The sequence below is a fragment of the Mesorhizobium sp. P2_B5 genome, assembly GCF_056404775.1.
This window is the reverse complement of record NZ_JBFUDJ010000007.1, coordinates 1-227,208: the sequence shown is the minus strand read 5'-3', so window position 1 is coordinate 227,208 and position 227,208 is coordinate 1. Positions and strand designations below refer to the sequence as shown.

218 protein-coding genes, 3 tRNA genes and 2 pseudogenes (1 of these 223 only partly in view) are annotated in these 227,208 nt (G+C 63.4%); 134 read left to right on the top strand and 89 right to left on the bottom strand.

Annotated features, from left to right (window positions below; all coding sequences use genetic code 11):
• The 3 genes from AC1D1N_RS22780 to AC1D1N_RS22770 form a co-directional block, all read right to left on the bottom strand.
• A protein-coding gene (locus AC1D1N_RS22780) for an ABC transporter permease (protein ID WP_477351173.1) crosses the window boundary here: on the bottom strand, positions 1–111 show its beginning. Its footprint begins 810 nt before the window's first position; 111 of the gene's 921 nt are visible here — the first part of the coding sequence; it begins with the start codon at positions 109–111; its stop codon lies off the left edge, out of view.
• A 2-nt stretch (positions 112–113) separates the two neighbouring features.
• Positions 114–1,214 (bottom strand): ABC transporter ATP-binding protein, encoded by a 1,101-nt coding sequence (locus AC1D1N_RS22775; RefSeq protein WP_436261187.1) that lies wholly within the window; start codon positions 1,212–1,214, stop codon positions 114–116.
• A gap of 156 nt (positions 1,215–1,370) precedes the next feature.
• Entirely contained in the window at positions 1,371–3,044 is a 1,674-nt protein-coding gene (locus AC1D1N_RS22770) for an amidohydrolase (RefSeq protein ID WP_477351171.1), read from the bottom strand.
• A gap of 95 nt (positions 3,045–3,139) precedes the next feature.
• On the opposite strand from AC1D1N_RS22770, the gene AC1D1N_RS22765 reads away from it, so the two are divergent.
• A complete protein-coding gene (locus AC1D1N_RS22765; RefSeq protein ID WP_477351169.1) occupies positions 3,140–3,949 on the top strand; it encodes a TetR/AcrR family transcriptional regulator in 810 nt (269 codons plus the stop codon).
• Positions 3,950–3,970: 21 nt separating this feature from the next.
• Positions 3,971–5,002, top strand: coding sequence for a histone deacetylase family protein (locus AC1D1N_RS22760; protein WP_477351167.1), 1,032 nt, complete (start codon positions 3,971–3,973; stop codon positions 5,000–5,002).
• Positions 5,003–5,046: 44 nt separating this feature from the next.
• Here the strand turns inward: AC1D1N_RS22760 and AC1D1N_RS22755 are convergent, their stop codons facing one another.
• Entirely contained in the window at positions 5,047–6,240 is a 1,194-nt protein-coding gene (locus AC1D1N_RS22755) for a TMEM43 family protein (protein ID WP_477351165.1), read from the bottom strand.
• Between the two features lie 194 nt (positions 6,241–6,434).
• A complete protein-coding gene (locus AC1D1N_RS22750) occupies positions 6,435–6,566 on the bottom strand; it encodes a hypothetical protein (protein WP_477351163.1) in 132 nt (43 codons plus the stop codon).
• Between the two features lie 511 nt (positions 6,567–7,077).
• On the opposite strand from AC1D1N_RS22750, the gene AC1D1N_RS22745 reads away from it, so the two are divergent.
• Together AC1D1N_RS22745 and AC1D1N_RS22740 are read left to right on the top strand one after the other, a co-directional pair.
• Positions 7,078–7,788 carry a helix-turn-helix transcriptional regulator gene (locus AC1D1N_RS22745; protein ID WP_477351161.1) on the top strand — a complete coding sequence of 237 codons (711 nt, stop codon included), beginning with the start codon at positions 7,078–7,080 and terminating at the stop codon, positions 7,786–7,788.
• Positions 7,785–8,555, top strand: coding sequence for a helix-turn-helix transcriptional regulator (locus AC1D1N_RS22740; RefSeq protein WP_436261195.1), 771 nt, complete (start codon positions 7,785–7,787; stop codon positions 8,553–8,555). The genes AC1D1N_RS22745 and AC1D1N_RS22740 overlap by 4 nt, the downstream gene beginning before the upstream one ends.
• Positions 8,556–8,592: 37 nt before the next feature.
• On the opposite strand, the gene AC1D1N_RS22735 is transcribed toward AC1D1N_RS22740, so the two are convergent.
• The 6 genes from AC1D1N_RS22735 to motA form a co-directional block, all read right to left on the bottom strand.
• The gene (locus AC1D1N_RS22735; protein ID WP_112559347.1) at positions 8,593–9,030 is read right to left on the bottom strand and encodes a hypothetical protein; all 438 of its coding nucleotides are present in this window, start codon (positions 9,028–9,030) and stop codon (positions 8,593–8,595) included.
• On the bottom strand, positions 9,027–10,109 hold the full coding sequence (gene flhB / locus AC1D1N_RS22730) for a flagellar biosynthesis protein FlhB (protein WP_477351158.1): 1,083 nt from the start codon (positions 10,107–10,109) through the stop codon (positions 9,027–9,029). Before flhB ends, AC1D1N_RS22735 begins: the two co-directional genes overlap by 4 nt.
• 80 nt (positions 10,110–10,189) lie before the next feature.
• On the bottom strand, positions 10,190–11,206 hold the full coding sequence (locus AC1D1N_RS22725) for a flagellar motor switch protein FliG (protein ID WP_192254408.1): 1,017 nt from the start codon (positions 11,204–11,206) through the stop codon (positions 10,190–10,192).
• A gap of 108 nt (positions 11,207–11,314) precedes the next feature.
• Positions 11,315–11,704: a flagellar motor switch protein FliN gene (gene fliN / locus AC1D1N_RS22720; protein WP_192254410.1), complete on the bottom strand. Its 390-nt coding sequence runs from the start codon at positions 11,702–11,704 to the stop codon at positions 11,315–11,317.
• Between the two features lie 33 nt (positions 11,705–11,737).
• Positions 11,738–12,670, bottom strand: coding sequence for a FliM/FliN family flagellar motor switch protein (locus tag AC1D1N_RS22715; RefSeq protein WP_436261198.1), 933 nt, complete (start codon positions 12,668–12,670; stop codon positions 11,738–11,740).
• Positions 12,671–12,705: 35 nt separating this feature from the next.
• Complete coding sequence (gene motA / locus AC1D1N_RS22710) at positions 12,706–13,581, bottom strand: flagellar motor stator protein MotA (RefSeq protein WP_112559342.1); 876 nt, start codon at positions 13,579–13,581, stop codon at positions 12,706–12,708.
• A 143-nt stretch (positions 13,582–13,724) separates the two neighbouring features.
• On the opposite strand from motA, the gene AC1D1N_RS22705 reads away from it, so the two are divergent.
• The 32 genes from AC1D1N_RS22705 to AC1D1N_RS22550 all read left to right on the top strand — a co-directional run bounded on the left by AC1D1N_RS22705 (position 13,725) and on the right by AC1D1N_RS22550 (position 44,946).
• Positions 13,725–15,536, top strand: a complete 1,812-nt coding sequence (locus AC1D1N_RS22705; protein WP_477351156.1) for a DUF1217 domain-containing protein — start codon at positions 13,725–13,727, stop codon at positions 15,534–15,536.
• Positions 15,537–15,543: 7 nt separating this feature from the next.
• Positions 15,544–16,269 carry a flagellar basal-body rod protein FlgF gene (flgF, locus tag AC1D1N_RS22700; RefSeq protein ID WP_112559340.1) on the top strand — a complete coding sequence of 242 codons (726 nt, stop codon included), beginning with the start codon at positions 15,544–15,546 and terminating at the stop codon, positions 16,267–16,269.
• Between the two features lie 3 nt (positions 16,270–16,272).
• A complete protein-coding gene (gene fliI, locus AC1D1N_RS22695) occupies positions 16,273–17,694 on the top strand; it encodes a flagellar protein export ATPase FliI (protein ID WP_436261200.1) in 1,422 nt (473 codons plus the stop codon).
• Positions 17,681–18,871 (top strand): hypothetical protein, encoded by a 1,191-nt coding sequence (locus AC1D1N_RS22690; protein WP_477351154.1) that lies wholly within the window; start codon positions 17,681–17,683, stop codon positions 18,869–18,871. Before fliI ends, AC1D1N_RS22690 begins: the two co-directional genes overlap by 14 nt.
• Before the next feature lie 91 nt (positions 18,872–18,962).
• A complete protein-coding gene (gene flgB / locus AC1D1N_RS22685) occupies positions 18,963–19,343 on the top strand; it encodes a flagellar basal body rod protein FlgB (protein ID WP_112559338.1) in 381 nt (126 codons plus the stop codon).
• A 2-nt stretch (positions 19,344–19,345) separates the two neighbouring features.
• The gene (gene flgC, locus AC1D1N_RS22680; RefSeq protein WP_477351152.1) at positions 19,346–19,762 is read left to right on the top strand and encodes a flagellar basal body rod protein FlgC; all 417 of its coding nucleotides are present in this window, start codon (positions 19,346–19,348) and stop codon (positions 19,760–19,762) included.
• Positions 19,762–20,097, top strand: a complete 336-nt coding sequence (fliE, locus tag AC1D1N_RS22675; RefSeq protein ID WP_203278535.1) for a flagellar hook-basal body complex protein FliE — start codon at positions 19,762–19,764, stop codon at positions 20,095–20,097. The genes flgC and fliE overlap by 1 nt, the downstream gene beginning before the upstream one ends.
• An 11-nt stretch (positions 20,098–20,108) precedes the next feature.
• Positions 20,109–20,897, top strand: a complete 789-nt coding sequence (gene flgG, locus AC1D1N_RS22670) for a flagellar basal-body rod protein FlgG (RefSeq protein ID WP_112559336.1) — start codon at positions 20,109–20,111, stop codon at positions 20,895–20,897.
• A 6-nt stretch (positions 20,898–20,903) separates the two neighbouring features.
• Positions 20,904–21,428, top strand: a complete 525-nt coding sequence (gene flgA / locus AC1D1N_RS22665) for a flagellar basal body P-ring formation chaperone FlgA (protein WP_477351150.1) — start codon at positions 20,904–20,906, stop codon at positions 21,426–21,428.
• The gene (locus AC1D1N_RS22660) at positions 21,425–22,666 is read left to right on the top strand and encodes a flagellar basal body P-ring protein FlgI (RefSeq protein WP_477351148.1); all 1,242 of its coding nucleotides are present in this window, start codon (positions 21,425–21,427) and stop codon (positions 22,664–22,666) included. Before flgA ends, AC1D1N_RS22660 begins: the two co-directional genes overlap by 4 nt.
• Before the next feature lie 3 nt (positions 22,667–22,669).
• Positions 22,670–23,245, top strand: a complete 576-nt coding sequence (locus AC1D1N_RS22655; protein ID WP_477351146.1) for a MotE family protein — start codon at positions 22,670–22,672, stop codon at positions 23,243–23,245.
• Positions 23,242–23,946, top strand: coding sequence for a flagellar basal body L-ring protein FlgH (gene flgH / locus AC1D1N_RS22650; protein ID WP_112559332.1), 705 nt, complete (start codon positions 23,242–23,244; stop codon positions 23,944–23,946). Before AC1D1N_RS22655 ends, flgH begins: the two co-directional genes overlap by 4 nt.
• Before the next feature lie 17 nt (positions 23,947–23,963).
• Positions 23,964–24,464 (top strand): flagellar basal body-associated FliL family protein, encoded by a 501-nt coding sequence (locus AC1D1N_RS22645; RefSeq protein WP_477351143.1) that lies wholly within the window; start codon positions 23,964–23,966, stop codon positions 24,462–24,464.
• Entirely contained in the window at positions 24,461–25,192 is a 732-nt protein-coding gene (fliP, locus tag AC1D1N_RS22640) for a flagellar type III secretion system pore protein FliP (RefSeq protein ID WP_192254432.1), read from the top strand. The genes AC1D1N_RS22645 and fliP overlap by 4 nt, the downstream gene beginning before the upstream one ends.
• A 212-nt stretch (positions 25,193–25,404) precedes the next feature.
• Positions 25,405–26,289 carry a flagellin N-terminal helical domain-containing protein gene (locus AC1D1N_RS22635; protein ID WP_112559330.1) on the top strand — a complete coding sequence of 295 codons (885 nt, stop codon included), beginning with the start codon at positions 25,405–25,407 and terminating at the stop codon, positions 26,287–26,289.
• Positions 26,290–26,570: 281 nt separating this feature from the next.
• A complete protein-coding gene (locus tag AC1D1N_RS22630) occupies positions 26,571–27,455 on the top strand; it encodes a flagellin N-terminal helical domain-containing protein (RefSeq protein ID WP_477351141.1) in 885 nt (294 codons plus the stop codon).
• Positions 27,456–27,650: 195 nt separating this feature from the next.
• Positions 27,651–29,291 carry a flagellar basal-body MS-ring/collar protein FliF gene (fliF, locus tag AC1D1N_RS22625; protein ID WP_477351139.1) on the top strand — a complete coding sequence of 547 codons (1,641 nt, stop codon included), beginning with the start codon at positions 27,651–27,653 and terminating at the stop codon, positions 29,289–29,291.
• Positions 29,292–29,294: 3 nt separating this feature from the next.
• On the top strand, positions 29,295–29,921 hold the full coding sequence (locus AC1D1N_RS22620) for a hypothetical protein (RefSeq protein ID WP_477351137.1): 627 nt from the start codon (positions 29,295–29,297) through the stop codon (positions 29,919–29,921).
• Positions 29,922–29,934: 13 nt separating this feature from the next.
• Complete coding sequence (locus tag AC1D1N_RS22615) at positions 29,935–31,293, top strand: MotB family protein (protein ID WP_477351135.1); 1,359 nt, start codon at positions 29,935–29,937, stop codon at positions 31,291–31,293.
• Entirely contained in the window at positions 31,290–32,717 is a 1,428-nt protein-coding gene (locus tag AC1D1N_RS22610) for a chemotaxis protein MotC (protein ID WP_477351133.1), read from the top strand. The genes AC1D1N_RS22615 and AC1D1N_RS22610 overlap by 4 nt, the downstream gene beginning before the upstream one ends.
• Positions 32,714–34,111, top strand: a complete 1,398-nt coding sequence (fliK, locus tag AC1D1N_RS22605; protein ID WP_477351131.1) for a flagellar hook-length control protein FliK — start codon at positions 32,714–32,716, stop codon at positions 34,109–34,111. Before AC1D1N_RS22610 ends, fliK begins: the two co-directional genes overlap by 4 nt.
• Positions 34,044–34,631 (top strand): transglycosylase SLT domain-containing protein, encoded by a 588-nt coding sequence (locus AC1D1N_RS22600; RefSeq protein ID WP_477351249.1) that lies wholly within the window; start codon positions 34,044–34,046, stop codon positions 34,629–34,631. Before fliK ends, AC1D1N_RS22600 begins: the two co-directional genes overlap by 68 nt.
• Before the next feature lie 221 nt (positions 34,632–34,852).
• Positions 34,853–35,521, top strand: a complete 669-nt coding sequence (locus tag AC1D1N_RS22595) for a response regulator transcription factor (protein ID WP_112559323.1) — start codon at positions 34,853–34,855, stop codon at positions 35,519–35,521.
• 79 nt (positions 35,522–35,600) lie between these two features.
• On the top strand, positions 35,601–36,854 hold the full coding sequence (locus tag AC1D1N_RS22590; protein ID WP_352586310.1) for a flagellar hook protein FlgE: 1,254 nt from the start codon (positions 35,601–35,603) through the stop codon (positions 36,852–36,854).
• A gap of 176 nt (positions 36,855–37,030) precedes the next feature.
• The gene (gene flgK / locus AC1D1N_RS22585; RefSeq protein WP_477351129.1) at positions 37,031–38,485 is read left to right on the top strand and encodes a flagellar hook-associated protein FlgK; all 1,455 of its coding nucleotides are present in this window, start codon (positions 37,031–37,033) and stop codon (positions 38,483–38,485) included.
• A 3-nt stretch (positions 38,486–38,488) separates the two neighbouring features.
• The gene (locus tag AC1D1N_RS22580; protein WP_477351127.1) at positions 38,489–39,532 is read left to right on the top strand and encodes a flagellar hook-associated family protein; all 1,044 of its coding nucleotides are present in this window, start codon (positions 38,489–38,491) and stop codon (positions 39,530–39,532) included.
• Positions 39,533–39,562: 30 nt separating this feature from the next.
• Positions 39,563–39,910 (top strand): flagellar biosynthesis regulator FlaF, encoded by a 348-nt coding sequence (gene flaF, locus AC1D1N_RS22575; RefSeq protein ID WP_112559319.1) that lies wholly within the window; start codon positions 39,563–39,565, stop codon positions 39,908–39,910.
• A complete protein-coding gene (gene flbT, locus AC1D1N_RS22570; RefSeq protein WP_112559318.1) occupies positions 39,907–40,350 on the top strand; it encodes a flagellar biosynthesis repressor FlbT in 444 nt (147 codons plus the stop codon). Before flaF ends, flbT begins: the two co-directional genes overlap by 4 nt.
• On the top strand, positions 40,350–40,757 hold the full coding sequence (gene flgD / locus AC1D1N_RS22565; RefSeq protein ID WP_192254459.1) for a flagellar hook assembly protein FlgD: 408 nt from the start codon (positions 40,350–40,352) through the stop codon (positions 40,755–40,757). Before flbT ends, flgD begins: the two co-directional genes overlap by 1 nt.
• A gap of 25 nt (positions 40,758–40,782) precedes the next feature.
• Positions 40,783–41,049 (top strand): flagellar biosynthesis protein FliQ, encoded by a 267-nt coding sequence (gene fliQ / locus AC1D1N_RS22560; protein WP_192254461.1) that lies wholly within the window; start codon positions 40,783–40,785, stop codon positions 41,047–41,049.
• 150 nt (positions 41,050–41,199) lie between these two features.
• Positions 41,200–43,068 (top strand): asparagine synthase (glutamine-hydrolyzing), encoded by a 1,869-nt coding sequence (gene asnB, locus AC1D1N_RS22555; protein ID WP_477351124.1) that lies wholly within the window; start codon positions 41,200–41,202, stop codon positions 43,066–43,068.
• Positions 43,069–43,302: 234 nt separating this feature from the next.
• Positions 43,303–44,946 carry an MFS transporter gene (locus tag AC1D1N_RS22550; RefSeq protein ID WP_436261214.1) on the top strand — a complete coding sequence of 548 codons (1,644 nt, stop codon included), beginning with the start codon at positions 43,303–43,305 and terminating at the stop codon, positions 44,944–44,946.
• A gap of 25 nt (positions 44,947–44,971) precedes the next feature.
• Here AC1D1N_RS22550 and AC1D1N_RS22545 read toward each other — a convergent pair.
• Positions 44,972–45,339: pseudogene (locus tag AC1D1N_RS22545) on the bottom strand (cupin domain-containing protein).
• Between AC1D1N_RS22545 and AC1D1N_RS22540 the strand changes: the two are divergent.
• Positions 45,304–46,023: a putative pterin-binding protein gene (locus tag AC1D1N_RS22540; RefSeq protein ID WP_477351121.1), complete on the top strand. Its 720-nt coding sequence runs from the start codon at positions 45,304–45,306 to the stop codon at positions 46,021–46,023. The pseudogene AC1D1N_RS22545 and the gene AC1D1N_RS22540 sit on opposite strands and share 36 nt — an antisense overlap.
• 16 nt (positions 46,024–46,039) lie before the next feature.
• Positions 46,040–48,073 carry a putative bifunctional diguanylate cyclase/phosphodiesterase gene (locus tag AC1D1N_RS22535; protein ID WP_436261216.1) on the top strand — a complete coding sequence of 678 codons (2,034 nt, stop codon included), beginning with the start codon at positions 46,040–46,042 and terminating at the stop codon, positions 48,071–48,073.
• 104 nt (positions 48,074–48,177) lie between these two features.
• Here AC1D1N_RS22535 and AC1D1N_RS22530 read toward each other — a convergent pair whose 3' ends face one another.
• Positions 48,178–50,013, bottom strand: a complete 1,836-nt coding sequence (locus AC1D1N_RS22530) for a chloride channel protein (RefSeq protein WP_436261217.1) — start codon at positions 50,011–50,013, stop codon at positions 48,178–48,180.
• A gap of 192 nt (positions 50,014–50,205) precedes the next feature.
• Between AC1D1N_RS22530 and AC1D1N_RS22525 the strand changes: the two genes are divergently transcribed.
• The gene (locus tag AC1D1N_RS22525) at positions 50,206–50,556 is read left to right on the top strand and encodes a hypothetical protein (protein ID WP_477351119.1); all 351 of its coding nucleotides are present in this window, start codon (positions 50,206–50,208) and stop codon (positions 50,554–50,556) included.
• Positions 50,557–50,581: 25 nt separating this feature from the next.
• On the opposite strand, the gene AC1D1N_RS22520 is transcribed toward AC1D1N_RS22525, so the two are convergent.
• Positions 50,582–50,881: a putative quinol monooxygenase gene (locus AC1D1N_RS22520; RefSeq protein WP_477351117.1), complete on the bottom strand. Its 300-nt coding sequence runs from the start codon at positions 50,879–50,881 to the stop codon at positions 50,582–50,584.
• A 124-nt stretch (positions 50,882–51,005) separates the two neighbouring features.
• Here AC1D1N_RS22520 and flhA point away from each other — a divergent pair, with 124 nt between their 5' ends.
• Genes flhA through AC1D1N_RS22505 form a run of 3 tightly spaced genes read left to right on the top strand, consistent with a single transcriptional unit; the run spans position 51,006 to position 54,227 of the window.
• Positions 51,006–53,093: a flagellar biosynthesis protein FlhA gene (gene flhA / locus AC1D1N_RS22515; protein ID WP_477351115.1), complete on the top strand. Its 2,088-nt coding sequence runs from the start codon at positions 51,006–51,008 to the stop codon at positions 53,091–53,093.
• A complete protein-coding gene (gene fliR, locus AC1D1N_RS22510) occupies positions 53,090–53,842 on the top strand; it encodes a flagellar biosynthetic protein FliR (protein ID WP_477351113.1) in 753 nt (250 codons plus the stop codon). Before flhA ends, fliR begins: the two co-directional genes overlap by 4 nt.
• A gap of 1 nt (position 53,843) precedes the next feature.
• Positions 53,844–54,227, top strand: coding sequence for a hypothetical protein (locus AC1D1N_RS22505; RefSeq protein WP_477351111.1), 384 nt, complete (start codon positions 53,844–53,846; stop codon positions 54,225–54,227).
• A 94-nt stretch (positions 54,228–54,321) separates the two neighbouring features.
• On the opposite strand, the gene AC1D1N_RS22500 is transcribed toward AC1D1N_RS22505, so the two are convergent.
• The 3 genes from AC1D1N_RS22500 to AC1D1N_RS22490 all read right to left on the bottom strand — a co-directional run bounded on the left by AC1D1N_RS22500 (position 54,322) and on the right by AC1D1N_RS22490 (position 57,134).
• The gene (locus tag AC1D1N_RS22500; protein ID WP_477351109.1) at positions 54,322–55,137 is read right to left on the bottom strand and encodes an oxidoreductase; all 816 of its coding nucleotides are present in this window, start codon (positions 55,135–55,137) and stop codon (positions 54,322–54,324) included.
• A gap of 94 nt (positions 55,138–55,231) precedes the next feature.
• Positions 55,232–56,509: a beta-ketoacyl-ACP synthase II gene (fabF, locus tag AC1D1N_RS22495; RefSeq protein WP_477351107.1), complete on the bottom strand. Its 1,278-nt coding sequence runs from the start codon at positions 56,507–56,509 to the stop codon at positions 55,232–55,234.
• A 46-nt stretch (positions 56,510–56,555) separates the two neighbouring features.
• A complete protein-coding gene (locus AC1D1N_RS22490; RefSeq protein ID WP_477351247.1) occupies positions 56,556–57,134 on the bottom strand; it encodes a TetR/AcrR family transcriptional regulator in 579 nt (192 codons plus the stop codon).
• Between the two features lie 246 nt (positions 57,135–57,380).
• Here AC1D1N_RS22490 and AC1D1N_RS22485 point away from each other — a divergent pair, with 246 nt between their 5' ends.
• The 4 genes from AC1D1N_RS22485 to AC1D1N_RS22470 all read left to right on the top strand — a co-directional run bounded on the left by AC1D1N_RS22485 (position 57,381) and on the right by AC1D1N_RS22470 (position 59,438).
• Entirely contained in the window at positions 57,381–57,953 is a 573-nt protein-coding gene (locus AC1D1N_RS22485; protein WP_352556161.1) for a rod-binding protein, read from the top strand.
• A 13-nt stretch (positions 57,954–57,966) separates the two neighbouring features.
• Entirely contained in the window at positions 57,967–58,383 is a 417-nt protein-coding gene (locus AC1D1N_RS22480) for a hypothetical protein (protein ID WP_192254483.1), read from the top strand.
• Positions 58,384–58,411: 28 nt separating this feature from the next.
• Positions 58,412–58,960: a hypothetical protein gene (locus AC1D1N_RS22475; RefSeq protein WP_436261225.1), complete on the top strand. Its 549-nt coding sequence runs from the start codon at positions 58,412–58,414 to the stop codon at positions 58,958–58,960.
• A gap of 193 nt (positions 58,961–59,153) precedes the next feature.
• Positions 59,154–59,438 (top strand): SCP2 sterol-binding domain-containing protein, encoded by a 285-nt coding sequence (locus tag AC1D1N_RS22470; RefSeq protein WP_477351105.1) that lies wholly within the window; start codon positions 59,154–59,156, stop codon positions 59,436–59,438.
• An 85-nt stretch (positions 59,439–59,523) separates the two neighbouring features.
• Here the strand turns inward: AC1D1N_RS22470 and AC1D1N_RS22465 are convergent, their stop codons facing one another.
• Positions 59,524–60,192, bottom strand: a complete 669-nt coding sequence (locus AC1D1N_RS22465) for a GNAT family N-acetyltransferase (RefSeq protein WP_477351103.1) — start codon at positions 60,190–60,192, stop codon at positions 59,524–59,526.
• A 153-nt stretch (positions 60,193–60,345) separates the two neighbouring features.
• On the bottom strand, positions 60,346–61,479 hold the full coding sequence (gene odc2 / locus AC1D1N_RS22460) for an ornithine/lysine decarboxylase (RefSeq protein WP_112559429.1): 1,134 nt from the start codon (positions 61,477–61,479) through the stop codon (positions 60,346–60,348).
• A gap of 539 nt (positions 61,480–62,018) precedes the next feature.
• Here odc2 and AC1D1N_RS22455 point away from each other — a divergent pair.
• From AC1D1N_RS22455 to AC1D1N_RS22440, 4 genes are all read left to right on the top strand, one after another.
• Positions 62,019–63,218, top strand: coding sequence for an amidase (locus AC1D1N_RS22455; RefSeq protein ID WP_477351101.1), 1,200 nt, complete (start codon positions 62,019–62,021; stop codon positions 63,216–63,218).
• 3 nt (positions 63,219–63,221) lie between these two features.
• The gene (locus tag AC1D1N_RS22450; RefSeq protein WP_477351099.1) at positions 63,222–64,121 is read left to right on the top strand and encodes a LysR family transcriptional regulator; all 900 of its coding nucleotides are present in this window, start codon (positions 63,222–63,224) and stop codon (positions 64,119–64,121) included.
• Between the two features lie 89 nt (positions 64,122–64,210).
• Complete coding sequence (locus AC1D1N_RS22445) at positions 64,211–64,879, top strand: DUF1007 family protein (protein WP_477351097.1); 669 nt, start codon at positions 64,211–64,213, stop codon at positions 64,877–64,879.
• 8 nt (positions 64,880–64,887) lie between these two features.
• On the top strand, positions 64,888–66,081 hold the full coding sequence (locus tag AC1D1N_RS22440) for a nickel/cobalt transporter (protein WP_477351245.1): 1,194 nt from the start codon (positions 64,888–64,890) through the stop codon (positions 66,079–66,081).
• Between the two features lie 10 nt (positions 66,082–66,091).
• Here AC1D1N_RS22440 and denD read toward each other — a convergent pair whose 3' ends face one another.
• Genes denD through AC1D1N_RS22420 form a run of 4 tightly spaced genes read right to left on the bottom strand, consistent with a single transcriptional unit; the run spans position 66,092 to position 69,036 of the window.
• Entirely contained in the window at positions 66,092–67,075 is a 984-nt protein-coding gene (gene denD, locus AC1D1N_RS22435; protein ID WP_477351095.1) for a D-erythronate dehydrogenase, read from the bottom strand.
• An 11-nt stretch (positions 67,076–67,086) separates the two neighbouring features.
• A complete protein-coding gene (locus tag AC1D1N_RS22430) occupies positions 67,087–67,293 on the bottom strand; it encodes a hypothetical protein (RefSeq protein WP_477351243.1) in 207 nt (68 codons plus the stop codon).
• 58 nt (positions 67,294–67,351) lie between these two features.
• The gene (locus AC1D1N_RS22425) at positions 67,352–68,335 is read right to left on the bottom strand and encodes a cation diffusion facilitator family transporter (protein WP_477351093.1); all 984 of its coding nucleotides are present in this window, start codon (positions 68,333–68,335) and stop codon (positions 67,352–67,354) included.
• A 14-nt stretch (positions 68,336–68,349) separates the two neighbouring features.
• Positions 68,350–69,036, bottom strand: coding sequence for a GNAT family N-acetyltransferase (locus AC1D1N_RS22420; RefSeq protein WP_352586288.1), 687 nt, complete (start codon positions 69,034–69,036; stop codon positions 68,350–68,352).
• 83 nt (positions 69,037–69,119) lie between these two features.
• On the opposite strand from AC1D1N_RS22420, the gene AC1D1N_RS22415 reads away from it, so the two are divergent.
• Entirely contained in the window at positions 69,120–70,304 is a 1,185-nt protein-coding gene (locus AC1D1N_RS22415) for a pyridoxal phosphate-dependent aminotransferase (protein ID WP_477351091.1), read from the top strand.
• Positions 70,305–70,520: 216 nt separating this feature from the next.
• On the opposite strand, the gene AC1D1N_RS22410 is transcribed toward AC1D1N_RS22415, so the two are convergent.
• Together AC1D1N_RS22410 and AC1D1N_RS22405 are read right to left on the bottom strand one after the other, a co-directional pair.
• On the bottom strand, positions 70,521–71,282 hold the full coding sequence (locus tag AC1D1N_RS22410; RefSeq protein WP_112559295.1) for an SDR family oxidoreductase: 762 nt from the start codon (positions 71,280–71,282) through the stop codon (positions 70,521–70,523).
• A gap of 272 nt (positions 71,283–71,554) precedes the next feature.
• Entirely contained in the window at positions 71,555–72,292 is a 738-nt protein-coding gene (locus tag AC1D1N_RS22405) for a tellurite resistance TerB family protein (RefSeq protein WP_112559294.1), read from the bottom strand.
• 201 nt (positions 72,293–72,493) lie between these two features.
• On the opposite strand from AC1D1N_RS22405, the gene AC1D1N_RS22400 reads away from it, so the two are divergent.
• A complete protein-coding gene (locus tag AC1D1N_RS22400) occupies positions 72,494–72,856 on the top strand; it encodes a nuclear transport factor 2 family protein (protein ID WP_112559293.1) in 363 nt (120 codons plus the stop codon).
• A 26-nt stretch (positions 72,857–72,882) separates the two neighbouring features.
• On the opposite strand, the gene trhO is transcribed toward AC1D1N_RS22400, so the two are convergent.
• Positions 72,883–73,815, bottom strand: a complete 933-nt coding sequence (trhO, locus tag AC1D1N_RS22395) for an oxygen-dependent tRNA uridine(34) hydroxylase TrhO (RefSeq protein WP_112559292.1) — start codon at positions 73,813–73,815, stop codon at positions 72,883–72,885.
• Positions 73,816–73,983: 168 nt separating this feature from the next.
• On the opposite strand from trhO, the gene AC1D1N_RS22390 reads away from it, so the two are divergent.
• Entirely contained in the window at positions 73,984–74,622 is a 639-nt protein-coding gene (locus tag AC1D1N_RS22390; protein WP_112559291.1) for a 2-dehydro-3-deoxy-phosphogluconate aldolase, read from the top strand.
• Between the two features lie 250 nt (positions 74,623–74,872).
• Here AC1D1N_RS22390 and AC1D1N_RS22385 read toward each other — a convergent pair.
• The 3 genes from AC1D1N_RS22385 to AC1D1N_RS22375 form a co-directional block, all read right to left on the bottom strand.
• A tRNA-Gln gene (locus AC1D1N_RS22385) sits at positions 74,873–74,946 on the bottom strand.
• 117 nt (positions 74,947–75,063) lie between these two features.
• Positions 75,064–76,884 carry a peptidoglycan L,D-endopeptidase MepK gene (mepK, locus tag AC1D1N_RS22380; RefSeq protein ID WP_112559427.1) on the bottom strand — a complete coding sequence of 607 codons (1,821 nt, stop codon included), beginning with the start codon at positions 76,882–76,884 and terminating at the stop codon, positions 75,064–75,066.
• A 493-nt stretch (positions 76,885–77,377) separates the two neighbouring features.
• On the bottom strand, positions 77,378–78,916 hold the full coding sequence (locus AC1D1N_RS22375; protein ID WP_112559290.1) for a sigma-54-dependent transcriptional regulator: 1,539 nt from the start codon (positions 78,914–78,916) through the stop codon (positions 77,378–77,380).
• A gap of 146 nt (positions 78,917–79,062) precedes the next feature.
• On the opposite strand from AC1D1N_RS22375, the gene AC1D1N_RS22370 reads away from it, so the two are divergent.
• The 11 genes from AC1D1N_RS22370 (at position 79,063) to AC1D1N_RS22320 (ending at position 92,144) form a co-directional block, all read left to right on the top strand.
• Positions 79,063–80,901, top strand: coding sequence for a M3 family oligoendopeptidase (locus AC1D1N_RS22370; RefSeq protein WP_112559289.1), 1,839 nt, complete (start codon positions 79,063–79,065; stop codon positions 80,899–80,901).
• 419 nt (positions 80,902–81,320) lie between these two features.
• Positions 81,321–82,058, top strand: a complete 738-nt coding sequence (locus AC1D1N_RS22365; RefSeq protein WP_112559288.1) for a helix-hairpin-helix domain-containing protein — start codon at positions 81,321–81,323, stop codon at positions 82,056–82,058.
• Positions 82,059–82,223: 165 nt separating this feature from the next.
• On the top strand, positions 82,224–83,366 hold the full coding sequence (locus AC1D1N_RS22360) for an aminodeoxychorismate synthase component I (protein WP_436261241.1): 1,143 nt from the start codon (positions 82,224–82,226) through the stop codon (positions 83,364–83,366).
• A complete protein-coding gene (locus AC1D1N_RS22355; RefSeq protein WP_112559286.1) occupies positions 83,315–83,977 on the top strand; it encodes an aminotransferase class IV family protein in 663 nt (220 codons plus the stop codon). Before AC1D1N_RS22360 ends, AC1D1N_RS22355 begins: the two co-directional genes overlap by 52 nt.
• A 51-nt stretch (positions 83,978–84,028) precedes the next feature.
• Positions 84,029–84,955 carry a heme-dependent oxidative N-demethylase family protein gene (locus tag AC1D1N_RS22350; RefSeq protein ID WP_477351086.1) on the top strand — a complete coding sequence of 309 codons (927 nt, stop codon included), beginning with the start codon at positions 84,029–84,031 and terminating at the stop codon, positions 84,953–84,955.
• Between the two features lie 121 nt (positions 84,956–85,076).
• Positions 85,077–86,522, top strand: coding sequence for a homospermidine synthase (locus AC1D1N_RS22345; protein WP_477351084.1), 1,446 nt, complete (start codon positions 85,077–85,079; stop codon positions 86,520–86,522).
• A 188-nt stretch (positions 86,523–86,710) separates the two neighbouring features.
• Positions 86,711–87,088 (top strand): Omp10 family outer membrane lipoprotein, encoded by a 378-nt coding sequence (locus tag AC1D1N_RS22340; RefSeq protein ID WP_477351082.1) that lies wholly within the window; start codon positions 86,711–86,713, stop codon positions 87,086–87,088.
• A 202-nt stretch (positions 87,089–87,290) separates the two neighbouring features.
• Positions 87,291–89,312: a 5'-nucleotidase C-terminal domain-containing protein gene (locus AC1D1N_RS22335; RefSeq protein ID WP_477351081.1), complete on the top strand. Its 2,022-nt coding sequence runs from the start codon at positions 87,291–87,293 to the stop codon at positions 89,310–89,312.
• Between the two features lie 159 nt (positions 89,313–89,471).
• Positions 89,472–90,536: a ferrochelatase gene (gene hemH / locus AC1D1N_RS22330; RefSeq protein WP_477351079.1), complete on the top strand. Its 1,065-nt coding sequence runs from the start codon at positions 89,472–89,474 to the stop codon at positions 90,534–90,536.
• Between the two features lie 158 nt (positions 90,537–90,694).
• Complete coding sequence (locus tag AC1D1N_RS22325) at positions 90,695–91,642, top strand: SPFH domain-containing protein (RefSeq protein WP_352556112.1); 948 nt, start codon at positions 90,695–90,697, stop codon at positions 91,640–91,642.
• A 37-nt stretch (positions 91,643–91,679) separates the two neighbouring features.
• On the top strand, positions 91,680–92,144 hold the full coding sequence (locus tag AC1D1N_RS22320) for an NfeD family protein (RefSeq protein WP_112559279.1): 465 nt from the start codon (positions 91,680–91,682) through the stop codon (positions 92,142–92,144).
• Positions 92,145–92,230: 86 nt separating this feature from the next.
• On the opposite strand, the gene AC1D1N_RS22315 is transcribed toward AC1D1N_RS22320, so the two are convergent.
• The gene (locus tag AC1D1N_RS22315; protein ID WP_477351077.1) at positions 92,231–93,226 is read right to left on the bottom strand and encodes a KpsF/GutQ family sugar-phosphate isomerase; all 996 of its coding nucleotides are present in this window, start codon (positions 93,224–93,226) and stop codon (positions 92,231–92,233) included.
• 150 nt (positions 93,227–93,376) lie between these two features.
• Here AC1D1N_RS22315 and AC1D1N_RS22310 point away from each other — a divergent pair, with 150 nt between their 5' ends.
• Entirely contained in the window at positions 93,377–95,155 is a 1,779-nt protein-coding gene (locus AC1D1N_RS22310; protein WP_477351075.1) for an outer membrane beta-barrel protein, read from the top strand.
• Here the strand turns inward: AC1D1N_RS22310 and galU are convergent, their stop codons facing one another.
• Positions 95,156–96,061 (bottom strand): UTP--glucose-1-phosphate uridylyltransferase GalU, encoded by a 906-nt coding sequence (gene galU, locus AC1D1N_RS22305; RefSeq protein WP_477351073.1) that lies wholly within the window; start codon positions 96,059–96,061, stop codon positions 95,156–95,158.
• A gap of 207 nt (positions 96,062–96,268) precedes the next feature.
• On the opposite strand from galU, the gene AC1D1N_RS22300 reads away from it, so the two are divergent.
• Both AC1D1N_RS22300 and AC1D1N_RS22295 read left to right on the top strand, forming a co-directional pair.
• On the top strand, positions 96,269–97,492 hold the full coding sequence (locus AC1D1N_RS22300; protein WP_477351071.1) for a lytic murein transglycosylase: 1,224 nt from the start codon (positions 96,269–96,271) through the stop codon (positions 97,490–97,492).
• A 103-nt stretch (positions 97,493–97,595) separates the two neighbouring features.
• Positions 97,596–98,801 (top strand): SGNH/GDSL hydrolase family protein, encoded by a 1,206-nt coding sequence (locus AC1D1N_RS22295; RefSeq protein WP_477351069.1) that lies wholly within the window; start codon positions 97,596–97,598, stop codon positions 98,799–98,801.
• Here the strand turns inward: AC1D1N_RS22295 and AC1D1N_RS22290 are convergent.
• Together AC1D1N_RS22290 and gltB are read right to left on the bottom strand one after the other, a co-directional pair.
• On the bottom strand, positions 98,798–100,252 hold the full coding sequence (locus AC1D1N_RS22290) for a glutamate synthase subunit beta (RefSeq protein ID WP_112559274.1): 1,455 nt from the start codon (positions 100,250–100,252) through the stop codon (positions 98,798–98,800). The genes AC1D1N_RS22295 and AC1D1N_RS22290 overlap by 4 nt on opposite strands.
• A gap of 144 nt (positions 100,253–100,396) precedes the next feature.
• Positions 100,397–105,145: a glutamate synthase large subunit gene (gene gltB / locus AC1D1N_RS22285; protein ID WP_477351066.1), complete on the bottom strand. Its 4,749-nt coding sequence runs from the start codon at positions 105,143–105,145 to the stop codon at positions 100,397–100,399.
• A 497-nt stretch (positions 105,146–105,642) separates the two neighbouring features.
• Here gltB and AC1D1N_RS22280 point away from each other — a divergent pair, with 497 nt between their 5' ends.
• Both AC1D1N_RS22280 and AC1D1N_RS22275 read left to right on the top strand, forming a co-directional pair.
• Positions 105,643–106,692: a threonine aldolase family protein gene (locus AC1D1N_RS22280; RefSeq protein ID WP_477351064.1), complete on the top strand. Its 1,050-nt coding sequence runs from the start codon at positions 105,643–105,645 to the stop codon at positions 106,690–106,692.
• A gap of 9 nt (positions 106,693–106,701) precedes the next feature.
• A complete protein-coding gene (locus tag AC1D1N_RS22275; protein WP_477351062.1) occupies positions 106,702–107,598 on the top strand; it encodes an MBL fold metallo-hydrolase in 897 nt (298 codons plus the stop codon).
• Here the strand turns inward: AC1D1N_RS22275 and AC1D1N_RS22270 are convergent.
• A complete protein-coding gene (locus tag AC1D1N_RS22270) occupies positions 107,595–108,347 on the bottom strand; it encodes a sulfite exporter TauE/SafE family protein (protein ID WP_477351060.1) in 753 nt (250 codons plus the stop codon). The two genes, AC1D1N_RS22275 and AC1D1N_RS22270, sit on opposite strands and share 4 nt — an antisense overlap.
• A gap of 175 nt (positions 108,348–108,522) precedes the next feature.
• On the bottom strand, positions 108,523–108,990 hold the full coding sequence (locus AC1D1N_RS22265) for an Hsp20 family protein (protein WP_477351058.1): 468 nt from the start codon (positions 108,988–108,990) through the stop codon (positions 108,523–108,525).
• A 463-nt stretch (positions 108,991–109,453) separates the two neighbouring features.
• Here AC1D1N_RS22265 and AC1D1N_RS22260 point away from each other — a divergent pair, with 463 nt between their 5' ends.
• The 4 genes from AC1D1N_RS22260 (at position 109,454) to AC1D1N_RS22245 (ending at position 111,940) form a co-directional block, all read left to right on the top strand.
• Positions 109,454–110,413: an alpha/beta hydrolase gene (locus AC1D1N_RS22260; protein WP_112559268.1), complete on the top strand. Its 960-nt coding sequence runs from the start codon at positions 109,454–109,456 to the stop codon at positions 110,411–110,413.
• Positions 110,414–110,587: 174 nt separating this feature from the next.
• Entirely contained in the window at positions 110,588–110,758 is a 171-nt protein-coding gene (locus AC1D1N_RS22255) for a hypothetical protein (RefSeq protein ID WP_181057448.1), read from the top strand.
• A gap of 3 nt (positions 110,759–110,761) precedes the next feature.
• Positions 110,762–111,001, top strand: a complete 240-nt coding sequence (locus AC1D1N_RS22250) for a DUF1127 domain-containing protein (protein WP_112559267.1) — start codon at positions 110,762–110,764, stop codon at positions 110,999–111,001.
• Between the two features lie 108 nt (positions 111,002–111,109).
• Positions 111,110–111,940: a helix-turn-helix domain-containing protein gene (locus AC1D1N_RS22245; RefSeq protein WP_477351056.1), complete on the top strand. Its 831-nt coding sequence runs from the start codon at positions 111,110–111,112 to the stop codon at positions 111,938–111,940.
• A 7-nt stretch (positions 111,941–111,947) separates the two neighbouring features.
• Here AC1D1N_RS22245 and hisN read toward each other — a convergent pair whose 3' ends face one another.
• Complete coding sequence (gene hisN, locus AC1D1N_RS22240; RefSeq protein WP_477351054.1) at positions 111,948–112,721, bottom strand: histidinol-phosphatase; 774 nt, start codon at positions 112,719–112,721, stop codon at positions 111,948–111,950.
• A gap of 337 nt (positions 112,722–113,058) precedes the next feature.
• A complete protein-coding gene (locus AC1D1N_RS22235) occupies positions 113,059–114,000 on the bottom strand; it encodes an N-formylglutamate amidohydrolase (RefSeq protein ID WP_181057444.1) in 942 nt (313 codons plus the stop codon).
• A 164-nt stretch (positions 114,001–114,164) separates the two neighbouring features.
• On the opposite strand from AC1D1N_RS22235, the gene cpdR reads away from it, so the two are divergent.
• From cpdR to AC1D1N_RS22220, 3 genes are all read left to right on the top strand, one after another.
• The gene (gene cpdR, locus AC1D1N_RS22230) at positions 114,165–114,527 is read left to right on the top strand and encodes a cell cycle two-component system response regulator CpdR (RefSeq protein WP_006199474.1); all 363 of its coding nucleotides are present in this window, start codon (positions 114,165–114,167) and stop codon (positions 114,525–114,527) included.
• Between the two features lie 115 nt (positions 114,528–114,642).
• Positions 114,643–114,717: transfer RNA gene (locus AC1D1N_RS22225), tRNA-Val, on the top strand.
• A 233-nt stretch (positions 114,718–114,950) separates the two neighbouring features.
• The gene (locus AC1D1N_RS22220; protein ID WP_477351052.1) at positions 114,951–117,221 is read left to right on the top strand and encodes an alginate lyase family protein; all 2,271 of its coding nucleotides are present in this window, start codon (positions 114,951–114,953) and stop codon (positions 117,219–117,221) included.
• Here AC1D1N_RS22220 and AC1D1N_RS22215 read toward each other — a convergent pair.
• The 4 genes from AC1D1N_RS22215 to AC1D1N_RS22200 form a co-directional block, all read right to left on the bottom strand.
• Positions 117,218–118,573, bottom strand: coding sequence for a hypothetical protein (locus tag AC1D1N_RS22215; RefSeq protein WP_477351051.1), 1,356 nt, complete (start codon positions 118,571–118,573; stop codon positions 117,218–117,220). The two genes, AC1D1N_RS22220 and AC1D1N_RS22215, sit on opposite strands and share 4 nt — an antisense overlap.
• Positions 118,574–118,643: 70 nt before the next feature.
• Complete coding sequence (fcl, locus tag AC1D1N_RS22210) at positions 118,644–119,612, bottom strand: GDP-L-fucose synthase (RefSeq protein WP_477351049.1); 969 nt, start codon at positions 119,610–119,612, stop codon at positions 118,644–118,646.
• Between the two features lie 9 nt (positions 119,613–119,621).
• The gene (gene gmd, locus AC1D1N_RS22205) at positions 119,622–120,692 is read right to left on the bottom strand and encodes a GDP-mannose 4,6-dehydratase (RefSeq protein ID WP_477351047.1); all 1,071 of its coding nucleotides are present in this window, start codon (positions 120,690–120,692) and stop codon (positions 119,622–119,624) included.
• A 105-nt stretch (positions 120,693–120,797) separates the two neighbouring features.
• Positions 120,798–121,952 carry a dihydrodipicolinate synthase family protein gene (locus AC1D1N_RS22200; RefSeq protein ID WP_477351045.1) on the bottom strand — a complete coding sequence of 385 codons (1,155 nt, stop codon included), beginning with the start codon at positions 121,950–121,952 and terminating at the stop codon, positions 120,798–120,800.
• Positions 121,953–122,181: 229 nt separating this feature from the next.
• On the opposite strand from AC1D1N_RS22200, the gene AC1D1N_RS22195 reads away from it, so the two are divergent.
• The 14 genes from AC1D1N_RS22195 to AC1D1N_RS22130 all read left to right on the top strand — a co-directional run bounded on the left by AC1D1N_RS22195 (position 122,182) and on the right by AC1D1N_RS22130 (position 138,184).
• Complete coding sequence (locus tag AC1D1N_RS22195; RefSeq protein WP_477351043.1) at positions 122,182–123,240, top strand: LacI family DNA-binding transcriptional regulator; 1,059 nt, start codon at positions 122,182–122,184, stop codon at positions 123,238–123,240.
• Positions 123,237–124,253, top strand: a complete 1,017-nt coding sequence (locus AC1D1N_RS22190) for a Gfo/Idh/MocA family protein (protein WP_477351041.1) — start codon at positions 123,237–123,239, stop codon at positions 124,251–124,253. Before AC1D1N_RS22195 ends, AC1D1N_RS22190 begins: the two co-directional genes overlap by 4 nt.
• Positions 124,250–125,851, top strand: coding sequence for an acyl CoA:acetate/3-ketoacid CoA transferase (locus tag AC1D1N_RS22185; RefSeq protein ID WP_436261266.1), 1,602 nt, complete (start codon positions 124,250–124,252; stop codon positions 125,849–125,851). The genes AC1D1N_RS22190 and AC1D1N_RS22185 overlap by 4 nt, the downstream gene beginning before the upstream one ends.
• Positions 125,844–126,620, top strand: coding sequence for an enoyl-CoA hydratase/isomerase family protein (locus AC1D1N_RS22180; protein WP_436261267.1), 777 nt, complete (start codon positions 125,844–125,846; stop codon positions 126,618–126,620). The genes AC1D1N_RS22185 and AC1D1N_RS22180 overlap by 8 nt, the downstream gene beginning before the upstream one ends.
• Before the next feature lie 10 nt (positions 126,621–126,630).
• Positions 126,631–128,142, top strand: a complete 1,512-nt coding sequence (locus AC1D1N_RS22175) for an aldehyde dehydrogenase family protein (protein ID WP_477351241.1) — start codon at positions 126,631–126,633, stop codon at positions 128,140–128,142.
• 59 nt (positions 128,143–128,201) lie between these two features.
• Positions 128,202–129,455, top strand: a complete 1,254-nt coding sequence (locus tag AC1D1N_RS22170; RefSeq protein ID WP_477351039.1) for an ABC transporter substrate-binding protein — start codon at positions 128,202–128,204, stop codon at positions 129,453–129,455.
• Positions 129,456–129,602: 147 nt separating this feature from the next.
• Positions 129,603–130,553 (top strand): carbohydrate ABC transporter permease, encoded by a 951-nt coding sequence (locus AC1D1N_RS22165; RefSeq protein WP_112559252.1) that lies wholly within the window; start codon positions 129,603–129,605, stop codon positions 130,551–130,553.
• Positions 130,550–131,494: a carbohydrate ABC transporter permease gene (locus AC1D1N_RS22160; protein ID WP_436261269.1), complete on the top strand. Its 945-nt coding sequence runs from the start codon at positions 130,550–130,552 to the stop codon at positions 131,492–131,494. The genes AC1D1N_RS22165 and AC1D1N_RS22160 overlap by 4 nt, the downstream gene beginning before the upstream one ends.
• A 21-nt stretch (positions 131,495–131,515) precedes the next feature.
• Positions 131,516–132,631: an ABC transporter ATP-binding protein gene (locus tag AC1D1N_RS22155; protein WP_112559250.1), complete on the top strand. Its 1,116-nt coding sequence runs from the start codon at positions 131,516–131,518 to the stop codon at positions 132,629–132,631.
• Positions 132,632–132,636: 5 nt separating this feature from the next.
• On the top strand, positions 132,637–134,139 hold the full coding sequence (locus tag AC1D1N_RS22150) for a GMC oxidoreductase (protein ID WP_436261270.1): 1,503 nt from the start codon (positions 132,637–132,639) through the stop codon (positions 134,137–134,139).
• A complete protein-coding gene (locus tag AC1D1N_RS22145; protein ID WP_210328212.1) occupies positions 134,136–134,897 on the top strand; it encodes a 3-ketoacyl-ACP reductase in 762 nt (253 codons plus the stop codon). The genes AC1D1N_RS22150 and AC1D1N_RS22145 overlap by 4 nt, the downstream gene beginning before the upstream one ends.
• A gap of 10 nt (positions 134,898–134,907) precedes the next feature.
• Positions 134,908–136,536 (top strand): GMC family oxidoreductase, encoded by a 1,629-nt coding sequence (locus AC1D1N_RS22140; protein ID WP_436261271.1) that lies wholly within the window; start codon positions 134,908–134,910, stop codon positions 136,534–136,536.
• Positions 136,537–136,558: 22 nt separating this feature from the next.
• On the top strand, positions 136,559–136,876 hold the full coding sequence (locus AC1D1N_RS22135; RefSeq protein ID WP_436261272.1) for a Dabb family protein: 318 nt from the start codon (positions 136,559–136,561) through the stop codon (positions 136,874–136,876).
• Positions 136,877–136,966: 90 nt separating this feature from the next.
• Positions 136,967–138,184 carry an MFS transporter gene (locus AC1D1N_RS22130; RefSeq protein WP_436261273.1) on the top strand — a complete coding sequence of 406 codons (1,218 nt, stop codon included), beginning with the start codon at positions 136,967–136,969 and terminating at the stop codon, positions 138,182–138,184.
• Here the strand turns inward: AC1D1N_RS22130 and AC1D1N_RS22125 are convergent.
• The 12 genes from AC1D1N_RS22125 to AC1D1N_RS22070 form a co-directional block, all read right to left on the bottom strand.
• Complete coding sequence (locus AC1D1N_RS22125; protein ID WP_477351035.1) at positions 138,181–139,026, bottom strand: EamA family transporter; 846 nt, start codon at positions 139,024–139,026, stop codon at positions 138,181–138,183. The two genes, AC1D1N_RS22130 and AC1D1N_RS22125, sit on opposite strands and share 4 nt — an antisense overlap.
• Positions 139,027–139,033: 7 nt before the next feature.
• On the bottom strand, positions 139,034–139,942 hold the full coding sequence (locus AC1D1N_RS22120; protein WP_477351033.1) for an endonuclease/exonuclease/phosphatase family protein: 909 nt from the start codon (positions 139,940–139,942) through the stop codon (positions 139,034–139,036).
• A gap of 204 nt (positions 139,943–140,146) precedes the next feature.
• Positions 140,147–141,700 carry a cation:proton antiporter gene (locus AC1D1N_RS22115; protein ID WP_477351031.1) on the bottom strand — a complete coding sequence of 518 codons (1,554 nt, stop codon included), beginning with the start codon at positions 141,698–141,700 and terminating at the stop codon, positions 140,147–140,149.
• Between the two features lie 150 nt (positions 141,701–141,850).
• The gene (locus AC1D1N_RS22110) at positions 141,851–142,915 is read right to left on the bottom strand and encodes an ABC transporter ATP-binding protein (RefSeq protein ID WP_112559242.1); all 1,065 of its coding nucleotides are present in this window, start codon (positions 142,913–142,915) and stop codon (positions 141,851–141,853) included.
• 30 nt (positions 142,916–142,945) lie between these two features.
• The gene (locus AC1D1N_RS22105; RefSeq protein WP_352556041.1) at positions 142,946–143,737 is read right to left on the bottom strand and encodes an ABC transporter permease; all 792 of its coding nucleotides are present in this window, start codon (positions 143,735–143,737) and stop codon (positions 142,946–142,948) included.
• Positions 143,734–144,648 carry an ABC transporter permease gene (locus AC1D1N_RS22100; RefSeq protein ID WP_112559240.1) on the bottom strand — a complete coding sequence of 305 codons (915 nt, stop codon included), beginning with the start codon at positions 144,646–144,648 and terminating at the stop codon, positions 143,734–143,736. The genes AC1D1N_RS22105 and AC1D1N_RS22100 overlap by 4 nt, the downstream gene beginning before the upstream one ends.
• Positions 144,649–144,711: 63 nt before the next feature.
• Positions 144,712–145,818, bottom strand: a complete 1,107-nt coding sequence (locus AC1D1N_RS22095; protein ID WP_352556038.1) for an ABC transporter substrate-binding protein — start codon at positions 145,816–145,818, stop codon at positions 144,712–144,714.
• Between the two features lie 244 nt (positions 145,819–146,062).
• Positions 146,063–147,235, bottom strand: coding sequence for an iron-containing alcohol dehydrogenase (locus tag AC1D1N_RS22090; RefSeq protein WP_477351029.1), 1,173 nt, complete (start codon positions 147,233–147,235; stop codon positions 146,063–146,065).
• Positions 147,236–147,253: 18 nt separating this feature from the next.
• Positions 147,254–148,642 carry an aldehyde dehydrogenase family protein gene (locus AC1D1N_RS22085; protein ID WP_477351027.1) on the bottom strand — a complete coding sequence of 463 codons (1,389 nt, stop codon included), beginning with the start codon at positions 148,640–148,642 and terminating at the stop codon, positions 147,254–147,256.
• A gap of 191 nt (positions 148,643–148,833) precedes the next feature.
• Positions 148,834–150,204: a glutamine synthetase family protein gene (locus tag AC1D1N_RS22080; RefSeq protein WP_477351025.1), complete on the bottom strand. Its 1,371-nt coding sequence runs from the start codon at positions 150,202–150,204 to the stop codon at positions 148,834–148,836.
• An 87-nt stretch (positions 150,205–150,291) separates the two neighbouring features.
• Positions 150,292–151,854, bottom strand: a complete 1,563-nt coding sequence (locus AC1D1N_RS22075) for an amino acid permease (RefSeq protein ID WP_477351024.1) — start codon at positions 151,852–151,854, stop codon at positions 150,292–150,294.
• Positions 151,855–151,875: 21 nt separating this feature from the next.
• A complete protein-coding gene (locus AC1D1N_RS22070) occupies positions 151,876–152,694 on the bottom strand; it encodes an N-formylglutamate amidohydrolase (RefSeq protein WP_477351022.1) in 819 nt (272 codons plus the stop codon).
• 144 nt (positions 152,695–152,838) lie between these two features.
• Between AC1D1N_RS22070 and AC1D1N_RS22065 the strand changes: the two genes are divergently transcribed.
• The 3 genes from AC1D1N_RS22065 to AC1D1N_RS22055 all read left to right on the top strand — a co-directional run bounded on the left by AC1D1N_RS22065 (position 152,839) and on the right by AC1D1N_RS22055 (position 158,123).
• Positions 152,839–153,663 (top strand): MurR/RpiR family transcriptional regulator, encoded by an 825-nt coding sequence (locus tag AC1D1N_RS22065; protein ID WP_477351020.1) that lies wholly within the window; start codon positions 152,839–152,841, stop codon positions 153,661–153,663.
• A 168-nt stretch (positions 153,664–153,831) separates the two neighbouring features.
• Positions 153,832–154,995, top strand: a complete 1,164-nt coding sequence (locus AC1D1N_RS22060) for an efflux RND transporter periplasmic adaptor subunit (protein WP_477351018.1) — start codon at positions 153,832–153,834, stop codon at positions 154,993–154,995.
• The gene (locus AC1D1N_RS22055; protein ID WP_477351016.1) at positions 154,992–158,123 is read left to right on the top strand and encodes an efflux RND transporter permease subunit; all 3,132 of its coding nucleotides are present in this window, start codon (positions 154,992–154,994) and stop codon (positions 158,121–158,123) included. The genes AC1D1N_RS22060 and AC1D1N_RS22055 overlap by 4 nt, the downstream gene beginning before the upstream one ends.
• Before the next feature lie 139 nt (positions 158,124–158,262).
• On the opposite strand, the gene AC1D1N_RS22050 is transcribed toward AC1D1N_RS22055, so the two are convergent.
• The 4 genes from AC1D1N_RS22050 to AC1D1N_RS22035 are packed head-to-tail and all read right to left on the bottom strand — an operon-like array spanning position 158,263 to position 162,163.
• Positions 158,263–159,300: a zinc-binding dehydrogenase gene (locus AC1D1N_RS22050; protein WP_477351014.1), complete on the bottom strand. Its 1,038-nt coding sequence runs from the start codon at positions 159,298–159,300 to the stop codon at positions 158,263–158,265.
• A gap of 11 nt (positions 159,301–159,311) precedes the next feature.
• Positions 159,312–160,280, bottom strand: coding sequence for an NADPH:quinone oxidoreductase family protein (locus AC1D1N_RS22045; RefSeq protein WP_477351012.1), 969 nt, complete (start codon positions 160,278–160,280; stop codon positions 159,312–159,314).
• Positions 160,281–160,283: 3 nt separating this feature from the next.
• Entirely contained in the window at positions 160,284–161,525 is a 1,242-nt protein-coding gene (locus AC1D1N_RS22040) for an acyl-CoA dehydrogenase family protein (protein WP_477351010.1), read from the bottom strand.
• On the bottom strand, positions 161,525–162,163 hold the full coding sequence (locus tag AC1D1N_RS22035; RefSeq protein ID WP_436261287.1) for a TetR family transcriptional regulator: 639 nt from the start codon (positions 162,161–162,163) through the stop codon (positions 161,525–161,527). Before AC1D1N_RS22035 ends, AC1D1N_RS22040 begins: the two co-directional genes overlap by 1 nt.
• Positions 162,164–162,300: 137 nt before the next feature.
• On the opposite strand from AC1D1N_RS22035, the gene AC1D1N_RS22030 reads away from it, so the two are divergent.
• The 6 genes from AC1D1N_RS22030 (at position 162,301) to AC1D1N_RS22005 (ending at position 166,678) form a co-directional block, all read left to right on the top strand.
• Entirely contained in the window at positions 162,301–163,116 is an 816-nt protein-coding gene (locus tag AC1D1N_RS22030) for an SDR family oxidoreductase (protein WP_112559226.1), read from the top strand.
• Between the two features lie 17 nt (positions 163,117–163,133).
• Complete coding sequence (locus tag AC1D1N_RS22025) at positions 163,134–163,628, top strand: MaoC family dehydratase (RefSeq protein ID WP_352556010.1); 495 nt, start codon at positions 163,134–163,136, stop codon at positions 163,626–163,628.
• Entirely contained in the window at positions 163,625–164,659 is a 1,035-nt protein-coding gene (locus tag AC1D1N_RS22020; protein ID WP_477351007.1) for a phosphotransferase family protein, read from the top strand. Before AC1D1N_RS22025 ends, AC1D1N_RS22020 begins: the two co-directional genes overlap by 4 nt.
• Before the next feature lie 29 nt (positions 164,660–164,688).
• Positions 164,689–165,465 carry an SDR family NAD(P)-dependent oxidoreductase gene (locus tag AC1D1N_RS22015; RefSeq protein ID WP_477351005.1) on the top strand — a complete coding sequence of 259 codons (777 nt, stop codon included), beginning with the start codon at positions 164,689–164,691 and terminating at the stop codon, positions 165,463–165,465.
• 140 nt (positions 165,466–165,605) lie between these two features.
• Positions 165,606–166,250 (top strand): TetR/AcrR family transcriptional regulator, encoded by a 645-nt coding sequence (locus tag AC1D1N_RS22010; protein ID WP_477351003.1) that lies wholly within the window; start codon positions 165,606–165,608, stop codon positions 166,248–166,250.
• 194 nt (positions 166,251–166,444) lie between these two features.
• Positions 166,445–166,678, top strand: a complete 234-nt coding sequence (locus AC1D1N_RS22005) for a DUF680 domain-containing protein (protein ID WP_477351001.1) — start codon at positions 166,445–166,447, stop codon at positions 166,676–166,678.
• Between the two features lie 124 nt (positions 166,679–166,802).
• On the opposite strand, the gene AC1D1N_RS22000 is transcribed toward AC1D1N_RS22005, so the two are convergent.
• The 5 genes from AC1D1N_RS22000 to AC1D1N_RS21980 form a co-directional block, all read right to left on the bottom strand.
• Positions 166,803–167,030 carry a hypothetical protein gene (locus tag AC1D1N_RS22000; RefSeq protein WP_112559222.1) on the bottom strand — a complete coding sequence of 76 codons (228 nt, stop codon included), beginning with the start codon at positions 167,028–167,030 and terminating at the stop codon, positions 166,803–166,805.
• Between the two features lie 76 nt (positions 167,031–167,106).
• The gene (locus tag AC1D1N_RS21995) at positions 167,107–167,679 is read right to left on the bottom strand and encodes a sarcosine oxidase subunit gamma (protein ID WP_477350998.1); all 573 of its coding nucleotides are present in this window, start codon (positions 167,677–167,679) and stop codon (positions 167,107–167,109) included.
• Entirely contained in the window at positions 167,672–170,665 is a 2,994-nt protein-coding gene (locus AC1D1N_RS21990; RefSeq protein WP_436261296.1) for a sarcosine oxidase subunit alpha, read from the bottom strand. The genes AC1D1N_RS21995 and AC1D1N_RS21990 overlap by 8 nt, the downstream gene beginning before the upstream one ends.
• On the bottom strand, positions 170,662–170,958 hold the full coding sequence (locus AC1D1N_RS21985) for a sarcosine oxidase subunit delta (RefSeq protein WP_112559219.1): 297 nt from the start codon (positions 170,956–170,958) through the stop codon (positions 170,662–170,664). Before AC1D1N_RS21985 ends, AC1D1N_RS21990 begins: the two co-directional genes overlap by 4 nt.
• Positions 170,959–171,021: 63 nt before the next feature.
• Positions 171,022–172,275, bottom strand: a complete 1,254-nt coding sequence (locus tag AC1D1N_RS21980) for a sarcosine oxidase subunit beta (protein ID WP_112559217.1) — start codon at positions 172,273–172,275, stop codon at positions 171,022–171,024.
• 235 nt (positions 172,276–172,510) lie between these two features.
• Between AC1D1N_RS21980 and AC1D1N_RS21975 the strand changes: the two genes are divergently transcribed.
• The 8 genes from AC1D1N_RS21975 (at position 172,511) to AC1D1N_RS21940 (ending at position 178,780) form a co-directional block, all read left to right on the top strand.
• Complete coding sequence (locus tag AC1D1N_RS21975; protein WP_436261297.1) at positions 172,511–173,269, top strand: SDR family oxidoreductase; 759 nt, start codon at positions 172,511–172,513, stop codon at positions 173,267–173,269.
• Between the two features lie 103 nt (positions 173,270–173,372).
• Positions 173,373–173,759, top strand: coding sequence for an SET domain-containing protein (locus AC1D1N_RS21970; protein WP_436261298.1), 387 nt, complete (start codon positions 173,373–173,375; stop codon positions 173,757–173,759).
• Between the two features lie 176 nt (positions 173,760–173,935).
• The gene (gene rpsU, locus AC1D1N_RS21965) at positions 173,936–174,214 is read left to right on the top strand and encodes a 30S ribosomal protein S21 (protein ID WP_023671138.1); all 279 of its coding nucleotides are present in this window, start codon (positions 173,936–173,938) and stop codon (positions 174,212–174,214) included.
• Positions 174,215–174,428: 214 nt separating this feature from the next.
• Positions 174,429–175,283: a tetratricopeptide repeat protein gene (locus AC1D1N_RS21960; protein WP_477350995.1), complete on the top strand. Its 855-nt coding sequence runs from the start codon at positions 174,429–174,431 to the stop codon at positions 175,281–175,283.
• 163 nt (positions 175,284–175,446) lie between these two features.
• The gene (locus tag AC1D1N_RS21955; protein WP_436261300.1) at positions 175,447–176,007 is read left to right on the top strand and encodes a DUF4274 domain-containing protein; all 561 of its coding nucleotides are present in this window, start codon (positions 175,447–175,449) and stop codon (positions 176,005–176,007) included.
• A 139-nt stretch (positions 176,008–176,146) separates the two neighbouring features.
• A complete protein-coding gene (locus AC1D1N_RS21950) occupies positions 176,147–176,620 on the top strand; it encodes a DUF992 domain-containing protein (protein WP_436261301.1) in 474 nt (157 codons plus the stop codon).
• Between the two features lie 90 nt (positions 176,621–176,710).
• Positions 176,711–177,190, top strand: coding sequence for a DUF992 domain-containing protein (locus AC1D1N_RS21945; protein WP_436261302.1), 480 nt, complete (start codon positions 176,711–176,713; stop codon positions 177,188–177,190).
• 153 nt (positions 177,191–177,343) lie between these two features.
• Complete coding sequence (locus AC1D1N_RS21940) at positions 177,344–178,780, top strand: MFS transporter (RefSeq protein ID WP_112559211.1); 1,437 nt, start codon at positions 177,344–177,346, stop codon at positions 178,778–178,780.
• Positions 178,781–178,826: 46 nt separating this feature from the next.
• Here the strand turns inward: AC1D1N_RS21940 and AC1D1N_RS21935 are convergent, their stop codons facing one another.
• Positions 178,827–179,672 carry a LysR family transcriptional regulator gene (locus tag AC1D1N_RS21935; RefSeq protein ID WP_477350993.1) on the bottom strand — a complete coding sequence of 282 codons (846 nt, stop codon included), beginning with the start codon at positions 179,670–179,672 and terminating at the stop codon, positions 178,827–178,829.
• Between the two features lie 98 nt (positions 179,673–179,770).
• Here AC1D1N_RS21935 and AC1D1N_RS21930 point away from each other — a divergent pair, with 98 nt between their 5' ends.
• Positions 179,771–181,096 carry an aspartate aminotransferase family protein gene (locus AC1D1N_RS21930; RefSeq protein WP_477350991.1) on the top strand — a complete coding sequence of 442 codons (1,326 nt, stop codon included), beginning with the start codon at positions 179,771–179,773 and terminating at the stop codon, positions 181,094–181,096.
• A 23-nt stretch (positions 181,097–181,119) separates the two neighbouring features.
• Here AC1D1N_RS21930 and coaBC read toward each other — a convergent pair whose 3' ends face one another.
• From coaBC to ubiE, 3 genes are all read right to left on the bottom strand, one after another.
• Positions 181,120–182,592, bottom strand: coding sequence for a bifunctional phosphopantothenoylcysteine decarboxylase/phosphopantothenate--cysteine ligase CoaBC (gene coaBC, locus AC1D1N_RS21925; protein WP_477350989.1), 1,473 nt, complete (start codon positions 182,590–182,592; stop codon positions 181,120–181,122).
• 80 nt (positions 182,593–182,672) lie between these two features.
• On the bottom strand, positions 182,673–184,247 hold the full coding sequence (gene ubiB, locus AC1D1N_RS21920; RefSeq protein ID WP_436261307.1) for a 2-polyprenylphenol 6-hydroxylase: 1,575 nt from the start codon (positions 184,245–184,247) through the stop codon (positions 182,673–182,675).
• Between the two features lie 58 nt (positions 184,248–184,305).
• The gene (gene ubiE / locus AC1D1N_RS21915) at positions 184,306–185,082 is read right to left on the bottom strand and encodes a bifunctional demethylmenaquinone methyltransferase/2-methoxy-6-polyprenyl-1,4-benzoquinol methylase UbiE (RefSeq protein ID WP_477350986.1); all 777 of its coding nucleotides are present in this window, start codon (positions 185,080–185,082) and stop codon (positions 184,306–184,308) included.
• Positions 185,083–185,216: 134 nt separating this feature from the next.
• Here ubiE and AC1D1N_RS21910 point away from each other — a divergent pair, with 134 nt between their 5' ends.
• The 3 genes from AC1D1N_RS21910 (at position 185,217) to AC1D1N_RS21900 (ending at position 187,629) form a co-directional block, all read left to right on the top strand.
• Positions 185,217–186,191, top strand: coding sequence for an adenosine deaminase (locus tag AC1D1N_RS21910; protein ID WP_436261309.1), 975 nt, complete (start codon positions 185,217–185,219; stop codon positions 186,189–186,191).
• Between the two features lie 115 nt (positions 186,192–186,306).
• Positions 186,307–186,936, top strand: a complete 630-nt coding sequence (upp, locus tag AC1D1N_RS21905) for a uracil phosphoribosyltransferase (RefSeq protein ID WP_095084682.1) — start codon at positions 186,307–186,309, stop codon at positions 186,934–186,936.
• A 129-nt stretch (positions 186,937–187,065) separates the two neighbouring features.
• A complete protein-coding gene (locus AC1D1N_RS21900; protein ID WP_477350984.1) occupies positions 187,066–187,629 on the top strand; it encodes a TIGR02281 family clan AA aspartic protease in 564 nt (187 codons plus the stop codon).
• Between the two features lie 9 nt (positions 187,630–187,638).
• Here AC1D1N_RS21900 and deoA read toward each other — a convergent pair whose 3' ends face one another.
• From deoA to AC1D1N_RS21870, 6 genes are all read right to left on the bottom strand, one after another.
• Positions 187,639–188,958, bottom strand: coding sequence for a thymidine phosphorylase (gene deoA / locus AC1D1N_RS21895; RefSeq protein ID WP_477350982.1), 1,320 nt, complete (start codon positions 188,956–188,958; stop codon positions 187,639–187,641).
• Positions 188,958–189,779 (bottom strand): purine-nucleoside phosphorylase, encoded by an 822-nt coding sequence (locus AC1D1N_RS21890; protein ID WP_477350980.1) that lies wholly within the window; start codon positions 189,777–189,779, stop codon positions 188,958–188,960. Before AC1D1N_RS21890 ends, deoA begins: the two co-directional genes overlap by 1 nt.
• Positions 189,780–189,791: 12 nt before the next feature.
• Positions 189,792–190,184 carry a cytidine deaminase gene (cdd, locus tag AC1D1N_RS21885; RefSeq protein ID WP_477350978.1) on the bottom strand — a complete coding sequence of 131 codons (393 nt, stop codon included), beginning with the start codon at positions 190,182–190,184 and terminating at the stop codon, positions 189,792–189,794.
• A gap of 114 nt (positions 190,185–190,298) precedes the next feature.
• Positions 190,299–191,270 (bottom strand): ABC transporter permease, encoded by a 972-nt coding sequence (locus AC1D1N_RS21880; RefSeq protein WP_023683182.1) that lies wholly within the window; start codon positions 191,268–191,270, stop codon positions 190,299–190,301.
• Between the two features lies 1 nt (position 191,271).
• Positions 191,272–192,411 carry an ABC transporter permease gene (locus AC1D1N_RS21875; protein ID WP_477350976.1) on the bottom strand — a complete coding sequence of 380 codons (1,140 nt, stop codon included), beginning with the start codon at positions 192,409–192,411 and terminating at the stop codon, positions 191,272–191,274.
• Complete coding sequence (locus AC1D1N_RS21870; RefSeq protein ID WP_142866096.1) at positions 192,408–193,940, bottom strand: ABC transporter ATP-binding protein; 1,533 nt, start codon at positions 193,938–193,940, stop codon at positions 192,408–192,410. Before AC1D1N_RS21870 ends, AC1D1N_RS21875 begins: the two co-directional genes overlap by 4 nt.
• A gap of 215 nt (positions 193,941–194,155) precedes the next feature.
• On the opposite strand from AC1D1N_RS21870, the gene AC1D1N_RS21865 reads away from it, so the two are divergent.
• Both AC1D1N_RS21865 and AC1D1N_RS21860 read left to right on the top strand, forming a co-directional pair.
• Positions 194,156–194,365, top strand: a complete 210-nt coding sequence (locus tag AC1D1N_RS21865) for a SlyX family protein (protein WP_477350974.1) — start codon at positions 194,156–194,158, stop codon at positions 194,363–194,365.
• 13 nt (positions 194,366–194,378) lie between these two features.
• Entirely contained in the window at positions 194,379–194,798 is a 420-nt protein-coding gene (locus AC1D1N_RS21860; protein ID WP_436261312.1) for a hypothetical protein, read from the top strand.
• A gap of 130 nt (positions 194,799–194,928) precedes the next feature.
• Here AC1D1N_RS21860 and AC1D1N_RS21855 read toward each other — a convergent pair whose 3' ends face one another.
• The 3 genes from AC1D1N_RS21855 to AC1D1N_RS21845 form a co-directional block, all read right to left on the bottom strand.
• Positions 194,929–195,918: a BMP family lipoprotein gene (locus tag AC1D1N_RS21855; RefSeq protein WP_112559196.1), complete on the bottom strand. Its 990-nt coding sequence runs from the start codon at positions 195,916–195,918 to the stop codon at positions 194,929–194,931.
• A gap of 232 nt (positions 195,919–196,150) precedes the next feature.
• Entirely contained in the window at positions 196,151–196,474 is a 324-nt protein-coding gene (locus AC1D1N_RS21850; RefSeq protein WP_436261313.1) for a hypothetical protein, read from the bottom strand.
• Between the two features lie 117 nt (positions 196,475–196,591).
• Positions 196,592–197,344 (bottom strand): hypothetical protein, encoded by a 753-nt coding sequence (locus tag AC1D1N_RS21845; RefSeq protein WP_477350971.1) that lies wholly within the window; start codon positions 197,342–197,344, stop codon positions 196,592–196,594.
• A 359-nt stretch (positions 197,345–197,703) separates the two neighbouring features.
• On the opposite strand from AC1D1N_RS21845, the gene AC1D1N_RS21840 reads away from it, so the two are divergent.
• Positions 197,704–197,793: transfer RNA gene (locus AC1D1N_RS21840), tRNA-Ser, on the top strand.
• 198 nt (positions 197,794–197,991) lie between these two features.
• Here the strand turns inward: AC1D1N_RS21840 and AC1D1N_RS21835 are convergent.
• The 4 genes from AC1D1N_RS21835 to AC1D1N_RS21820 all read right to left on the bottom strand — a co-directional run bounded on the left by AC1D1N_RS21835 (position 197,992) and on the right by AC1D1N_RS21820 (position 201,808).
• The gene (locus AC1D1N_RS21835) at positions 197,992–198,396 is read right to left on the bottom strand and encodes an Imm8 family immunity protein (RefSeq protein WP_477350969.1); all 405 of its coding nucleotides are present in this window, start codon (positions 198,394–198,396) and stop codon (positions 197,992–197,994) included.
• Positions 198,397–198,652: 256 nt separating this feature from the next.
• A complete protein-coding gene (locus AC1D1N_RS21830; protein WP_477350967.1) occupies positions 198,653–199,078 on the bottom strand; it encodes a hypothetical protein in 426 nt (141 codons plus the stop codon).
• A 56-nt stretch (positions 199,079–199,134) separates the two neighbouring features.
• Entirely contained in the window at positions 199,135–199,458 is a 324-nt protein-coding gene (locus AC1D1N_RS21825; protein WP_477350965.1) for a hypothetical protein, read from the bottom strand.
• A 349-nt stretch (positions 199,459–199,807) separates the two neighbouring features.
• Positions 199,808–201,808 (bottom strand): AI-2E family transporter, encoded by a 2,001-nt coding sequence (locus AC1D1N_RS21820; protein WP_477350963.1) that lies wholly within the window; start codon positions 201,806–201,808, stop codon positions 199,808–199,810.
• Between the two features lie 359 nt (positions 201,809–202,167).
• Here AC1D1N_RS21820 and AC1D1N_RS21815 point away from each other — a divergent pair, with 359 nt between their 5' ends.
• Positions 202,168–203,112, top strand: a complete 945-nt coding sequence (locus AC1D1N_RS21815; RefSeq protein ID WP_436262061.1) for a DMT family transporter — start codon at positions 202,168–202,170, stop codon at positions 203,110–203,112.
• A 383-nt stretch (positions 203,113–203,495) separates the two neighbouring features.
• Positions 203,496–203,687: a hypothetical protein gene (locus tag AC1D1N_RS21810; RefSeq protein ID WP_112559191.1), complete on the top strand. Its 192-nt coding sequence runs from the start codon at positions 203,496–203,498 to the stop codon at positions 203,685–203,687.
• Between the two features lie 51 nt (positions 203,688–203,738).
• Here the strand turns inward: AC1D1N_RS21810 and AC1D1N_RS21805 are convergent, their stop codons facing one another.
• Positions 203,739–204,740, bottom strand: a complete 1,002-nt coding sequence (locus AC1D1N_RS21805; RefSeq protein ID WP_477350960.1) for a L,D-transpeptidase family protein — start codon at positions 204,738–204,740, stop codon at positions 203,739–203,741.
• 148 nt (positions 204,741–204,888) lie between these two features.
• Positions 204,889–205,539, bottom strand: coding sequence for a DUF1236 domain-containing protein (locus AC1D1N_RS21800; RefSeq protein WP_477350958.1), 651 nt, complete (start codon positions 205,537–205,539; stop codon positions 204,889–204,891).
• Positions 205,540–205,735: 196 nt separating this feature from the next.
• On the opposite strand from AC1D1N_RS21800, the gene AC1D1N_RS21795 reads away from it, so the two are divergent.
• Positions 205,736–206,035: a DUF1236 domain-containing protein gene (locus tag AC1D1N_RS21795; protein ID WP_112559188.1), complete on the top strand. Its 300-nt coding sequence runs from the start codon at positions 205,736–205,738 to the stop codon at positions 206,033–206,035.
• Positions 206,036–206,664: 629 nt separating this feature from the next.
• Here AC1D1N_RS21795 and AC1D1N_RS21790 read toward each other — a convergent pair.
• Positions 206,665–206,874 carry a hypothetical protein gene (locus tag AC1D1N_RS21790; RefSeq protein ID WP_112559186.1) on the bottom strand — a complete coding sequence of 70 codons (210 nt, stop codon included), beginning with the start codon at positions 206,872–206,874 and terminating at the stop codon, positions 206,665–206,667.
• Positions 206,875–207,017: 143 nt separating this feature from the next.
• The gene (locus tag AC1D1N_RS21785) at positions 207,018–207,875 is read right to left on the bottom strand and encodes a LysR family transcriptional regulator (protein ID WP_436261316.1); all 858 of its coding nucleotides are present in this window, start codon (positions 207,873–207,875) and stop codon (positions 207,018–207,020) included.
• A gap of 93 nt (positions 207,876–207,968) precedes the next feature.
• Here AC1D1N_RS21785 and AC1D1N_RS21780 point away from each other — a divergent pair, with 93 nt between their 5' ends.
• Positions 207,969–208,427, top strand: a complete 459-nt coding sequence (locus tag AC1D1N_RS21780) for a DUF3237 domain-containing protein (RefSeq protein ID WP_477350956.1) — start codon at positions 207,969–207,971, stop codon at positions 208,425–208,427.
• Positions 208,428–208,710: 283 nt separating this feature from the next.
• On the opposite strand, the gene AC1D1N_RS21775 is transcribed toward AC1D1N_RS21780, so the two are convergent.
• The 3 genes from AC1D1N_RS21775 to AC1D1N_RS21765 all read right to left on the bottom strand — a co-directional run bounded on the left by AC1D1N_RS21775 (position 208,711) and on the right by AC1D1N_RS21765 (position 210,514).
• Positions 208,711–209,286 carry a DUF308 domain-containing protein gene (locus AC1D1N_RS21775; RefSeq protein ID WP_112559183.1) on the bottom strand — a complete coding sequence of 192 codons (576 nt, stop codon included), beginning with the start codon at positions 209,284–209,286 and terminating at the stop codon, positions 208,711–208,713.
• 109 nt (positions 209,287–209,395) lie between these two features.
• Positions 209,396–209,983: a TetR/AcrR family transcriptional regulator gene (locus tag AC1D1N_RS21770; protein WP_477350953.1), complete on the bottom strand. Its 588-nt coding sequence runs from the start codon at positions 209,981–209,983 to the stop codon at positions 209,396–209,398.
• Between the two features lie 192 nt (positions 209,984–210,175).
• Positions 210,176–210,514, bottom strand: coding sequence for a hypothetical protein (locus AC1D1N_RS21765; protein ID WP_112559180.1), 339 nt, complete (start codon positions 210,512–210,514; stop codon positions 210,176–210,178).
• Between the two features lie 169 nt (positions 210,515–210,683).
• Between AC1D1N_RS21765 and AC1D1N_RS21760 the strand changes: the two genes are divergently transcribed.
• Positions 210,684–210,875 carry a hypothetical protein gene (locus tag AC1D1N_RS21760; RefSeq protein WP_112559179.1) on the top strand — a complete coding sequence of 64 codons (192 nt, stop codon included), beginning with the start codon at positions 210,684–210,686 and terminating at the stop codon, positions 210,873–210,875.
• 16 nt (positions 210,876–210,891) lie between these two features.
• Positions 210,892–211,185 (top strand): hypothetical protein, encoded by a 294-nt coding sequence (locus AC1D1N_RS21755; RefSeq protein ID WP_477350951.1) that lies wholly within the window; start codon positions 210,892–210,894, stop codon positions 211,183–211,185.
• A gap of 27 nt (positions 211,186–211,212) precedes the next feature.
• On the opposite strand, the gene AC1D1N_RS21750 is transcribed toward AC1D1N_RS21755, so the two are convergent.
• On the bottom strand, positions 211,213–211,746 hold the full coding sequence (locus AC1D1N_RS21750; RefSeq protein ID WP_436261320.1) for an inorganic diphosphatase: 534 nt from the start codon (positions 211,744–211,746) through the stop codon (positions 211,213–211,215).
• A gap of 108 nt (positions 211,747–211,854) precedes the next feature.
• Here AC1D1N_RS21750 and AC1D1N_RS21745 point away from each other — a divergent pair, with 108 nt between their 5' ends.
• From AC1D1N_RS21745 to AC1D1N_RS21725, 5 genes are all read left to right on the top strand, one after another.
• A complete protein-coding gene (locus tag AC1D1N_RS21745) occupies positions 211,855–212,061 on the top strand; it encodes a hypothetical protein (RefSeq protein WP_436261321.1) in 207 nt (68 codons plus the stop codon).
• Between the two features lie 125 nt (positions 212,062–212,186).
• Complete coding sequence (locus AC1D1N_RS21740) at positions 212,187–212,696, top strand: YciE/YciF ferroxidase family protein (protein ID WP_477350949.1); 510 nt, start codon at positions 212,187–212,189, stop codon at positions 212,694–212,696.
• Positions 212,697–212,800: 104 nt separating this feature from the next.
• Entirely contained in the window at positions 212,801–213,322 is a 522-nt protein-coding gene (locus AC1D1N_RS21735) for a DUF6894 family protein (protein WP_477350946.1), read from the top strand.
• 34 nt (positions 213,323–213,356) lie between these two features.
• Entirely contained in the window at positions 213,357–213,965 is a 609-nt protein-coding gene (locus AC1D1N_RS21730; RefSeq protein WP_477350944.1) for a cysteine hydrolase family protein, read from the top strand.
• Positions 213,966–213,984: 19 nt separating this feature from the next.
• Positions 213,985–214,158 carry a hypothetical protein gene (locus tag AC1D1N_RS21725; RefSeq protein ID WP_477350943.1) on the top strand — a complete coding sequence of 58 codons (174 nt, stop codon included), beginning with the start codon at positions 213,985–213,987 and terminating at the stop codon, positions 214,156–214,158.
• A gap of 39 nt (positions 214,159–214,197) precedes the next feature.
• Here the strand turns inward: AC1D1N_RS21725 and AC1D1N_RS21720 are convergent, their stop codons facing one another.
• Positions 214,198–215,343, bottom strand: coding sequence for an extracellular catalytic domain type 1 short-chain-length polyhydroxyalkanoate depolymerase (locus AC1D1N_RS21720; RefSeq protein ID WP_477350941.1), 1,146 nt, complete (start codon positions 215,341–215,343; stop codon positions 214,198–214,200).
• Between the two features lie 789 nt (positions 215,344–216,132).
• Between AC1D1N_RS21720 and rsgA the strand changes: the two genes are divergently transcribed.
• Entirely contained in the window at positions 216,133–217,158 is a 1,026-nt protein-coding gene (gene rsgA, locus AC1D1N_RS21715) for a ribosome small subunit-dependent GTPase A (protein WP_477350939.1), read from the top strand.
• A 191-nt stretch (positions 217,159–217,349) separates the two neighbouring features.
• Here the strand turns inward: rsgA and AC1D1N_RS21710 are convergent, their stop codons facing one another.
• Positions 217,350–218,534: a Gfo/Idh/MocA family protein gene (locus tag AC1D1N_RS21710; protein ID WP_477351239.1), complete on the bottom strand. Its 1,185-nt coding sequence runs from the start codon at positions 218,532–218,534 to the stop codon at positions 217,350–217,352.
• A gap of 183 nt (positions 218,535–218,717) precedes the next feature.
• Between AC1D1N_RS21710 and AC1D1N_RS21705 the strand changes: the two genes are divergently transcribed.
• The 8 genes and pseudogenes from AC1D1N_RS21705 to AC1D1N_RS21670 all read left to right on the top strand — a co-directional run.
• Positions 218,718–219,605: a MurR/RpiR family transcriptional regulator gene (locus AC1D1N_RS21705; protein WP_477350937.1), complete on the top strand. Its 888-nt coding sequence runs from the start codon at positions 218,718–218,720 to the stop codon at positions 219,603–219,605.
• Between the two features lie 78 nt (positions 219,606–219,683).
• A complete protein-coding gene (locus AC1D1N_RS21700; RefSeq protein ID WP_477350935.1) occupies positions 219,684–220,466 on the top strand; it encodes an SDR family oxidoreductase in 783 nt (260 codons plus the stop codon).
• Positions 220,463–221,998 (top strand): mannitol dehydrogenase family protein, encoded by a 1,536-nt coding sequence (locus AC1D1N_RS21695; RefSeq protein WP_477350933.1) that lies wholly within the window; start codon positions 220,463–220,465, stop codon positions 221,996–221,998. Before AC1D1N_RS21700 ends, AC1D1N_RS21695 begins: the two co-directional genes overlap by 4 nt.
• A 35-nt stretch (positions 221,999–222,033) precedes the next feature.
• A complete protein-coding gene (locus AC1D1N_RS21690) occupies positions 222,034–222,948 on the top strand; it encodes a sugar phosphate isomerase/epimerase family protein (protein WP_477350931.1) in 915 nt (304 codons plus the stop codon).
• An 84-nt stretch (positions 222,949–223,032) separates the two neighbouring features.
• Complete coding sequence (locus AC1D1N_RS21685; protein WP_192259096.1) at positions 223,033–224,067, top strand: ABC transporter substrate-binding protein; 1,035 nt, start codon at positions 223,033–223,035, stop codon at positions 224,065–224,067.
• Positions 224,068–224,311: 244 nt separating this feature from the next.
• A complete protein-coding gene (locus tag AC1D1N_RS21680) occupies positions 224,312–225,862 on the top strand; it encodes a sugar ABC transporter ATP-binding protein (RefSeq protein WP_477350928.1) in 1,551 nt (516 codons plus the stop codon).
• Positions 225,859–226,830, top strand: coding sequence for an ABC transporter permease (locus AC1D1N_RS21675; RefSeq protein WP_477350926.1), 972 nt, complete (start codon positions 225,859–225,861; stop codon positions 226,828–226,830). The genes AC1D1N_RS21680 and AC1D1N_RS21675 overlap by 4 nt, the downstream gene beginning before the upstream one ends.
• A 216-nt stretch (positions 226,831–227,046) precedes the next feature.
• A pseudogene (locus tag AC1D1N_RS21670) lies at positions 227,047–227,208 on the top strand (IS5/IS1182 family transposase); the annotation flags it as partial.

Sequence of the window (227,208 nt, the reverse complement as noted above, 5' to 3'; positions counted from 1 at the left end):
CGGGCCGGTCGCGGCGAGGAAAATCACCAGCAATGCCGGCGCTGACAGCAGCCAGCGGTCGCGCACGTCACGCCGCTCCGCTGCCTTGGCGACTTCTTCCGCGGTCGCCATGATCAGTCCTTCAGCACTTGCGCGGCGTCGCTGCCGATCATGATGCCGATCTGGCCGCCTTGCACGATGCCGTCGCCGGCGCCGCGGCTGTTCTGGCGCCGCACGATGAACGGTTCGCCACCGGCAAGGCGCAGATGGAAGTGCGTGTCGGTGCCGAGATAGACGATGTTCTCGACGGTGCCTGACAGCGAAGCGCTCAGGCTCGCCGCGCCCAGCTGCGCATGTTCGGGACGCACGACGATGGTGACCTTGCCGCTGGGGCTGAAACCGTCCGGCAGCGAGGCCGGGATTTCCGTTCCCGACGACAGCTTCACCGTCGCACGACCACCGGACACGCCCACCACATCCGCCTTGAGGAAGTTCGATTCGCCGATGAAGTCGGCGACGAAGCGCTCGGCCGGCCGGTCGTAGATGTCGCGCGGCGACCCGACCTGCAGGATCTTGCCCGACGACATCACCGCGATGCGGTCCGACATGGTCAGCGCTTCTTCCTGGTCATGGGTGACGAAGATGAAGGTGATGCCGGTCTCGTGCTGCAGCCGCTTCAACTCGATCTGCATCTCCTTGCGCAGCTTGTAGTCGAGCGCCGACAGTGGCTCGTCGAGCAACAGCACCTTGGGCTGTGGCGCCAGCGCCCGGGCGAGTGCCACGCGCTGCTGCTGGCCGCCGGAGATCTGGCTCGTGCGGCGACCCGCCAGCGCCTCCATCTTGACCAGCTTGAGCATCTCGGCGACGCGCGCCTTGATCTCGGCCTTCGGCTTGCCCAGCATTTCCAGGCCAAAGCCGATATTGTCGGCGACGGTCATGTGCGGGAACAACGCGTAGGACTGGAAGACGGTGTTGACCGGCCGCTTGAACGGCGGCAGCGGCGCAATGTCCTCACCGTAAAGCAGGATTTCGCCGGCGGTCGGAAAGTCGAAGCCGGCAATCAAGCGCAGCAACGTGGTCTTGCCACAGCCGGATGGTCCCAGCAGGGTGAAGAACTCGTTCTCGCGGATGGATACCGAGACCGTGTCAAGGGCCGCGACTTGGCCCTCACCTGATCCGAAAATTTTGCTGACGTTTACGACTTCAATTGCATTCCGATCCGGTTTGTCCGGCACGATACGCCTCACTGTTGACCCCGCTCTTGTTGGCGGAGTTTTTCCCCTGTTCGATGTGACCACACGGCCGGTAGGTTGGCAAGTCCGGCATTGAATCACAGTTCAGTCCGTCAATTCGTCTTGCAAGCCGCAAGCGTTGCAAGCCGCATGCCATTGTCAGGCCTGGTAGGTGACCTTGCCGCCGCAGACCGTTGTCACCGGCCGCACCTTGTGTAATTCGGCCGGCGTCGTCTTCTCGATATCGGCCGACAAAACCACCAGATCCGCCATATAGCCCGGTTTCAGCACGCCTTTGCGCTGCTCGGCGAATTCGGCATAGGCGCCTTCGACCGTGTAGGCGGCGAGCGCCTCCCGCAGCGAAAAACTCTGGTCCGGATCGCCTTCTGCCCATGGTTTGCGCATCAATGCCGCCTGAATGCTCAGGATCGGGTCGATCGCCGCCACCGGCCAGTCCGAGGCGAACACGACATGGGCGCCGGCTTCCTTCAAGGTGCGCCAGGCATAGCTCAGCGGCCAGCGGTCCCGCCCGATGCGCGACACGGTCGGCTCGAGCGGAAAATCCATGGCCCCCGGCGGATGCGACGGCTGCATGGACGCGATGACGCCGAGTTCGGCGAAACGCGGCACGTCGGCGGCGGTGGTGACCTCGATATGCTCGACCCTGTGCCGGCTGTCGCGCCTGCCATTGGCCTTCTGCGCCGCCTCATAGCCGTTGAGGACAGCGCGCACGGCGCCATCACCGATCGAGTGCACGGCGATCTGCAGCCCGCGTTTGTCGATGGCCACGGCGAGATCGATGAATTGCTGCGGCGTAAACAGCGGCTCGCCGACCCAGTCGGGACGGTCGGCATAGGGCTCGACCATAACCGCCGTCCAGGAATCGAGCACGCCGTCGTAAAACACCTTGACCATGCCCGATGACAGCCACTCGCTGTCGTAGCGCTCGGCCATCGCGGACGCCTTCTCCAGCATGTCGAGCGTCATGAAATTCTTGTAGTGGAACGGAATCTTGACGCGGCAGGGCAAGCCTTCCTCGGCCTCGATCTCGGAAAGCAGTTCGAGCTGGTAGAGATTGCCGTCCATGTTCTGGATCGAGGTGATGCCGTGGCGCGCGCACCAGGCAAGCCCGCGCCGCATGATGTCGCGGTCGGCGGCCCGCTCGGCGGCCGACGGCATCGGGTCGGGCTCGCCACCGGTCGACAGCCCCAGCCGCACCCGGCTTTCGCCGGCAAGGTCGAGCACGGGACCGAAGGCCTCGCCTTCGCGCAATTCGCCGGCGGCCAGGCCGTCCTCGCCCATGACGATCTCGTTGCCCGGACCGAGCGTGCGTCCCTGCAAAATGCCGGCCATCTCCAACGCTTTGGAGTTGGCCCACATTGTGTGGTGGTCGGGCGCCGCCATGCAGAAGGGACTGTCCAGCAGGATGGCGTCGAGATGGTGGCGCGTCACCCGTTCGGCGCCGAGCACGGTGTAGTCGACGCCCTGTCCCACAAGCATTTTCGCCTCGGGCCGTGTCGATGCATAATCGCGGATCGCCTTTTGCAGCGCCTCGAAGCCGTGGACACCGCCAAGCTGAAGATGTGCGAGCTCGGCCCCGCCCGAGAACAGATGCATGTGGGCTTCGATGAAGCCCGGGATCACCGAGCCGCCCTTGGCGTCGATGGTCTTTGTGGCTGGTCCCTTGAGCTCTTCGATGGCGGCGCGGCTGCCAATGGCGACGATGGCGCCGTCCTTGACGGCAATGGCCTCGGCGGCGGGATTATCATCGTCCATGGTCCGCACGCGACCATTGATGACGATCAGATCAGCACCCGCACCCGTGACAGACATCGCGACTCCGCGCTTTTGACGACTGACTGAGACCGACAACCCTCTTGTCCGACAACCGGCCACTCCGCTGGAGCGGCGCTATCGGACGAAACCTGATGTCAGCGCGCTGTTTTGAAATTCCCCTTGTGATCTCTGAAAACAGCGTGGATAAAAGAATGCGACTAATTATTCGCGTTTGTCAACGTGCCGAATTTCGAATGTATTGTGGACAGCATCCGGCGCTTGGGACGGGGGAACGAGGGCATCGGGACGTGAAGCGCAATCTCAGCCGCGAAACCAGGATGGCGCTCGAACCGCGCAAGCAGCCGCGGCAAGAGCGGTCGAGCAAGGTGGTCGACCGGATTCTCGACGCGGCTTTGATCTTGACGCGGGAGCAAGGAACCAAGACCCCCACGACGCTCGCCATTGCGCGGCGCGCGGGCCTGTCGGTCGGGTCGCTCTATCAGTACTTTCCCAACAAGGAGGCCATTCTTCTCGACCTCGCCCGGCGCTGGCTGTCATCCTTTCCCGAGGTGATCGCCAGGCGCATCAAGGTCGCGCCGCCCACCAACCGCGACGAGTTTCGCCAGGAAGTGCGCAAGCTCTTCATCGATACCTCCAGGATATATCTCGAAAACGCCAACCTGATGCCGGTGATCGAGGCCATCTCCGGCAATGCCGACCTCAGGCCGATCCAGGACGAATATGACGAGCAGATTATCGCGCTCTACGCCGCGTGGCTGCAGCATGTGAACCCGGCCCTTGAAGACAAGATCGCCAGCCGGCTCGGCGTGCTGATGATGGATGTCGGGCACGCCTGCCGGCTTGTGGGGCTGAAACGAGACCGCAAGACATACGACCTGATCGAGGACGATGTGGAAAGAATGTGGCTCGCTCTGGTGACCCCTTATCTCAACCTTGACTGATTTCACTTCGAGAGGAATTTTATGAAGACTGTCTATTCGCCGCTTCATGCTGGCCATGCTGGCCAGATGGAACTGGTCACATCAGCCATCGTGCCCGGCTTCGAAAAGCCGTCGCGGGCCGAGTTCATCAAGGCGCGGGTCGAGAGCGAGAAGCTGGGGCCGATCATCGGACCGGTCGAGCATGATCTCAATGCCGCCAAACGCATCCACAAAGCCGACTACATCGACTTCCTGCCCACCGTCTGGCCGGAATGGAAGGCTGCCGGCTTCGAGGGCACGGCCATGCCCTTCACCTGGCCTACGCGCGGCCTGCGCGGCGACGTGCCGCCAAAGCGCGTCGATGCGCTGCTCGGCTACTATTCCTTCGACGCCGGTGCCACCTTCGTCGAAGGCACATGGACCGCGATCAAATCGTCCTATGACGTGGCGCTGACAGCAGCCGCTTTGGTCAAGGGCGGCGAGCGGTCGGCCTTCGCGCTCTGCCGTCCGCCCGGCCATCACGCCGGCGCTGCCTTCATGGGCGGCTACTGCTTCATCAACAACGCCGCCGTCGCCGCCCAGTGGTTCCGCGACCAGGGCGCCAAGCGCGTGTCGATCCTCGACGTCGACTATCACCACGGCAATGGCACGCAGGAAATTTTCTACGAGCGCGCCGACATCCAGGTTCTCAATCTGCACGGCGATCCGATGGTCGAGTATCCCTTCTTCCTCGGCCATGCCGATGAACGCGGCGCCGGTGCCGGCGAAGGTTTCAACGTCAATTATCCCATGCCCTTTGGCACCGACTGGGATAGCTGGAACGCCTCGTTCGAAGACGCCTGCGCCAGGCTCGCCGCTTACGCGCCCGATATCGTCATCGTCTCGCTCGGCGTCGACACGTTCGAGAAGGACCCGATCAGCCAGTTCAAGCTGAAAAGCCCCGACTTTCCGAAGATCGGCCGCCGCATCGCCAAGCTCGGCTTGCCGACCCTGTTCGTCATGGAAGGCGGTTACGCCGTCGAGGAGATCGGCATCAACGCCGTCGGCGTGCTGACCGGCTTCGAGGACAAGTAGGGCTTACGGGGCGGCGCCGGCCGCCCCCGAGTTCCAAGTTCCACCTAGACGGCTGCGCCGGCGGTCGGCGCGGCCACGGGAACCGCCGGCTTTCGCGACCGGCCGATCCTGTAGACAACCACCGCCGCGATCACGCCTGCCGCCAGGATCCCGATCGCCAGCAGCGGCCGGTACCAGAACCAGGCAATCGCGATCGTCGTCGTGCCGACCAGGATCGCCAGGACGAAGGCGATGATGCCGGTGCCCATCCGCGCCATGCTGCCGAGGAAGGGAATGACGTCGAGGATCACGCCGATCGGACTGAGGAACAGCGCAAAGCCGATGGTCAGCAACAGCAGGCCGGCGCCGCGCAGCAGCCAGGTGATGAGCGTGTTGGCGCTGACAGCGTCGGCGAACATCTTTTCGGCCGGCACGTTGCCGGTATCGACCATCAGCAGCGCATCGCCCGCTTGCGTCTGGTAGGGTTCGAAACGGCTGCCGGCCTGGCGCGCGACGATGCTGACGACGCCAAGCGGCGCCAGCTCGTAGCCGATGCGATAGTCACCCAAAGCGGGCGTCGTGTTGTCATTGCCGAGATAGATCTTGCCATCGACGATGCTGAGCGGTTTCGTGCCCGTATAGGCGGCCTTTATCGCCGCCGACTGATCGGCCGACAGCGAATAGTCCTTGTCGCCCTCGATGCGATCGAGCACCGGCGTATCCAGATCGAAGGCGACAAGCTTGCCCTGCGGGATCTGGAAAGTGCGGCTGTGGATCGCCATTGACGGATTCTGATGGCCGTCCGGTTTCTTGAAATCCGACGAGTCGATCTGGCTGTCGTCCCAAACCTTCGAGTAGCTGTAGGTCGTCACCGTCTCTTCGCCGCCGCCGAGCTTCTTCGTCGTCTCCGACTTGGACTCTTCCTTCCACTGATACATCTCGACGCTGCGCGACAGCCGCAGCCCTTGCGCCGCGATGCCGAAATCCGGATCAGCAAGACCGCTGTCGGTCGTCACCGGTCCGCTGACATGCACCAGCTTGCCGTCATTGGCGGCGTCGACGCTGTCGGCGCCGACCGAAACCACCGCGCCCGACCCTTCGGCCAGCGAGCGCGCCGTCTGCACGGCGCGGCCCTCGTTCCAGAACAGCCCGATCACCATCAGCACGATCAGGATGAGGCCGAAGATGACCCCGCCGACCGCACGCTTGATCCGCCCGAACCACGAGACGGATGTGACTTCCCGAAATGAATCGCCCATCGTTTCCCCCGAAACAAAGTTACCTCAAGGTTTCAACGCGGCCGGCGGCCGCGCGTCGAACTGATTAGTCTGCGTGGATCTGCGCGCCGCAATCCCTGTCACCGGCGCAGGCGTGCACCGCTCGCGTCGTGCCGCCATCGCCCACCCGCCACGGTGAAGCCGACAGCGGCGCTTGCCTCTTGTTGCCGAGAAGATCAAGCGCTCGCATTGCGGTCTGGTCCTCCGTTGTCGAGCACATAGGTGACGATCGACTCAGCCTTGGCGGGACCGACCACCCTGGCAAAAACCGCAAGCACCAGCGTGAACGCCAGGAAAACCTGCTTCATCATTACCCCCGATGCTGATGGCCGCGAAGCAAGTGCCGCCAAATCGCCTTTAACGACCGAAGGGATGCCCACCCCTGCCGGTCGCCGAGAACCTATCGGAATCGATCGGTCCTCGATACGGCAGTGTCGCAACACCCTCCGGCTTTTTCGTGTCGGCGTTTCGGGTCGTTCGAGGCAGGAAAAGCCCACGGAAGCCGGCCCTGAGTCGCCCGAGTCCAAAAAAAACGTTTTTGTCAAATCGCGTTTGATGTCGGATTCATCTGCGGGTAGATTAGACCCGAATCAGCCGGTCCTTGGGGGGCGCGGCGACCACCCAAAGTCTCAAGTACCGGCATCGGCCGGCACCAGACGCGGACGGCTTCGCGTTCCCTGAATGGATTCGGTGATCTGCGCGACCCCGCGCCGTGTGCGTGCTTCGTAAACGTGATGCGTCTTCAAGTTCGGCCGCTGGTGACCCCAGCATCCGGGCTCAAGAAAAGATTCCGGCCATGACCTACAACCAAAGCATCCAATGAGCAGTTCCGCCGCGCTTCTGCAATCCGACACATTAGGTTCGCGCCTCGCGTCCCGCGGCGATCTCACCTCCTTTTTCATGCAGCTTGCCGCCGAGATCGGCGCCGACAGCTACATGCTCGTCGCCATCGTCCACGACCAGGACCGCAACGACGCCCGCATCGTGTCTTCCAACTGGATCTTCGACGCCATCGAACTGATCGGCAAGCGGCTGATCGCCGGCCTCGCCCAGGGGCCGCTGACCGTAGCACCGGGCATCCGCCCGAAGCCGCTGCTGGCTGCCGAAGCGCCCAAAGCCGGCGGGGTGCTCACCGGCGAGGAAGCACGCCTGCTAGACGTGCTTGGCCATGCGGAAGTCTATTCGCTGCGGCTCAATGTCGGCCGCCAGCGGCTGTTTGCCTTGTTCTCGGCGGCCGAGGCCGGCAAAATCGACCAGCCGGCGCTGATGAAGGCGCAGCTGAAGTGCTGCTATGCGCTGTCCACCATTCCGCAATTGGTCGCCGCCGCCGCCATGCAGGATCCGCTGTCCGACCGCGAGCGCGAATGCCTGTTCTGGGTGTCGGAAGGCAAGACCACCGACGAGGTCGCGGTCATCCTTGGCGTCTCGTCCAACACCGTCAACAGCTACATCACTCATGCCATCCAGAAATTCGCGGCCTCGAACCGCGCGATGGCCATCGCCACGGCGATCAGGAGCGGCATCATTTGAAACACGCTGACATCAAGGCGGCGGCAGAAGCCCTTTTCAACGAGCAGCGCAATCCGTTCGGCGCCTTCTCCATCGGTTCCGAAACGCATCATGCCGTCACCATCCCCGACGCGGTGCGCCGCTGCCGCTGGATCGCCGTCGACATCAACGCGTCGGCCTTCGGCCTCTACTTCGTCAGCCCTTCGCCGGAGCGGGCGCGTCTGGTGCCGAGCTTCGATTCCGACTATCCGGCCACCGCTGTCGCGACCAAGTTCATCGCCGGCGCCAATGGCGAGGAGATGGTGCGCCACAGCGGCACCTCCACGGCGCCGCGCTGGTGGGCCGATGACGGCATCGCCGGCTCGGACACTGTCTTCCAGAACCTCGCCTGGGCAGAGCGCGCAGCCCCCCTGGCGCCGGGCACCAACGGCATTGCCTTTCCCGTCCATGCCGATCGCGGCCATTGCGGGCTGGTGGTGTTCCTCGGCTCGACGATCGCTCTGCCGGAGGACATGCTCTACGAAATCCACGCCCGCTGTTTCTCGCTGTTCGCCGCCGTCGCCCGCATTCGTCCGAGCGATGCCAGCCGGATGCGCTCGATCTCCAAGCGCGAGCTGGAGTGCCTGAAGCTGACCGCCAACGGCAACACCAGCGAGGAGATCGCCAGGCTGTTGAAGCTGTCGGTCCACACCGCCAACCAGTATCTCACCCAGTCGACGCAGAAGCTCAACGCGGTCAACCGCAACCAGGCGGTGGCCAAGGCGCTACGGCTGGGGCTGATCGAGTGATCAACGCCGCGTCTGGCAGTTGGGGTAAGACAAAAGATCAGCGATAAGCGAGCGGCTCGGTTCTCCGGATGCGCGCCTCTTCGATCACCGTTTCCAGCAAGGCGGTGTTGTGCTCGGGGTCTTCGCCGGGCTTCTCGAACGACACATAGTTGACGGCGACCGAAGACCTCTCTTCGCTCAGCGTCAGCTGGAAATAGACGGTCACGCCCGGCGGCCTGAGCTCGAGATCGAGCACGATGCGCGGGCTGCCGCTCCAGTCGACATGCGCCTCACCGCCATGGCCGAGCCGCAGCGTACCGGGCAGGAAATAAAGCTCCACCGCCGAATCCACGAGATCCGACAGGCAAGCGAAATGCTCGAGCCGGATGAAGGCGATGTAGTCGGCGACATCGATCAGGCGCAACTCGTCCACCACCTGCTCGATAGCCTTGGCGACGATGAGTTCGCGGGATTTCGCGTGCGGTTGGCGGTTCATGAAATTTGTCTCCGCTCAGCCTTTTTCGAGTAGACGATCCGCACCAGTTCGGCGACGGCCTGGTAGAATTGCGACGGGATCACGCTATCAACCGAAACTTGCTTGTACATGGAGCGGGCGAGCGCCACGTCCTCGAAGATCGGGATGTTGTGCTCCTTGGCGATCTCGCGAATCTTGAGCGCCACCAAGTCCTGGCCCTTGGCCAGCACCACGGGCGCCGAATCTTCTTCGCGGACATATCTGAGCGCGATCGAAAAGTGCGTCGGATTGGCGATGATCAGCGTCGCGCGCGGCACCGCCGTCATCATCCGCTTGCGCGCCCGGTCGCGCGCCAGCGAGCGCAGCCGCGACTTGATGATCGGGTCGCCCTCGGACTGCTTGAACTCGTCCTTGACCTCCTGCTTGGTCATGCGCAGATCCTGCTTCCAGTGGAAGCGCGACCAGACCACGTCGACAGCCGCGATCAGCCCCATGACGAAGACGATCGCCACCAATATGTCGACGGTGATGCTTTTGATGACGAGGCCGAAAGCGACCGGGTTGGTGATCATGCCGGCCAGGAGCTGGCGGTAGTCCTGCGATAGCGTGAAGTAGAGCACGATACTGGCGAAGCCGAGCTTGCCCAGCGATTTCGAAAATTCGACCCAGCCATGAATACCGAACGTCCTGGTCCAGCCCTTGGCTATCGAGATGCGTGATAGCTGCGGCCGGATCCGCTCGCCGACGAATTGCGGCATGTTCTGCAGCACCGAGGCGCCGATGCCGGCCACCACCAGCAGTACCAGCAGGCTGACAACGGCACGGCCGATCTCCATCATCACGGTCTTGTAGAGCGCGATGACGTCGGTTTCGGTGTCCATCGGCCACGCCTCGGGCTTTTCCAGGAACATGGACAGGAACATGCCGAGATCGACGACCGCGTCCTTGGCGTAGAAGACGGTGAACACCAATATGGCGACGAAGGACGCAAGAAGGGCCGCTTCCCGTGAATGGGGCAGCTTGCCCTGTTCGATGGTGTCGCGGATTTTCTTTTCTGTCGCGTCTTCGGTTTTGGAGTCTTTGTCCGCCGCTTCAGCCATTTGGTGTCAGCCGCCTTGAGCAATTCCAGGAAAGTGTGAGCGGTTTCCGTCCGGAATTGCGTGAAAAAAGAGATAGAGCGTTAAGCCGCTTCGCTCTGCTGCGATGAGGGCAGTTCGAAAGCCCCCTCGCGCGAAAGCCGGATTGTCGCCACTGCAATGTTCTTGCGCGCCGCCATGATGTCGGCAAGCTGGATGCCTTCCGAGCCCTGTCCGAGTTCCGACTCGATCATGCGCCGCGACCGGGCGCCGATTGCCGACAGCACCGACTCCGTCAATGCGGGCGGCGCGCCGCGCAGCGCCAGCGTGATCAGTTCGGTCGACAGCCCGTCGAACAGAAGCACTCTCGCCTTCTGCGTCAGCAGCGGCAGATCGTCGAAGGCAAACAGCCTGGAGCGGACGCCGCCGAGGTCCGGCGTGCCGGCCTCTTCCAGATCCTGCATGACCTCTTCCAGCTGCGGCTTGTCCATTTCGTTGAGCACACTGGCAACGCGCGCCTGTCCCGCCGAGATGTCCTTGGTCGCGGTCTGCGCCAGCACGCTGGCGCGCAGCTGGTTCTCGATGATCCTGGTGGCCGCGTCGGGAATGGTCGCCATCGTCACCATGCGCTTGATGATCTCGCTGCGCATCGGCTTTTCCATGGTCAGCAGGATGTTGGCGGCAGCCTGCGGCGCAAGCTTCGACAGCACCATCGCCGCCGTCTGCGGATGTTCGGCGGCAAGGAATGTGCCGAGCCGCGTCGGTTCGAGCTTTTCCAGCTCCGGCCAGATCGGCGGCGGTCCTTCCGGCGCGACCTCGAAGCGCTTGTCGCCCATGATGGCGCTCATCTCTTCGGGCGACAGCGATTCATTGAGGATGGTGTCCATCCGGTCGGCGGAATCGAGCAGGCCGGCGCCCTCGGTGAATTCGGCCTCGAATTCGGCGACGATGCGTTCGAGATCGCTCTGCGGAATGGTGCGCAACAGACGCGCCCCTTCGATCAGCGCCTTCAGCTCTTCCTGCTTGAAGAACTTCAAAAGCCGGCTGGCCGACGGCTTGCCCATTGCCACCAGGATGGCAGCGGCCTTTTGCGGGCGCGTGAGCGTGACCGGCGTCGTCATGGCATAAGCTCCGATCGCTGCTGAGACCGCATATCGTCTATCCCTTTGAAGCAATTCCAGGAAAAGTGTGTGCGGTTTTCCGTCCGGAATTGCGTAAAAACAAATACTCTATGCGCTCTTGCTGGCAGCGATGATTTCGGTCAGCCTGATGCCGAAGCGCGACGGATCGCTTTCCAGCACGGTGATCTCGCCACGCGCGATCTTGCGGCCGTTGACCACCACGTCGACGGGTTCGCCGATGCGCCGGTTCAGTGCCACCGTCGAGCCCTTCTGCAGCGCCATCAGGTCCGATACCGGCATTTCCGTGCTGCCGAGGATGATCTGGACATCGACCGGGATGCTCATGATGATGTTCGAATTGCTGCCGGACATCGCGGCCCGCAAGGCGGCGTCGGGGCGCTTTTCCTCCTCCTGGAGGACGCCGCGCAATTCCTCGATGGCGCGGTCGAGCTGTTCGTCCGGCTGGTCGATATTGGCTTCCACCTTGGTCTTGGCCATACGTCGTCTCCAAATGCTTGGGTTTGCCCGGCGTCAGCCCGGCATGAGCCCATCGATAAAATCCTGACCGGCATCGTAAGGATGCCTGATCCGGACGGTGTAATTCTGCCCGAGTTTGCCGAACTCGCAGACAAACAGCGTCTTGTCGCGCGCGCTCAGCTTTGCGTGCGACTGCGCCGTTTCCTCGAATTCGATGACCTGGCCCGGCTCGAAGCCGGCGAGGTCGCCGAGCGTCAGGCGTGCCAACGGCATGGTCGCTTCGAGTGTCACCGTCGAGCGCATCACCTCTTCCGAAAAGCGTGCCCGCCAGTCGGAGGTCGTGCCTTCGCTGTCATGGACATCGGCGATGCCGCGGGTCGCCAGCAGGATGCGCTGCGGGATCATCACCGTGACCGTACCGCTGTCGGTCGGCGTCGAGATGCCGAAGACGATGCGCACCGCCGCGCCATCGCGCAGCACACGGCGCTTGGCTTCGCTGCCCGAAAGCGCCCGCGGCACCGGCAGCCGCAGTTCGAGCGAACGCCGCCCGGAACCGTTCAGCGCCTGCGCAACCTCCTGGAACACTGTGGTCGCCACATCGGTTTCGATCTGCGACAGAGCGCGCTCGATCGGCGAAACCGGCTGATCCGGATCACCGCCAAACAGCGCGCAGACCATCACCGCGATGGCCGGCGCATCAGCCACCAGGGTCATCGCATCCGAGGATGTCGGCGATGCTATGATGGTCATGGCGAAGGCATCGCCGGCATGCGTGCGGGCATCGGGAACACGGCTGATCTCGACCGCGCGCAGGTCGACGGTCACCGGAGCGCCGAGCTCGCCGGCCAGGCTCTTCTGCAACAGCGGCACCGCGCGCTCACCCATCGAGCGCCCGGTGCCGATGACATGAGCGGCCTCACCGCTGTCACCGACCAGGCGCTCGATGATCAGCGAGCGGGCTTGCGAGGGGCTGCCAGGACTTGTCATGACGGCGCGCGGTCCTGTCTGTCGTCATGCATGGCTCAGGCCGCTTTCTTCTCGGCGGAGGCTGTGTTCATCGTGCTCTGCTCGACGGCGTCGATGGTCGGCCGCTCATAGGACGAGATGGTCTTGCGGCCGAACTCGATCGCCACCTGCGGCAGGGCGCCGTTCATGTAGGCGAGCAGCGTCTGCTTGACGATGATGTAGAGGCGGTTCTTCTTCTCGCGCACCGTCTTGATCTTGGTGGCGACCGGCCCGACCACGGCGTAGGACAGGAAGATGCCGAGAAAGGTTCCGACAAGGGCGGCGCCAATCAGGCCGCCGAGGATTTCCGGCGACTGGTCGAGCGCGCCCATCGCCTTGACCACGCCGAGCACGGCGGCGACGATGCCGAGTGCCGGCAGACCGTCGCCCACCGCCACCAGCGCGTGATAGGCCTTCATCTTGTCGGACTTGATGGTCTGGATTTCCTCGTCCATCAGCGCCTCGATCTCATGCGAGCGCGCATTGCCGATGATGATGATGCGGCAATAGTCGCAGATGAAATGCGTCAGGTCGTGATTCTTGAGCACGGTCGGGAACGCCTGGAAGATCGCTGACTCCTCGGGGTTGTCGATATGCGCCTCGACCTCGCTGCGGGATTTCGAGCGCAGTTCGCGCATCAGGCTGTGCAGGACGCCCAGCGTCTCCAGATAGTCGCGCTCCTTCGGCACCGCCTGCTTGAAGGCTTCGAGAATGCCCTTGCCGGTGTCCTTGACCGTCTTCATCGGGTTGGCGACGAGGAAGGTGCCGAGCGCGGCGCCGCAGATGACCACCGCTTCCCAGGGCTGCATCAGCACATGCAGATGGCCGCCCATGGCCATGAAGCCGCCGAGAACACAGCCGAGCGTCACCACAAGTCCGATCAGAATGCCCACGCCAGATCCTTCCGCATCACGTCAGACCTAACCGATAGCCCCCGTGCCTTGTGTGAGGCTTGAATCACGCATGGCGAACCGATTCAGCCTCGCGCAAGCAAGTCCGCATACTCTGACTCTGAAGCTGCGACCGGAGGCATGTCGTGTTGAGCACTTTTACCAGCTACCAGCTCATCGCCAGGGATATTCCCAAGGCGATCGACCGCATCGAGGCGGACCCGGTCACCAAGCGCGACACCGACTACTATCTCGCCAACATCGGCAGCGTGAAATCGATCGACGATTTCGTCAAGAACACCCGACTGTTCACCTATGCCATGAAGGCCTTTGGCCTTGGCGACATGGCCTACGCCAAGGCCTTCATGGTCAAAGCCCTGAAGGAAGGTGTCTCCGATCCCGACAGCTTCGCCAACAAACTGACCGACAAGCGCTACGCCGAGTTCGTCTCGGCCTTCAATTTCGCGGCGCTGGGCGAGAATGCCACGAGCTACAATCCGGCGCAGCAGGGCGTGACCAACAATTATAGCGTTCAGGTCTCGGCCGGCGTCGCTCAGAACGGCTTCAGCTACTACAAGGGCGAGACCTCGTACTATCTCTCCAACATCTCCAACGTCAAATCGATCGACGATTTGATGGGCAACGATCGCCTGCTCACCTATGCAATGGCTGCATTCGGCCTCGATGCCGACGCCGAGGCGCCTGCGACCGTCCGGGCGATGCTGGAAGGCGGCGTCACCGACCCGAACAGCCCCGCGAACACGTCGACCAACAAGGGCTACGCAGCTTTCGTCGCCGCCTTCGACTTCGCCCAGTATGGCGACCAGGCGACAGCACGCGACGCCGTCCAGCAGGCGGTTCCCAAAGCCGTCATGGCCGGAACCGGGCTGGTGCTGGTCAAGCCGACCGCGCAATACATCAAGGGCGAGGCCGACTACTACGCGGCCAACATCTCCAAGGTGAAGTCCATCGAGGACCTCTTGAAGGACAAGCGCCTGCTGACCTTCGCCATGGCTGCCTATGGGCTGGACGCTTCGACCCAGACGGCCAGGCAGATCCGCACGATGGTCAACGGCGGCGTCACCGATCCGTTGAGTCCCGCCAACCTGTTGATCGACAAGAGCTACGCCAACTTCGTCAGCGCCTTTGATTTTGCCCAGTATGGCGATCAGACGACCACGCGCGACGCGGTGCTGAAGACCACGCCGAAGCTCTACACGACCGAGTCCAGTCTTGGCCTCATCAAGCCGAATACGGACGCCGTCCAGGCCGAGACCAGCTACTACCTCGCCAACATCACCAAGGTGAAATCGGTCGACGATCTGATGGCCGACAGCCGCCTCTACAATTATGCGCTGTCGGCCAGCGGGCTCGATCCGGCAACCACCAACAAGGATCTCATCCGCGACGTCCTGGAGGGCGGCGTGCGCGATCCCGCCAGCATCGCCAACAAGCTTTCCAACAAGGCCTATGCCAGGCTCGCCACCTCGCTCAACTTCGAGGCTTACGGGGAAGTCGCAACGACCCGCAGCCCGTCGCAGCAGCCGGTCGTCGATAAATACATGCGCCAGACGCTGGAAGAAGATGCCGGCAAGACCAATGAGGGCGTGCGGCTGGCGCTTTATTTCGAGCGCAAGGCGCCGACCATCACCAACTGGTACGACGTGCTGGCCGACACCGCACTGGCCAGCGTGGTACGCACCGCGATCGGCCTGCCCGACTCCTTCGCCACCGCCGATATCGACAAGCAGGCGCAGGCCTTCGAGGCAAAACTCGACCTCACCGACTTCACCGACCCGGCCAAGCTCGACAAATTCCTGACCCGCTTCACCAGCCTGTGGGAAATCAACCATCCGACTTCGACCGCCCAGACATCGATCGGAGTGCTGTTTGCCCAACCGACCACCGTCGGCATCTCGACCGATCTGATGATGGCCATGCAGAAACTGAAATTCTGAGAGCACCATGCAGGACAGTCTTTACGTCGCCCTTTCCTCGCAGATCGCGCTCGAGCGCCGTCTCGACACCATCGCCGACAATGTCGCCAACGCCTCGACCATCGGCTTTCGCGCCACCGGCGTGAAGTTCGAGGATGTCGTCTCCGGCAGCGGCCCCAAATCGGTGTCGTTCGCCTCCTCCGGCAAGACCTATCTGTCCGGCGCGCATGGCGCGATGACGCAGACCGGCAATCCGTTCGACTTCGCCGTCCAGGGCGATGCCTGGTTCGGCATCGACACCCCGGCCGGCACCGTGATGACGCGCGACGGACGTTTTTCGATGAACGAGAACGGCGAGTTGATGTCGCTCGAAGGCCACCCGGTGCTCGACGCCGGCGGTGCGCCGATCCAGCTCGACCCGCGCGACGGCCCACCCAAGGCGGGCGCCGACGGCTCGCTGCGCCAGGGCGACAAGCTCGTCGGCGCCATCGGCCTGTTCAATTTCGATCCCGGCCCGAATTTCGTGCGCTACGGCAATTCGGGCATCGTTCCCTCGCGCGCACCGGAGCCGGTCACCGACCGCTCCGATCTCGGTGTCGCGCAAGGCTTTGTCGAGGAATCCAACGTCAATCCGGTACTGGAGATGACGCGCCTGATCATGGTCCAGCGCGCCTTCGAGAACACGGCAGCATTGATGCGCCAGACCGATGCCTCGACCGACGACGCCATCAAGACGCTCGGCTCCAAGTCGTAGCGCATGTCGAGCTCACAATCATCGATACGTGCGCTTGAACGGCAGCCCGAGGCAGCGCCTGAAAACCGACTGGCTGCGCTGGAGCGTATCTGGCGCCGGTTCGATGACACCGAGACACTGCTGCGGCGCGGCGGCCGCGTCGCCGAGGTTTCGCCGACGCACTACAAGGTGCGCGGCCTGTCCGAAGTCGCCAGGCTGGGCGATCTCGTCGAGCAGCGCGGCAACGCTGGCACGCGCCGCGGCGAGATCGTCAGGATCGGCCGCGACGAGGTGGTCATCGCGCCTTTCGAACGCAGCGCCGATGCCGGCATCGGCGACGCTGTGTTTCGCCGCGGTCCGCTGGTGGTGACGCCACACGCTTCCTGGCGCGGACGCGCCATCGACGCGCTGACCCGCGCCATTGATGGCGGTCCGCCGCTGATCAGGAACGGCGAGGCGGCAAGCGGCGACGGCACCACGCCCGGCGCCATGGCGCGGCAGCGTGTCGGCACCGCCTTCACCACCGGGGTCAAGGTCATCGACATCTTCACGCCGCTCTGCTTCGGCCAGCGCCTCGGCGTCTTTGCCGGTTCCGGCGTCGGCAAGTCAACGCTGCTCGCCATGCTGGCCGGCGCCGATGCTTTCGATACGGTGGTGGTGGCGCTGATCGGCGAACGCGGCCGCGAGGTGCGCGAATTCCTCGAAGACACGATCGGCGCGCAAAGCATGGCCAAGACGGTCGCCGTCGTCGCCACCAGCGACGAGAGCGCCATGATGCGGCGGCGCGCGCCGGACACCGCCATGCGCGTCGCCGAGCATTTTCGCGATCAGGGCCACCGTGTGCTTCTGGTGCTTGATTCGATCACCCGTTTTGCCCATGCGCTGCGCGAAGTGGCGACCGGCACCGGCGAGCCGCCGGTGGCGCGCGGCTATCCCGCTTCCGTCTTCACCGACCTGCCGAAGCTGCTCGAACGCGCCGGACCCGGCGCTGAAGGCCCAGGGGTTAAGGGACAAGGATCCATCACGGCCATCATCTCGGTGCTGGTTGACGGTGACGACCACAACGACCCGGTCGCCGATTCGGTGCGCGGCATTCTCGACGGCCATGTCGTGCTCGACCGCGCGATAGCCGAACAGGGCCGCTATCCGCCGGTCAACCCGCTGTCGTCGATCTCGCGCCTTGCCGACAAGGCATGGAGCCCCGAACAGCGCATGCTGGTGACCAGGCTGAAGTCGATGATCTCGCGCTTCGAGGACACGCGCGATATTCGCCTGCTTGGCGCCTACCAGGGTGGCGCCGATGCCGAACTCGACATTGCGGTCCGCCAGGTGCCGCTGATCTATGAAGCGCTGACGCAGTCGCCGAAGGACCGTGCCTCGAGCGACGCATTCTCCGACCTCGCCCGTCATCTGAAAGGCAAGCAAAGTGTCGATGCCGGAGACTGAGCGCCAATACACCGAGCGGCTTTTGCGCGAGATGCTGGCCGAGGCCACCGCCGCCGAAGAAGCCAGGGCTGACGAAGCAAGGGCTGCCAAGGCGAAAGCTGATCGCGCCAAGGCAGCCAAAACCGAGGCCGCATTGGCCAGGGCGGCCAAGCCACCCTTGCCGAGACTGGTCCAGCCTGCGTTGCGCAGCGTGCGCGAACCTGCCTTGCTCGGCTCGCCCGAGGTTACCTCGCCGAGCGTAGCCAACCTTGCCCTGCCCGGCATGGGCGAGCCATCCACACCCAGCGCGCTCAGGCTTGCCTTGGTCGGTGCACCGAAGGCCGCCTTGCGCGCTGTGTCCAGGCTTGCATCGGGCAGCGCGAAACTTATATCGAGCAGCGCGTCCAAGGCGGCGTCGCGCAAAGCGGCCAAGTCCGCCTCGCGCAAAATGGCCAAGCCTGCTCCAACCAGCGAGACCAAACCCGTATCGATCAGAACAGTCGAACCTGCACTGCGCGATCTCAGCAAGCCTGCCTTCCCCGAGGTCGCCAGACCTGCTCCGCCCGCTTTCGCCAAGCCCCCACTGCCGAAGGCTCCGCATGCCGAACTCAACGAGGCGATCGCGGCTAGCCGTGACTCGCTTCTCGACGGGCTCTTTCCCGACGTCGACTGGCCGCAGCCGCCAAGGGCGCAGTTTCCCAAGGTGAACAAGAAGGATGACCGACGCAGTGATATCGTCTTTGCCGCGCTCGGCATCACGCTCGGCCTGATCTGCGCGCTGTTTCCCTGGTATATCTTCTTCAACCAGGACCAGTTCGGCGTGCAGGCGATCAAGTTCGGCGGCAGCGGCACCAATGCCGGACGTGTCAGCGGCGGCTCGCAGATGGAAAATTCAGGCCAGCCGCTGACCGCAAACGATGTACCCGATGTCGATCTGTTCGCCACCGGCACGCTGCAGGATCCCGAGGACAAGACACGGACTCCGGGCGTCGACGAGCAGCCCTTTCCGGCCGACCCAAAGTTCCGCATGGTGCATGTCGCCAATGGCCGCGCCATGATTGAGGACGATGCCGGCCTGTGGATCGTTCAGCGCGGCTCGAAGCTGCCTGATACCAGCACCGTCTCGTCGATCGAGCAGCGCGGCGGCAAGTGGGTCATGGTCACCAGCACCGACCAGGTGATCGAACTCTCCAAGTAATCGCATTCTCCTGGCACGGCACGAGCCGGCCCGCGCAAGGTCCGCGCAAGACTGGCGGCCTAGTCTTGTGCGTACCAGCCCGGAGATCCCCATGGAGCCCGTCAATCTGTTCGATCTTGCAGCCAAGCAGTCGCAATGGCTGTCCGTGCGCCAGTCCGCCATTGCCGGCAACATCGCCAACGTCAACACGCCGGGCTACACCGCCGGCGATGTCGAGCCGTTCGAGAAGGTGCTCGACCGCACCGCTGTGTCGCTGACCGCCACCCAAGCCGGGCATCTCGGCACTGCCGCCACCAATGCCGGCTTCACGGTCAAGCCCGAAGAGACCACCGGCGCCATCATGCCGTCGAAGAACACCGTGGTGGTCGAGAACGAGCTGATGAAGGCCGGCGAGGTCCGCCGCTCCTTCGAGCTCAACACGGCGATCGTCAAGGCCTTCCATTCGATGATGATGATGGCGGTCAAGACCTGACCATGGACGCATTGACCTCAGCCCTCAAGATCGCAGCATCCGGCCTCAGCGCCCAGTCGGACCGTTTGCGCGTCGTGTCGGAAAACCTTGCCAACGCGCAGTCGACCGGCAACACGCCGGGCGCCGATCCCTATCGCCGCAAGTCCATCAGCTTCGTCTCCGAGCTCGACCGTGCCTCGGGCGGCACGATGGTGGAGGTCAACTCCATCGATCGCGACCCCAGCGACTTTCCCGTCGAGTTCCAGCCCGGCAACGAGGCCGCCGACGACAAGGGCTACGTCAAGCTGCCCAACGTCAACGTGCTGGTCGAGATGGCCGACATGAGCGAAGCCAACCGCTCCTACGAAGCCAACCTTCAGGTCATCAAGCAGGCGCGTGATCTGATCTCCATGACCATCGACCTGATGAGGAACCAGTAATGATCAGCGGCATTGGCGGTATCGGATCGCTTCCACTGAAGCCGGAGATCGGCGGCACTGACGCCGCGACCGACCTGTTTCAGGGTACCACGGCGCCCATGGCCGGCGGCGAGATCGGCGGTACCTTCGCCGAGGCGCTGAGCCAGGCCGCTTCAAAGACCGTCAACACCTTGCAGAATGCCGAGCAGGTCTCGATCCAGGCGCTCAAGGGCGACGCCGATACCCGCCAGGTCGTCGACGCCGTCATGAGCGCCCAGCAGGCCCTGCAGACCACGATCGCCATCCGCGACAAGGTCGTCTCCGCCTATCTCGAAATCAGCCGTATGGGCATCTGAGGAGACTTGCCGTGAAAGCACTCGCCATTGCAGCGACCGGCATGAACGCCCAGCAGACCAATCTGGAAGTCATCGCCAACAACATCGCCAACATCAACACCACCGGCTACAAGCGCGCGCGCGCCGAATTTTCCGACCTGCTCTACCAGGTCGATCGCACGCAAGGCGTGCCCAACCGGTCCAATTCCTCGCTGGTGCCGGAAGGCGTCTCGATCGGCCTCGGCGTCAAGACGACGGCGGTGCGCAACGTCCATACGCAGGGCGAGCTGACCTCGACCGGCAACAGTTTCGACATGGCGCTGACCGGCCGCGGCTGGTTCCAGATCGAAGGCGCCGACGGCGGCACGCTCTACAGCCGCGCCGGCGCCTTCAACACCAACGCCACCGGCCAGCTGGTGACCGTCGATGGCGCCAATGTCATCCCGGCGATCACCGTGCCGGTCGATGCCATCGAGGTCGTCGTCAACAAGACCGGCCAGGTCTTTGCCCGCATCGACGGCCAGACCGATCTCCAGCTGCTCGGCCAGCTGCAGCTCGCCAACTTCGCCAACGAAGCCGGCCTCGCGCCGCTCGGCGACAATTTGTTCCAGGAAACGCCGGCCTCCGGCCCGGCCAATGTCGGCGTGCCCGGCGATCCCGGCTTCGCCACGGTCGAGCAAGGCTATCTCGAGGCGTCCAACGTCGATCCGGTCAAGGAAATCACCGAGCTGATCTCGGCGCAGCGCGCCTATGAGATGAACTCCAAGGTCATCCAGGCCGCCGACGACATGGCCTCGGTCGTGTCCAAGAACATCAGGTAAGGTTTGATGGTCTCTCCGGCCTCCCGCTCCGCGCTTTGCCGCACTGCGCTGATCCTGGCGCTGGTGGCCGGCGGCGTGCCGGCTTTTGCCCAGGAGAGTGCAGACCAACAGGCAACGCAGGTCGCCAGCAACCAGGCGGCTGGCGAGGTCGTGTTGATCCCCAATCGGGTTATTTACCCCGGCGAGATGATCGATACAGGCGCGCTGAAACCGGTGACGCTGCTGCCCGGCAAGCACAGGCCGGATGCGGTCGCCACGCAGGCCGAGGAACTCCAGGGCAAGGTCGCCAAGCGCACGCTGCTGCCCGGCCGCTACATCCCGGTCGCCGCCATCCGCGATGCCTGGCTGGTCGAACAGGGCGCCGCCGTGCAGGTCTATTTCATCGCTGGCGATCTCACCATTTCGGCCACAGCAGTATCGCTGCAGCCGGGCGCTGCGGGCGATCTGATCAAGGTCCGCAACGCCGACAGCGGCAAGATCTTTTCCGGCAGGGTGATGGCCGACGGCACCATCCGGGTCAGCGCGTCATGAGACGCGGACCTGCCCTTCTGCTCGCGGTCGTTCTCGGCCTGCAGCCGGCACTGGCCGACGGTCTTACGCCGAAGCAAAAGCGCGATCTTGCCGGCCAGAATGGCGGCCCCTTTGTCGATCCCGAATACGACCCGGCCACCACCAGCCGCATGTTCAGGGTCTCCAACGGCCCAAGCTCGCTGCCGCCCGGCCAGGTCGCTTCGCGCATCAAGGACATCGCGCAACTGCAGGCCTCGCGCGACAACCAGCTCGTCGGCTACGGCCTTGTCATCGGTCTCGCCGGATCGGGCGACAGCCTGCGCAATTCGCCCTTCACCGAACAGTCGATCCGCGCCATGCTCGAAAATCTCGGCATCGCCACCGAAGGCGGCAGCGCGCGGGCCAAGAACGTCGCCGCCGTCATCGTCACCGCCAACATGCCGCCCTATGTGCAGTCCGGCGCCCGCATCGATATCGACGTCTCCTCCATGGGCGACGCCACCTCGCTGGCCGGCGGCACGCTGGTGATGACGCCACTGAAGGCGGCCGACGGCGAAATCTACGCTGTCGGGCAAGGCTCGGTGATCGTTTCCGGCTTCACCGCCCAGGGCGACGCAGAAAAGCTGACGCAGGGCGTGCCGACGGCCGGACGCGTGCCTAACGGCGCCATTGTCGAGCGCACCGTGCGCGCCGAGTTCGAGGACCAGTCGCTGCTCACCTTGCAGCTGCGCAATCCCGATTTCTCGACCGCCGTCCGCATCGCCGACGCCATCAACGGCTACACCTCGCAGCGCTTCGGCATGCGCGTTGCGGCGGAGCGCGATGCGCGCACCGTGCAGATCAGGCGGCCGAAGAATGTTTCGGCGGCGCGCTTCTATGCCGAGATCGAAAACCTGGTGGTCGAATCCGACACGCCGGCGCGGGTCGTCATCGACGAGCGCACCGGCACCATCGTCATCGGCAACGAGGTCAAGATTTCGCGCGTGGCGATCAGCCACGGCACGCTTACCGTGCGCATCACCGAGCAGCCGAAGGTCGTCCAGCCCGAACCCTTCTCCAAGGGCGTGACGGCTGAGGAACCCTTCACCACCATCGAGGCTACCCGGCCCGATGCGCGCGTCGCCGTGCTCGACGGGCCGAACCTCGAAACGCTGGTGTCCGGGCTCAACCGTCTCGGCGTCAAGCCAGACGGCATCATTGCCATCCTGCAAGGCATCAAGTCGGCCGGCGCTTTGCAGGCCGATCTGGTTCTTCAATAGGCCATGAAGATGATCGATCGCCTTTCTCCAAAACGCCGCCGCAACGCAGCCCTGGCGGCCTGCGCCATCGCCGCGCTGCTCGCAGCTTTCCCGGCCAATGCCGAAGAAGCGGTGCGGCAGGTTCTGCCCGGCGGGCAGCAGCCGGCAGCAGCCCAGCAGCTGGTTCGCGAGAAGGCGCCGGACGAAAGCGAAATCCAGCGCTTCTGCTCCAACATCGCCGACGCCGCCCGTGACCGCCGCTACGCGCTGCAGGCTGAAGAGCTGAAGCAACTGCAGACCGGCATTGACCAGCGCATGAAGGCGCTGGACGACAAGCGCGCCGAATACGAGCAATGGCTGAAGCGGCGCGAAGTTTTTCTGGCCCGCGCCGAAGACGGCGTCGTCAAGATTTATGCCGGCATGAAACCGGATGCCGCGGCCGAGCGCCTGGCCATGGTCACCCCCGATCTGGCCGCCGCCATCCTGATGAAACTCGATTCGCGCAAGGCCGGCGTCATTCTCAATGAAATGGACCAGAAGGCGGCGGCCACGCTTACCGGCATCATGGCCAGCGCGGCCCGAAGGGTAGATCCGTCATGAAGTTGCAGTTGCTCGTCCTGGTCGCCGCCGCAGCTCTGTCTGGCTGCGCCGTCGACCCGAAGGAGATCGGCAGGGAGCCGGCACTGTCGCCTGTCGGTACCGGCATCACCGGCAGCGTCAATGCACCCTATTCATACCCGGAAGAGCCGCGGGCGCCGGTGAAGAAATTCTCGCTGTGGGACGATCGCCAGAGCCGATTGTTCACCGATCCGCGCGCGCTGCGCGATGGCGACATCCTGACCGTCAGGATCAAGCTCAACGACAAGGCCAACTTCAAGAACCAGAACGACAGGAGCCGCACCGCCGCGCGCAAGCTCGGCTATGACGTCAAACTCGGATGGGAAGATGCCAGCACCAGCGGCAAGGGCGATGCCGGCTTGAGCTCCAGCACCGAAACCAACGCCGACGGCGAAATCAAGCGCTCGGAAAACCTCGAACTCAATGTCGCCGCTGTCGTGACCGAAGTGCTGCCCAACGGCAATCTGATGATCCGCGGCTCGCAGGAAGTGCGCGTCAACTACGAGCTCAGGGTGCTGACCATTGCCGGCATGGTGCGCCCCTCAGACATCGGCGCCGAAAACACCATCTCCTACGAACGCATCGCCGAGGCGCGCATCTCCTATGGCGGCCGCGGTCGCGTCAGCGAAGTCCAGCAGCCCGCTTACGGTCAGCAGATCCTCGACCAAGTCCTCCCCTTCTAGGTCCGGAGAACGGCGCCGTGGCAAATGTCGAACAGGTCCAGCCCAAAAAGGGTCCATCGCTTGTCATCCAGCTCGCGATGCTTTTGGCGGTGACGGGCGCTGCCATCGGTATGGGCTGGGTCTCCGGCGGCTATCTGAAGGGCGTCGGCGGACCGGTACCGGTGCCGGCCGCGCCCGAGAACCAGTCCAACGCCGAGCAGCCGAGCCCGGCCGCAGAACATGCGCCGGGCACCGGGCCGACGCTTGTGCAGCTGGCGCCGATCACCACCAATCTGGCCGCGCCTGCCGATATCTGGATAAGGCTGGAAGCGTCGGTGGTCTACGATGCGCCGCAACCGCCGGAGCTCACCGAGAGCATTCACCAGGACCTGCTGGCCATGGTCCGCACCCTGAAGATGCATCAGATCGAAGGTGCCAGCGGCTACCAGCATTTGAAAGCCGACCTCGAGGAGCGCGCCGCGATCCGCAGCGGTGGCCATGCCAAACAGGTTCTGATCAGGACATTGCTGCTCGAATGAGAAAACTCATCCTCGCCGCCGCGATCGTCGTCGCCGCCACTTCTGTCGCCGCTGCCCAGCAGCTTGACCTCGGCGGCATCGGCAAGGCCGACGGCGCCACCGTCGGCTACATCATTCAGATGTTCGGCCTGCTCACCGTGCTGTCGGTGGCGCCGGGCCTGTTGATCATGGTGACGAGCTTCACCCGCTTCGTTATCGCCTTCTCGATCCTGCGCGCCGGCATCGGCCTGCAGTCGACGCCGGCCAATCTGATCCTGATCTCGCTGTCGCTCTTCATGACCTTCTACGTCATGGCGCCGACCTTCGACCAGGCGTGGAACACGGGCGTCAAGCCGCTGATGGACAACCAGATAAGCCAGACCGAGGCGTTCGAGAAGATCTCGGACCCGTTCCGCACCTTCATGCTGCACAATGTCCGCGACAAGGATTTCGACCTGTTCGCCGATCTCGCCCGCGAACGCGGCCAGGTGGTTGCCAAGGAAACCGTCGACCTGCGCATCCTCGTGCCGGCCTTCATGATCTCCGAAATCCGCCGCGGCTTCGAGATCGGTTTCCTGATCGTGCTGCCCTTCCTCGTCATCGACCTGATCGTCGCCACCATCACCATGGCCATGGGCATGATGATGCTGCCGCCGACCGTCGTTTCGTTGCCCTTCAAGATCCTGTTCTTCGTCCTCATCGACGGCTGGAACCTGCTGGTCGGCAGCCTGGTGCGATCCTTCACCTGACCGCACGCGCCCTGCGTGGCGCCTGGCCAAAATTTTATGCATTATATTTCCGGTTAACCGTCCCGTTTAGCCCTTTGGTAGGGACTTGCCCGCATATTGCTCGCAGATGGCGGGTGATCGGGTCTCACGATCATTGGCATGATGCCGCTCCGTCATACCGGAAAAGCCGGTATGCAAAAAAACACCCTGTAAAAATCAAGGTACGAGTAGCCATGTCCAGTATCATGACGAACGCCTCGGCGCTGACCGCGCTGCAGAGCCTCAACAGCACCAACAAGCAGCTCGAAATGACCCAAGCCCGTATTTCCACGGGCTACCGCGTCGCCACCGCCAGCGACAACGCTGCCTACTGGTCGATCGCCACCTCGATGAAATCCGACAACAAGGCGCTTTCGGCCGTCCAGGACTCGCTCGGCCTCGGCGCCGGCAAGGTCGACACCGCCTACACCGCCATCAACGACATCAAGGACCAGGTCGACCTGATCAAGTCCAAGCTGGTCACCGCCCGTGGCGCCAGCCAGGAAGACCAGCAGAAGATCGCGACCGAAATCAATGCCATCCAGGCGCAGATCAAGTCGTCGGTCACCAACGCCAACTTCGCCGGCTCGAACCTGCTGCAGAACGACGGCGCCGCCGCATCGGACCTGAAGATCGTCGCTTCCTACAACCGCACCGGCGCGACCGTCACCATCGACACGATCGATGTCACGGCTGCCGACACGCAGGTTCTCGACGTCGCTGGCACCGGCGGCATCGTCGGCGGCCTGCTGGCCACGACTTTCTTCGACCCGAGTGCAGCCGCGGTTGCCGACACCGCCATCGACACGGCACTCGGCAGCGTTGAAACGGCGCTTAGCTCACTGTCCACCGGCGCTGCCTCGCTCGGCGCTGCCAAGTCGCGCATCGACACCCAGAAGAGCTTCCTGTCGAACCTGTCGGACTCGATCGACAAGGGCGTCGGCGCTCTGGTCGACGCCGACATGAACAAGGAATCGACCCGTCTGCAGGCCCTCCAGGTCCAGCAGCAGCTCGGCATCCAGGCGCTGTCGATCGCCAACGGCAACTCGCAGTCGATCCTGTCGCTCTTCCGCGGCTGATCTCTCGACTTTACGACTGACAAGATCCGATCGGGCCGCGCCAACAGCGCGGCCCGATTTCTTTTTGTGGCTGCTGATTTTCTTATTGAATGGCGGCTGATTTTGCTTTTGGCCAGCGCCTGGATTGGCCAGTTTTAACAGGCCATTAACCATATCCCGCTAGTCATGGTTAACCATACCATGGCGGGCTGACCAGACGGTCGATGGGCTTATGCCTACCCCCTGATGAAGTTGATCCGGCGTGTGCGTGACACGCCAGTTTTTGAGAAGGGGTAGAGATCTTGGCAAGCATCATGACGAACGCTTCGGCGCTGACCGCGCTGCAGAGCTTGAACAACACCAACAAGCAGCTCGAAATGACCCAGTCGCGCATTTCGACCGGCTACCGCGTCGCCACCGCCAGCGACAACGCTGCCTACTGGTCGATCGCCACCACGATGAAGTCCGACAACAAGGCGCTTTCGGCTGTTCAGGACGCGCTCGGCCTCGGCGCCGGCAAGGTCGACACCGCCTACACCGCCATCACCGACATCAAGGACCAGGTCGACCTGATCAAGGCCAAGCTGGTTACCGCGCGTAGCGCCTCGATGGACGACCAGCAGAAGATCGCGACCGAAATCAAGGCCATCCAGGACCAGATCAAGTCGTCGGTCACCAACGCGTCCTATGCCGGCTCGAACTTGCTGCAGAACGATGCTACCGCCGCCTCCGACCTCAAGATCGTGGCTTCCTACAACCGCACCGGCACGACCGTCGCCATTGACACCATCGACGTCAAGGCTTCGGATACGCAGGTTCTCGATGTCGCTGGCACCGGCGGCATCGTCGGCGGCCTGCTGGCTGCGACCTTCTTCGATCCGAGCACCACCCAGGTCCTCCCGGCTGCCATCGACACCGCACTCGGCGCCGTTGAAACGGCGCTGGCCAGACTTTCCACGGGTGCCGCCTATCTCGGCGCCGCCAAGTCGCGCATCGACACCCAGAAGAGCTTCCTGTCGAACCTGTCGGACTCCATCGACAAGGGCGTCGGCGCTCTGATCGACGCCGACATGAACAAGGAATCGACGCGGCTGCAGGCCCTCCAGGTCCAGCAGCAACTCGGCATCCAGTCGCTGTCGATCGCCAACGGCAACTCGCAGTCGATCCTGGCGCTGTTCAAGCAATAGGCCGTACCCGGCTTTCTCCGCCTTCGAATTGAAGGGGCCGCGCCAACAGCGCGGCCCTTTCGCTTGTGGCCGTGTTTTGAAGCATGTCGTTGGCCCGGAACCGCTACACACTTCCGGGGGACATGCTCTATCATCTTCGCACAAGCTTCGCGGTCTAGTGTTCCCACGGAATATCATGCTGGGAGCGCTTGAATCGTGCCGCAACAGATCCAGAGCATCATCTCGAATCTCAGGGCATTTGGCGTCAGGCGCCTCGCCATGCTGGCCGGCATTGCCGCGCTGGTCATGGCCGTCATCGGCATCGGCTCGGTCTATCTCAATCGCCCCGCCTATGAGACGCTCTATGTCGGGCTCGACCGCTCCGACGTGAACCAGATCGGCCTGGTGCTCGGCGAGGCCGGCATCGGCTTCGACGTCGGCTCCGACGGCACCTCCGTGCTGGTACCGGCCGGCACCACCGCGCAGGCGCGCATGCTGCTTGCCGAAAAGGGGCTGCCGACCAGCGCCAATGCCGGCTACGAACTGTTCGACAATGTCGGCTCGCTCGGCCTGACCTCGTTCATGCAGCAGATTACCCGCGTGCGTGCGCTGGAAGGCGAGATCGCCCGTACCATCCAGTCGATTGCGGGCATCAAGGCCGCCCGCGTCCACATCGTCATGTCCGAGCGCGCCAATTTCCGCCGCGACGAACAGCAGCCCTCGGCCTCGGTGGTCATCCGCTATTCCGGCATTGACGCCGAAAAGAGCGCCATGTCGATCCGCCATCTCGTCGCCGCCGCAGTCCCCGGCCTGTCGGCCGACAAGGTCACCGTGCTCGATTCCAACGGTAATCTGTTGGCCGCCGGCGACGACCCCTCCAACACCAGTGCTGCCCGCACGCTCGGCGTCGAGCAGACCGTCGAGGCGCAGATCGGCGACAACATCCGCCGCGCGCTGACGCCCTATCTCGGACCAGACAATTTCCGCGCCAGCGTCAAGGCCGATGTCAACACCGACACCCGCCAGACCGAAGAGACGATCTTCGATCCGGAGTCGCGCGTCGAGCGTTCGGTGCAGTCGGTGCGCGCCAACGAAAACAGCAACCAGCGGCAGGCCTCGACCCCGGCCAGCGTCGAGCAGAACCTGCCCGAGACCCAGGCGACCAGTACCGACGGCCCGCAGACGACATCGGCCAACGACCGCAAGGAGGAGATCACCAATTACGAGATCAACTCCAAGAAGATCGCGACCGTCTCCAACGGCTATTCCGTCACCAAAATGTCGATCGCCGTCGTCGTCAACCAGCAGCGGCTGATGACCATCCTCGGCAAGGACGCCACCCCCGAGCAGATCGCCAAGCGCGTCGCCGACATCCAGAAGATGGTGGCCTCGGCCACCGGCTTCGACGACAAGCGCGGCGATATCATCGATGTCTCGGCGGTCGAGTTCATCGACGGGCTGGACGGCGAGCCGATCGAGCAGCCGGGCATAATGGCATCGATCGGAACCCATGCCGGCACGATGATCAATGCCGGCGCTTTCATCGTCGTGGTGTTCCTGGTCGCCTTCTTCGGCCTGAGGCCGATGGCCACCGCGCTGACCGGGCGGCCGACGCCCGCACTTGCCGGTCCGAGCTTCGACGATGTCCAGCGTTCGCTGCCGACACCCGAAACCGCAAGTGCCGAACCCGCGCCGGCTGCCTTGCCGAGCGGCCGCCCCGGCCCGACCCCGCTCGACGATCTTCGCCAGAAGATCAGGCCGGCGCCGCAGGAACGGCTTGCCCGCATGGTCGATCTCAACGAGGAGCGTACCGCGCAGATCCTGCGCAAATGGGCCGCCCAGGAAGCAGCGGTGTAGACCATGGTCTCGGCAGCGCTTTTCGACCTTTTGCCGGATTTCGGCGCACGCACCCAGCGCGCCGGCCAGCCGCCGCTCGCGACCAAGGCCGAGCCAAGGCCGGAGACGCCGGCGCCGCAGGCCGACATCGGCGCGCTGATCGCCGAAGCGGTCATCGATGCCGAAACCGCCCTTGAAGCCCGCCTTGCCATCGCCCACCAGGCAGCGCTCGAGGCGCAGATCCAGGCCAATGCCGATGAAGCAAGGGCCTTTCTGGAAAGCTTCGGCAGCGATGTCGGCGTAGCCGTCACTGCCCGTATCGACGCCATGGAGGCGAAGGTCAGCGAGCTCGTCGGCGCCACCGTTGCCCGCATCATTGGCGGCATAATCAGCGACGATCTGCAGAAACGTTCGCTGGAAGCCCTTGCCGGCACGATCCGCGAAGCCGTCGGCGACAGCGAGGCGGTGCGCATCGCCGTACGCGGGCCGCTGTCGCTATTCGAGACGCTGAAGGCTTCGCTCGGCCCACGCGCGGCCAATCTCGACTTCGTCGAGGCGCCCGGCTTCGACCTCACCGTCGCCATTGACGAGGCGGTGTTCGAAACCCGCATTGCCGAATGGTCTTCCGCCTTGTCCGAGGCCCTCTCATGAACGGGGAATTGTCATGAGCGTTGCCGACGCTGCAGAACCCAGGCACGAAATCATCATCGTGCGGCGCAGCCACGACGACCACGACGACGCCCATCATGGCGGTGTCTGGAAGATCGCCTTTGCCGATTTCATGACCGCCATGATGTGCTTCTTCCTCGTCATGTGGCTGATCAATGCCGCCAACGAGCAGACCAAGGCCGCCGTCGCCAGCTATTTCAACCCGGTCAAGCTGGTCGACCGCAACGCCAGCCGCAAGGGCCTCGAAGACCTCGGCGATGGCCCGAGCAAGGTTGGGCTGACGGCTGACGACCCGAAGGACAAGACCAGCAAGGCCGGACAGGACGGCATCGGCGGCGCAGGCACCTCGGACAAGAAGCAGCCGAAGGAATCGGCGCCAAAGACCGATCTTTCCGACGAGCATCTGTTTGCCGATCCCTATGCGGTGCTGTCGGAAATCGCCACCGATACCGGCGTCATGCAGAATGTCAGCGAGAAGGGCGATGGCGGCGCGCAGGCGTCCGGCCCGGCCACCGGCGCATCGGGCGGCCAATCCTACCGCGACCCGTTCGCACCGGATTTCTGGTCGCAGCAGGTGGCGGCACCCGGTGCCGAAGCCACCGCCGAACGCAGCAAGATCGAAGGCGATCCGCTCAAGCCCGGCGACAAAGCGGCACAGACGCAAGTGGCTGAAGTGAAGGCCGTGCCGCCGGCGCCGCCAGTGACCGCGGCCCCGCTCGAGCCGCTGGCGAAGCCCGCATCCGACAAGCCGCTGACCAAAGCTGAAGCAAAGGCGGAAGCCAAAGCAGAGGCCAAGGCTGAAGCCGAAAAGGCGGAAATTGCAAAGGCCGAAGCCGCCGAAGCACAAACCGCACCCAAGCCCGAAGCCGCGGAAAAGGCGCCGAGTGCCGCCGCCGTCAAGGCCGCGGCACTGGTCAAGCAGGAACTGGCCGAGGCCTTCAAGCCAGGCGACAAATTGCACGACGGCGTCTCCGTCGAGGCCACCGACAAGGGTGTCGTCATCTCGATCACCGACCAGTTCGATTTCGGCATGTTCGAGATCGGCTCGGCAGTGCCGCGCCGTGAACTGGTGCTGGCGATGGAAAAGATCGGCCGCATCGTCAACGAGCAGAAAGGCACGATCAGCATCAACGGCCACACCGATGCGCGGCCGTTCCGCAGCGACACTTACGACAACTGGCGGCTGTCCACGGCGCGCGCCCATTCCGCCTACTACATGCTGGTGCGCGGCGGCGTCGACGAGCGCCGCATCACCGAGGTCGCCGGCTTCGCCGACCGCGAGCCGAAAATTGCAGCCGACCCGATGGCTGCCGCGAACCGCCGCATCGAGATCCTGATGGCGACCGACGGATGAGGCGCTCAGCCATCATCGGCCGCGCCATCGGCCTGCTGCTGCTGAGCGCTGTCCATTCGCCCGCAGCTTTTGCCGAGGACGGCTTGCAGCCCTATCAGCTGGTGCGCTCGCTGCAGCTGGTGCAGGACCGCATCGCCGCCGGCGACCATGCCGCGTTGCCGATGCAGGCCAAGCTGCTCGAGATGACCGACACGAAGCTGCGCGCGGCGGACGCGCAGGACTTCAGCGACCCGAAGAATTTTCGCGCCTTGCTGGTCTATGGCATGAGCGGCGGCAACCCCGTCACAGTCGAGGTGGCGATGTCGCGCGCCAAGACCGACCCACAAAGCCTGGCCATCGCCAAGGGCATTATCGACTATCTGAACGGCCGCCCGGCGGCCGCGATCGAGGCGCTGAAGCCGATCGATCCGATGATGCTGCCCGCCGATCTCGGCGCCTTCCTGGCGCTGGTCAAAGGCTCACTGCTCGCCACCGAGCAACCGGCCGCAGCACTTGCCCTGCTCGACGATGCTCGCCTGCTCAGCCCCGGCACGCTGGTCGAGGAAGCAGCGCTGCGCCGCTCGGTCGGTATCGCCGCCGCGCAAGGCGATGGCGCGCGCTTCGCGCTCGCCTCGACGCAGTATGTCGAGGACTATCTCTATTCGCCCTATGCCAGCCAGTTTGCCGATGCCTTCGTGTCCGGCGTCATCACGCTCCATATGGCGATCAGCCAGGACAAGCTCGCCGACATCACCGCAATGATGGATCCCGAGCGCGAGAAGGTGATCTACTTGCGCATTGCCCGCCGTGCCGCGATCGACGGCCTCGCCGACCTCTCCGCCTTTGCCTCGGCCAGGGCCGAACAGGGCCGCGACGGCATCCACAATCAGGACGACCCGCGCGCCCAGCTCTATTCCAGCCTGTCCACGGTGACGTCGGGCACCATCGACGAGGTCCGCGCCAAGCTCGACAAGATCGATCGCAGCCAGCTTTCGCAAAGCGACCGCGACCTGCTCGACGCCGCGCAGGCCGTGGCCGGCGAAGTGATCGCGCCGCCGGCGCCGCTGCCTGCCGACAAGCCCGCGCCTGCCGCGGCCAGACAGGAGCCGGTCAAGACCGCGGCTACGGCAAACCCCGATGAGCCCGAACTGCCGCCGATCGAAGGTGCAATGCCTGAGCCGCCAGCCGCAGCGGCATCGGGCGGACCGGCCGCAACCGACAAGCCGAAGGCGCCAGTCGAGCCAGCCGCGCAGGCAAAGAGTACGCCTCAGACCAAGGGGCCGCAGGCGCCTTCTGTCGCCACCGCCAGCGATGCGGCGCCTGTCGTGCCGGCATCGGCACCTGCAGCCGGCGCCGAGCCCGCCGATCCCACCGACGCCGCCATGGCCAAGACGCGTCGCGAGCTCGATTTGATCGACCAGATGCTTGGAGCAGCCCCGAAATGACCACCAATGTTGGCCAGGCCCTGCCGGGATTTGCGCCCGTGCACGCTGGATCGAAGCAGACCGCGCCGAACGCCAAGGGCGACGACAAAAGCTTCGGTGAACTGGTGCGCGGCGACGACAATGCGCCGACGCAGAAAGGCCAGGGAGAAACAGAGGCCGCGCCGCACGAGCCACGCTGGACCCGGCGCAGCGCGGCCGATCCCGTCAAGGGCGAGACTGCGCACGCAGAGACGGGCAAGCCTGCCTCCAAACCGGTTGTCGGGAAAGCCGCAAAGGGCCCTGTCGACAGCGGTCCGGACAAGACATCCGCTGACGCTGAGGCGACCGGACAAGGCACAGACACCCTCGCCCTTCAGGACCATCTGCCGTTGCTGATAGCGCTGCATGACATCAGCCGTTTCTCGGCGGCCAGGACAGGCGGGAACGACGCCGCCACGAATGGACACGCTGAACAGCCGGCGCTCGACGGCGAGACCGTTTCTGCGCAGACGCCGCCTCAGTCGTTGAAGAAATTCCGCACGGCATCCGGCGCCGACAACAGTCTCGACACACCGCCGCGGCCCGAACGGGTCAAAGCCGGCGCTGACGTTTCCGCACAGGATCAGCGGCAAAAGCTGGCCATGATCGAACCCCAGTCAGGCAAGCTGCCAAACCAAGATGGCGCGACACCTCTTCTGCCGGCGGACCAGACGGCAAGCGACGTTTCGGCACCTGAGGCAAAACGGTCTGCGCCGTCGACGAAGGCCGTCGATGGAGCCCATTCCGCCGCTACGTCCACATCCGAAAAACAGGCGCCGTCCGCCGGGCGCGTCGACATTGTCGCCGAGCAGAGTTTCCCGGCGCCGGCGCAAAGCCCGATGAACCAGACGACGTCGGCGCTGATCGACGCTCTCGCTTCGGACAACGGCCTGCGGCAAGCGGTTTCGACGCCGTCGACGACCGCCCAGACGGCCGGTTCTGTTGCCGTTCCGACACATATATTGAAGATCGAGCTTCACCCGGCCGAACTCGGCATGGTCACTGCCAGTCTCAGGCTCGCCGGGGAACAACTTTCGATAGAATTGAAGCCCGAAACCCACGAGGCTTACCGCCGCCTCACCACCGATAGCGACGCTATAGTGAAGTCGTTGCGCGGGCTCGGCTTCGATGTCGACAAGGTCACCATTCTGCAACCCTCGATAGCAGTCAACGCTCCGGCGCGCAGTGATGCAGCGAACTCCCAGGCGATGCCGCAAGGCCGCGATCAGTCTGCTTTTCAGCCCGGGAACTCGAGCGGCAACAATGCGGGTTCGGGCGGCCAGCAGTCGGGAAGAAACCGCAATGACGATGCACAGGAATTCGGTCGCCCTGCAGCGCCTGTTCGCGAGCGTGCTGGCGACGATATGTTTATCTAGCCTCGGCACTGCATCGGCCAACGCCGCCACCAACCCTTGCGAGCCCGAGATCCTGCGCGCCGCCGATCGCTATGGCGTGCCGGCCGGCATCCTCTATGCCGTCGGACTTACCGAGACCGGCAAGAAAGGCAGCCTTCAGCCTAATGCCTTGAATATAGAAGGAAAAGCCGTCTTTCCGAAGAGCCGCGCCGAGGCCTTGGCGACATTCGAAGCGGCTCGGCGCGAGGGCAAGACGCTCATCGACCTCGGCTGCATGCAGATCAACCATCACTATCACGCATCGCATTTTCGCAGTGTCGACGACATGCTCGACCCGCGCCAGAATGTCGACTACGCGGCGCGCTTCCTGGCCAGCCTGCATGCACGTCATGTCAGTTGGTCGATGGCCGTCGCCCGCTACCACGCCGGCCCTGACAATGATCCCGCGCAGAAATACTATGTCTGCCGCGTCATAGCCAACATGGTCGCCACCGGCTTCGGCAAATGGACGCCGAACGCCCGCGCCTTCTGCAACCCATAGATGCATCCGCCTTTCGCAGATGTGCGCAAGCCGCGACCCTGCCGGTGCCCCGGCACGTCCCGGTATCGGCGGCCAACGATACAACTTCGTGACTGCTGTTATTTCGAAACCCGAAATAACTCCCAAGAAAATAGCTACAAGAAATGATGGTTGTTCAGGATTCCCGCCACCGGTTACGCCTCTTCCCACGGGGCAGATGATCTGATTCGGAGGCGGGGCCGATGATTGTAATCGTTGACGAGCGTGAGCTCGTAACTGAGGGGTATAACTCCCTTTTCGATCGCGAGGGGGTCGCCTGTGCGGGCTTCGCACCTGGCGAATTCGGCGAGTGGGTGACATCGGCTGCCGACACCGATTTGAAGTCGGTCCGCGCCTTCCTCATCGGCGACTGCCGCGAAGGCGCCATCTCGCCACGCCAGATCCGCGACCGCACCGGCGCTCCGGTCATCGCGCTCAGCGAACAGCACTCGCTTGAAAATACGCTGCGGCTGTTCGAGAGCGGCGTCGACGACGTCATCCGCAAGCCGGTTCATATCAGAGAGATCCTGGCCCGCATCACCGCCATCCGCCGCCGCGCCCATGAGGACGTCAGCTACACCGAGATTGGCGCCATGCGCATCTTCATGGACGGCCGCGATCCCGAGATCGATGGCCAGCCGCTGCCACTGCCGCGCCGCGAACGCCGCATCCTCGAATATCTGGCGAGCAACCGCGGTCGCCGTGTCACCAAGACCCAGGTCTTCAACGCCATCTACGGCATCTTCGACGAAGAGGTCGAGGAGAACGTGGTCGAGAGCCACATCAGCAAATTGCGCAAGAAACTGCGCGAGAAGCTCGGCCAGGACCCGATCGATTCCAAGCGCTTCCTCGGCTACCGGCTGGTGTTCTGATGGCGGTCTGCGCCAGCTTCGCGCAAGACAGAAATTATACCCTCGCGACCACAGACATGGGCATTGAGGAGACGTTTCGATGAGCCTTTACGGAATGATGCGGACCGGCGTTTCCGGGATGAACGCACAGGCCAATCGCCTGTCGACGACAGCCGACAACATCGCCAATTCCGACACCACCGGCTACAAGCGATCCTCGGCCGAGTTTTCGACGCTGATCATGCCGCAGGTCGGTGGCGCCTATAATTCTGGCGGCGTCAACACCACCATCCGCTCGGCCATCAGCGCCCAAGGCGTGCTTCAGTACACAACCTCGGTCTCCGACCTGGCGGTCAACGGCAACGGTTTCTTCGTCGTCCAGGACCCAAGCGGAACGCCTTTCCTCACCCGCGCCGGCGCTTTCGTTCCCGACGCCCAGGGCAGGCTGGTCAACGCCGCCGGCTACCAGTTGATGGCCTACAGCTACGCCAACGGCACACCTGCCGCCACCGCCAACGGTTTCGAAGGGCTGGTTCCTGTCGAGATTTCCGACCAGGAAATGACGGCGACACCCAGCACCTCGGGCAACTTCAACGCCAATCTGCCCGCGGGCGCCACCCCGCCCGCCGGTCCGCTGCCGTCCACCAACAGCGCGACGGCAGAGTACACGTCGAAATCCTCGATCGTCACCTACGACAATCTCGGCAACAAAAAGCTGCTCGACGTCTATTTCACCAACACCGGCACCGGCACCTGGTCGGTTTCGGTGTTCGACCAATCCAAGGCTACGCCCGGCACATCCTTCCCCTATACGGGCGGCGCGCTGGCTTCGGCCAATCTGACCTTCGACACCACCACCGGCAAGCTCACCGGCGCCGTCGACTCAATTACGATACCCGTACCGGGCGGTGCGTCGCTCGATCTCGATCTGTCCAAGCTGACCCAGCTCGGCACCGGCTTCACCGTCTCCGAAGCGAAGGTCAACGGCAACGCTCCCAGCACGATCGAAAAGATTCAGATCGGCGAGGACGGCGTCATCTACGCCCAGTATCAGGACGGTTCGACCAAGCCGCTGTTCAAGATCCCGTTGGCCGACGTCCAGAGCGCCGACAACCTCACCGCACTGCCTGGCAACGTCTATGCGCAATCCACCGACTCCGGCACCGTGCGCATCGGCTTTGCCAATGAAGGCAAGCTCGGCAGCATCATCTCCGGCGCGCTGGAAAATTCCAACGTCGATATCGCCGAGGAACTGACCAACATGATCGCGGCGCAGCGCAGCTACACCGCAAACTCGAAAGTATTCCAGACCGGTTCCGACCTCATGGACGTCCTTGTCAACCTGAAGAGATAAACGACGGGCGCTAGTGGGATGAACCCAAACCGGAGCAGCGCGGTGCGCGGATTTCGAATTCAAGGCCACACCGGCAAACCGGCTGGTGTGGTTTGGAACTGGAGGTTTCCGAACGCTGACGCCGCCGACAGGGCAGAAACGTCATCCCCTCCTCACTGGCCTCGTGAAAGACCCGCATGTCGCTGACTTCCGCATTGACCATAGCCCAGCAGTCTCTTCAGACCACATCGAAGCAGACCAGCGTCCTTTCCCGTAATATTGCCGACGCTAGCAATCCCGACTACGCCCGCCGCACCGCGGTCATCGTCAGCAGCGCGCCCGGCGCCCGCTCGGTGGAGATCCAGCGCGCCGCCAACGCCCTGCTGTTTCGCCAGAACCTCAGCGCGCAATCGGCCTGGAGCGGCCAGAGCACGCTTTATAGCGGCATTGACCGCCTCGCCGTTGCCGTCAACGGCGTCGACAACGCCTCCTCTGCCTCGACCGCGATCGGCAATCTGCAGAACGCGCTGCAGCTTTACGCCTCCACTCCATCCAACCAGAACCTCGGTTCCAGCGTCATCGACGCGGCCCAGCAGGTGGTGCGCGCGCTGAACGACGGCACCGACGCGATCCAGGATTTCCGCACCCAGGCCGATGGCGAGATATCGACGGCCGTCGACGATCTCAAATCGCTGCTCAGCCAATTTCAGGATGCCAACAAGGCGGTCATCTCCGCAACCCGTTCGGGCACGGACGCGTCCGACGCGCTCGACCAGCGCGACGCCCTTTTGAAGAAGATCGCCGACTATGTACCGGTGTCGACCTTCACGCGCGGCGACAACGACATGGTCATCACCACCAAGGACGGCACGACGCTGTTCGAGACCATTCCGCGCTCGGTCAGCTTCACGCCGTCGGCGGGCTACACCGCCGGCACGCCCGGCAACACCATCTATATCGACAATGTGCCGGTCCGCGCCGGCACCGGCGGCAACGCCAGCGCCGACGGCAAGCTCGCCGGGTTGATCACCTTGCGTGACGGCGTCGCCGCGACCATGCAGAGCCAGCTCGACGAGGTCGCGCGCGGCCTCATCACCGCCTTTGCCGAGACAGCACCTTCGCAGCCCGACCGAACCGGCCTGTTCACCTGGTCTGGTGCACCCGCCATTCCAGCCGCCGGCACGCTGATCGACGGCCTTGCCGGCTCGATCAAAGTCAACGCCGCAATGGATCCGAGCGTCGGCGGCAATCCGGTTCTGCTGCGCGACGGTGGCGCCAATGGTGCCGCCTATATCGCCAACACCGACGGCAACGCCTCCTATTCGCAGCTTTTGATCGGCTATGGCGACAAGCTCGACAAGCCGATGCCTTTCGACCCTTCGGCCGGCATCACCGTCACCTCCAGCGTGTCCGACTACGCCGCCAATGCCATTGGCTGGTTCGAAGGCCAGCGCCAGCAGGCCTCGACCAACGCCGATGCCAAGGAAGCGCTGGCATCGCGCACTGCCGAGGCGCTGTCCAACGACACCGGCGTCAATGTCGACCAGGAGATGTCGCTGCTGCTCGACCTCGAACACACCTATCAGGCCTCGGCGCGCATGATGAAAACCGTCGACGACATGCTGTCGTCTCTGCTCGATGCCGTGGGATAAGCCATGAAAGCCACATCCGTCTCCTCAGCCGCCCTCTCCAACGCCGCGCGCTATCAGCAGATGCGCATGCAGGCCGAACTCGTCAAAGCCACCAAGGAATCGACGACAGGCACGGTCGCCGATGTCGGTCTGGCGCTTGGCGCGCGCACTTCGCAGGCGGTGACCTTCTCGCGCGATCTCGACCGGCTGAACGTCATCATCGATTCCAATTCGCTGGTCACCGCCCGGCTTTCCTCGACGCAGGATGCGCTTGGCCAGCTTTCCGACACGGCACAGAATTTGCTGACCGCGTTGACCGCAGCCGGCAATTCCTCGAGCACCATTACACAGCAAGCCGGCAAGGCCGCCGTGCAGCAGATGACCTCGATCCTCAACGCCAGCGTCAACGGCGAATATCTGTTTGCCGGCACCAACACCGACGTCAAGCCGATCGACGACTTCACCGCCACCGGCTCACCGGCCAAGGCGGCATTCGACGCTTCCTTCGCCTCCTATTTCGGTTTCACGCAGACCGACCCGCTCGCCGCCAACATCACCGCCGCCCAGATGGACAGCTTCATCACCAGCAATGTCGTGCCGCAGTTCATGGGCGCAGGCTGGCAGGCCAACTGGTCGAATGCCACAGACCAGCAGATCGTCAGCCGCATTTCGCTCGGCGAGACCACCCAGACCTCGGCCAGCGCCAATGACGACAGCATCCGCAAACTCGCCATGGCTTCCGCCATGGTCACCAGCTTGCTCTCCGGCAACCTCAGCGATGCGGCAAAAACCACCGTCGTCGGCCGCGCCCAGGCGATGGTCGGCGAGGCGCTGGGCGGGCTCGGCCAGCTGCAGGCCGAGACCGGCCTTGCCGAAAAGCGCGTGTCTGACGCCAGCGACCGCATGAAGACGCAGGTCGATTTGTTCGAACGCCATATCCTCGACCTGGAAGGCGTCGATCCGGCCGAAGCCGCCACCCGCGTCGCGGATCTGACACAGCATATCGAGACGTCCTTCGCGCTGACCGCGCGCCTGCAGCAGATGAGCCTGCTGAACTACCTGACCTGACAATCTCAACCGCAACGGTAGAGCCAAACGATGTACCAATTCTCCTACGCCGACATCCAGACCGACTCCGTCACAGACGCGAAGGATCGCGAGCGACAGCTTTTGACCCGCTCGATCGAAATGCTGTCGGCGGCAGCGGCTGTCGGCCACACGTCGATGGAAGCGATCGAGGCGCTGCACTTCACCAACCGGGTCTGGACCACCTTCGTCGAGGATCTCGGCTCCAGTGACAATGTCCTGCCCAAGGAATTGCGCGCCAACCTCATCTCCATCGGCCTGTGGCTGCTGCGCGAGGCGGAGGACATCCGCCAGGGCCGTACCGACAATTTCGAAGGTCTGATCGAAGTGTCCCAGATCATCCGGGACGGCATTCAATGACCAACACGCTGAAGATATCGCTGAAGCCGAACGAGAAGATCTACATCAACGGCGCCGTCATCCGCGTCGACCGCAAGGTCACCGTCGAGCTGATGAACGATGTCCAGTTCCTGCTCGAGAACCATGTCATCCAGGCCGAAGAGGCCTCGACACCGCTGAAGCAGCTCTACTTCATCCTGCAGGTCATGCTGATGAACCCGGCCGGCGCCGTAGAGGCGCGCGCCATGTTTCGCCGCTCGCTGCCCTTGCTTTTGGCAAGCTTCGAGGACGAGCAGATCAACGGCGCGCTGAAGCAGATCGACCGCATGGTCGGCGAAGACCATATCTATGAAGCGCTGAAGGCGATCCGTGCGCTTTATCCGCTCGAACGCCGCGCGCTTGGCGGCAATGACGATGTTCAGGGCGCGAAGCGCCCACTGGCCGTGGGAGCACAATACTGATGAATGTGGACATGACGACGACAATCCCGACGGGCGCCAACCAGGGCACTCAGCAGACGTCGAAGACAGCGGTCGACTACCAGTCGTTCTTGAAGCTGTTGATCGCCGAGATGAAAAACCAGGATCCGACGAAACCGATGGATTCGACGCAGTATGTCGCCCAGCTCGCCACCTTCTCGCAGGTTGAGCAATCGGTGCAGACCAACACCAAGCTCGATCAGATCATGCAGTCCTCGGCGCTGTCGCAGGCGGACGCCCTGATCGGCCGCTCGATCACCTCCGCCGACGGCAAGACGACGGGCGTCGTGGCCTCGGTCAAGCTTGCCAGCAACGGCCTGATCGCCGTGCTGCAGAACGGCACCGAAGTGCCGGTCGGCGCGGGCGTTTCGATAAAGCCGGCCAGCTAGACCTGGTTCGTAGAGGCGCACTCCCATGAACGAGGCCGACGCGCTCGACATCGTCCAGTACGCCGTGTGGACGGTGCTCGTCGCCTCCGCGCCTGTGGTGCTGGTCGCCATGGCGGTCGGCATCGGCATCGCGCTGATCCAGGCCCTGACCCAGATCCAGGAAATCACCCTGACCTTTGTGCCCAAGATCGTCGCCATCATGCTGGTCGTGGCGCTGACCGGCCCGTTCATCGGCAGCCAGATCTCGGCCTTCACCAACGTCATCTTCGAGCGCATCGAAAACGGATTCTAGAAGCAATTCCAGGAAAGTGTGTCGCGGTTTTCCCGGGAAAAGCGCGTAGCGCTTTCCCTGAGGAATTGCGTAACAGTGAGAGCTGCTTGCAGCCTGCTTGGTTCCAGCTAGATTGCGGGTCATGACCCAGGCAACATCGACCGGCAGGCCATGTGCGGAATAGCCGGCGTCTGGCGCAAGCGAAACCCGATCGACGCCAACGACCTGTCGGATGTCATCCGCATGATGCAGGCGCTGGTGCATCGCGGCCCCGATGATCACGACAGCTGGAGCAGCAACCGGCTGGCCCTCGGCCATCGCCGGCTGACCATCATCGACCCCTCGCCCGCCGCCCGTGAACCGATGCTGACCGCATCCGGCCAGGGCGTCCTCGTCTACAATGGCGAGGTCTACAACTACCGCTCGCTGCGCGAAACACTGCAGGCGCAAGGCCTGGTCTTTCGAACCATCAGCGATGCCGAAGTCGTGCTCGAAGCCCTGCATCACTGGGGTCCCGAAAAGGCCGTGCCGCTGTTCGACGGCATGTTTTCCTTCGCCTATTTCGACGCCCGCAACAGTGCGCTGTGGCTTGCTCGTGACCGTCTCGGCATCAAGCCGATGTCGGTGGCCGACATGCCGGATCGATTCCTGTTTGCCTCCGAGGACAAGGCGATCCTCACTTGCGATGGTTTTCCGCGCGACATCGACAGCCGCGAGATGACCTTGCGGCTGGCCTGGCAGAGCCGCGATTCCAGCTACAGCCTGTTTGACCGCATCGAGCGCTTGCCGCCCGCCGGCCTGTGGAAGATCACCGACGGCGGTATCGAAAAGCGCCGCTTCTGGCATGTGCTGGACGTGCTGGAGACCGCGCGCATCACCGGCGACGTGTCCTCCGACGCTGAGCACATGGCGACGCTCGAGGCGCTGCTCAAGGACAGCGTCGAGCTTCACTGCATCGCCGATACCGGCGTCGCCACGGCCTGCAGCAGCGGCGTCGATTCCGGCCTGATAACGGCGCTGGCAAAGCGGTTCAGGCCAGAGGTCCATGGTTATGTCGTCGACCCGCAGCTCGGCCGCAGCGAGGCCGAAGACGCCGAGCGCACCGGCCGCCATGTCGGTGTGCCCTTGCGCCGGGTGCCAGTCGACAGGGACCGTTTTTTCGACCTTTGGCCAAGGGTAATCTGGCATCTGGAAAGCGATGGCTGGCACGCCAGCCATGTCGGGCTGCTGGCGCTTGCCGAACAATGCCGGGCGGACGGCGTCAAGGTGTTGCTGACCGGTGAAGGTGCCGACGAATTGTTTGGCGGTTACCCACTACAGGCCTTGAGCCTGAAGATGTGGCGCCCCTGGTCGTGGCCCCGGCGTCTGTTGCATTCGAAGCGCTCGCTCGACCGAAGATTCGAGCATCAGCGCCGAGCGCCCTACAAGGTCTCGGCTGGAAGCCACTCACAAATGGAGCGCAACATGGTCCTGCGCGCCCTGTCGCCGGAGCTGAACTTCCTCCAGACAGAGATTTTCGACCGCTTGCAGCCGGTAGCGCCGCCCGCCGATCGTGCCTTCCTCGGACATTGCCTCTATGACCTCTATTCACATCTGCAGGACATCCTGCACCGGCACGACCGCCTGAGCATGGCGGCGTCCGTGGAACTCCGGGTCCCGTTCCTGGAGAACCGGCTGATCGATTTCGCGATACATTTGCCGAGGCGGCATAAATACCGCGACAAAACAGGAAAATGGCTTTTGCGGAAGGTCGCGCAAAAGCATATTCCGCGCCAGAACGTCCAGGCGCGCAAGATCGGCTTCGAGATATCGTCCGAATTTTCGGCCGGCACCGAGACTTTGCTGCGCGGCGGTTTCCTGCGCGATGCCATGAAGTGGCCCACAGCCAGCGTGGAGGACATGATCCAGTTCGCGCGGCGCGAAGAACCTTCCAGGCTGCGGCTTGTCGGCATGGAGCTTTTCCTGCGCCTTCACGCCGGCGGCGAGACGACCGGCCGGCTCACCGAAGCCCTGAATGCCGCCGCCAGCGACAGAAGCTGACTTCGCCCCCGGTCGGCACCCCTGCCGATACCCGGCGCGGTGGACCAACGAGAACATCGCCCTGGGCAGCGAACCCTTGCCGGCTGACGTATTTTCGCCTTGCTACCCTGTTGTTGGACCATGATCTTTTTCGAAGGGGCGTTCGCCCTTTTGGATGTCGTGCTCTATTTCAAACGGATGCCATGATTGTCGTCCCGGCGGACGAAACCAGCGCATGAAGGTGGGACAGGTCTGATGATCGATGACGAGCCGGACAGCGAACGCGTCTCGGCGCTGGCGCCGTTCCGGCATGGTATTTTTCGCGCCGTCTGGTCGGCCAGCCTGGTGTCGAATTTCGGTGGCCTGATCCAGGGCGTCGGCGCCGCCTGGATGATGACCACCATCGCCACCTCGCCCTATCAGGTGGCGCTGGTCCAGGCCTCGACCACTCTGCCGATCATGCTGTTTGCGCTCGTCGCCGGCGCCATTGCCGACAGCTTCAACCGGCGCAAGGTGATGCTGATCGCCCAGGTCTTCATGCTGGTCGTCTCTGCACTTCTAACGCTGTTCACCTGGAACGGCTGGATGACGCCGTGGACGCTGCTTGCCTTTACCTTCCTGATCGACAGCGGCACGGCGCTCAACAACCCGTCCTGGCAAGCATCGGTCGGCGACATGGTGCCGCGCAACAAGCTCCCGGCGGCTGTGGCGCTGAATTCCCTCGGCTTCAACCTGACGCGCAGCGTCGGTCCGGCGATCGGCGGCATTATCGTCGCCGCTGCCGGTGCGGCCGCTGCCTTTGCCGCCAATGCGCTGAGCTATATCGGCCTCATCATCGTGCTCTTCCGCTGGACGCCGGAGCTGCCGGTCTCGACGCTGCCGCGCGAGACGCTGGGCGCGGCGATGGGCGCCGGCCTGCGCTATGTCGCCATGTCGCCCAACATCGGCAAGGTGTTGGTCAGGGGCTCCGCCTTCGGCTTCAGCGCCGGCGCCGTGCTGGCGCTGTTGCCGCTGGTGGCGCGCGATGTCGTCAAGGGTGACGCCTTGACCTACGGCATCATGCTCGGCGCCTTCGGCATCGGCGCCGTCGGCGGTGCGCTGATCAGCGTGCGTCTGCGGCAATTGCTGTCCAGCGAGACGATGGTGCGCATGGCCTTCGCCGGCTTCGCCGTCTGCGCCCTCAACGCCGCAATCAGCCACAATGCCTGGCAGACATCAGCGGGCCTCCTCATTGGCGGCGCCTGTTGGGTGATCGCCCTGTCGCACTTCAACGTCACCGTGCAGATGTCGACGCCGCGTTGGGTCGTCGGCCGGGTGCTGTCGGTCTACCAGACGGCGACCTTCGGCGGCATCGCGCTGGGCAGCTGGATCTGGGGTGTCGTCGCCGATGCGCATGGCGCCGAAACCGCGCTCATTGCAGCGAGCATCGCAATGCTCGTCGGGGGCGCCATCGGCCTGCTCCTGCCCTTGCCGCAGCAGACCGCGCTCAACCTCGACCCGCTCAACCGCTTCAAGGAGCCACATCTCGGCCTCGACCTAAAGCCACGCAGCGGCCCGATCGCCATCATGATCGAGTATGTCATTCGCGACGAGGACGTGCCCGAATTCCTCGCCACCATGGCCGAGCGCGGCCGCATCCGCCGCCGCGACGGCGCCCGCAACTGGACGCTGGCGCGCGACCTCGAAAATCCCGCAGTCTGGATCGAGCACTACCACACGCCGACCTGGCTGGAATATATCCGCCACAACCGGCGCGCCACCCATGCCGACGCCGTCGTCACCGAACGGGTGCGGGCGCTGCACAGCGGCGACGAACCGCCGCGCGTGCGCCGCCTGATCGAGCGCCCGACGACCGCCGGCACCGCGCTGGTCTCGCCAAAGGGCCCGATCGACCACTGATTTCGTCTGGACCGAGCGACGCCCCTCAGCCGGTGCTCTGGATCATGTAGAGCTTGCGCGTGGTCTCGTGTATCCGCCACTCGCCCTTCCAGCCTTGCGGCAGGACAAGCAGGTCGCCCGGACCGAGTTCGCGCACCTCGCCGTCGATGCGGCTCAGTTCCACGTGCCCCGAGATGATGTGGCAGATCTCCGACGAGTCCGAACGATCCGCGGTGAAGCGGCCGGGCGTGCATTCCCAGATGCCGATATCGACGGTTCCGTCCGGCGACTGGAAGAACGAGCGCACGGCCTCGAGCTGATCGCCTTCGATGGAGGTCGGCTTGGCGAGAACGCGCCGATCTCGGCCTTGGCGAGATCGTGGAAGGTCGAAAGGTCGATCAAGTCGGGCTCCATAGTCAGTGGCCTGTGAGGCTGTCGGCGATCGCCGCCAGTTTCGAAACGAAACCGACCAATAAATTAAGCTTTGAACGGCAGTATCGACTGTTAGCCAGCGAGATCCTGCGGCCAAGATCCGTAGCGGCTCCGCTGGGCGGGAAGGATAGTGAGATGTTGTCCTTGCTAAAGAAGGGCCGGTTTATGCTTGTGCGCAGCCTGCTGATGCTGACTGTCCTGGCGATCGGCGTGTTGCCCGTTTGGGCGCTAGAACCGGCCAGCTTTCCGGAGCCACCAGAGACTGTGGCTTTCAACGTTCAGAAGGACGGCAAGTCGATCCCGATCACGCTGCGGCAGTTGGAAAAGCTTGGCCTCTACAAGGTCGTCACCACAAGTCCTTTCGAGAACGGGCAACTGATCTTTCAAGGCGTTCTGTTCCGAGACGTGCTCAAATCCGTGGGGTTGGAAGATAGGGATTCCGTTACCCTGCGGGCAGTGGACGAATACGTGCAGGTAATTCCGCACGAAGATTGGACGGAAGGGCCTCTGCTTCTAGCAACCCGCCAGGACGGAGAGTTGCTCACCCGACGGACGCAGGGACCGACCCGCCTGATCTATCCTCTCAAGGACCACCCCGCCTTCGACACGCCGATCCGTAAGCCGCGATGGATCTGGCTGATCAAGACAATCGAGTCCGGCAACTGATCGGCTGTAGGCCTCAATGGTAGGTACTCGACTGAGAGGCTGGCAAATTCCGCTTACCTACGGCAGCGCCATAGGGCTGGCGGCGATCGGTTCCGCGATCCTCATCGTCATGCTGTTTGTCAGTATCAGCAAGATCGAGTCATCGCTGCCTAGGTTCGGGTTCTTCGCCATCCGCGAATTCCATATCGCGATACGCGACGTGACCCACCTGAGGGATATGATCTCACTCGCCGAAGGCGCTCCCAATTCCCAGGAGAGCCTCGATCAACTGTCGGCGGCAAACGACCTGGTTTACATACGCTTCGATCGGATCGACGGCAGAGAGACGATCAGCGCAATTCCAGCTTATGCAGGCATCGTGCCGCGCGTCGACGATGCGGTGAAGCGACTTGATGTCGTGATTGCGGCGGGGCTGCCGCTCGATCAAAAAAGCCTGACGGAACTGGGTTTGGAGCTTGAGCAGATCGTCGGCCGGATGAACGACGAGTACTACAAATACGGCGAGGAAGTTAACGCCGATCTCTATTCGTCGGAAGTCAGCTTGAGGAGGTTCAACTATCAGATAGCCTTTGCCTTGACGATCCTGTCGCTGCTGGCGATGGGAACGGCGGTTCTGTTCATCGGGCGCCGGGAAACGATAAAGCAGCTGGAATTTCTTGCCTGGCGCGACGCGACGACGGGGTTGAAGAATCGTGCCTGGATGGCAGCCAACAGGGACGCCATGCTGGACCGGGCGAGGGAGACCGGCAAACAGCTTCAGTTGCTGCTGATCGATCTCGACCACTTCAAGAGCGTGAACGACACCTTCGGTCATCACGTCGGAGATCTGCTACTGAAAGCGGTTGCCGAAATCCTTGAGTCGGTCGAGCAGCCCGACGACATAGCCGCCGTGCGATTGGGCGGAGACGAATTTGCGATCATGGCTATTGCCGAGCGGAACGTTGGTGACGATTTGGGAAAATGTTTGCGCGAGCAGTTGAACAGGTTTGCCGAGTTGGAGGGCCACCAGGTGCGCATTGGCGCCAGCATCGGCATGGCGTGTTTCCCCCAACATGGTTCCGACATCTCCATGTTGCTGCACAACGCAGACAGTGCTCTCTACAAGGCGAAGGCCGAAGGACGGTCCGGTTTCGTGACGTTTTCGCCCTCGATCCTAAGTCAGATCGACATGCAGCTTGGTGAAGAAGCAGCCATCAAACGGGCGCTTAATTGCGACGAGTTCTTCCTGGTTTGGCAACCCCAGTTCGAACTGGCGACCGGCCGCATGACCGGTGCCGAGGCACTGGTCCGCTGGCGCGATGCTGTCTCGGGGGCGGTTCGTCCGCCGGCATCGTTCATTCCAATCGCGGAGCGGAGTGATTTGATATTGGAACTCGACAAGGTGGTTCTGGGCAAGGCTTGCATGCAAGCCGCCAAATGGATGCCTATTTCCGCCGAGGAGTTCATCTGTTCAGTCAACGTCTCTGGAAAAAGCCTCCAGGCCTATGCCTATCTGACGCACCTCACCGAAATGCTGCAGCAGACCGGATTGCCGCCATCGCGCCTGCAATTGGAGATCACGGAAGGTATATTTATCCAGGACAGCCGCAATGCCCTGGAGAGTATCGGCAAAATTCGAGAAATCGGAGTCAGCCTGGCACTCGACGATTTTGGGTCGGGCAATGCGAGCTTCGGATATCTTGCCGATTTCAACTTGAACCAACTGAAAATCGATCGCTCGTTCCTGGGCGATCTGGCTTCCTCCACCAGGAAACAGAATGTGGTTCGAGGGATCATCGCGCTGGCCAATTCGCTAGGTCTGACCGTTGTCGCGGAAGGGGTGGAGAACGAAGCTCAACTCGACTTTCTGATCCACGAACACTGCCACGGCGCTCAAGGGTTCTTTATGTCGGAGCCCGTTGAGGAGAGACTGATGACAAACTATCTCATCGCAAGGCAAGGCCGCGCCAAACATATCGAAAAATTCAGGCTGAGTCCCTTCGCGCCGGCCCCAACTCTGCTGCGGAAAGCCGATGTTGTCGCCAAGCAAAGCCGGAAGACCGCCAATTAGAGCGTTTCACCGTTTGACGGAAACGGAGAACCGCTCAATCTTCTTGTTTTGACGCAATTGCGGACGGAAAACCGCTCACACTTTTCCTGGAATTGCTCTAACCCTCAGCCCTCACCCGACAGATCGCGCCGCGCCTTGTCGAGTTCCTCGGCGTAGCGCCGCATCAGATGGCCCTCGGTCAAAAGTCCGACAACGGCCCGGTTGTCGAAGTCCTCGACCACCGCCAGTTCCTCGGCACCGGCGCGCTGAAAGGTTTCGGCGGCGGACTGGACGTTCATGGTCGGCACCAGCACCGCATCCGTGAATTTGGCCAGCGCCAACACCGGCGTCTCGCCGTCGGACGGGTCGCTATGCAGTTCAGCGACGATCAGCACGCCGACATAATGCTGGTCCTCATCGACGGCGATGACGCGCTGCGCCGAGCCCAGCGGCACATCCTTGCGGAACGCGGCAAGCGTCTTTGCGGCATCGACGGTGCGAACATCCTGGCGCATCATTTTCCCAACCGTCAGATTGCGCATCCAGCCGACATCATGAGCGCTGCGGATGGTCTCGCCGCGCAGGTGAAAACGCCAGGTAGAGAAGGAGTAGCCGAAGGTTTCGCGCACCAGGATCGCCGCCATCAGCGAGGCCGCCAGCACGACGCCGGTCAACGTCAGGTCGCGGGTCGATTCCAGCGCCAGGAAGGTCATGGTCAGTGGCCCGCCGACGACGCCCACGGCAAGCGACGTCATGCCGACAACGGCGGCGACGGAAGGGTCGATGCCGGTCGCCGGCGAAATTATGGCCATCACGCCCGCAAAGGCCTTGCCGAGCAGCGCGCCGAGGAACAGCGAGGCAAAGAACAGACCGCCGCGAAAGCCGGAGCCGAGCGAGATCGCCGACGCCGCCAACTTGAGCACAAAGACGCTGGCGACGACGGCGAGGCCGTAATTCATCGCGAATTCGCGATGCAGCGCACCATGGCCTGAGGACAGAACCTGCGGCGTGATCAGCCCGAGCAGCCCGACGGCGACGCCGCCGATGACCGGGCGAAGCGAACCGTCGATTGCCAGACGCGCGAAGCCACGCTCGACCAGGCTGACCAGATGCATGATGGCGATGGAGGCCGCACCGCCCAGCAACCCGAGCAGCAGGAACGGCAGATACTGGCTGGCGGTCAGCTCCGGCAGGCCGGAGAGTTCCATCGGAAACGGCACGACGCCGAACATCTCGGCGGTCAGCGAGGCGCAGATCGCGGCGGTCATCACCGGCGCGACATTGGCGACCGAATAAATGCCGATGATCAGCTCGAAGCCGTAAAAGGCGCCGGTCAGCGGCGCATCGAAGGCAGCGGCGATGGCGCCGGCCGCGCCACAGCCGACCAGGATGCGCACATCGTTGCGGCGCAGTCGCAGCGCACGCGCCAGCCGCGACGCCAGGCCGGAGCCGACCTGCGTGTAGCCGGCCTCCAGGCCGACCGAAGCGCCGAAGCCGCTGGAGATCATCGTCTGCCCGGCGATGATGAAGGTGTCGGTAAGCGACATGCGTCCGCCGTACAGCGCATTGGCCTCGATCGGGTCGACCGGGGTGCGGAATTTCCGCTTCCGCAGCCAGATCACCGTCAGGCCGAGCAGGATGCCGCCGATCGCTGGAATCAGCGCCTGGAACGGGCTTTGCAGCGAAAACATCCCCGACAGCCGTCCGCCGGGCTGGACGCCGAACAACAGGAAATGCAGGCCTTGCACGACCTCGCTCATGCCGGTGACCAGGACCGCCGAGATCACCCCGACGGCACCGGCCAGGGCAACGATGACAATGCCGCGCGCCTCGAGCAGCGGGACCGATCGGATCAGCACCGCGCGCAGGCGACGGGCATAGACCTGGGGTTCATTAGGCAACGGAACGGCTCGCCGGGTGCGAGGGATGAAAGCTGCCGTGCCTGTTACGCCCGGCGGCATTGCGTGGCAATCGCAATGTCGACTGCTTGTGGCGCCATTTTGGCGTTGCGGCGAGCCGCGAAAGACGGCAGCTCCTTCGCTCAGGCGGGCAAGCCGGCCGACCTTGGCCGTCCTGCCGATCAGCCAGGCTCGCCGCCCCGCTTCAGTCCCTTGCGGGCTATATGAGCGATCGCTTACGCAATCGAGGCAACTATGGTATTTTTTGCCCGTCTCTATTTCCTCAGGGAGGAGAACATGAGTGCGCGGGGATTTTTTTCATTAGCTGTTGGCATGATTTTTTTGAGCTCGTCTGCCGTAAGCAATTCAAGCGTGGATATGCCGGTTAGGTCTGTGTCACACCCGACGTCTCTTTTGTCGGGAGGCAATCCGGAAAACCAAAGCCGACCGGCAAAGGAATTTATCCAGACTGCACAACAAGATGTCTGCTGTCCTGGCGGCTATCCTTGGTATCGCAATTCGACAAACACCTGCTACGGCAGCTATGAAGATTGCCACGATACCGATGGCGGCGGTTGGTCCTGCAGACAGGTCAATGCCTGCTAGGCCATCTCCAGCTGTTGCCTGGTCCTCAAGTCGGCTTGGGCTCGCCGGCCTCATAAAGCATGAGGTTGCGCTCGCCGATGCCGAGCGCTGCCCAGCTCGCCCGCCAGTCGGCGATGTGCGGCGAGCGAAAATGCGCTTCGAGCGCTTCCCTGTCGCTCCACACCTCCGTGACATGGATGAGCCCGGCGTCGAGCACGTCCTGCGCATAGGAATAGTCGATGCAGCCGGGTTCAGTGCGGCTGCCCAAGATCATGCGCTGCATGGCCGGCCTTGCTTCGTCGAGCCTCTCCGCCGGCAGTCGGATGGTACCGATGATCACCAGCATGATCTTTCCTCAAGGCCTCTGTTCTTCGCGGCAAGTAACCAGTCCTCCCACCCTCGCGCAAGCTTGGCCGGTTAGGCTCGAAGGGCTGCCCTCATGTTCGGGCAGTCCATGGCTCGGGGACGATATGGCGATCAGCGAAAGCTTAGCGACGGGAACAGTGGCCAAGAACGGCCGCGATGTCTTCTTCGCCATCGGCATCGTCATCATCCTGGCCGTGCTGTTCCTGCCGATCCCGGCCTTCCTCATCGACATCGGACTCGCTTTCTCGATCGCGCTGTCGGTGCTGATCCTGATGGTGGCGCTGTGGATCCAGCGGCCGCTCGATTTCTCGTCCTTCCCGACCGTGCTGCTCATCGCGACGATGCTGCGGCTATCCCTCAACATCGCCACCACGCGCATGATCCTGTCGCACGGCAATGAGGGTACGCACGCCGCCGGCTATGTCATCGCCGGCTTTTCCAAACTGGTGATGGCCAGCGACTTCGTCATCGGCCTGATCGTCTTCATGATCCTGATCGTGGTCAACTTCATCGTCATCACCAAGGGCGCCACCCGTATCGCCGAAGTCGGCGCCCGCTTCACCCTCGACGCCATCCCCGGCAAGCAGATGTCGATCGACGCCGATTTGTCCGCCGGCATGATCGACGACAAGACCGCGCAGTTGCGCCGCAGAGAACTGGAGGAAGAATCGTCCTTCTTCGGCTCGATGGACGGCGCCTCGAAATTCGTACGCGGCGATGCCATCGCCGGCCTCATCATTACCGCCATCAACATCGTCGGCGGCATCGCCATCGGCTATATCAGGCATGGCATGGGCATGGGCGAAGCCGCCGATGTGTTCATCAAGCTGTCGGTCGGCGACGGCCTCGTCACCCAGATTCCGGCGCTGATCGTCTCGCTCGCCGCCGGCCTGCTGGTCTCCAAGGGCGGCACGCGCGGCTCGACCAACCAGGCGGTGTTCGGCCAGCTCGGCGCCCATCCGCGCGCGCTCTACGTCGCGGCCTCGCTGCTGGTCCTGCTCGGCCTGATGCCCGGCCTGCCGTTCTTCCCGTTCTTCACGCTCGCCGCCGGCATGGCCGGCCTCGGCTACGTCATCCCGATGCGCGCCAACCGAGAGGCTGCCGCCGTCGAGGCGCTCAAGGACCAGGAGAAGGCCGACAAGGTCGAGGAGGAGAAGAACTCGGTCAAGGCTTCGCTCACCACCGCCGAGATCGAACTTTTGATCGGCAAGCAGCTGTCGACGCGGCTGCTGGTGTCGCACCAGGAACTGGTCTTCCGCATGGCCAAGATGCGCAAGAAGTTCGCCACGCAATACGGCTTCGTCGTACCGGAAGTGCGCGTCGCCGACGATTTCGGCATCCCGCCGAAGAGCTACCAGATCAAGGTCCATGGCACCGTCGTTGCCGAATACCAGATGCGTGTCGGCGAGATCATGGTGCTGCTCGGCACCCGCGACCTGCCCGACGTTCCCGGCGAGGAAATCCGCGAGCCGGCCTTCGGCATGCGCGCCTTCTCGGTGCTCGAAACCTTCGCCGAGGATCTGAAGCGCGAGAACTACACTTTTGCCGACAACATGTCGGTGCTGCTCACCCATCTGTCCGAGGTGATCCGCAACAACCTGCCGCAGCTTCTGTCCTACAAGGACATGAAAGCGCTGCTCGAACGCCAGGATCCGGAATACCGCAAGCTCGCCGACGAGATCTGCACCTCGCACATCTCCTATCCCGGCCTGCAGGCGGTGCTGAAACTGCTGCTCGCCGAGCGCGTCTCGATCCGCAACCTGCACCTGATCATCGAGGCCATCGCCGAGATCGCGCCGCATGTGCGCCGCACCGAGCAGATCGTCGAGCATGTCCGCATCCGCATGGCCCAGCAGATCTGCGGCGATCTCTCCGAAGGCGGCATGCTCAAGGTGCTGCGCCTCGGCAACCGCTGGGACCTCGCCTTCCACCAAAGCCTCAAGCGCGACGCCAAGGGCGAGGTGCGCGAATTCGACATCGACCCTCGCCAGCTGGAAGAATTCGGCCAGGACGCGACCAAGGCGATCCGCAAACATCTCGAGGCAGGCGAGCGTTTTGTCCTCGTCACCGCGCCCGATGCCCGGCCCTATGTGCGCATGATCATCGAGCGCCTGTTCACCACCCTGCCGGTGCTCTCCCATGTCGAAATCGCCAAGGGCGTCGAGATCAAGGTGCTCGGGACGATCTCGTGAACATACTGTCGCAAGGCGTCGTCATCGCCGCCTTCCTCGCCTTCTGCCGCATCGGCGCTTGCTTCATGCTGATGCCGGGCCTGTCCAGCGCCCGCGTACCGGTCCAGGTGCGGCTGTTCGTGTCGATCGCCGCCACCGGTGGCCTGCTCGCCTTCCTGTGGGACAAGATCTTTCCCTTCGTCGATGCGCGTCCGCAGGTGCTGGCGCCGATGATCATTTCCGAACTGCTCGTCGGCGGGCTGATCGGCGCCATGACCAGGCTCTACATGGAGGCGCTGCGCTTCATGGGCTCGGCCATCGCCATGCTGATCGGCTATGGCGGCACCGGCGGCCCCGCCATCGAGGAGCCGGAACCTCAGCCGGCTCTTGCCGCCATCATCTCATTTTCGGCGCTGCTGCTGCTCTTCGTCTTCGATTTCGACCACGAGATCATCCGCGCGCTGGTTGCCTCCTACACGGTGGCGCCGGTCAACGTCTTCTTCAACCCGCAGGCCGCCCTGGTCGATCTCACCGACACGGTGTCGGACGCTTTCTTCCTGGTCCTCCGGCTCGGCAGCCCGTTCATCGCCTATGCCATCCTCGTCAACCTGACTATCGGCTTCGTCAACAAGCTGACGCCGCAGATTCCGGTCTATTTCATCTCGCTGCCCTTCGTCATTGCCGGCGGCATGATCATCTTCTACTTCGCCATCGGCACCATGCTGTCGCTTTTCGTCGACGGCTTCGTCGACCTGACGCTGGCGAGGTGAGATGACAACGCGCAAGGAACGGCTGAAGAAACTGGTCAAGGTACAGGAGCAGTTGAAGGCGCTGCACGAGACCCGCCATGCGAGCTTCGTGGCTGCGGCGGCATCCGCAGAGACCGAGGCCAAGGAGCTGGTCCAGCATTTCGACGCCGACCAGTCGATGGCGGTCCTGTTTCCAGACCTTTACCATCGCCGCATCGCCAACGCGCTGATCCGGCAGGAAGCGAGCCTGGAAAGCGCCAGGCAAGAGGTCGGGCTGATCGCCACCGCGACGGCGCGCACCAACATGGTCGAGCGAGCCTACAAGGATGTGCGCCGCCAGGACGAGCGCGAACGCTCCGACCGCGACCGGCTGGATCTTATCGCCCAGAAGGGGGGGCAGGAGTAGCGGCGAGAGTTTTTGCTTTGACCCGAAACCAGCCTTTACCACGCCGACTGGCCGCTCGATACCCTTTAGGCCCCGCGATCTTGATGTCCTTTCGTCAGACCGGCAGCCCGAGCTGCTTTCGCAGGCTTTTGTCGAATGCGGACGCGGGGACGAAACGGCGCAGGAAACTGACCTGGCGCGCCATTTTTCCCGCCGCGTAGCGTTTCTTCGGAGTGGGATCGATCGCAGCGGCCAAAACGGTCTGGGCTACCACTTCGGGCGCATCGCCTTTTTCCATCGCTTTCCGCACGGCTACAGTCATGCCAGCGCGGGCGGAATCATAAATATCAAGCAACCGATCGGGGGCGGCGAGATTGTCCTCGAATGACGTGCGGGTATAGGCGGGCTCCACCAACGAAACGCGAATACCGAACGGGCGCAATTCGTGATCGAGCGATTCGGAATAGCCTTCAACGGCATGTTTGGTCGACGAATAAAGCGCGAAATAGGGGGCGGGGATAAACCCCTGTACCGAACTCAAATTAACGATTCTGCCCTTCCCTTGGCGTCGCATTGCCGGCAACACCGCGTTGGTCACGCGGAAAACGCCGAAGACGTTGACGTCGAACAGCGCCTGAGCCTGTGCGGTCGAGGACTCCTCCGCGCCGCCAAACAGACCCATGCCGGCATTGTTGACAAGCAGGTCGATGCGTCCGGCCTTGGCCAGAACGTCATCGACCATTTTCGCAACGGACGCGTCGTCGGTCACGTCACAGGTCAGCATGGTAACGCCGTCGGATTGTTTGGAGACCGTGCGACGGCTGGTTCCGAATACGCGATAGCCCGCGTTCCGTAGGGTGTTGGCGGTTGCGCGCCCGATGCCGGAGGATGCCCCTGTGACGAGGGCGACGCCAGGATTGGTCTTGTTCATGGAAATCATTTCCTTCTTTGCGTTGGATCGGTGTTGGAGAAGCATGAAAGGTCGGAGCAAAGGGCGTCAGTCATGACTGCCTCTGGCGCTCGCGTCAGGCTACCGGGTGGTTCCAGCGCCTGAACAAGGCGCTGGCATTCACGCCGCCAAAGCCGAATCCATTGGAGATCGCGTACTCCATCTCCACTGGCCGGGGCACGTTTGCGACGAAGTCGATTCCGTCGCCGGCCGGATCGGCCGCGCCCAGATTGAGGGTCGGCGGGGCGACCTGATCCCTGAGCGCCCGGATCGCGAAGATGGCACCAAGCCCGCCAGCCGCGCCCAGCAGGTGTCCGGTCGCCGATTTCGTTGCGCTGACTGCTATCGCGTAATCGCGCCCGAACACGCTCTTGATTGCCTCGATCTCGCCCAGGTCGCCTACTGGCGTGGAGGTCGCATGCGCATTGAGATGACGAACCTCGCGCGGCGAAATCCCTGCTTGCGCAATTGCGATCTCCATGGCTCGGCGCGCACCGTCGCCGTCCTCGGGACCAGAAGTGACGTGGTGAGCATCCGCGGTCGTCCCGTAGCCGACGAGCTCGGCGAGCGGTTTTGCGCCGCGCGCCAGCGCATGCCTCAATTCCTCGATGACCAGCATGCCAGCTCCTTCGCCCATGACGAAGCCGTCGCGCGACTTGTCGAACGGTCGGGAGGCCTCATCAGGACGGTGATTAAAGGAGGTCGAAAGAGAGCGTGCCGCGGCAACCCCCCCGAGGCTGACGATATTCATGCATGCTTCCGTCCCGCCGCATACGGCAATATCAGCTTCATTGGCGCGAATAAGACGAGCCGCATCGCCGATCGCCTGGATGCCGGCCGCGCACGCCGTCACCGGCGCGCCGAGTGGGCCTTTGAAGCCATGGCGGATCGAGATGTGGCCTGCAGCAAGATTCACCAGGAAGGACGGCACCGTAAAGGGCGACAGGCGGCGGACGCCACGCAAGTCGACGGTGCGCACCGCCTCGGTGATGGCGGGAAATCCGCCGATCCCTGAAGCGATGATCGTGGCCGTGCGCAGGCGGTCCGTTTCCGAGCCCGGCTTCCATTTTGCCTGCACAAGCGCCTCTTCCGCCGCCGCCAGCGCAAAGAGGATGAACCGATCTACCTTGCGCTGATCCTTCGGCGGCAGGACGGCATCCGGATCGAAACCAGCGTCCGGATCTTCTTCTATGGAGGGCACCACCCCGCCGACCTTCGCGGGCAGGTCGCCCACCACATCGTCCGGAAGCCTCCGGATGCCCGAGCGGCCGGCCAGGAGACGCGACCAGGACGCTTCAACATCGGCAGCAAGGGGCGTGACCGCCCCCATGCCTGTAACCACAATCCGTCGCATCTATTCTCCTATCACTTGGGTGCGCCGACAGCGCTGTCCACGCCGTTCAAGCGGTGACTGCTTCGCGAACCTGATCGGTCGCCGCATCCAGAAAAGCCTGCGCGAGGCCCGGGTCGTTGACGACCCGCGAGAGCAGCACCGCGCCGACCATTGTCGAGAGAATGGCCATGGCCTTGCCGCGGGCCTCGTCGCCGTCGGCCTCGCCAACCCAACTGCCGAGCATCTCAAGGTACTCCTTGATCCCGGCTTCGAATGACGCCTTGACGTCGGCACCCTGTCTGGCAGCATCCGAGCCGAGTGCAACGACCGGGCAGCCGTCCATCTTTTCTTCGCGATGATCCATGCTGAGATAGAACGAGATCACTGCGTCGAGCGGATTCTCGGGGTTTGCTGCTGTTGCGGCCGACCACCGGTGGGTGGCGCTCTCCATCGCCCGCCTGGATGCCTGCGCAGCCAAGTCGTCCTTTGACGCGAATTGCTTGTAAAAGGCGCCTTGGGTCAGTCCGGCACCCTTCATCAGATCCTTAAGGCCGATGCCGTCAAAGCCTCGCTCCCGAAAAAGACGGCTCGCCACATTGATCACGGCTTGGCGGTTTTCCGCGGCTTGGGTCCGACTCACGCGCATCGTCATCTCCGGTTTTTAGATTACGTTCATAATCTATACCTCATATAGAGTGTGAACGCAATCTATTGCGGCTCGAGCGATTAAGCCGACTGCGGATGAGATCTATGAGGTTTCGACGGAGGAACTGGAACGACGACCAGTCTAGGCTGCCCAACACGCCTGCATTCCGCCCTCTCCCGCGCAAGCCTGCCACAAGCTTGTTGCGGCATGGTCCTTCCAGGAAACCCGGCAAAGAGGCGGACTTTCTTGGCGATTTCTCCACCCAGTGACATCGTTCTCGATGTTGCCCGAGCCGTCGACCCGACGGACATCGAGGCTGCCCGTGCCGCGCTCACCAAGCGGGCCAACGGCGTTGGCGGCGCCTTCTCTGTTGACATGGCGGCTTCCGTCGACGCCGGCTCGATACTGTCGCGCGCCACGGCCGACAAGGCCGCTGCAGGCGCCGATCCCGCCAACAAGTTCAAGAAGTTCGAGGCGATGGTCCTGCAGACCTTCATCCAGAACATGCTGCCCAAGGACACCGAGGGCGTCTACGGCAAGGGGCTGGCCGGCGACATGTGGAAATCGCAGCTGGCCGAGCGCGTCGCCGACGTCATGGCCGAGCGCGGCGGCATCGGCATCGCCAAATCGCTGCTCGCCGACCACTACAAGGACGGCAAGCGCACCGTGCCTATAGGGCCGGTGTCAACCGGGCCGCACAAGACCGAGATCGACCAGCAGACCCGGCTCTCCACCTCGCTGGTCGAGGAATTGCAGCGCAAGGCCGCACGGTCGATGACCGGCGACGAGACGACCATCAAAACCGACATCAAGATCTAGACCAGGATTTTCAATGGCCGATTTTTCAAAATTCTCTTCCAACCTGCCGGCACGTACTTCCGAGGCGCCGATCCCCTTTGCACGTCCGGGCAACCTTGCCGCCATCATCGGCCGCATAGAGGAGGCGGTCGAGGAAGAGACGGCGGGCCTGAAGAACGACACGAGCTACGACCTCAAGGCCTCGAACGCCCGCAAGAGCCGCTACCTCTATGAGCTGACCCGCGCCATGAAGGGCGCCAACGAGCTCGAGTTCCTGGAAGAGCACCGCGACAGCCTGGCGCGGCTGCGCCAGAAGCTGGCGAAGAACGAGGCCGCGATCCTCGCCCACCTCAACGCGGTCAACGAGGTCGCGACGCTCCTGAAGAACGCCATCCAGCGCGCCGAAGCCGACGGCACCTACTCGGCCGGCGAATTCGGATGGGCGAGCTGATGATCTCGGCAACAGGCGGGAACAGCCGGTGATCAAATTCATCGCCGCCGCGATCTGGATTTGCGCCGCCACGCTGGGCGCCGTGTTCTATTCGTTCCAGGCGGCCGGCGAGCGCGGCGTCGGCGAAACGCCGAAGCCAATGCTGGGCGGTCTCGACTACGTCAAGACCGACATCATCTCGGTGCCGCTGATCCGCAATTCGAAGATCGACGGCTATTTCCTCACCAAGCTCGTCTACACGGTCGAGCCTGCCGAGATAAAGAAGATGTCGATCCCGGCCGAAGCGCTGATGACCGATCAGGTCTATTCCTATCTCTATTCCAACCCGCAGATCGACTTCACCAAGAAGGAAACCATCGATCTCGACGCCTTCCGCAAGGCCATACGCGACACCGTCAATGTCCGCGTCGGCGCCGATCTGGTGCACGAAGTGCTGATCGACCAGGTCAACTTCCTGACCAAGGACGAGATCCGCGACAACGCCATGCGCCGCCGCAAGGACCCGGCCACGCCGACCGAACCGGCCGCGGCGGAATCGGCCCAAGGCGAGCCGGCCAAACCGGCCGCGGAGCACTGACCCCGCCGCAGGAGGGATGTTCCCTTCGCCTTTGTTCCTTCCGACTGAAACGAGATGACGCACCGCGTTGACGTTTACGTCAACTCGAAGCTATATGCGCCAAGCGACCAGGATCGCGGCACGCGCGAGACAGCGACTTCGGCAGAGGCCGGCACTGACGCGTGGCAAAACGCAACGAGACGAGGAGAACAGCATGGGCGTTCAGGAGATTGCCGAGAAGATGAAGTCGCGCGTGGCGAGCGCCGGGTTCGAACATTCGGTGAAGTTCGATACCGGCAGCGACGGCGTCATCGTCATCGACGGCGCAACCGTCTCGACCACCGACGTTCCGACCGACTGCACCGTCAAACTGTCGCTCGACGATCTGGATTCGCTGATCGCCGGCGACCTCAACCCGACCATGGCGTTCATGTCCGGCAAGATAAAGGTCGAAGGCGACATGACAGTCGCCATGGCGCTCAGCCAGTTGCTTGGCTAATCCCGTCGCAAAAGCAAAACGCCGCCCATCAGGCGGCGTTTTGCTTTTGTCGACCCAGGCTTTTGCGCCCTAGAAGCCGAAGGCTTTACGCCGCGAAGGTCAGCGGCAGCGCCTTGAGCTTGCGCCCGGCCGCCTTCACCGTGCCGTGCGCGCCGTCGAGCGCGCCCTCGACCAGCTCCAGCGCCAGCAGGCGGTGCCGCTCATACGGGCCGGGCATGGCGAGAGAACCGGTCTTGTCGGCCGAAAAGCCGAAGCGACCATAGTAAGGCGCATCGCCGACCAGCAGGATCGCAGCATGGCCGAGACGCGCGGCCTCGGCCAGCGCATGGCGCATCAGCGCCGAGCCAATTCCGGCGTTCTTCAGCGCCGGGTCGACAGCGAGCGGGCCGAGCAGAAGGGCCGCCGGACCGCCCTCGCCCAGCCGCACATCCCACAGCCGCACGGTGCCGACAACCGCGCCCGCCGCATCGCGCACGACAAAGGCGAGGCCTTCGGAAGGCCGGCGGCCACGCCGCAGCTTCTCCGACGATTTCTTGCGCCGCATCTGGCCCATGGCATCGTCAAGCAGTGCCTCGCGCGATGCAATGTCGGCCGCAGTTTCAGCGACGATGACAATGGCGCGGACACTCTCCCCTCTTGAAGGGGAGATGTCGCCGAAGGCGACAGAGGGGGTCGCCGCGCGTGAAGCGCCAACGCCCCTTATCGCAAAAGAAGTCGAGGCAGCCGAGGCGACCCCCTCTGGCCTGCCCGCCATCTCCCCCTCAAGGGGGGAGATCCCCACGGCACCGTCAATGTAATTTGCAACGTCCAATTCCGCGATCCTTCACGAGCGGAGCTTGTTCCACAGGCGAACCCAAGTGGGCGACAAACGCCCACCTGGGATGATCTGATCGGTCCTTTCGAACCGTCAGATCACGTAGGATCGGAGAGGCTCGAAGCCGTTGAAGGCGACCGCCGAGTAGGTGGTCGTGTAGGCGCCGGTGCCTTCGATCAGTACCTCGTCGCCGATGGTCAGCGACAAGGGCAGCGGATACGGCGTCTTCTCGTACATCACGTCGGCCGAATCGCAGGTCGGGCCGGCGAGCACGCAAGGCGCAGTCTCCGAACCGTCATGGCGGGTCACCAGCGGGTAGCGGATCGCCTCGTCCATCGTCTCGGCCAGACCGCCGAACTTGCCAATGTCGAGGAACACCCAGCGCACATTGTCGTTGTCGGCCTTCTTGGAGATCAGCACGACTTCCGACTTGATGACGCCGGCATTGCCGACCATGCCGCGGCCCGGCTCGATGATGGTCTCCGGGATGGCGTTGCCGAAATGCTTGCGCAGGGCCGAGAAGATCGCCTGGCCATAGGCCTGGGCGGCCGGCACGTCACGCAGATAGCGCGTCGGGAAACCGCCGCCCATATTGACCATCTTCAAGACGATGCCTTCATCGGCAAGCGTGGCGAAAACCTTCTTGGCGTCGGCCAGCGCACGGTCCCAGGCCGTCAGGTCGGTCTGCTGCGAGCCGACATGGAACGACACGCCATAGGCGTCGAGGCCGAGCGTCTTGGCGTGGCGCAGCACGTCGACGGCCATCGCCGGCACGCAGCCGAACTTGCGCGACAGCGGCCATTCGGCGCCTTCGCCGTCGGTCAGCACGCGGCAGAACACGCGCGCGCCGGGAGCGACGCGGGCGATCTTGTCGACTTCCTCGACGCAATCGACCGCGAACAGCCGGATGCCGAGCTGGTAGGCGCGTGCAATGTCACGCTCCTTCTTGATGGTGTTGCCGAAGGAGATGCGGTCCGCCGGCGCACCGGCGTCCATCGCCATCTCGACTTCGGCAACGGAAGCGGTGTCGAAGGACGAGCCCATCGCAGCAAGGAGGCGCAGGATTTCCGGCGCCGGGTTTGCTTTCACCGCATAGTAGATCCTGGAATCGGGCAGCGCTTTTTCGAAGGCGCGGAAATTGTCGCGCACGACATCGAGGTCGACGACCAGGCAGGGGCCGGACGGACGTCGGGTGGCGAGGAAGTCAAGGATGCGCTGGGTGGCCATCGGGGTCTCTCCATCGCGCCTTTCGGCGCGCACAAGGGTGCGGACGCGGGCTGTCGGCCTCGCGAACACGCGGTCAAACAAAGGCGGGACGTCGAATTCATGGAACCAGCCGGTGGAGACCCCGGAACCATGAAACGCCGTCTCGCGGCGATGAACCTTGGCCTTGCCCGGCCTCGGTTCGCTTTGTCTGCCTTGGCTTGGATGGGAGACCCGTCCGCACTGCCGGCAATGAAGGTGTGCCTCTTTAGTAACCCCGGTCTTTGGACAACCGGAAGAGAACCAGAAAGGCCCGCACCGTCGTTGCTTCAAGGTGTCCTCGGGCTGGCGGTTGGCCGCTAGACCGACTGGAGGGGTTGGCTCCAGTTACCTTACCGATTTCCCTCACCATTCGAGGATCGGCGGACACCCACAGGCACGTGCGACTTTGGGCAAGCGCGATATAAGATCGAAAGATTTCACAATCAATAAAAATCGTATCCCAGGTTGTAAAATTTCTGGCATCGAACAATGCTGCGCGAACTGTATCCGGATATCGAACGATGCCAGGCACGCACGGCCCGCTCAACGCCTTCCTCAATCTGCGTCGAATGCCGGTCGCCAATGCGGAACTGGGGCCGCTGGCCGGGCTCAGGCTGGCCGTGAAGGACATTTACGACGTCGCCGGCTACCGTACCGGTTGCGGCAATCTGGCGAAGTTCGACGAGGCGCACGCAGCCTCCAGCACCGCACCGGCCGTGCAGATGATTCTCGATGCCGGCGCGCGCTTCATCGGCAAGACGCAGACCGACGAACTCGCATTCTCGCTGATGGGCCAGAACGCGCATTTTCCGTTCCCGGTGAACCCGGCAGCACCCGATCGCGTCACCGGCGGATCGTCGTCTGGCTCGGCGGCGGCAGTGGCGGGCAAGCTTGCCGACATCGCCACCGGCTCCGACACCGGCGGCTCGATCCGCGCGCCGGCGAGCTTTTGCGGGCTGATCGGACTGCGCACCACGCATGGCCGCATTTCGCTCGAAGGCACGATGAAGCTGGCGCCGAGCTTCGACACGTTCGGCTGGTTCGCCGACGACATCGAGACCTATGAGACGATCGGCAAATTGCTGCTCGACCGCGACCCGCATCAGCATCCGCTCAACCGGCCGCTTTCGATCCGCTGGCTGGACGCCTTTGTGGCCGGGCCGGCCGAAGCCGCCGAGTACGCCAGGATGAGGGCGCTGGCGGCCACTGTGGTCGGTGAACCAAAGCCGGTGGAATACGTCTTCGCTTCCTTCCCCGACGAGCTCTACTGGTGCTTTCGCCGTCTGCAGGCCGCCGAAGCCTGGCAGCAGCACGGCGCCTGGATCGTGTCGGGCGAGCGCCATCTCGGGCCGGGCGTCGAGGAACGCTTTGGCTTTGGCCGGACGATCGACGCCAAGACGGCGCAGGCCGAAGCGGTGCGCCGCCTGACCTTCCGCTCCGAGCTTGCCGCCCTGCTCGGCCAGGACGGGTTTCTGGTCCTGCCCACCGTTCCGGGTCCCGCCCCTCTCGTTAAAAGCGAGCCGCAGCAGCTTCAGGCCTACCGCGAAAGGGCCTTGCATCTTTTGTGTCTTTCGGGTCTTTCAGGCTTTCCGCAAATCACCCTGCCGCTGGGCTCGGTCGACGGCGCCCCTTTCGGCCTCTCGCTTCTCGGCCCTCCCGGCAGCGACATTGCCCTGATACGGCTCGGCCGGCGGCTTCTCGATACGGCACGAAAGGCCTGATCCATGGACACACTGACCCGCATGCGCGCCTTCATCGACGTCGTCGAGGCCGAAGGTTTTTCCGCCGCTGCGCGCAAGATCGGCCGCTCCAAGGCGCTGCTGTCGAAATATGTGCGCGAACTCGAGGACGAACTCGGCGCGCTGCTGCTCAACCGCACCACACGCCAGTTCTCGATGACCGAGGCCGGCCATACCTACTACAGCCGCGCTTCGGAAATCGTGCGCGAGGTCGATAGCCTAGCCGACGCGGTGCGCGAATCCTCCGGCGATGTGCGCGGCAGGATCAAGCTATCGGCGGCGCGCACCTTTGCCGATGCGCCGATCGGCCAGTCGCTGATCGATTTCGCCAAGCAGCATCCCGACATCGTGCTCGACATCCATCTCGACGACCGTTTTGTCGATCTGGTCGAAGAAGGTTTCGATCTTGCGGTGCGCATCTCGCGGCTCGAAAACTCCTCGCTGATCGCCCGGCGCCTCGGGCCATTCTCCGTCAGGCTGTGCGCATCGCCGGAACTGATCGCCAAGCACGGCAAGCCGACGCGCCCGCAGGATCTTGCCAACATGCCCTGCATCGTCGACACCAATGGCCGTTCGCTCGCCAACTGGCGCTTCAAGGGCGATGGCGAGGAGTCGGTCAGCGTCAACGTGTCGGGGCCGATCGAGGTCAACAGTCCGATGGCCGCACGTGCTGCCGCCGTGTCAGGCCTGGGCTTCGCCATCCTGCCCGATTTCATCGCCGCCCCCGACCTAGCGTCCGGCCGGCTGGTTTCCTTGCTCGACGACCGCATCCAGTCGGGCAGCGGCATTTTTGCTGTCTACCCCCACCGCCGCTATCTGCCGGCCAAGGTCCGCGTTTTCGTCGATTTTCTGGTGCAGTGGTTCAAGAACCGCGAAGGCGCCTGACCTGTCTTAGCTGTGTCGCGGTCCCAATTTCGCCCGCTTTCTGGTAACCTCTCGAAATCTCTCCGAGGCCGATGGAACAGCGACCGAGAATGCACCTGAAACGGCACGCAATTATGCTGGCTTCGGCCTTGGCGGCGCCTTTTGCCGCCGTTGGAGCGGCTGCGGCGCATCCTCATGTCTTCGCCGAGGCCCGCCTCGACGTGATCCTCTCGCCAGATCACCAAAGTGTGAAAGCGCTGCGCCACCTCTGGCGCTTCGACGATTTGTTTTCGAGTACGGTGATGATGGAGTTCGACAAGAACTCCGACCTGAAGCTTGACGACAAGGAGCTGAAGGATGTCGCCGACACCGTCCATGCCTCGCTGGCCGAGTTCAACTATTTCCAGCTCGTCACCGTCAACGGCAAGGACGTGCCGATGACGCCGCCGCCGCACCTGATGGCCAATTTCGACAACGACCAGCTGATCATCCTGTTCGAATCCGAACCGAAGGAGCCGATCAAACTCGCCGGCAAGATCGATTTCGGTGTCTACGATCCGACCTTCTACACGGCCATCGATTTCACCGAGGATTCCAACATCACCGTCGAAGGCCTGCCCTCGAACTGCACCAGCAAGGTCATCCGGCCCGATCCGGACGAGGCTATCAAGGAAAACCAGAAGACCCTGACGGAAGCTTTCTTCAACGACCCGACAGGCACCGACATGAGCAAGATCTTCGCCACCAAGCTCGAACTGAACTGCCCGCCAGAAGGATAGATCCGGTGATGAAACCGTCCCTGCGTTTGGCATTCGGCCTCGTGGCCGCTGCCCTGGTGATGACGCACTTTCTCGGGCAGGCCCACGCCCAGAGCTCACTGGGTATCGGCGTCAATGACGGCATGGCGCCGACCACCGGACTGTTCGCCCACATCCTGATGTGGATCAATCTCAGGCAGCAGGAATTTTACCGCGCGCTGGCCACAGCGATGAAGGCGATGCGCGAGGACGGCAGCAAGATGTGGCTGCTGATCGGCCTGTCCTTCGCCTACGGCATTTTCCACGCCGCCGGCCCCGGCCACGGCAAGGCGGTGATCTCGTCCTACATGGTGGCCAATGAAGTGGCGCTCAAGCGCGGCATCCTGTTGTCCTTCGTCTCGGCGCTGCTGCAGGGCCTGACCGCGGTCGTGGTGATGCTGCTTGCCTATTTCGTGTTGCGCGGCACCGCCATCTCGATGACCGACGCGGCCTGGTTCATGGAGATCATGAGCTATATCTTCGTCACTCTGTTCGGCGCCTGGCTGCTGTGGCGCAAGCTCGGGCCAACGGTCCTGCGCTGGTTCGGCAAGGCGCCCGCCTACAGCCTGTCGGCGGCCCATGCCGGTCATTCCCATGGCGGCCATGCCGGCCATTCTCACGCCGGTCACTCGCATGCTCCTCACAGCCATGCGGCGTATGCGCATTCGCATGCCCTGCATGTGCATGACGACCATGACCACGACCATTCGCATGATCATCACGATCACGCTGCGCACGATCACGCCACACACGATCATGCCCATCACGACCACGCTCATCATGATCACGCGGCGGGCGAGGTCTGTGACACGTGCGGCCATTCGCATGCGCCCGATCCGGCGCTGCTGTCTGGCGACCGCTTCGACTGGCGCACGGCGTGGTCGGCTGTGGCCGCCGTCGGCATTCGCCCCTGTTCCGGCGCGCTGATTGTGCTCAGCTTCGCGCTGCTCAACGGCCTGTGGCTCGGCGGCCTGCTGTCGGTGCTGGCGATGTCGCTCGGCACCGCCATCACTGTCTCGGCGCTGGCGACCATCGCGGTGACCGCCAAGAACTGGGCAGTCTATTTCGCCGGCGATGGCCGCATGGGCAACCGCATCCATACGTTCGTCGAGATCGGCGGCGCCGCCTTCGTCTTCCTGTTCGGATTGCTGCTTTTGTCGGCGAGCCTGACCGGCAGCGTTTGATCCCTGCGGGTCAGGCCTGACCCGCAATCTTGCCGTCGAGCTCATCCTCGATATGCGCTTGGATGATTTCATCGAAGCTCTTCTCGGCGCTGAAGCCGAGATCTCGTGAGCGCCGCGCCTCGAAGCGCGTCGGCCAGCCCTTGACGATTGCCCAGATGGTTTCGTCGGGCTCCTCACGGATCAGCTTCACGACCTCGGCGCCTGCGATGCGCTCCAACGCCTCGATCTGCTCGCCAACGGTGACGGCGACACCGGGCATGGTCAGATTGCGGCGCGGCCCGACGGCGGCACCGTTGATTCCCGCAGCATGGATCAGGAAATTCACCGCCGAGCGCGGGCTGGCATGGGTGTGCAGCACCGAACGCGGCACCGGCAGGATCGCCTCCTGCCCGGCGAGCGGCTCGCGGATGATGCCGGAGAAGAAGCCGGAGGCCGCCTTGTTCGGCTTGCCCGGCCGCACGCAAATGGTCGGCAGACGGATGCCGATGCCGTCGAAGAAGCCGCGCCTGGAATAGTCGGCCAGCAGCGCTTCGCTCATCTGCTTCTGCGTGCCGTAGGAGGTCAGCGGCGTCGGGTGGAAGTCGTCCGGGATGACATCCGGGAACGGCGCGCCGAACACAGCGATCGACGAGGTGAAGACGAGGCGCGGCGCAAAGCCCGCCAGCCGCACGGCATCGAACAGCGCCCGTGTGCCGTCGAGGTTGACGCGGTAGCCGAGATCGAAATTGGCTTCCGCCTCGCCCGACACGATGCCGGCGAGATGGAACATGACGTCAGGGCGCGAGGCGACCAGGCTCTCTGCAGCACCGACGTCCGCAAGGTCGCCGGTATGCGTGGCGATGCTGACGCCCTCCATCGCCGGCGCCTGCGGCGGCACGATGTCGTGCAGGTCGAGCGCCGTGATCTTGCGGCCGTTGAGCGTGCCGTCCTTGGCCAGCCGGGCGATAAGCTTGCGGCCGACCATGCCGGCGGCGCCAGTAATCAGGATGCGCATTTCAAAGCCTCTTATTTGCCTTTGTTCTGGCTGCGCCCGCGCAGCCAGAACACCAGAAAGAATGCCAGCACGAAGCCGGTGCCGACGATGCCGGCAAGGACGGTCGAGATATTGCCGAGCGCCAGCATCACGGTCGGCAGATTGTAGGCCGCAATGCCGAACAGCAGCATGATCCAGGCCGCGGCAATCAGCGCGTTTCTGTTGTCGCGATCCATCATGCCGTTCCGCCGTCGTGGGAACTCGTCAACCTGGATGCCAATGCCATGAAATTCCCTGTCAGTGGTAATGGCCGTGATGCGGTGGCGCACCATGGTCGTGGTCATGATCGTGGTCGTGCTCGTCATGGCTGTCGGCGCACTGGCCGAATTCCGGCTCGACGGTGGCGTGGCTGATGCCATGCTCTGCGGCGAGCCGCTTCTTGATCGCGCTGACCGCCTGATGCGGATCGACGCCATCGTTCAAACAAGCATGCAGCGTCGCCATGTTGCTGGAGCCGTCCAGCGACCAGACATGCATGTGGTGCACCTCGCGCACGCCCTTGATCGTCCCGGAAATGTCCTTTGCGATGAGATCGCGATCGAGGCTTGCCGGCACGCCTTCGAGCAGCACATGGGCGGCTTCGCGCATCAGCGACCAGGCGGTGGACAGGATCAGCACCGAGACCAGCACCGACAGGATCGGATCGATAGGCGTCCAGCCGGTCGCCAGGATGACCAGCGCCGCCACGATCGCCGCCGCCGAGCCGAGCAGGTCGCCCAGCACATGCAGGATGGCGCCGCGCATGTTGAGGCTTTCGCGGTCGCCGCCATGCAGCACGAAGAACGAAGCCATGTTGACCAGAAGGCCGGCGATCGCCACCACCAGCATCGGCCCGCCCAGCACCGGTGCCGGCGTCATCAACCGGCCCCAGGCCTCGTAGACGATCCACAGCGCGATAGCGAAGATGGCGATGCCGTTGGTGTAGGCAACCAGCGTCTTGACCCGGCCGAAGCCGTAGGTGAGACGCACGGTCGCTGGTCGTCCTGCGAGATGGAAGGCATACCAGGCAAGGCCGAGCGCGATGGAGTCGGCCAGCATATGACCGGCATCGGCCAGCAGCGCCAGCGATCCCGTCAGCAGGCCGCCCAGCACTTCGGCAACCATGAAGCCAGCGGTCAGGCAGGCTGCGATCAGCACGCGCTTCTTGTCGGTCGAGCCATGCAGGTGACCGGCGCCGTGGCTGTGGCCAGCGTGCGAACCGTGATCATGGCTGTGCGCCATCGCCTAAACTCCTGCTACGCGCCGAACTCGGCGCGGAAATCCTCGAGCCGCCGCTTCTGCCGGCCTTCGCCATCGAAATTGGCCGGATCGAGCCAGGCCTCGTAAGCTTTGCGAAGCGCCGGCCATTCCTTGTCGATGATCGAGTACCACGCGGTATCGCGGTTTTCACCCTTGACCACAAGATGCTGGCGGAAAATGCCCTCGAACTTGAAGCCGAACCGTTCCGCCGCGCGCTTCGACGGTTCGTTGCGGTTGTTGCATTTCCATTCGTAGCGGCGATAGCCGAGCCCGTCGAAAATGTACTTCATGAACAGGAACTGCGCTTCGGTTGCCGCAGGTTTGCGTGAGATCAGCGGACCCCAATAGATGTTGCCGATCTCGATGACGCCATAGGCTGGATCGATGCGCATCAGCGTCTGCCGCCCGGCGACCTTGCCGCTGGCCTTGTCGATGACCGTGAAGAACAGCGGATCCTCACTTGCCTCGACCTTGTCCAGCCATGGCTGGAAATCGGCGCGGGTCTGCGGCGGATAGTCGGGCAGCCAGGCAAAGCGGCCGTCGATGTCGGGCACGGATGACGCCTCGTAGAGGCCGTCGCCATGCTTTTCAGCACTCAACGGCTCAAGACGGACATAGCGTCCGTCCAGAACTTTTCGTTCCGGACGCGGGCGGGGCTGCCAATTCGCAAGATTTTCCGACACCAAAGACTCCAATCCGTTTGACATTTGCGGTTGGACGCTCACAAAAACGCGACCCAACAGTAAGAACCACACGGACGGGAAAAATGCTCCACACGATTTCGGCCTTCGACCGTCTCGGCGAGGAAAACGCCTTTGCCGTGCTCGCGCGGGCAACCGCACTGGCTCAACAAGGCCGCGACATCGTCAATCTCGGCATTGGCCAGCCCGACTTCAAAACGCCGCAACACATTGTCGAAGCAGCGATCAAGGCGCTGCGCGACGGCCACCACGGCTATACCCCTGCCAACGGCCTGTTGGCGACGCGCGAGGCGGTGGTGCGGCGCACGCTGACCACCACCGGCGTCGAGGTCTCGGCTGAGAATGTGATGATCCTGCCCGGCGGCAAGCCGACCATGTTCGCGGCGATCTTGATGTTCGGAGAACCCGGCGCCGAAATCCTCTATCCCGATCCCGGATTTCCGATCTACCGCTCGATGATCGAGTTCACAGGTGCTAGCCCCATCCCGGTGCCGATCCGCGAGGAGAACGGCTTTGCCTTCTCGACCGAGGAGACGCTAGCGCTGATCACGTCGAAGACCAGGCTGCTGATCCTCAACTCGCCAGCCAACCCGACCGGCGGCGTCACCCCGCGCGCCGAGATCGAGAAGCTGGTCAAGGGATTGGAGAAGCACCCGCAGGTCGCCATCCTCTCCGACGAGATCTACGACGTCATGACCTATGACGGCGAGACGCATTTTTCGCTGCTCAATTTCCCCGAAATCCGCGACCGGCTGATCGTGCTCAATGGCTGGTCGAAGACCTGGGCGATGACAGGCTGGCGCATGGGCTGGTCGATCTGGCCGAACGGCGACAAGGGCGCCCATCTCTACGACAAAGTGCGCAAGCTGGCGGTCAATTGCTGGTCCTGCGTCAACGCCCCCAGCCAGTTCGCCGGCATCGCGGCAATAGACGGCCCGCAGGACGATGTCGACAAGATGATGCGCGCCTTCGACAGCCGCAGGAAGATCGTGGTCGAGGGGCTGAACGCGCTGCCGGGCGTTTCCTGCATCACGCCAAAGGGCGCCTTCTATGCGTTCCCCAATGTCTCAGAGACCGGCTGGAAAGCGAAGAAGCTCGCCTCCGCCCTGCTCGAGGATGCCGGTGTCGCGCTGATCGGCGGCCCGGATTTCGGCATTCTCGGCGAAGGCTACATCAGGCTCTCCTACGCCAATTCCGAAGAGAACATCTTGCGCGCGCTAGAGCGGATCGAGGCGTTTTTGGAGAGGTAAGGCGGCCAATTACAAAGGTTCGCGCTGCCCCTCACCTGCCTGCCGGCATCCTCTCCCCGTATAGTGACGGGGAGAGGGGCGCTCTCATCGATGATTTCGCCAATCTCCAATGTTTGCAGGAATGGCGCCGAGGTCGCGGTCAGCCCTTTCTCCCCGTCACTATACGGGGAGAAATGCCCGGCAGGGCAATGAGGGGCAGCGCCGACGCTCAGTTTTTTACCCGCGTCCCACAAACGGCATCTTGGTCGCCATCACCGTCATGAACAGCACATTGGCATCGAGCGGGAGGCTGGCCATGTGGACGACGGCGTCGGCGACGCGCTGGACGTCCATCACCGCTTCGGCGGCGATCGAGCCGTTGGCCTGCGGCACGCCGACGGTCATCGCCTGCGCCATGTCGGTCAGCGCATTGCCGATGTCGATCTGGCCGCAGGCGATGTCGTAGGGTCGCCCGTCGAGCGCCAGCGTCTTGGTCAGCCCTGTTATGGCATGCTTGGTCGCGGTGTAAGGCACAGAGCCCGGCCGTGGTGCATAGGCCGACACAGAACCGTTGTTGATGATGCGGCCACCCATTGGCTTTTGTCTGCGCATGGCGCCGAAGGCGGCGCGGGCGCACAGGAACGATCCGGTGAGATTGACGCCGACAATGTCGTTCCAGACCTCGACCGGGATCTCGTCGATCGGTGTCGACTTGTAGCTCATGCCGGCATTGTTGAAGAGCAGGTCGACGCGCCCGAAAGCCGCCGCCACGGTCTCGAACAGGTCGTCGACCTGGCCGGCCTTGCTGATGTCGCAGGCGACTGCCAGCGCCTTGGCATCCGTCTTGCCGGCTTCAGCGATCGCGGCGTCGAGCACCTGTTTGCGGCGGCCGCAGAACACGGTGTTCCAGCCTGCCTTGAGCAGCGCCGTGGCAACGCTCTTGCCGATGCCGGTACCAGCGCCGGTGACGATCGCGGTTTTCTCTGTGAGGGCTGTCATGATTTTGCTCCTGCGCACCGCGCATCCCCGGCACAGATCGGGATGCATCCGAATGCACCGAGGCATCGCAAATGACGGGGATCATGGCAAGCCGAACAACCTGTGATCGGCTAAACAAAAAGGGCGGTCATTGGCGACCGCCCTGATCTGAACCGGGCTTGGGAGGAGGAAAAGCCGATCCGACTGCTAGAATCATGCGCTTCCTCGGTAAACGAGGTGTTAACGCGGTTTTTAAGCCTCGCCGCGTTGTCTCAGCCGCGCGGCCGCACCGCCTACCAGCGCGGGTTCGGCGCGGTCCCGGCCGGGACCGGCACCTTGGCCGCCGACACCGTCGCCTCGACATGGTCGACCAGCGCATCCGGCAGGCCGAGCCGGCCGGCGAGCAGGTCGAGATAGCCGCGTTCGGCGCGCGTATCGGGATCGATGGTCAGCCGCGACGCGGTGTAGAGCTCGAGCCTCTGCTCATCGGTCTTGGCGCCGGCGACCAGCGTGTCGAGGTCGAGCGGGCTGTCCAGTTCGGCCAACAGGAACTTTTCGGCATCGGAACCGACGCCGGCGAGCTTGAGCTTGCCGGCGATCTTTTCGCGCTCCTCGTCGTCGATGTGGCCGTCGGCCTTGGCTGCCGAGATCATCGCCCGCACCAGGGTCAGCGTGAACTCGTCCTCGCCCTGCGGCGCCTGCGAAGGATGGAAGCCGGTGTCGGCGGGCGGCGGCAGCAATTCTGGCTGGCCGGCGGCCGGCGCCTGCTCGGGTGCATTGCCGGCCTTGTAGTTCTGGTACGCCTTGTAAGCGAGACCGCCGATCGCGGCCAGTCCACCGAGCTTGATGGCGGTGCCCGTCACCTGGCGTCCCGTGCCGGTCCCAAGCAACACCGCGGCCAGCGCGCCGGCGGCCAGCGGATTGTCCTTGGCCATCTGCACGGCCTGTCCTGCCTTGTCGCGGACGGTGCCGGTGGTGCCGGGAACTTGCGAGCCGAGCAGGTCGTCGAGAAGCTTCTTGGGGTCGAACATAGTGCCTCCAGAAAAGGGCCAGTCAAACGTGGACGGGCGGGTTTTGGACGTTGCAGACGTAGGTCCCACTTGTTGACATTACAATGACGGACTGGCGCTTTGCCAGGGATGCAGCCTTTCGAAAATCGGCACTGTCGTGTGTCGAAATGGGCGGTGGCTTCCGCTAGTGTCGCCGCCGCACTGCCGAAGGGAGGAACTGCCATGACCGAAAAAAACGAACGCGAATCCGCCCGCGATCCGCAGGATCTGGAGCGCCTGCTGATCAATCGGCAGTGGGCTGGAGATATCGATGGCATGGTGGCGCTTTTCGAACCGGCTGCCGTCGTCGACACCGGCGAGCCAGAATTGACGCGCGGCCACGCAGCGATCCGTACGCTGTTCGAAGCCTTTGCCGCGAGCGGGCGAAAATTTCAGCGCGGCGAGCAGCGCCCGGCGGCCATCAACGGCGACCTCGCGCTGACCTCGACCCGGCTTCCCGATGGCACGGTGACTTCGGAGGTCGCGCGCCGGCAGGCCGATGGCACGTGGCTATGGGTGATCGACCGCTATTCCGTCGCCTGGTGATCTAAGCCAACTGAGCGATACCGACGTTAGCTACCGATATGCTCCCTGCCCTGCGCTTGCGCCAGTTCGACCTGGCGCTGACGCTCGGCGTAGCGGGCGCGGTCCTCGTCCGAGCGGGCATCATAGCAGTGCGGGCATGACACGCCGGTGGTATAGTGCGGCGACAGCCTTTCCTCTGGCGTCAGCGGATGCCGGCAGGCGCGGCAGAGTTCTGCATCGCCCTCGGCGAGACCATGCGAGACAGAGACCCGCTCGTCGAAGACAAAACACTCGCCTTGCCACAGGCTGTCTTCGGCCGGCATCTCTTCGAGATATCTCAGGATGCCGCCCTTGAGATGGAACACGTCTTCGAAGCCGAGCGACTTCACATAGGCCGTCGCCTTTTCGCAGCGTATGCCGCCGGTGCAGAACATCGCGACCTTGCGACCGTCGAGCTGGTCGCGATGTTTTTCGACCCAGGCCGGGAATTCGCGAAAGCTCGACGTGCGCGGATCGATGGCGCCCTCGAAGGTGCCGATCGACACCTCGTAGGCATTGCGCGTGTCGATCACGATGGTGCCTGGATCCGAGATCACCGCGTTCCAGTCGGCCGGCGCGACATAGGTGCCGGCGCCCGTCGCCGGATCGAGGTCTTCGACGCCCATGGTGACGATCTCACGCTTCAGCCGCACCTTCATGCGATGGAACGGCATTTCGGCGGCATTGCTGTATTTGACCTCAAGATCGGCGAGTCCTTCGATGGACTCGAGATAAGCGATCAGGTCGGCGATATCGGCCTCCGAGCCGGCGACCGTGCCGTTGATGCCTTCCCGCGCCAGGAGCAGCGTGCCCTTGATGCCGCGGCCGCAGCAGGAGGCGGCGAGCGGCGTGCGCAATTCCCGCAGCGCGTCGAAGTCGCCAAGCGCCGCAAATTTGTAGAGCGCGGCTACGCGCACAGGTTCATGGTTGGGCAGTGTCATCGCCAAGCCACTAAACCGTGGTCAAAGCGGATTCAAGGCAGCGCTGAAGAAGCCGTCCTCCCTTCAGCCCGGCGCCGATAGATGTGACATCGCGGCAGGCCGGGTTTCGTGGACTCGGAATCTGCCTTCTGCTAATCGGTTGAAATCATCCCCAGGAGAGACAAGCCAATGCCCAGCAAGACCGAAAAGCTCCTGTCGCTGCTCAACGGCCAGCCGGTCATCCCGGTGTTGAAGATCGCAAATGTCGCAGACGCCGTGCCGCTCGCCCGGGCGCTCGCCGCCGGCGGCCTGCCGGCAATCGAAATCACGCTGAGAACCGCCGACGCCCTGGAAGCGATCCGCCGCGTGGCCGGTGAGGTCGAGGGCGCCATCGTCGGCTCCGGCACCATCCTCGATGCCAAGCAGTTCGACGAGGCGGCGGCAGCCGGCTCGAAATTCATCGTCAGCCCCGGCATCACGCGCGAGCTGCTGGCGGCGGCCAAGGACAGCGACGTTCCCTTGTTGCCTGGCGCCATCACGCCCGGCGAGATCATGGCCGCCCGCGAGGCCGGCCTGCGTTTCCTGAAATTCTTCCCGGCCGAACAGTCCGGCGGCATCGCCTCGCTGAAGGCTTTCGCCTCGCCACTGGCCGATGTGAAGTTCTGCCCGACCGGCGGCATCTCGGCCAAGAACGCCGCCGACTATCTCAGCCTGCCCAATGTCATCTGCGTCGGTGGTTCCTGGGTGGCGCCGGACGAGCTGGTCAAGGCCGGCAAGTGGGATGAGATCGAGGCGCTCGCCCGAGAAGCAAGCAAACTCAAGAAGTAAACGCCAGTCACGAAAAACCCGGCCGGCTTGCGCCGACCGGGTTTGCTGCTTGCAAAAATACGAGTCAGTTGCAGACCGTTACCTTCTTCACGATCTTCTGGTGACACCGCCAGGTCGTGACCCACTTGGTCCGACGAACCCAGCCTAACCCGCAAAAAGGTGGGTCGTTCCGGCCTCACAAGAAGTTCAGCCGCGCGTGATCGGCCGGGCTGACCTGGCATGACTGCCTGTGATCGTGGATCGAGAGAGTTGGTTCCCGCTCATGGGCTCGAACCACGATTCACGCCTTCAAAGGGCGCTGTCCTACCATTAGACGAAGCGGGAATGCAGGCTGGTGGTTAGCATTCCGGGACGCTGGAAGCCAGTGCTGGAGATTCGCCAAAAACAAAAAAACGCGCGGGCTTCCCAGCGCGGCTTCGATATTTACCCGGTCGAGGACCGCTACTTCGTCTGGAAGCGGGCGACCGAAAGGAATTTCACGGCATTGCCGGTGAAGCGGTTGGCATCGGCCATCTGGTTGTCCGCCTGGAAGCCTGCGGTGTAGACCTCGCTCGGCGGCGTATGCACGATGTTGTAGGCATAGCGCGGCGCAGTCGTCGGGCTGGAAACGGTGGCGATGTTGTCGCCGCTGCTCAGTGCCCATCGCGCCGCCTGCGGTTCGGCCGCCACCACGACGGCCTTCGGGCCGGGCTTCAGGTCGCGGGCCGAGGCCCTGGCTTCCTTGCGCGTGGTCTTCACGCCGGCGCCGATCACGGAGGCGGGATCGGTACCGGCGGGACGGGCAGCAATCGCGCCGCGCGGCGTTGCGGCATCGACGCCTGACGGATCGTTGAACGCCGAGCGCGGCTCGAGCGAGGCAACCTGATAGTCGTCAGTAACACCGACGGAATCGGCGGCACTGGCCTGTTCGAGAACGGCCTTGACCTCATCCGGACGCTGCGACGGCAGCACCGAGAAGGCATCCGTTGCGGTCTGCTTGTGCGCGGCCGTATCGGCCAGCGCGAGCAGCACGCCCTTATCCTGCGGCGAAAGCTCAGCCGGCGGCGAAGAGCGGTCGGGACGCCAGGTCGGCAACGGGACGTTGACGGCAACCTGCGCCGGAGCGGCAGCCCCTTGGTCGGCACTGCTCACATCGGCCATGCCGAACGGCACATTGGCAGGCGCCTGCGCTGTCGCCACTGTCTGTTCGGTGGTGGCGTCGGCCATGCCGAACGGCACCGTCTCAGGCTGCTGCGCGCCGACATCGGCTTTCGGCCGCGGCGCGAAATCTGGCAGCGGCACTTCCTTGGCCGGCAGCGCCGCGATGATCGTCTCTGGTGTATCCTGCTGCGGCTCGGAATCGTCCGCGCTGTCGTCGGCAAGCTGCGGAATATTGGCGCGCTTCGCATTCTGCGGCGACACGATCGCGATGCCGGGCAGGTTGCTGTTTTTGTTGCTCCTGGCAGCCAGGACCGGCTTCACGCTTCTCGGCGACGGCGCGGCGGTCGCGACATCGGCGGTGTCGTCGGCTTCGTCTTCGCCGCCACCGCCAAAGAAAGCAGAGAGGAACCCGCCGGACTTCTTGGTGCTGCCGCCAGCGCTGGCCATCATGATGGCCGGAGAACCGGCACCCTTGCGCGCCTTGTAGGCGGCCAGCGCCTGGTCATAGCCCGGCAGCGGCTTGCCGTCGCTCGGCACATGCAGTGTCTTGCCATTGGGGAACAGGCTGACCAGTTCCTGGCGGCTGATGCCGGGCCAATGGCGCACATTGCCGACGTCCATATGGACGAAGGGCGAACCGGACGACGGATAGTAGCCGACGCCGCCGCCCTGCATCTTGAGGCCGATGTTGCGCAGCTTCTTCAGCGGCACGCCGGGAATATAGAAGTCCATCGCCTTGCCCAGCATATGCTGGCTTTCCTTGGCGACACCCCGGCTGCGGCTGCGCAGCATCGAATTGGTCGACGGCGAGCGATAGCCGCAGACGACCTGGATGTAGTCGGTGGCGCCGGCCTGCCGGTAGGCTTCCCACACCAGGTCGAGCAGGCGCGGATCCATCTTCGTCGGTTCGTTGCGACGCCAGTCGCGCAGGATGATGTTGATCTTCCTGAGGCCTTCCGGATCGTAGCGGCCGTTGCGCTTGTAGACGATCTCGGCCTTTTCGTGCGTGTGGAGGTGATAGAGTTTCAGCGAGCGCGTCTCAGCGCTGGCGCCGGTCGCAGCCGCTGCAAGGAAACCGAACGCAACAATCACCGCTGCCAGCCATCTCGGCCAGACGCCAATGTGATAGTGCCGCCCGTTTCTGTGTCGTTCGACTTTGTTCAAATCAAAAGGCCTTGCAGGCTGCCGTTTGTCCCCGGATTTGCCCAAACGGATGCGTGGTTCTCACATCCGAATATCGATCCTAATGGTTAATCATCGCTTATTGAAGCCGAAATGCGGTAACACCGTGGCGATATCCCGTCAAAAATAATACACAGGATTTCTTGGTAAACTGCTGGTTTAGATCAAGATTCAGCCTTTTCCAGCTACACGATCTGTTACTGTTAGCCTTAATGCGTGAACAGCGCCGTTCCGCATCGCCATATTCCCGCCCCAACCCCTTATGCAGCGCTAGATATCGCCTCGCAAGCTGGTCCCGGCCTTGCGCCAACAAGCTGTGGAATTCGGGTTTCCAACGCATGTCGCTCAAAAGTGGTCCCGATTTTGAGACAACGACATGCATAATGCAAAGACCTAAAGCGCGTCGCCTGATTCCGTTCAAGCGCGACGCGCTTTAGGAGGCAAGACGGTCGAGGCGGCCGGTTTCCGGGTCGATGCCGTACTCTTTAAGCTTGCGGTAGAGCGTCGAGCGACCGATGCCGAGTCGGCGGGCGACTTCGCTCATCTGGCCGTTATAGTGGTCGATGGCGAGCTTGATCATTTCGAGCTCGACATCGGCCAGCGCGCGCACATTGCCGCGCTCGTCCAACGCCCTCAGCGTGCCGAAACGCTGAAGCAGCCTGGCCGGAGGTTCGATCTCCGCCGCGACGGGACCGACGCCATCAGTCTGGGCGCTATCGCCTTGCGATTCGCTGCTCCAGATCATGACGGGGTCCGACAGGGACGCGTCGGTATCGAGATTGACGGTGCCCTCGACTTGTGCCCGGATCTGCGGGAATTCGTCTGCTGTCAGCACGTCGCCCTCGGCAAGCACCGAGGCCCGGAACACGGCGTTTTCCAGCTGCCTGATGTTTCCCGGCCAGTCATAGGCCTGCAGCATGGCCAATGCGGCTTCCGAAATGCCGTGCAGGCGATGGCCCGCCGGCGCCACCTTGTCCATGAAATGCTTGACCAGATAGGGGATGTCGTCGCGTCGGTCGCGCAGCGGCGGCACGAAGATCGGGTAGACGTTCAGCCGATAGAACAAATCCTCGCGGAACTTGCCGTCCTTGACCTGCTGCAAAAGGTTGCGGTGCGTGGCCGAGATCAACCTGATGTCGACCCTGACCGTGGCGCGACCGCCGACCGGATCGACCTCGCCGTCCTGGACAGCGCGCAAGAGTTTGACCTGCACGTCGAGCGGCAGATCGCCGATCTCGTCGAGAAATAGCGTGCCCGAATGCGCCTCGACGAACTTGCCGGTGTGTTTGTCGGTGGCCCCGGTGAACGACCCCTTCTCGTGGCCGAACAGGATCGATTCGACCAGATTGTCGGGGATGGCGCCGCAATTGACGGTGACGAAGGGTTTTGAACGACGATCACCGGTGCCCTGGATGGCGCGCGCCACAAGTTCCTTGCCGACGCCCGATTCGCCCTCGATCAGGATCGGGATGTTGGAGGCCGCCGCCTTCTGGCCGAGGCGGATCACCCGGTCCATTGCCGGGCTGTGCGTGATCATGTCCTTGAAGGTCAGGTGGCCGCCACGCCGCCGCGATGTGCGCTTGACCTCGTCCTCGACCGCCTCGACCTTGAGCGCGTTGCCGATCGCGGTCTGCAGCCGGTCGGGGGATGCCGGCTTGACGACAAAATCGAAAGCGCCATGGCGCATCGCCGAAACCACGGTCTCGATGCCGCCCTGTGCGGTCTGCACGATGACGGGAACCGTGATACCGCGTTCGCGCATCGCCTTCAGCACGCCGATGCCGTCGAGGCCGGGCATGACAAGGTCAAGGATGACCGCCGACACATCGCGCGCGCCGGGTCCGTCGAGAGCTTCGAGGCCGGCCTCGCCGCCATCGGCGACGATGGCACTGTGGCCGAATTTCGTCACCGCCGCCTCGAGCAGCCTGCGCTGCACGGGATCGTCATCGACTATGAGAATGGAACCTGTCATGACTGATTTGAGTTGCCTGCCTGGGAAATCCCCATGGATCATCCTGGCACAGGGTTCTAAACAAGGTTTCAAAAAACCCGGTGAATGAATTCCTTAGGATTTGACCGGCTTGCCCTTTCCCCTTGATTCCAGAAGGTAATTGTTTGATGCGCAGGATTCTCGGTCGGCAGCTTGCGGCGGCAGCGTCCGGTCAGGGCGCGGCGGAGCTCGGCGACTTGCCGGAATGGAATCTCGCCGATCTCTATTCCGGCATGGAAGCGCCCGAGCTGAAGCGCGACATCGCCAAGGCGGCGGCCGATGCCGTCGCCTTCGAGAACCGCTGGAAGGGCACGCTGGCCGCGGAGGCCGAGCGCGGCAGCGCCGGCAAGCTCGGCGAGGCGCTGAGCGCCTATGAGGCGCTGGAGGAGCTGATCGGCCGCATCGTCTCCTATGCCGGCCTGATCTATGCCGGCAACACCGCCGATCCGCAGCGCGCCAAGCTCTATGGCGACATCCAGGAGAAGATGACCGACGCCAGCGCGCATCTGTTGTTTTTTGCGCTGGAGCTGAACCTGATCGACGACAAGTCGCTCGAAGCAGCCCTTGCCGCCGATGCCGGCTTTGCCCACTACCGGCCCTGGGTGCTCGATCTCAGAATGGACAAGCCATACCAGCTCGAGGACCGGGTCGAGCAGCTTTTCCATGAGAAGTCGATCACCGGGCGCGGCGCCTGGAACCGCCTGTTCGACGAGACGATGACCGATCTGCGCTTCGACATAGACGACGAGGAGTTGACGTTGGAGCCGGCGCTGAACCGCCTGCAGGACGCCGATGGCGAAGTCCGCCGCCGCGCCGCCGAGGCGCTGGCCGCCACCTTCCGCAAGAACCTGCGCACCTTTACCCTGATCACCAACACGCTGGCCAAGGACAAGGAGATTTCCGACCGCTGGCGCGGCTTCGAGGACATCGCCGATTCACGCCACCTCGCCAACCGTGTCGAGCGCAGCGTGGTCGATGCGCTGGCCTCCGCCGTGCGCGAGGCCTATCCGCGCCTGTCGCACCGCTACTACGCCATGAAAGCGCGCTGGCTCGGCATGGAGGTGATGAACCACTGGGACCGCAACGCCCCCTTGCCAGAAACCCCGCAAGCGGTGATCCGCTGGGACGATGCCAGGAACACGGTGCTGTCGGCCTATCAGCGCTTTTCCCCCGACATGGCGGAGATCGCCCGCGTCTTCTTCGACCGCAACTGGATCGACGCGCCGGTGCGGCCCGGCAAGTCACCCGGCGCCTTTGCCCATCCGACCGTGCCTTCGGCGCACCCTTACGTGCTGCTCAACTACATGGGCAAGCCGCGCGATGTGATGACGCTGGCGCATGAGCTCGGCCACGGCGTGCACCAGGTGCTGGCCGGCGGCCAGGGTGCGCTGATGGCCTCGACGCCGCTGACTTTGGCCGAAACAGCATCCGTCTTCGGCGAGATGCTGACCTTCCGTTCGCTGCTCGATCAGACCACCGACAAGCGCGAACGCAAGGCCATGCTCGCCCAGAAGGTCGAGGACATGATCAACACGGTCGTGCGCCAGATCGCCTTCTATGAGTTCGAGCGCAAGGTGCATGCCGAGCGCAAGAACGGCGAACTGACTTCCGACAAGCTTGGCCAGTTCTGGCTCGAGGTACAGGCCGAGAGCCTGGGGCCGGCGATCAAGCTGCGCGAGGGCTATGAGGTCTTCTGGACCTACATCCCGCACTTCATCCATTCGCCCTTCTACGTCTACGCCTATGCCTTCGGCGACTGCCTGGTGAACTCGCTCTACGCGGTCTACCAGAATGCCGAGCACGGCTTCCAGGACAAGTATTTCGAGATGCTGCGTGCCGGTGGCACCAAGCATCACTCCGAACTCCTCGCTCCCTTCGGCCTCGACGCCACCGACCCCGCCTTCTGGCAGATCGGCCTTGGCGTGATCGGCGGCCTGATCGACGAGTTGGAAGCGCTCGACAGTTGATGCTACGAAGCCGTTGAACCGGTAGCGCAGAGCAACAGGTTCGGCGGCGCCGGTCTTGACTTTGCGAAATCGCAGAACAGTTTAGCCAGAATGCATGTGACGGCAGCTCTGTTCTTGTTCTAAATATCTGTTCTTGAAGAACTCTCGGGCCAAATTTTCCGTTAGCTTTCCAGAATCCGTATGATAGCCTTTCCGGCTGAAGCTCAGCCGGGCACGCGGCTTAGGCCGGACAGCATCCCGGCCCATGGCAGCGGTCCGGCGAATGCGACAGCGACGGTTGGCAATGGGCGGGAAAGCCGAAAGCCGGCAATCGACGACAGACCGGCTGTTCCCTGAACCGCCGAACCACCAATGGATGATCCGATCTGCCAAGGTCATGACTTGAGACGGCGGCGGACGGATCCGACTGGAGAGAGACGATGACCTTCTTCTACATTGTCCTGGCGTTCCTTGTAGGTGTGTTGGTTGGCTGGTTTATCTGGGGCCGGCTGCGCGGTGAGCTTGACAGCCTGCGCGGCGACCTCGACCGCACCCGCGGCGAGCGCGATAGGCTGCGCGCCGATTCCGATCGTCTGACCGGCGAACTCGACGCCTGCGGCAAGACCCGCGCCGATCTCGAACGCCGGCTGCGTGAAACGTCTACTCCATCGGCCAAACCTTCCAGCTCGGCGCCGGCCGCATTGGTCTCGACACCCGCAACGGCCAAGTCAGCTCCGGCGGCGAAGCCGGCCGCGCCCGCGAAACCCGCCGCGGCAAAGCCTGCCGCCGCCAAGCCAGTTGCGGCCAAATCCGCCGCCAAACCGGCTGCCAGCAAACCTGCGGCTGCCAAGGCGAGCGCCGCTCCGAAGCCCGCCGCTTCAAAGCCGGCTGCAGCCCCGAAGAAGGCTGCACCGACAGCTGCGAAGGCCGACAATCTGCGCCGCCTGATCGGCATCGGACCGGTCAACGACAAACTGCTCAAGGGCCTTGGCGTCACGACCTACGCCCAGATCGCCGCCTGGACGGCGGCCGACGTCAAGCGCATCGAGGACACGCTGAATTTCGACGGCCGCATCGCGCGCGAAAAGTGGATCGAACAGGCCAAGCTGCTTGCCGCTGGCGACGAGAAAGAATTCGCGCGCCAGTTCCCGACCGCCGGGACCGCCAACAACACCTGATCTGATCATCGGCAATAAGCCCGACAAAGCGGCGCCTTCGGGCGCCGCCTTTGTTTTCGCAAGTGCCACCGTCTTTGCGCCCTGCGACGCCGCTCCCTCGATTGCACGCCGCCCGGCCCCCATATAGAGCGGTTCTGGCGTCATCGACCGCAGCATCCGAGCCCCATGCCCCTGCCCTCTGCCATCTTCCGCAACGATGAAAGCGGCCGTCAGCTGGTCTTCGACCGCCCGGCCGAAATCATCGTCGCCTATGAGGCCAAGGATTTTCTGCCGGCTCTGGCGGCCGCGCAGGCGGCATCTGACGCCGGCAAATGGCTGGCCGGCTATTTCTCCTATGAAGCGGGTTATTTGCTCGAGCCGAAGCTGGTGCCGCTGCTGCCCGGGGGCCGGCGCGCGCCGTTGATCTGCCTCGGCGTCTTCGATGCTCCGCTGGAGCAGGCCGTGCCGCAGAGCGGCGCGGCGACCAATGGTCCGATCTTCGATGCAAGAGCGTCATGGTCGCAGGAGCAATACGCTGACCGTTTCGCGCGCCTTCACGAGCACATCCGCAAGGGCGATTGCTACCAGGGCAATCTGACCTTTCCAGTCCACGCGCAGTGGTCCGGCGACCCGCTCGCCGCCTTCGACGCGCTGACCGGACGCCAGCCGGTAAAGTATGGCGCCCTGATTTCGCTCGGCGATCCAATCGTACTGTCGCGCTCGCCCGAACTGTTCTTCGAGATCGACACCGAAGGCATGATCGAAACCCATCCGATGAAGGGCACCGCGCCACGCGGCGCAACCAAGGCCGAGGACGCGCGGCTGAAGGCGTTCCTTCGCAATGACGAAAAGAACCAGGCCGAAAACCGGATGATCGTCGATCTCCTGCGCAACGACATCTCGCTGATCAGCGAGGTCGGCACGCTGGAGGTGCCGGAACTGTTTCGCATCGAGAGCTACCCGACCGTCCACCAGATGGTGAGCCGTGTGCGGGCGAAGCTGTTGCCCGACCTCGGCATCCGCCAGATCTTCGCCGCTCTGTTTCCCTGCGGCTCGATCACCGGCGCGCCAAAAATCCGCGCCATGGAAATCCTGCACGATCTGGAAGCCACGCCTCGTGACGTCTATTGTGGCGCCATCGGCTGGATCGCGCCCGGCGGCACGATGCGCTTTTCTGTGGCGATCCGCACCATCTCGCTCTTTTCCAGCGGCGAGGCCGTCTACAATGTCGGCGGCGGCGTCGTCTTCGATTCGACGGCCGAGGAGGAGTATCAGGAGTGTCTGCTGAAGGCGCGCTTCGCGACGGGAACACCGCCGACTTCGACCTGATCGAGACCATGCGCTGGGAGCCCGGCCAGGGCTTCCTGCGTTTCGAGCGCCACCTCGCGCGCCTCTACGGCTCGGCGGAAGAACTGGGCTTTGCCTGCGATCCGCAGCGGGTCGGCGAGGTATTGGCGAACACTGTCGGGGCGCAGCAGACGGCGCTGCGCACCCGTCTCGTCCTGCAGCGCAATGGCGAGGTCACGGCTGCAGCTCAGCCTTACGAGCCGCTCGCGGCCGACAAGGTCTGGCGGCTGCAGCTGGCGCGGGCGCGGCTCTCCTCCACCGACACGCTGCTGCGCCACAAGACCAGCCGGCGTCAGCTCTACACCCATGCTCGGTCTGAATATCTTGTCACCCAGGCCGACGAGGTGTTGCTCGCCAATGAGCGCGGCGAAATATGCGAAGGCACGATCACCAATGTCTTCGCTGATTTCGGTGACGGCGTGCTGATGACGCCCCGGCTCGATTGCGGCCTGCTGCCTGGCGTACTGCGCGCCGAACTTCTGGATGAAGGCCGCGTCCAGGAAGCGATCTACAGCTATGACGAGTTAAAGTCGGCGAAGGCGATCTTCGTCGGCAATTCGCTGCGCGGCTTGATCCCGGCAACATTGGCCTGATACGAAGCGGCTGCGAGAATGACCGCCACCGGACTGGACCCTCACCCAAGCATGAATTCTCGCCTGCCCACCCACACGCCTTATGACGGGTCCTCGAAGCTCTTCACCGTCGGGCTGAAGCCGCTCGACCTCGATAGATGGATCGAGGTCGATGGGCATCTCATCGACTACCTCGCAGAAAAGCGCCGGCTCTATGCGGAAATCCCCGACAAGGTGTTTGTCGAGGAAGACGGCACGCGCGATGCCCAGCGCGAAGTTCGCGACCTCATCGAAGCGCATTTGCTGACAGCATTTCCCGAAATCTACAGGCGCACGAGCGTCGGGATGGAGGTTATCGGCGCCGAAGGCAACAAAGCCGATGTCTTCAGCAACGCCCCTCTGGTCGCAGCCTCGCTGCTCGTCCAGGAAGACCTGATCCTGATGCGCCGCGATGACAGCGGCTGGCGGCTCGCCGCCGGATCACTGTGCTTCCCATCATCCTGGTCACTGCTCGAAAAATTCGGGCGGCCGCTGCAGGAGATCCACGCACCGGTGCCTGGCTTCGGTCCGGGCACCCGGCCGGCCGAGCTCATCAACCGCATGTTCGACGGTCTGCAGGGTCAGGCCGTCGAGCGCTTCAACTGGTCGATCCAGGCCGACGACGCACTTTATCATCCGCTCTCCAATGTCGAGCGCATCGACCGTGCCACCAACCGCCCGTCGCGGTTTCCAGATGGCGACGTCAACGCCCACGCCTTCATCCGCGTCGAGCGCCAGACGCTGCGCAAACTGCCGGTGTCGCGCGATATCCTGTTCACCATCCGCATCCACCTCGACCCGCTGGCCGTGTTGGCGCGGCACCCGGACCGGGCAACGCTTGCCGCCTCTTTCGCCGCGCAATTGCTGGCACTGGACGAGGCTCAACTCGACTACAAGGGCATGACCGCTGACCGCGACCGCCTGGTCGTCCTCCTTAACCACATGGCCAATGCTGCCTAGCGGACGGTTGGCGCTTTTTGCTGGTTTGTGACAATGATCTGTGATGTAGCGCATGAGCACCGGGCACAAAAGGCCCGGTTTTGTGCGTGTTTTCCCGGTTTTTGAAGGAGTGCTCGATAAAATGGCGAATGAAAACTGGCCCGTTTACGGTGAAATCACCGGCCCTGTCGTGATGATCGGCTTCGGTTCGATCGGACGGGGAACGCTGCCGCTGATCGAGCGCCATTTCAAGTTCGACAAGTCGCGCATGACGGTCGTCGACCCGCTCGATACCGACCGCAAGCTGCTCGACGAGCGCGGCATCGCCTTCGTCCAGGAGCACGTCACCGAGAAGAACTACAAGAAGCTTTTGACGCCGCTTTTGACCAATGGCGGCGGCCAGGGCTTTTGCGTCAATCTGTCGGTCGATACCGGCTCGGTGGATCTGATGCGGCTCTGCCGCAAGCTTGGCGTGCTTTACATCGACACCGTCGTCGAGCCGTGGCTCGGCTTCTACTTCGACACCAAAGCCGACAATGCCAGCCGCACCAACTACGCGCTGCGCGAAGCGATGATCAAGGAGAAGCACGACAAGCCCGGCGGCGCGACGGCGATCTCGACCTGCGGCGCCAATCCTGGCATGGTCTCGTGGTTCGTCAAGCGGGCGCTGCTCAACCTCGCCGGCGATCTCGGCCTCGAATTTTCCGAACCGGCGCAGGACGACCGCGAAGGCTGGGCCAAGCTTATGAAAAAGGCTGGCGTCAAGGGCATTCACATCGCCGAGCGCGACACCCAGCGCACCAAGAAGCCCAAGCCGATGAACGTGTTCTGGAACACCTGGTCGGTCGAGGGCTTCATCTCGGAAGGCCTGCAGCCGGCCGAGCTCGGCTGGGGCACGCATGAGAAATGGATGCCAAAGAACGGCAAGGAGCACAAACATGGCTCCAAGGCGGCGATCTATCTTGAACAGCCCGGCGCCAACACCCGCGTGCGTTCATGGTGCCCGACGCCGGGCGCGCAATACGGCTTGCTGGTGACCCACAACGAGGCGATTTCGATCGCCGACTTCTTCACCATGCGCGGCAAGAAGGGCAAGGTGCATTACCGCCCGACCTGCCACTATGCCTATCATCCCTGCAACGACGCGCTGCTGTCGCTGGACGAAATGTTCGGCGCCGCCGGCAAGCCGCAGCCGGTCCACCATGTGCTTGACGAAAACGAGCTGGTCGATGGTGTAGACGAACTCGGCGTGCTGCTCTACGGCCACGACAAGAACGCCTACTGGTACGGCTCGCAGCTGTCGCTGGCCGAAGCCCGCAAGCTGGCCCCCTACCAGAATGCCACCGGCATGCAGGTCACCTCGGCCGTGCTCGCCGGCATGGTCTGGGCGCTGGAAAACCCCGAAGCCGGCATCGTCGAGGCCGACGAGATGGACTATAAGCGCTGCCTGGAAGTGCAGTCCCCGTATCTTGGGCCGGTCAAGGGCTACTACACCGACTGGACGCCGCTCGATAACCGTCCTGGTCTGTTCCCAGAGGACCTCGACAAAAACGACCCGTGGCAATTCCGCAACATCCTCGTCCGATAGCGGTTCCATACCCCTGCCTCACTGCCTTGCAATCGCCCGGAAATCGGGCGATTGAAGGGATGCGGACGAGAGCAGTGTGCATCCATTTGGGCGCACGAGGGACCGCTCTGGAAACTTGAGGCCACGCACATCGTGTTTCCCAAAACGTTGTTTGGCGATTGGGCCGATGCGTCAGGAGAGGATTTCATATGACGATTGCGCGCAAAATTCTTTCGGCGGGCGCGGCGGGCGCTCTTGCGACGATGATTGCCGCCTGCACCACCGGCAGCTCCGACGGGCCGCCGATCTCATCGCAGCCGCGAGGCGTCGAGGGCTCTTGGCTGAACGCCGAAGGCAAGGCGGTCTCGACATTGAACGGCGGCGTCTTCACCACCGTTTCGGCAGAGACCGGCGAGAAATTCGCTGATGGCAGCTACACCAAGACCGGCGCCACCTCGGTCGAGATCAACGGCACCTCGCTGATCCGACAGCAGCCGATCGCTTTCAACTGCCTGCTGGTGTCGATCAACCAGCTGAATTGCACCAGCTCCGCCGGCCAGAACTTCGTGCTGACCAGGCGCAGCTGAGCCCATCGCATACGGCCTTGCGAAAAGGCGGCGGCGCGACGCCGCCGCCTTTTTTATGCCGGCAAACCGATGCCGATTTCGTCCACCCTGATTCTTCTTGCATCGCCACAACCGCGATGTGAACATGCCGGAAAAGCTGGCTGTTATGCCCCGTTCACACTGGGCGTTAAACGGCTCGACCACATCCATCCGGGAGACGAAGATGAAGAAGCTCGCTGCCATTGCCGCCCTTTCTGCCTCGACGCTTGGCCTGTCGGCCGCACCATCCTTTGCCGACTACACGCTGAACATCCTGCATTTCAACGATTGGCACAGCCGCATCGAAGGCAACAACAAATATGAGTCGACCTGCTCGGCCGAGGAGGAGACCAAGGGTGAATGCATCGGCGGCGCCGGCCGGCTGGTCACCGCGATCGCCCAGGAGCGCAAGAAGCTCGAAGGCCAGAACGTGCTGCTGCTCAATGCAGGCGACAGCTTCCAGGGATCGCTGTTCTACATCACCTACAAGGGCACCGCGGAGGAGGAATTCCTCAATCAGATCAAGCCCGACGCGGTGACGCTCGGCAACCACGAATTTGACGATGGCGAGAGCGCGCTGGTGCCTTACCTCGACAAGGCACAGTTCCCGGTCGTCAGCGCCAATGTCCTGCCCAACGACAAGTCCGGCGCCGCGGGCAAGATCAAGCCGTCGATCGTCGTCGAGGTCGGCGGCCAGAAGATCGGCATCATCGGCGCCGTGACCAATGACACGCCGGAACTCGCCTCGCCTGGCCCCAACATCGCCATCGCCGACGACGTCAAGTCGATCACGGCGGAGGTCGAGAAGCTGAAGGCGCAAGGCGTCAACAAGATCATCGCCGTCACCCATATCGGCTACAGGCGCGAGCGCGATGTCATTGCCAAGATCCCCGGCATCGACGTGGTCGTCGGCGGCCACAGCCATTCGCTTCTGTCCAATATCGACCCGAAGGCCGAAGGCCCCTACCCGACGATGGTCGACAACCCCGACGGCTCCAAGGTGCCGGTGGTGCAGGCGGCGTCCTATTCGAAATATCTCGGCGAGTTCAAGGTCGTGTTCGACGACAATGGCAACGTCAAGGAAGCCAGCGGCGACCCGATCTTCCTCGACAAGTCGATTACCCCCGATCCGGCGGTGCTTGCCCGCATCAAGGAACTCGGCGCGCCGATCGAGGCGCTGAAGAACAAGGAAGTCGCCGAGACCACCGAGGCCATCGACGGCAGCCGCGAGAATTGCCGCACCAAGGAATGCGCGATGGGCAACCTCGTCTCCGAGGCCATCCTCGACCGCGTCAAGGGACAGGGCGTCGAGATCGTCGTCTCCAATGGCGGCGGCCTGCGCGCTTCGATCGACAAGGGCACCGTGACCATGGGCGAGGTGCTGACCGTGCTGCCGTTCCAGAACACGCTGGCGACCTTCCAGATTTCCGGCAAGGATCTGGTAGCCGGGCTGGAAAACGGCGTGAGCCAGGTCGAGGACGGCGCCGGCCGCTTCCCGCAGGTGGCAGGTCTCAAATACGCCTTCGACAAGTCGGTCGCGCCCAATGCCGGCCGCGTCAAGTCGGTCGAGGTGATGGAAGGCGGCGCCTGGGCGCCGATCAACCCGGACAAGGACTATCTGGTCGCCACCAACAATTATGTCCGCCAGGGCGGCGACGGCTACAAGGTCTTCGCCGACAAGGCCAAAAACGCCTATGATTACGGCCCCGGCCTGGAACAGGTGGTCGCCGACTATCTCGCCGCGCATCGGCCCTATACGCCGAAACTCGACGGCCGCATCACCGAGGTCGCCGCAACCGTAGCGGCTGCCCCGGCCGCTGAACCGGCAAAACCTGCCGAACCGGCACCTGCTCCGGCCGAGCCGGCAAAACCGGCCGAGGCGGAGCCGGCGATGCCCGCGTTGCCGGCAGGCTCCGGCGACATATCCACCACCCCGCCGAGTGTGCCGGCGGAAACGGCCCCGGCAGCGCCTACCGAACCGGCCAAACCGGCTGAAGCAGCCCCTGCTCCCGCAACGCCTGCCCCTGCCGAGCCGGCAAAGCCGGCCGAGGCCAGCCACGTCATCGTCGCCGGCGATACCTATTGGGACCTGGCCAAGAAGGCCTATGGCGACGGCACCAAATGGAAGGTGATCTCCGAGGCCAACAAGGGCTACGAGCCACGCCGGCTGCCGGTCGGCGCGACCCTGACCATACCGCCGAAGTAACTGCGCTTCGCGCGCATGCGACCAGCAAAACCCGTCCGGAAAAACGGGGGGTTTTGGCTTTCAGGGTAAGGTGCGGCCAGACGCAGCATTGAAAACGCGCGCCGCATCGCTAGTTTCGCCGCGACATCGTCGGTTTCGCGCGGTGTCGGGAGACCTTCCATGACGCTTTCCACGCCTGTCGACCCCAAAGCCGCGAAAGCGCTCGGCCCAGTGCCGGCGGGACATCCGCCGGTCAAGGCCGGCAAGATCGGCGTCATGCTGGTCAATCTCGGCACGCCCGACGGCACCGATTTCAAGCCGATGTGGCGCTACCTCCGTGAATTCCTGTCCGATCCGCGCGTCATCGAGCTCAACAAGGCGATCTGGTACCCGATCCTCTATGGCCTGGTGCTGACCACGCGACCGAAGAAGTCCGGCGCCAACTATGCCAGGATCTGGAACCGCGAGAAGAACGAGTCACCGCTGCGCACCTACACCCGCGCCCAGAGCGAAAAACTGACCGAAGCACTGCGCGATCTCCCCAATGTCGCCGTCGACTGGGCGATGCGCTACGGCAATCCTTCGACCGCGAGCGTTGCCGAAAAGCTGGTCTCGCAGGGCTGCGACCGCATCCTTTCCTTTCCGCTCTATCCGCAATATTCGGCGACCACCACAGCGACCGCCAACGACCAGCTGTTTCGCGCGCTGATGAAGATGCGGGCGGCGCCCGCCATCCGCAGCGTGCCGCCCTACTATGCCGAGCCGGTTTATATCGAGGCACTTGCCCGCTCGATCGAACGGCATCTGGCGATGCTCGACTTCGAACCGGAGGTGGTCATCACCTCCTATCACGGCATCCCGAAGCCTTATTTCGAGAAGGGCGATCCCTATCACTGCCACTGCCAGAAGACGACGCGTCTGCTGCGCGAACGACTGGGGTGGGATGAAAAGAAACTGATCATCACCTTCCAGTCGCGCTTCGGCGCACAGGAGTGGCTGCAACCCTATACCGACAAGACGGTCGAGAAACTGGCGAAGGACGGCGTGAAGTCGATCGCCATCGTCAATCCCGGCTTTTCCGTCGATTGCATCGAGACGCTGGACGAGATCGGCCGCGAGGCGGCCGAGACCTTCCACCATGCCGGCGGCGAAAAATTCGCTCACATCCCATGCCTCAACGACAGCGCAGAAGGCATGGCGGTGATCGAGGCGATGGTGCGGCGCGAACTGTCGGGCTGGGCCTGAGCCCGCTACGTTGTAGCGATCGATCGCCACTGTTGCGGTATTCTACGCACTAACAATCAGCGATCACCTGATTGTAACATTATTGAAACACACCTAAGTGTTTGGTGAAGTCGGTTGCATGGAATCAACGCCATGGCCGGCATCTGAGGGAGATTTAAATGGACTTCAGTGGTTTCGGTATTGCGATTGGTGCGCTTGCCTTTCTGGTGTTGGTGCTTCTTATCAAAGGCATCCGGACAATCCCGCAAGGCTACAATTATACGGTGGAGCGCTTTGGTCGTTACACCAAAACACTAAGCCCCGGCCTCAACCTCATCGTGCCGTTCGTCGACCGTATCGGCGCCAAGATGAACATGATGGAGCAGGTGCTCGACGTTCCGAGCCAGGAAATCATCACCCGCGACAACGCCATTGTGGGTGTCGACGGCATCGCCTTCTACCAGATCCTCAATGCCGCGCAGGCCGCCTACCAGGTCGCCGGCCTGGAGAACGCCATCCTCAACCTGACGATGACCAACATCCGTACCGTTATGGGCTCGATGGACCTCGACGAACTCTTGTCCAACCGCGACGCCATCAACGAGCGGCTGCTGCGCGTCGTAGACGAAGCGGCGCACCCGTGGGGCATCAAGATCACCCGCGTCGAGATCAAGGACATCAATCCGCCGGCCAACCTCATCGAATCGATGGGCCGGCAGATGACGGCCGAACGTAACAAGCGTGCGCAGATCCTTGCCGCCGAAGGTCTCAAGCAGTCGCAGATCCTCGAGGCCGAAGGCCGCAAGGAAGCCGCCTTCCGCGACGCCGAGGCGCGCGAACGCTCGGCCGAGGCCGAAGCCCGCGCTACCCAGGTTGTTTCGGAAGCCATCTCCAAGGGTGACGTGCAGGCGCTCAACTACTTCGTGGCGCTGAAATACACCGAAGCGATGGGCAAGATCGGCACCGCCAACAACAGCAAGGTCGTGCTGATGCCGATGGAAGCCTCGGCGCTGATCGGCACGCTCGGCGGCATTAGCGAGATCGCCAAGGAGGTGTTCCGCAGCGAAGGCACTGCCGGCGCCGCACGGACTGCCCGCCCTCCGGTGGTTCGCCCGAGCGAGAACTGAGATCAGACGAGAACTGAGGTCATAGGAGCTCACTCCGATGTTCGACCGCATCATTTCCGAACTTGGCCCGTGGAACTGGATGGTTCTGGGCTTCGTCCTCCTGGTGATGGAGGTCATAGCGCCTGGCATCTTCATGCTGTGGATCGGCATCGCCGCGCTGTTGATCGGCGTGGTTTCCCTGCTGATCTGGGACGCAAGTTTCTGGACCTGGGAAGTCCAGGTCCTCGCCTTCCTGGCGCTGTCGCTGGTCTCGGCCTTCGCCGGCAAGAAGCTGGTTGGCGGGCGTCATGACGCGACCGACCAGCCGCTGCTCAACCGCCGCGGCGCACAGATGGTCGGCAAGATGGCTACCCTTGCCGAACCGATCAAGGATGGTCGCGGTCGCATAAAACTCGGCGACACGCTGTGGCGCGTCTCCGGTCCTGACCTGCCGGCTGGTACACAGGTGCGGGTCGTCAGCTCGGCCGACACCGATCTGGAACTGACGGTCGAGGCTGTCTGAACACCCAAAAGCGCCCTGCGCATTTTTGGCAAAAAAATCGAAGCGCGTCGCGTAGGTCACCCCAATGCGACGCGCTTTGAGCTTCCTCAGGCCGCGCCGATGCGCAGCAAATCGTGGAAGTGAATCACCCCCACGGGCATCCTGTTTTCGGTCACCACCAGCGCACCGATATTGTATTCGTTGAGAAGCGCGATCGCCGTGCCGGCCAGAGTCTGAGGGTCGACCGTCTTCGGTGTGCGGGTCATGATGTCGTCCACGGCGATATCGGCCAGGTTGCGATGCAAATTGCGCGCGACATCGCCGTCGGTGATGATCCCGACCAGTTCGCCCTTCGCGTCGACGACGCAGACACAGCCGACTTTCTTGTTCGACAGCGTCATGACCGCTTCAGGCATCTTGGTGCCAAGCACGGCTAGCGGAATCTGGTCGCCGACCCGCATGATCTCGGAGACGAGAGTCAGATTGGCGCCGAGCTGGCCACCGGGATGGAAGGTGCGGAAATGGTCGGGCGTGAAACCGCGCGCTTCGAGCAACGCGATGGCCAGCGCATCGCCGACGACCAGTTGCAGCAGCGTCGATGTCGTCGGCGCCAGGCCGTGAGGGCAGGCTTCCGGTACCGATGGCAGAAGCAGCACCACGTCGGCCGCGCGCGCCAGCGCCGAAGTCGCGCCGGAGGTGATGGCAATCAGCGGGATCGAAAAGCGCCTGGAATAGGCGACGATGCCCATCAATTCCTTGCTCTCGCCGGACCACGACATGGCGATGATGGCATCATCCCTGGCGATCATGCCGAGATCGCCATGATTGGCCTCCGCCGGATGGACGAAGAAGGCGGGCGTGCCGGTCGAGGCGAGCGTGGCGGCGATCTTGGAGCCGATATGGCCGCTTTTGCCGACGCCGGTGACGATGACGCGGCCGTCGATGCGCGAGATAATGTCGACGGCGTGGGCGAAGGGTTCGGCCAGTCCGTTTTCCAGCGCGGCAGCCAATGCCGCCACGCCGGCCTGTTCCGTGGCTACCGTTCTCAGCGCCGAGGCGATCGAAGCCTCCAAAGGCTTCTTTTCTGGGGATCTCGCATGCATGGCTGATGCGATTAGCGCGTTGCCGTTCGCCTGTCCAACAGAATTGCCGTCCGGCCAGGTCTGACAGGCACCCCTTCAACCCTCCGTTAACCATCCCCGTTTACGGTTCGGTAAGTATGGCGCGCTTGCGCCGCGCAAGCAGTGGTGACGATGTCGCGGGCCAAACCTGAAAAGAAAAAAGGTCGAACGGGCGGAGCCTTTTGCGCTCTGTTTGTGGCGACGAGCGTGCTCGCATTGCTGCGGCCAACTGCGCTTTATGCCCAGGAAACCGAGTTGCGCGGCGAAGTCTCGGAATCGGCGATCCTGTCCGATCAGCAGCGCCGGGTCAGGCAATTGCGCAAGGCCAACACGCAGGTCAAGCCGGCGCCTGCCGACACCGCCCCCACGGAGAACACGCCAACCGCCTATGTGCCGGCCAGCGATGGCGCCTTGCCGGACGACACCGACCCGTCACAAGCCGGCGCAAACAGCATTTTCGACCCGCCGCAAGCCACCGACGATTCGTTCGCCGACCAGCCGCCAACCGTCCAGCCACGCCGGCCGTCGACGGCAAAACAGCGCGCCGTCGCTGCGGACAAGACCAAAGACAAAACCAAGGCTGCCGACAAGAAGAAGCCTGGCCAGGCCACGGACTCGACCACGACCGGAACAACGCAGACCGACACGACAGACGACACCGAGCAGGATACGGCCAACCGCCGTGCCCTCACCGTCGATAGTGTCGACCGGCAGAAGCTCGACCCTGGCGCCGAGCGTACCGATGCCATCGAAGGCCAGAAGAAGAAGCCCGAGGACGACCCCTACGCGGCAACCGGCATCAAGGTCGGCTCCTTCCTGCTGCGGCCGACGCTGGAGCAAGGCGTTACCATCACGTCGAACGCCGATTCCAGCAGCGGCGGCAACTCGGCGGTGCTGTCCGAAACGGCGCTGCGTTTCTCTGCCGCCTCCGACTGGCGCGAGAATTCGGCTGTCATCGACGGCTACGGCAACTTCCGCAACACCATTTCGGGCCAGAAGATCAACGAGGGGCGCGGTCGTATCGAAGGCACGCTCAATGTCGACCTCGACAATGAACTGCGCGCCATCGCCAAACTCGGCTACGAGATTGCGCCGGAATCGGCGTCCTCGCCCGACGCCATTGCCGGCGTCACATCGCAGCCGATCCGTCAGACCGTCGACGGCAGCCTCGCCGTCAAGAAGGATGTCGGCAAGCTCCGCTTCGCGCTGACCGGCGCGGTCTCCCACGATATCTATGGCGACGCGAAGCTGACGGACGGCACCGTGTTGTCGCAGAAGGATCGCGATTCCACCCTCTACACCGCGACCTTGCGCACCGGTTACGAGATCTCGCCCGCCATCACGCCTTTCGCCGAAGTCGAAGTCGGCCGACGCGCCTATGATCTGCGCGTCGATTCAAGCGGCTTTGAACGGTCGTCGACGCGGCTTGGCGCGCGCGCCGGTGTCGAAGTGGACATGGGCGAGAAACTGGCCGGCGAATTCTCGGCCGGCTGGCTCCGGGAAGCGATCGACGACAACCGGCTGGAGGCGAATTCGGGGGCGTCGGTGAATGCCGACCTTAAATGGTCGCCCGAACGCGGCACCATCATCGGCCTGACCGCGCAGACCATGATCGAAGGCACGACGACCGCGAATGAGAGCGGCGACCTCCTCTATTCAGGCCGCCTCACCGGCGAACGGCAGATCCGCGCCGACCTGACCGGCAACGCCGCCCTTGGCCTTGACTGGCGCGACTACACCGGCTCCGACGGGCATGACCTGACGCTGAGCGCCGAGGCCGGGCTGACATGGTGGCTGAACCGCTATGTCGGCCTCACCAGCCGCGCCCGCACCGAAAAGCTGACCAGCAATCTGCCCGGGCGCAGCTACACCGCCAACAGCGTCTATTTGGGGCTGAAATTGCAGCGTTAGCTAGAAGGCGGCGCCGCGGCGCTCGGACGGCTTCATCTCGTCGAGCAGCGTGCGGATGACGCCGGCCATGTTTTCGTTCATGTCGCTGCGCCACAGCGCGAAGGCGACATTGGCCTCGACGAACCCTTCCGGTGACCCGCAGTCGAAGGTGCGGCCCTGATAGTGGTAGCCAAAGAAAGGCTGCTGCTTTTCCAGCTTCAGCATCGCGTCGGTAAGCTGAATCTCGTTGCCGGCGCCCTTTTCCTGGCTTTCGAGGATCGTGAAGATCTCGGGCTGCAGGATGTAGCGGCCGTTGATGTAGAGATTGGACGGCGCGGTGCCGGCCTTCGGCTTTTCGACCATCTCGGTGATGCGGAAGCCGTGATGCGTGTCCTCGCCGCGCCCGACAATGCCATATTTGTGGGTTTCGGCCGGATCGCATTCCTGCACGGCGATGATGTTGTTGCCGGTCTCCTCATAGAGTTCGACCATGGCCTTCATGCAGCTCTTTTCCGACTGCATGATCATGTCGGGCAGCAAGAGCGCGAACGGCTCATCGCCGACCAGTTCGCGCGCGCACCAGACGGCGTGGCCGAGGCCCATCGGCACCTGCTGGCGGGTGAACGAGGTCTGCCCTGGTGCCGGCTGCAGCCGCTGCAGGCGGGCCAGCTGCTCGTCCTTGCCGCGCTGGGCGAGTGTGTCGTAGAGCTCGAACTGGATATCGAAATGGTCCTCGATGACCGCCTTGTTGCGGCCGGTGACGAAGATGAAATGTTCGATGCCGGCCTCGCGCGCCTCATCGACGACGTACTGGATGACCGGCCGGTCGACGACGGTCAGCATTTCCTTGGGGATGGCCTTGGTGGCCGGGAGGAACCGCGTGCCGAGACCGGCGACCGGGAAAACTGCCTTGCGAACTCGCTTCATGCGTCAATTATCCGTTTGATTGCCTGCTCCGCAATCCCGTTTCGAGACATTTTCACGCCGAAATCGAGGATTACGAGCTGCTGGTGAGAACTTCCAGTGCCTAAAGCATCGACGTGTCTTTTCGTTCCCGACGGCACCTATGGTAAACTAATTCCTAACCCGGTTCGGCGATGAATGGTTCTTCCTGAGATAAAGAAGGGGGAAAAGATGTCCGTTCGCAATGCCGCAAAACGTTTCACCAGCGTCATGACGGCAGCCAGCCTCTCGCTCGCCTTGCTGATGCCTGCCGGGCCGGCCTTTGCCGATGCCGGTTTCCGGCAATGGGTCGCCGGTTTCCGCGCCACCGCCGTGGCGGGCGGTGTTTCCGGCGCGGTCTACGACCAGGCTTTCCGCGGCATCAACGAACCCGACCCGGTGGTGCTGGAAAAGGCCCGCACGCAGCCTGAGTTCAGCGCGCCCGCCTGGGACTATTTCGACAACCGCGTCCATGACCAGTCCGTTGCCATCGGCCAGCAGATGGCCAAGAAATGGAAACCGTGGCTGGACCGGATCGAAGCGAGGTTCGGCGTCGACCGCTACATCCTGCTCGCCATCTGGTCCATGGAATCGAACTATGGCGAGATCCTCAAGCGCAACGACATCATGCGCAATGTCATCCGCTCGCTGGCGACGCTCGCCTATGGCGACCCGAAGCGGTCGAAATTCGCCCGCACCCAGCTGGTCGCGGCGCTGAAGATCCTGCAGACCGGCGACATCGACGAAAGCCATCTGATGGGCTCCTGGGCCGGCGCCATGGGCCAGACCCAGTTCATCCCGACCAGCTACCAACACTATGCCGTCGACATGGACGGCAACGGCAAGCGCGACATCTGGAATTCGATCCCAGATGCGCTGGCGACATCAGCCAATCTGTTGAAGAAGAATGGCTGGCAGGGCGGCAAGACCTGGGGCTACGAGGTCACCATTCCGGCTGGCAAACTGCCCGCCGGCTCAAAGACGCTGGCGCAATGGCAGGCGCTCGGCGTCGCCAGGGCCAACGGCAAGCCGTTCAAGAACGCAACCGACAAGGCAACGCTGAAAGTGCCGGACGGCCGCGGCGGACCGGCCTTCCTGATGATCAAGAACTTCTCCGTCATCAAGGCCTACAACAACGCCGACAAGTATGCCCTTGCCGTCGGCCTTCTTGCTGACGAAATCGCCGGCTCTAGTGGTCTGGTGCAGGACTGGAAGCGGCCTTTCACCAAACTGTCCTTCGAGGAAAGGCAGGAGTTGCAGAAGCGGCTTTCGCAGCACGGGCTTTACGACGGCAAGTTCGACGGCAAGATCGGTGACGGCACGAAAACCGCCATCATGACCTATCAGGCAAAGGTCGGCTTGAACCAGGACGGGTATCCGAGCATGGAAGTGCTCAAATGGCTCAGAAAGAAATAGGGCCAGCTGCAGTGCAGCGCATTTGCGACGCGCAAGGGACGCTGTAGCATCGATCTGCGCATGATCCCTGCGAGGGTCATGCACAAAGGGATGGAGAGGGAGCTTGGTTTCGGCAGCGCGTATCCGTGTGATCGTTTTCCGCTTGCCGATCCTCGTTCTGGCCATCGTTGTCCTGGCGACGGGAGTCGCCGGCACTTTCCACACACCGGCTTTTGCGCAGGAACAACCGCAGGACCGCGGCTGGTCGCTGCGCGACCTGTTGTTCCCGCGCCGCAGCGAACGCATCGAGCCGCCGCTCGACATCCGAAAGGCAAAGCCGAAGGTCAAGAAAAAGCCCCGTGCGCCCGTTGAACCTGCCGTTCCGATTGTCGAGAAGGCGCCGGATTCCCGCGTCATCCTGGTGATCGGCGATTTCATGGCGAGCGGCCTTGCCGAGGGCCTCGACACCGCCTTTGCCGCCAACCCCGCCATCAGGATCGTCCAGCGCGCCAACGGCTCGTCAGGCTTCGTGCGCGATGACGTCTACAATTGGCCCGAACAGGTCAAATCGCTGATCGAGACCGAAAAACCTTCCGCCGTGGTTGTCATGCTGGGTTCCAACGACCGTCAGCAGATGCGCGTCAACGACGTGCGCGAACAGCCGCGTTCGGAGAACTGGACCAAGGAATACGAGCGCCGGACCGAGGCATTCGGCGAAGCGCTGGCGTCGACCAAAGTACCGTATCTGTGGGTCGGCATGCCGGCCTTCAAGGCGCCGAAGATGACCTCCGACATGCTCGCCTTCAACGACATCTACCACTCGGCCGCCGAGAAGAACGGCGGCGAATTCGTCGATGTCTGGGACGGGTTCGTCGACGAGAACGGCGCCTTCGTCACCACCGGCCCCGATATTAACGGCCAGGCCGTGCGGCTGCGCTCCGACGACGGCATCAACGTCTCGAAAGCCGGCAAGCGCAAGCTCGCCTTCTACACCGAAAAGCCGCTGGCCAAGATCCTCGGCCTGGCAGCGCCGGGCAGCGTGGTGACGGCTGCAGCACCCGCCGGCGCCCCGGTCGAAGCACCGTCGCTGCCCGCCGCCCCGATTGTAGTCGACCGCACCGTTCCGATGCTGCTCAACGATCCAGCGCTCGACGGCGGCACCGAACTTCTCGGCGCCGCGGCGGCGCCAAAGGCCAATCCGGCTCTGCCCGGTGAAAAACTCATCCTCGAAGGCAAAGCGCCCGAGGCATCACCCGGCCGCGCCGACGATTTCTCCTGGCCGCCCAAGGCCGCTGCCGCCACGGATACGACGACGGCAATCAACCGTTAGCGGGGGAGTACCGTCGTCCCCATCAGCGCTTCGTCGATCGAGCGCGCCGCCTGGCGGCCCTCCCGGATCGCCCACACCACCAGCGACTGGCCGCGGCGCACGTCGCCGGCGGCAAAAAGCTTGTCGACGCTGGTCTTGTAGTCGCGATCGTTGGCTTCGACATTCCGCGAACGCCGGCTGTCGGTGGTGATTTTCATCTCACCTTCCAGTTCCTTCGCCACGCCCACGGCAGCCGGCCCGGCAAAGCCGATGGCGATGAAGGCCAGATCGGCGCGGATGACGAATTCGGTGCCGGCGATCGGCTTGCGCTTCTCGTCGACCTCGCAGCACTTGACGCCGGTCAACTGGCCATCCTCGCCGATGAATTCGAGCGTCGCGACCTGGAATTCGCGCTCGGCACCTTCGGCCTGCGAGGACGAGGTCCGCATCTTGGTCGCCCAGTAGGGCCAGACCGCAAGCTTGTCTTCCTTCTCCGGCGGCTGCGGGCGGATGTCGAGCTGGGTGACACGCACCGCGCCCTGGCGGAAGGCAGTGCCGACGCAGTCGGACGCGGTATCGCCGCCGCCGACGACGACGACATGCTGGCCACCGGCGATGATCGGATGCGAAGGCCACGCCACCGACTGGATCGGCTCGCCGCCAACCCGGCGGTTCTGCTGCACCAGATAGGGCATGGCATCATAGACGCCGCCGAGATCGTCGCCCGGAATGTTGGCCGGGCGTGGCGATTCCGAACCGCCGCAATAGAGCACCGCGTCGTATTCGGCGAGCAGCTCTGCCACAGGCTTGTCGACGCCGACATTGACGCCGCAATGGAAAGTCACGCCCTCGCCCTGCATCTGCTCGATGCGACGGTCGATATAGTGCTTCTCGATCTTGAAGTCGGGAATGCCATAGCGCATCAGCCCGCCGGGGCGGCTCTCACGCTCATAGACACTGACCTCGTGCCCGGCGCGGCCGAGCTGCTGCGCGGCCGCCATGCCGGCCGGGCCGGAGCCGATGACGGCGACCCGCTTGCCCGTCTTCTTTTCCGGCGGATAGGGCCGGATATGGCCGGTCTCATAGGCCTTGTCGGCGATCGCCTGCTCGACCGTCTTGATGGCGACCGGAATGTCCTCGAGGTTCAGCGTGCAGGCTTCCTCGCAGGGCGCTGGGCAGATGCGGCCGGTGAATTCCGGGAAATTGTTGGTCGAATGCAGGTTGCGGATCGCATTGTCCCAGTCGCCATTATAGACGAGGTCGTTCCAGTCAGGGATCTGGTTGTGGATCGGGCAACCGGTCGGCCCGTGGCAGAACGGAATGCCGCAATCCATGCAGCGCGCGGCCTGTTTCTCGACCTCCTTGTCCGACATCGGCAGCGTGAACTCGCGGAAATGCCGGATGCGGTCGGAGGCCGGCTGGTACTTGTGTACCTGCCGGTCGATTTCGAGAAAGCCTGTTACCTTGCCCATAGTCCAGTTCCTGCTGTCCAGATGGTGCGGGGTTCGCCGCACCCGTTAACCCCTTGAGGCAGCCATGGCAACCTTGCATCCGAGGTCAAACTGTCGCTGAAAAATTCAGCCGGGAAGCCTGGGCCTCCCGGCAAGTTCAAAAGCCTATTCCGCCGCCACGCCCATGCGCATGCGTTCCATCTCGATCAAAGCGCGGCGGTATTCGACCGGCATGATCTTGCGGAATTTCGGCCGGAAGGTCGTCCAGTCGTCGAGGATCTCGCGGCCGCGCACCGAACCGGTGAAATGCACGTGGTTCGAGATCAGCTGGTAGAGCCGTTCCTCGTCATGGCTGGTCATGTCGCCGGAGACGTCGACGCGGCCCTTGTGGTCCAGGTCGCCGCCATGGTGCAGCAGCCTTTCCATCAGATCGTCTTCTTCTGGAACCGGCTCCAGCTCGACCATCGCCATGTTGCAGCGCGCGGCGAAATCGCCGGCCTCGTCCAGCACATAGGCGACGCCGCCCGACATGCCGGCAGCGAAGTTGCGGCCAGTCTGGCCGATGACGACGACGATGCCGCCGGTCATGTACTCGCAGCCGTGATCGCCGACGCCTTCGACGACGGCGGCCACACCCGAGTTGCGCACCGCGAAGCGTTCGCCGGCGACACCGGCGAAATAGGCCTCGCCCTCGGTGGCGCCATAGAGCACCGTATTGCCGACGATGATCGATTCAGCCGCGACGATCTTGGACCCTTCCGGCGGCCGGATGACGATGCGGCCACCCGACAGGCCCTTGCCGACATAGTCGTTGGCGGCGCCGACGAGATCGAACGAGATGCCGCGCGCCAGGAAGGCGCCGAAGGACTGGCCGGCGGTGCCGGTCAGCTTCACCTGGATCGTGTCTTCGCGCAGGCCCTTGTGCCTGAAGCGCTTGGCCACTTCGCCCGACAGCATGGCGCCCGTCGAGCGGTCGACATTGCGGATGTCGACCTCGATCTTGACCGGCTGCTTGGCCTCAAGCGCCGGCTTTGCCAGTTCGATCAGCTTGCGGTCGAGCACATCGTCGATCGGGTGCTTCTGCCGCTCGGTCCAGTGCACCGCTTCATGCGGCGCATCCGGCTTGAAGAACATCTTGCCGAAATCGAGCCCGCGCGCCTTCCAGTGCTGGATCATCTCGCGCTTTTCCAGCAAATCGCTGTCGCCGATGATCTGGTCGATATGGGTGTAGCCCATTTCGGCGAGCAGCCCCCTCACCTCTTCCGCAACATAGAAGAAGAAGTTGATGACATGCTCGGGCGTGCCCTTGAAGCGCTTGCGCAGCACCGGGTCCTGCGTCGCGACGCCGACCGGGCAAGTGTTGAGATGGCACTTGCGCATCATGATGCAGCCGGCCGCGATCAGCGGCGCGGTCGAGAAGCCGAACTCGTCGGCGCCGAGCAGCGCGCCGATGATGACGTCGCGCCCCGTGCGCAGGCCGCCATCGACCTGCAGCGCCACGCGCGAACGAAGGCCGTTGAGCACCAGCGTCTGGTGCGTCTCGGCAAGGCCCATTTCCCACGGGCTGCCGGCATGCTTGAGCGAGGTCAGCGGCGACGCGCCGGTGCCGCCATCATAGCCCGAAATGGTGATGTGGTCGGCGCGCGCCTTGGCGACACCGGCCGCAACCGTGCCGACACCGACTTCCGACACCAGCTTGACCGAGACGTCGGCGGCTGGATTGACGTTCTTCAGGTCGTAGATCAGCTGCGCCAGATCCTCGATCGAATAGATGTCGTGATGCGGCGGCGGCGAGATCAGGCCGACGCCGGGCGTCGAGTGCCGGACCTTGGCAATTGTTGCGTCGACCTTGTGGCCAGGCAGCTGGCCGCCCTCGCCTGGCTTGGCGCCCTGCGCGACCTTGATCTGCATGACATCGGAATTGACGAGATACTCGGCCGTCACGCCGAACCGCCCCGAAGCGACCTGCTTGATCGCCGAACGTTCGGGGTTCTTGCCGCCGCCGGGCAGCGGCAGATAACGGTCGGCTTCTTCGCCGCCCTCGCCGGTGTTCGACTTGCCGCCGATCTGGTTCATGGCGCGCGCCAGCGTGGTGTGCGCTTCGCGTGAGATCGAGCCGAACGACATCGCCCCGGTCGAGAAGCGCTTGACGATGTCGGCCGCCGACATCACGTCCTCTATCGCGACTTTCTTGCGGCCGGTCTCTTCCGCCAGCTTGATCCTGAACAGGCCGCGAATGGTCTGGGCACGGGCCGTCTCGCTGTCGATCTGCGCCGAATACTCCTTGAACGTCTCCCACGAGCCCTGACGCACGGCGTGCTGCAAGGTGGCGACGGCGTCGGGCGACCACATATGGGCTTCGCCGCGCATGCGGTACATGTACTCGCCGCCGACCTCGAGACTGTTGCGCAGCACCGGGTCGTTGCCGAAACCATCGGTGTGGCGGCTGAGCGTCTCGGCCGCAACCTCGTCCAGGCCCACGCCTTCGATCAGCGTCGCGGTGCCGGTAAAATACTGCTGCACGAAATCCGACTTAAGCCCGATGGCGTCGAAGATCTGCGCGCCGCAATAGGACTGGTAGGTCGAGATGCCCATCTTGGACATCACCTTGAGGATGCCCTTGCCGATCGACTTGATGTAGCGCGAGACGACTTCGTAGGCGTCGACCTCCGCTGGCAGTTCGCCGCGCTTGTGCATATCGAGCAGCGTGTCGAAGGCGAGGTACGGATTGATCGCCTCGGCGCCATAGCCCGCGAGGCAGCAGAAATGATGCACTTCGCGCGGCTCGCCGGATTCGACGACCAGACCGACCGCGGTGCGCAGGCCCTTGCGGATCAGGTGGTGATGCACCGCCGCCGTCGCCAGCAGTGCCGGGATGGCGATGCGGTCCGGACCGACCTGGCGGTCGGACAGGATGATGATGTTGTAGCCGCCGGCGACAGCTGCTTCCGCCCGCTCGCACAGACGTTCGACGGCGCCCTGCATGCCGGCCGCGCCCTCGCTCGACCCATAGGTGATATCGATCGTCTTGGTATCGAAACGGTCCTCGGTGTGGCCGATGGAGCGGATCTTTTCCAGATCGCCATTGGTCAGGATCGGCTGGCGCACTTCGAGCCGCTTGCGGCGCGAATTGCCGACCAGATCGAAGATGTTCGGCCGCGGCCCGATGAACGACACCAGGCTCATCACCAACTCCTCGCGGATCGGGTCGATCGGCGGGTTGGTGACCTGGGCGAAGTTCTGCTTGAAATAGGTGTAGAGCAGCTTCGACTTGTCCGACATCGCCGAGATCGGCGTGTCGGTGCCCATCGAACCCACGGCTTCCTGGCCGGTGGTCGCCATCGGCGACATCAACAGCTTGGTGTCTTCCTGGCTGTAGCCGAACGCCTGCTGGCGATCGAGCAGGCTGACATCCTTGCGCAGCGCGCGCGGCTCGACCGGCTTCAAATCTTCGAGGATCAGCTGCGTGTTGTTGAGCCAGGTCTTGTACGGGTGCCTGGTCGCGATCTCCGACTTGATCTCCTCGTCGGAAATGATGCGGCCCTTGGCGAGGTCGATCAGAAGCATGCGGCCGGGCTGCAGCCGCCACTTCTTGACGATCTTCTCCTCCGGCACCGGCAGCACGCCGGCTTCCGAGGCCATGATGACGCGGTCGTCGTCGGTGACGATGTAGCGCGCCGGGCGCAGGCCGTTGCGGTCGAGCGTGGCGCCGATCTGGCGGCCATCGGTAAAGGCGACCGCGGCCGGCCCATCCCACGGCTCCATCAGCGCTGCATGGTATTCGTAGAAAGCCTTGCGGTCGGCATCCATGAGCTTGTTGCCAGCCCAGGCTTCCGGGATCAGCATCATCATGGCGTGGCTGAGGCTGTAGCCGCCCTGGAACAGGAATTCGAGCGCATTGTCGAAGCACGCAGTGTCGGACTGGCCGTCATAGGAGATCGGCCACAGCTTCGAGATGTTGTTGCCGAACAGTTCGGAATCGACCGAGGCCTGGCGCGCCGCCATCCAGTTGTTGTTGCCGCGCACCGTGTTGATCTCACCATTATGCGCGACCATGCGGTAGGGATGCGCCAGCTTCCACGATGGGAAGGTGTTGGTCGAGAAACGCTGGTGGACGAGGATCAGCGCCGTCTCGAAACGCGGATCCGACAGATCCTTGTAGTAGGCGCCGACCTGATAGGCCAGGAACATGCCCTTGTAGACGATGGTGCGTGCCGACAGCGACACGCAGTAGGCGCCGATATCCCTGTTGTCGTTCTCGGCGTAGATACGGCCGGAAATGACCTTGCGCAGCAGGTACAGCCTGGCCTCGTATTCCTCGTCGTCGGCAATGTCGGCCGTGCGGCCGATAAAGACCTGGCGATGGAACGGTTCGGATGCCGCAATATCGGGTGCCTTCGACAGCGATGAATTGTCGACCGGCACGTCACGGAAACCGAGCAGCGGCAGCCCCTCGGACTGCGCCGATTCGGCGATGATGTCTTCGACATGAGCGCGCAGTGCAGCGTCCTGCGGCATGAACCAGTGGCCGACGCCGTATTGCCCAGCCGCCGGCAGTTCGACGCCCTGGGCCGCCATCTCCTCGCGGAAGAAACGGTCTGGAATCTGCACCAGCACGCCGGCGCCGTCGCCCATCAGCGGATCGGCGCCGACGGCGCCGCGATGCGTCAGGTTTTCGAGCACGAACAGCCCGTCCTTGACGATCTGGTGCGACTTGACGTTCTTCATGTTGACGATGAAGCCGACGCCGCAGGCGTCATGCTCGTTGCGCGGATCATAGAGACCCTGCGCGGCCATACCATTGGTGGTTCGGCCGCCCTTGGTCAGGCCAGTGGTAATGGATGGTTTTTTAACGGCTGCCGCTTTCGTCTGCGCGGCCTGGCCGGTAATCGCAGATGGCGTCAGTTCCGTCATCGTCCTGTCCTCCGTTCCGGCCCCTGGCACTTCTTGCGTTTGGGGCGCTGGTCTACCTTGGGAAGCGACTGGCTTCCGCTCTCATTCTTGCGGCACGTCTTGCGAAATCCTTGGCGAACCGAGCGATGCGCCGCCGGCTCGTATCCGGTATCGTACAGGCCACAGCCGAGCCGTCTACCCGTCGCTCGCGGCAACGGCCGGAGTGGCCCAAATGATACGCCAATCCAGCCTGACTTGTGCGACAAAATAAGACAGCACTACTGTCCTAAATTTTTATGGCAGAAATCCCGGGCACACACAAGACCGATTCACAAAAATCTTGGACGTTTGGCGACAGAAAATTACGCGACGCGCAGTCGAAACGAAAACTTCGGTCCCTGCACGCCTTCGTGATCAGCCGCTGGCTTTACCGCTTTTTCAGCCCTTGGCCCTTGCGCGTCAAACCCCGAAGCAGCCATGGTCGCGCTCCTTTTCGCAATCAGACATGGACTTTCCGAATGTTCTTTGCATCCGACAACTGGGCGGGCGTCCATCCCGATATCTCGGCCAACCTGACCCGCCATGCTGCCGGCATCGCCACCGCCTATGGCGATGGCGACCTCGACCGCGCCCTCTACAAGCGCTTCAACGAGATTTTCGAGCGCGAGGTCGCGGTCTTCTTCGTTGCCACCGGCACGGCGGCCAACGCGCTGTCCATGGCGTCGTTGAACCGGATCGGCGGCGTCGCCTTCTGCCATGCGGAAGCGCATATGAATGTCGATGAATTCGGCGCCGCGGGTTTTTACACCGGCGGCGCGCGTATGTCGCCCGTCCCGGGACCTCTGGGGCGCATCAATCCGCAGGCGCTCGACCGGGCCATCAAGCGCTATTCGCAGGATCTCGTCCCTGCCGGCCAGCCGATGGCGGTGACAATCACCCAGGCGACCGAAGTCGGCACCGTTTACACCGTCGACGACGTCAAAGCTGTCTCGGAGGTGGCTCGCCGTCACAAGCTGCCGCTGCACATGGACGGCGCGCGCTTCGCCAACGCCGTTGCGGCGACAGACATCAGCCCTGCCGAAATGACCTGGAAGAGCGGTGTCGACATCATCTCCTTCGGCGGCACCAAGAATGGCTGCTGGATGGCCGACGCGGTCGTCGTCCTCAACCCCGAGGTGGCGCGCGACCTGCGCCTGCTTCGCCAGCGCGCCGGGCAAACCTTCTCCAAGGCGCGCTTCATCTCGGCCCAGTTCGAGGCCTATTTTGCCGACGATCTGTGGCTGAGGATGGCGCGCCACGCCAATGCGATGGCCGCAAGGCTGGCCGCGGCGATCGAGGACGCGCCGGCCGGCCGGCTGGCCTGGCTGCCGCAGGCCAATGAAGTGTTCGCCATTCTCGACCGCAGCAAGGGGGAAAAAATGCAAGGCGACGGCGCCAAATTCTACGAATGGGGCGTGCCGCAAAGCTTCGACGGCCACCTCGGCGACAATGAAGCGATCTACCGCTTCGTCGCCAGCTTCGCCACGACCGCTGAAGAAGTCGACCACCTCGGCCACATGATCACCTGAGCTTTTCCGATGACCAAGCCACCTCTCGGCTCAACCATGCGGCTGGTTCGCCCGGCGCCAAACGTGCTTGGCTTCTACGATGGCCGCATCGACGGCGTTCGCGCCTGGTCGGACGAGCCGAACTGGCTGGACGACGGTGCCTATGCCCTCGGCATCTGCACCTATGCCGTTGTCGACGGGCCGCACGCTCTTGTCTACGACACCCATATTTCGCTACCGCACGCGCGCTATATCAGACAGACGCTCGAAGCCATGGGCGTCAGCTCGATCCGGGTCGTGCTCAGCCACTGGCATGACGATCATATTGCCGGCAATGAGGTGTTTCAGGATTGCGAGATCATCGCCAACACGCTCACCGCCTCGGCGCTGATGCAAAACCGGGCCGAGATCGAAGGCGGCATTCCGCCGATCAAGCCGCTCGTGCTGCCGAACAGGACCTTCGAAGGCAGCCTCGACCTCACGGTTGGATCGATCGCCGTCGAGTTGCGCCAAGTCGAAATCCACAGCCATGACGGCACGGTGCTGTTCATTCCCGAAACCGGCCTGCTCCTGGCAGGCGACACACTCGAGGATCCGATCACCTATGTCAGCGAGGCGGATCGTCTGGCGCAACATCTGGTCGATCTCGAACGCATGGCCGGCTGGCCGATGGACCGCATCCTGCCCAATCACGGTTCGCTCGAAGCGATCGAACGAGGCGGCTACGACAAAGGCCTCATCGCCGCCACGCAAGCCTACGTCCAAAAACTGCTTCGCTGCCGGCACGAGCCCGATCTGGCGAAGCAGGATTTGAAAACCTTCGGCGCCGACATGTTCGCCACCGGTGCGGTAGAGTACTTCGCGCTGTACGAACCCGTTCATCGGCAAAACGTCGAGGCCGTGCTCGCAACCGGCAAAGGCCGCTAGGCCAAGAAAGGCCGCACCAACAACTCCAGGCCAAGCAGGATCAAGAAAATCAGGAACCAGCGCCGGAAGGTCGCCGGGCTGATCCGCTGCCGCACCAACTGTCCCAGCCACATGCCGAGCAGCGCAGGCAGGACCGCCAGCGACGACATCGCGATATGCTCGACCTGGAAGGCGCCATGCGAGGCAAGGCCGGCGGCAAGCGCGATGGTCGATACGGTGAAGGAAAGACCGAGCGCCTGAATCAGGTCCTCGCGGATCAACCCCAATGCCTGGATGTAGGGCACCGCAGGGACGACGAACACGCCGGTGCCGCCGGTAACGAGGCCGGTAAGAAAACCGATAATGGGCGACGACCAGCGTTCGGCCGACATCGGGACCGTCAATTGCCGCGCCAGCAGCGTATAGACGGCATAGACGATCAGCGCGGCACCGAGGCCGGCGGTCGTCCATTTGACGTTGTCGCTGGCGAGCAGCCATGAGCCGGCCAGCGTGCCGGCAACGATGCCGATCATCATCAGCCATAGCCGCTTGAGGATCGAGGCAAAGCTCGGTCCCGCGAACAGCTGCCAGATGTTGGTGACGAAGGACGGCACGATCAGCAGCGAGGCCGCGGCGACCGGCGGCATGATGGTGCCGAGCAGGCCCATTGCCAGCGTCGGCAGGCCCATGCCGGTAACGCCCTTGACGAGGCCGGCGAGCAGGAAGGTGGCGGCAATTGTGGCCGTCAGCGCCAAGGAGAAATCAGACATCGCCCTTCATGGGAAGACGGCGCCTGTTCCAAAAGAGCCAGAACTCCCGGTTCTGGGTGACACAGATTCCGCGCAACAAAAAAGCGGCGCCTCGCGGCGCCGCTTTCGTCTCGGGAGGAGACGCTTCTATTTCTGGGCGTTACTACGTCCCTTGGGCGTGACGCCGCCGTCTTGATTACGCGGCGTTCTTGGCCTCGATCTGCTTGGCCTTCTCGGAGCTCGCGGTAATCGCGATCTTGCGCGGCTTCAGCTCCTCGGGGATGTTGCGGGTGAGATCGACGAAGAGCAGGCCGTTCTTCAGCGTGGCGCCCACGACCTCGACATGGTCGGCAAGCTGGAAGCGGCGATCGAAGGAACGCGAGGCAATGCCGCGATAGAGCAGTTCGGAGCCTTCGCCATTGCCCTCTTCCTTGCGCTCGCCCTTGACGGTCAGCACGTTGCGGTGGGCTTCGATCGAGATCTCTTCATCCGAGAAGCCGGCAACCGCCATCGAGATGCGATAGGCGTTCTCGCCGGTGCGCTCGATATTGTAGGGCGGATAGGTCTGCGCGCCATCGGGCTGGGCCAGCGAGTCGAGCATGGTGAACAGGCGGTCGAAGCCGACGGTCGAGCGATAAAGCGGGGAAAAATCAACGTGACGCATGAGGTGTTCTCCTGTTGAGCAACATGGTTTGCGTATGGCCGCTACGAAACCCTGAAAAAGGCGTTTCGGGTGGACCAGCAGCCCCGACATCGGCGGCTGCATCCATCATTTGGGGAGCGCAAAAGCGCATTTCAAGGATTTTTGAACAGCTGTGAATTGAGGCGTCGATGAACGGCAGATGAACCGCCGCTTCGGCGCCCGTTCAGCCGGCCGGGGCTAGAGTGCACCCAGGATCAAGAACCAGGCGGCGCTGGAAGAAGGCGCCGCGACGAGGCCGAACCGGGTGTAACGTCCCTTCCTCCCGGATCGACAGAGGCCGGAAGCACGCCGCCGCAGGCTGCTTCCGGCCTTGCTCGCTGTTCGTCCGCCCCCTAGGCGCCCCTCCCTTTGCTTTTCATCCATTGGCGTCTATCACCATGCCGACGCCCTGCGGGGTGAGACACCACGAAGACGCAAGCGCCGAATGACGGACCTCTTCCACCCCACGCCAGGCAATCCGCCGCCGCAAAATGTCGCCGGCGGCTTCTTCACCACGCGCGACGGAAAGAAGATCCGCTACGGCCTTTTTGCCGCGGTCACGCGGCCGCTGAAGGGCACGGTCGTCCTGCTGCCCGGCCGCAACGAGTGCATCGAAAAATATTTCGAGACCATCCGCAACCTGACTGATCGCGGCCTCGGCGTCGCCACGCTCGACTGGCGCGGCCAGGGCGGTTCGGACCGGCTGATCAGAGACCCGCAACGCGGCTATGTCCGCTCCTTCTACGATTACACCGGCGATCTCGAACAATTGTTCGAGGACATCGTGCTGCCCGACTGCCGCGGCCCGTACTACATCCTCGCCCATTCGGCCGGAGCCGTGATTGCGCTGCTCGCCGCGCCGTCGATGGTCAACCGGGTGCGCCGCATGGTGCTGATCGCACCATTCCTGACGGTGCCCGATTTTCCGCTGTCTGCAAAAACGGTGCGCCGCGTCTGCTCGCTCTTGTGCTTTCTCGGCCTTGGCCGGCTCTATGCCGCCTGGGGGCCTAGACCCAGGCAGACCCTGCCCTTTGCCGTCAACAAGGTGACATCGGACCCTGAGCGCTATCAGCGCAACACGAAAATCTACGAGGACTATCCACAATTGGCGCTCGGCGGCCCGACGATCCGCTGGCTGCGGGCCGCCATCAAGGCAAGCGAAGCCATCAGCGAGCCGGACTTCATGGCGAAGATTCAGATCCCCCTCCTCATGATCGCCGCCGGCGCCGATCAGGTCGTCTCGACCAAGGCCGTGGAAGCCTACACCAGGCGTCTGCGCGTCGGCTCGCTGCTGATGATCGATGGCGCCAAGCACGAGATCCTGCAGGAGGCCGATGTCTATCGCGAGCAGTTGCTGGCCGCCTTCGACGCCTTCATTCCCGGCAACGACGACCCCACGGCCTGATGCCGCCAGCACCGCAGGTTGTGGCGCCTAGAGCTTACGCCTGCTGACAGCTTTCTGTCAGGAGGACCGCGCGGCAGCGCCAGCAGCACGCAAAGAGCTAAAGATTCTGACAGCCGGTGCCGCCCCGGAATGCTCATCTCTCCGCGTCGAACTGAACGCCAAGGAGATGACATCATGACCGAGAAAACCTGCGCTGCCTGCGATTGCCAGCTGGACGCCAACCCGATCCGCGTCAAGGTCGGCGGCAAGACCGTCGAGGTCTGCTGCGAGGAATGCGCGATTGCATTGAACGAAGCCGGCGCCTCGGTAGCCGGCGCCTCAGTGGTCGGCAACGGGGAGGCATGAGCGATGCGCCCCGATCATGCAACGATGGTGCAATGCCTGGCACATCAGCCGACAACTCGAACCGCGACCTTCTGGCGGTCCTTGCAAACACAAGGCATCGCGGCGGCCAATTGGGTCGGCCGTCAGTTGGAGAGACGTCGAAGCCGGCTTGCCTTGCTCGAAATGACCGACGAACAGCTCAAGGACATTGGCCTGTCGCGCGGAGAGGCCCACACGGAATATATGCGCCGCTTGTGGGACTGAGCCGGGCTGTTTGCGAAAACTCTGACAGGTGAGTCTCCTGACAGGTCTGGGCAGGCCGATCGCCTAAAGTGCCGGGATAGCTTCCGGCGCAAAGGGAACGCGATGGCCATGTCTCAGTTCACGGTACAGATGCTCCTGGACACCGGCACCGTCAGGGTAAGGGACGTCGTCTGCAGCGGCGAATGCCGGCACAAGAGCGAAGAAGAATGCACCGCGGCCACCCATCTGGTGTTTCCCTATCGCGGTGTCTTCGTGCGCCATGTCGGCCGCAACGATGCGGTCGCCGAAGCCAACCAGTTGCTGTTCTTCAATGAGGCCGAGCCCTATCGGATCAGCCACCCGGTCAAGGGTGGCGATTCCTGCCTCGATCTCGTCATCGAGGAGGCGCAGCTGCAGGAACTGACGCCGAAGGAGCAGCTGCGCTCGGGCAGCGCGTTGGCGTTTCGCCGTCAGCGCCGCCGCATCGACCCGCGGGCTCAGGCACTGGTGGCAGTGCTGCGCCACAGCCTGAGCCGCAACATTGCCGAAACGCTGGAGGCCGAAACCCTGGCGCTGACGCTGGTGCGGCGCTCCCTCGGCGAGCGCACTTCGCATGCTGCCGGTGCCAGCGCCGGCCGGCAGAAGCTGGTCGACCGCGCCAAGCTCGTCCTGTCCTCGGACCTGTCGCGGCGCTGGACACTGGCGGAGATTGCCGCTGAAGTCGGGGTATCACCGGTTTATCTGACGCAAGTGTTCCAGCAGGTCGAGGCGATGCCGCTCTACCGCTATCATCTGCGCCTGCGGCTGGCGCGCGCGCTCGACCTTCTTGGCCGCTACGACAATCTGACGACGCTCGGCATGGACCTCGGCTTCTCCAGCCACAGCCATTTCAGTTCAGCGTTCAGGCAGGTCTATGGACGAACCCCGGCGGAATTCCAGCGTTCGATCACGCCGCGCTGACAGAATATCAGCCGCGCAGAGCCGCCATCGCCGCCGCGTGAAGTTCCGGCGTCGCCGCGGCCAGTATGTCGCCGCCCTTTTCCGCCGGGCCGCCGTCGAAGGTGGTGACGACGCCGCCAGCCTTTTCGATAATCGGGATCAGCGCCACGATGTCGTAAGGCTTCAGTCCGGGATCGGCGACGATGTCGACGCTGCCCGAGGCGATCATGGCGAAGGCGTAGCAGTCGGCGCCATAGCGGACGAGTTGGACCTCTTTTTCGAATTTGTCGAAACGTGTACGCGCCTCGCCCTTGAACAGCGCCGGCGTGGTGGTGAACAAGGTCGCCTCATCGAGCTTCGTCGTCTTGCGGGTCGACAGCTCGCGCGGGCCGCCTGGGCCCTCATAGTGGGAGCCGGAAGCGTTGGCGTAGAACAGCTCGCCGGTGAAGGGCTGCGCCATCATGCCGGCGACAGCGTCACCGTCGACCGTGAGACCGACCAGCGTCCCCCATACCGGCAGGCCGGAAATGAAGGCGCGGGTGCCGTCGATGGGATCGATCACCCAGACATGCCGGCTGGAGACGTTCTCGCTGCCGTGCTCTTCGCCCAAAATGCCGTGATCGGGATACTCGGCCGATATCATCGCCCGGATGGCGCGTTCCGTCTCGCGGTCGGCTTCCGTGACCGGATCGAAACTGCCTTTTTCCTTGTTGGCCACCGCGCCCTGGGCGCGGAACCGCGGCAAGGTTTCAGCCGCCGCCGCTTGCGCGATCCGGCGCATGAAATCGATGCTGATGTCCACCTGATTCTCCCGCATTGCAGAGTGCCCGACCCGGTCTGCCGGCACTTTTGCGCCAAAACAAGCCGGTTTATCGATTTATCACTGAGATAACTGTTGCCAAAATATCACATCAGCGCAAGCGAAGCGCAATTTCCACATCAGAGTGAATTAAAAAAGGGTGGAGTCGGTTGACATTTGTGCATCGCACAATAACTTTGTTGTCGGACAGGTTTTCCTGTCCATGCCCTCCTTGGGCGTTTCCTCCCTAGACTTCGACCGTGTCGTGCAAACGATGCGGTCTTTTTTTACGCCGCCGCATGGCTGGCGCGGGATCTCATGGATAGCCGCCGCTCCGGCGTCATTCGGCAGCCAGCGGCAGGTCGATGAAATGGTGGTCGGGCATCGCCATCAGATCCGCCGAAAAGCGCGCCATATCGTCGGCCAGCGCATCGAAACCAGCCGATTTCTGGAACGTCCGCTCATTCATGTAAAGCCCGCGATTGACCTCGATCTGCAGCGCATGCAGATGGCGCGCCGGACGGCCGTAATGCTCGGTGATGAAGCCGCCGGCATAGGGTTTGTTGTGGGCGACGGTATAGCCCATGCCGATCAGCAGGCCGATCGCCGTCTCGGTCAGCGCAGCCGTGGCCGAGATGCCGAAACGGTCGCCGACGATGAAGTCCGGCCGCAGGCCGCTGTCGCCCACCCTGATGCTCGCCGGCATCGAATGGCAGTCGATCAGCACGGCATAGCCGAACCTGGCATGGGTCCTGGTCAAAAGCCGCTTCAGCGTCTCGTGATAGGGCTTGTAGACGGCCTCGATGCGCTGCACGGCCTCCGCCAGCGGCAGGCGGCCGGAATAGATGTCGAGCCCCTCGCCCACCAGCTTGGGCACGGTGCCGAGCCCGCCGGCGACGCGCGCCGAGCGGATGTTACAGAAGGACGGCACCGGCTCGGCGAACATGCGCGGGTCGAGTTCCCACGGTTCGCGATTGACGTCGAGATAGGCGCGGGGAAAATTCGCCGCCAGCATCGGCGCGCCGAGCGCCACCGCGCCGCCGAACAACTCGTCGACATAGCAATCCTCGGAACGGCGGATGGCGTTGCGGTCGAGCCTGGCCATGGCCAGGAAGCGGTCGGGATAATAGCGGCCGCTATGCGGTGAGTTGAAGACGAAGGGAACGCGCTGCTCGGCGCCCGATCGGATTTCGAAGGGTGGAACGACCGAAAAATCCTCGGCTGCCGTCGTCAATTTGAACGAACCCGGAAACAGCAATGCATCATGATGGGAAACTGCCATCTCATCGGCCGCATGTCCAGCATTTCGGCATGTCAGGACCCCCGTCAAATCAGGATTAATGCCGCCAGTGTTCACTTGATGTTTACCGTCACCTCCTCATATACAGGATGGTTAACGGGTTTGCCGGACGGCAGGCTTGGGTGGGGTGATTCGGACGGGATAAGATGGCACGCATTCTGCTGGCGGAAGACGACGACGACATGCGCCGGTTCCTGGTCAAGGCGCTGGAGCGGGCCGGCTACCAAGTCAGCGATTTCGACAATGGCGCCAGCGCCTATGAGCGGCTGCGAGAAGAACCGTTCTCCCTGCTGCTGACCGACATCGTCATGCCGGAGATGGATGGCATCGAGCTCGCCCGCCGCGCCACCGAGATCGATCCCGACCTCAAGGTGATGTTCATCACCGGTTTCGCGGCCGTCGCGCTCAACCCCGATTCCAAGGCGCCGAAAGACGCCAAGGTGCTGTCGAAGCCCTTCCATCTGCGCGATCTCGTCAATGAGGTCGAAAAAATGCTGCAGGCCGCCTGAAGCACTTCGGGCGCGATGCCGCGGCTCGCCTGGCGGCGCGACAAAACGAGCCCCTCTTTCCCTTTTCCGGCTATTGACGCGCTGGATCAAAAATGGTGTATGCGCGGCTTCGGATGGGCGTGTAGCTCAGCGGGAGAGCACTGCATTGACATTGCAGGGGTCACAGGTTCAATCCCTGTCACGCCCACCATCCAGACCAAAGCCGCATCATAGCTGATCGAGCGCCAACGGCTGTTGCCGCTGCGTCGCCCTTCGCGGCGCAGGCTGGCGAGCGGGCACGACTATGCCTGGGGCAAATTTTCAGTCGTGACGGCCGGGCGCGATGGCTTTAAGGCTGGGGACAGACGCGATGTTCGGGGGAACAATGCGAATGACGACATCGATGATCTCCGACCACTGGCGCGCTCGCTTCGGCGGGTGGCCATGACGTCAACTCCGGCGGAGCGGAAGGCGACCTGGCGACGCATCTACCTCGAACTCAGACGGGCGAGGAAATATCTCCAATCGCCAGGTTCAAGCCTTGGCGGCGTGCTGGTTGCGGCAAAGCGAACGCTCGAACACAGGCGCGATGTCAGGCTTCGCATCAGGGCGGCGCGTCACGCATACCCTGCCTTGCCGATTGCGGCGGCGAAGGACAGCTTCATGCTCGTCCGCATCATTGGCAACGATCTCGAGCCGCGGCACCGCAAAGGGCAGTCCTTCGACAATGCCAGCTTCATCCTCGACAATGAGCCTGCCTTTCCTGACTGCGACAAGTTCTGGATCGTCAATCGGATAGCCGATCCGGATGAGGAGGCCCGCATCGTCAGGCTGCTGGAGGGCCGCGGCCAGAGCTTTGTGCGCATCCCTTTCGACCTCGAGGCCTATGGCCGGATTGCGTGGGACATCGACAGGTTGGCGGCAAAGCAACTCCGGTTTTCCGGCAAGAGCGGCCAATCAGCTGAACTCACGCCGGCGCGCTACGAAACGCTCATCAGGCACAGCAAGAACCGCTATCTGATGAACAACAACGGCGCCCGCAACAAGGCGCTTGAGATCGCCCGCACGCGGGCGAAGTGGCTGATGCCGTGGGACGGAAACTGCTATCTGACCGAGCAGGCATTCCAGCAGATACGCGGGGCAATCGAGGCAAGGCCGTATCTGCCCTATGTCATCGTGCCGATGGCGCGCATTGTCGAAAACCTGGCTCTGCTCGACGAGAATTTCAAACCGCCGGCTACGGAAGAGCCGCAGATCATATTTAGAACCGATACGACCGAGCTGTTCGACGAAACTTATCCCTACGGACGCCGGCCCAAGGTTGAAATGCTGTGGCGGCTCGGCATTCCCGGGCTTTGGGACCGATTTCGCGACGACCCGTGGGACTTCCCGCGTCCGCCCCCCTCGGCGGATTCAGGACTTTTCCAGACCGCCGGCTGGGTGGCGCGCCTGGATTCCGGGCGCGCGCATCTTGAAATCGGCCGGGCCGGATTCGTCGCCCGCTCGTTCAGCCGCGACGAGGCGATCATCGCCATGCTTGACCGTTGCGACGCCGCAGTGATCTCTGCAAGGCTCGATCCGTCGCACCTGGTTTTCTACGACGAGAAGGCGCTCACCGCCGCCTCAAGGAACAAGGACGCCGACCTTCGGCAGCTCCTGCGGCTCTGCGCCGACCAGGCGCTCACCCGAGGTCCGTTCAGTGTGACTGACAAGACATCGGTAGCGCCGAGCGGCGACCGACACGATTATTTCCAACCGGGGCCTTATTGGTGGCCCGATCCCCGCAAGCCTGATGGCCTGCCCTTCATCCGGCGCGACGGCGAGCGTGCGCCCGGCACCGCACTCTACGAAGCCGGCAGCGAGACCTACGATCGCACCCGCTTGCAGCGATTGCTTGACGACACCACCGTGCTTGCGCTGGCGGCGACAGTGCTTGACGAGCCGAGCTATTCCAACCACGCCGCCAAGCTGATCCGCACCTGGTTCATCGACCCCGCTACAAGGATGAACCCGCATATGCGATACGCGCAGGTACGGTTCGGCCACGACGACAATGAAGGCAACGGGACCGGCATTATCGAGCTCAAGGATCTCTATTTCTTCCTCGATGCTGTTCGTCTGATTGAACGTGCCGGCGCATTGGACGCAACGGAGCGCGAAACGTTCAGATCCTGGCTTGGTTCGTACAGCACATGGCTGGACACTGCGCCCGCCGCGGTGACGGAGTCTTACCGCGCCAACAACCACGGCGTCTTTTACGATTTACAGCGAGCATCGATCGCAGCTTTCCTAGGTGATAGCACCAAGCTGGCCGGGATCGGACTTCATGCCAGGGAGAGATTGGCAGATCAGATCGCGTCGGACGGCTCACTGCCGAAGGAACTAGCCCGCACTCGGCCCATACACTACACCCTGTTTGCTCTGCAGGGCTGGACGACATTGGCGCGCATCCTGACGTCGATCGGTGACGACCTCTGGCAGCACCGGGCGAACCAGGGACAGGGACTGGTTCAAGCTCTGCATTGGCTGGCGGCCAATGTCGACAGTCGGCAAGCCTCGGAAGCGATCGACGCGGACCGGCGTTGGCCGCTGTTGCTCGATCTGGTGCGCCACGACCCTGAAGCGACGATTCCCGCCGCCGAGGCGGGCGCCGCAAAGCCTCTCTTCCACCCGGACGAAGGCATCGCACCTTTCTGGCCGTGGCGAAGGGGCTAAATTCTTATGCCTGCCTTCCGGAGCCGCAATCGCAGTTGCGATAGCCGGCCAGACTTACCTGCAACTGACCCCATCTGCCGCGCGACCTGCTTGAAGATTCTATTTTTGGGTTCAGCCTTAATCGCTATCGTGGCCATGCTCGATGCGGACCCCATGTCCTCCAATGCCTCATGCAGAATATGGGCCGCGCACGCCGCGGCATAGGGATAACCGGCCTTGGCCGCGGCAACGTAGGGCGCAAAATCCTTGCCCATGGCGTAGCCGTGCACCGTCTTGCGCGACAGCGCGGCGAGCATCGGCAGCGGCACCTTGGGACGCGCCTCGAATTGTGCCGTCATGCGCGATTTCAAAATGGCTTCGCCTGCAGCGTAATCCTTCTCGCGAAAATAAGAGGCCACGATCTTGAGCGCATAGGCGTCGTTTCCAGGATCGAGCGCGTAGCCTTTGCCGAGAATGTCCCTTGCCTGCGCCGGGCTAATGTCGTCCTCAATGTTCAGGAACGCCGACAGATAGCCGAACGCCGCTTCGAATGGATGGTAGTCGGACTGATGCCGCTCCAGCTCTTCGAGCATGAGTTGCGCCGCCAGGGGCGGGCTGAACAGCGCCGTGGTCCTGGTGCGTGGAATGCCGCTCATCACCGACGACACGGATGCGAACACGCTGCTGCCGGCGTAGATCCGCTGGCAACGCGCCAGAAGGCCCATCTCGAAAAATGCCCTAAGCGTCTCATCCTCGAATTCGTTGGCGCCGAAATCGTCGGTCAGCAACGCGCCGGTTTCCGACCTCAGATAGTCGAGCGTCGCACGATCCTGGCCGACCAGCAGAGTCGCAATACCCTGTGACGCGAGCTCGGCCACAATCGCCTTGGCCAGCGTGGAAGGGATTACCTTGCCGTTGAAATTCAGCATCGAACGGTATTTGCCGCGAACGATATCGCCGCTGCGCAGATGCAGCCCGGCCATTTGCCCCGGAAATTGACAGGACTGGGCCGCGTGCAGCGCATGGTTCACCGGCTCGGAAAAGCCGAGAGTCCTGATCGTTTCGGATGTCGCGATCCGCTTTCCCTTGTCGCGAAAAGACTCCAGAACGTTGAAATCGTTGCAGAGCCAGCCCCGAAAGAAGCTTCGGCCGGCTGACGCATTCAGGCTTGCGCGGGTGAATTTCCCTTTCTTGAGAACCTCGAGATCCGTCTCTCTGATCTTTTCGCCCAGCCAGTGTTTCGCGATGAATTCGGGATTGAATATTTTGTCGACCGTATCGACAATGTGAAACGTCTTGTCCGAGACGGCTCTCTTCCAGGTGAATCCGAAGCGGTGGCCTGTCGCATCGGCAAGCGCCTTTGCATTGACCATGGCCAGAAGCCGGCCGCCCAGCCCGTCATCCCTGGTCGCGGCAATCAACTTTGCATGCTGAGGATTGGGATCAGGCCGCGCCGAGGCGGACGTCACCCTTCTCAACATGGCTGAGAAACCACGCATATGTCTGTTCCAATCCACTGCGAAGCGCGTAGCGCGGGCGCCATCCCGTTGCAAACAGCCGCGACGCATCCATCAGTTTGCGCGGCGTGCCGTCCGGCCTGGTCGTATCGAAGGCGATCGTAGCCTCGACGCCGGCGACGGATGCGACGGTTTGGGCAAGCTCGGCAATGGTGACATCCTCCCCCGAACCGACATTGACGTGGCCGTCGCCGGCATAATTCTTCAACAGCCAGACCAGCGCATCGGCAGCGTCGTCGACATGCAGGAATTCGCGCCTCGGCGTGCCCGAGCCCCAAACCTCGAGGCTGGTGGCGCCGCTCAGCGCCAGCGCATGCGCCTTTCGCATCAGAGCCGGCACCACATGGCTGCTCTGAAGGTCGAAATTGTCGCCTGGGCCGTAAAGGTTGGCCGGCATCGCCGAGATATAATCGACGCCGTGCTGGCGCCGATAGGCCTGACACAGTTTAAGCCCTGCGATCTTGGCGATCGCATACCATTCATTGGTGGGCTCGAGCGGGCCGGTCAGCAGTGCATCTTCCGGAATCGGCTGTGGCGCGAGCTTGGGATAGATACAGGACGAGCCGAGAAACAAAAGCTTGCCGACCTCGCTGCGAAAGGCGCTGTCGATGACATTGCTCTGCATGACCAGGTTGTCCTGCAGGAAATCGACCGGGAACCGTTCATTGGCCAGGATGCCGCCAACCTTGGCGGCCGCCATCACCACCGCATCCGGCCGGTGCTCGGCCATCCAGCGCCGCACGCCGGCCTGGTCGAGCAGGTCGAGCCTGTCGCGCGATACGGTGAGCACCTCGCAATCCTCGCCCGCCAGCCGTCGCACGACGGCCGAACCGACCATACCGCGATGCCCGGCGACGAAGACACGCTTGCCTTTCAGCTCAAATGTCACGTCCATCGGCCTGCCTCACGCGGAGCGGCTGTTCTGCCGCGTGCCGCCGGCCGCGCGCGCCAGATCGGCCTGCACCATTTCCGCCACAAGATCCCTGAACCCGGTCGTGTGCGACCAGCCAAGTCTCGCCTTGGCCTTGTCGGGGTCGCCGAGCAAGAAGTCGACCTCGGTCGGCCGAAAATAGCGCGGATCGACACGCACCAGGACCGTGCCCGAGCCGGCATCGACACCAACTTCGTCGACACCCTCGCCTTGCCAGCGGATGCTCCGTCCGGTCTCGGCAAAGGCCAGTTCGACAAATTCGCGCACCGAATGCGCCTCACCGGTCGCCAGCACGAAATCGTCGGCTTCGCTGTGCTGCAGAATGCGCCACATGCCTTCTACGTAGTCGCGCGCATGGCCCCAGTCACGCCTGGCGTCGAGATTGCCGAGATAGAGCGTGTCCTGCAGGCCGTGTTGGATCGAGGCGACGGCTCGCGTGATCTTGCGGGTGACGAAGGTTTCGCCGCGCGTCGGGCTTTCGTGGTTGAACAGGATGCCATTGGCGGCGAACATGCCGTAGGCTTCGCGGTAATTGACCGTAATCCAGTAGGCGTAGAGCTTGGCCGCGGCATAGGGCGAGCGCGGATGGAACGGCGTCGTCTCGCTTTGCGGGACCTCGCGCGCCTTGCCGTAAAGCTCCGACGTCGAGGCCTGGTAGAAACGCACCGATTTTTCCATGCCGAGGATGCGGATCGCCTCCAGCAGCCTGAGCGTGCCCAACGCATCGGCATTGCTGGTGTATTCGGGCGTCTCGAAACTCACCTGGACATGGCTCTGGGCGCCGAGATTGTAGATCTCGCTCGGCCGCGTCTCCTGCACGAGGCGAATAAGATTGGTTGCGTCGGTCAGGTCGCCATAATGCAGGAAAAAGCGCGCACCGCGCTCGTGCGGATCGACATAGATGTCATCGACGCGCTCGGTGTTGAACGAGGACGAGCGGCGTTTGACGCCATGGACAATATAGCCCTTCCGCAGAAGCAGCTCTGCAAGATAGGCCCCGTCCTGCCCGGTTACACCGGTGATGAGCGCCACTTTTTCCGTCATTGCCGCATTCGTCCGCATCTAATCCCGGCAACGGAATACAGATTTGACGCGAGAACGCAAATCCCCCACACGGGGGATACTTTTCAGCCAACGATTGCGTTGTGCTCAGGCACCCGCGACCGCGCAGAAATGCTTCATCCTGGCCAACGCAAGCGCGGGATCGGCGAGCAAGCCTGCCTGGTCGGCAAGGCGGAAGACATCGGCATAGTGCAGGATGCCGCGCGCCGACTGCATGCCGCCGACCATTGTGAAATGATCCTGATGGCCGTTGAGCCAGGCCATGAAGACAATGCCGGCCTTGTAGTACTCGGTCGGCGCCTCGAAGATTTTGCGCGACAGTGGCACCGTCGGCGCCATCAGCGCGTCATAGCCGGTGCGGTCACCGTCAGCCAGTTTCGCCAGGGCGGCATTGGCGACCGGGGCGATGGCGTCGAATATCCCGAGCAAGGCATGCGAGTGACGTTTCCCGTCGCCTGCGATCAGTTCAGGGTAGTTGAAGTCGTCGCCGGTGAACATGACGACGCCGTCAGGCAGCCGGTTGCGCAGGGCGACTTCCTTGCCGGCATCGAGCAGGGAAATCTTTATCCCCTCGACCTTGCCGGCATGGCGCTCGATGATGGCGACGACGGTGTCGAGCGCAGCCTCGAAATTTCCGTTGCCCCAATAGCCCTTCAGTGCCGGATCGAACATGTCGCCCAGCCAGTGCAGGATGACCTTGCCGGAGGCCTGACTGAGGATGCGGTCGTAGACCCTGATATAATCATCCGGACCCTCAGCGACCGCCGCCAGCGCCCGGCTGGCCATCATGATCGCCTTGCCGCCCTGCCCTTCGATGAAAGCGAACTGCTGCTCATAGGCGGCGATCACGTCATCGAGCGTCCTGACAGCCGTCGGCATCAGATGATCGGTGCCAGCGCCCGATGCCAGATCGGCGCCTTCGACACTGCGTGCCTCGGCGATCGAGCGTCGGATCAATTCCTTGGCGTTCGTCCAGTCGAAGCCCATGCCGCGCTGCGAGGTGTCCATCGCTTCGGCGATGCGGAAGCCGAGCCGCCACAGATGGTGGCGAAACGCCATCGTCTTGTCCCAGTCGACCACAGGCTTCGACCACGGATTGGTCATCGCAAGCGGGTCGGCGACGACATGCGCCGCGGCATAGGCAATGCGCGGGAAAGCAGCACCTATTCTGGGCTCCACCGGGTCGCCCACAAGCTTGTAGCTGACGCGGCCGCCATTCTCCGCAGGCAGGATGATGTCCATGGCAACCTCCGTTTCCGGCATCCTATAAATGGAACGTTCCAATAAATCAAGAACCGTTATGATTCCGGAGGTTGAACCGGTACAACTGCCAAAAAGAGACTAAGAGCCTTGCTGTGCAGCACATCCATCAATTTTTCGATCTTCCCCAGAATCCCGATTGACTCTCGTTTGGCACAGCGATTAGAACGTTCCAATAGATTTTCCAATTCAAGCGGAGGAAACCACCCGTATGGCCAGCCGGCCCAAGGCAACGATCCTGGACATCGCCCGCGAGGCCGGTGTGTCCAAATCGACGGTGTCGCTCGTGCTGCAAGGCTCAGGGCTGATCCGGCCTGAAACCGCGCTCAAGGTTCGCAAGGCGATCGAGGATGTCGGCTATGTCTACAACCGCGGCGCCGCCAATCTGCGCAAGGCCCACTCCAACGTCATCGGCATGGTCATCAACGATCTCACCAACCCCTTTTTCGCCGAGCTGGCGGTCGGCATGGAGCGTGTCTTCCAGTCAGCCGGCATCGTGCCGTTCATCGCGAATACGGCGGAGAATCCGGTGCGCCAGGAGGAAGTGCTGAAGTCGCTGATGGAACAGGGCGTCGCAGGCCTTATCGTCTCGCCGGCGCGCGGCACGACGCCGGGCGCCTTCCGCCGCCTTGAGACGGCCGGCGTGCCGGTGGTCTTCGCGATGCGCCGCCTGCCGGACAGCCGCATCCCTGTGATCGCGCCCGACAATCATCGCGGCGCGTATCTCGCCGCCGCCCATCTGATCGGCAAGGGCCATCGCCGGCTGGCTTTCTTCGGCGGCACCTCCGATCTGGTCGTCTATCAGGAGCGCCTGGGCGGTTTTCGCGAGGCATGCGAAACGCTTGGCATTGCCAGGCGCGACGTGCTCGTCGTCGAAGGCGAGACCAGCCGCAGGGGCGGCATCGCCTGCCTGGAAACCGCCCTTGCCATGCCCGAGCCGCCGACGGCGGCGCTGTGTTTCAACGACGCCGTTGCCTTCGGCGTCATGCTGGCGCTGCGCAAGCGCGGGTTGGAGCCCGGCGCGGATTTCGCCGTTGTCGGTTTCGACGACGTGGTCGAGGCCGAGCACTACATGCCGGCGCTGACAAGCGTCTCGGTGGACACGGCAGGCCTTGGCGAGCGCGCCGCGCATGTCATGCTGAAGATGATCCAGTCGCGCACCACGCGTGCCGAGGACCATATCGGCGCCGTCAATCTGGTCGTCAGGGAAAGCTGCGGTCCCGATCGCCGCGCCCGGAACATGCCTGCAGGAATGGGAGACGCCGCATGAGCGTCAGATGGGGATTGATCGGCGCCAGCACGATCGCCAAACAGTTCATGATCAACGCCATCCGTGCGCAAGAGGGTGGCAAGATATCAGCGGTGATGAGCTCCAGCCCGGAGCGGGCCAAGGCCTATGCCGCGGAAAACAGCATTCCGCTCGCCGTCTCGACGCTCGACGACCTGCTCGGCGCCGGCATCGACGCCGTCTACATCTCGACCACCAATGAACTGCATCTCGAACAGGCGCAGGCCGCGATCAAGGCGGGAAAGCATGTTCTGTGCGAAAAGCCGCTGGCGCTGACCAGCGCCGATGCGCGCACCATGGTCGCCGCCGCCAAGGCAGCCGGAATCGTGCTTGGCACCAACCATCATCTGCGCAATGCCGGCGCCCACCGCACCATGCGCGATGCCATATCAGCCGGCCGCATCGGCAAGCCGATCGCCGCGCGTGTCTTCCATTCCGTCTACCTGCCGGAGAACCTGCAGGGTTGGCGGCTCACCAAACCTGAGGCCGGCGGCGGGGTGGTGCTCGACATCACCGTGCACGATGCCGACACGCTGCGTTTCGTGCTTGGCGACGACCCGATCGAGATTTCCGCCTTCACCCAGTCGGCCGGCATGGCCGGCAGTGGGCTGGAAGACGGCGCCATGTGCATCTGGCGCTTGAAGTCCGGCGTCATTGCCCAGTCGCATGAAGGCTTCACCACAAAGTTCGCCGACACCGGCTTCGAGGTGCATGGTTCGGAAGGCTCGTTGATCGGCAAAAATGTGATGACGCAAAAGCCAGTCGGCACGGTGCTGCTGCGCACAGCCAAGGGCGAGGAGGAACTGAGTTTCGACCACGAAGACCTCTACGTCCGGTCGCTGCGCCAATTCCACGCCGCCATCAGCGGCAAAGGCCAGCCCTCCGCCACCGGCGAGGACGGCGTCTGGTCGCTTGCGTCAGCCGAAGCGGCGTTGCAGTCGGAGAAATCCGGCAAGGCGGTCGCAATCGATCCCCAGCTCGGGAGCGCCAAGTGAGCAAACTCGTTTCCGCTGCGGAAGCCGCCGGCCTGATCAAGGACGGCATGACCGTATCCGTCTCGTCATCGAGCGGCCTCGGCTGCCCGGACGCGGTGCTGGCCGCCATCGGCGAGCGCTTCGACACCGAAGGCCATCCCAAGGGTATCACCACGCTGCACCCGATCGCCGCCGGCGACATGTACGGCATCAAGGGCATCGACCATCTGGCCAAGCCCGGCCTGTTGAAGCGCACGCTGTGCGGCTCTTACCCCTCAGGCCCCTCCTCGTCCGAGCCGCCGCAGATTTGGAAGATGATCGGCGACAATTCGGTTGCCGCCTACAACGTCCCCTCAGGCATCCTGTTCGACATGCATCGGGAGGCCGCCGCCAAGCGGCCGGGCGTGCTGACCAAGGTCGGTCTCGACACTTTCGCCGATCCGCGCCACCAGGGCTGCGCCATGAACGCGGCCGCCAGCGAGCCGATCGTCTCGGTGCAGCAGTTCGACGGCGAGGAATGGCTCTATTTCCGCTCGATCGTACCCAACATCTCGATCATCCGCGCCACCACCGCCGACGAACGCGGCAACCTCACCTATGAGCATGAAGGTGCCTATCTCGGCGGTCTCGAACAGGCGCTCGCTGCCCGCAACAATGGCGGCATCGTCATCGCGCAGGTCAAGCGCGTGGTCGAGAACGGCACGCTGAAGCCGCATGATGTGCGCGTGCCCGGCGTTCTGGTCGACCATATCGTGGTCGCGCCGGATCAGTTGCAGACGACGCTGACGCCTTATGATCCGGCGATTTCAGGCGAGATCTTCCGGCCGCTGTCGAGCTTCCGCAACGCCGAGATGAACGTCCAGAAGGTCATCGCACGCCGCGTTGCCATGGAATTGCGCGACGGCATGGCCGTCAACATCGGCTTCGGCATCTCCGCCAACGTGCCACGCATCCTCCTCGAGGAAGGCCAGCACGGCAAGGTCACCTGGGTGATCGAACAAGGCGCTGTCGGCGGCGTGCCGCTGCTCGACTTCAAGTTCGGCTGTGCCTCGAACGCCGAGGCGATCATGCCCTCGCCGCACCAGTTCATCTATTTCCAGGCCGGCGGCTTCGACGCCTCGCTGCTGTCGTTCCTGCAGATCGACCGCCACGGCTCGGTCAATGTCTCCAAGCTGTCGGCACGGCCGCATGTCACCGCCGGCGCCGGTGGCTTCGTCGACATCACGGCGCGGGCGAAGAAGATCGTCTTCTCCGGCTTCTTCAATGCCGGTGCGAAACTGTCGCTGGCCGAAGGCGGCATCCGCATCGACCGCGAAGGCAAGGTCAAGAAGGTGGTCAACGAGGTCGAGCACATCTCCTTCTCGGGAAAACGCGCCGTCGCGCAGGGACAGGACATCACCTATGTCACCGAACGCTGCGTAATGAAGCTGACGCCGGACGGCCTGATGGTGACGGAACTGGCGCCGGGCATCGACCTCGAGCGCGATGTGCTGGCGCAGTCCGAGACACCGCTCGGCGTCGCCAACGACCTCAAGGTCACGCCGACGGCCCTCTACCAGGATCGGCCGATCGGCCTGTCGCTCAATGGCGGCGCTTCGCTCGGAGGCGCACATGGCTGAGCGCCTCGTCAGCTTCGAGCAGGACGGCGCCATCGGCATCGTCACGCTGCGTCGGCCGGAAAAGTTCAACGCGTTGGACATTCCGATGTTGCGGGCGCTTGAGACAGCGCTCGACGAAGCCGAGATAGCTGACGGCGTGCGCGTCGTGCTCGTCCGCGGCGAAGGCAAGGGCTTTTGCGCCGGCGGCGACGTCGAGGCCTGGGCGCAAATGAGCGCCGCCGATTTCCAGGTGCAGTGGGTGCGCTATGGCCACCGCGTCTTCGACCGGCTGGCAAGGCTCAGGCAACCGACCATTGCGGTGCTGTCCGGCCATGCGCTGGGCGGCGGGTTGGAATTGGCAGTCGCCTGCGACTTCCGCGTCGCCGAAACGCAGGTGAAGCTCGGCTTCCCCGAAACATCGATCGGCGTGGTCCCCGGCTGGTCCGGCACGCAGCGCGCCGTGCGCCGCCTCAGTGCGCAGGTCGTGCGCCGCATGGCGCTTGGCGGTGAGGTCTTTGCCGCCCCCGACGCGCTTGCCCTCGGCATCGTCGACCGCGTGGTGGAGACCGGCCAGGCGCTGGCAGAGGCCAAGACGTGGGCCGAAAAAATCGCCGAGCGCGGGCCGCTCGCAACCGAAGCCGCCAAGCTGATGATCGCAGTCGCCGAAGGCGAGGAAAGCGCTGCCGCGACCGAGGCGCTGGCCAGCGGCTTTATTGCCCTGACCGGCGACCTCAAGGCCGGCGTCGGCGCCTTCAAGACGAAGCAAAAGCCGGCCTTTTCGAGATCCTAGAGAAAGCATGATGAACGCACCGCTCAACATTTCCATGCCGACTGAGGCGTCCAAGGCGCCAAAGGCTTACAAGCTCCTGATCGACGGCAAGCATGTCGATGCCCGCGACGGCCGTACGCTGGAGCGCAACAGCCCCGGCCACGGCTTCACCGTTTCGCGCTATGCACAGGCCGGCGCGGCCGAGGTGGAAGCGGCGATGCAGGCGGCGCACAAGGCTTTCGAGACCGGCCCGTGGCCGCGCATGAAGGCGGCTGAACGGGCCGCGATCCTGCTCAAGACGGCTGACCTCATCGAAGCCCGGTTGGAAGACATCGCCCGGCTCGATGCGCTGGAATCCGGCAAGCCGATCGCCCAGGCGCGCGGCGAGATTGGCGGCGCCGTCGACATCTGGCGCTATGCCGCTTCGCTTGCCCGCACGCTGCATGGCGAGAGCTACGCCAATCTTGGCGACGCCATGCTGGGCGTGGTCGTGCGCGAGCCGATCGGTGTCGTCTCGATCATTACGCCGTGGAATTTCCCTTTCCTCATCGTCAGCCAGAAACTGCCCTTCGCGCTTGCCGCCGGCTGCACGGCGGTGGTGAAGCCCAGCGAAATGACCTCGGCCTCGACCTTCCTGCTCGGCGATATCCTGATGCAGGCCGGCCTGCCTGCCGGCGTCGTCAACATCCTGGCCGGTCTCGGCGCCGATGTCGGCGCACCGATGGTCAGCCATCCCTTGGTCGAGATGGTGTCCTTCACCGGCTCGACCCGCGTCGGCAAGATGACCATGGCTGCAGCCGCGCAGTCGCTGAAGAAAGTCTCGATGGAGCTCGGCGGCAAGAACGGCCAGATCGTCTTCCCCGACGCCGACCTTGAAGCGGCCGCCGACGCCGCGGTGTTCGGCGGCTTTTTCAACGCCGGCGAATGCTGCAATGCCGGCAGCCGGCTGATCGTGCATGAGGCGATCGCAGACGATTTCCTCGCCGCCGTGAAGGCCCTCACCGCTAAAGTGACGGTAGGCGATCCGCTCGACGACCGCACCAAGGTCGGCGCGATGATTTCGTCGGACCATCTGGCCAAGGTGGCCGGTTACGTTACGGCAGCTGCAAGCGGCGGCAGCAATATCTACAGCGGCGGCAAACAGCTCGCCTCGAATGCCGGCCAATACCTCGATCCGACCATCATTCGCGGCGTGACGGAAGACATGGCCATTGCGCGTGAGGAAGTGTTCGGACCGGTGCTCTCGGTGCTGACTTTTGAATCGATTGATAAGGCGTTGCACATCGCCAACAACACGCCCTATGGTCTGTCGGCGGGTGTGTGGAGCGCCAGCATCGACACTTGCATGTCGGTGGCGCGTGGTGTGCGTTCGGGGACGGTTTGGGTGAACACATTCATGGAAGGCTATCCCGAGCTGCCTTTCGGGGGCTACAAGCAGTCCGGCATCGGACGCGAACTCGGCAAACGCGCTGTCGAGGACTATACCGAGGAAAAAACAATCCAGTTTCATCGCGGCCAGCGCACCGGTTGGTGGGTCGGCTGAGTTTGGAAGAACCCGGCGGGCATCCGTCGGTTATGTGAATGCAACAAGGGAGGTAGTACATGTTGCGCAAACTGCTTATCGGAACGGCTCTGGCGACGACCTTTGCTTTCTCGGCCCATGCCGAGGACGTCAAGGAAGTGCAGATGCTGCATTGGTGGACGTCGGGCGGCGAAGCGGCTGCTCTCAACGTCCTCAAGGGCGACCTGGCCAAGGAAGGCTATGCCTGGAAGGACGTGCCGGTGGCCGGCGGTGGCGGCGACGCCGCCATGACCGCGCTGAAGGCAATGGTCGCGGCCGGCAATTACCCGACCGCCTCGCAGATGCTCGGCTACACCGTGCTCGACTATGCGGCGGCCGGCGTCATGGGCGACCTCACCGAGACGGCGAAGAAGGAAGGTTGGGACAAGTCGGTTCCGGCAGCCCTGCAGAAGTTCTCCGTCTATGACGGCAAGTGGGTCGCGGCTCCGGTCAACGTCCACTCGGTCAACTGGCTGTGGATCAACAAAGCGGTGATGGACAAGATCGGCGGCGCCGAGCCGAAGACCTTCGACGACTTCGTCGCCCTGCTCGACAAGGCCAAGGCGGCTGGCGTCATCCCGCTCGCTCTCGGCGGCCAGAACTGGCAGGAAGCCACCATGTTCGACTCGGTCGTACTGTCGACCGGTGGACCTGAGTTCTACAAGAAGGCCTTCAACGACCTCGACGACGAGTCGCTCAAATCCGACACGATGAAGAAGTCGTTCGACAATCTTGCCAAACTCGTCACCTATGTCGACCCGAACTTCTCGGGCCGCGACTGGAACCTTGCCACTGCCATGGTCATCAAGGGCGACGCCCTTGTGCAGGTCATGGGCGACTGGGCCAAGGGTGAGTTCAACGCCGCCAAGAAAACGCCGGGCACGGACTTCCTGTGCTATCGGTTCCCGGGCACCGACGGCTCCGTGATCTACAACTCCGACATGTTCGGCATGTTTAACGTTCCGGACGATCGCAAGGCCGCCCAGGTCGCATTGGCCACCGCCACCCTGTCGAAGAGCTTCCAGTCGGCCTTCAACGTCGTCAAGGGTTCGGTTCCGGCCCGTACCGACGTTCCGGACACCGACTTCGACGCGTGCGGCAAGAAGGGCATCGCCGACCTGAAGGCTGCCAATGAAGGCGGCACGCTGTTCGGCTCGCTGGCCCAGGGCTATGGCGCGCCTCCGGCGGTCGCCAATGCCTACAAGGACGTCGTTTCGAAGTTCGTCCATGGTCAGATCAAGACCTCGGACGAAGCCGTGACCGAACTGGTCAAGGCAATCGACGACGCCAAGTAGCCTAAAAACACCTTCCCCGCTTCGGCGGGGAAGGTTTTACCTCAGGATTGGCCGGCCTGAACACCATGCCGACCAAAGACCCGTATGCACGGGGCCGCCTTGCCGCCTAACGGCAGAGCACGGACGACCCGAAACGGGAGGAGCCTCATGAGCAGTGTAGCGACAAGCCAGATCAAGCTGACGCCGGAGCGGTCGCGCCCCTCGGTGCGCTCGCGCCTGCAGGACGCGCTGCCGAAGATCGTGCTGGCGCCGAGCTTCGCCATCACCATCGTCTTCGTCTACGGCTTCATCCTGTGGACGATCTATCTGTCCTTCACCAATTCCAAGACCTTCCCGTCCTATGTCATCACCGGCTCGCGCGCCTATCAGCGCCTGTGGGGCTGGACCTTCGACACCGACCCGCCATCGAGCTGGTACACGTCGATCACCAATATGGGCATTTTCGGCTTTCTCTATATCGCCATCTGCCTGGCGCTCGGCCTGTTCCTGGCCATCCTGCTCGACCAGAAGATCCGCGGCGAAGGCGTGTTGCGGCCGATCTATCTCTACCCGATGGCGCTGTCTTTCATCGTCACCGGCGTTGCCTGGAAATGGTTCCTCGATCCCGGTCTCGGCCTTGAGCAGACCCTGCATCAATGGGGTTGGACGAGCTTCCATTTCGACTGGATCAAGAACAAGGATTTCGTTATCTACACCGTGGTCATTGCCGGCGTCTGGCAGGCCTCCGGCTTCATCATGGCGATGTTCCTGGCCGGGCTGCGCGGCATTGACGGCGAGATCATGAAGGCGGCGCAGATCGATGGCGCCACCACTTTCCAGCTCTACCGCCGCATCGTCATTCCGCTGCTGCGGCCGATCTTCCTGTCGGCCTTCATCGTGCTCGCCCACCTCGCCATCAAGTCCTACGATCTGGTGGTCGCGCTGACCAGCGGCGGCCCCGGCGGCTCGGCCTGGCTGCCCTCCAACTTCATGTATGAGTACACTTTCAAGCGTAACGAAATGGCCGTCGGCTCGGCCAGTGCGGTGATCATGCTGATGACCATCGTCGCCATCATCGTGCCCTATCTCTATTCGGAACTGCGGGAGAAGCCGCGATGAGCGCTGTCGCCACCCCTGCCCGCCAGGCCTCCGGCGGCATGAGCACCAAGACCCTCAACCGTGTCGTCATCTACGGGCTCTTGGCGCTGTTTGCTCTGTTCTATCTGATGCCGCTGTTCGTCATGCTGGTGACGTCGTTCAAGACCATGGACGAGATCCAGAACGGCAACATGCTGGCACTACCCAAGGCGCCGACTTTCGACCCGTGGCTGAAGGCCTGGGGCGAGACCTGCGTCGGCCTCACCTGCGCCGGCATCAAGGGCTATTTCTGGAACTCCATCAAGATGGTGGTTCCGGCCGTGCTGATCTCGACCATGCTCGGCGCGCTCAACGGCTATGTGCTGACCAAATGGCGCTTTCGCGGCGCCACGCTGGTGTTCGGGCTGATGCTGTTTGCCTGCTTCATTCCGTTCCAGTCGGTGCTGTTGCCGATGGCGACCATCCTCGGCAGCCTGGGACGTTTCGGTGTCTCGCTGCAGAACTCGGTCGGCACCAGCTTCGGCCTCGGCAACCCGACGGTCAATCTGGTCTTCGTCCACGTCGTCTACGGCATTGGCTTCACCACTCTGTTCTTCCGCAACTACTACGAGGCGTTCCCGAACGAGCTGATCAAGGCCGCACAGGTCGACGGCGCCTCCTTCTTCCAGATCTTCCGCCGCATCATGCTGCCGAACTCGATGCCGATCTTCGTCGTCACCGTGATCTACCAGTTCACCAACATCTGGAACGACTTCCTGTTCGCTTCGGCCTATGCCGGCACCGGCGACTCCATGCCGATGACGGTGGCGCTCAACAACGTCGTCAACACCTCGACCGGTGTCGTCGAATACAACGTCAACATGGCGGCCGCGATGATCGCGGCTCTGCCCACCCTGATCGTCTATGTCGTCGCCGGCCGCTATTTCGTGCGCGGGCTGATGGCTGGTGCGGTCAAAGGCTGAACTATCAGGAAGGAATAACCCATGGCTTTTCTGGAAATCGATGGGCTGAAGAAGCGTTTCGGGAATGTTGAGATCCTGAAGGGCATCGATGTCGAGCTCGAAAAGGGCGGCTTCCTGGTGCTGGTCGGTCCGTCCGGCTGCGGCAAGTCCACGCTGCTCAACACCATTGCCGGCCTGGAGCAGATCACCGAGGGCGAGATCCGTGTCGACGGCCGCGCCATCAACGATCTGCATCCTTCCAAGCGCGACATCGCCATGGTGTTCCAGAGCTATGCGCTCTATCCGAACATGACGGTGGCCGGAAACATCTCCTTCGGCATGGAGATGCGCGGCGTGCCGGCCGACGAGCGCCAGAAGGCAATCGACAAGGTGGCCAAGGTGCTGCAGATCGGCCACCTCCTGCAGCGCAAGCCGAGCCAGCTTTCCGGTGGCCAGCGCCAGCGCGTCGCCATGGGCCGGGCGCTGGTGCGCGACCCCAAACTGTTCCTGTTCGACGAGCCGCTGTCCAACCTCGACGCCAAGCTACGCGTCGACATGCGCATCGAGATCAAACGCCTGCATGCCACCACCGGCACCACCATCGTCTACGTCACCCACGACCAGATCGAAGCAATGACGCTGGCGACCAAAATTGCGGTCATGCGCGACGGCGAGGTACAGCAGTTCGGCACCCCGGCCGAAATCTACAACAACCCGACCAACCTGTTCGTCGCCGACTTCATGGGCTCGCCGGCGATGAACCTGATCCCGGCGACCATCGCTACCTCGGGCAATGCGCTGTCCGTCGTGCTGCAGCGCGAGGCGCGCGAGCCGATCACGCTGCCGATGGCCAATGCGCCGGCGGGCCTCTCGGCCTTCCAGGGCAAGCCGATCATCTTCGGCGTCCGGCCGGAAGCGCTGACCGATCCGGAAGGCGCCGAACGCAACGCTTCCAACATCGCCACTGCCGACCTGCACATCGAGGTGGTCGAGCCTGCGGGCTCCGACACGTTCGCGGTGACCAATCTCGGCGGCAAGCCCGTTGTGGCGCGGCTGCGCGCCGACGCCAACATCCAGCCGGGCACCAGCACGCCGCTGGCCTTCAACCTGACCAAGGCGGTGTTCTTCGATCCGGCGACCGAGAGCCGCATTCGCTGACGGCTATGACAAATCCTGATATCGTCATCATCGGCTCTGGCATCGGCGGCGCCACGATCGCCTCCGGTCTGGCCGGCAACGGCGCCTCGATCCTGATGCTGGAGCGCGGCGAACCCTTGCCGGCAACGCCGCATGCGCGCGACACGCGCTCGATCTTCGTCGACGGCCACTACCGTCCCAAGGAGATGTGGCGCGAGGCCGGCGGCGCCGCCTTCAACCCCGGCAACTATTACTATGTCGGCGGCAACTCGAAATTCTACGGCGCGGTGCTGATCCGCTACCGCAAAGAGGATTTCGCCGCCATGGAGCACTTTGGCGGCGTCTCGCCGGCCTGGCCGTTCTCCTATGACGAATTCGAACCCTGGTATTCGAAAGCCGAGCAGCTGTTTCGCGTCCGCGGCTCACTCGGCGAAGACCCGACCGAGCCGTTCCATTCGATCCCCTATGCCTACAAGCCGGTGCCCGACGAAGCGCCGATCGCTCGCGCCCGCGCGGAACTGAAGGGGCTGGGCCTGCACCCGGCGTCGCTGCCGCTCGGCGTCGACATCGACACTTGGCTGAAGGAAGGCAAGACCGGCTGGGACGCTTTCCCCAACACCGGCCAGGGCAAGATGGACGCCCAGACGGCGCCGCTAGCCGCGGCGCTAAAGGACAGCAACATCCGGCTGGAGACCGGCTGCTATGTCGAATATCTCGAAGCGGCGCCCGACGGCAACAGCATATCGGCCATCCACTACCGGCAGAATGGCGAGCTGAAGAAAGTGTCGCCGAAGCTGGTCATCCTGTCCGCCGGCGCCGTCAATTCCGCCGTGATCCTGCTGCGTTCGCCATCCTCAGATGGCAAAGGTCTCGCCAACCGCTCCGACCAGGTCGGCCGCAATTTCATGAACCACAATTCGAGCGCCATGCTGGCGATCGATCCGCGCCGCAGGAACGACAGCGTCTACCAGAAGACGCTGATGCTGAACGATTATTATCTCTCCGACGGCAAGGGCGGCAAGCCGCTCGGCAATGTCCAGCTGCTCGGCAAGATCGACGGCAACATGTTGAAGGCCAACGTCAAGCGAGTGCCGAAATTCGCGCTGGATTTCATGGCCGGTCACGCCGTCGACTGGTATTTGATGTGCGAAGACCTGCCCGATCCGGAAAGCCGCATCATGGTCGATGGCAAGGACATCGTCATGCAGTGGCGGCGCTCCAACATGCAGTCGCTCGACGGGCTGACCAAGGTGATGCGCGAAAACTTCCGCGCCTGCGGCTATCCAATCGTGCTGTCGCGCCCCTTCGACAAGCGTACGCCGTCGCACCAGTGCGGCACGGTCAAGATGGGCGACGATCCGGCGACCTCGCCGCTCGACCCGTTCTGCCGCGCCTTTGATCACCGGAACCTGTTCGTCGTCGACGGCAGTTTTCTGCCGAATTCGGCTGCGGTAAACCCGGCGCTGTCCATCGCCGCACAGGCGCTGCGGGTCGCCGAGCACATCCGCCAGACGGACCTCGCGGCATGACCCGGCCCTCTGCCATCGTCACCGGCGGCGCGCGCGGCATCGGGCTGGCCTGTAGTCAAGCGTTGGCCGATGCCGGCTTCGACATCCTGGTCGCTGATCTCGCCGAACGAGCGCCGGATGGGCTTGCCGCCGACATCACCGCACGCGGCGCCAAGTTCGCCTACATCAAATGCGACATCGCCAACCTCGACGGTCACGCCGCGTTGGTCGACGCCGCCACAAACGCCTTCGGCCGCATCGACTGTCTCGTCAACAATGCCGGCGTCGGCGCCGTGGTGCGCGGCGATCTGCTGGAGCTGAAGCCGGAGAATTTCGACCGTGCGCTGAACATCAATCTGCGCGGTACCGTCTTCCTCAGCCAGGCCGTCGCCAAGGCGATGCTGGCGGCACCGGGTGATCATCCGCGCTCGATCATCACCATCACCTCGGTCAGCGCAGAAATGGCCTCACCGGAACGCTCGGATTACTGCATCTCGAAAGCTGGACTGTCCATGTGGGTGAAGAACCTGGCGCTCAGGCTCGCGCCGGAAAACATCGGCGTGTTCGAGCTGCGCCCAGGCATCATCCGCACCGAAATGACGGCGGGCGTGACAGCCAAATATGACGCGCTGATCGATGGCGGCCTGGTGCCAGCAAAGCGCTGGGGCGAAGCGTCCGACATCGGCGCTGTGGTGGCGACGCTTGCCGCCGGTAAGCTCGGCTTTTCCACCGGCTCGATCATCAATGTCGACGGCGCGCTGTCCGTGCCGCGATTGTAAGGGTGATGCCATGACCGACTACATCATCGTTGGCGCCGGCCCGGCCGGCTGTGTTCTCGCCAACCGGCTGAGCGAGGATCCGGGCAATTCGGTATTGCTGCTGGAAGCAGGCGGCAAGGACTGGCATCCGCTGATCCACATGCCGGCGGGCTTCGCGAAGATGACCAAGGGCATCGCGTCCTGGGGCTGGTCGACTGTGCCGCAGAAGAACATGAAGGATCGCGTCTTCTGGTACACGCAGGCCAAGGTGGTCGGCGGCGGTTCCTCCATCAATGCCCAGATCTACACGCGCGGCAACGCCCGCGACTACGACGCGTGGGAGAAGGAAGAGGGCCTCGCGGGCTGGGGCTATCGGGACGTGCTGCCCTATTTCAAGCGGGCCGAGAACAACCAGCGCTTCGCCAACGATTTTCATGGCGACCAGGGGCCGCTCGGCGTGTCGAACCCGATTTCCCCGCTGCCGATTTGCGAGGCCTATTTCCGTGCCGGCCAGGAGATGGGCATCCCCTTCAACCCGGATTTCAACGGCGCCAGCCAGGAAGGCGTCGGCTATTACCAGCTGACCCAGAAGGACGCCCGGCGTTCATCCGCTTCGGTCGCCTATCTGAAGCCGATCCGCGCCCGCAAGAACCTGACCGTCAGGACCGATGTGCTGGTGACCCGCATCGTCGTCGAGAAAGGCCGCGCCATCGGCGTCGAGATCGTCGACAGGCCGGGCGGCCAGACGACCATACTGCGCGCCGAACGCGAAGTGATCGTCTCGTCCGGCGCCATCGGTTCGCCGAAGCTGTTGATGCAGTCGGGCATCGGCCCGGCCGATCACCTGAATTCGGTCGGCGTGACGCCGGTGCATGATCTGCCCGGCGTCGGCTCCAACATGCAGGACCATCTCGATTTGTTCGTCATCGCCGAATGCACCGGCGACCACACCTACGACAATTACGCCAAACTGCACCGCACGGCATGGGCCGGCTTGCAGTATCTGTTGCTGAAGAAGGGACCCGTCGCGTCCAGCCTGTTCGAGACCGGCGGCTTCTGGTACGCCGATCCGACAGCCGCATCGCCCGACATCCAGTTCCATCTCGGCCTCGGCTCCGGCATCGAAGCCGGCGTAGAGAAGCTGAACAACCCGGGCGTCACCTTGAACTCGGCCTTCCTGCGCCCGCGCTCGCGCGGCACGGTGCGGCTGAAGAGCGGCAATCCGGCCGACCACCCGCTGATCGATCCGAACTACTGGTCCGATCCCTATGATCGCGCGATGTCGATCACGGGCCTGAGACTGGCGCGCGAAATCATGCGGCAGAAGGCGCTTGCGCCTTACGTGCTGCGCGAAGTGCTGCCCGGCCCATCGCTCGCCAGCGATGAAGAGCTGATCGATTATGCCTGCCGCGCCGCCAAGACCGATCATCACCCCGTTGGCACCTGCCGCATGGGCCATGACGATATGGCCGTGGTGACACCGGACCTGCGCCTGCGCGGCATCGAAGGCTTGCGCGTCTGCGACGCTTCGGTGATGCCGCGCGTGCCCTCCTCCAACACCAATGCGCCGACCATCATGGTCGGCGAAAAGGGCTCGGATATTATTCTCGGCCGCGAGCCGCTGCCACCGGCGGTGTTTTCCGGCAATCGCGCCGCGTAACAGTTCAGGAAGGGCCCCCCAGATGATCAGGCACTGCGTCTTCGTTAAATTCCGCAGCGATGTCGCCGCCACCGAACGCGCGGCAATTCATGCCGACCTCGAGGCGCTTCGCTACTTTGTCGACGGCATGGACACTGTCTATTTCAGCGCCAATGTCAGCCCGGAGCCATTCGCGCGCGGTTTCAGCCATGGCTTCACCATCGACTTCCGCGATGCCGCCGCCCGCGACGCCTATCTCCAGCATGAAGCGCATCAACGCGCCGGCGCCCGATTGGTCGCCGCCCTCGAAGGCGGCACCGACGGGCTGATGGTGTTCGATCTCGATATCTCGAAAAAGTGACCGTCGTCTTTTCGAAAGCCGGCTGATCGCTGTTCTCTTTTGCGAGCCTAGGGACATATCGTTCCCTGGGGGATGCATTGGAGCAACGTCGTGACCCTCACCCCGCAACAGAAGAAAACTGTCCTTGCCTCCTTCCTCGGCTGGACGCTCGACGCTTTTGATTTCTTCCTTCTGACCTTCCTGCTCACCGATATCGCAACCGAATTCAACACCGACGTTCCGGCGGTCTCCAAGGCGCTGTTCCTGACCTTGGCAACGCGCTTTGTCGGCGCGTTCTTCTTCGGCATGCTGGCCGACAAATACGGCCGCAAGCCGATCCTGATGCTCAACATCGTCAGCTATTCGGTGATCGGCGCGCTCGCCGCCTTCTCGCCCAATCTCGGCATCTTCCTGGCGCTGCGTGCTCTGTTCGGCATCGCCATGGGCGGCGAATGGGGGCTCGGCAGTTCGCTCGCCATGGAGTCCATTCCGCCCAATGCACGCGGCATGGTCTCGGGCATCCTGCAATGCGGCTACCCCACCGGCTATCTCTTGGCCGCTGTGGTCTATGGTTTGCTCTACCAGCAGACCATCGGCGGCTACACGATCGGCTGGCGCGCCATGTTCCTGCTCTCCTTCCTGCCGGCTCTGATCGTGCTCTTCATCCGCTCGCACGTGCCGGAATCACCGGCTTTCGTCGAGGCACAGAAATCCGTCAAGCCGGGGCTTCTGGAAACGCTGCAGAAACACTGGGGCGTCGCCGTCTATGCCGTGGTGCTGATGATGTTCTTCAACTTCTTCAGCCACGGCACGCAGGACCTCTACCCGACCTTCCTGAAGAAGCAGCACGGCTTCGACCCGCATACGGTGAGCTGGATCACCATCGTCGCCAATATCGGCGCCATCGTCGGCGGCCTGGCGTTCGGCGCGCTGTCGGAACGGATCGGCCGCATCAATGCAATCACAATGGCCTGCCTGATCGCCCTCCCGGCCATCCCGCTCTGGGCCTACAGCTCGACGCCCTTCATGCTGGCCATCGGCGCCTTCGTCATGCAGGTCGCGGTGCAGGGCGCCTGGGGCGTCATCCCGGTGCACCTCAATGAGCTGTCGCCAGGTGCGGTGCGGGCGACCTTGCCCGGCTTCATCTACCAGGCCGGCAATCTCGCAGCGTCCTATGGCGGTCCGTACCAGGCCGGCATCGCCGAGGCGCCCGGAGGCAGCTATGGCTATGCGCTGGCGCTGTTTGCCGGCGTGGTCGCCGTCTGCATCATCGTCGTCATCCGCTTCAGCCCGGAACGGCGCGGCCAGGTGATGACGGTGCTCGGCTAACCCAGCCGCAACGCCACGACACCGGCAACAATGCTGAGCGCGGCAGCACCGCGCCAGCCCGTCATCTTTTCGCCCAGCGCGAAGACCGAGATCATCATGGCGAACAGGATCGAGGTCTCGCGCAGCGACGCCACCGAGGCGATCGGCGCCTTGGTCATTGCCCACATGACGATCCAGTAGGCGGCGCCGCTGAGCACGCCGGTGAACAGCCCGGCCTTCCAGTCACGCGCCAGAACGGGCAGTGCCTTGGGCCCGCGAAAGATGAGGCACAGTACCAGCGCGCCAAAAGCGTCGCAGACGAACAGCCATGCGGCGTAGCTCTGCGCCGTCGCCGCCAGCCGCGCGCCGCTGCCGTCGGACAGCGTATAGCTGGCGATGAAGATCGAGGTGCCGAACGCAAAGGCCACCGCGCGCAGATTGATCCGCTCCAGATGCGCGCCGCCGCGAAACGACATCACCAGCGTTCCGGCCGACAGCAGCAGGATGCCGAGGATGGCGAACGGCGCCGGCATCTCCTGCACCACGACAATGCCGCCGAGCGCGGTCAGCAGCGGCGCTGTACCGCGCGCCAACGGATAGGTCTGGGCGAAATCACCGGCCCTGTAGGCGCCGATCAGGAAGGTCCGGTAGCCCATGTGAAAGATCACCGAGGCGATGATGTAAGGCCACACTTCGGCCTTCGGAAACTCGACGAAGGGCAGCACGAACAGCGCGGCAAACCCCATGCCCAGCGTCATCAGAGTGATCGACAGGAAACGGTCGAGATGCACCTTGACCAGCGCGTTCCAGATCGCGTGCATGGCGGCCGCTGCAAGCACCGCGAAGAAGACGAAAAGCGTCATGGAGGGCTCACCGACCTCCCGAGCCCAGGGGCGTTTCGAGATCGATGTCGACCCGGACCGGGAAGTGATCGGACGCCACCTCGCCAATATCGGCACCGACCGAGCGGACGCGATCGGCGAACATGCCACCGACGAAGCAATGGTCGAGCCGGCGCTTGGCCACCTTGCCGTCGATGGTCTTCACATGGGTGTGGAAATCAGCCGTCGGCTCGCTGGCAATGGACGCCGCATCGACGAAACCGTCGAGATAAGCGGCACCGCGATGATAGGGCGTGCTGCCGACGATGCGGCTGTATTCAGCACTCCCCGGCTCCATGTTGAAATCGCCCATCCAGATCGCCGCCATCGGATTTTCCGGCTCGGCTTCGCCGCTGGTCCAGTTGCGCGCAGGCTCGTCATCGATGCCGCTCCACGGTCCGCCCTCGGACGGTGCGCGGCGATGTTCGGCAAGCAGATAGTCGATCTGCTCCAGCCGCTCCTCCACTGCTATATGGGCGAGATGCAGCGACAGGAATCGCACCGGCCCGGCAGGCGTGCGGATCATGCATTCGAGTGCGGCATTGCGGGTGTTGAGCGGCCTCAGCGTGCGGCGCATCGGCAGCGTGTGCAGCCGCGACCAGACGATCGGCAGCTTCGACAGCAGCATGGTGCCGAACTGCCGGCGGCGGTTGACGATGCGGCCATCGCGCCGCTCGCTGGCGTCCATATCGAAGGCCGGGCCGTAGACCCAGTGATAGTCCGGCAGCAGCCTGGACAGGATCTCCGGCTGGTCGTCCTCATTGCTCCTCTGCCAGTGCCGCTCGACCTCCTGCAGTGCGATGATGTCGGCGCCGTCGACGATGCGCGCGGCGCGCGTCAGATCGTAGCGGCCATCGCTGCCGAACCCGTACTGGATGTTGTAGCTGACCAGCTTCATTGCTTATCCGGCTCAGTTTCGCTGTTGGCAGTAGCGATTCGGCAGATTGGTTGCAATGTGCACGAGATTGGAAGCGGCTTGTGCCAGAAGCCTCCCCGCCTTGCTGCGCGATCATGCACCGATTCCCGCCCGGCTCGGTATCCTCCGCACGCCGGAAAACGCCGCGAGGCGTACCGTGGAACGTGATGGCGCAAAAAGTAGGCGCTAGTCGGTCGTCAGCGGTTGGAACCGGCCCGCCGGCGATGCGGCCAGTTCCGCCCAGTCGATCTCTTCCTCCAGCCGGTGATAGGCCTCGTCGCCGATCGTGCCGTTACGGCGCAGCTCCTCGAGCGTGTCGCGCTGGCGGTTGATGGCATAGAGGCGCAACCGGTCGTATTCGGTGGCGGCTTGGGCGTCGTCCGGGTTTTCCGCGATCGCGCGCTGAGCTTCATACTGTTCTCGCACGACGGCAGCCGCCGCCGAGGTCTTGCGGCTGAGCACATCGAGTGCGGCCTGCATGACGGCAACACGCGCCTGCGCCACCTCGTTGTCGACCGTTCTGTCCGGGGCGAAGTTGATCCAGCGCAGCAGCGGCTTCAGGGTCATGCCTTGCAGCACCAGCGTGCCCAGCACCACCGCAAAGGCGGCAAGCACGATCGGGTCGCGGTGGGGAAAATCGGCCGGCAGGGCAATGGCCACGACCAGCGTCACCAGCCCCCGCATGCCGCACCAGCCGACCAGCACGGCGCCGCCAAATGTCGGCAGATCGCGCCTTGCCTCTTCGCTGCCGAGGCGGGCAAGCCAGCGGATGATGGCGACGTAACTCCCCACCCAGACCAGCCGCGCGACGATGACGACGACCAGCACGGTTCCGGCAAAGAGAAAGGCTTCGCCCTGCCCGTCGCCGGCAAGCCGGCCGACGATCGAGCGAGCCTGCAGGCCCATCAGCACGAAGGCCAGCACGTTGAGCACGAACACCGCCGATTCCCAGACCGAATAGGTGCTGACGCGGCGTCTGGCCGACATGCGGCGGGGTGCTCTGCGCGCAATGGTGATGGCGTAGACGACGATGGTGATGATGGCGGAAAGGCCGAGCTTGTCTGCGATGATCCAGACGGCAAAGGTTCCGGCAAACTGCACCACCGTGCTGCTCGCCGCGTCCTCGATGCGGCCAAGCGTCAGCAGCGAGATCCGGCCGAACACGTAGCCCGCGACTAGACTGCCGATCGTTGCCAGCAGGATCACCGGAATGGCGTTGCTCAGCATGATCGTGCCGAGCGCCGCCGAAACCGCCAGCCGGTAGATCAGCAGCGCGGTGGCATCGTTGAGCAGGCTCTCGCCCTGCAGGATGGCGGTGATGCGGTGCGGCACCTTGAACTGGCTGAGAACGGCACTAGCCGCCACGGCATCCGGCGGCGCGACAATGGCGCCAAGCGCGATTGCCGCCGCGATCGGCAGGCCGGCCATCTTCCAGCCGACAAAGGCAACCACCATGGTGGTAAAGACAACGGCGCCAAGCGCCAGCAGCGCCAGCGACAGCCGGTAGCGCTTCAGGTCGCGCAGCGAGGTGTCGTAGGCAGCGTCGAGGAGCACCGGGGCGATGAACAAAGCGAGCGCCAGTTCCGGATCGATCTCGATCGTCGGCGCGCCTGGCACGAAGGCAATCGCGACCCCGGCCAGAGCCAGCAGGGAGGGATAGGGAATTTCCAGCAGCCGCGACAGCGCCGTCAGCGCGACGGCAGCCAGAAGCAGGACAAGGGTCAGTTCGAAAAGCGCCATGGCCCATCGTAGCGGCGAAGCGGCATTGTGGGCAGTGGCTGGATGGCAAGATGCTGTTGATTGTCAGCACGCTTCGAGGCTCTGGCCTGCAGCCGCTCATCGCACCGGCTTGAATCGACCGCCTCAGTTTTCCTGAGGATGCTGCTTTTATTAGTGCAGCACCAGCATATCGCTCGATGAGAACGATATCTCGGCCTTCTCGCCGACAGCCGGCGGTGGCGTTGCCGGGCTGTTGAATGTGTCGAGCGAGACCGTGTTACCGCCGATACCGACGCGAACCCGGATGACCGAGCCGAGGAAGTGCACTTCGGAAATTTCGCCTGACAGGCTGGAGTCACGGCCAGGCTGGCGCCCCAGCGAAATCGCCTCCGGCCGCAGCGCCAGAGACAGCATGTCGCCGGACTTCGACCCGTTGAGCTTGCCCTTGAGCGAGACCTCCTGCGTGTTGACCTGCACCGTGCCGGCCGCGGCATCGGTGACCTTGCCTTCGAGCACGTTCAGCGTGCCGACGAAATTGGCGACGAACTTGGTTGCCGGGCGATTGTAGATCTCGAACGGCGTGCCGACCTGCTCGGCCTTGCCGCCATACATCACCGCGATACGGTCCGAGATCGACAGCGCCTCTTCCTGGTCATGGGTGACGAAGATGGTGGTGATGCCAAGCTTCTTCTGGATGGAACGGATTTCCTCGCGCAGCGACACGCGCACCTTGGCGTCGAGCGCAGACAGCGGCTCGTCGAGCAGCAAAAGCTTCGGCTTCGGCGCAATCGCCCGCGCCAGCGCAATGCGCTGCTGCTGGCCGCCGGAGAGCTGGTAGGGATAGCGGTCGGCCATCTGCGGCAGCTTGATGATGTCGAGCATCTCGGCAACGCGGGCATCGATATCTGCCCTGGGCATGCCGGCGACCTTCAGTCCAAAGCCGATGTTTTGCGCCACCGTCAGGTTGGGGAACAGCGCATAGGCCTGGAACACCATGCCGACATTGCGCTGGTTTGGCTTCAGCCTCGTGATGTCCTTGCCTGCAACGACGATCTTGCCCGCCGACGGCTCTTCGAAACCGGCGACCATTCGCAGAACGGTGGTCTTGCCGCAGCCGGACGGCCCGAGGAAGGAAACGAACTCGCCTGGCTCGACATCGAGATTGAAATCCTCGACCACAGTGGTGGCGCCGAAGGATTTTCGCACATGCTGGATGGAGAGGAATGGTTCGGCCATGGCTTTTTCTTTCGATCAGTACTTTGTCGATCAGTTCGGGCGGTTCGCCGATCTCGGCGCGAACCGGGACAGGATCTGGATCAGCGACATGCAGCCCCAGGTGATAGCGAAGGCGATGATGGCAAGCGCCGCCGGCTCATAAGCGCGGTTGGCGCCAACGTTTTGCAGATAGGGGCCGAAGGCGGGCCGATTGAGCAGGCTGGCCATGGTGAATTCGCCAATGACGATGGCGAACGTGAGGAAGGCGCCCGACAACACCGCGATCAGCACATTGGGCAGGATGACGCGGGTGATAATCGTGCCCCAGCCGGCGCCAAGGATCTGTGCCGCTTCCGTCAGCGTACGCACGTCGATGGTGCGAAGTCCGGTGTCCACCGCACGGTACATGTAGGGCAGCGCCAGCATCGCATAACCGATGACCAGCAAGGCATTTGTACCCATGTCGGTCGCCAGGAACGGCAGCGGCGAATTCGAACCGTACATCCTGATATAGCCGAAGACGATGACGATGGCCGGAATGACCAGCGGCAGCAAAGTGATAAACTCGACGATCGGCCGCAGTTGCGGCAGGCGCAGCCGAATCCAGTAGGCGGCGGGCACCACGATCAACACGCCGAGAATGATGGTGAAGACGGCGGCGAGCACCGAGTAGCCAAAGGTCGCCTGAAAACGAGGGTCGCCAAGCACGATCTGATAGGCATCGAAGGAATAGGCGCCGCGCCGCATGCGCATGGAAAATTCCACGGTTGCGATCAGCGGAATGAAGAAATAGGCCGCGCCCAGCGCGAAGACGACCCAGGCCCAGAATTTGCCGGACTTCATTTCAGCCACCTCTCCGAACGCGTCCGGAACCAGATGTAGAAGACATTAGCGAGCCCGGTGATGACGATCATGCCGAAGGCGATCGCATAGCCGAGATGAGCATTGTGCAGCACGTCGCCGCGGATCTGCGCATAGAGCAGGATCGGCACGATGTTGAGGGAGGAGCCGGTCAGCGCATAAGCGGTGGCGATCGCGCCGAAGGCATTGGCGAAGAGCAGGATGACCGTGCCGAGGAAGCTTGGCCAGATCACCGGGATCACCACCATGCGCCAGTATTGCGCCTGGGTGGCGCCGAGCGTCGCGGCGGCCTCGCCCCATTCCTTCTTCAAACCGTCGATCGCCGGCGTGATGATGACCACCATCAGCGGGATCTGGAAATAGACATAGGTCAGCGTCAGGCCCCAGAACGACAGGATGTTGAAGCCGTGTGCGTAGATGTTGAGGCCGAACACCGTGTTCAGAAGCACCGTTGCGAGACCGAGCCGTCCCAGTGTCGCGAGGAAGGCGAAGGCCAGCGGTACGCCGGCGAAATTGGAAGCAACGCCGGAAAAGGTTAGCGTTGCCGAGCGTATCCACTCCGGCAGGCCGCCGCGCACGATCGCGATGGCGATGGCGAGCCCGGCGAAGGCACCGATCAGCGCCGAGGAAAGGCTGACCTTGAGCGAGATCCAGTAGGCGGCGACAATCGATGGCTGCGCCAGCGCCGCTATGTTTTCGAACGTGAATTCGCCGGCATCGTTCTGGAATGCGCCCAGCATCAGATAGAGCGTGGGCAAGATCAGGAACATGATTGCGAAGATGAAAAATGGCGCGACACCGAGCCATTGCGTCGGCAGTCGCAATGCGCGCGCCTCGCTGGGGGGCGCGGTCTTCCCGGCGACTGCGTGATCGGAAAGCGAGAGATCTGTCATGCGCCGGCTACCGTCTCCGAGGAAAACCGGGCGGCCGCGAGGCCGCCCGGTTGGCTTCAAGCCTTACTTGACGTTGGCGCCGACGACGGCATCCCAGTTCTTGGTGACGGCTTCCTTTGCCTTGCCCTGCTCGTCCAGCGTCGGGAACACCGCCGCAGCGTAAGCCTCAGCCGGCGGCAGCTTGGCCATCACGTCCGCCGGAAGCTTGCCGTTCTTGGCAAGATCGTTGAAGCGGATCGGGTGGCAATAGCCTTTCAGCCAGCCGATCTGGCCTTCGTCGGAGTAGAGATACTCCAGCCACAGCTTGGCAGCGTTCGGATGCGGTGCGAAAGCACTGATCGCCTGCACGTAGACGCCGGCAACGACACCCGTCTTCGGCACGACGACGTCGACGGGCGGATTGCCCTTCAGCGTGTCGCGACCGGCAAGTGCATTGTAGTCCCAGGTCACCAGGATCGGCGTCTGGCCTTGAGCCAGGGTCGCCGGCTTGCCGATGACCGGCACGAAATTGCCGGCGGCATTGAGCTTCTTGAAGAAGTCGAGGCCGGCGGTACCGGCAGCTTCGCCGGCAGCCGCGCCGCCTGAAAGGCCGGCCGCGTAGACGGCCTGGATGGCCTGGTTCGAGGCGCGCGGGTCGCCTGCAAGCGCCACGGTGTTGGCGAATTCCGGCTTCAGCAGGTCAGCCCAGTCAGCCGGTGCTTCCTTGACGAGATCCTTATTCACCAGGAAGGACAGCACGCCGTAGTAGTCGCCGGTCCAGAAACCGTCGGCATCCTTGGCGCTGTCCGGGATCGAGTCCCAGGTCGACACTTTGTAGGCCTGGATAAGGCCGTCGGCCTTGGCGGTCGGGCCGAAGGACAGGCCGACGTCGATCACGTCGGGAGCCTGCGGGCCCTTGTTGTCCTTGTTGGCCTTGATCGCCTCGATCTCGTCGCCGGAGCCGGCATCGGGGTTGAGTTCGTTGACGGTGATTTCCGGATACTTCGCCTTGAAGCCGTCGATGACGGCGCCGTAACCGCACCAGTCATGCGGCAGCGCAATTGTGGTGAGCTGGCCTTCCTTCTTCGCCGCGGCAACCAGTTCATCCATGGACTGGGCCGATGAGATAGCAGAGGTCGCCATGAGGGCGACGGCCGATAGGGAAAGCACTTTCCCCGTAAACTTGAACATGTGTTCTCTCCGTTGAACTGGCGTCGCTGGACGCCTGCGATGCGGTATCTTTTTCATATGACAGCCAGATGAAAGCTTTTTGAAACTGGCCCCCGGCGGTACGAAAAGTTAACTCTTTTTAACGGGCTGTAGCAATTAGCCTCCACTTAATTTCCCGGCTAATGGTTTATTGCCTTGCCCTTTGCCCCCCTTGCCCTTTCCTTTCCCCTCGTTTTCCAGATCACTTCCGGCGCCGCAAGCCGCCTCACACAGTGCCGGCTATGGCGTTCTCAAGCAGCGTCAGCGCCGCCTTCTTGGTCAGCTTGACAGGATTGCCGCCGGCGGTCGGATCGACCACCGCCATGTCGGCGATCAGCCCCTTGCGCTTCTTGTCCATGTCGAGCCCCTTGATCAGACCGGGCAGCGCATGCGGCACCTTGAGCTCCTTGCGCAGCTTGATGATCGCCTTGGCGAAACCGTCAAAGCCGCCCTTGATACCGCAATAGGCGGCAAGCCGGGCGATCCGCTCTTCGATCGAGTCCCGGTTGAAAGCCAGCACATAGGGCATGAACACGGCATTGGTCATGCCGTGGTGCGTGTCGTAGAGCGCGCCGATCGGATGCGACAGCGAATGGATGGCGCCCAGCCCCTTCTGGAAGGCGGCAGCGCCCATGGCGGCGGCGCTCATCATATGGGCGCGGGCCACGAGGTCCTTGCCATTGGCATAGGCCTTGGGCAGGTTCTCGAACACCAGGCGCACACCTTCGACGGCGATGCCGTCGGCCATCGGGTGGTAGCCCGGCGCGCAATAGGCTTCGAGGCAGTGTGCCAGCGCATCCATGCCGGTTCCGGCGGTGATGAAACCGGGCATCCCGACCGACAGTTCCGGATCGGCAATGACGATTGCCGGCAAAAGCTTCGGATGGAAGATGACCTTCTTGGTGTGCGTCGCCTCATTGGTGATGACGCCGGCGCGGCCGACTTCCGAGCCGGTGCCGGCCGTCGTTGGCACGGCAATGATCGGCGCGATGGCGTCGGAATTGGCACGCGTCCACCAGTCGTCGACATCCTCGAAATCCCACACCGGCCGCGTCTGCCCGGCCTGGAAGGCGATCAGCTTGCCGAGATCGAGCGCCGAGCCGCCGCCGAAGGCAATGACACCGTCATGCTTGCCTTTCTTGAACACGGCGATGCCGGCGGTGAGGTTGGAATCGACCGGGTTCGGCTTCACCTCGGAAAACACGCCATAGGGGACCTTGGCGTCGTCGAGGATTTTCAGCGTCGAAGCGACGACCGGCAGTTTGGCGAGGCCCGGATCGGTGACGAAGAGCGGCCGCTTGATGCCGGTCGCTTCCAGCACCTCGGGCAATTCCTTGATGCGCCCGGCGCCGAAGCGGACTGTGGTCGGGTAGTTCCATTTGGAGATCAGCTTGGACATGTCTTGTCTTTCAAAAAATCAGATGGCTTCGCGCAGGTGGAAGGATTTCGGTCGGGTCAGATTGTCGTAGCCGAGCGCCGAAAGGGCGACACCTTTGCCGGTGTCCTTGACGCCGGTCCAGACCAGCGCCGGATCGAGATAGTCGCAGCGGTTCATGAACACGGTGCCGGTCTCGACGCGATCGCCGATCGCTACCGCATGCTCGGTGTCGCTGGTCCAGATCGAGGCGGTCAGCCCGTACGGGCTGTCGTTCATCAGCGCGATCGCCTCTTCGTCGTTGCGCACCTTCATGATGCCCACGATCGGCCCAAAACTCTCCTCGCGCATGACGCTCATCTGGTGGTCGACGCTGGTCAGCACCTCCGGCGCCAGATAGGGCGAGCCGGCCTGGTCGTTAGCCACCTTCATATTGACATGCGCCACTGCGCCCTTGCGCAGCGCCTCGGCCTTTTGCTCGCGGATCAAATCGGCGAAGCGCGCCTGCGCCATCGGCCCCATTGTCGTCGCCTGCTCCAGCGGATTGCCGACGACATAGTTCTTCGTCTCGGCAATGAAGCCTTCGACGAACTGGTCGTAGACCTTCTCATGCACATAGACGCGCTCGATGCCGCAGCAGCACTGGCCGGAATTGTAGAAGGCGCCGTCGACCAGATTGGCCACCGCATGGTCGAGCTTTGCGTCGGACAGCACATAGGCCGGATCCTTGCCACCGAGCTCAAGGCCGAGTGTCATGAAGGTGCCTGCCGCCGCCTTCTCGATGGCGCGGCCACCGCCGACCGAGCCGGTGAAATTGACATGGTCGATCTTGCCCGAGCCGAGCAGTTTTTCCGTCTGGGCGTGGTTGAGCACGACATTCTGGAACACACCCTTTGGCAGGCCAATTTTGTCGAAGGCCTGTTGAAAGCGCTCGCCGACCAGCAGCGTCTGCGCCGCATGCTTCAGGATGACCGTGTTGCCGGCCATCAGCGCCGGCACAATAGTGTTGACCGCGGTCAGATAAGGATAGTTCCACGGCGCGATCACCATGACGACGCCGAGCGGATCCTTCTTCACATAGCGGCGGAAGCCGTCCTTCGGATTGGAAGCCGGCACGGATTTCAGCGCAGCTTCAGCAATCTCGACCATGTAGTTGGTGCGCTCCTTGACGCCGCCGAACTCGCCGCCATAGCGCACCGGGCGCCCCATCTGCCAGGCGATCTCCGGCACGATCTCGTCGGTCATGGCGACCAGCGCTTCCAGCATAGCCAGCATATACTTGCCGCGCTCGACGATCGGCGTCCGCGCCCATTTCTCCTGCGCCGCTTTCGCGCGCTCGACCGCGGCATTGATCGCCTGGTCGGTCGCGATCGGCCGCTCGGCATAGATCGAACCATCGATGGGGGATTTGAGTTTGACCGTTTCGGTCATCGTTTAAGTCCTCGCACTTCTTTAAAATCGAAAATCATCTGGCTTTGTGCCGCCCCTCATCCGCCTGCCGGCACCTTCTCCCCGTATAGCGACGGGGAGAAGGGAAAGCTCCAACGTCGACGCCCCCTCTCCCCGTTCTTCACGGGGAGAGGGTAAGGGTGAGGGGCAGCGCCGACGTTTCGCCGGCTACCCTAGTACCGCTCGAACCCCCTGTGCAGTTCCCAATCCGTAATCCGGCGGTCGTATTCGAACTGCTCCCACTTCGCGGTGTGGACGTAATGTTCGAGCACGTCGTCGCCGAGCGCCTGCTTCAGCATCTTCGACTTGGCCAGCGTCTCGGTGGCGTCCCGAAGCGTCTTCGGAATCTCGGGCAGGCGCGAGGCCTGATAGGCATCGCCGACGAACGGCTTTTGCAGTTCGAGCTTCTCATCGATGCCGGCGAGGCCGGCGGCGATCAGCGCCGCAAAGGCGAGATAGGGGTTCAGGTCGGCGCCGCCGATGCGGCATTCCATGCGGATGCCCTTGGTGCCCTCACCGCACAGGCGGAAGCCGGCCGTGCGGTTGTCCTCGCTCCACATGATCTTGGTCGGCGCGAAGGTGCCGGCCTGGAAGCGCTTGTAGGAGTTGATGTAGGGCGCCAGGAACCAGGTGAACTCCTTGGCGTATTTCAGCTGACCGGCCGCCCATTGCTGGCCGAGCGTCGACAAAGTCCAGTCCGCCTTTTTGTCGAAGAACAGCGGCGTCTTGCCGTCGGCGCTCCACAGCGAATTGTGGATGTGGCTGGAATTGCCGGCGAGCCCGTAATTGTACTTCGACATGAAGGAAATCGACTTGCCTTCGGACTCGGCGATTTCCTTGGCGCCGTTCTTCAGGATGACGTGGCGGTCGGCCATGTCGAGCGCCTCGGCATAGCGCACATTGATCTCTTCCTGGCCCGGACCCCATTCGCCCTTCGAATTCTCGATCGGGATACCGGCCGCTTCCATCTCGTTGCGAAGCCGGCGCATGACGCCTTCTTCCTTGGTGGTGATACCGATCTGGTAGTCGCCAATATAGGGCGAAGCGGTGTCGAGACCCTGCCAGTGCTTCTTGCGGGCGGAATCGTAGGTCTCGTTGAACAGGTAGAATTCGAGCTCGGAGGCGAAGTAGCCGATATAGCCACGCTCTGTCAGCCGCTTGACCTGCTTCTTCAGGATGGCGCGCGGCGAATGCGGCAGGTCGTCATGGGTGTGGTGGTCGAGCACGTCGCAGATCACGAGTGCTGTCTTTTCCAGCCACGGAAGGCGCCGCAGCGTCGCCAGATCCGGCTTCATGACGAAGTCGCCATAGCCCTTCGACCAGCTTGCCGCCTTGTAGCCCGGCACCGGCTCCATATCGATGTCGGCGGCGAGCAGATAGTTGCAGCCATGTGTCTCGTCATGGGCGGAATCGACGAAGTACTGTGCCAGGAAACGCTTTCCCGCGAGCCTGCCCTGCATGTCGACGATACAGGCCAGCACCGTGTCGATCTCGCCATTGGAGACCGCTTTCTTCAACTGATCGAACGAAAAAATTCCGGCCATTCCTTTGGCACTCCAGCGCTGGTCGATTGAGAGGGGTAAACGAAACCATGGCCGGCAGAACGCCGGCCATGGTCATGATAGGGAGTGTCAGTGGCCGGCCTCGCCTATCGCCACCTCGGCAGCCGCGATTGCTGCCTGGCGCTTGGCTATCTGATCGCCGATCGGCGGGCCCTGGAAGCGGCGGTTCTCGAAACCAAACCAAAGCACGGCGGTCAGCACAACGAAGGCCAAGGTGATGTAGAGCACCTTGTCGTTCGGCGGCTGGATGGCGATGTAGAAAATGATCACCATGCCGATAACCGACAGGATGCAAAACAGCTTGAACAGCCCGGCGCCGAGATTCCACGGGCCTGGGTTAGGCCATTTCGCCGTCCCGAAAGCCAGCATGCCGAGCACGATCGGAATGATGAACGATAGGAACAGGAACACCAGCGTCGAGTTAACGACGATGGTGTAGATGTTGGTGCCGCCGATCGAAATGAACTGGGCAAGAAAGACATAGATGATCTCGAGGGCCGCAGCCATCCAGATCGCATGGACGGGCGTGCGCCAGGTCGGGCTGACCTTCGCCAGCGAGGCCGAGCCGACCGGCATGCCGCCGTCGCGAGAGAAGGCAAACAGCATGCGCGAGGCCGAAGTCACCGTGGCGAGACCGCACAGGAACTGGGCTATCAGGATTCCCAGATAGAGCAGTTCCTTCAGCCATACCGGCAGGATCGCGTCCATGGTTGCGAAGAACACGGTCCAGCCCTGCTTGGCGCCTGCCGCCAGATCCGGGATCGCCAGAACGATGGCGCACAGCATCACCCAGCCGATTAGCGAGGACCAGACCACGGACGAGACGATCGCTCGCGGAACGGAGTGCGCCGCCTTCAGCGTCTCTTCCGACGTGTGGGCCGACGCATCATATCCGGTGATGGTGTAGACCGGCAGAAGCAGGCACAGCAGGAAGAGGTAGCTCATGGAATCGGTCTGCGGGAACACACCACCACCTGCGTCACCCGAATAGTTGGTGAAGGTCCACAGCCGCGTGATGTCGATCGCCGGAGCAAACACCAGGCAAGCCACGATCAGTACCGCTGTCGTTCCGAGGATGATGAATCCGGAAGCGTCCGTCAGCATGGCGGTAAGCTTGATGCCGAAATGGTTGCACAGCGCCTGCAGCACGGTGATGAAGGCGACGAACCCTACGATCTCGCCCGGGGTGCCGGTGATGCCGAACCAGCTGCCGAACGTTCCGACAAAGAAGAAAGCAGTGCCGATATTGATCGCGCCGAGCACGGTGATCAGGCCGAGCAGGTTGAGCCAGGCGGTGAGCCAGCCGGTGAATCGGTTCCCCAGAATGGACGCCCAATGATAGAGACCGCCGGCGGTCGGAAAAGCCGAAGCGATCTGCGCCATGGCGAGCGCGAAAAATCCGGAGACGGCACAGCCGACGATCCATCCGATGCCGGCGCCGGCGCCGCCGATCGACGACGTGGCCTGGGCGAAGGAATTGATACCACCCGAGAGGATGCAGATAATCGAGAACGAGATGGCAAAATTCGAGAAGCGACTCATGCTTCGCGACAATTCTTGGGCGTAGCCCATTCCGTGGAGGACCTTCAGATCCTCCTTCTTGTCGACTTCCGTGTAGTCTTGCGCTGACATTTTTGTCCCCTTTTTAAGTTCTTAGCTGGCCGATTGAACTGACTTTCCCATTGCACGTTGTCGAGAGCCCCTGGCCGCCTCGGGCTCCAGATCCAGAAAAATGCCTGTGAGCAGATCCGCCCATTTCCGCTGCCCGGCTTCGCCGGAGATTTCATCATTGCGGATTTCGATCATCGCGCAAGGCAGGCCGCGCGAGCGCGCATGGCGTTCCAGTGTGAAATAGACCCGGTCGGCCGGCGAATAGGGCTCGTTGACGCCGACGGTGACGCCGGCAAGTCGCTTAAGCGCGGCGATCAGCGGCGAAGCCAGCCGGCGGTCGTCATCGTGGATGATCCCGATGTGCCAGGGCCGGTTCTTGCCCTTGTAGACTGGGGTGAAGGAATGCACCGACACCAGCCGCGTTTCCTGGCCGCGTGACAACCTTTTGTCGATGATATTTGCCACCGCGCCATGGAATGGTCGCCACGACAAAGCGATGCGCTCGGCGCGCTGCGTATCCGACAGGCCGGCATTGCCTGGAATGATCGTCGTCTCGCTGACCGGCGGCACCAGGTCGGGCGCATCGAGCGGACGGTTGCAGTCGATCACTAAACGCGAGATGCGTGTCTCGATGAGCGTCGCATCGAGCGCGGCTGCCATGCGGCGGGCCACAGGCAACGCGCCCGGGTCCCAGGCGATGTGGCGGGAAAGATCTTCGGCGGGCAGGCCCAGCGTGCCGAATTCAGCCGGCAGGAAATTGGAAGCGTGGTCGCAGGTCAGCATGAAAGGGCTGGACCCGCCGGGATTCGTCACCCCTACGGTATCAGACGATGCAAGGCTGGCGGGCCGCGCTCTCTCCATACTGCCGTCCCCTGGGTGCGCTGTATCTTATGTTACGTATTTTGCCTCATTGCGTCCCTGTGGATGATTTCATACAGTTTATCCGGCTTTGTCAAACGCGATTTCGGGGAAGCGGTGTAGACATGGCCAAGGGTGGGGAAAGCCATGATTTCCAGCATTGCCGAACTGATCTCGGACCGCATCGGCACGATGCCGGCCGGCGAGCGCCGCGCCGCGCAGACGTTGATCGCCAACTACCCGCTGATCGGCCTGAAGACGGTCGCCGAGTTCTCAACTGCCGCCGGCGTATCGTCGCCGACGATCCTGCGCTTTGTCTCCAGGCTGGGGTTCCAGAACTATCCCGAATTCCAGTCGGCGCTGCAGGACGAGCTGGCGGCGCAATTGCAGTCGCCCGCATCGCGCACGCTCAACCCGGCGTCCCCAAGCGGTGCGATATCGCCGATGCTGGAAGCGACGCTGGACAACATGCGCGAGACCTTCCGGCATCTCTCCGACAGGCAGCTTGCCGATATCGCCGCCAGGCTTGCCGAGCGACGCGGCAAGACCTTCCTGATCGGCGGCCGCTTCACCGATCCGCTGGCGCGCTACATGGCCGCCCACCTCGCCATCATCCAGCCCGATGTCTACCACCTTGCCGGCCAGGAAAGCATCTGGCGCGACCGGCTGATCGACATGGGCAAGCGCGACGTGCTGGTGATCTTCGACATAAGGCGTTACCAGGACAGCCTGGTGCGCTTTGCCGAGACGGCGCACCAGCGCGGCGTGCAGATCGTTCTGTTCACGGACCAGTGGCTGTCGCCGATCGCCCGCTTCGCCCGCCATGTCATCGCCGGACGCACCGCCGTGCCTTCGGCCTGGGATTCCTCGGCGGCATTGTTCGTCGTCGCCGAGACGCTGATCGGCGCCGTCACCCGGCAGCTCGAGGCCGACAGCGCCAGGCGCATCCGCGACCTGGAAAGCCTGCGCTGACAGCCTCAATCCCGGCCTCAGGCGCGCAACGTTACGCAGATTTAATGTGCATGGCCGCGGCAGAATTGCCATAAAGCCATGATATTGCCGTGGCTTCGCACATACCGGGTGCGTCGCTGCGCGTTTTTTGCTTGGGGAAACCGGTCGATTTTGCCTACCGGAGTGCCGATGGCCGCCTGGAAACAGATCGTTTTTGCGCTTGTGATCCTGGTCGCGGCTGTCCTCGCCTGGGCGCGCTTCTTCCCAGGCGCGCCGGAGGTTCTGGCACGCTGGGGCATCGACTGGGCCTATGCCTCGGCACCCGCCACGACCGGCGCGGTCGACACGACGAAACAGGCAGGCGGCCGCAACGCCGCCGGCCGGCCGGCAAATGTCGTTGTCTTGCCGGCGGGCACCGCAACCATCAACGATCGCTTGCAGGCGATCGGCACCGGCCGCGCCAACGCTTCGGTGACAGTCAACCCTTACAGCTCAGGCCGTCTCGTTGAATTTCTGGTCCAGTCCGGCACCCGCGTCGACAAGGGGCAGATCATCGCCGTCCTCGATTCCGAAACCGAGGTGATCGCGCAGGATCGTGCCAAACTCGTCGTACAGGACTCGCAGAACAAGCTCGACAGGGTGATATCGTTGCGGGCTTCCAACGCCGCGACACCGGTCGCCGTCGCCGATGCCGAAGTGGTGCTGGCGGTCGCCAAACTGGTACTTCGCGATGCTGAACTCGCCTTGCAGCGCCGCTCGATCGTAGCGCCCATCGCCGGCACGGTCGGCATCCTGCCGATATCGGCCGGCAATTACGTGACAAGCCAGTCGGCGATCGCCACGCTCGACGACCGCTCTTCCATCCTGGTCGAGTTCCTGGTGCCCGAGCGCTTTGCGGCCGCCGTCAAGGTCGGCGCGCAGCTGTCGGCGACGCCGATCGCCAATCCGAGCAAAGCCTATACCGGCACGGTGTCGGCCATCGACAACCATATCGACGAAAAAAGCCGCACCCTTCTGGTCAAGGCGGCGATCGCCAACCCGGCGGATTCGCTGCGCGCCGGCATGTCGTTCGGCATCACCATGCGCTTCCCGGGCGACACCTATCCGGCGGTCAGCCCGCTGGCGATCCTATGGGGCTCCGACGGCGCCTATGTCTGGCAGGTCGAGGATGGCAAGGCCAAGCGCGTTCCCGTGCGCATCATCCAGCGCAACACTGAGACCGTGCTGATCGATGCCGAGATCGAGGATGGCGACATGGTGGTCACCGAAGGCACCCAGAGCGTCAGCGAAGGCGGCGAGGTCCGCATAGCTGGCCAGGCCCAGCGCGCCGCCAATGCCGCCGAAGGCTCATGACCGCAACCGCCAACGCCGCCAGCGAAACCGGCTTCACCGCGCTCTTCATCCGCAGGCCGGTGATGGCCTTCGTGCTCAACACGCTGATCGCGGTGGCCGGCCTTGCCGCCTTCTACGGCGTCGAGGTCCGCGAACTGCCCGATGTCGACCGCGCCGTCGTCACCGTGTCGACGGCGTTCGAAGGTGCTGCCGCCGAAACGGTCGACCGTGAGCTGACCGACACGATCGAGGGCGCGGTCGCGCGTGTCTCCGGCGTCAAGTCGATCTCGTCGACCTCTTCCTTCGGCCAGAGCCGCGTCACCATCGAGTTCAATGACGGCGTCGATCTGAACGTCGCCGCCTCCGATGTGCGCGACGCCGTCGGCCGTGTCGCCAACCAGATGCCGGACACCGCCGATCCGCCGCGCATCGTCAAGGCCGACGCCAACTCCGATCCGGTGATGCGGCTGGCCGTCACCTCCGATAGCATGTCGGTGCAGGACATGACGGTGATCGTCCAGGACCAGATCGAGGACGAGCTGGCCGCCGTTCCGGGCGTCGCCGACGTCCAGGTCTATGGCGATCGCGACAAGATCTTCCGCATCGATGTCGACCAGAACAAGCTGGCGAGCCTAGGCTTCACCGTCGCCGATTTGAGGGCGGCACTTGGCTCTGTGGCCTTCGATTCGCCGGCCGGTTCGATCACCACCACCAACCAGGACTTGATCGTTCGCACCACAGCCGATGTGACGACGCCGGAAGGGTTCGAAAACATCATCATCGGCGGCACGACGCGCATCCGCGACGTCGCCACCGTCACGCTCGGCCCCGACATCGGCCAGACCTCATTGCGCTCCGACGGCAAGACAGGCATCGGCCTTGGCATCATCCGCCAGGCGGAATCGAACACGCTCGATATTTCCACCGGCGTGAAGGCCGCCGTCGCCAAATTGCAGGAGAACCTGCCCAAGGGCATGTCGATCAAGATCACCAGCGACGACGCCGTCTTCGTCAACGGCGCCGTGCACGAGGTCGAGATCGCGCTCGGCCTGTCGATCTCGATGGTGCTGATCGTCATCTACATCTTCCTGCTCGACTGGCGCGCGACGCTGATCCCCGGTCTGTCGATGCCGGTCGCCATGATCGGCACCATCGCCGCGATCTATCTCGCCGGCTTCTCGATCAACATCCTGACCTTGCTGGCGCTGGTGCTGGCGACGGGCCTCGTCGTTGACGACGCCATCGTCGTCTTGGAAAACATCGTGCGACGGCGCAACGAAGGCATGGGGCCGCGTGCGGCGGCAGTGCTCGGCGCCCAGGAAGTGTTTTTTGCCGTCATCGCCACGACATTGACGCTGGTCGCCGTCTTCGTGCCGATCTCCTTCCTGCCCGGACAGACCGGCGGCCTGTTCCGCGAATTCGGCTTCGTGCTCGCTATGTCGGTGCTGCTCTCCTGCGTGGTAGCGCTGACGCTGTGTCCGATGCTGGCGTCGCGCATGCTGACCGGTGCATCGCTCCACCACGAAGGCGGCCATGGCATTGGCGCGCGCATCGGCGGCGCGCTGAATTCAGCCTACAAGCGCGGCCTGCATGCCTGCCTCGGCGCACCCTGGATCGTGCTTCTGGTCGCGGTGCTGTTCGCCGCCACCGCCTTCACCTTGTTCGGCACCATCCGCCAGGAACTGACGCCGAGCGAGGACCGCGCCGTCGTGCTTTTGCGCATCAACGCGCCGCAAGGCGTCAGCCTCGATTACACCGCTCAGCAGATGCAGAAGATCGAGCGGCTGATCCAGCCGCTGCGCGATTCCGGCGAGATCGTCTCGACCTTCGAAAATGCCGGCCAGAACGGCGCCTACAACTCCGGCTTCATGGTGATGACACTGGCGCCGTGGGACGAGCGCGCGCGCAGCCAGCAGGAGATCATGGCCGAGATAACCCAGCTGACCCGGCAGGTGCCATCCGTGCGCATCTTCCCGGTGCAGGCCAACAGCCTCGGCATCAGAGGCGCCGGCAACGGCCTGCAATTCGCGCTGGTCGGCAATGACCGCAAGGCACTGGGCGACGCGGCGGTAAAGATCATCGCGCAGATGCAGGCAGACCCGCGCTTCCAGAGCCCGCGCCTTTCCGTCGACCCGACGCAGCCGCAACTGGCGGTGGCCATCGACCGCGAGCGCGCCTCCGATCTCGGCATCGACATCACCGGGCTTGCCAACACGCTGCAGGCGATGCTCGACGGCAATGATGTCGTCGACGTCTACATCGCCGACCGCAGCTATGGCGTGAAGCTGGTTTCGACCACCAACCCGATCAACGATCCGACCGATCTGGAAAACATCTTCCTGAAAACCGCCGACGGCCGCTTCGTGCCGATGTCGACCATCGCCACGCTGACCGAACGCGCCGTGCCGCCGTCGCTGACGCGGGAACAGCAGCAGCCTTCGGTGGCGATCACCTCCAATCTGAACGGCAATTTCGCACTCGGCGATGCGCTCGGTGTCGCCGAGCAGATCGCCACACCGCTGCTGCCGCCGGGCAGCCGCATCCTGCCACTGGCGGAAGCCGCGACGCTCGGCGAAACCAACAGCGCCATGGTCACCATTTTCGGCTTCGCGCTGGTCATCATCCTGCTGGTGCTTGCCGCCCAGTTCGAAAGCTTTGTCAGCGCCGTCATCATCATGGCGACGGTGCCGCTCGGCCTCGCCTGCGCGATCTTTGCGTTGCTTCTGTCAGGCACCAGCCTCAACGCCTACAGCCAGATCGGCCTGGTGCTTTTGGTCGGCGTCATGGCCAAGAACGGCATCCTCATCGTCGAATTCGCCAACCAGTTGCGCGACCGTGGGCTGGGTGTGCGCGAGGCGATCGAGCAGGCTTCGATCATCCGCCTGCGTCCGGTGATGATGACGATGATCTGCACCATCCTCGGCGGCGTGCCGCTGGTGCTGGCCACCGGCGCCGGTGCCGAGGCACGCATCGCGCTTGGCTGGGTGATCGTCGGCGGGCTGGGCCTCGCCACGGTCTCAACGCTGTTCCTGACCCCGGTCGCCTACCTCCTGCTCGGCCGCTTCGTCACGCCGAAGACGCATGAGGAAGCCAGGCTGAAGCGCGAGCTTGAAGAAGCTGCGTATACCAATGTGGAGCCAGCGGAATGATCAGCGCTCCTCTCCCCGTCACTATACGGGGAGAGGATGCCGGCAGGCAGGTGAGGGGCAACACCAGCTTCTCATAGGTTAGCGCCGCCCTCATCCGCCCTTCGGGCACCTTCTCCCCGTGAGCGGGGAGAAGGAAAGATCACGGCTTCAAAAACACCTTCCCGTTCGGCTTGGCCAGTTCCACTGGCACCTTCGCCATCGCCTCATCCAGCGGCAGCACCGCCGTCACGTCGGTCGACCAGCGCCCGTCGGAAAAGCGCTTCTGCGCTTCCATGATGGCAGGGCCGCGTCTGTCGCGGAACTGGCGCATCCATTCGACCAGCCAGAAGCCCTCGATGTGCTTGTGCTGGAAGATCATCTGGCCGGGCTCGCGGATGATGGTGGTGTCGGGATCGAGGCGGCCATAGATGATCCAGCGCGCGCGCTTCGGCATGGCGTCGAAGATGACTGAGGCCAGCGGCCCGGTCACTGCGTCGAGGAAGATGCGCGGCTGTTCGGTCTTGATCACCTCGCGCAGCGCGGCCTTGAAATCGGGCGCCTTCTCGTTGAGCACATGCGCGGCACCGATCTCCTTCAAGAGCGGGATCTGCTCTTCGCGGCGCACGGTGACGATCGGCCGGCATCCTTCCTCCTTGGCAAGGCCGGCGATCAGCTTGCACAGCTGACTGGCGCCGGCGGTCATGATGAAGGCCTTTTCGCCGGCCTCCTTGACGATGTCGAACATGGCGATCGCGGTCAGCGGATTGACGATCAATGCCGCACCGTCCTCGTCACGGACGGTGTCGAGCAGCGGGATGCAGACAACGGCTTCCGCGACCGCGTATTCGGCCCAGGAGCCCCAATTGGTGACGCCGGTGGCGAAGGCGACGCGCTTTCCGGCCAGGCTCTTGGGATAAGGCTCGTCGCCGCAGGCAACGACAGTACCGACGCCCTCGAAACCGGCCGGCTGGCCCTTGGCGCGTGGCTGGCCGTACTGGCCTTTGATGAACATGACATCGGACGGATTGATCGAGGCGAGGCCGACCTTGATCAGCACCTGGCTCGGTCCGGGCGTCGGCACGCCGATGCTGCCCGGCTGGAGATAAGGCTCCATCGCCTCCAGCACGGTGCCAGTCGGCGTCCTGGTATAGCCGTCGCCGGTCAGCAGCAGCGCTTTCATGTCGGAGGGGATGGCCATGGCGGGGCTCCTTACGGTTTGAGGATGAGCTTGCCGGATGCGCCGCGGCCCAGCACGCGTGTCAGCACAGCGGCGGCGTCGGCCAGCGGATACGTACCTTCGATCACCGGCCGGACCTTGCCGGCGAGATACCAGCCGACAAGCTCCTTCATATTGTCGGCGTAGACACGCGGCTCCTTGGTCGTGAACGCGCCCCAGAACACGCCGACGACCGAAAAGCCCTTGACCAGCGCCAGGTTGACGGGGAATTGCGGGATGGCGCCCGAGGCAAAGCCGATGACCAGCAGGCGGCCGTTCCACGCCATCGAGCGGGCGAGCACGTCGAAGGTATCGCCGCCGACCGGATCGAAGCCGACATCGACACCTTTGCCGCCGGTGACCTCTTTCAGCGCTTCTTTCAGATTGTCGTAGCCGAGCGCAATGTCGGCGCCGGCTTCAGCGGCAATGCGGCGCTTTTCCTCCGACGAGGCGACGCCGATGACGCGCGCGCCAAGCGCCTTGCCGATCTGGATGGCGGCAATGCCGGTGGCGCCGGCGGCACCCAGCACGCACAGCGTCTCGCCTTCGCTGAGCTCCCCGCGTTGCTTCAGCGCATAGTGCGACGTGCCGTAGCCGGCCAGCAGTGCGCAGGCATCAGTGGCGGGCATATCAGGCGGCAGCGGCATGACGAAGGGTTCGGCAGCACCCACCCGTTCGGCATAGCTGCCATGGGTCGAAAGCGCGGCAACGCGGTCGCCGATCTTGACCGACTTCACCCCCGGCCCGACCGCTACCACCCGTCCCGCAACCTCCATGCCGGGCACGAAAGGCAGCGGCGGCTTCATCTGGTAAAGGCCTTGGACAAGCAAGCCGTCGGGGTAGTTGACGCCGATCGCCTCGGCCTCGATGACGACGGTGTTGTCCTTGGCCTCCGGTTCCGGCCAGTCGCCATAGACGAGCTGGTCGAGCGGCGCGAATTCGCGGGCGATGATAGCTTTCATGCCTCACACCTTTTCCTGCGTGTATTTCCTGAGCTCGGTGCGCGCCACTTGCCGGCGGTGCACCGCGTCCGGCCCGTCGGCGAGGCGCAGCGTCCGCAGATGCGTCCACGAGCGCGCCAGCGGCGTGTCCTGACTGATGCCTTGCGCGCCGAACATCTGCACGGCTTCGTCGGTGACCTTGAGCGCGACGCGCGGTGCTACGACCTTGATCTGGCTGATCCAGGGCGCCGCGGCGCGCGCATCGCCCTGGTCGATCATCCACGCCGCTTTAAGGCAGAGCAGCCGCGCCATCTCGATCTCCATGCGGCATTCGGCGATGATGTCGAAATTGGCGCCGAGCTTCGCCAAGGGTTGGCCGAAGGCCTCGCGCCGCACCGAGCGCTGGCACAGCATCTCCAGCGCCATCTCGGCCTGGCCGATGGCGCGCATGCAATGGTGGATGCGGCCGGGCCCGAGCCTGCCTTGCGCGATCTCGAAGCCCCTGCCCTCGCCGAGGATCAGGTTCGATGCCGGCACCCGCACATTGTCGAAGCGAAGGTGCATGTGGCCATGCGGCGCGTCGTCGTCGCCATAGACCTGCATCGGCCGAAGCTTGGTCACGCCCTTGGTGTCGGACGGCACCAGGATCATCGAATGGCGGCGGTGCTGCGGCTCGGCCTCGCCGCCGGTACGCACCATGACGACATAGATGGCGCAGCGCGGATCGCCTGCGCCCGACGCCCACCATTTCTCCCCGTTGAGCACATAGTCGTCGCCTTGCCGTTCGCAGCGCATGGCGATGTTGGTGGCGTCGGAGGAGGCGACATCCGGTTCGGTCATCAGATAGGCCGAGCGGATCTTGCCCTTGAGCAGCGGCCCAAGCCATGCCTTCTTGTGGTCGTCGGAGCCATAGCGCTCCAGCACCTCCATGTTACCGGTATCGGGCGCCGAACAGTTGAAGGTTTCAGCTCCCAGATGCGCCTTACCCATCTCCTCGGCCAGATAGGCGTACTCGACGGTCGAGAGCCCATAGCCGCGCTCGGAGCCGGTGAGCCAGAAATTCCACAGGCCGCGCTCCTTGGCCGTCTTTTTCAGCCCTTCGAGAATCTCGGTCTGCCGCGCTGTGTAGACCCAGCGGTCGCCACCCTTGCCGACCTCGCTCAGAAACTCGTGGTCGAGCGGCATGATCTCGCCGCGCACCATGGCGGCGACGCGGGCGTGGATCGGCTTCAGCCGCTCGGTTATGCCGAGATTCATGTCGCTCATTATCTGTTCTCCTCAGCCGCACCCAGGCCGCGCGCCGCGAACGCGACGACCTCGCCGACAATTGCCTCGATATCCCCGTCCGTCTCTGTCGGGCGCGGCGTGTACCAGAACAGCGGCGAGTTCAGCGTCAGGAACATCAACTGCTCGGCAATGCCGATCGTGTCGAAGCGCATGTCGCCCTCGTCGCGCGCGGCGGCGATCGCCTCGCGAAAGATGCGGCCGTAAGCGTCGCGCGACTGCATCAACCGGGTGAACTCCTCGCGCTGTTCAGGAGTGGTCGCCCCGCGCAGGTAAAGCTCGACACCTTCCCAGACGACACGCTGGAACGGCTTGGTGCGGATCATCTGGCCGCAATGGATGGCAGCCATCTTGCGCCATCGTCCAATCGCCGGGCCGGGCTGCGCGCGCACCGGCTCGATCGCCGCAAAATTCATGTCCATGCCGGCGCGGAACACATCGGCGAACAGATCGGCCTTGGACGGATAGTGATGGTAGATGCGGCCCTTGGTCGAGCCTAGGCTGCGCGCGACGTCGTCGATGGAACTCGCGGCATAGCCGCGCTGCATGAAACAGATGGCGGCGGCGCGCAAGATATCGGCGCGCGGGCGATCGAGCAGTGGAGCTTCGACGCTGAGCATCGGTTTCGCCTTTCGCCTGCTTCCGCAGCGATGCTGCATTCAAGGCCTTTACGTCTGGGCAAAAGATCAACATACTACCGGGTATGTTGTCAATGCGGCAACCGCCCAACGAGGCGAAGTTTCCGCGGGGAGGATCGATGAGCTATCTCGACGAGCTGTTCTCAGTTGCCGGCAAGACGGCACTGGTGACCGGAGCCGCGACCGGCATCGGCCGCATGGTTGCGACCGCCCTGGTCCAGGCCGGCGCCACCGTGATGATCGCTTCGCGCAAGGGCGAGGATTGCATCAAGGTCGCGGCCGAGTTGAACGGGCTCGGTGCCTCCGGCCGCGCCGAAGGCTTCGCCGGTGACGTCTCCACCGAGGCCGGCATTGCCGCGCTGGTCGCCGAGGTCAAGGCGCGCACCGACAAGCTGCACATCCTCGTCAACAATGCCGGCATATCCTGGGGCGCCTCGCTCGAGGATTTTCCCTACCACGGCTGGGCCAAGGTGTTCGCCGTCAACGTCACCGCTGTCTTCCACCTGACGCGCGAATTGCTGCCGCTGCTCGACGCCGCAGCCAGCGACGCCGACCCAGCCCGCGTCATCAACCTTGGCTCGGTGATGGGCACGCAGCCGCTGGCCGACGATGCGTACTCATACACCGCCTCCAAGGGCGCCGTTCACCATCTGACCCGCACGCTGGCAATCGAGCTTGCGGCGCGGCGCATCACCGTCAACGCCTTCGCTCCTGGCCCCTTCCAGAGCCGCATGACCGCCTTTGCCACCGGCACCGAGGAAAAGGCCAGACATGTCGGCAGCCATGTCCCCATCGGCCGTATCGGCGTGGCGGATGACATTGGCGGCGCAACGCTCTATTTGTGCAGCCGTGCCGGCTCCTATGTCACCGGCGCCATCCTGCCGATCGACGGCGGGCAGTCGGTGCAGCATGGGCTGACACTGTTCAAGGAATGAGCCGCGGTCGGCGGCAAATGGAGGACGTCGCAGTGGAACCGATCAGTCTCGACGTGCTTTTGGCCAGCGTCGGCAAGGAAGTCGGCGTTTCACCCTGGCGCGTGGTCACGCAGACCATGATCGACCAGTTCGCTGACGCCACCGACGACCACCAGTTCATCCATTGCGACCCAGAGCGGGCAAAGCGCGAGACGCCGTTCGGCGGCACCATCGCTCATGGTTTTCTGTCGCTGTCGCTGCTCTCGGCGATGACCTTCGAGACCATGCCGCCGCTGGAAAAGGGCAAGATGGGCGTCAATCACGGCTTCGATTCGCTGCGCTTCCTGGCGCCGGTGAAGACCGGTTCGCGCATCCGCACCCGTTTCGTGCTGGCTGACGTCAAGGTCCGGCCATCCGGCTGGGTGCAGACGGCGCATGACGTGACCATCGAGATCGAGGGCTCGAAGAAGCCGGCGCTGACCGCGCGCTGGCTGACGCTGACGCTGATCGAGCGTGAGCCGGAGACCGCATGAGCGGCGACGCCAACGCAATCGACCAGGCAGCACTTGCCCCTTACCTCGAAGCGCACATTCTGGGTTTTGCCGGGCTTCATTCCATCGAGAAATTCAAATCCGGCCAGTCGAACCCGACCTATCTGCTGACTGCGGCCAGCGGCCGCTATGTGCTGCGCACCAAGCCGCCGGGCCAACTGCTGAAATCGGCGCATCAGGTCGACCGCGAATTCACCGTGATGAAGGCGCTTGCCGGAACCGCGGTGCCGGTGCCCCGAATGCTGCATCTATCGGCGGAAGACTCGCCGATCCGCCGCATGTTCTACGTCATGGACTTCCTCGACGGCCGCATCTTCTGGGATCCGGCCGTGCCGGAAGCCGCCGGCAACGATGGGCGTGCCGCGCTCTACGACGCGATGAACGCCACGCTTGCTGCGTTACACGATGTCGATGTCGAAGCCGTCGGGCTCGGCGATTTCGGCCGGCCGGGCAATTACTTCGAACGCCAGTTGACCCGCTGGACCAGCCAATATCGCGCCTCGGAGACCGACACCGTCGACGACATGGACCGGCTGATCGCCTGGCTGGAGACGCATATGCCGGCCGACGACGGCCGTGTCTCGTTGGTGCATGGCGACTACCGGCTGGACAACATGATCTTTGCAGCCGGCGAGCCAAAGGTGCTGGCGGTGCTCGACTGGGAACTGTCGACACTCGGCCACCCCTTCGCCGACCTCGCCTACCAGTGCATGCAATGGCGCCTGCCGCATGCCTCGGGCTTTCGCGGCCTTGGAAGTATTGACCGCGCCGCCCTGGGCCTGCCCTCCGAGGAAGCCTATGTCGCCGCCTATTGCCGACGGCGAGGGCTGGCAGGCATCGACAATTGGAGCTTCTTCCTCGCTTTCTCCTTCTTCCGTTTGGCGGCCATCTGCCAGGGCGTCTACAAGCGCGCGCTCGACGGCAACGCCTCCAATCCCGAAAAGGCAAAGACTTATGGCGAGGCAGTGAAGCTGCTGTCGCATCTTGCCGCCAAGCTGATCGACCGAACCTGAATCGACAATGAGACACAGTGGGAGACGCAATGGGCCGTTTTGACGGAGCGACCGTGCTGATCACCGGGGCCGCAGGCGGCCTCGGCCGCGGTGCGGCCAAGGGCTTTGCCGCTGAAGGCGCCCGCCTGGTGCTTTCCGACATCGACGACAAGGGGCTGGCCGATCTTGCCGGCTCGCTGCGGGCCGAGACTGCCATCCTTGCCGGCAACATAGCGGACGAAAAACTGTCCGAGGACCTGGTGAAACTGGCGGCGGACAAATTCGGCCGGCTGGATGTCGCCATCAACAATGCCGGCATCGTCCAGAGTTTCGTGCGCCTGCCGCAAGTCGCCTCCGACGAGGCGCGCCGCGTGCTGGAGATCGACCTGCTGGGCGTCTTCTACGCCATGAAGCACCAGATCCCGCAGATGGAGCGGCAGTTCAAATCGGACGGGAAAGGCGGCGCCATCGTCAACATCGCCTCGGTTGCCGGGCTGGTCGGCGCGCCGAAACTGTCGGTCTATGCCGCCGCCAAGCATGGCGTCGTCGGGCTGACCAAGTCGGCAGCCGCCGAATACGCCACCAAGGGCATACGCATCAACGCCGTCTGCCCGGCGCACACCCGCACCGCCATGGTCGACAGCTTCGTGCGCATCTCCGGCGCGCCGGAAGCCGAAGCGCTGGCCGAATTGACGCGCGGCGTGCCGATGAAACGAGTTGCCGAAGTCGACGAGGTCGTGACCGCCATCCTGTTTGCCGCTGACCCCGCCAATTCCTTCATGACCGGCCACACGCTGGCCGTGGATGGCGGTGTCGGCGCGATTTGACAACCCCAGATTTGGTAACCCCAGATTTGGTAACCCCAGATTTGGTAACCATTGCCGCAGGGGAACCTACCGCGCCCTTGTCCGTTTTCGTACAGCGTATATAATTTAGCCAACACCCCACGACATGAAGGCAGACTCACGTGCCGCTGAGCGTCCAGAAACGCCGCGAGAAACAAAAGGCCGAACTGCGTTCCGAGCTGCTCGACGCAGCCCACAAGCTTGTCAAGGAAGAGGGCTATGAAGGCCTGACGATCCGCAAGCTGGCCAACCGGGTCGGCTATGCCCCGATGTCGGTCTATTCCTACTTCGCCGACAAGCAGGACATCCTGTTTGCGCTGGCCGAGGATGCGTTCGAAACACTTGCCCGCAACATCGAGGCACATCCCTCCGACGACCCGATCGAGGCGCTGAAGGCGGTGATGACCGAGTATGCCGCCTTCGGGCTAGGCAACCCCAACGAATACCGTACCGTCTTCATGACCGAAAAGACCAAGCTGCCGGAGGGCAGAAGCTATGAGGACATGGAAGAGGGCAACCCGGCGATGAAAGCGCTGATCTCAAGGGTCGAGGCCTGCGTTGCCGCTGGCAAATTGCACGGCGATGCGCGCGCCATCGCCACCATGCTGTGGGCGGTCGGCCACGGCACCATCTCGTTGCTCATTACCTTTCCGTTTTACCCCTTTGGCGATCCGCAGGCTTTCGTTAACCGGATGTGCGATTCCACCCTTGCCTCGCTCACCACGCTGGACGTGCCACCGCTGACCAAGACCCCGGTCAACTGCTGAGCACCTGGGTATCCCCCGCCCCTTCAATTGAACGTCCGGCCTGACAGCTTCGGCTCTGTCAGTCAGCCGCGATTTTCGGCGTACAAGAAAATTGTCGTACATGTACATTTTCTGACTTGAAAGCCCGTTTCTGCGGACGTATATGTACACTCAATCGTACATGTACGAAAACAATTTAACCGTTGGAGACTGAGATGAACAAGACCCTTCTCGCCCTCGCCACCGTGCTGGCGCTCTCCGGCTCGGCTTTCGCTGCCGGCGACAACCATTCGGCCAAGCAGGCCCCGGCTGCCACCTGCGTCGACACCACGACCCATGCCAAGCTCGATTGCAGCGTGACCGGCTCGGTCGAAAAGTCCGACGTCAAGGCCAAGGGCCCGCGCCTCGGCATCGAGATCAACCCGTGGATCGTGCCGAGCACGTTCTGAGTTGATTAAGCTCGACCACCAGTCAGCACAACGGCTAAGGGCGGCAGGATAATCCCGGCCGCCCGTTTTTCCTCGGCGCAGGCCGGGGGTTTTCCTTAACTCAAGCCTGGGCGCAGCGGAGAGATTATTTCTTGCGCGGTTTGCGTCCCGGCACCGTCTTGGCCTTGCCGGGTCTTGCCGGCGCGCCGGAGATGGAGGTCGCGGTGATTGACACCGGATCGCTGGCCGGGAACGTGTCCTCGAGACCTTCCTCGAGTTCCTCTTCGGCACTCACCTCGTGGTGCTGTTCACGTTCGAGCGAGCGGACCGCGGCGGTTTTCCTGGCTGACTTCGGCGCGGATTTCGACGGCATCGGCATTCTCCCTCGACATCGCAAGCAGAACGACCGCGCGTGTCAGACGTTCCCGGAGCAATCCAAAAGGATTGCTCTACGCCGCCGCGTCGCTTGCTGCTTCCGACAGGAAAGTAAAGACATAGTCGGAGAAGGAACGCCAGCACTCGACCCGGAAGGCGTCGGCTGCCGTGCGCAGCAGCAGAATTTCGCATTTGCCCAGAATGGTGCGCGAGGCCGCCCCCACAGGGAAAGCTTCCAACGACAGATCCTGCGGACAGCCGGCATTGATCGCGGCCGCAGCTGCCGGCCCGGTGACTTCGAAGGCGACGTTGCGGTGTGAAATACCGACGGCCGAATGCAGCGCGGATACCTTGGCGCAGTCGGCGAGCAGGTCCTTGCCGGCCTCGTCGATCAGAAACCATTCGTCCGGTCCGAGCCACAGCGCCGTGCGGCCGGCCTTCGAAGCCGACGTCTTCGGGCTTTTCGGCAAGGTCAGCCCGAGCGCCTTCGACAGTGCAGCAATGGAAGCCTCCGGCGCGCGCAGCGACATGCGCCCCGCCGGCGGCAGCACCTCAACCTTCACGTTCTTCGCCGATACACTGCGCTCGGCCTGTGCCGGACGGCGCTCAGCCGAAGATGCACTGGTTTTCGCAGCAGCCTTAGCCATTGAGGCGCCCTCCCGTCTCGTCGAAGAACACCATGCCGGTAACCTCCACTTCGATCACCCCGTTCGGCATCGGCACGTAAAGCGTCTCGCCCATCCGGTCGCGCCCGCCGGCGACCAGCGCCAGCGCGATCGAGCGGCCGCAATTTTGCGACCAGTAGCTCGAGGTGACGTGGCCGATCATCTTCATCGGGATCGCCTGTTTGGGATCGGCGACGATCTGCGCGCCTTCCTCCAGCACCACCTTCGGGTCCTTGGTTTTCAGGCCGACCAGTTGCTTGCGGCCCTTGGCGACGAGGTCGGGCCGCGTCAGGCCTCTGATACCAACGAAGTCGGTCTTCTTCTTGCCGACCGCCCAGTCGAGCCCGGCATCGTTCGGCGTCACCGTGCCGTCTGTGTCCTGGCCAACGATGATGTAGCCCTTTTCGGCGCGCAGCACGTGCATGGCCTCGGTGCCATAGGCGGCCGCACCATGCTTCTGGCCTTCGGCCCACAGCGCTTCCCAGACGGCCTGGCCATAATCCGCCGGCACGTTGACTTCGAAGCCGCGCTCACCGGTGAACGACATGCGGAACAGCCTGGTCGGCACGCCGCAGATCTTGCCCTCGCGCACCGACATATGTGGCAGCGCCTCATCGGACATGTCGATGCCTTCGACCAGCGGCGCGATGATGTCGCGCGACTTCGGCCCTTGCACGGCGATGACCGCCCACTGCTCGGTGATCGAGGTCAGCCAGACATTCAGATGCGGGAATTCGGTCTGGAGATAATCCTCCATATGGTTCATGACGCGCGGCGCACCGCCCGTCGTCGTCGTGACATGGAAACGGTCCGGCGCCAGTCGGCCGACGACGCCGTCATCATAGATGAAGCCGTCCTCGCGCAGCATGATGCCATAGCGGCAGCGGCCGGGTTCCAGCCTTTCCCACGGATTGGTGTAGAGAAGCTCCATGAACTTGGCCGCATCCGGCCCAACGACTTCGATCTTGCCCAGCGTCGAGGCGTCAAACAGGCCGGCACTGGTGCGAACCGCAACGCATTCGCGGTCGACCGCCGCATGCATGTCCTCGCCGCCCCTAGGGAAATACCAGGCGCGCTTCCACGGGCCGACATCCTCGAACACCGCGCCTTGCGCTTCGGCCCAAGGATGGATCGCGGTCTTGCGCGTCGGGTCGAACAGCGGCCCGCGCGCATGGCTGACGATCGCGCCGAAGGTCACCGGCGTGTACGGCGCGCGGAAGGTGGTCAGGCCGACCTCCGGGATCGGCTTGCCCAACGTCTCGGCGGCAATCGCCAGGCCGTGCATGTTGGAGGTCTTGCCCTGGTCGGTCGCCATGCCGTTGGTGGTGAAGCGCTTGACGTGCTCGATCGAGCGCATGCCTTCATGCACCGCCTGGCGGATGTCCTTGGCGGTAACGTCGTTCTGGAAATCGACGAAGGCCTTGACCGTCTTGTCCGGCCCGGCGCCGGGCGCAGCCCCCAGCATGCCGCGCGACCAGCTTTCCGACGCATCGACCTTTGGCTTCGTACCCTTCGCGGTTTTCGCACCAGCGTCCTTCGCCGCCTTGGCGCCGGCCGCATAGGCCTCGTCGATGCTTGCCGACAGCCCGTCCGTGCCGTTGCAGGCGCCGACCGAGATGCAATCCTGCGCATAAATTCCGGGCACGAAACGCTTGGTTTCGTCGTTGAAAGCGACCTTGCCGCGCGATTGCGAGAAGAGATGCACCGATGGCGTCCAGCCGGCCGACATCAGGATGGCATCGACCGGAATGGTCCGCTCGCCGCCGCCATTCTTCGGCTGCACGGTCATCGACGTCACGCGCAATTTGCCGCCGGCGCGGATCACCGCACGGCCGAAATTGACCTCGATGCCGAGCGCCCTCGCCTCGTCGATGACCGGCCCGGTCGGATGGTCACGTAAATCGACGATCGCCGCGATGTTGACGCCGGCCTTCTTCAGGTCGATCGCCGCCGCATAAGCCGAGTCATTGGCGGTGTAGACGCCGACATTTTTGCCGACCGCCACGCCATAATGGTTGAGATAGATGCGCGCAGCCGAGGCCAGCATGATGCCGGGCCGGTCATTGTCGGCAAACACCATGTGGCGTTCGATGGAGCCGGTCGCCAGCACCACGCGCTTGGCGCGGACCTGCCACAGCCGCTCGCGCGGCAGATCGTGGCCAGGGCTTTGCAGATGGTCGCTGACGCGCTCGACCAGGCCGACGAAATTCTGCGCGTAGTAGCCGAACGCCGTGGTGCGGGAGAGCACACGGACATTGTCCATGCCCTTGAGCTTCGCGATCGCCGCTTGCGCCCAGCCATAGCCGTCCTGGCCATCGATCTTCGCGCCGGTCTCGAAGCGCAGGCTGCCGCCGAAATCCGCTTGCTCGTCGGCGAGGATGACACGGGCGCCGGTTTCAGCCGCAGCCAGAGCGGCCGTGATGCCGGCGGCACCGCCGCCGAGCACCAGCACATCGCAATGCGCATAGCGCGACGAATAATGATCGGGATCGGGCTTGTCAGGAGAAACGCCGAGGCCGGCCGCGGCGCGGATCTTCGGCTCATACAGGCTCTTCCAGGCCGCCTTCGGCCACATGAAGGTCTTGTAGTAGAAACCGGCCGAAAACAACGGCGACGCAATGTCGTTGACCGCGCCGATGTCGAAGGCAAGCGAGGGCCAGCGATTCTGCGATTGGGCAACGAGCCCGTCATAGAGCTCCTGCACGGTTGCGCGGATGTTCGGCGCCTTGCGCGCCGCATCGCGCTCGACCTGAACCAGCGCATTGGGCTCTTCCGCGCCAGCCGACAGGAAGCCACGGGGACGGTGATATTTGAACGAGCGGCCGACGAGATGGACGCCATTGGCCAGCAGCGCCGAGGCCAGCGTGTCGCCCTCTATGCCGGTATAGGACTGGCCGTCAAAGGAGAAGCGCGCGGTCTTGGCCTGGCTAAGACGGCCGGCGCTCGGAATGCGGAACGCGCCGCTCATTTCACAGCTCCCGGAAGCTTGGACGGCTTCGGCTCGCCGGCTTTGTAAGTCATGACGAACTTGTCGGTGACGGTGTCGCGCACTGCGTTGAAGAAACGCGCGCAGCCATGGATGTGGCGCCAGCGCTCATAGATGATGCCCTTGGGGTTCGAGCGGATGAAGAAGAACTTTTCGAAGTCGTCGTCGCTCTCGCCCGCCATGTTGGCCGAGCGCGCAATATGCGCCTCGCCGGCGTTGCGGAACTCGAGCTCCGGGCGCTCTTCCTCGCAATAGGGGCAGCGGATGAGAAGCATCTGTTTGGTCCTAAAATTCGCCGTGGCCGATGGCCGGTTGGTCGCAGAGCCTCATGGCAGCCATCAGTGCGCCACCGCCGCCGCCGCTGCCTCGTCGATGAGGCGGCCGGTGCGGAAGCGCTCGATGGTGAAGGGCGCGTTGATCGGGTGCGGATCGTCCTTGGCAATGGTGTGGGCAAAGACATGGCCCGAGCCAGGTGTCGCCTTGAAGCCGCCCGTGCCCCAGCCGCAATTGACGTAGAGGCCGGGCACCGGGGTCTTGGCCAGGATCGGTGAGCGGTCGGGCGTGACGTCGACAATGCCGCCCCACGAGCGCAGCATCTTCATGCGGGTGAAGATCGGGAACATCTCGCAGATGGCGTCCAGCGTATGCTGCAATATGTGCAGGCCGCCGGTCTGCGAATAGGAGACATACTGGTCGGTGCCGGCGCCGATCACCAGCTCGCCCTTGTCGGACTGCGAGATGTAGGCGTGCACGGTGTTCGACATCACCACGCAGGGCACCACCGGCTTGACCGGCTCCGACACCAGCGCCTGCAGCGGATAGCTCTCCAGCGGCATGCGCACGCCGGCCATGTTCATGATCACGGAGGAATGGCCGGCGGCAACCACGCCGACCTTTTTCGCTCCGATGAAGCCGCGCGTGGTGTCGACACCCATGACCGCGCCATTGGCCGCGCGCTTGACCCCGGTGACCTCGCAGTTCTGGATGATGTGCACACCGCGTGCCGAGGCGCCGCGCGCATAACCCCAGGCGACCGCATCGTGGCGCGCCGTGCCGCCGCGGCGCTGCAGGGCTGCACCGACGACGGGATAGCGTGCCTGCTTGGAAATGTTGAGCGGCGGGCAGAATTCCTTCGCCTGTTCCGGCGTCAGCCATTCATTGTCTATGCCGTTGAGGCGATTGGCGTGGACATGGCGCTTCAGCACCTGGATGTCGTGCACATTGTGCGCCAACATCATGACGCCGCGCGCCGAATACATGACGTTGTAGTTGAGCTCCTGGCTGAGCCCATCCCACAGCTTCAGCGCATGATCGTAAATGCCCGCGCTCTCGTCATAGAGATAGTTGGAACGGATGATGGTGGTGTTGCGGCCGGTGTTGCCGCCGCCGAGCCAGCCCTTTTCCAGCACCGCGACATTGGTGATGCCGTGCACGGTGGCGAGATAGTAGGCGGTGGCAAGGCCATGGCCGCCGGCGCCGACGATGATGACGTCGTATTCCTTGTTCGGCTCCGGCGAGGACCATTGTTCCTCCCAGCCCTTATGGCCGCGCATGGCCTCGCGGGCGATGGCGAATACCGAATATTTTTTCAACGTTCCAGCCTCGCAAATGGCGGCAGGGCATTCACTCGGCCCCGGCGCGCGAGGTGTATCACTAGCGAAACAGCGCTTCCACCCTTGCGCTGTTTGCGACGGCGCTTGCCGTTTTGCGCCGTGGTGGAAAAGAGGTCTCGGCAGCCTTTGCACGTATCGGGTGGCTTGCGCTGCCCCAGCCTGCGATCACCATCCCGATTGCCGGCGATGCTGGCGAAGAAAAAGGATGCAGAAAATGTTCGCACTCGCCAATAAGATCGCCATTGTCACTGGCGCCAGTTCCGGCATCGGCCGCGCAACGGCAAAACTCTTTGCCGAGGAAGGCGCCAAGGTCGTTGTCGCCGCCCGCCGCCAGGCCGAGCTTGACGCGCTGGTCGCCGAAATCGAGGAAGCCGACGGCACGGCAATCGCGCTGGCCGGCGACGTCACCGACGAGGCCTATGCAAAGGCCCTTGTCGATCTGGCCATCGAAAGGTTTGGCGGGCTCGATACCGCCTTCAACAATGTCGGCGCCGTCGGCCCAATGGGTCCGATTTCGGACCTGTCGCTCGAGGGCTGGCGCGCGACGCTAGACGCCAATCTGACCAGCGCCTTTCTCGGCGCGAAGTACCAGGTGCCTGCCATTGTCGAGCGCGGTGGCGGATCGCTGATCTTCACCTCCACCTTCGTCGGCCACACAGTCGGCATGCCCGGCATGACCAGCTATGCCGCCAGCAAGGCCGGACTGATCGGGCTGACGCAGGTGCTGGCCGCCGAATATGGTCCCAAGGGCGTGCGGGTCAACGCGCTGGTGCCGGGCGGCACCGACACGCCGTCGGCGACGTTCAAGACTCCGGAATCGCGTAGTTTCGTCGAAAACCTGCACGCCTTGAAGCGTGTGGCGGAGCCCGAAGAGATCGCCCGCGCGGCGCTCTTTCTGGCCTCGGATGCTTCTAGCTTCACCACCGGATCGGCGCTGTTTGCCGATGGCGGCATCTCGATCACCCGGACGTGAAGCATTTCGCGGTCACAGCCTGCACCGATCAGCCATAGAGCCCGAAACCGGCCTTGCTTTTTCCACGCGATTTGGCGATTCGGTTTCGAGTGAGGTGACGGACATGCTGCTGATCAGAACCTATATCGCCCAGAGCGCAATCGAAGGCGTCGGCGTGTTCGCCGCCGAGCCGATCAGGAAGGGCGCCTCGATCTGGCGGCTCGATCCGGAGTTCGACCGGCTGATCCCGATGGACAGATATGAGGCGGCCCCGCCGCACCTCCGCGAATTGCTCGACCGCTACGCCTATCCGAGCCCCGACCGTCCCGGCTTCATGGTCTATGAGGTCGACAATGGCCGCTTCATGAACCATGCCGAGCGGCCGAACACGGATTTCTCGCAATATGGCGGCGCCACCGCCACCCGCGATATATCAGCCGGCGAGGAGATCACCTGCGACTACGGCGAATTCTTCGAGGATTTCGCCCGGCTTCATCTGGCCAGCGCCTAGTTGGTGCCCTATCTCAGGGCGACCGTGGCAAATTGGCGATTGTCCTTCATTTCGAGTGTGGACAGCGCGCCCTGATTCTGCTATCAGCCGCCACAATTCGTGGTGTAAATCGCCGCGGAGGCATGTGGCTATGGCCGCTTGCCTGTTGATATCAAACCCGAAAGACAGGATTGCCCGTGCAGGTACTCGTCCGCGACAACAACGTTGATCAGGCGCTTCGCGCTCTCAAGAAGAAGATGCAGCGTGAAGGCATTTTCCGCGAAATGAAGATGCGCGGCCACTACGAGAAGCCCTCCGAGAAGCGCGCCCGTGAAAAGGCTGAAGCCGTTCGCCGCGCCCGCAAGCTGGCCCGCAAGCGCGCTCAGCGCGAAGGCCTGCTGCCGATGACGCCGCGCCCGGTTGCTGCCGGCGCCGCCGGTGGTCCTGGTGGTGCTCCGCGCCCGCCGCGGTTCTGACGCCAATTTTTCGTCCTTTTCGAAGGATAATTTGAGGTGGCGCGATGCGGAATCGCCGCCACCTTTTTGTTTAGAGCGCCGCCTTTTTGTTAGAATGAAGGGCGTTCCCTTGAACGCGCAAACGACGCTCTAGATTTTGTTACGACAATCTGTGGACCCGGCCCGGAGGGGGACCTGGACTGAGCGACGCGACTGAAGTGAGGACAGGGCAGACATGAATGCAATCAGCGTAGAGCGCAGAACCACAATGCGCGGTTTCGCCCTGACGGCAGCCCTGATCTCCGGCCTGGTGCTTGCCAGCTGCCAGAGCGTCCCGACCGGCGAGTTCAACAACATCGACAAGGCGCAAGGCTCGACCGAGAACATCTCCTCGTTGTCGGCGGTCATCCAGCGCAATCCGCAGGATCCGGAAGGCTACAATGTGCGCGGCTCGGCCTATGGCCGCGGCGGCCAGTACCAGGCGGCGCTGAAGGACTTCGACACCGCCATCCAGCTCAATCCGAATTTCTACCAGGCCTATTCGAACCGGGCGCTGATCCAGCGCTTCCTCGGCAACCAGGCCGCGGCCCTTGCCGACTACAATCGCTCGATCCAGATCAACGGCAATTATGACGCCGCCTATATCGGCCGCGGCAATCTCTACCGCAAGGCCGGCCAGACCCAGCAGGCCTTCAACGATTTCCAGAAGGCGATCCAGCTCGACACCACCGATGCCCGCGCCTACCACAATCGCGGCCTGATCTATCAGAGCCAGGGCCAGCACAAATTTGCCATCGAGGATTTCTCGACCGCCATCTCGCTGGCGCCGGATGCCGCCGAACCCTATAACGGCCGCGGCCTGTCCTATCTCGCCATGAACGATGAGGACAACGCTTTCTCCGACTTCAACATGGCCATCAAGCTCGACGGCAAGAACGCCGAGGCCTGGTCCAATCAGGCGCTGATCTATGAGCGCCGCGGCGACAAGGTCAAGGCGTCGAAGGCCTACCGCGAAGCGGTTCACCTCGACCCGACCTACCAGCCGGCCAAGGACGGCCTGTCGCGCACCGCCACCGCCACCGCCGGCTGATACCCAGCCGGTTCGCCGCACGGGACGTCGCCCGCAACGTTTTATCCAACAGTGTTCCCTTCCCTGTGCAGGTCGCCGCAAAGCGGCCCGCGCAGCAAAATCGCAATCTTTGCGTGTCAAAATGGAAGCCGAGAAGCGACCGCGACATCGGAACGGCACCGCGATGGATGACAACGAACTCCAGATCAAGCGACAGATCGCCTGGCTTGAAACCGCCTCTCCCGACGATTGGCACCGGGCCGTGCTCGACTTCAACTGGGATGGGGACATCGACCCGCTGTTCTGGATCGCCCGCCAGCCGCAATGCGATAAGGCAACGGCGTTGACCATGTTCTGGCTGGGCCAGCCGGCCTACTACCTCATCCTGGCCGCGGAGAATGACGGAACGGACAACAGCGACGCCCCGGTGTGGGAGATGCTGAAGTTCATCGCGCATCGCATCAACACCAATGGCTATATCAGGTCGAAAATCGCCTTCGACGTGGATGATTTCATAGAGCAGGATTTTGAAGAGCTGGTCGAGAAAGCCGGTCAGCTCGCCCACTCGCCGCTGAAGCCGCATCCGGAGATGCGCCGCGCCCTTCGCGGACGGCGGCCCGTCAACGACATCGACTTCTACCGGCGCTATCCCGAGGATCTCCACGGCGCGGTGCTGGTCGATTTGCCGGATCCAGGCCCGCTGGACAAGGCCTGGTCGGCGCTCGGGCGCCTGTGGCGCCACTGAGCTCTGGCCGACACGCCATCACCCAATCTTAATCACCGAGAGCAAAGCGTTAGCCCTTGCCTTGATCGCGCCAAGTTTTCGGCGGAACGCTCCGGGCCGTTCAACCGTTGTTGAAGGCAATTTTCGAAAGGACTGACCCATGATCAAGAAAATCATCTGTGCCGTAGCGCTCGCCACGACGCTGTTTGCCGTTCCCGCCAGCGCCGGCAAGCTTCAACTCGGCACGCTCGATTGCACCATCGACGGTGGCGTCGGTTACGTCGTCACGTCGAACAAGGGCGTCGACTGCACCTTCCGCCCCTACCACCATGGGCCTTCCGAGAAATACACGGGGATGATCTCCAAGCTCGGCGTCGATCTCGGCCAGACGCATCAGGGCCAGCTGGTGTGGGCTGTTCTGGCCGCCACCCGCAGCCATGACGGGGGCGACCTTGCCGGCCATTATTACGGCGTCAACGCCGAGGCGAGCGTCGTGACCGGCGGCGGTGCCAATCTGCTGGTCGGCGGGCTGGACGGCGCCTTTGTGCTGGAGCCGCTCAGCGTTCAGGCGCAGACCGGCGTCAACGTGGCGGTTGCGGTGACCTCGCTGGAACTGATCCACTCGTTCAAGTAAGTATCGGCAAATAAGGATCGACTGATCCCTCTACGTGCGGCGCGGAACAGGATACTGTTTCGCGCCGTATGCTTTTTGGGGGGAACCGCCGTGCTGAAGACCATCGCCGCCGCCATCATCGCCATTGCCTGGGCAGAACAGGCTCAAGCGCAGGACCAGGGCATAGAACTCGGCGTGCTCGATTGCGCCATAGGCGGCGGCACCGGCTTCATCTTCGGCTCCAGCAAGGATCTGAGCTGCACCTTCACCCCGGCCGACAAGAGCTTTTCGCCGGAAGCCTATTTCGGCGCCGTCAACAAATACGGGCTCGACATCGGCACCACCAAGCAGACCGTCATGCAGTGGCTGGTGCTGACGCCGCTGAAGAACATCTATGCGCCGGGCGCGCTGGCCGGCGACTATGTCGGCGCCAGCGCCGAGGTCACGGCGGCGGTCGGCGCAGGGGCCAATCTCTTGGTCGGCGGCTCCTCGCAGGCCTTCACCTTGCAGCCGCTCAGCCTGCAGACCCAGACCGGCATCAACATCGCCATCGGCGTCAGCCAGTTCCAGCTGCGCAGCACCGAGAACTGATCGCACTGGCGAAAAAGCCGCTTGAACTCAACCTCGGTTGAGGTTTTACAAGCCTGCCCTGACTGAAACAGCACGCATGGCTCGGCCGGAAAGCCACACTGGCTTCTGGTGCAACGCGCCGGCATCGAGATATGCAAAGGCAGGGTAAAAAGAATGACTGACATCACCAGCAACAAAGTCGACTGGCGGGCATTGTGGGCAAGCGGCGACCTCGCGCGCTTCTGCTTCATCAGCCTCGGCATCCTGCTGCACGCCACCAACGAGACGATGGTGGCAACCGTCATGCCGGCCATGGTCGGCGACCTCGCCGGCGTTCAGTTCGTCGGCTGGTCGCTGGCGGTCTACGAACTGGGCGCCATCGTCGCCGGTGCTGCCGCCGGGCGCATGGTCAGCTATGTCGCGCTGCGTTCCAATGTGACAGTCGCCGCTTTGCTCTATGCCGCCGGCGCGCTGATCTGCGCCACCGCGCCATCCATGCCCGTGTTTCTCGCCGGTCGCCTGGTCGAGGGACTCGGCGGCGGCGCGCTTGTATCGCTGGCCTTCGTCTCGGTCGAGCGGCTGTTCGACCGTAGGATTTGGCCGCAGCTGTTCGGCATCATGTCGGCGATCTGGGGCGTCGCCGCCTTCAGCGGCCCGATGCTCGGCGCCATCATGGTCGAGCTGCTGTCCTGGCGCTGGGCCTTCGGCGTCTTCGTGCTCGGTGGCATCGCCATGGCGCTGGCGAGCTTCATCGTGCTGAACACGCCGGAAGCGACAAAGCCGCAAGCCGCCGCCGGCACCTCGCCACCCTTCCCTTATGCCGCACTTGGCTGTCTCGCCATCGCTGTCGTGCTGATCGCCACCGCCGGCGTCGACGTCGCCCTGCTGCGCTCCTCGCTGCTGCTCATCCTCGGCCTCGCCGGCCTGGCACTGTTCGTATTCGTCGACGCTATGAAGCCGCGCTCGCGGCTGTTCCCCTCACAGCTGTTTTCGTGGCGCTCGCCGGTCGGCAGCGGCATGACCGTGGTCGCCGCCTTTTCGGTGGCTACGGTCTCCTTCTCGATCTACGGGCCACTGCTGCTGACCACGCTGCACGGCATCCCGATCCTGACCACCGGCTACATCATCGCCGCCGAATCGATCGCCTGGTCGATCCTGTCGATTGCCGTCGCCAATGCGCCGCTGGAGCGCGAACGGCAAATCATCGTCATCGGCGCGCTGATGATTGCATCCGGCCTCGCCGGTTTCGCTTACTCGATCCCGTCAGGGTCGATCCCGCTGATCCTGGTCTGCGCCCTGCTGCAAGGCGGTGGCTTCGGCGTCACCTGGCCGTTCCTGACGCGGATCATCGTCGCCTCGGCTCGCGATGGCGAGCAGACGATTGCCTCGGCCGCCGTGCCGACCATGCAGCGCATCGGCTACGCCGTCGGTGCTGCCGTGGCCGGCATCATCGCCAATGCCAGCGGCTTCTCCGCAGGGCTGAACCGCGATGCGGCGGCCAGCGTCGCCGGCTGGCTGTTCCTCGCCTTCGTGCCGCTCGGCATTGTCGGCTGCCTGGCGGCGTTGAGGATGGCTTTGACGGCAAGCCGGCCGCAATTGGCGGCAGGCTGAGGCCACGGCCGGGAACTGGCCGGTCGCCTCCCGACCGGCCAGCCTGTCAAAGCGACGGAAGAACGCTGCGGATGTGATTGGCAAACGCCTCCACCGCAGGCGACCGCTCGGTGTCGGCAAAGGCAATCAGAATGCCAAGGCGCGGCAGTGGAGGCAGCGGCAGAATATGCAGGTCGGATGGCACCGCCTCCTGTGCCATCACGCTGATGGCGAGACCCGACCGCGCCACCGCGATCAACCCGGCAAGGCTGTTGCTGGCGTAGGCGATTTTGTAGCGAAGTCCGGCGCGGGCCATGGCCTCGCACGCCGCTCTGTGGTCGACAGCGTTCGACGCCGACAGCGCCAGCGGCACGGTGTCGCCGAACTCATAGAGATCCAAGGTCGGCTTGCTGCCGACCCAGACCAGCCGTTCCGTGCGCACGACGCCTTGTGCATCATGCGCATTCGAAACCAGTGCCAGGTCGATCTGGCGTGCGTTGAGCAGCGTCCGCAATTCGACGGTCGGCGCTGAGACCACCTTGATCTCGACATCGGGATACATCGTGCCGAAACTCTTCAGGAGGGCGGGAAAGAAGGCGCTCAGATAATCCTCGGGGCTGCCGAAAATGATCGAGCCGTGCAGGCCCTTGTCGGACAGCGCCGAGATCGCTTCATCATGGATTTTGAGAATGCGCTCGGCATAGGCGAGGAACCGCTCGCCGCTGCCGGTGAGCCGCACGCCGCTGCCGCTGCGATGAAACAGGTTTTGGCCTAGTGCCTCCTCGAGCCGTTGTATCTGCATGGTGACGGCCGACTGGGTGCGCCCGACCTGTATGGCCACCGCGCTCAGCGTTCCCGAATGCGCCGCACGCACGAAGGTCGTCAGCAGCTTGAGATCGAGTGGAGCCTGCATATCAATTCCATTGATATCTGAATCCGAATACTATCAATTTTACTGCATCCGCGCCATCGGCTATTTTTTTCCTCTGGTCGGTTTGATGGAGCAGCGGCATGTCGAAAAACGCGGATCGCGAATTCTGGGACGCAGCGCAGAAGCATTTGATACGCTATGGCGGCAGCTTCGAGCCCGCCATCATCGAGCGCGCTGTTGGCTCCTTCGTCTACGATGCCGACGACAGGCCGATCCTCGACTTCACCTCCGGTCAGATGAGCGCGCTGCTCGGCCATTCCCACCCCAGGATCGTTTCGACGGTGACCCGCCAGGTCGAAAAGGTCGCGCATCTCTTCAGCGGCATGCTGTCGCGACCGGTGGTCGAGCTTGCCGAACGCCTTGCGGCACTGGCGCCAGGACTCGACCGGGTCATGCTGCTTTCGACGGGTGCGGAATCGAATGAAGCCGCGATCCGCATGGCCAAGCTGGTAACCGGGAAGCACGAGGTCGTTGCGTTCTCGAAAAGCTGGCACGGCATGACCGGTGCTGCGGCGTCAGCGACCTACAGCGCCGGCCGCAAGGGCTACGGACCGGCCACGGTCGGATCGCTGGCGATCCCCGCCCCCAACAGTTTCCGGCCGCGTTTCAGGCACGCGGACGGCTCGCTCGACTGGCGCACCGAACTCGACGATGCCTTCGACCTCGTCGACAGCCAGTCGACGGGAAGCCTGGCGGCCTTCGTCGCCGAGCCGATCCTGTCGAGCGGCGGCATATTGGAACTGCCGCGCGGCTATCTGGCGGCACTCAAACAGAAATGCGGCGAGCGCGGCATGCTGCTCATCCTGGACGAGGCGCAGACCGGCATCGGCCGCACCGGCGACATGTTCGCCTTCCAGAGGGACGGCGTCACGCCCGATATTCTTACCCTGTCCAAGACCATCGGCGCCGGCCTGCCGCTGTCGGCCGTGATGACGACAGCCGACATCGAAGACGCCGCGCACGAGAAAGGCTTCCTGTTCTACACCACGCATGTCTCCGACCCGCTGCCGGCGGCCGTCGGCCTCGCCGTGCTCGATGTGGTGGAGGAGGAGCGGCTGGTCGACAGGGCACGGACTATGGGCGCGCGTTTGTTCGACGGGTTGTCGCGGCTCAAGCAGCGCTATGAATGCGTCGGCGACGTACGCGGGCGTGGCCTTCTGCTCGGCGTCGAGATCGTCAAGGACGGCAAGCAGCCCGATCATCAGCTCGGCGCCACGATCGCGGCGGAGGCGTTCCGGCGCGGTCTCAGCATGAACATCGTCAAGCTTCCCGGCATGGGCGGCGTCTTCCGCATCGCCCCGCCGCTGACCATCTCCGAGCAGGAACTGGATCTCGGCCTGCGGATCATTGCGGAGTCGATCGAAGCTGGGCTTGCAGCGAGCGCTCCCGGCATCGCCGCCGAGTGAGTATCGGCGGCCGGAGCGGCCGCTCAGACCACGATGGTCTTCAGCCTTTCGGCGATGAGCGCGGCGAGCCGCGCCGCCACTTCGTCCTTGGTCATTTCCGGCCATTCCTCGACGCCGGATTTGGAGACGATGCGCACCTTGTTGCGATCGCCGCCCATCACGCCTGTGGGGCCGACGCCGCTTTCATGCGAAACGTCGTTGGCGACGATGAAATCGGCGCCCTTCTTCTTCAGCTTGGCCTCGGCATTGGCGATCAGATCCTGCGTCTCGGCGGCGAAACCGACGACCAGCCCCGGCCGCTTCTGGTGATGGCCGACGCCGGCGAGAATGTCGGGGTTTTCAACCATCTGCAGCGCCGGCGGGCCCTCGCCCGCCACCTTCTTGATCTTTTCGCCGGCCGAATTGGCTGTGCGCCAGTCGGCGACGGCCGCCACGAACACAGCGGCGTCCGCCGGCAGTAGGCTCTCGACGGCGGCCTTCATCTCGCTTGCGGTCTCGACATGCGTCGTCGCAACGCCGGCCGGATCGGCAATGCTCACAGGACCGGAGACCAGTTGGACATCGGCGCCGAGCGTCGCCAGCGCTGCCGCGATCGCATGACCCTGCTTGCCCGACGAGCGGTTGGCGATGTAGCGGACCGGGTCGATCGGCTCATGCGTCGGGCCTGAGGTGACGATGATCCGGCGGCCGGCGAGCGGCTTCGGCTTGCTGTCGAGCATCGCTTCGATCACTGCCACGATCTCCAGCGGCTCGGCCATGCGGCCCTCGCCGGCCTCGTTGCTTTCGGCCATCTCACCCTTGGCCGGCCCGACAAAGGCGATGCCGTCCTTGGCCAGCGTCGCCCGGTTGCGGCGCGTCGCGGCATGTGACCACATTTTCGGGTTCATCGCCGGCGCCAGCAAAACCTTCTTGTCGGTTGCGAGCAGCACGGTGGAGGCGAGATCATTGGCATGGCCATTGGCGAGCTTGGCCATCAGGTCGGCGGTGGCCGGCGCCACCACCAGAAGATCGGCCTCGCGCGACAGCCTGATGTGGCCGACATCGTGTTCATCATTGCGGTCGAACAGTTCGGTGAAGACATGGTCGGCTGAAAGCGCACCGACCGACAGCGTGGTGACGAACTCCTGCGCGGCCGATGTCATCACCACGCGCACCGCTGCACCGCGCTCGCGCAGCCGGCGGATCAGGTCGAGCGCCTTGTAGGCGGCAATGCCGCCGCCGATGATGAGAAGGATGCGCTTGCCGGAGAGGCTGCCCCTCGACAGAGTCTTGTTCACCACAGCAACGACCGGTGCTGCCGGGCTGCGTGCAACAGTCAGTTCGCGCAGCGTCTCTTCGATCCGGTCGATGCGGCCAGAGGGGCCTAGCTGTCCCTCGACTGCGGCGCGGATCATCACCCGCGCCTGCTCTTCCATCGAGCGATCGTTCTCCGCCGCAAGCCGGCGCAGCAGATCCTTGACCTCGTCGTCAAGGTTGCGAATGGTGATGCTGGCCATATGATTGCACTCTGCTCGAAATCGCCGGATGCAACGATAGCAATGCAATCATTTTGAGACAAGCCGTTCCCGCCAGACGGCTAGAGCAGCTTCCAGGCAATATAGACCAGCGTCAGCGCGATCACCCACAGCGCCAGCCGGCCTGAGCGGGTGTAGCGGGCTTCGGCCTTGCCGATGGCACGCGATGTCGCCTCGTCGAAGCGCAACCCATGTTCGGCCATCAGATCGATCTCGCGTGACAGCCGCTCGGTGCGGGCGGCGAGGTCGGGTGCCTGGCGAGCGAGTGCCAGCAACGCCTTGGCGCTGTCGCGCGCATCCATCAAAAGTCCGCTCGGGCCAAGATTGCCGGCGATCCACTGGCCGACCACCGGCTCGGACGTCTTCCACATGTTGAAGGCCGGATCGAGCGTGCGCGCCACACCTTCGACCACCACCATGGTCTTCTGCAGCAGGATCAGTTCCGGCCGCGTCGCCATGTCGAACAGTTCGGTGACCTCGAACAGCAGCGTCAGAAGCTTGGCCATCGAGATGGTCTCGGCCGGCTGGCCATGGATCGGCTCGCCAATGGCGCGGATCGCCTGGGCGAAGGCCGCCACATTGTGCTGGCGCGGCACATAGCCGGCCTCGAAATGGACTTCGGCCACGCGCAGATAGTCGCGGGTGATGAAGCCGTAGAGGATTTCGGCGAGGAAGCGGCGCTCCTTCTTGCCGAGTCGCCCGGCAATGCCGAGATCGACGGCGACGATATCGCCGTTCGCCTCGACGAACAGATTGCCCGGATGCATGTCGGCATGGAAGAAGCCGTCGCGCAGCGTGTGGCGCAGGAACGACTGGATCAGATTGGTGGCGATGGCCTTGAGATCGTGACCGACAGCCACGAGACCAGCCACGTCGTTCATTTTGACGCCGTCGACCCACTCCATGGTCAGCACGTCGCGGCCGGTGCGCTCCCAGTCGACCGACGGCACGCGAAAACCGGGATCATCCTTGGTGTTTTCGCCGAGCTCGGAAAGCGCTGCCGCCTCGAGCCGGAGATCCATCTCGACCTTGGTGGTCTGCGCCAGCGTCTCGGTCACCTCGACCGGCCGCAGCCGGCGCGATGACGGGATGTATTTCTCCTGCAGGCGGGCGGCGAGGAAATAGCTTTCGAGATCCTGGAAGAAGCGGCGGCGCACGCCCGGCCGGATCACCTTCACCGCCACCTTGGTATCAACGCCATCGTGGATGGCTTGCGCAGGATGAACCTGGGCGATGGAGGCCGCCGCGACGGGATCGCCGAACTCGGTATAGAGCTCGCCGATCTTGCGCCCGAGCGAGCCCTCGATAGCCGCCACAGCTTCCGCCTGCGGGAAGGTGTGCATCTTGTCCTGCAGCATGGCGAGGTCGAGCGCCATGTCGTTGCCGACGACATCGGGCCGCGTCGCCAGGAACTGACCTAGCTTGACGTAGGAGGGCCCAAGCCGGACCACCGCCTTGGCCAGCCGGTCGCTGCGCTCATAGGCAAGCGCGCGACGGCGGGTAAACAGCCGCGCCATGCGCCAGCCGAATTTCGGCAGGCCGCTGAGCTCGTCGCCCGGAAGTGCTGCGATCACGCCCTCGCGGACCAGCACCCAGCCGGCCCGTGCGAGCCGAAAGGCGGCGCCGACGCTGCTCATGCCCAAACCTGCTGCAAATTGACCTGCTGCAAATTGGCCTGCTGCAAACTGTCCTGCCTCAAAGCTTCCAGCCCGAATGCAGCGCGGCAATTCCGCCGGAATAGTTGCGGAACGATACCCGCTCGAAGCCGGCCCGGGTGATCATCGAAGCAAAGTTCTGCTGGTTGGGAAATTTGCGGATCGATTCGACCAGATAGGAATAGGGCTCGCCGTCGCCGGTCACCATCTTGCCGATCTGCGGGATAGCGTTGAACGACCACGCTTCGTAGACCTTATCGAGCAGCGGCATCTCGACCTCGGAAAATTCCAGGCACAGGAACCGCCCACCGGGCTTCAGCACGCGGAATGCCTCGCTGAGCGCGACATCGATGCGGGGCACGTTGCGGATGCCGAAAGCGATAGTGTAGGCGTCGAATGTGCCGTCGGAAAAAGGCAGATCCTCGGCATTGGCTTCGACGAAATCGGTGTTGCCGGACAGGCCCTTCTTCTCGGCCCGGTCGCGGCCGACGCTGAGCATCGAGCCGTTGATGTCGAGCACCGTGGCATGCGCATTGCCGTGGCTGGCGTCGACGATGCGGAAGGCGATGTCGCCGGTGCCGCCGGCGACGTCCAGCACTTTCCAGCCCGGACGTTTCGGCGGATTGAGCCATGTCACCATGGCGTCCTTCCACAGCCGGTGCAGTCCGGCCGACATCAGGTCGTTCATCAGGTCGTAGCGGTTCGCCACCTTGTGGAAAACCTCGTTGACCAGAGGCTGCTTGTCGCCTGGCCTTACGCTCTTGAAACCATAGGAGGTTTCCATGCCGCCCGCGACCGTGGTTCTCTCAACTGACATTATTTTGATCCGTCATAAAACCGGCGGGACCATAGCCGATCGATGGTGCGGGCGCTATTGTTTAAGGCGCGGTGTTCAGCCGCGCTTCCAGGTGGCGGGTTTTCAAGACCTGGACTGACCGACGGGATGTTTGAATGCCTTTGAAAGCAGAACTGCACTGCCACATTGAAGGGGCAGCGGCGCCCGAGCTCGTCATCCGCCAGGCGCAGAAATACGGCAAGGACACCTCGCCCTATATTCAGAACGGTTCCTTCGTCTGGCACGATTTCACCTCGTTCCTCGCGGCTTACGATTTTTCCTCCGATTTGTTCCGCACCGAGGAGGATTATGCGCGCCTCGCCGACCATTATCTGACCAGCCTTGCCCGCGACGGCGCCATCTATTCCGAAGTCTTCACCTCGCCCGACCATGCCGTCAGGTCCGGCCTGTCACCCAAGGCCTATACCGACGCGCTCGGCGAAGGCATGCTGCGCGCCAAAGCCAAGACCGGCATTGAGGGCCGCATGATCGTCACCGGCGTGCGTCATATCGGCGTCGAATCGATCGAGCAGGCGGCGCGCTTCGCCGCGCGCTGCGGGCATCCGCTGGTCACCGGCTTCGGCGTCGCCGGCGACGAGCGTATCGGCGAGATGGAGGATTATGTCAGGGCTTTCGAGATCGCCCGCGAAGCCGGCCTCGGCATCACCATCCATGCCGGCGAACTGACCGGCTGGGAGACGGTGCAGGCAGCCCTCGACCACATCCGCCCCTCGCGCATCGGCCATGGCGTGCGCGCCATCGAAAACCCCGACCTTGTCAGGCGCATCGCCGACGAAGGCGTGGTGCTGGAATGCTGCCCTGGCTCCAACATCGCGCTCAAAGTCTACGACAGTTTCGCCGACCACCCCTTCCCTGCGCTGCAGGCGGCCGGGTGCAAGGTGACGCTCAATTCCGACGACCCGCCCTATTTCTGGACCTCGCTGAAGCGCGAATACGACATCGCCGCCGAGCATTTCGCCATGAACGAAAAGGCGCTGACCGCCGTCACCAAGACGGCGATCGAGGCCGCTTTCGTCGACAGGAAGACCAAGACGGCGCTTCTTGCGCGGCTGAACAGCGCCGCGCGCTGATCGCTTCCCCGACGATTTCCCGCGACAAAACTGTGGCCGGCGCCGCCAGGCGGTTCCTTGGCCGGCGCATTGTCGCTAGGGTTGTTCCAAGCAGCGAAAAATTCAGGAGTAACCCATGCAGGGCGTCACCGTCGTCGACCACCCGCTTGTCCAGCACAAGCTGACCATCATGCGCAAGAAGGAGACGTCGACAGCCGGCTTCCGGCGGCTGCTGCGCGAGATCTCGCTGCTGCTCGGCTACGAGGTCACCCGCAACCTCGAACTGACGACGACAACCATCGAGACGCCGATCGAGACCATGGAGGCGCCGACGCTGGAGGGCAAGAAGCTGGTCTTCGCCTCGGTGCTGCGCGCCGGCAACGGCTTGCTCGAAGGCCTGCTCGACCTGGTGCCGGCGGCGCGCGTCGCCCATATCGGGCTCTACCGCGACCACGAGACGCTGGAGGCGGTGGAGTATTTCTTCAAGGCCCCGAGCGATCTCGCCGACCGGCTGGTGATCGTCGTCGACCCGATGCTGGCGACCGCCAATTCGGCGATCGCGGCCATCGACAAGCTGAAAGGGCGCGGCGCCACCAATATCCGCTTCCTTTGCCTTTTGGCTGCACCAGAGGGCATCGAGCGCTTCACCAAGGCGCATCCGGATGTTCCGGTGTTCACCGCCTCAATCGACCGCCAGCTCAACGAGAAGGGCTACATTATGCCCGGCCTCGGCGATGCCGGCGACCGCATGTACGGGACCAAATGACGGCGGCTGGCAAAGCCGGCTGACACAGTCTCGTTTACCGCCCGTTTACGCAAAGCCTCGGTTTCGGGCCGGCGTTAAAGCGGCAAACACCATGTGCGGACAAGAATGGCCCTTCACGAAGGTCCATCCATGCTGCGCAAGCTTCTCATTCTGGGCGTGTTTGCCGGAACATCCGCGTCGATCCCGATCGTCTATCAGTCGAACCCGCAAATGCTCGACGGCCTGCTGAAGTCGACGGTCGCCAGCAAGCCGGTGGCCGAACCGAAGCCCGAGTTGAACCTCGCTTCGGTTCCCGACAAGCCGGCCGCACCGCTGCCCACCGGCCGCAAGGTCACTGTGGCGGCTGACGAGCGCGGCCATTTCACCTCCGCCTTCAAGCTCAACGGCCGCCAGGTCGACGGCATGATCGACACCGGCGCCACGCTGGTCGCCATCAACACCTCGACGGCGCGCCGCATCGGCATCTCGCTCAACCCGTCGGATTTCAGCCATCAGGTCAACACCGCCAACGGCGCGATCAGGGCAGCCGTGGTCAACATCGACCGCCTGCAGATCGGCAAGATCAGCGTCGACAACATCCAGGCGGTGGTGCTCGACGACAGGGCGCTGCACACCAACCTGATCGGCATGCGCTTTTTGCAGCGGCTGGCAAAATACCAGGTCGAAAACGGCACCTTGCTGCTCGTGCAGTAGCGCTTTCCACTAGCCGCGCGCCAGCACCCGGCGGATGACGGTCTTGTCGGCGGCCGGCTTGGAAGCCCCGATCGTGTAGGCCGAAAGCACAGCGGCCGCGGCGGCCGCGGCTTCCGCATCCGTGCGGGCATGGACCAGCGCCAGCGCATCGCCGGATCGCACCTCGGCGCCAATCGGCAGCAGCCTGGTGATGCCGACCGCATGATCGATCCTGTCGTCCGGCCGCGTCCGCCCGCCGCCGAGCCCGACCACAGCAAGGCCGATGTCGCGCGTGGCGATCCCCGTGACAAAGCCGTTTTCGGTTGCCTTGACCGTAAACTCCACCGCCGCTTTGGGCAGGTATTTCTCCGGCTTCTCGACGAAATCGGCGGGACCGCCAAGCGCCGCCACCATGCGCGCGAAAATGGCCGCCGCGCGGCCACCGGCCAGCGTTTCGGCGGCGCGCCTGAGACCATCTTGCTGGGATGATACCAGTCCCGTCGACTGCAGCATCTCGGCGGCCAGCGCCAGCGTCACATCCTCCAGCCGCTTGTCGCGGAACCGCCCGGTAAGGAAGTCGACGGCGTTGCGCACCTCGACCGCATTGCCGGCCGCCGACGCCAGCGGCTCGTTCATGCCGGTGACCAGCGCCGAGGCCTTCAGGCCGGCGCCATTGGCAACCTCGACCAGGCTGTTGGCCAGTGCGGTCGCATCGCGCGACTTCTCCATGAAGGCGCCATTGCCGACCTTGACGTCGAGCACCAGCGACTGCAGGCCGGCCGCCAGCTTCTTCGACAGGATCGAGGCGGTGATCAGCGGCACCGATTCCACCGTTCCGGTGACGTCACGGATTGCATAGAGGCGGCGATCGGCGGGCGCGAGATCAGCGGTCTGGCCGATGATGGCGCAGCCGGTCTCGAGCACCGTCTTGCGGAAGCGCCCCACATCCGGCTGGCTGACATAGCCGGGAATGGCGTCCATCTTGTCCAGCGTACCGCCAGTATGGCCGAGGCCGCGGCCTGAGATCATCGGCACATAGGCGCCGCAGGCGGCGACGATCGGCGCCAGCATCAGCGAGACATTGTCACCGACGCCACCGGTCGAATGCTTGTCGGTGACCGGACCCGGCAGGTCCGACCAGTCGAGCACGTCGCCGGAATCGCGCATCGCCAGCGTCAGCGCCACGGCTTCGTCGCGGCTCATGCCGTTGAAGAACACCGCCATGGCAAAGGCGCCGACCTGGCCGTCCGAAACGCTGCCCGAGGTCACGCCGGCGACGAAGGCCGCTATCTCCTGCGCCGACAGTTTCTGGCCGTCGCGCTTGCGGCGGATGATTTCCTGCGGAAGCATCAGGCGTCGTCGCCCTTCGGCTCCGGCAACCCGTCCTGGAACACATGCGCGAGGATCGTCGCCAGCCGCGCGCCGCCGACCGGCGCCATGTCCTTGGTCTCCTGGTGCGACAGCTCCGCCCCGGTCATCCCTGCGGCAAGGTTGGTGATCACCGAACAGGCGGCAACGCGCAGGCCGAGGAAACGGGCGAGGATAACCTCCGGCACGGTCGACATGCCCACCGCATTGGCGCCCATGATGCGGGCCATGCGGATTTCGGCCGGCGTCTCGAAGCACGGACCGGAAAACCACATATAGACGCCCTGGTGCAGCCTGGTTCCGGTGGCCTTCGCCGCCCGTTCGATCGCCGCACGCAGGCGGGCGTCATAGGCTTCGGTCAGGCCGACGAAGCGGCGGTCGCTCGGCTCGCCGATCAGCGGGTTGGAGCCAGAGAAATTGATATGGTCGGTGATCAGCATCACCGAGCCAGGCGGCATATCGGGGTCGACCGAACCAGCTGCATTGGTCAGGATCAGCTTGGTGATGCCGATGCCGGCGAGTACTTCCAGCGCCGGCCGCATCGCCGCGGCAACGCCGTGCTCGTAATAGTGGGCGCGCCCCGACAGCATCAGCACCGGCGTGCCGGCAAACAGCCCCGCCACCACCTCACCGGCATGGCCGGTAACGCCGCTGCGGGGGAAACCCGGCAGGTCGGCATAGGAAACGCGCACGGCATTTTCGACCTGGTCGACAAGCCCGCCAAGGCCCGACCCCAGCACCATGGCGGTGGTGGGCGCCAACCCGTCCAGCCGTTCAACGAGATGGTCCAGAGCTTCTTTCATGTCAGCCAATCTTCATTTCAAAATATCACCGCGAAATCCGTAGGGCAGCATCTCCCCCATGGTCACGGTCTCGACCACGCCGCTGTTATCGCAGAGGTAGAGTTTGGTGTCCGGCCGGCAGAACTCCGCCAGCCGTTGCCGGCAGCCGCCGCAGGGCGTGCACTTCGCCATGCGCGAGGCAATGACAGCGATCTCCACGATCTTGCCGCCGCCGCCCATGATGTAGTGGCCGAGCGCCGTGGTCTCGGCGCACCAGCCTTCCGGATAGGACGCGACCTCGATGTTGGCGCCGGTGAAGACACGGCCGTCCTCGGTGCGCAATGCCGCACCCACCGGAAACTTCGAATAGGGCGCGTAGGCCTTGGCCATGGCCTCTTGCGCGGCTTCGAACAGATCATGCGACATTCAGGTGTTCTCTCCGACGATCATGGTCAAAACCCGGCGATTTGCGTTTTCCTCGCGCCTTTCAAGCACCGAGCCGCGTGTTCGGCTCAGCGGTCCCAGACTAGCCTGCCCAGATCAACGTTCCTTGACATAGGGCACGCCGCCGGCGCGTGGCGGGATCGCCTTGCCGATGAAGCCGGCCAGCAGGATCACGGTCAGCACATAGGGCAGCGCCTGCATGAACTGCACCGGCACCTTGCCGATGAGCGGCAGCGGCGAGCCCTGCAGGCGGATCGCCGCCGCGTCGAGGAAGCCGAACAGAAGGCAGGCGAACATGGCGTTGACCGGCCGCCATTTGGCAAAGATCAGCGCCGCCAGCGCGATATAGCCCTTGCCCGCGGTCATATCCTTCACGAAGCCGCCATTCTGCACCATCGACAGATAGGCACCGGCAATCCCGGTCAGCACGCCGGTGCAGATCAGCGCCCGGTAGCGCAGCCAGGCGACCGAGATGCCGGCGGTGTCGACGGCGGCCGGGTTCTCGCCGACCGCGCGCAGCCTGAGGCCGAAGCGGGTACGAAACAGCACCCACCAGGTGAACGGCACCATGGCGAAAGCGAGATAGACCAGGATCGAGTGCCCGGACAGAAGCTCGGAATAGATCGGTCCGATGATCGGCACGTCGTGGATGGCGGCCGCACCAGGCAGAGTGATGGCCTCGAAGCGCTCGCCCGGCTGCAGCGCCGGCGTGCGTCCGCCCTGCTGGAACCAGGCCTGGCCCAGAATGATGGTCGACCCGGCGGCGACGAAGTTGATTGCCACACCGGAGACGATCTGATTGCCGCGGTGGGTGATCGAGGCGAAGCCGTGCACCAGGGCGAAGGCGACCGACATCACGATCGCCATGCCGAGACCGAGGAAGGCCGAATGGAAGACCGAAGCTGCGGCCGCACCGGCGAAGGCGCCGACCAGCATCTTGCCTTCCAGCCCGATGTCGAAAACGCCTGCGCGTTCCGAATAGAGGCCGGCGAGGCAGGCGAGCAGCAGCGGCACCGACAGGCGGATGGTCGAGTCGAGGATCTGCACGATGGCGATGAACACATCCATCTCAGGCGCCCTTCCCTTTGACCGCTTCAATGCCGACCGACCTTGGACTGAACGAAGCGAACAGCGCCTGGACATAGGGCCGGAACATGTGCTCCAGCGCACCGGCAAACAGGATGACGAGACCCTGGATGATAACGATCATGTCGCGGGAAATTGCAGGCATCTCGAAGGCAAGTTCGGCGCCACCCTGGTAGAGCATGCCGAACAGGATCGCCGCCAGCACGATGCCGACCGGATGCAGGCGGCCCATCAGCGCCACGGCGATGCCGACGAAACCGGCGCCGGAGACGAAATCGATCGCCACATTGTGCTGGTCGCCCATCACCGGGTTCAGTGTCATCATGCCGGCCAACGCGCCCGAGATCATCATCGCGATGAGGATGATGCGCGTCTCCGAAATGCCGGCATAGCGCGCTGCCTTCGGGCTGTGGCCATAGGTGCGCATCTCATAACCGAGCTTGGTGCGCCAGATCAGCAGCCAGACCAGGAAGGCCATCACCAGCGCCAGCAGGAAGCAGATGTTGAACGGCGCCGAGCGGATCTTGGCGCCGAACAGTTCGATGATCCAGTTGAGCTTGGGCAGTTCTGCGCCGGCGAGGAAGTTGCGGGTCTGCGGCGCCTGCGAGGCAGCCGGCTTCAACGGCCCGACCAGGAGATAGACCATGATCGAGGCAGCGATGAAATTGAACATGATGGTGGTGATGACGATGTGCGAACCGCGCTTGGCCTGCAGATAGGCCGGGATCAGCGCCCACATCGCGCCGACGGCGGCCCCGGCGGCGATCGCCAGCGGGAAGGTCAGCCACCACGGCAACACACTGTCGAAGGCAAGGCAGACCACGCCCACGCCGAGGCCGGCAATATAGGCCTGGCCCTCGGTGCCGATGTTGAACAGGCCGCAATGCGCGGCCACCGCCACCGACAGGCCGGTGAAGATGAAGGTGGTGGCGTAAAACAGGGTGAAGGCGATGCCGGTTCCCTTGCCGAAGGCGCCTTCGACCAGGATGACAGCGGCGCGGAACGGGTTCTCGCCGACCAGCATGACGACGAAACCGGCAACGATGAAGGCCACCGACAGATTGATCAGCGGGATTAGCCCATAATCGGCCCAGGCGGGCAATTTGGCGTAAGGCGTGCTCATTCTGCAGCCTCCTGGCGTTCGACACCCGCCATCAAGAGGCCAAGCTCGCCTTCGGTCGCCTCGGGGCCGCGTTCGCCGACGATGCGGCCGGCAAACATCACCAGGATGCGGTCGGACAGCGAACGGATCTCGTCGAGTTCCACCGACACCACCAGCACTGCCTTGCCCTGGTCGCGCATGGCGATCAGCCGCTTGTGGATGAATTCGATGGCGCCGACATCGACCCCGCGCGTCGGCTGGCCGACGATGAGAACACCCGGGTCTTGTTCCATTTCCCGCGCCAGCACGATCTTCTGCTGGTTGCCGCCGGAGAAATTCGCCGTCTTCAGGCGTGGGTTGCCGGGACGAATGTCGTATTTCTCGATCTTGTCCTTGGCGTCGGCCATGATCGCATCGATGTTGAGGAACGGCCCTTTGAGATAGCGCGGGTCGTCATGATAGCCGAGGATCGAATTCTCGTTCTCCTCGAAGGCCAGCACCAGCCCAACATGGTGGCGGTCTTCCGGCACATGGGCGAGGCCGCGGTCGCGCAGCTCGCCGGGATCGGCGGCCCCGGTCAGGTCGATCGGCTTGCCGTCGAGCATGACCGAGCCGGAAACGGCGCGCCTGATGCCGGAAATCGCCTCCAGCAGTTCGGACTGGCCGTTGCCGGCGACACCGGCAATGCCGACAATCTCGCCGGCTTTGATATCGAAGGAGATGTCGTCGACCATGGTGACGCCGCGGGAATCCTTCACCGTCAGGTTCTTGACCGCGAGCTTGACGGCGCCGGCTTCCGCTTCGCCCTTTTCGACCCGCAGCAGCACGCGCCGCCCGACCATCAGTTCGGCGAGTTCGCCCACCGTCGTCTTGGCTGTTTCGCGCGTCGCCACCATCGTGCCCTGGCGCATGACCGAGACATTGTCGGTGATGGCCATGATCTCGCGCAGCTTGTGGGTGATCAGCACCACCGTTTTTCCCTGCTCCTTCAATTGCTTGAGGATGCGAAAGAGGTGGTCGGCCTCGGCCGGCGTCAAGACGCCAGTCGGCTCGTCGAGGATCAGGATTTCGGCGCCCCGATAAAGCGCCTTGAGGATTTCGACGCGCTGCTGCAGGCCGACCGGCAGTTCCTCGATGATGGCATCGGGATCGACTTCCAGCCCGTATTCGCGCTCGAGGCGCTCCAGTTCGGAGCGCGCCTTGGCGATGCTCTTTTTCAACAGCGCATCGCTTTCGGCGCCGAGGATGATGTTTTCCAGCACGGTGAAATTGTCGACCAGCATGAAGTGCTGGTGCACCATGCCGATGCCGAGCGCGATGGCGTCATTGGAGGTCTTGATCGACGCCGGCTTGCCGCCGACTCGGATCTCGCCGCTGTCGGCCTGGTAGAAGCCGTAGAGGATCGACATCAGCGTCGACTTGCCGGCGCCGTTCTCGCCGACAATGCCGTGGATGGTGCCGCGCGCGATCTCCAGATTGATGTCGCGATTGGCGCGAACGGCGCCAAAACTCTTGTTGATGCCGATCAGTTCGATTGCGGCTTGCGCCATGCAGCCTGTCCCATTCTTATTTTTTTATCGCTTGGTCAAAACGCCTAGCATGATGCCCCGTCTATGCCAATTGGCGGCGCAGCGACCACTCTCGACAAATCCCGGTGCGATTGTCAATTTCGAACGTGGCCGGAGACCTTCACATTCACTAATATACAAGGCTCAATGGTCGCATCACTTTGTAACTGCGTGCACCGAGACCTGGGGAATTTCGAATGATCATGCCTGCCGACCGGCTGACGACGCTGGAAATCCGCGCCACCGAGCAGGAAAAGACCATCGAGGAACTGTCCTGCCAGATCGCCGAGCAGTGGCAGGTGATCGAGCGCATGCAGCGAAAGCTCGATGCCCTGACCGAGCGCTTCATGGCGCTTGAGGAACAGTCGGCGCCGGATGTGCCGATAACCAAACCACCGCACTGGTAGCAAGGAGAAGCCGATGGCCAGTGAGAGCGATCCCGTTGCGCGTGCCGGCGACTATGTGCTTGGCCTGATGAACGACCGCGACCGGGAGCGCGCCGAGCGCGACCTGGAGATCGATCCCGCCTTCCGCGACACGGTGATGCGGCTGGCCGAGCGCATGCATGTCTTCGACCGCACGGGGCCGCCGTCGGGTGGCAGCGACCGCTGGCGGCTGATCTCGCAACGCATCGCCGAAATGCCGCAAATGCGTGTGGTCGGCCACGACGAGGTTAAGCCGGCGCCGGTGATCAGCAAGCTGGAGCGCCGCCCGTATGGCGTGGGTGTGCATTCGCTCGGCCGCCGGCGCGGCGCCGTCATCGCCATCGCGCTGATCGTGGTGTTTGCGCTGGGTTATCTCTTGGGCTTGTTGTCGGCGGGCGGTGTGCTTCTGCCTTGAACGGCGAGCCAATCGCGTAGGGTGCTCCCCCACTCCGTCTCGGGCTGGCGCTACCCTACGCGATCCGCCCTGCCCCAAAACAAAACCGCCGGGCTTTCACCCGGCGGTTCCAAACCTTAGTCCTTGCCTATCAATACGGGCAGGCGTTGTCGGCGGTGTAGTCATGCACCTCGATCTTGCCGGCGATGATGTCGGCCTTGGCCTTTTCGACCGCCGCCTTCATCTCGTCGGTGACCAGCGCCTTGTTGTTGTCGTCCATGGCGTAGTCGACGCCGCCTTCCTTGAGGCCGAGATTTTGCAGGCCGCCTTTGAAGGTGCCGTTCTTGCCGTCCATGAAGGCGGTGTAGACGGCCACGTCGACGCGCTTCAGCATCGAGGTCAGCACCTTGCCGGGCTGCAGGCCGTTCTGGTTGGAATCGACGCCGATGCCGAGCTTGCCGGCATCCGCCGCCGCTTGCAGCACGCCGACGCCGGTGCCGCCGGCCGCGGCATAGACCACGTCGGAGCCCTGGTCGATCTGCGTCTTGGCGATCTCGCCGCCCTTGGCCGGATCGTTCCACGCCGCCGGCGTGTCACCGGTCATGTTCTGGATGACGTCGGTAGCGCCGGCAGACTTGGCGCCGCCGACATAGCCGCATTCGAACTTGCGGATCAGCGGAATGTCCATGCCGCCGATGAAGGAGACCTTCTTCGTCTTCGAGGCCATCGCCGCCATGATGCCGACGAGATAGGAGCCTTCATGTTCCTTGAAGACAAGCGAGCGGACATTGGGCAGATCGACGGCATCGTCGATGATGGCGAAGTTGAGATCAGGATATTCCTTCGCGACAACCTTCAGCGCATCTTCCCAGGCAAAGCCGGCCATGACGATCGGATTGCGGCCGTCCTCGGCGAAGCGGCGCAGCGCCTGCTCGCGCTGCGAGGCGTTGGACACTTCGAACTCGACATAGGCGGTGCCGGTCTCGGTCTTGAACTTTTCGGCGCCGTGGTAGGCAGCCTCGTTGAAGGATTTGTCGAACTTGCCGCCGAGATCGTAGAGGATGGCCGGCTGGACATCCGCGGCGAAAGCCGGAAGAACCATTGCAGTTGCGGCCAGGAGGCCGAGAACGATACGTTTCATGTGATCCACACCCTGTCGGTTATTTTTTTCCGTTACGCGCCGCCCGCCTGCCCGGTTCTCCGGCAGGCATACGACATCAGCCAGGAGCGTACTCCCCTCCCGCTCCAGGCAATCTGGCACGGCCCGAAACAAAATTCACGCGGAATTTTGACCTTTTGGAAAAGCATGCCCAAGGCGGTGACAACCGTGGACGGTTGCCGCTTTGTCGTCGCCTGCCCGCCGGAACAACCCGTCAGCCCGGCGCGAATTCTCCGCCTCGCCGCCGGCGCCGGTAGCCGATCGCGTGGAGCAGCAAGGCAGCGACCGCGAACACGGCAAAGCCGGGTTGGGCAAGCACCCAGGCGACGCCGCTATCCCATACTATCGGGCTAGCCTTGGCGCGCACGAAGGTCTCGAAGGCCGCGCGGGTGTCGGGCGACACCGTCAGCCAGCTCGAATTGAGCGGTGTCATGACCAGCGCGGAGGCCGCCACCGAGCGCGTCGCGTCAAGCACCGCCATGATGACGGCGACCGAAAGTGCGACCATGGCCGCGAGGCGAAACAGAAAACGCAACATCGAGATCTTTCCTCCGGTCCTCAAGCTCCTCCCGAGGACCATCCGGTCAAGACCAGGAATAGAATGCGCACGCCCGGCGCGCAATCGGCCTACGCGAATTTGAAGCCTCCCGTCCGCCTATATCGCTGCCTTTCGGCCGCGCCGGTGGACGAGCCAGACGGCAAGGATGCCGCCGGCAATGGCGCCGACCACCAGCCCGGCAAGGCCGATGAACACCGCGAAGTAGCCGCAACCGCCCTCGAAACAGCTGATGTCGGTGACTTCGGCGATGGCAGCACCCAGCGCGAAGCCGGCGACGGCGCCGACGACCGCGCCGAGAATGATGCCGAGCAGCGCGGTGACGATCGAGGCGAAGACCGACGGCGCTTGCGCTTGCCGCGCGGTATAGACGGCCGCAGGTCCGGCATCGCGGCGCAGCAGGTAGATGCAGAACAGGCCGATGCCGATTTCGGCTGCAGTGATCGCCATGCTCCTGGCGGAAAAGACGAAATCCGGCACAGCCAGCACATAGGCCTGCCTTGCCAGCAGAAAGACGATGATGGCGATCTGCCAGAAGGTGAAATGGCGCGGGAAGTGCGCCGAACGGCCGAAGGCGAGACCGAGCAGATAGAGCCCCCACAGGATGGTGATGATATCGAAGGCCAGCGCGCCAAGGACGAAATAGAAGACCATGTCCGGCAGGCCGGAATTGCCGACCAGCCACCAGGCCGAAACCAGGCCATAGGCCGACCATGCCATGACGAAGGCCAGCCAGACCACCGGGATGAAGGACAGGTCCGAACGCCCGGGCGGCAACCCGCCCGGCACGCCACTGCCTTGCACGCCTCCGGCCAGCGTCCCGCTGGCCGGCTGTTCATTGCTCGATGTCATGTCCCGACGTTGCCCCCGCAAAGCCTCCGACTCACTCGACAGGTGGCCGGGGGCGAAGTCAAGCACGGCCGGCCCTGCCGCCTTGCCTGTGCACACCATTCGGATACCGAAGCGCCCTGAGGCGGAGGCGTTGGCGGCCCGCGAAACGATGCATGGCCGGCAAAGCGAATAGACTGCCGTTATGGCTTGGCATTCGGCGCCGGATCGACTAGATGAGCCCCGCGCCTGTTTGATTGACGGGCGCCGGGAAGGGTATCCGCTGGTTGGCGGCGCCCGTGACGCGGGTCTCCCCCGCACTTCCCAAAGGGATGCATCTCCCCAACCCGCGCGGCAAAACCGGCCGGCGCGAATGCAAGGACGGAGAGGTGGCCGAGTGGTTGAAGGCGCACGCCTGGAAAGTGTGTTTACGGGAGACCGTAACGCGGGTTCGAATCCCGCTCTCTCCGCCATTCCCCCCAGAGACGATATTTCGATAGCAAAATCAACGTCTTAGTCGAACAGCCATCCGGGTCTTAGACCAATCACTTAGACCAATCTGGATCAAGCTCGTGCTCGATCCATGACGTTGTCAACAGGGCCGGCCAAACCAATCCTGAAGTCTCCCGCCGGCCAACCGAACGACCGAGTTCGACGATGCGGACGTTCGATCACATTCCCGCCATGCCTTCATATTCCCAATCGAAGCGCTTTCTGAGTTCTTGAAGACTATCATCCCACGTAGCGCGCTCGCATTTCCTCAAGATGTTGAGAAGGCTCACCAGGACGCCGTGCCATTCGAACACATCGACAAAGACCCATGCATTGGAACGCCGATGGTATTGCGGTCGCAAATCATTGGTAGCGACATACAGGTTGAAATCGTCAGCACCCACATCGTCGTCCCAACCGATTGCTAGACAAATCCCGAGAGCCACGCTTCTGGGATTAACAGGCTTCCATTGCTCAAGGAGTTCAACGGAATTGAGCATTTTTACGCTGGCACGCACCTCTTCTTGCGTGTAACCCTCGCGAATGCGGCTTTCAGGAAAATCTCCTAAATTCCAAGCGTCCAAGCTTCTTAGCGACAGACGGTCTGGTAGGGGGACGCCTGCAACCTGAAGCCATTTCTCCTTCGCTCGTGACAATGGAAACCCCAACCGTTGCTGCGTCTATTAGCGTAAAGGACCATACTATAGCCGACCCCTGCCGTACCTGGAAGTTCGGTTTCTGGCTCACCGCGACCATTAGCCTGCGGATTACTGTTTGCAGGAAAGGCCCGGGCAGGGTCGTCAGCTTGGGGCTTAGAGATGCCCTCCCGGAAAGTCTGGGTTAATAGAGGTCGGCGTTGGCGTCGCCGTGCTGGGCTATGTGAGCCGCTACGGCCTGAGCGTGTCGATACAGGATACCCCAATCGCCCGCCACAATTGCGCGCCTGAGGACCGGCATGTCGGCGTCGTCGACATACGATGTGTACTGCGCTGACGTCAGTCCCAGCGGCTTGAACACGGTGCGCTCGGCGTGAGCCGCAAAGGCCGCTTCGACCATCGTCGTCTCGATCTCATCGACCTGAGCGGTTTCAGCGTTCAGCACCCCGGTCTCAATGTACTCGGCAATGGTCGCATCCCTCACCTCGGCAGGGCCAGAGTTGAACCGATCAAGAGAGCGGTCAGCCATGGCCACCATCTCGTTGAATTGCCTTTCGGCCTTCTCGTCCTCCGTCTCATCCTCGTCGCCGTCCTTTGCGTCTTTATCCACGGTCGGAACCTCCAGCCCCTCGACAGGGGCCAGAGGCTTCTCAACGTCCGCCGTGGTTACCTGAAAGACTTCGGCGCGGCGTAGCCACGGGCAGCCAGCCCGTCGACCACGGCCTTGTTGAACTCGGCCTGCGTGATCTGCCCGACCTCGGCCATGTCCTTGGCCTGCTGATACGAGACCTCAATGCCGCCGAGAACCCTGACCGTGGTCTTCTCGACCTCTGCCATCGGCGGAACAACCCCGGCGCTCTGCGATGTGATCACGCGATTGGTGGTGATGCCCATGCGCTCGGCTTGAAGCTGAGCATTGTTCCTGACGGAAAGCTCGACAGCACGGGCAATCTCTTCCTGCTGGCTGCGCTCTTTCGCTTCGGCAACCAAGGCGTCTTGCTTGGCCCTGTCAGCTTCGGCCTGTGGCGAGCCGCTTCCGGTATCGCCATCTTGAACCACCACGTTCGCCCCCTCAGCGAGAGGTGCCGTCGCGCTCTACCCTTGAAACCTGCCATGCTTAGACCATCCACTTAGACCAATTCCAAGGGGCGATTACCAAGCACAATCAACGATTTCAAGGGCATAGGGTCGTTTGGCGTCTAATCCCGCTCTCTCCGCCAGATTTCTTGCCTAACATATTGATTTTGTAGATAATTATGAACGCCTATCCGAGGATTGGCGTCACTACGGCCCTCGACCCCATTCGGCCTTCGCAGCAACCTGAGACATAGCGCCGTGGCTATGCAGTTGCGGCCGTCGCCTGAGCCGGGACCCGTTTTCGAGGGGCAGGACGGCGTCGATCGCGGCGTTTCGAAACGACTTTGAGGGGAACGGCCGGCGCTGGAGACAGCGCGCCAAGCACAGCGTTGACCATGCCGTGGGCTACGAAATCGGCGCTGATGTCGGCGGCCAGAGCTTGCCTTTCTTGCCCGGCACCGCCCTGCTCCGCGTCCGACCAGAACACAATCCCAATTCTCAATCCTGCCTTGGCGCGTTTCAGTCGGCGGACCAGAAAGCGAGCATGCTTGAGGGAGTCCCGATTGAGGAAACCGACCACGACGGTGTCGATCGTATCTAGGTCGAGATTACGAATACCTGCCGGCTCCATATCGACAAAACTTGCCTTCGCCACCGTTGCACCTTGCACCTCCAGCACCTGAGCGAGCATGGCGGCCGCGGCGTCGTCGAGTTCCCCGCGACCGCCGGCACAAAGCACCGACATGTCCTTGCCATCGGGCAACTCGATCTCTTCCTCCTCGACGCCATCTGGTTCCTTGCTCGCGCTGCCTTCCGCGGCGGCTGTCGGCTCATCTTCCGCGCTTGCTTCTTCCTGTGCATCGTCGGCAAGATTTGCCACAAGAATTTGGGCGCTCGCCGCCACCTGCCTTTGCTGCTGATCGCCCATCACGCCACGCATGCGGTCCTGCTCGCCCAACAGAAGGGCAGGAATGGCGACCTTGTCGTAGAAATCGATCAGATACTTCTCCTCGAGGATCTCCTCGGCATGGTCAGTGGCCTCGTCGGGATCGCCGGCCAGGAGCCGCTGATAGAGCCGGGCGTGAGGTTCGAGGACGGGCTCGTTGCCAAACAGGACGTCGAGAAATTCGAACTGCGGAACGTGTCGTCCGAGGACGACGAGACAAACTGTCAACGGCGTCGAAAGGACCAGGCCGAGCGGCCCCCACAGCCATGTCCAGAAGATCGCCGCAACGATGATAGCCAAAGGGGAAAGTCCCGTGCGCGAGCCGTAGAGCCACGGTTCGACGACATTGCCGGTTACCAGTTCCATCACGATGAACAGTGCAGCGGTCCACAGCACGAGCGACCAGCCGGGTGCCACGGCCAAGGCGAGGAACAATGGCAGCAGCGCGCCAATCACGGGGCCGATATAGGGAACGAAGCGAAGCGCCAGTGCCAGCAATCCCCACAGCAGCGCGTTGGGAATGCCGAGCACCCAGAGCCCGATCGCAATGGGTATTGCGTAGACAATGTTGACCACCAATTGCATGAGCAGATAGCGGCCCACCCGCTTGCCGGCGTCCTGCAATGCTTCTGTCGTGCGGTGGAGATCCCCGTAGCCGACCAGGCGGATAAACCGGTCGCGCAGATCCTCGCGCTCGAGCAACATGAAGATGACCACGATGATGATCAGGCCAGCCGATGCCAACGGGCTGATCAACGGTCCGATGATGTTCTGCAAGACCTCGAGCGGTCGCTCTCGGGCGACGATCTCGACGGGTACAGGTTCGCGCCGGGGCTTGTCCGCCACAGGCGGCGCCACGTCCTGCTTGTCGATCTCCTGACCGACACGCTCGATCACGCCGCTTAGCCTGGCAATTATGCCGCCACCAACGCCCGTCTCCTTTAGGGAACGCACCTTGGTCAGAATGTTTGTCTGGTAGGCTGAAATGTTCTGGGCAAGCTCGCTCACCTGGGTCGCAACAATGAAGCTGAACAAACCCAGGGCCGCGAATGCTCCAATGACGCTGAGAAGCACTGCGGGCAACCGAGGCAAGCCGACACGCTTCAGTGCGGAGACCATCGGCACCAGCGCAAATGTCAAAAGCAGTGCGACGGCGATGGGGAGAAAAACCTCGCGACCAAAATACAAGGCAGCTACCGTCGTGACGACAGTTGCGACGGTGGGCAGAGCTGTGCGCGGACGGGCAGTCCCGGCCGCCAGAATGCGTCCTAGCCCTCGCTCGGACGATGGGATTTCGTTTCGACGATTGGCCGCCACCTGATTCTTCCCCGTTGCCTCACGATAGTTAGACCCATTCGACTGCCGGGCAATGTTAGCAGTGTCGAATACATGCGTTTTGCGGCTTGCAGGCTCCAGATTTTCCTCCTCACGCTCTCTCAACCGTGAAACCGAGCTCGGGAACCTCCCGACTGTGAGTATGTCGATCTGCGTTCCCACTCCGCTTCGGGTCACGAATATGCTCAAAGAGGTGTCATGTGGGCTAGTTTCTCGGCCTGGCTGCTGATGTTTGGCTCGGTGTCCTGGCGGCGCCTCATCCTTTCAAAACGGATGCACAACCCAACGACGCAGGCTATGTTGCCCCGCCGCGCCTACGTCATCGAAGGAGAGGGCATGACATGCAGGCAATGCCGATAGCGCATCAAGCCGCGCAACCCGAGGTCGGGCCCATATCCTCCTTGACCGGCTATCCGGCCGCCGTCCTGTGCTGGCTGCTTTCGGCTGGTGTCTATATCGCGGCCAAATGGGTGGCGCCTGAAATGCCGCCATGGGGCCTCTGCTTCTGGCGGCTGACGCTTGCTTGCGCCATCCTGCTGCCGATTGTGCACCGTCATCACGACGCGATGATCGGGCTTTTGCGCACTCGCGCCGCGGAGGTCATCGCCGTGGGGGCGATCGGTCTCACGCTGTGCCAGGGTATGATCTACCATGGCCTCAACCACACCGATGCCACCACTGCCGGTATCATCATGGCGCTGTCGCCTGTCATGACGATGGTGCTCGCCCGTTTCGTGCTCGGCGAGCCGCTCGGGCTGTGGAAGTCGCTTGGCGCGCTGGTTGCGCTCGCCGGGATGATTTTCATCGTTGCCCACGGGAACCTGACGGCGCTGCTGCAACTCAAGTTCAACGCCGGTGAGCTGTGGATCGTCGGCAGCGCGTTCTGCTGGGGCCTGTACACCGTGCTTTTGCGCCGTGCCAAATTCGGCATCGAACTCCTGCCGATGGTCGTGCTGCTGCTCGGCGCCGGTGCGCTGGTCGCCTTGCCTTTCCATTTGTGGGAATTGTTCAACGACGAACGCTCCGCCATGAACGTCGACAGCATTCTCGCGCTCGCCTATCTGGCAGGTCCCGGTGGGGCCTTGATGTACTATCTCTACAACAAAAGCGTGGAAACGCTCGGCGCGAGCCGGGCGAGCATGCTGCTTTACCTGCAGACGGTGTTCGTCGCTATGCTCGCCTATCTTCTGCTCGGCGAAAAGTTGCACGATTACGACCTGGCCGGTGCGGCCTTCATCGTCGCCGGCATCGTACTTGCCACCGTGATCAAACCAAGGCCAGCTTAACCACCAAACCGACAACGCAACTTCGACAAGCGATTGCTTTGACCCGCGACCATGCTCCTGCCGCGTGCGATGTTGCGATGTTCGTCCGCAGTCGTCCCGCAAGCGCTGAACCGCGCTGATCGCAAGGTCGGTGGTTATCGCGCGATTGCCTCGTCGCAGAATTTTCGTCCCACTATGTCAAACTTTATTGCTGGCAACGGTCCCCCGGCAGATAATCCCTTTGCTTGACAGGGCGGGGTAGCCGGCGGCCCGCGCGCTTCTTCCGTGTAGGGAGAAGGCGCGGGTTTTCGGTCGAGACCCTGAAGACTTTTGTTACTTGAAGAACTGATTTCGGCGGTCCCATAAATTCGTGATTGGCCACATTGCGCGGGAGGCAGTGCGAAATGGATGATGTAACATTCAACGCCTGGGTTTGCCCCTGTGTTGAAGTGATCGAGGCCTGCGGCGAATGGTTCGTCCGCGTGGTCGAGGATGACCAGGAGCTGACCCGATCATTCGATCTGGAATCGTTCGCACTGGCCTATGCGGAAGGTCAGCGAATACGGTTGGGGCTTGCGGACTTCAAGCGATTGTAGACCCTAGTAGCCTTGCATCCTCGGCCCTTAGGCAGCCCAAGTGCGCGTGGTCTAATCGGCGAGCTTGATGTCTGCGTTCGCCATCTCGTCCTTGAAGCTAACTTTCGTGCCCTTCTGCACCATCGAGGCGAGGTCTTCGGCATCCCAGTTGGTCAGCCTGATGCAGCCATGCGAGAAGGTCGTTCCGATCTTGCCGGGTTCGGGCGTGCCGTGAATGCCGTAGCTTTCGATAGAGAGGTCGATCCAGACCGATCCAACGGGGTTGTTCGGCCCTGCAGCAATGGTGAAGGGCCGCTTGGTCTTTACTCCCTTGAAGGCGAAGTCCGGATCATAGTGGTATGTGGGATTGCGTACGACACGTTTGATCTCTGCCTGACCGCTTGGCGCCGGCTTCTCGTTGCTCCCGATCGAGGCGGGGTAGACTGCGAGCCATTTGCCAGAGGCGTCAAGCACGCGCACCAGGCGAGTGCTCTTGTCGACCTCGACACCAGCAACAGCGGCGGGACGATCGCCTCGGCCAACATCTGGGACCACCAACATCGTGCCGGCCTTCCTGAAGCCGATGCCAGGATTGAGCTTTCTGAGCAATTGCTCGCTGATATGGAAGCGCTCCGCAATCTTCTCCGCCGCGTTGTGATAGCCAAGCCTCGACAGACGGGCCATCCTCTCCAGGCGAGCCGGAATGCGCTTGGTGAAAGGTCCTCGCACATCCTTGGGTGTCAGTTCGTAGGCCACCAGAACGGGATTGGCAGAGGTTGCCATCAGTTTGTCCCAGGTTTCCCGAGTGAGCTTGCCATCTGATGGGAATCCGTTCGCGGCCTGAAAGGCCCCAACCGCCTTTGCGAGGTTCTCTGAAAGGCGGCCGTCGATCATGCCCGGCGAGAATCGGGCGCGATCCAGAAGAATCTGGGCTTTCAGTACAGCTGGATTGACGCCTTTGGGTGGGCTGACGACGAATTGGGCCTGATTGACGGCGGTTTGGTCCAGCTTGGCCGCCTCTGCCCCGCCGCAGGCGAGGACGAGCGCCACGGCGAAAAGGAGGAGCCTAAACATCGAGTCAACTCCGGAGTTGCACAGGACCTCCCTTATGACGCGGAACGGCCTTTGTGGTTCCGTTCGCCGACAGCTGATTCATCGGCAGATCTTATGGAAAGGCTCGCCACGTCGATGTGGCGAGCCTTTTCAGTGCGACGGGCACTGGTCACGTCAGGACAAGCACGATCTTCAGCGTGTCCGGATCGACGATGACGATCCGACCGTCGCCCAAAACGAAATACTCGTAGGTTTCGTAGGCGGGTACAATCTTGACGATGCGCGCCGGCAGACGATGCAGTCGAATCTTGTGCCGGGGAATCTCGATGCCGACCGAAATGTCGAAATCGACATTGGACACCGGCTCGATCCTGGTCTGCTTGATGACTTGGGTGATCTGGGTTTTCTGTTCGACCGTCACGTTGGTGATCGAAGCAGTCGACCCCTGATCCGTCTGTGTCGGGGTCTTGCCTTGAGCCTGCTCGTCGGTCTGGACCTTTGGCTTGCCCTGAGCCTGCTGATCGGTGGTCGCACCAGCCTTGCCCTGGGCCTGCTCGTCCGTCTTGAGCTTGGTCTTGCCCTGGGCCTGCTCGTCCGTCTGGACCTTGGGCTTACCCTGGGCCTGCTGATCGGTGGTCTCACTTGCCTTACCCTGAGCCTGCTCGCCCATCTTCATCTTCGAGCCTTTTTGACAGTCGGCCGTGCCGGCCGCGCAATTGGCGTCGGCGCCGGGTTTGGTCTCGGCTGGTTGTGTCTGCGCTGCTGCTGCCCCACAGCCAACGCCGAGCGCCAGCATGCTGGTGATCAGAATATGTTTCATAAGGAAGTCTCCTCGAAAGGTGTCAGTCCCTTCATTGGGTAAATCTCAACCGAAAAGCTTTGTTCCAAGGAGAATTGGCAAAACCGACAAGCAGAAATTTGAAGGAACAAGCCCCATCCGATGGCGTTTACGACCAGGAGACCCGGCTGCGAAACGCGCAGCGCAAGGGCTCGCTGACAGTGGAAAGGAGACGATCATGAGAATGCATCTTACCACCGCCGCGGCAGGACTTTTGCTACTCGCCGGCGTTGGCGCTGCAGCCGCTCAGGATGTGATCATCCAGCCTGAGCAGGAAACGGTAATCAAGGAGTATGTGCACAAACAGCCGCTGGCTTCCATTAAGATTCCCGGCGTGGAACTCAATGTCGGTACGGCTCTGCCCGATACCGTCGAACTTCACGAAGTTCCCAACGTCAAATACCGCTACGTCGTGGTCGACAACCAGACCGTGGTGGTTGATCCTGGCACACGCAAGATCGTGAAGATTATTCAGTGATCCAAGTTCGTCCAAGCCCGCCGCTTTCCGGAGTGGCGGGCTTTCGCCAGTGCCAAGTCGGCTAACCCCGGCCTACTTGATTGGCTGGGGGCCGGCGTGGGCGATCGAGATGCTCTCGATGAGACCCTTTTTGGCGGAACGGCCTGCAGGCAACGGGACATTGGACGGTCGATCGGAAATACCGTCCGCATCGGCGTAGCCGGTTACGATTACGGCTGGCCTATCCGAGCGGAGATTGCGCGCAAATCGGATGACATCCACCCCGAGGGGTTTCCAGGAATGGGGGGCCACCGCCACCTATGTCTGCCTTCCCGAATCGAGTTGCACCCCAAGTCGCTCCTTCCTTCTCCAGCGCACCACGGCGCGATAACTGGTGCGATCTACAGGAACGTGAAGCACGAAACGGTCGGGAATTGCGATGTCGGCCTTCACCCGCAACTCCGCACCGTGAGCGTGCTGGTTACAAACCAGACAATTGATGCTGACGTCGCCGGAGTCGATTGTCGCTTCCTTCAGAACAAGGTCACGGATATGCGACCGTCGCTCTATTGGTGGGTTAGTCGGCACTGCCTTATTCCTCTGATTTGACGAACCGAAACCTTTCGTCCCGGAACGCGGATGGAAGGAAACTACCGGCCCAGCGGCTGCCTCGAAAGACTGACGAGCTCGGCTTCGTCGACCACGCCAGCCATATAGTTCGCAATAATCCGGGATGCGAGAGCCTCGCGTGCTTCTGGCGATTGACCGTCGAGCTTGAGCTGCTGGAATACACGCCCCAACAGCTCAAGTTCGGATGGCTGCAGAATGCCAGCCTCCGTGGCTTTGTGTCGAATGGGCACTTGTTATCCTCCACCGCGGTCAACGAACATACGACCGTGGCCAGGAAACTCAACTCCACTGTTGACGGCGCCGCCCAGGCGCGCAGATGCCGTTTCGGACGTGCGAAGCTCTCACCCAGCGGCCTGTGCCGCGCTCGCCAACTTCATGGCGGATTGCCGGCCTGCTCCCGCAGCCAGGCGCAGAAATGCCTCGGAGCCATGCGGCGGTCGTCGGCGCGCATCAGCGCAAAGTGCCAGGCGGGACCGCTCAGCACGTGACGGAAGGGGGCGACCAGAAGGCCCTGGGCCAACAGAGAACCGAACAAGGTGGGCGACAGCAGCGCCACACCTCCACCTGCCAATGCGGCATTGGCGTTGAGTTCATGGGTCGGGAAATCGACTGCGGCGAACCGTATGGCCGACGGGATTTCGCCGTGCGCCATGATGAACCATTGTTCCCAGTCGGGATGCGGCAAGAGCTCGAAATCGACCAGTTCCGCCGGAACGGCAAGCGAATGCGCTCCGAGCAGGGACGGCGCCAGCATTGGCGTCACGTCCACCGGGATGAGCCGGTGTTCCTCAAGGCCGGTCCACCCACCGCGACCCGTTCTGATGATGACGTCAAATGCGTTGGGATCGCGTATATCCGTCGAGACATCTAGCTCGATGGCGGCCGATCCTGACTCAGGATAGTGCGGTAGACGCGGTGCGAGCCAGCGTGATGCGAACGTGGGTGGTGCGGTGACCTTTAGAGGAGGCGTCGCCGCCTGAAATCGGTCGACCGCCTCCGCTATCCCGGCGAGTGATTCCCGAACCTGGCTTGCCAGCGCGGCGGCGGCAGGTGTCGGCACGACGCGCCCATGAACGCGTACAAAAAGCGGCTGCCCAAGCTCGGCCTCCAGCGAGCGGATACGCAGGCTAACAGCCGCGGGCGTCAGGAAAAGGCGTTCGGCCGCCCGCGCAAAGCTGGCGGTCGCAACGCATACTTCGAGAATGCGCAAGGATTCGAGCGAGGGCCGCATGATTAGTTTTCCTTGTGACAGCGACAAGAAGAGCGCGTTTTTTGAGCAACGCGCACTGGTGTAGATGCCGGCCTCGAAACTAGGAGGCATTTGATGTCGCTGCAATCAAGACACTTGTTTACCCTCTCCATGACGCTTCACCCCGCCATGGATCTTGGGCACACGCCGGCAGGCGGCCGACGTATTTTCGCGGTCTCGGGCGGAAACTTCGAGGGCGAGCGCATTAGCGGGACAGTGTCGCCGCTCATCGGGTCCGATCTGCTTCTCAGCCGGGCGGACGGCACATTCCAACAGGATGTCAGGCTGCTCCTCGTCGCCGACGATGGCGGCTTGATCATCATGACCTATCGCGGCGTCAGGCGCGCGTCTCAGGCCATCGACGAACGCCTGGCACGCGGAGAGTTGGTCGATGCATCCGAATACTATCTACGCACAACGCCATATTTCGAGACCGCTGCGCCGGCCCATGCCTGGCTCAACAGCATTGTATCGGTCGCCAGCGGTGGCCGGACGGCAAGCGGTGTCGAATATGAGGTCTTTGAAATCCTCTGACGTGACAGCGCGGCCACCCAATACGCCTCGCTTGGAGCGAGCATGGCAGATGATGCTTCGCTGGTTTTGGCTGCAAATGCAGAGGCGCCAAAGCTCGCGCATGCTGCGCGAGCTGACAGACGAGCAACTCAGCGACATTGGCCAGCGCCGCAGCTCCAACGGGAACGTCTCGCCACGCCCAACAGACCGCCTTGATGAACGCTAGCCAGGCCATGTCACTCCGGTCGCTGAGCGGCGCAATCGGCAAGGCCGCCATCCCATTCTCGCCAGCCGTGCGGTACCTTCATCCCGCGGCCTGCGCCGACCTGCGCCGCGCGTCGCTCACCGTCAGCCACACAGCGGAGACCAGAAAGTAGAAGGCGCCGAAGGCGGCATAGGGTGCGACGTTGGTGATGTCGATCGTCGCCGCACCGCCCGCCATCTTCACAAAGAAAATCCCGGCCAGCGCCGACTGGGCGCCGCTCAGCACCATTGCCCACTGGGCGCCGGACCTCCAGCGCCGGATGGCGGTGGCGAGCTGGAAAAGGCCGGACAGGACCGCCCAGACGCCGAACACCGCGAGCACCGCATTCATGGACTTGCCAAGCGCAATGGCGACCGCGACCGTGGTGACGATGCTGATGATGAAGTTAAGCAGCTGCGTCTTGTTGCGGTTCAGGCCGCCGCTGCGCCGGGCGTCGACGAAGTTGGCCAGCGCATCCCAGGCGGGATAGGCGACCAGCATGATGGCTGCCAGGGACGGCATTGCCCTGGCGACCGTGAACGCCAGCAGGACCCAGGCGGCCGCCACGGCAAAGCGTGTGAAATAGTAGCTCTTGAGCCAGGTGGATTGGTTGGTTTCATTCGTGTTGGCAAGCATTCTGATTTTCCTTTCTCGTGGTTGATTCGGTATACCTACTAGAAGGTAGGCAGCGCGGGCGCGTTGCGGGAATCGGTGGAGGGCTCGCCCTCTGTCGCCAGATTTCCTGTTAGTGAACCTTCGCCGATAGACGTTGCACGGTTGGCGTCAGGATGGTGTCAAATATGGCAGGGGTGCCATAGGCACGCGCCGACAGCATCGCGCCATGGACAGTCGCCATGAACGTCTCAGCCTCCAGCTCGGCAGAGCCGGTGAATTTGAGCACCCCCTGTTCGGCGCCCCGCTGCATGACCTTGGTCAGCCAGGACGACAGGAACCGGAAGTAAGCCCGCACCTCGACGGCAATTTCAGGCGGCAGTGCCGGGAGTTCGCTGGCAAGCAGCGCGCAGACGCAAAACGGGACGCTCGCATCTTCAATGCATTTTGCCCAGTAGCCGGCATAGGTTTGAAGCAGCGCGAGCGGGTCAGGGAATTTGCTTTCCAGATCTGCCATCCCGGCCTCGGTACGCTCGCGATGGCGGGCCACAAGCGTGCGAACGAGGTCGACCTTGCTGGGGAAATGATGGTGGATGCTCGCCTTGCGGATTCCCACTTCGCCGGCGATATCGGCGTAGCTGAATCCGTTGTAGCCGCCCGCCACGATGAAGTTTCGCGCCGACGCCAGAATCTGATCGGAGGTCATCACAAGATTGCTCATGGCTATTACCTACCTACTAGTAGGGATGCTGTCAAGCCTGGATTTCTGGGCGAGCCGCCAAGGCCAGAGGCTGAATTGGCAATCCACCCGAAATGAAAAGCCCGCCGGCCGAGCCAGCGGGCGAGATAGGGCAGGAAACCTTACGGCCATTCCGCAAGAACGGGACAAGCCGCAATACGCCTTTGCCGCCTGCTAGAACCAGCGGCGGTCGCGTTCCAGGGTTTGCCCGAGGAGCAGGCCGATCAGCAGCCCGGCAATGCCACCAAGGACGAAAGCGCTGCTGATCGTGCCGGGATTCTGCTGGACGGTTTCGGATACCGTCTGCGCCTGCGACCTCAGCTGCTGCGCTGCCCGTGCCGCGCGCTCGGTGGCGCTGCCATACCAGCCGCCTGCCTCCTCGACGGCATCTTCGGCACGGTCGGCAAGTGTCCGGTTTATCTTGCTGATCTCCCGCTTCAGCGACGCAACCTGCTTCTCCAGGGCCTCCTGGGCTTCTCGGGTGGAAATCTTCGGGGTTTCGTTGTCGGCCATGGGCTGTTCCTTTCGTTGAGGTAAAGGGAACGGCGAACAGACAAGGATGGTTCCGCTGCCCGCGCTCACCGCCATTCGCCTGGCCGGCCGCTAACTTTTGATATTGAAACGCGCTTCGCGCGAGGCTTATAAAAATAGACGTTTCCCATTGCTCTTGAGGAGAATTGCGATGGATAACGTCCAGAGCAACAAAGTTGATCCACCCGCCATCGAAGTGGTCGAAGCCTGCGGCGAATGGTTCGTCCGCGTGGTCGAAGACGGCAAGGCAACCACAACGTCGTTCGAACTCGAGGCGTTCGCCCTGACCTTCGCCGAGGGCCAGCGAATGCGGCTGGGGTTGGAAAAGATCGCGCGGATTTAGCATTCGCTGCGAGTGCTTGATCGACTCGAAGACGGCAGCCCCGCCATTGACAGCCGAGTCCCTGCAAAACGACAGCGACATCCTTTTTGGGAACAGTCTCCCGATCCAACGGTTGTGCCTGATGGAGGGCACGCATTTGTCGAATCCATCAAGCCATGCTGAAACGCTGCGGACGGTGTCCGACCTGCTTCACCGCGCCCGCCTTGTCATTCGCGATGGCGGTCACGCGGTGGCGATGTTCGAAATAGACACGCTGCTGCAGGTCGCCCAGACAGAGGTTGCGCGCAGCCTCGAACGCAACGATCGCTGAACCTCCGCATGTCACTGCAAGCGGTGTTCATTTGCGGGCCGCGAAGGCTTTCATTCCCTTTTTGATGGACTTGCGGGCCGCGTTGGCGTCCTGCCAGCCTTTGAACCTGATCTCCTTGCCCGCTTCCGACACCGACGAGCGAAAGAACTGTTCGATCTCGCGCCTCAGATGCTCGGGCACGTGGTCCGCGGCGACCGGCTCGTCTTCTGCATCCTCCTTGCGTGGGCAAAAGATGTAGCGGTCATTGCGCAGGGCCGCGCCGCCCTTGTCCTTCTGCTTGACCCGCAAGGCGCCCAGCAGGTCGCATTTGATGACGATGCCAGGGGCGGTCGCCGTCTGATGGATGACCAGCCCGTCGAGGGGATCGCCATCCTCGCCGAGTGTCGAAGGGATAAAGCCCCAGTCGTAGGGATAGGTCATCCCGACCGGCAATGGTCGGACATAGGCGAAGGCCTGGATGGCGGGGTCATAGGCCATTTTGGCGGCGGCGCCGCGCGGGGTTTCGATCACCACCCTGACCAGGCCCTTGGTCGTGGTTGGCAGTTTCAGATAGTCCGACATCGGCTTGCCTCTCTCGTGGATCCGGTTGGCTTCGAATGGAACTTCAAGACCAGAAGAATGTTCCGGAGGACAGGCCGCCACGGAGATCCCGGCTAAGGAGATTTCAGGATGACAAGAGCTGCTCATCTGCTCAAGGGCGTCGGTTATCTGATTTCGACCGCCAGTGTCGTCCTGCTGGCCATCGTGAGCTGGTCGAGCGCTTCACAAGATCCGTTGCTGGTTGCCTGCCTGCTCGGCGGCGCCGCGGCATCGATCGTCGGCATGTTCTGCCGCTGGCTCACCTACGAGATCGAAAAGCGCCAGGAGGACAAATAGACGCGACGCAAAGGGCCGCGCAAGAGCCGCCGAACCAACCCGCTGTTTTATCGATATCTCGGCGGAACCTGTCTCGGATGCCGGAGTTGACCTGAACTCCACCCCCAAAGAAAGGACAAGCAACAATGGCAACGACCAAGGCATCCTCCAAAGACCTCAGCAACCTGTTTCACGATACCCTCAAGGACATCTATTTCGCCGAAAAGAAGATCCTGGCGACACTGCCCAAAATGGCCAAGGCAGCGCAGAGCCGCGACCTGAAAGCAGCTTTCGAAAAACATCGCGGCCAGACCGAAGAACATGTTGCCCGGCTGGAGAAAGTGTTCACCGTCATCGGCAAGAAGCCGGTCGGCAAGACCTGTGCGGCGATCATGGGCATCACCGAGGAAGGCGCCGAGATCATGGACGAATACAAAGGCGCGGCAGCTATCGATGCCGGCCTGCTGGCGGCAGCACAGGCTGTCGAGCATTACGAGATTTCGCGCTACGGCACCTTGCGCACCTGGGCCGCGGAACTCGGCTACAACGAGGCGGTGAACCTGCTCGAGCTGACGCTGAGTGAGGAAAAGGAAACCGATGCGGCCCTGACCCAACTCGCCGAGTCGGCGGTCAACGTCGCAGCCGAAGCCGCTTAAGCAAAGCAGCAGCGTCGACGGCACTTCACAAGCATGTGCTCTGGAGCCTCGATGCTCACGCATCGGGGCTCTTCGCGCATCCAACCAGCGATCGGAATTCTTCCATGCAAATAATCCGGACTGAGGTCGACGACACGATCGGGCGCGGCGGCCAACCCGTTCGGCGCGTGGTGTTTTGCGGTGAAGGCGGCGAATGCGTCAGCGTCGCCATGGCAAAGGCGCAAGCAGCCGAGAATGAGGGGGCCACCATCGAGCGGGCGAGAGCGGTGCTCGTCCAGACCGCGACCTTCGGTTTGGCGGCCAACGACTACGAGGCTGAAAGCAGCGGCAATTTCGACGAAGTCGCGGTGACCGCCGTCAATGACGAGAGCGGTGCGACCTACATTTTTGAGTATCGCGATGGAGACGGCGCCCGCCAGGTTCCGGCCTTGACGATGCCAAGCTTCGAAGCGGCGCGCCAAGAGGCCATCCGCTGTGCCGTCGACGTGCTGGCCGATCTGCAACCGGGCACCGACGATCTGTCGGGCTGGCTGGTGCGGGTGCTCGACGAGAACGGCGGCCTGCTCTGCTCGATCGACGTTTCCGAGGCGGAAGCAGCGCGCCAAGCCGAGGTTGCCGCGTTTTGAAAGCGGTCAGGATCCATGTAGTCGGGAGTTGAGGATGGCGGCGCGCGGCCTGGTTCATGGCCCTCTGGGAGAAACCTGCCTTCATCTGTGCGTCGACATGCAACGGCTGTTCGCGCCCGAAGGGCCTTGGGCAGTACCCTGGGCGGAAAAGGTGCTCCCGGCGATTGAAGAGCTTGCCGGCAAACACCCCCATCAAACCGTGTTTACCCGCTTCATCCCTGCCGAGAAGCCCGGCGATGGAACCGGCATGTGGGCGCATTATTATCGACGCTGGGCGGACGTCACCCTTGCCAATATCGATCGCAGGCTCGTGGATATCATGCCGCAGCTGGCGCGTTTCGTGCCGCCCGCGACCGTGCTCGACAAGCGGGTTTATTCACCATGGACGGGAGGTCGCATGGACGCTGCGCTGGCGGGGCGGAATGTCGACACGCTCGTCATCACGGGCGCGGAGACGGACGTGTGTGTGCTTGCCACACTGCTGGGCGCGATAGATCGAGGCTTCCGCGCGATCGTGGTGACTGATGCCGTCTGCAGCTCGGCCGACCAGACCCATAATGCGCTAATGGAACTCTACCGATCGCGTTTTAGCGAGCAGGTCGAGGCCGTTGCCATGCAGGACGTCTTGGAAAACTGGCACTAGGCGAAGACAGGACCACGGCATGAGAGCCTTCCTCCGAAACAACGGACTGACCATTGCTTTGATCGCGGCGCCGACGAAGCCGCGCACCGATGCCGAACCGAACAAGGTGGAGGGCAACGCTCTGCGGGTGAACGACAACAGCGTCGAGGGTGAAGAGCCCGTCCCGTCGCCGGTCCCTGCCGGCAAGGAGTGAGCACGACGGGCGAGCCCGTAAGCTCGTCCGCCGTCAACGCTAGCGCATCAGCCCCGCTGCGCGCAGCGCATCTTCGATGACCTTGGTGATCCCGCCTGCCGTGCCGCGCGCGTTGGCAGGTTCCGGCGTGGGGTCGACACGGACCGCCCGCGGTTTTTCCTTCGGCGCGAAAGGCTGCAACGCGGTGCCTGAAGCGGTTTCGGCATTCGCCTTGCGTCGCACCTTTGGCTCGGTCAGCTCCCAGAAATGGGCAATGTGCCGTGTCGAGGAAATCCCGACATCCAGCATGAACGGCCCTGCTCTGCCAAGGCCATCGTCGCCGCTCGTCTTCAGCGGCGTGCCATGGCCCATGCCGGCGATGGTGTATGTCTCCAAGACATCGCGCCCATTGCTGTCGGACCAGACCTTTCGCGTCTGGCCGTCGACCTTTTCCGTAAGAGTCGGCCTCTCGCCGACGCCATGTACACCCTGCCATTGCGCCAGCATCGCGTCGGCATTGGAAGGCACGACGGTGATGTCGGCCGATCCTTGCCACACCGAAATCCGCGGCCACGGCCCCTTGTGTGACGAGGCCGCCCGCAACAGACGCTGCAGCTCGGTTTTGGACGGGCCGCCATGGCCGCGCATGCGGTCGAAGGCTTCGGGGATGGTCGAGGCGCTGCCATAGACAAGCCCGGCGATGATCGCGCCGCCGGCAAACACCTCCGGATAGGCAGCCAGCATCACCGCTGCCATGGCGCCGCCGGCGGAAAGACCGGTGACGAAGATCCGCTTGCGGTCGAGACCATGCGTGACGATAGCCGCCTCGATCATCTGGCGGATGGACGCCGCCTCGCCGCTGTCGCGGCTGATATCGCCCGGCACAAACCAGTTGAAGCAAAGATTGGCATTGTTGGCGCGCTGCTGTTCGGGGAAAAGCACGGCAAAACCCTGCTCCGCGGCAAGCTCGGTCCAGCCGGAACCGTGATCGTAGCCGGCGGCATTCTGGGTACAGCCATGCAGCACGACGACCAGCGCCGCCTGCCGCGCCAGATTGTCAGGAAGATAGAGCCGCGCCCGCAAGGCGCCGGGATTGGACCCGAAGCCTGTCATGTCTGAGAGATGATCTTCCTTGCTCTGCCCGGAGCCAACCGGCCGGCCGCGCATCGCGCTCAGGCGAGCGATCGTATCGGATATATTTCGCAAACCGGTATCCTTGCGCGCCGGAATGGCAGTCGTGCACAACGCACTCGCAGCAATATCGTTGCTGCACTGCACAATAACAAGCTGCGCTGAGGATTGATGACCGATCATACAATCCGTTGCGCGACGCCGGAAACAACACCCAGAACCACAACTGTCACCGGGCCTTCAACCGGGGCTTGCGCAACCCACGCAAGCCACCGGAAACCCCCGGTTGCGCGGCCTTTGGCGGCACCGAAGCGACGATGCGAAAGCGCTTTTGCGCCAGTTCCGCGATCACACCATATGAACCGATCCAACCTCTGATACCTTGTTCAGCAGCGGGACTTGTCCCGCTTTGGCCGGTGCTTCAGGCAACCCCATCCCAACCCCCCGCCCCCTGTGGCGCCGGCCATCCCCTCCCCCTCGCAAGAAAGACAGCGCGCCCAGGCGAGCGTGAACTGCGCTCACCCCTGCGGCGGTTTCTTTTTTTTCTTGGCCGCAGCGCGTTCCTTTTCGTCCGCAAACGGATCGGGGTCGGCGGCCGCCTGATCGCTCCACGTCCCGACATCTGCCTCGGGGAAGAACAGCTGCCGGCGATTGTTCTTGTAGTTGCCCTCCTTGAAATTCGGGCCGATCCAAGCGCCGGTGGTGTCGAGCTCCAGCCACTTGCTCCGCTCGCCCGCGCGGGACCCGGCTTGCCAAACATCGCCGCGCCGCCCATAGAACGGCTCGGATTACCGCCCTACTCCGAAAGGCTGTTGTCCGCGCCCATTTGCCAAGGATACCCTCGATGCCCGCGACACCGTCCCCTTGGTCAAGGCTTTGACAGACTCCCTCGCAAGCCTGGGCTGGACGGAGTTCTTCGGCGATCAGCTTGAGTCTGATGAGGCCGACCTCGTCCCGACGCGCATCGCTTCGGTGCATCGCGACCGCCTGGCCGGCCTGTCTCTGGCGGGGCCAACGGATCTGACGCTGCCGGCGAATGCCAACACCGGCGACTATGCGGTCGGCGACTGGGTGCTTGTCGAGCCTCACACGCATCTGCTGCGCCGCCGCCTGACCCGCAAGACGGTGCTGGAGCGTCGCACACAGGGCGCCAGGGTGCCGCAGCTGGCCGCGGCCAATGTCGATACGCTGTTCATCGTCACCTCCTGCAATGCCGATTTCAACATCGCCCGGCTCGAGCGCTATCTGGCGCTGGCCAACGAGGCCGGAACGACGCCGGTGATCCTGCTGACCAAGGCCGATACGGCCGACGATGCCGAGGCTTATCAAAGCCAGGCCGCAGCACTGCAGCGCGGACTGGCCGTCGTGACGCTGAACCCGCGCGTCGCCGATGCCGCAACGGCGCTCGCCGCCTGGTGCGGCGCAGGCCAGACTGTGGCGCTGGTCGGCTCCTCCGGCGTCGGCAAATCGACGCTGGTCAACACGCTGGCCGGATCGGCGCAGCAAGCGCCGCAACAGACCGCCGGCATCCGGGAGCACGATGCCAAGGGCCGCCACACCACCACAGCCAGATCGCTGCACGCCATTGCCGGCGGCGGCTGGGTGATCGATACGCCGGGCATGCGCACGCTGCATGTCAGTGACGTTGCTTCCGGCATCGACACGCTGTTTGCCGAAATCACCGAGCTCGCCCCACTGTGCAAGTTTCGCGACTGCACCCATGTCCACGAACCGGGCTGCGCGGTGCAGGCTGCCTTGAAGGCCGGTAGGCTCGATCCCGAGCGCTTGGCCCGCTGGCGCAAACTATCCCAGGAAAACCAGGGCAATACGCCGGTGCAGAGCGGCCCGCGCGGCAACAAATCCCCGGGCGGTCGCCCAAAGCGGCGCTGAGCGGCTAAGGCATTCCAGAAGAGAATTCAGGAAGCCGAGGAAACTTCTTTTTTAGGCCGCCACCACGGCGATTAGCGTTTCCTCTCCCCACCAATGTGGGGGTAGAGGTGGCTCGGCGAAGCTGAGACGGAGTGGGGGACTGCCGTAGGTGATTGCCACTGCCGCTAGACCACGGCAATTGCCGGTCCATCTCACCCAAACCGCGCCACCGTCCAAGCCCCACCGGCCGCATTCGACTCCACCGCCGCCGCGACAAACTTCACGCCGCGCGCTCCATCGACCACATCAGGCACCTGAGCCGCACGCGCCGCATCCACCACCCCACCGGAGCGATGCGCGCGAATAATGTCGGCGGCGTCGCGGTAGAAATTGGCGAAGGCCTCGATATAGCCTTCCGGGTGCGCGGCCGGCATGCGCGACACACGCTGGGCTTCCGCCGTCGAACCATGGCCGCCGCGCACCAGTGTGCGGGTTTCCTCACCATAAACGGAGAAGCGCAATTCTTCCGGCCGGCCGCCCGACCATTCGAGCCCGGCTCTGTCGCCATAGATGCGCACGGAGAGGTCATTGTAATGGCCGGGCGAGGTCTGGCTGGCCAGGATCGTGCCGCGTGCGCCGCCGGTCCAGCGCACCAGCACATGCGCATTGTCGTCGAGCCGGCGCCCGGGCACGACGGTGAACAGATCGGCCGACACCGCCTCGGCCTCGCAGCCGGAGATATAGCTTGCCAAGTTGAACGCATGCACGCCGATATCGGCCAGCACCGCAGATTGCCCGGCGCGGGCCGGGTCGGTGCGCCACTCCGCCTGCTTCTGGCCCTCGGCGTCGATCGGCTTCATCAGCCAGTCCTGGATATAGGCGCCGTGCACGGACACGATGCGGCCAAGTTCGCCCGCCGCCACCATTTCGCGCGCCTGGCGCACCATGGCGTAGCCGGTGTTGTTGAGCGTAACGACGAAACGGCGCTTTTTCGCCTTGGCGAGCGCTACCAATGCCTCGGCGTCGCTGAGCGTCGTCGACAGCGGCTTGTCGCAGATCACGTCGATGCCGGCTTCGAGAAAGGCCGTGGCGATCGGGGCGTGCAGATGATTTGGCGTGACGATGACGACCGCCTCAATGCCGTCCGGCCGCGCGGCTTCGGCTCGCGCCATGGCGCGATAGTCGGCATAGCTGCGCTCCGGCGCGATGCCGATTTCGGCGGCCGAGGCAGCGGCGTTTTCCGGGTCCGACGACAGCGCCCCGGCGACCAGAACGATCTGGTCGTCGAGCCGCATGGCTAGACGATGCACGGCGCCGATGAAAGCATTGCGCCCACCGCCGACCATGCCGACCCTCAGCCGCTTGCCGGCTGATCCGTCCGATGTTGCGTAGACCATTTCAAACTCCTCCACCTGTGGCTTCGTCATCCTGGGGTCTCCGCGATGGAGCTTCGCTCCTGCTTCGCCCTAGGATGACGACGTTGGAAAGGCTTCCGCCTAACCACGCCGAACCCAACCGCTTTCGAACACGATTTCCAATTTTCATATTGTAAAACGATCGTATCGCGCTAGCCTGAAATCATGAGTGGGGCAAGCAAGTCATCTGGACGATCGATCGCCGACGAGGCGGCGACACGCAAGCGGGGACGCTCTCTGGCAGCACTGGGTTATATCCAGCCGCAAACTTATGAGGAGCTGCGCGCCGTGCTGTCGTCGGGCACGGTGCATTTCCCCAAGCGGCTGCGGCAGGTGGCGATCTTCCTGTGGCAGCATCCGAGCGACGTCGCGCTCGGCACCATCGCGCAGGTGGCGGCACAGGCCGGCGTGCAGCCCTCGACGCTGGTGCGCTTTGCGCAGATCTTCGGCTATTCCGGCTTTTCCGATTTCCAGGGCCTGTTCAAGGAACACATCAAGGGATCATGGCCGGAAGGGCGTGGCGAGCCGCGCACCGAGACCGAGCCGAACCTGCATTTCCTGCATGGCATGGTCGGGGCGTCGCAGGCCTCGCTCGGCCGCATCGAGGCCGGCTTCGATGTCGAGAGTTTCGACAAGATGGTGGCGCTGCTTGCGGATGCCGAGTTGATCTATGTCATCGGCTCCAAGCGCGCCTTTCCCGTCACCGCCTATCTGTCGCTGACCCTCTCGCAGCAAGGCGTGCGCAACGTGCTGGTCGACAATGTCGGCTCCTCCGCACTCGACCAGATCGGCTGCATCGGCGGCCAGGACGCGGTGCTGGCGGTCTCCTTCAGCCCTTACAATTCGATTACGCCTGATCTCGTCGCGGTGGCGCATGAGCGCAAGGCGCGCATCGTCACCGTCACCGACAGCACCTTCAGCCCGCTGATTCCGCTGTCGGACACCTGGCTGGAAGTGGTGGAATCCGACTTCGCCGGCTTCCGCTCGCTGGCGGCATCGCTCGCTGTGGGGATGGCGCTGGTCCACGGTGTGGCGGCGCGACGCGGGGAGTGAGCCGTCGCTGGCACAATTGACTATCGGGAATTACCATTCCATATCTAGAAAAATAGAAACTTTGTTCCGGGAGGAGGAATGGAGATCCGGCTGGACGGCAAGGTGGCCTTGGTCACCGGGTCGACGCAAGGCATTGGCCGCGCCATTGCCGAGACGCTGGCGCGTTCCGGCGCCGCCGGGCTTGTGGTCACCGGGCGCGAGAAGACGCGCGGCGATGCGGTGGCGGCCGAGCTTTCGCAATTGGGCACGCCGACCATCTTCGTCGCCGCCGATCTTGCCGACCCGGCAACCCCTGCTCTTCTGGCGCAGACCTGCATCGAGCGCTTCGGCCGCATCGATGCCCTCGTCAACGCTGCCGGCCTGACCGACCGCGCCTCTTTCCTCGACGCCAGCCTCGACGACTGGGCGGCGCTGTTTGCCGTCAACGCGCGCGCGCCGTTCTTCCTGATGCAGGCGGCCATTGCCGACATGAAGACGCGCGGCCAGGGCGGCGCTATTCTCAACATCCTGTCGATCAACGCCCATTGCGGCTCGCCGGAGCTTGCCGTCTATTCCGCCACCAAGGGCGCGCTGGCGACGCTGACCAAGAACGCCGCCAACGCCCACCGCTTCGACCGCATCCGCGTCAACGGCATCAATGTCGGCTGGACCGACACGCCGGCCGAACGCATCATGCAGGCCGAGACTTTGGGCAACGGCCCCGGCTGGCTCGACAAGGCCAACGCCGCGCAGCCCTTCGGCCGGCTGCTGACGCCCAACGACATCGCCAGTCTTGCCGTCTTCCTGCTCTCCGACGCCGCAGGGCCGATGACCGGCGCCGTGATCGACCAGGAGCAGGCGGTGATCGGGGCGAACCGGTGAGCGCTTCCACCGAGACACTCGGGCCGGCGTTGCTCGACCGCTTGCCGGCATCGGTCCAGACACCGTCCTACGACCGCACGATGCTGGCGCCCGGCATGGCGCATCTCGGCGTCGGCGCTTTCCACCGCTGCCATCAGGCCGAATACACCGACGATCTCATCTCGCTGCGCTTCGACCGCTGGGGCATTGTCGGCATCAACATCCGCCCGCCAAGCCTCGCCGACACGTTGGGACGGCAGAGCGGGCTCTATACAAGGCTGATCCGCGAAAACAGCCATATCGAGGCACGCGTCATCGGCAGCATCGTCCGGGTGGTCGACAGCCAGGAGAGTGCGGCACCAGCGCTCGGCGTGCTGGTCTCGCCCGACATCGAATTGGTGACGATGACGGTGACGGAAAAAGGCTATTGCCACATCCCGTCGAGCGGCGAACTCGATCTTGGCCATCCCGACATCGTCCACGACCTCGCCAACCCCGAGACCCCGCGCAGCGTGCCCGGCCTGTTGGTGCGGGCGCTGGAGTTGCGCCAGGCCACGCATGGCCGACCGCTGACACTGCTCTCCTGCGACAACATTCCGACCAATGGCGTCATCCTCGGCAATGTCGTGCGCAGCTTTGCCGAACGGCGCGGCAATGGCCTGGCCGAGTGGATCGCGGCCAATGTCGCTTTCCCCTCAGCCATGGTCGACCGCATCGCGCCGGCGGTGACGCAGACCGACCTCGACAGCGTCGAGCAATGGTTCGGTTATCGCGACGGCGCTGTCGCTGTCGGCGAGCCGTTCCGGCAATGGGTGATCGAGGAAAAATTCGCCGGCCGCATGCCGCGCTGGGATCTGGTCGGCGCCACCTTTGTCGACGATGTGACGCCGTTCGAGCATCTGAAAATGCGGGTGCTGAACGGCGCCCAGACGACGCTTGCCACGCTCGGCGTGCTGGCAGGACTCGAACACACATCGGATGCCATGGCCGACCCGCTGCTGTCAGACTTCATCAGGCGCATGTTGGTCGAGGAAACTGTGCCGACGCTGATGCCGGTGCCCGGCATCCTGCCGCTCGCCTATGTCGAGCAGAGCCTTGCCCGGCTGAAGAACACCGCAATCCGCCACCGCAACCACCAGGTCGCCACCGACGGCTCGCAAAAGATCGTCCAGCGCCTGCTGAACCCGATCCGCGACCGGCTGAGCCAAGGCGGCAGCATCGGCCTTTTGTCGGTGCCGGTGGCCGGCTGGATGGCTTATCTCATCCAGGCTTCCGCACGCTTTGGCAAACGCTGGCCGGTGTCGGATCCCTATGCCGGCAAGGTCGCCGAGATCGCCGACACGACCGGCCATGATGCGCGGGCGCTGGCGTCCGCCATCCTCGCCATCGACGGGATATTCGATCCCGGCCTCGCGGCTGATGAGACGTTCCGCACGACCGTGATGTCGGCGCTGCGCGAGCTGCTTTCGGACGATCCGATGGCGGCCGTCCGGCACAGTCTTGAACAAGATGAGGTCGCACGGTTGAAGCGATCCAAACAATCGGCATTATAGGTACCGGTCGTGAAGCCACGACCAGGGGAGGCACTATGAAACTTGGACTGCTGACGGCACCGTTCGCGGCGACGCCACTTGCCGAAGTCGCCGATTGGGCAAACGCGGCCGGCTTCGAGGCGCTGGAGATTGCCTGCTGGCCGACAACTTCCGGCGCGACGCGACGCTATGCCGGCACCAGCCACATCGACGCTGCTTCGACCTCGCCTGCGCAGGCCAAGGAGATCGTTGCGTCGCTGACGGAGAAGAAGCTGACGGTCTCCGGCCTCGGCTACTATCCCAACCCGCTGCATCCCGACGCCGCGCATCGCGAGGCCGTCATCAGTCATCTGAAGAAGGTCATCGCGCTGGCCGCCAATATGGGCGTGCCGGTGGTCAACACGTTCTGCGGCGGCGATGCCTCGAAGACCGTCGACGTCAACTGGCAGGACGCGCTGAAAGTCTGGCCCGAGATCGTCGCCTATGCGCGCAACCATGGCGTCAAGCTTGCCTTCGAGAATTGCCCGATGATCTTCAGCTATGACGAGTGGCCGGGTGGGCACAACATCGCCTATTCGCCGCAGATCTGGAGCCGCATTCTCGAGACCTGGGGCGGCGAGGTCGGCATGAATTTCGACCCCTCGCATCTGGTCTGGCAGATGATCGACCAGGCCCGGTTCATCAGGGAGTTCGGCCCCTACATGCTGCATGTCCACGCCAAGGACCTGATGATTGATCATGATGGACTTTATGAGCGCGGGATTCTTTCGGCCGGGATAGGCTGGCAGGTGCCGCGCATGCCGGGCTTGGGCGATGTCGACTGGAGCGGCTTCTTCTCCGGCCTCTACCGTGCCGGCTATGACGGCTCGGTCATCATCGAGCACGAGGACCGACGCTTTGAAGGCAGCGACGATCAGGTCAAGCGCGGTTTCCTGCTTGCCCGCGACGTGCTGCGTCCCTTCGTCAAATGACGAGGTAACAACTTGGTTTGATCCTGTCGCAATCCGGCAGGCGCAAAACCCTGGAACTGAAAAACAATGTGGAGGAGTACTGACATGAAGAAAATACTGACCATGGTTCCGCTGCTTGCGGGCGCTGCCTTGCTGGCCTCGGTGGGCGTCTCGTCGGCCGAAGGCAAATACACGATCGGCATTTCCAACACCGTGCAGGGCAATGGCTGGCGCGAGGAGATGGTCTGCGCCATGAAGGCGCAGGCGCTGGCGTCCGGCGAAGTGACGAAACTCAACATCGCCCACCGCAACACCGATGCCGCCGGCCAGCTCGAAGACATCCGCAACCTGATCAGCGCCAAGGTTGACGCCATCGTCGTCAACCCCGCCGATCCGGCCGGCATCAAGGCGGGCCTGGAAGAAGCCACCAAGGCCGGCATCGTCGTCGTTGCCGTCGACCAGGCGGTCACCGAGCCGTCGGCCTACATCATCTCCAACAACCAGGAACAGTATGCCTATCTCGGCGCCAAGTGGCTGTTCCAGCAGATGGGCGGCAAGGGCGAGGTGTTCTACATGCGCGGCGCCGCCGGCGCTTCGGCGGACTCCGATCGCGACAAAGGCTTCAAGAAGGCGCTGGCCGAAAACCCCGACGTGAAGGTCGCGCAGGAGGTCTTCACCGGCTGGCAGCAGGACCAGGCCAAGCAGCAGATGCTGTCGTTCCTCGCCACCGGCACGCCGTTCAACGGCGTGTGGACCTCCGGCATCGACAACGTCATCGTCGACGCGCTGGTCGAATCGCAGGCGCCGCTGGTGCCGGTGGTCGGCGCCGACAATGCCGGTTTCGTCGGCCAGCTGAGCTCGGTCAAGGGCCTCGTCGGCGCTGCCGTCACCAACCCCGGCTCGATCGGCGGTGCCGGAGTGACGCTGGCGCTGCAGATCCTCGACGGCAAGAAGCCGGCACAGCAGACCGTGCTGGTCGACCCGCAGCTGTGGGACAACGCCACCGACGAAGGCAAGGCCAAGCTGAAAGCCGCCGCCGACCCGTCGCTCAGCCCGGAATGGCCGGTCTCGATCTCGATCCCTGAGTGGACGACGTATACGAAGGAGCAGATCATCGCTTGCAAGGGGCCGGGGGAGTAAGCAGTTTTAGCTGACCATCCGTCAGCGCCGCCCCTCACCTGCCTGCCGGCATCCTCTCCCCGTATAGTGACGGGGAGAGGGACGCTCGCCGCCGATTTCGCCAACCTTCAACGTTGCAGGAAGGGCGCCAGTGCCGCGGCCAGCTTCTCTCTCCCCGTTTACGGGGAGAGATGTCCGGCAGGACAGTGAGGGGCGGCGCTAACATTCGCAGTTATTTGAGCACACAAATCGAGACCCAAACCATTTGACCACCAGCCCCCTCCTCGACGCCACCGGTGTCGCCAAGAACTACGGCGCGGTTGCAGCCTTGCGCAACGCGTCGCTCTCCGTCCTGCCGGGCGAGGTTCACGCTCTGATGGGCGCCAACGGTGCTGGCAAGTCGACGCTGGTGAAGATCCTGACCGGCGCCATTCCTGCGAATGCCGGGCGCATCCTGATCCGCGGCGAGGCGCGCGACATACGCTCGCCCGCCGCCGCGCGCCGCGCCGGGCTGCTGCCGGTCTACCAGGAACCGTCGCTGATCCCCGATCTCGACGTCTTATCCAATCTCAGGCTGACCGGCACGCCGGTCGAGCCGTTCCGCGCCTGGGTGCACGAACTCGGCATTGCCGACCTCGATCTGCGCGACACCGCGCGCGACATTCCGCTGGCCGTGCTGCGCGTGCTCGACCTTGCCCGAGCGCTCGCCGTCGAACCCGACGTGCTGCTGCTCGATGAGATGACGGCAGCACTCCCCGCCAATCTCGCCGAGAAGGTGCTGGAAGTGGTGCGCCGCCAGGGCGACTCGGGCCGGGCCGTGATCTTCATCTCGCACCGCTTCGTCGAGATCTCGGCGCTGTGCGACCGCGCCACCGTGCTGCGCGACGGCGAGACCGTCGGCGTCGTCGACATAGTGCCGGGCGTCGAGGAAAAGATCGTCGAGCTGATGCTCGGCACCCGCATCGTCAAGACCCATGTCGCCGCCCGCAGCGCCGCCGAGAAGGCCGCGCCCGCCCCTGCCCGCCCGCGCATCGCCGTGCAAAACTTACGCGTCGGCACCAAGCTCAGCGACGTCTCCTTCGATCTCGCCGATGGCGAGGTCGCCGGCGTCGTCGCGCTCGAAGGCCAGGGCCAGGATGAACTCTTCGCCGCCCTTGCCGGCTCGATCCGTCCCTCCGGCGGCACCATCGAAGTCGATGGCGCCCCCGTGAAATTTTCGCACCCGATCGACGCCATTCGCGCCGGCATTGCCTATGTGCCGGGCGACCGATCCGAGGCGCTCGCCATGCAGCGCTCGGTGCGCGAGAACATCGCCCTGCCCTTCAGTGCCGCTCTGCGCAACTGGGGCCCTATCAACATGCGCCGCGAGCGCGCTACCGTGCTCAGCGCCATCGAACGGCTGCAGATCGACACCCGCGCGCAGGGCGAGGTGCAGCGCCTGTCCGGCGGCAACCAGCAGAAAGTGACCATCGCCCGCTGGATCGCGGCGGACGCCCGCACCATCCTGTGCTTCGACCCGACGCGCGGCATCGATGTCGGCACCAAGCAGGAGATCTACAAGCTGCTGCGCGAGCTCGCCGGCAATGGCAAGTCGGTGCTGTTCTACACCTCGGAACTCGAAGAGGTGCAGCGCGTCTGCGACCGCGTCATCGTTATCTTCGGCGGCCGCCTCGTCGACATCTTCCCCGTCGAGGAGGCCGACGAGCCGGCGCTGATGCGCGCCGCCTACGGCCTGCCGCGCGGCGCCAAGGCCGATATCGGTATCCTGGCCGATCCAACCGCCCATGCCTCCGATACCCCGGAGGCGACGCCATGAGCCATTTCCTGCGCCGCCAGGGCTGGGTCGTCGGCCTCTTCGCTCTCCTCATCATCCTGTTCATCGCCACCAGGATCATCCAACCGGCCTATGGCAGCAACGATTTCGGCTCGCTCGCGCGCGCCGTGCTGCCTTACGCTTTCGCCGTCGCTGCGCAGACCGTGGTGGTCATCGCCGGCGGCATCGACCTCTCTGTCGCCGCCATGATGGCGCTGACCAGCGTCACCGCCGCTTCGATGATGAATGGCGCGTCGGAAGAATACGCGCTGTTCGTGGTGCCCTTCGTGCTCGCCATGGGTTTTGCGCTCGGCGCGCTCAACGGCCTGCTCATCGTCGTGACCCGCGTGCCTGACATTGTCGTCACGCTCGCCATGCTGTTCGTGCTGCAGGGCGCGGCGCTGTTGGTGCTCGACGCGCCGGGCGGCGGCATCGCCGAATGGCTGAAGGCGCTGATCTCCGGCACCGTGCCGATCCCAGGCCTGCCCGACGCCATCGACGCCTGGCTGCCCAAGGCACTGCTGGTGCTGATCGTCTGCCTGTGCGTCATCTGGATACCGCTGCGGCGCTCGCGCCTCGGCTTCTCCCTCTACGCCATCGGCTCGAGCGAACTGGCGGCGTTCCGCTCAGGCGTGCCGGTGAAGCGCACCCGCATGATCGCCTATGCGCTGTCGGGCCTGCTCGCCGCCTTTGGCGGCCTGGCGCTGACCATGAGCACCGGCATCGGCGCCCCCATCCCCGGCCCGTATCTCTTGGCCAGCGTCGCGGCGGTCGTGCTGGGCGGCGTCGCGCTCGGCGGCGGCAAGGGCGGCCTGCTCGGCCCCATCGTCGCCGTCTTCGTGCTGAGGCTGGTTCGCACGGATTTGACGCTGCTCGCCATAGACCCGAATGTCACCGCCATCATCGAGGGCGCCATCATGGTGGCGGTGGTGATGTTTGGAGCGTTTATTACGATGCGGGGGCGGCAATGATGGGTAGGCGCGCGCTTCTTCCTTCCCCCTTTGTGGGGGAAGGTGGCCTCGCGAAGCGAGGTCGGATGAGGGGTGTTCCAGGGAACGCCGCCGTCTCGTTCCGTCACGCACCCCTCATCCGTCTCGGCGCTGCGCGCCGATCCCCCTTCTCCCACAAGGGGACTGTTGCAAAATTGGATGGATGTGATTCCCTGTTTTTGAAACGGGGATTTTGCGATGACGACGAAGCCGAGCGGTCAGTTCAGTTTTGTGGAGGCTCTGCTGCCACAGGGTCTTGGTCGGAGTGGTCGGCTGGACCGGCTGTCGTCGCTGGTGAAGTGGTATCGCTTCGAGAAGATCCTTGCGCGGCTGCGCTCGCCGGCGGGGCCAGGGCGGCCT

Bases quoted from the DNA above. Each gene is read 5' to 3' on its own strand.
- AC1D1N_RS22770 (WP_477351171.1), bottom strand. From the start codon at position 3,044: ATGTCTGTCACGGGTGCGGGTGCTGATCTGATCGTCATCAATGGTCGC.
- AC1D1N_RS22765 (WP_477351169.1), top strand. From the start codon at position 3,140: ATGTCAGCGCGCTGTTTTGAAATTCCCCTTGTGATCTCTGAAAACAGC.
- AC1D1N_RS22760 (WP_477351167.1), top strand. From the start codon at position 3,971: ATGAAGACTGTCTATTCGCCGCTTCATGCTGGCCATGCTGGCCAGATG.
- AC1D1N_RS22755 (WP_477351165.1), bottom strand. From the start codon at position 6,240: ATGGGCGATTCATTTCGGGAAGTCACATCCGTCTCGTGGTTCGGGCGG.
- AC1D1N_RS22750 (WP_477351163.1), bottom strand. From the start codon at position 6,566: ATGAAGCAGGTTTTCCTGGCGTTCACGCTGGTGCTTGCGGTTTTTGCC.
- AC1D1N_RS22745 (WP_477351161.1), top strand. From the start codon at position 7,078: ATGAGCAGTTCCGCCGCGCTTCTGCAATCCGACACATTAGGTTCGCGC.
- AC1D1N_RS22735 (WP_112559347.1), bottom strand. From the start codon at position 9,030: ATGAACCGCCAACCGCACGCGAAATCCCGCGAACTCATCGTCGCCAAG.
- flhB (WP_477351158.1), bottom strand. From the start codon at position 10,109: ATGGCTGAAGCGGCGGACAAAGACTCCAAAACCGAAGACGCGACAGAA.
- AC1D1N_RS22725 (WP_192254408.1), bottom strand. From the start codon at position 11,206: ATGACGACGCCGGTCACGCTCACGCGCCCGCAAAAGGCCGCTGCCATC.
- fliN (WP_192254410.1), bottom strand. From the start codon at position 11,704: ATGGCCAAGACCAAGGTGGAAGCCAATATCGACCAGCCGGACGAACAG.
- AC1D1N_RS22715 (WP_436261198.1), bottom strand. From the start codon at position 12,670: ATGACAAGTCCTGGCAGCCCCTCGCAAGCCCGCTCGCTGATCATCGAG.
- flgF (WP_112559340.1), top strand. From the start codon at position 15,544: ATGCAGGACAGTCTTTACGTCGCCCTTTCCTCGCAGATCGCGCTCGAG.
- fliI (WP_436261200.1), top strand. From the start codon at position 16,273: ATGTCGAGCTCACAATCATCGATACGTGCGCTTGAACGGCAGCCCGAG.
- AC1D1N_RS22690 (WP_477351154.1), top strand. From the start codon at position 17,681: ATGCCGGAGACTGAGCGCCAATACACCGAGCGGCTTTTGCGCGAGATG.
- flgB (WP_112559338.1), top strand. From the start codon at position 18,963: ATGGAGCCCGTCAATCTGTTCGATCTTGCAGCCAAGCAGTCGCAATGG.
- flgC (WP_477351152.1), top strand. From the start codon at position 19,346: ATGGACGCATTGACCTCAGCCCTCAAGATCGCAGCATCCGGCCTCAGC.
- fliE (WP_203278535.1), top strand. From the start codon at position 19,762: ATGATCAGCGGCATTGGCGGTATCGGATCGCTTCCACTGAAGCCGGAG.
- flgA (WP_477351150.1), top strand. From the start codon at position 20,904: ATGGTCTCTCCGGCCTCCCGCTCCGCGCTTTGCCGCACTGCGCTGATC.
- AC1D1N_RS22660 (WP_477351148.1), top strand. From the start codon at position 21,425: ATGAGACGCGGACCTGCCCTTCTGCTCGCGGTCGTTCTCGGCCTGCAG.
- AC1D1N_RS22655 (WP_477351146.1), top strand. From the start codon at position 22,670: ATGAAGATGATCGATCGCCTTTCTCCAAAACGCCGCCGCAACGCAGCC.
- flgH (WP_112559332.1), top strand. From the start codon at position 23,242: ATGAAGTTGCAGTTGCTCGTCCTGGTCGCCGCCGCAGCTCTGTCTGGC.
- fliP (WP_192254432.1), top strand. From the start codon at position 24,461: ATGAGAAAACTCATCCTCGCCGCCGCGATCGTCGTCGCCGCCACTTCT.
- AC1D1N_RS22635 (WP_112559330.1), top strand. From the start codon at position 25,405: ATGTCCAGTATCATGACGAACGCCTCGGCGCTGACCGCGCTGCAGAGC.
- AC1D1N_RS22620 (WP_477351137.1), top strand. From the start codon at position 29,295: ATGGTCTCGGCAGCGCTTTTCGACCTTTTGCCGGATTTCGGCGCACGC.
- AC1D1N_RS22615 (WP_477351135.1), top strand. From the start codon at position 29,935: ATGAGCGTTGCCGACGCTGCAGAACCCAGGCACGAAATCATCATCGTG.
- AC1D1N_RS22610 (WP_477351133.1), top strand. From the start codon at position 31,290: ATGAGGCGCTCAGCCATCATCGGCCGCGCCATCGGCCTGCTGCTGCTG.
- fliK (WP_477351131.1), top strand. From the start codon at position 32,714: ATGACCACCAATGTTGGCCAGGCCCTGCCGGGATTTGCGCCCGTGCAC.
- AC1D1N_RS22600 (WP_477351249.1), top strand. From the start codon at position 34,044: ATGCACAGGAATTCGGTCGCCCTGCAGCGCCTGTTCGCGAGCGTGCTG.
- AC1D1N_RS22595 (WP_112559323.1), top strand. From the start codon at position 34,853: ATGATTGTAATCGTTGACGAGCGTGAGCTCGTAACTGAGGGGTATAAC.
- AC1D1N_RS22590 (WP_352586310.1), top strand. From the start codon at position 35,601: ATGAGCCTTTACGGAATGATGCGGACCGGCGTTTCCGGGATGAACGCA.
- flgK (WP_477351129.1), top strand. From the start codon at position 37,031: ATGTCGCTGACTTCCGCATTGACCATAGCCCAGCAGTCTCTTCAGACC.
- AC1D1N_RS22580 (WP_477351127.1), top strand. From the start codon at position 38,489: ATGAAAGCCACATCCGTCTCCTCAGCCGCCCTCTCCAACGCCGCGCGC.
- flaF (WP_112559319.1), top strand. From the start codon at position 39,563: ATGTACCAATTCTCCTACGCCGACATCCAGACCGACTCCGTCACAGAC.
- flbT (WP_112559318.1), top strand. From the start codon at position 39,907: ATGACCAACACGCTGAAGATATCGCTGAAGCCGAACGAGAAGATCTAC.
- flgD (WP_192254459.1), top strand. From the start codon at position 40,350: ATGAATGTGGACATGACGACGACAATCCCGACGGGCGCCAACCAGGGC.
- fliQ (WP_192254461.1), top strand. From the start codon at position 40,783: ATGAACGAGGCCGACGCGCTCGACATCGTCCAGTACGCCGTGTGGACG.
- asnB (WP_477351124.1), top strand. From the start codon at position 41,200: ATGTGCGGAATAGCCGGCGTCTGGCGCAAGCGAAACCCGATCGACGCC.
- AC1D1N_RS22550 (WP_436261214.1), top strand. From the start codon at position 43,303: ATGATCGATGACGAGCCGGACAGCGAACGCGTCTCGGCGCTGGCGCCG.
- AC1D1N_RS22535 (WP_436261216.1), top strand. From the start codon at position 46,040: ATGGTAGGTACTCGACTGAGAGGCTGGCAAATTCCGCTTACCTACGGC.
- AC1D1N_RS22530 (WP_436261217.1), bottom strand. From the start codon at position 50,013: ATGCCGCCGGGCGTAACAGGCACGGCAGCTTTCATCCCTCGCACCCGG.
- AC1D1N_RS22525 (WP_477351119.1), top strand. From the start codon at position 50,206: ATGGTATTTTTTGCCCGTCTCTATTTCCTCAGGGAGGAGAACATGAGT.
- AC1D1N_RS22520 (WP_477351117.1), bottom strand. From the start codon at position 50,881: ATGCTGGTGATCATCGGTACCATCCGACTGCCGGCGGAGAGGCTCGAC.
- flhA (WP_477351115.1), top strand. From the start codon at position 51,006: ATGGCGATCAGCGAAAGCTTAGCGACGGGAACAGTGGCCAAGAACGGC.
- AC1D1N_RS22505 (WP_477351111.1), top strand. From the start codon at position 53,844: ATGACAACGCGCAAGGAACGGCTGAAGAAACTGGTCAAGGTACAGGAG.
- AC1D1N_RS22500 (WP_477351109.1), bottom strand. From the start codon at position 55,137: ATGAACAAGACCAATCCTGGCGTCGCCCTCGTCACAGGGGCATCCTCC.
- fabF (WP_477351107.1), bottom strand. From the start codon at position 56,509: ATGCGACGGATTGTGGTTACAGGCATGGGGGCGGTCACGCCCCTTGCT.
- AC1D1N_RS22490 (WP_477351247.1), bottom strand. From the start codon at position 57,134: ATGCGCGTGAGTCGGACCCAAGCCGCGGAAAACCGCCAAGCCGTGATC.
- AC1D1N_RS22480 (WP_192254483.1), top strand. From the start codon at position 57,967: ATGGCCGATTTTTCAAAATTCTCTTCCAACCTGCCGGCACGTACTTCC.
- AC1D1N_RS22470 (WP_477351105.1), top strand. From the start codon at position 59,154: ATGGGCGTTCAGGAGATTGCCGAGAAGATGAAGTCGCGCGTGGCGAGC.
- AC1D1N_RS22465 (WP_477351103.1), bottom strand. From the start codon at position 60,192: ATGGCGGGCAGGCCAGAGGGGGTCGCCTCGGCTGCCTCGACTTCTTTT.
- odc2 (WP_112559429.1), bottom strand. From the start codon at position 61,479: ATGGCCACCCAGCGCATCCTTGACTTCCTCGCCACCCGACGTCCGTCC.
- AC1D1N_RS22455 (WP_477351101.1), top strand. From the start codon at position 62,019: ATGCCAGGCACGCACGGCCCGCTCAACGCCTTCCTCAATCTGCGTCGA.
- AC1D1N_RS22450 (WP_477351099.1), top strand. From the start codon at position 63,222: ATGGACACACTGACCCGCATGCGCGCCTTCATCGACGTCGTCGAGGCC.
- AC1D1N_RS22445 (WP_477351097.1), top strand. From the start codon at position 64,211: ATGCACCTGAAACGGCACGCAATTATGCTGGCTTCGGCCTTGGCGGCG.
- AC1D1N_RS22440 (WP_477351245.1), top strand. From the start codon at position 64,888: ATGAAACCGTCCCTGCGTTTGGCATTCGGCCTCGTGGCCGCTGCCCTG.
- denD (WP_477351095.1), bottom strand. From the start codon at position 67,075: ATGCGCATCCTGATTACTGGCGCCGCCGGCATGGTCGGCCGCAAGCTT.
- AC1D1N_RS22430 (WP_477351243.1), bottom strand. From the start codon at position 67,293: ATGATGGATCGCGACAACAGAAACGCGCTGATTGCCGCGGCCTGGATC.
- AC1D1N_RS22425 (WP_477351093.1), bottom strand. From the start codon at position 68,335: ATGGCGCACAGCCATGATCACGGTTCGCACGCTGGCCACAGCCACGGC.
- AC1D1N_RS22415 (WP_477351091.1), top strand. From the start codon at position 69,120: ATGCTCCACACGATTTCGGCCTTCGACCGTCTCGGCGAGGAAAACGCC.
- AC1D1N_RS22410 (WP_112559295.1), bottom strand. From the start codon at position 71,282: ATGACAGCCCTCACAGAGAAAACCGCGATCGTCACCGGCGCTGGTACC.
- AC1D1N_RS22405 (WP_112559294.1), bottom strand. From the start codon at position 72,292: ATGTTCGACCCCAAGAAGCTTCTCGACGACCTGCTCGGCTCGCAAGTT.
- AC1D1N_RS22400 (WP_112559293.1), top strand. From the start codon at position 72,494: ATGACCGAAAAAAACGAACGCGAATCCGCCCGCGATCCGCAGGATCTG.
- trhO (WP_112559292.1), bottom strand. From the start codon at position 73,815: ATGACACTGCCCAACCATGAACCTGTGCGCGTAGCCGCGCTCTACAAA.
- AC1D1N_RS22390 (WP_112559291.1), top strand. From the start codon at position 73,984: ATGCCCAGCAAGACCGAAAAGCTCCTGTCGCTGCTCAACGGCCAGCCG.
- AC1D1N_RS22375 (WP_112559290.1), bottom strand. From the start codon at position 78,916: ATGACAGGTTCCATTCTCATAGTCGATGACGATCCCGTGCAGCGCAGG.
- AC1D1N_RS22370 (WP_112559289.1), top strand. From the start codon at position 79,063: ATGCGCAGGATTCTCGGTCGGCAGCTTGCGGCGGCAGCGTCCGGTCAG.
- AC1D1N_RS22365 (WP_112559288.1), top strand. From the start codon at position 81,321: ATGACCTTCTTCTACATTGTCCTGGCGTTCCTTGTAGGTGTGTTGGTT.
- AC1D1N_RS22360 (WP_436261241.1), top strand. From the start codon at position 82,224: ATGCCCCTGCCCTCTGCCATCTTCCGCAACGATGAAAGCGGCCGTCAG.
- AC1D1N_RS22350 (WP_477351086.1), top strand. From the start codon at position 84,029: ATGAATTCTCGCCTGCCCACCCACACGCCTTATGACGGGTCCTCGAAG.
- AC1D1N_RS22345 (WP_477351084.1), top strand. From the start codon at position 85,077: ATGGCGAATGAAAACTGGCCCGTTTACGGTGAAATCACCGGCCCTGTC.
- AC1D1N_RS22340 (WP_477351082.1), top strand. From the start codon at position 86,711: ATGACGATTGCGCGCAAAATTCTTTCGGCGGGCGCGGCGGGCGCTCTT.
- AC1D1N_RS22335 (WP_477351081.1), top strand. From the start codon at position 87,291: ATGAAGAAGCTCGCTGCCATTGCCGCCCTTTCTGCCTCGACGCTTGGC.
- hemH (WP_477351079.1), top strand. From the start codon at position 89,472: ATGACGCTTTCCACGCCTGTCGACCCCAAAGCCGCGAAAGCGCTCGGC.
- AC1D1N_RS22325 (WP_352556112.1), top strand. From the start codon at position 90,695: ATGGACTTCAGTGGTTTCGGTATTGCGATTGGTGCGCTTGCCTTTCTG.
- AC1D1N_RS22320 (WP_112559279.1), top strand. From the start codon at position 91,680: ATGTTCGACCGCATCATTTCCGAACTTGGCCCGTGGAACTGGATGGTT.
- AC1D1N_RS22315 (WP_477351077.1), bottom strand. From the start codon at position 93,226: ATGCATGCGAGATCCCCAGAAAAGAAGCCTTTGGAGGCTTCGATCGCC.
- AC1D1N_RS22310 (WP_477351075.1), top strand. From the start codon at position 93,377: ATGTCGCGGGCCAAACCTGAAAAGAAAAAAGGTCGAACGGGCGGAGCC.
- galU (WP_477351073.1), bottom strand. From the start codon at position 96,061: ATGAAGCGAGTTCGCAAGGCAGTTTTCCCGGTCGCCGGTCTCGGCACG.
- AC1D1N_RS22300 (WP_477351071.1), top strand. From the start codon at position 96,269: ATGTCCGTTCGCAATGCCGCAAAACGTTTCACCAGCGTCATGACGGCA.
- AC1D1N_RS22290 (WP_112559274.1), bottom strand. From the start codon at position 100,252: ATGGGCAAGGTAACAGGCTTTCTCGAAATCGACCGGCAGGTACACAAG.
- gltB (WP_477351066.1), bottom strand. From the start codon at position 105,145: ATGACGGAACTGACGCCATCTGCGATTACCGGCCAGGCCGCGCAGACG.
- AC1D1N_RS22280 (WP_477351064.1), top strand. From the start codon at position 105,643: ATGTTCTTTGCATCCGACAACTGGGCGGGCGTCCATCCCGATATCTCG.
- AC1D1N_RS22275 (WP_477351062.1), top strand. From the start codon at position 106,702: ATGACCAAGCCACCTCTCGGCTCAACCATGCGGCTGGTTCGCCCGGCG.
- AC1D1N_RS22270 (WP_477351060.1), bottom strand. From the start codon at position 108,347: ATGTCTGATTTCTCCTTGGCGCTGACGGCCACAATTGCCGCCACCTTC.
- AC1D1N_RS22265 (WP_477351058.1), bottom strand. From the start codon at position 108,990: ATGCGTCACGTTGATTTTTCCCCGCTTTATCGCTCGACCGTCGGCTTC.
- AC1D1N_RS22260 (WP_112559268.1), top strand. From the start codon at position 109,454: ATGACGGACCTCTTCCACCCCACGCCAGGCAATCCGCCGCCGCAAAAT.
- AC1D1N_RS22255 (WP_181057448.1), top strand. From the start codon at position 110,588: ATGACCGAGAAAACCTGCGCTGCCTGCGATTGCCAGCTGGACGCCAAC.
- AC1D1N_RS22250 (WP_112559267.1), top strand. From the start codon at position 110,762: ATGCGCCCCGATCATGCAACGATGGTGCAATGCCTGGCACATCAGCCG.
- AC1D1N_RS22245 (WP_477351056.1), top strand. From the start codon at position 111,110: ATGTCTCAGTTCACGGTACAGATGCTCCTGGACACCGGCACCGTCAGG.
- AC1D1N_RS22235 (WP_181057444.1), bottom strand. From the start codon at position 114,000: ATGGCAGTTTCCCATCATGATGCATTGCTGTTTCCGGGTTCGTTCAAA.
- cpdR (WP_006199474.1), top strand. From the start codon at position 114,165: ATGGCACGCATTCTGCTGGCGGAAGACGACGACGACATGCGCCGGTTC.
- AC1D1N_RS22220 (WP_477351052.1), top strand. From the start codon at position 114,951: ATGACGTCAACTCCGGCGGAGCGGAAGGCGACCTGGCGACGCATCTAC.
- AC1D1N_RS22215 (WP_477351051.1), bottom strand. From the start codon at position 118,573: ATGGTCAATGCAAAGGCGCTTGCCGATGCGACAGGCCACCGCTTCGGA.
- fcl (WP_477351049.1), bottom strand. From the start codon at position 119,612: ATGGACGTGACATTTGAGCTGAAAGGCAAGCGTGTCTTCGTCGCCGGG.
- gmd (WP_477351047.1), bottom strand. From the start codon at position 120,692: ATGACGGAAAAAGTGGCGCTCATCACCGGTGTAACCGGGCAGGACGGG.
- AC1D1N_RS22200 (WP_477351045.1), bottom strand. From the start codon at position 121,952: ATGGACATCATCCTGCCTGCGGAGAATGGCGGCCGCGTCAGCTACAAG.
- AC1D1N_RS22195 (WP_477351043.1), top strand. From the start codon at position 122,182: ATGGCCAGCCGGCCCAAGGCAACGATCCTGGACATCGCCCGCGAGGCC.
- AC1D1N_RS22190 (WP_477351041.1), top strand. From the start codon at position 123,237: ATGAGCGTCAGATGGGGATTGATCGGCGCCAGCACGATCGCCAAACAG.
- AC1D1N_RS22180 (WP_436261267.1), top strand. From the start codon at position 125,844: ATGGCTGAGCGCCTCGTCAGCTTCGAGCAGGACGGCGCCATCGGCATC.
- AC1D1N_RS22175 (WP_477351241.1), top strand. From the start codon at position 126,631: ATGAACGCACCGCTCAACATTTCCATGCCGACTGAGGCGTCCAAGGCG.
- AC1D1N_RS22170 (WP_477351039.1), top strand. From the start codon at position 128,202: ATGTTGCGCAAACTGCTTATCGGAACGGCTCTGGCGACGACCTTTGCT.
- AC1D1N_RS22165 (WP_112559252.1), top strand. From the start codon at position 129,603: ATGAGCAGTGTAGCGACAAGCCAGATCAAGCTGACGCCGGAGCGGTCG.
- AC1D1N_RS22160 (WP_436261269.1), top strand. From the start codon at position 130,550: ATGAGCGCTGTCGCCACCCCTGCCCGCCAGGCCTCCGGCGGCATGAGC.
- AC1D1N_RS22155 (WP_112559250.1), top strand. From the start codon at position 131,516: ATGGCTTTTCTGGAAATCGATGGGCTGAAGAAGCGTTTCGGGAATGTT.
- AC1D1N_RS22150 (WP_436261270.1), top strand. From the start codon at position 132,637: ATGACAAATCCTGATATCGTCATCATCGGCTCTGGCATCGGCGGCGCC.
- AC1D1N_RS22145 (WP_210328212.1), top strand. From the start codon at position 134,136: ATGACCCGGCCCTCTGCCATCGTCACCGGCGGCGCGCGCGGCATCGGG.
- AC1D1N_RS22140 (WP_436261271.1), top strand. From the start codon at position 134,908: ATGACCGACTACATCATCGTTGGCGCCGGCCCGGCCGGCTGTGTTCTC.
- AC1D1N_RS22135 (WP_436261272.1), top strand. From the start codon at position 136,559: ATGATCAGGCACTGCGTCTTCGTTAAATTCCGCAGCGATGTCGCCGCC.
- AC1D1N_RS22125 (WP_477351035.1), bottom strand. From the start codon at position 139,026: ATGACGCTTTTCGTCTTCTTCGCGGTGCTTGCAGCGGCCGCCATGCAC.
- AC1D1N_RS22120 (WP_477351033.1), bottom strand. From the start codon at position 139,942: ATGAAGCTGGTCAGCTACAACATCCAGTACGGGTTCGGCAGCGATGGC.
- AC1D1N_RS22115 (WP_477351031.1), bottom strand. From the start codon at position 141,700: ATGGCGCTTTTCGAACTGACCCTTGTCCTGCTTCTGGCTGCCGTCGCG.
- AC1D1N_RS22110 (WP_112559242.1), bottom strand. From the start codon at position 142,915: ATGGCCGAACCATTCCTCTCCATCCAGCATGTGCGAAAATCCTTCGGC.
- AC1D1N_RS22105 (WP_352556041.1), bottom strand. From the start codon at position 143,737: ATGAAGTCCGGCAAATTCTGGGCCTGGGTCGTCTTCGCGCTGGGCGCG.
- AC1D1N_RS22100 (WP_112559240.1), bottom strand. From the start codon at position 144,648: ATGACAGATCTCTCGCTTTCCGATCACGCAGTCGCCGGGAAGACCGCG.
- AC1D1N_RS22095 (WP_352556038.1), bottom strand. From the start codon at position 145,818: ATGTTCAAGTTTACGGGGAAAGTGCTTTCCCTATCGGCCGTCGCCCTC.
- AC1D1N_RS22090 (WP_477351029.1), bottom strand. From the start codon at position 147,235: ATGTCCAAGCTGATCTCCAAATGGAACTACCCGACCACAGTCCGCTTC.
- AC1D1N_RS22085 (WP_477351027.1), bottom strand. From the start codon at position 148,642: ATGACCGAAACGGTCAAACTCAAATCCCCCATCGATGGTTCGATCTAT.
- AC1D1N_RS22080 (WP_477351025.1), bottom strand. From the start codon at position 150,204: ATGGCCGGAATTTTTTCGTTCGATCAGTTGAAGAAAGCGGTCTCCAAT.
- AC1D1N_RS22075 (WP_477351024.1), bottom strand. From the start codon at position 151,854: ATGTCAGCGCAAGACTACACGGAAGTCGACAAGAAGGAGGATCTGAAG.
- AC1D1N_RS22070 (WP_477351022.1), bottom strand. From the start codon at position 152,694: ATGGAGAGAGCGCGGCCCGCCAGCCTTGCATCGTCTGATACCGTAGGG.
- AC1D1N_RS22065 (WP_477351020.1), top strand. From the start codon at position 152,839: ATGATTTCCAGCATTGCCGAACTGATCTCGGACCGCATCGGCACGATG.
- AC1D1N_RS22060 (WP_477351018.1), top strand. From the start codon at position 153,832: ATGGCCGCCTGGAAACAGATCGTTTTTGCGCTTGTGATCCTGGTCGCG.
- AC1D1N_RS22055 (WP_477351016.1), top strand. From the start codon at position 154,992: ATGACCGCAACCGCCAACGCCGCCAGCGAAACCGGCTTCACCGCGCTC.
- AC1D1N_RS22050 (WP_477351014.1), bottom strand. From the start codon at position 159,300: ATGGCCATCCCCTCCGACATGAAAGCGCTGCTGCTGACCGGCGACGGC.
- AC1D1N_RS22045 (WP_477351012.1), bottom strand. From the start codon at position 160,280: ATGAAAGCTATCATCGCCCGCGAATTCGCGCCGCTCGACCAGCTCGTC.
- AC1D1N_RS22040 (WP_477351010.1), bottom strand. From the start codon at position 161,525: ATGAGCGACATGAATCTCGGCATAACCGAGCGGCTGAAGCCGATCCAC.
- AC1D1N_RS22035 (WP_436261287.1), bottom strand. From the start codon at position 162,163: ATGCTCAGCGTCGAAGCTCCACTGCTCGATCGCCCGCGCGCCGATATC.
- AC1D1N_RS22030 (WP_112559226.1), top strand. From the start codon at position 162,301: ATGAGCTATCTCGACGAGCTGTTCTCAGTTGCCGGCAAGACGGCACTG.
- AC1D1N_RS22025 (WP_352556010.1), top strand. From the start codon at position 163,134: ATGGAGGACGTCGCAGTGGAACCGATCAGTCTCGACGTGCTTTTGGCC.
- AC1D1N_RS22020 (WP_477351007.1), top strand. From the start codon at position 163,625: ATGAGCGGCGACGCCAACGCAATCGACCAGGCAGCACTTGCCCCTTAC.
- AC1D1N_RS22015 (WP_477351005.1), top strand. From the start codon at position 164,689: ATGGGCCGTTTTGACGGAGCGACCGTGCTGATCACCGGGGCCGCAGGC.
- AC1D1N_RS22005 (WP_477351001.1), top strand. From the start codon at position 166,445: ATGAACAAGACCCTTCTCGCCCTCGCCACCGTGCTGGCGCTCTCCGGC.
- AC1D1N_RS22000 (WP_112559222.1), bottom strand. From the start codon at position 167,030: ATGCCGTCGAAATCCGCGCCGAAGTCAGCCAGGAAAACCGCCGCGGTC.
- AC1D1N_RS21995 (WP_477350998.1), bottom strand. From the start codon at position 167,679: ATGGCTAAGGCTGCTGCGAAAACCAGTGCATCTTCGGCTGAGCGCCGT.
- AC1D1N_RS21990 (WP_436261296.1), bottom strand. From the start codon at position 170,665: ATGAGCGGCGCGTTCCGCATTCCGAGCGCCGGCCGTCTTAGCCAGGCC.
- AC1D1N_RS21985 (WP_112559219.1), bottom strand. From the start codon at position 170,958: ATGCTTCTCATCCGCTGCCCCTATTGCGAGGAAGAGCGCCCGGAGCTC.
- AC1D1N_RS21975 (WP_436261297.1), top strand. From the start codon at position 172,511: ATGTTCGCACTCGCCAATAAGATCGCCATTGTCACTGGCGCCAGTTCC.
- AC1D1N_RS21970 (WP_436261298.1), top strand. From the start codon at position 173,373: ATGCTGCTGATCAGAACCTATATCGCCCAGAGCGCAATCGAAGGCGTC.
- AC1D1N_RS21960 (WP_477350995.1), top strand. From the start codon at position 174,429: ATGAATGCAATCAGCGTAGAGCGCAGAACCACAATGCGCGGTTTCGCC.
- AC1D1N_RS21955 (WP_436261300.1), top strand. From the start codon at position 175,447: ATGGATGACAACGAACTCCAGATCAAGCGACAGATCGCCTGGCTTGAA.
- AC1D1N_RS21950 (WP_436261301.1), top strand. From the start codon at position 176,147: ATGATCAAGAAAATCATCTGTGCCGTAGCGCTCGCCACGACGCTGTTT.
- AC1D1N_RS21940 (WP_112559211.1), top strand. From the start codon at position 177,344: ATGACTGACATCACCAGCAACAAAGTCGACTGGCGGGCATTGTGGGCA.
- AC1D1N_RS21935 (WP_477350993.1), bottom strand. From the start codon at position 179,672: ATGCAGGCTCCACTCGATCTCAAGCTGCTGACGACCTTCGTGCGTGCG.
- AC1D1N_RS21930 (WP_477350991.1), top strand. From the start codon at position 179,771: ATGTCGAAAAACGCGGATCGCGAATTCTGGGACGCAGCGCAGAAGCAT.
- coaBC (WP_477350989.1), bottom strand. From the start codon at position 182,592: ATGGCCAGCATCACCATTCGCAACCTTGACGACGAGGTCAAGGATCTG.
- ubiB (WP_436261307.1), bottom strand. From the start codon at position 184,247: ATGAGCAGCGTCGGCGCCGCCTTTCGGCTCGCACGGGCCGGCTGGGTG.
- ubiE (WP_477350986.1), bottom strand. From the start codon at position 185,082: ATGTCAGTTGAGAGAACCACGGTCGCGGGCGGCATGGAAACCTCCTAT.
- AC1D1N_RS21910 (WP_436261309.1), top strand. From the start codon at position 185,217: ATGCCTTTGAAAGCAGAACTGCACTGCCACATTGAAGGGGCAGCGGCG.
- upp (WP_095084682.1), top strand. From the start codon at position 186,307: ATGCAGGGCGTCACCGTCGTCGACCACCCGCTTGTCCAGCACAAGCTG.
- AC1D1N_RS21900 (WP_477350984.1), top strand. From the start codon at position 187,066: ATGCTGCGCAAGCTTCTCATTCTGGGCGTGTTTGCCGGAACATCCGCG.
- deoA (WP_477350982.1), bottom strand. From the start codon at position 188,958: ATGCTTCCGCAGGAAATCATCCGCCGCAAGCGCGACGGCCAGAAACTG.
- AC1D1N_RS21890 (WP_477350980.1), bottom strand. From the start codon at position 189,779: ATGAAAGAAGCTCTGGACCATCTCGTTGAACGGCTGGACGGGTTGGCG.
- cdd (WP_477350978.1), bottom strand. From the start codon at position 190,184: ATGTCGCATGATCTGTTCGAAGCCGCGCAAGAGGCCATGGCCAAGGCC.
- AC1D1N_RS21880 (WP_023683182.1), bottom strand. From the start codon at position 191,270: ATGGATGTGTTCATCGCCATCGTGCAGATCCTCGACTCGACCATCCGC.
- AC1D1N_RS21875 (WP_477350976.1), bottom strand. From the start codon at position 192,411: ATGAGCACGCCTTACGCCAAATTGCCCGCCTGGGCCGATTATGGGCTA.
- AC1D1N_RS21870 (WP_142866096.1), bottom strand. From the start codon at position 193,940: ATGGCGCAAGCCGCAATCGAACTGATCGGCATCAACAAGAGTTTTGGC.
- AC1D1N_RS21865 (WP_477350974.1), top strand. From the start codon at position 194,156: ATGATCATGCCTGCCGACCGGCTGACGACGCTGGAAATCCGCGCCACC.
- AC1D1N_RS21860 (WP_436261312.1), top strand. From the start codon at position 194,379: ATGGCCAGTGAGAGCGATCCCGTTGCGCGTGCCGGCGACTATGTGCTT.
- AC1D1N_RS21855 (WP_112559196.1), bottom strand. From the start codon at position 195,918: ATGAAACGTATCGTTCTCGGCCTCCTGGCCGCAACTGCAATGGTTCTT.
- AC1D1N_RS21850 (WP_436261313.1), bottom strand. From the start codon at position 196,474: ATGTTGCGTTTTCTGTTTCGCCTCGCGGCCATGGTCGCACTTTCGGTC.
- AC1D1N_RS21845 (WP_477350971.1), bottom strand. From the start codon at position 197,344: ATGACATCGAGCAATGAACAGCCGGCCAGCGGGACGCTGGCCGGAGGC.
- AC1D1N_RS21815 (WP_436262061.1), top strand. From the start codon at position 202,168: ATGCAGGCAATGCCGATAGCGCATCAAGCCGCGCAACCCGAGGTCGGG.
- AC1D1N_RS21810 (WP_112559191.1), top strand. From the start codon at position 203,496: ATGGATGATGTAACATTCAACGCCTGGGTTTGCCCCTGTGTTGAAGTG.
- AC1D1N_RS21805 (WP_477350960.1), bottom strand. From the start codon at position 204,740: ATGTTTAGGCTCCTCCTTTTCGCCGTGGCGCTCGTCCTCGCCTGCGGC.
- AC1D1N_RS21800 (WP_477350958.1), bottom strand. From the start codon at position 205,539: ATGAAACATATTCTGATCACCAGCATGCTGGCGCTCGGCGTTGGCTGT.
- AC1D1N_RS21795 (WP_112559188.1), top strand. From the start codon at position 205,736: ATGAGAATGCATCTTACCACCGCCGCGGCAGGACTTTTGCTACTCGCC.
- AC1D1N_RS21785 (WP_436261316.1), bottom strand. From the start codon at position 207,875: ATGCGGCCCTCGCTCGAATCCTTGCGCATTCTCGAAGTATGCGTTGCG.
- AC1D1N_RS21780 (WP_477350956.1), top strand. From the start codon at position 207,969: ATGTCGCTGCAATCAAGACACTTGTTTACCCTCTCCATGACGCTTCAC.
- AC1D1N_RS21775 (WP_112559183.1), bottom strand. From the start codon at position 209,286: ATGCTTGCCAACACGAATGAAACCAACCAATCCACCTGGCTCAAGAGC.
- AC1D1N_RS21770 (WP_477350953.1), bottom strand. From the start codon at position 209,983: ATGAGCAATCTTGTGATGACCTCCGATCAGATTCTGGCGTCGGCGCGA.
- AC1D1N_RS21765 (WP_112559180.1), bottom strand. From the start codon at position 210,514: ATGGCCGACAACGAAACCCCGAAGATTTCCACCCGAGAAGCCCAGGAG.
- AC1D1N_RS21760 (WP_112559179.1), top strand. From the start codon at position 210,684: ATGGATAACGTCCAGAGCAACAAAGTTGATCCACCCGCCATCGAAGTG.
- AC1D1N_RS21750 (WP_436261320.1), bottom strand. From the start codon at position 211,746: ATGTCGGACTATCTGAAACTGCCAACCACGACCAAGGGCCTGGTCAGG.
- AC1D1N_RS21745 (WP_436261321.1), top strand. From the start codon at position 211,855: ATGACAAGAGCTGCTCATCTGCTCAAGGGCGTCGGTTATCTGATTTCG.
- AC1D1N_RS21740 (WP_477350949.1), top strand. From the start codon at position 212,187: ATGGCAACGACCAAGGCATCCTCCAAAGACCTCAGCAACCTGTTTCAC.
- AC1D1N_RS21735 (WP_477350946.1), top strand. From the start codon at position 212,801: ATGCAAATAATCCGGACTGAGGTCGACGACACGATCGGGCGCGGCGGC.
- AC1D1N_RS21730 (WP_477350944.1), top strand. From the start codon at position 213,357: ATGGCGGCGCGCGGCCTGGTTCATGGCCCTCTGGGAGAAACCTGCCTT.
- AC1D1N_RS21725 (WP_477350943.1), top strand. From the start codon at position 213,985: ATGAGAGCCTTCCTCCGAAACAACGGACTGACCATTGCTTTGATCGCG.
- AC1D1N_RS21710 (WP_477351239.1), bottom strand. From the start codon at position 218,534: ATGGTCTACGCAACATCGGACGGATCAGCCGGCAAGCGGCTGAGGGTC.
- AC1D1N_RS21705 (WP_477350937.1), top strand. From the start codon at position 218,718: ATGAGTGGGGCAAGCAAGTCATCTGGACGATCGATCGCCGACGAGGCG.
- AC1D1N_RS21700 (WP_477350935.1), top strand. From the start codon at position 219,684: ATGGAGATCCGGCTGGACGGCAAGGTGGCCTTGGTCACCGGGTCGACG.
- AC1D1N_RS21690 (WP_477350931.1), top strand. From the start codon at position 222,034: ATGAAACTTGGACTGCTGACGGCACCGTTCGCGGCGACGCCACTTGCC.
- AC1D1N_RS21685 (WP_192259096.1), top strand. From the start codon at position 223,033: ATGAAGAAAATACTGACCATGGTTCCGCTGCTTGCGGGCGCTGCCTTG.
- AC1D1N_RS21675 (WP_477350926.1), top strand. From the start codon at position 225,859: ATGAGCCATTTCCTGCGCCGCCAGGGCTGGGTCGTCGGCCTCTTCGCT.